This is a genomic window from Flavobacterium sp. ASV13, from assembly GCF_000745775.1.
Classification (GTDB): Bacteria; Bacteroidota; Bacteroidia; order Flavobacteriales; family Flavobacteriaceae; genus Flavobacterium.
Genome location: NZ_JQJY01000003.1, coordinates 1 through 230,686, shown reverse-complemented (window position 1 = coordinate 230,686; position 230,686 = coordinate 1). Strand labels below are relative to the sequence as shown.

The 230,686-nt window shown below is 34.2% G+C and carries 188 protein-coding genes, 3 tRNA genes and 1 other RNA gene (1 of these 192 cut by a window edge); 78 read left to right on the top strand and 114 right to left on the bottom strand.

The window, feature by feature from the left end; genetic code table 11:
• The 4 genes from GQ47_RS08275 to GQ47_RS08260 all read right to left on the bottom strand — a co-directional run.
• Positions 1 to 19: the 5' end (the start) of an iron chaperone gene (locus GQ47_RS08275; protein WP_035647149.1), read on the bottom strand. Its footprint begins 350 nt before the window's first position; the window shows 19 of its 369 coding nt (coding positions 1–19); the start codon lies at positions 17 to 19; its stop codon lies beyond the left edge, outside the window.
• A gap of 87 nt (positions 20 to 106) precedes the next feature.
• Entirely contained in the window at positions 107 to 574 is a 468-nt protein-coding gene (locus tag GQ47_RS08270) for an SRPBCC family protein (protein ID WP_035647147.1), read from the bottom strand.
• Between the two features lie 169 nt (positions 575 to 743).
• Positions 744 to 1,694 carry a polysaccharide deacetylase family protein gene (locus tag GQ47_RS08265; RefSeq protein WP_081909332.1) on the bottom strand — a complete coding sequence of 317 codons (951 nt, stop codon included), beginning with the start codon at positions 1,692 to 1,694 and terminating at the stop codon, positions 744 to 746.
• 5 nt (positions 1,695 to 1,699) lie between these two features.
• Positions 1,700 to 2,092 carry a DoxX family protein gene (locus GQ47_RS08260; protein ID WP_035647146.1) on the bottom strand — a complete coding sequence of 131 codons (393 nt, stop codon included), beginning with the start codon at positions 2,090 to 2,092 and terminating at the stop codon, positions 1,700 to 1,702.
• 85 nt (positions 2,093 to 2,177) lie between these two features.
• Between GQ47_RS08260 and GQ47_RS08255 the strand changes: the two genes are divergently transcribed.
• Complete coding sequence (locus GQ47_RS08255; RefSeq protein WP_035647145.1) at positions 2,178 to 3,014, top strand: helix-turn-helix domain-containing protein; 837 nt, start codon at positions 2,178 to 2,180, stop codon at positions 3,012 to 3,014.
• Between the two features lie 11 nt (positions 3,015 to 3,025).
• Here the strand turns inward: GQ47_RS08255 and GQ47_RS08250 are convergent, their stop codons facing one another.
• The 14 genes from GQ47_RS08250 to GQ47_RS08185 form a co-directional block, all read right to left on the bottom strand.
• On the bottom strand, positions 3,026 to 3,607 hold the full coding sequence (locus GQ47_RS08250; RefSeq protein WP_035647143.1) for an LOG family protein: 582 nt from the start codon (positions 3,605 to 3,607) through the stop codon (positions 3,026 to 3,028).
• 2 nt (positions 3,608 to 3,609) lie between these two features.
• On the bottom strand, positions 3,610 to 4,137 hold the full coding sequence (locus tag GQ47_RS08245) for a GNAT family N-acetyltransferase (RefSeq protein WP_035647141.1): 528 nt from the start codon (positions 4,135 to 4,137) through the stop codon (positions 3,610 to 3,612).
• A 29-nt stretch (positions 4,138 to 4,166) separates the two neighbouring features.
• Positions 4,167 to 5,291: a lactonase family protein gene (locus GQ47_RS08240; RefSeq protein WP_035647140.1), complete on the bottom strand. Its 1,125-nt coding sequence runs from the start codon at positions 5,289 to 5,291 to the stop codon at positions 4,167 to 4,169.
• Between the two features lie 138 nt (positions 5,292 to 5,429).
• On the bottom strand, positions 5,430 to 5,960 hold the full coding sequence (locus GQ47_RS08235; protein ID WP_035647139.1) for a GNAT family N-acetyltransferase: 531 nt from the start codon (positions 5,958 to 5,960) through the stop codon (positions 5,430 to 5,432).
• A 104-nt stretch (positions 5,961 to 6,064) separates the two neighbouring features.
• Complete coding sequence (locus tag GQ47_RS08230; RefSeq protein ID WP_035647138.1) at positions 6,065 to 7,162, bottom strand: MBL fold metallo-hydrolase; 1,098 nt, start codon at positions 7,160 to 7,162, stop codon at positions 6,065 to 6,067.
• A 6-nt stretch (positions 7,163 to 7,168) separates the two neighbouring features.
• A complete protein-coding gene (locus GQ47_RS08225) occupies positions 7,169 to 7,591 on the bottom strand; it encodes a DUF1801 domain-containing protein (protein ID WP_035647136.1) in 423 nt (140 codons plus the stop codon).
• Positions 7,592 to 7,598: 7 nt separating this feature from the next.
• Positions 7,599 to 8,645: a serine hydrolase domain-containing protein gene (locus tag GQ47_RS08220; RefSeq protein ID WP_035648097.1), complete on the bottom strand. Its 1,047-nt coding sequence runs from the start codon at positions 8,643 to 8,645 to the stop codon at positions 7,599 to 7,601.
• A 188-nt stretch (positions 8,646 to 8,833) separates the two neighbouring features.
• Entirely contained in the window at positions 8,834 to 9,202 is a 369-nt protein-coding gene (locus tag GQ47_RS08215; RefSeq protein WP_035647134.1) for a nuclear transport factor 2 family protein, read from the bottom strand.
• Between the two features lie 83 nt (positions 9,203 to 9,285).
• Positions 9,286 to 9,501 (bottom strand): hypothetical protein, encoded by a 216-nt coding sequence (locus GQ47_RS08210; protein WP_035647132.1) that lies wholly within the window; start codon positions 9,499 to 9,501, stop codon positions 9,286 to 9,288.
• A 1-nt stretch (position 9,502) separates the two neighbouring features.
• Entirely contained in the window at positions 9,503 to 9,928 is a 426-nt protein-coding gene (locus GQ47_RS08205) for a hypothetical protein (RefSeq protein WP_035647131.1), read from the bottom strand.
• Positions 9,929 to 9,990: 62 nt separating this feature from the next.
• Positions 9,991 to 10,905 (bottom strand): helix-turn-helix domain-containing protein, encoded by a 915-nt coding sequence (locus GQ47_RS08200; RefSeq protein ID WP_035647130.1) that lies wholly within the window; start codon positions 10,903 to 10,905, stop codon positions 9,991 to 9,993.
• Between the two features lie 12 nt (positions 10,906 to 10,917).
• The gene (locus tag GQ47_RS08195) at positions 10,918 to 11,814 is read right to left on the bottom strand and encodes an NmrA family NAD(P)-binding protein (RefSeq protein WP_035647129.1); all 897 of its coding nucleotides are present in this window, start codon (positions 11,812 to 11,814) and stop codon (positions 10,918 to 10,920) included.
• 128 nt (positions 11,815 to 11,942) lie between these two features.
• A complete protein-coding gene (locus tag GQ47_RS08190; protein ID WP_035647128.1) occupies positions 11,943 to 12,428 on the bottom strand; it encodes an SRPBCC family protein in 486 nt (161 codons plus the stop codon).
• Positions 12,429 to 12,669: 241 nt separating this feature from the next.
• Positions 12,670 to 13,269, bottom strand: a complete 600-nt coding sequence (locus GQ47_RS08185; RefSeq protein ID WP_035647127.1) for an NAD(P)H-dependent oxidoreductase — start codon at positions 13,267 to 13,269, stop codon at positions 12,670 to 12,672.
• Positions 13,270 to 13,374: 105 nt separating this feature from the next.
• On the opposite strand from GQ47_RS08185, the gene GQ47_RS08180 reads away from it, so the two are divergent.
• Positions 13,375 to 15,882: a M14 family zinc carboxypeptidase gene (locus GQ47_RS08180; protein ID WP_035647125.1), complete on the top strand. Its 2,508-nt coding sequence runs from the start codon at positions 13,375 to 13,377 to the stop codon at positions 15,880 to 15,882.
• A gap of 48 nt (positions 15,883 to 15,930) precedes the next feature.
• Here the strand turns inward: GQ47_RS08180 and GQ47_RS08175 are convergent, their stop codons facing one another.
• The 16 genes from GQ47_RS08175 to truA form a co-directional block, all read right to left on the bottom strand.
• Complete coding sequence (locus GQ47_RS08175; protein ID WP_152561009.1) at positions 15,931 to 16,350, bottom strand: hypothetical protein; 420 nt, start codon at positions 16,348 to 16,350, stop codon at positions 15,931 to 15,933.
• A 3-nt stretch (positions 16,351 to 16,353) separates the two neighbouring features.
• Positions 16,354 to 16,761 carry a hypothetical protein gene (locus GQ47_RS08170; protein ID WP_035647120.1) on the bottom strand — a complete coding sequence of 136 codons (408 nt, stop codon included), beginning with the start codon at positions 16,759 to 16,761 and terminating at the stop codon, positions 16,354 to 16,356.
• Positions 16,762 to 16,772: 11 nt separating this feature from the next.
• Positions 16,773 to 17,219 carry a hypothetical protein gene (locus GQ47_RS08165; protein WP_152561008.1) on the bottom strand — a complete coding sequence of 149 codons (447 nt, stop codon included), beginning with the start codon at positions 17,217 to 17,219 and terminating at the stop codon, positions 16,773 to 16,775.
• Between the two features lie 17 nt (positions 17,220 to 17,236).
• Positions 17,237 to 17,683, bottom strand: a complete 447-nt coding sequence (locus GQ47_RS08160) for a hypothetical protein (protein ID WP_035647116.1) — start codon at positions 17,681 to 17,683, stop codon at positions 17,237 to 17,239.
• Between the two features lie 97 nt (positions 17,684 to 17,780).
• Entirely contained in the window at positions 17,781 to 18,368 is a 588-nt protein-coding gene (locus GQ47_RS08155) for a hypothetical protein (RefSeq protein WP_035647115.1), read from the bottom strand.
• A gap of 31 nt (positions 18,369 to 18,399) precedes the next feature.
• Positions 18,400 to 18,789, bottom strand: coding sequence for a DUF1801 domain-containing protein (locus GQ47_RS08150; RefSeq protein ID WP_035647113.1), 390 nt, complete (start codon positions 18,787 to 18,789; stop codon positions 18,400 to 18,402).
• Positions 18,790 to 18,796: 7 nt separating this feature from the next.
• Entirely contained in the window at positions 18,797 to 19,426 is a 630-nt protein-coding gene (locus GQ47_RS08145; RefSeq protein WP_035647112.1) for a hypothetical protein, read from the bottom strand.
• A gap of 20 nt (positions 19,427 to 19,446) precedes the next feature.
• The gene (locus GQ47_RS08140; protein ID WP_035647110.1) at positions 19,447 to 19,878 is read right to left on the bottom strand and encodes a GNAT family N-acetyltransferase; all 432 of its coding nucleotides are present in this window, start codon (positions 19,876 to 19,878) and stop codon (positions 19,447 to 19,449) included.
• 13 nt (positions 19,879 to 19,891) lie between these two features.
• A complete protein-coding gene (locus GQ47_RS08135) occupies positions 19,892 to 20,572 on the bottom strand; it encodes a DUF4919 domain-containing protein (protein WP_035647109.1) in 681 nt (226 codons plus the stop codon).
• Between the two features lie 42 nt (positions 20,573 to 20,614).
• Positions 20,615 to 21,001 (bottom strand): YdeI/OmpD-associated family protein, encoded by a 387-nt coding sequence (locus tag GQ47_RS08130; protein ID WP_035647108.1) that lies wholly within the window; start codon positions 20,999 to 21,001, stop codon positions 20,615 to 20,617.
• Between the two features lie 137 nt (positions 21,002 to 21,138).
• Positions 21,139 to 22,044, bottom strand: coding sequence for an arginase family protein (locus tag GQ47_RS08125; RefSeq protein WP_035647107.1), 906 nt, complete (start codon positions 22,042 to 22,044; stop codon positions 21,139 to 21,141).
• Positions 22,045 to 22,150: 106 nt separating this feature from the next.
• Positions 22,151 to 23,539, bottom strand: a complete 1,389-nt coding sequence (lpdA, locus tag GQ47_RS08120; RefSeq protein WP_035647105.1) for a dihydrolipoyl dehydrogenase — start codon at positions 23,537 to 23,539, stop codon at positions 22,151 to 22,153.
• Positions 23,540 to 23,826: 287 nt separating this feature from the next.
• Entirely contained in the window at positions 23,827 to 29,715 is a 5,889-nt protein-coding gene (locus GQ47_RS08115) for a T9SS type A sorting domain-containing protein (protein WP_035647103.1), read from the bottom strand.
• Positions 29,716 to 29,872: 157 nt separating this feature from the next.
• Complete coding sequence (locus GQ47_RS08110) at positions 29,873 to 30,457, bottom strand: NUMOD4 domain-containing protein (protein ID WP_035648095.1); 585 nt, start codon at positions 30,455 to 30,457, stop codon at positions 29,873 to 29,875.
• A 291-nt stretch (positions 30,458 to 30,748) separates the two neighbouring features.
• On the bottom strand, positions 30,749 to 32,503 hold the full coding sequence (locus GQ47_RS08105; protein WP_035647101.1) for an ABC transporter ATP-binding protein: 1,755 nt from the start codon (positions 32,501 to 32,503) through the stop codon (positions 30,749 to 30,751).
• 147 nt (positions 32,504 to 32,650) lie between these two features.
• Positions 32,651 to 33,391, bottom strand: coding sequence for a tRNA pseudouridine(38-40) synthase TruA (gene truA, locus GQ47_RS08100; RefSeq protein ID WP_035647099.1), 741 nt, complete (start codon positions 33,389 to 33,391; stop codon positions 32,651 to 32,653).
• 455 nt (positions 33,392 to 33,846) lie between these two features.
• Between truA and GQ47_RS08095 the strand changes: the two genes are divergently transcribed.
• Positions 33,847 to 35,763, top strand: a complete 1,917-nt coding sequence (locus GQ47_RS08095; protein WP_035647098.1) for an SPFH domain-containing protein — start codon at positions 33,847 to 33,849, stop codon at positions 35,761 to 35,763.
• A gap of 159 nt (positions 35,764 to 35,922) precedes the next feature.
• Complete coding sequence (locus GQ47_RS08090) at positions 35,923 to 36,417, top strand: metallophosphoesterase family protein (protein WP_035647096.1); 495 nt, start codon at positions 35,923 to 35,925, stop codon at positions 36,415 to 36,417.
• A gap of 6 nt (positions 36,418 to 36,423) precedes the next feature.
• Here the strand turns inward: GQ47_RS08090 and GQ47_RS08085 are convergent, their stop codons facing one another.
• The 3 genes from GQ47_RS08085 to GQ47_RS08075 all read right to left on the bottom strand — a co-directional run bounded on the left by GQ47_RS08085 (position 36,424) and on the right by GQ47_RS08075 (position 38,596).
• The gene (locus tag GQ47_RS08085; protein ID WP_035647094.1) at positions 36,424 to 37,341 is read right to left on the bottom strand and encodes a sensor histidine kinase; all 918 of its coding nucleotides are present in this window, start codon (positions 37,339 to 37,341) and stop codon (positions 36,424 to 36,426) included.
• A gap of 30 nt (positions 37,342 to 37,371) precedes the next feature.
• Positions 37,372 to 38,034 (bottom strand): response regulator, encoded by a 663-nt coding sequence (locus GQ47_RS08080; RefSeq protein WP_035647093.1) that lies wholly within the window; start codon positions 38,032 to 38,034, stop codon positions 37,372 to 37,374.
• A 145-nt stretch (positions 38,035 to 38,179) separates the two neighbouring features.
• Entirely contained in the window at positions 38,180 to 38,596 is a 417-nt protein-coding gene (locus tag GQ47_RS08075; protein ID WP_035647092.1) for a DUF4293 domain-containing protein, read from the bottom strand.
• Positions 38,597 to 38,777: 181 nt separating this feature from the next.
• Here GQ47_RS08075 and rho point away from each other — a divergent pair, with 181 nt between their 5' ends.
• Positions 38,778 to 40,616: a transcription termination factor Rho gene (rho, locus tag GQ47_RS08070; protein ID WP_035647091.1), complete on the top strand. Its 1,839-nt coding sequence runs from the start codon at positions 38,778 to 38,780 to the stop codon at positions 40,614 to 40,616.
• A 144-nt stretch (positions 40,617 to 40,760) separates the two neighbouring features.
• Here the strand turns inward: rho and GQ47_RS08065 are convergent, their stop codons facing one another.
• From GQ47_RS08065 to GQ47_RS08035, 7 genes are all read right to left on the bottom strand, one after another.
• Complete coding sequence (locus tag GQ47_RS08065; RefSeq protein WP_035647090.1) at positions 40,761 to 41,777, bottom strand: M28 family peptidase; 1,017 nt, start codon at positions 41,775 to 41,777, stop codon at positions 40,761 to 40,763.
• A 6-nt stretch (positions 41,778 to 41,783) separates the two neighbouring features.
• Positions 41,784 to 42,761 (bottom strand): DUF3667 domain-containing protein, encoded by a 978-nt coding sequence (locus tag GQ47_RS08060; RefSeq protein WP_035647089.1) that lies wholly within the window; start codon positions 42,759 to 42,761, stop codon positions 41,784 to 41,786.
• A gap of 44 nt (positions 42,762 to 42,805) precedes the next feature.
• Positions 42,806 to 43,579 carry a dienelactone hydrolase family protein gene (locus GQ47_RS08055; RefSeq protein WP_035647088.1) on the bottom strand — a complete coding sequence of 258 codons (774 nt, stop codon included), beginning with the start codon at positions 43,577 to 43,579 and terminating at the stop codon, positions 42,806 to 42,808.
• Between the two features lie 101 nt (positions 43,580 to 43,680).
• Complete coding sequence (locus GQ47_RS08050) at positions 43,681 to 45,879, bottom strand: penicillin acylase family protein (protein WP_035647087.1); 2,199 nt, start codon at positions 45,877 to 45,879, stop codon at positions 43,681 to 43,683.
• Between the two features lie 2 nt (positions 45,880 to 45,881).
• The gene (locus GQ47_RS08045) at positions 45,882 to 46,745 is read right to left on the bottom strand and encodes a cyanophycinase (RefSeq protein ID WP_035647086.1); all 864 of its coding nucleotides are present in this window, start codon (positions 46,743 to 46,745) and stop codon (positions 45,882 to 45,884) included.
• Positions 46,746 to 46,756: 11 nt separating this feature from the next.
• Complete coding sequence (locus GQ47_RS08040; RefSeq protein ID WP_081909331.1) at positions 46,757 to 48,253, bottom strand: M20/M25/M40 family metallo-hydrolase; 1,497 nt, start codon at positions 48,251 to 48,253, stop codon at positions 46,757 to 46,759.
• A gap of 20 nt (positions 48,254 to 48,273) precedes the next feature.
• Positions 48,274 to 48,726 (bottom strand): Lrp/AsnC family transcriptional regulator, encoded by a 453-nt coding sequence (locus GQ47_RS08035; protein WP_035648092.1) that lies wholly within the window; start codon positions 48,724 to 48,726, stop codon positions 48,274 to 48,276.
• Positions 48,727 to 48,947: 221 nt separating this feature from the next.
• Between GQ47_RS08035 and rocD the strand changes: the two genes are divergently transcribed.
• Positions 48,948 to 50,198 (top strand): ornithine--oxo-acid transaminase, encoded by a 1,251-nt coding sequence (gene rocD / locus GQ47_RS08030; RefSeq protein ID WP_035647083.1) that lies wholly within the window; start codon positions 48,948 to 48,950, stop codon positions 50,196 to 50,198.
• Between the two features lie 140 nt (positions 50,199 to 50,338).
• On the opposite strand, the gene GQ47_RS08025 is transcribed toward rocD, so the two are convergent.
• The 16 genes from GQ47_RS08025 to GQ47_RS07950 all read right to left on the bottom strand — a co-directional run bounded on the left by GQ47_RS08025 (position 50,339) and on the right by GQ47_RS07950 (position 77,780).
• Positions 50,339 to 51,733: a RagB/SusD family nutrient uptake outer membrane protein gene (locus GQ47_RS08025; RefSeq protein WP_035647081.1), complete on the bottom strand. Its 1,395-nt coding sequence runs from the start codon at positions 51,731 to 51,733 to the stop codon at positions 50,339 to 50,341.
• Positions 51,734 to 51,743: 10 nt separating this feature from the next.
• Positions 51,744 to 54,728 carry a SusC/RagA family TonB-linked outer membrane protein gene (locus GQ47_RS08020; protein WP_035647080.1) on the bottom strand — a complete coding sequence of 995 codons (2,985 nt, stop codon included), beginning with the start codon at positions 54,726 to 54,728 and terminating at the stop codon, positions 51,744 to 51,746.
• A gap of 376 nt (positions 54,729 to 55,104) precedes the next feature.
• On the bottom strand, positions 55,105 to 57,036 hold the full coding sequence (locus tag GQ47_RS23840) for a family 2A encapsulin nanocompartment cargo protein cysteine desulfurase (protein WP_035647079.1): 1,932 nt from the start codon (positions 57,034 to 57,036) through the stop codon (positions 55,105 to 55,107).
• Positions 57,020 to 57,940 (bottom strand): family 2A encapsulin nanocompartment shell protein, encoded by a 921-nt coding sequence (locus tag GQ47_RS08010; RefSeq protein WP_035647078.1) that lies wholly within the window; start codon positions 57,938 to 57,940, stop codon positions 57,020 to 57,022. Before GQ47_RS08010 ends, GQ47_RS23840 begins: the two co-directional genes overlap by 17 nt.
• Before the next feature lie 61 nt (positions 57,941 to 58,001).
• Positions 58,002 to 58,913 carry a cysteine synthase A gene (gene cysK, locus GQ47_RS08005; protein WP_035647077.1) on the bottom strand — a complete coding sequence of 304 codons (912 nt, stop codon included), beginning with the start codon at positions 58,911 to 58,913 and terminating at the stop codon, positions 58,002 to 58,004.
• A 14-nt stretch (positions 58,914 to 58,927) separates the two neighbouring features.
• On the bottom strand, positions 58,928 to 59,749 hold the full coding sequence (gene epsC / locus GQ47_RS08000; protein ID WP_035647075.1) for a serine O-acetyltransferase EpsC: 822 nt from the start codon (positions 59,747 to 59,749) through the stop codon (positions 58,928 to 58,930).
• Positions 59,750 to 59,779: 30 nt separating this feature from the next.
• Positions 59,780 to 61,435, bottom strand: coding sequence for an arylsulfatase (locus GQ47_RS07995; RefSeq protein ID WP_035647073.1), 1,656 nt, complete (start codon positions 61,433 to 61,435; stop codon positions 59,780 to 59,782).
• Between the two features lie 517 nt (positions 61,436 to 61,952).
• Complete coding sequence (locus GQ47_RS07990; RefSeq protein WP_035647071.1) at positions 61,953 to 63,212, bottom strand: YeiH family protein; 1,260 nt, start codon at positions 63,210 to 63,212, stop codon at positions 61,953 to 61,955.
• A gap of 111 nt (positions 63,213 to 63,323) precedes the next feature.
• Positions 63,324 to 64,940, bottom strand: coding sequence for a sulfatase-like hydrolase/transferase (locus GQ47_RS07985; RefSeq protein ID WP_035647069.1), 1,617 nt, complete (start codon positions 64,938 to 64,940; stop codon positions 63,324 to 63,326).
• 246 nt (positions 64,941 to 65,186) lie between these two features.
• Positions 65,187 to 65,903: a thioredoxin domain-containing protein gene (locus GQ47_RS07980; RefSeq protein WP_035647067.1), complete on the bottom strand. Its 717-nt coding sequence runs from the start codon at positions 65,901 to 65,903 to the stop codon at positions 65,187 to 65,189.
• A gap of 10 nt (positions 65,904 to 65,913) precedes the next feature.
• The gene (locus GQ47_RS07975) at positions 65,914 to 67,866 is read right to left on the bottom strand and encodes an alkyl/aryl-sulfatase (protein ID WP_035647066.1); all 1,953 of its coding nucleotides are present in this window, start codon (positions 67,864 to 67,866) and stop codon (positions 65,914 to 65,916) included.
• Between the two features lie 15 nt (positions 67,867 to 67,881).
• Complete coding sequence (locus GQ47_RS07970; RefSeq protein WP_035647064.1) at positions 67,882 to 68,940, bottom strand: sterol desaturase family protein; 1,059 nt, start codon at positions 68,938 to 68,940, stop codon at positions 67,882 to 67,884.
• A 346-nt stretch (positions 68,941 to 69,286) separates the two neighbouring features.
• Positions 69,287 to 71,218: an arylsulfatase gene (locus GQ47_RS07965; protein WP_035647063.1), complete on the bottom strand. Its 1,932-nt coding sequence runs from the start codon at positions 71,216 to 71,218 to the stop codon at positions 69,287 to 69,289.
• 11 nt (positions 71,219 to 71,229) lie between these two features.
• The gene (locus tag GQ47_RS07960) at positions 71,230 to 73,131 is read right to left on the bottom strand and encodes an arylsulfatase (RefSeq protein WP_035647061.1); all 1,902 of its coding nucleotides are present in this window, start codon (positions 73,129 to 73,131) and stop codon (positions 71,230 to 71,232) included.
• Between the two features lie 28 nt (positions 73,132 to 73,159).
• Entirely contained in the window at positions 73,160 to 74,632 is a 1,473-nt protein-coding gene (locus tag GQ47_RS07955; RefSeq protein WP_035647059.1) for a RagB/SusD family nutrient uptake outer membrane protein, read from the bottom strand.
• A gap of 16 nt (positions 74,633 to 74,648) precedes the next feature.
• Positions 74,649 to 77,780, bottom strand: a complete 3,132-nt coding sequence (locus GQ47_RS07950) for a SusC/RagA family TonB-linked outer membrane protein (RefSeq protein ID WP_035647058.1) — start codon at positions 77,778 to 77,780, stop codon at positions 74,649 to 74,651.
• Between the two features lie 958 nt (positions 77,781 to 78,738).
• Here GQ47_RS07950 and GQ47_RS07945 point away from each other — a divergent pair.
• From GQ47_RS07945 to moaA, 17 genes are all read left to right on the top strand, one after another.
• Positions 78,739 to 80,211 carry an MFS transporter gene (locus tag GQ47_RS07945; protein ID WP_035647057.1) on the top strand — a complete coding sequence of 491 codons (1,473 nt, stop codon included), beginning with the start codon at positions 78,739 to 78,741 and terminating at the stop codon, positions 80,209 to 80,211.
• A gap of 213 nt (positions 80,212 to 80,424) precedes the next feature.
• Entirely contained in the window at positions 80,425 to 81,903 is a 1,479-nt protein-coding gene (locus GQ47_RS07940) for an MFS transporter (protein ID WP_035647056.1), read from the top strand.
• Positions 81,904 to 81,922: 19 nt separating this feature from the next.
• Positions 81,923 to 83,515, top strand: a complete 1,593-nt coding sequence (locus GQ47_RS07935) for a magnesium transporter MgtE N-terminal domain-containing protein (protein WP_035647055.1) — start codon at positions 81,923 to 81,925, stop codon at positions 83,513 to 83,515.
• A gap of 30 nt (positions 83,516 to 83,545) precedes the next feature.
• Positions 83,546 to 84,595, top strand: a complete 1,050-nt coding sequence (locus tag GQ47_RS07930; protein ID WP_035647053.1) for a hypothetical protein — start codon at positions 83,546 to 83,548, stop codon at positions 84,593 to 84,595.
• Between the two features lie 145 nt (positions 84,596 to 84,740).
• Positions 84,741 to 86,957: a molybdopterin oxidoreductase family protein gene (locus GQ47_RS07925; protein ID WP_035647052.1), complete on the top strand. Its 2,217-nt coding sequence runs from the start codon at positions 84,741 to 84,743 to the stop codon at positions 86,955 to 86,957.
• Positions 86,958 to 86,976: 19 nt separating this feature from the next.
• A complete protein-coding gene (locus GQ47_RS07920; protein WP_035647051.1) occupies positions 86,977 to 87,546 on the top strand; it encodes a 4Fe-4S dicluster domain-containing protein in 570 nt (189 codons plus the stop codon).
• Positions 87,547 to 87,556: 10 nt separating this feature from the next.
• Positions 87,557 to 88,069: a QcrA and Rieske domain-containing protein gene (locus tag GQ47_RS07915; protein ID WP_035647050.1), complete on the top strand. Its 513-nt coding sequence runs from the start codon at positions 87,557 to 87,559 to the stop codon at positions 88,067 to 88,069.
• A gap of 15 nt (positions 88,070 to 88,084) precedes the next feature.
• On the top strand, positions 88,085 to 88,333 hold the full coding sequence (locus GQ47_RS07910) for a DUF6755 family protein (RefSeq protein ID WP_035647049.1): 249 nt from the start codon (positions 88,085 to 88,087) through the stop codon (positions 88,331 to 88,333).
• Positions 88,334 to 88,500: 167 nt separating this feature from the next.
• Complete coding sequence (gene glp, locus GQ47_RS07905) at positions 88,501 to 89,673, top strand: molybdopterin molybdotransferase MoeA (RefSeq protein WP_035647048.1); 1,173 nt, start codon at positions 88,501 to 88,503, stop codon at positions 89,671 to 89,673.
• Positions 89,674 to 89,808: 135 nt separating this feature from the next.
• A complete protein-coding gene (locus GQ47_RS07900; protein WP_035647046.1) occupies positions 89,809 to 90,555 on the top strand; it encodes a sulfite exporter TauE/SafE family protein in 747 nt (248 codons plus the stop codon).
• A 254-nt stretch (positions 90,556 to 90,809) separates the two neighbouring features.
• A complete protein-coding gene (locus tag GQ47_RS07895) occupies positions 90,810 to 91,382 on the top strand; it encodes a molybdenum cofactor guanylyltransferase (RefSeq protein WP_035647044.1) in 573 nt (190 codons plus the stop codon).
• A 6-nt stretch (positions 91,383 to 91,388) separates the two neighbouring features.
• Positions 91,389 to 92,177 carry a uroporphyrinogen-III C-methyltransferase gene (gene cobA / locus GQ47_RS07890; protein ID WP_035647043.1) on the top strand — a complete coding sequence of 263 codons (789 nt, stop codon included), beginning with the start codon at positions 91,389 to 91,391 and terminating at the stop codon, positions 92,175 to 92,177.
• 2 nt (positions 92,178 to 92,179) lie between these two features.
• Complete coding sequence (locus GQ47_RS07885; RefSeq protein WP_035647041.1) at positions 92,180 to 92,419, top strand: MoaD/ThiS family protein; 240 nt, start codon at positions 92,180 to 92,182, stop codon at positions 92,417 to 92,419.
• 9 nt (positions 92,420 to 92,428) lie between these two features.
• On the top strand, positions 92,429 to 93,496 hold the full coding sequence (moeB, locus tag GQ47_RS07880) for a HesA/MoeB/ThiF family protein (protein ID WP_035647040.1): 1,068 nt from the start codon (positions 92,429 to 92,431) through the stop codon (positions 93,494 to 93,496).
• A 154-nt stretch (positions 93,497 to 93,650) separates the two neighbouring features.
• The gene (locus GQ47_RS07875) at positions 93,651 to 94,082 is read left to right on the top strand and encodes a molybdenum cofactor biosynthesis protein MoaE (protein WP_035648088.1); all 432 of its coding nucleotides are present in this window, start codon (positions 93,651 to 93,653) and stop codon (positions 94,080 to 94,082) included.
• A 9-nt stretch (positions 94,083 to 94,091) separates the two neighbouring features.
• Entirely contained in the window at positions 94,092 to 95,006 is a 915-nt protein-coding gene (gene moaCB / locus GQ47_RS07870) for a bifunctional molybdenum cofactor biosynthesis protein MoaC/MoaB (protein ID WP_035647039.1), read from the top strand.
• Positions 94,993 to 96,000 (top strand): GTP 3',8-cyclase MoaA, encoded by a 1,008-nt coding sequence (gene moaA / locus GQ47_RS07865; RefSeq protein ID WP_035647038.1) that lies wholly within the window; start codon positions 94,993 to 94,995, stop codon positions 95,998 to 96,000. Before moaCB ends, moaA begins: the two co-directional genes overlap by 14 nt.
• Before the next feature lie 232 nt (positions 96,001 to 96,232).
• Here moaA and GQ47_RS23745 read toward each other — a convergent pair whose 3' ends face one another.
• Positions 96,233 to 96,454, bottom strand: coding sequence for a hypothetical protein (locus GQ47_RS23745; protein WP_238567959.1), 222 nt, complete (start codon positions 96,452 to 96,454; stop codon positions 96,233 to 96,235).
• Between the two features lie 4 nt (positions 96,455 to 96,458).
• Here GQ47_RS23745 and GQ47_RS23740 point away from each other — a divergent pair, with 4 nt between their 5' ends.
• Positions 96,459 to 96,896 carry a hypothetical protein gene (locus tag GQ47_RS23740; RefSeq protein WP_238567958.1) on the top strand — a complete coding sequence of 146 codons (438 nt, stop codon included), beginning with the start codon at positions 96,459 to 96,461 and terminating at the stop codon, positions 96,894 to 96,896.
• Positions 96,897 to 97,253: 357 nt separating this feature from the next.
• Here the strand turns inward: GQ47_RS23740 and GQ47_RS07855 are convergent, their stop codons facing one another.
• Positions 97,254 to 98,684, bottom strand: a complete 1,431-nt coding sequence (locus GQ47_RS07855; protein ID WP_035648085.1) for a rubredoxin — start codon at positions 98,682 to 98,684, stop codon at positions 97,254 to 97,256.
• A gap of 73 nt (positions 98,685 to 98,757) precedes the next feature.
• Positions 98,758 to 102,273 (bottom strand): nitrate reductase, encoded by a 3,516-nt coding sequence (locus tag GQ47_RS07850; RefSeq protein WP_035647035.1) that lies wholly within the window; start codon positions 102,271 to 102,273, stop codon positions 98,758 to 98,760.
• Between the two features lie 154 nt (positions 102,274 to 102,427).
• Between GQ47_RS07850 and GQ47_RS07845 the strand changes: the two genes are divergently transcribed.
• Positions 102,428 to 103,132 (top strand): Crp/Fnr family transcriptional regulator, encoded by a 705-nt coding sequence (locus tag GQ47_RS07845; protein WP_035647034.1) that lies wholly within the window; start codon positions 102,428 to 102,430, stop codon positions 103,130 to 103,132.
• Positions 103,133 to 103,220: 88 nt separating this feature from the next.
• On the opposite strand, the gene GQ47_RS07840 is transcribed toward GQ47_RS07845, so the two are convergent.
• From GQ47_RS07840 to nirB, 13 genes are all read right to left on the bottom strand, one after another.
• Positions 103,221 to 103,538 carry a type II toxin-antitoxin system RelE/ParE family toxin gene (locus tag GQ47_RS07840; protein WP_035647033.1) on the bottom strand — a complete coding sequence of 106 codons (318 nt, stop codon included), beginning with the start codon at positions 103,536 to 103,538 and terminating at the stop codon, positions 103,221 to 103,223.
• A complete protein-coding gene (locus tag GQ47_RS07835; RefSeq protein WP_035647031.1) occupies positions 103,538 to 103,771 on the bottom strand; it encodes a hypothetical protein in 234 nt (77 codons plus the stop codon). Before GQ47_RS07835 ends, GQ47_RS07840 begins: the two co-directional genes overlap by 1 nt.
• Positions 103,772 to 103,874: 103 nt before the next feature.
• A complete protein-coding gene (locus tag GQ47_RS07830; RefSeq protein ID WP_035647030.1) occupies positions 103,875 to 104,495 on the bottom strand; it encodes a class I SAM-dependent methyltransferase in 621 nt (206 codons plus the stop codon).
• 5 nt (positions 104,496 to 104,500) lie between these two features.
• Positions 104,501 to 105,214: an exonuclease/endonuclease/phosphatase family protein gene (locus tag GQ47_RS07825; protein WP_035647029.1), complete on the bottom strand. Its 714-nt coding sequence runs from the start codon at positions 105,212 to 105,214 to the stop codon at positions 104,501 to 104,503.
• 37 nt (positions 105,215 to 105,251) lie between these two features.
• Positions 105,252 to 105,956, bottom strand: a complete 705-nt coding sequence (locus tag GQ47_RS22840; RefSeq protein ID WP_152561007.1) for a hypothetical protein — start codon at positions 105,954 to 105,956, stop codon at positions 105,252 to 105,254.
• 123 nt (positions 105,957 to 106,079) lie between these two features.
• Entirely contained in the window at positions 106,080 to 106,445 is a 366-nt protein-coding gene (locus tag GQ47_RS07815) for a hypothetical protein (protein ID WP_035647028.1), read from the bottom strand.
• Between the two features lie 138 nt (positions 106,446 to 106,583).
• Positions 106,584 to 107,852 (bottom strand): alginate export family protein, encoded by a 1,269-nt coding sequence (locus tag GQ47_RS07810; protein ID WP_035647026.1) that lies wholly within the window; start codon positions 107,850 to 107,852, stop codon positions 106,584 to 106,586.
• Between the two features lie 78 nt (positions 107,853 to 107,930).
• The gene (locus GQ47_RS07805; protein ID WP_035647024.1) at positions 107,931 to 109,409 is read right to left on the bottom strand and encodes an MFS transporter; all 1,479 of its coding nucleotides are present in this window, start codon (positions 109,407 to 109,409) and stop codon (positions 107,931 to 107,933) included.
• A 97-nt stretch (positions 109,410 to 109,506) separates the two neighbouring features.
• Entirely contained in the window at positions 109,507 to 110,166 is a 660-nt protein-coding gene (locus tag GQ47_RS07800; RefSeq protein WP_035647022.1) for a response regulator transcription factor, read from the bottom strand.
• Between the two features lie 159 nt (positions 110,167 to 110,325).
• A complete protein-coding gene (locus tag GQ47_RS07795; protein ID WP_035647021.1) occupies positions 110,326 to 112,137 on the bottom strand; it encodes a PAS domain-containing sensor histidine kinase in 1,812 nt (603 codons plus the stop codon).
• Between the two features lie 7 nt (positions 112,138 to 112,144).
• Positions 112,145 to 112,729, bottom strand: a complete 585-nt coding sequence (locus GQ47_RS07790) for a DUF4202 domain-containing protein (RefSeq protein WP_035647019.1) — start codon at positions 112,727 to 112,729, stop codon at positions 112,145 to 112,147.
• Between the two features lie 149 nt (positions 112,730 to 112,878).
• The gene (gene nirD / locus GQ47_RS07785; protein WP_035647018.1) at positions 112,879 to 113,256 is read right to left on the bottom strand and encodes a nitrite reductase small subunit NirD; all 378 of its coding nucleotides are present in this window, start codon (positions 113,254 to 113,256) and stop codon (positions 112,879 to 112,881) included.
• 233 nt (positions 113,257 to 113,489) lie between these two features.
• Positions 113,490 to 116,003, bottom strand: coding sequence for a nitrite reductase large subunit NirB (gene nirB, locus GQ47_RS07780; protein WP_035647017.1), 2,514 nt, complete (start codon positions 116,001 to 116,003; stop codon positions 113,490 to 113,492).
• A 267-nt stretch (positions 116,004 to 116,270) separates the two neighbouring features.
• Between nirB and GQ47_RS07775 the strand changes: the two genes are divergently transcribed.
• Together GQ47_RS07775 and GQ47_RS07770 are read left to right on the top strand one after the other, a co-directional pair.
• Positions 116,271 to 117,044, top strand: coding sequence for an META domain-containing protein (locus GQ47_RS07775; RefSeq protein ID WP_035647016.1), 774 nt, complete (start codon positions 116,271 to 116,273; stop codon positions 117,042 to 117,044).
• A 103-nt stretch (positions 117,045 to 117,147) separates the two neighbouring features.
• Positions 117,148 to 117,579 (top strand): META domain-containing protein, encoded by a 432-nt coding sequence (locus tag GQ47_RS07770; protein ID WP_051951434.1) that lies wholly within the window; start codon positions 117,148 to 117,150, stop codon positions 117,577 to 117,579.
• 60 nt (positions 117,580 to 117,639) lie between these two features.
• Here GQ47_RS07770 and GQ47_RS07765 read toward each other — a convergent pair whose 3' ends face one another.
• Entirely contained in the window at positions 117,640 to 118,926 is a 1,287-nt protein-coding gene (locus GQ47_RS07765; RefSeq protein WP_035647015.1) for a DUF2130 domain-containing protein, read from the bottom strand.
• A gap of 356 nt (positions 118,927 to 119,282) precedes the next feature.
• Positions 119,283 to 120,170, bottom strand: coding sequence for a LysR family transcriptional regulator (locus GQ47_RS07760; RefSeq protein WP_035647014.1), 888 nt, complete (start codon positions 120,168 to 120,170; stop codon positions 119,283 to 119,285).
• A 224-nt stretch (positions 120,171 to 120,394) separates the two neighbouring features.
• Between GQ47_RS07760 and GQ47_RS07755 the strand changes: the two genes are divergently transcribed.
• Positions 120,395 to 121,102, top strand: coding sequence for a class I SAM-dependent methyltransferase (locus tag GQ47_RS07755; RefSeq protein ID WP_035647012.1), 708 nt, complete (start codon positions 120,395 to 120,397; stop codon positions 121,100 to 121,102).
• 89 nt (positions 121,103 to 121,191) lie between these two features.
• Here the strand turns inward: GQ47_RS07755 and GQ47_RS07750 are convergent, their stop codons facing one another.
• The 5 genes from GQ47_RS07750 to GQ47_RS07730 form a co-directional block, all read right to left on the bottom strand.
• Positions 121,192 to 121,653 (bottom strand): DUF3291 domain-containing protein, encoded by a 462-nt coding sequence (locus GQ47_RS07750; RefSeq protein ID WP_035648077.1) that lies wholly within the window; start codon positions 121,651 to 121,653, stop codon positions 121,192 to 121,194.
• 60 nt (positions 121,654 to 121,713) lie between these two features.
• Positions 121,714 to 122,691, bottom strand: a complete 978-nt coding sequence (locus GQ47_RS07745; protein ID WP_035647010.1) for a zinc-dependent alcohol dehydrogenase family protein — start codon at positions 122,689 to 122,691, stop codon at positions 121,714 to 121,716.
• Positions 122,692 to 122,700: 9 nt separating this feature from the next.
• Positions 122,701 to 122,979 (bottom strand): putative quinol monooxygenase, encoded by a 279-nt coding sequence (locus GQ47_RS07740; protein WP_051951433.1) that lies wholly within the window; start codon positions 122,977 to 122,979, stop codon positions 122,701 to 122,703.
• Between the two features lie 2 nt (positions 122,980 to 122,981).
• On the bottom strand, positions 122,982 to 123,587 hold the full coding sequence (locus GQ47_RS07735; protein WP_035647007.1) for an NAD(P)H-dependent oxidoreductase: 606 nt from the start codon (positions 123,585 to 123,587) through the stop codon (positions 122,982 to 122,984).
• 372 nt (positions 123,588 to 123,959) lie between these two features.
• Positions 123,960 to 124,946: an aldo/keto reductase gene (locus GQ47_RS07730; protein ID WP_035647006.1), complete on the bottom strand. Its 987-nt coding sequence runs from the start codon at positions 124,944 to 124,946 to the stop codon at positions 123,960 to 123,962.
• A gap of 119 nt (positions 124,947 to 125,065) precedes the next feature.
• Here GQ47_RS07730 and GQ47_RS07725 point away from each other — a divergent pair, with 119 nt between their 5' ends.
• Positions 125,066 to 125,911: an AraC family transcriptional regulator gene (locus tag GQ47_RS07725; RefSeq protein ID WP_035647005.1), complete on the top strand. Its 846-nt coding sequence runs from the start codon at positions 125,066 to 125,068 to the stop codon at positions 125,909 to 125,911.
• A 96-nt stretch (positions 125,912 to 126,007) separates the two neighbouring features.
• On the opposite strand, the gene GQ47_RS07720 is transcribed toward GQ47_RS07725, so the two are convergent.
• Together GQ47_RS07720 and GQ47_RS07715 are read right to left on the bottom strand one after the other, a co-directional pair.
• On the bottom strand, positions 126,008 to 126,769 hold the full coding sequence (locus GQ47_RS07720) for a C40 family peptidase (protein ID WP_035647004.1): 762 nt from the start codon (positions 126,767 to 126,769) through the stop codon (positions 126,008 to 126,010).
• 70 nt (positions 126,770 to 126,839) lie between these two features.
• Positions 126,840 to 128,018: an acetyl-CoA C-acyltransferase gene (locus GQ47_RS07715; RefSeq protein WP_035647002.1), complete on the bottom strand. Its 1,179-nt coding sequence runs from the start codon at positions 128,016 to 128,018 to the stop codon at positions 126,840 to 126,842.
• 237 nt (positions 128,019 to 128,255) lie between these two features.
• On the opposite strand from GQ47_RS07715, the gene GQ47_RS07710 reads away from it, so the two are divergent.
• The 10 genes from GQ47_RS07710 to GQ47_RS07665 all read left to right on the top strand — a co-directional run bounded on the left by GQ47_RS07710 (position 128,256) and on the right by GQ47_RS07665 (position 135,244).
• A tRNA-Ser gene (locus tag GQ47_RS07710) sits at positions 128,256 to 128,339 on the top strand.
• A gap of 14 nt (positions 128,340 to 128,353) precedes the next feature.
• A tRNA-Pro gene (locus GQ47_RS07705) sits at positions 128,354 to 128,428 on the top strand.
• A 34-nt stretch (positions 128,429 to 128,462) separates the two neighbouring features.
• Positions 128,463 to 128,536, top strand: a tRNA-Arg gene (locus GQ47_RS07700).
• A 280-nt stretch (positions 128,537 to 128,816) separates the two neighbouring features.
• Positions 128,817 to 129,587, top strand: a complete 771-nt coding sequence (locus tag GQ47_RS07695; RefSeq protein WP_051951432.1) for an alpha/beta fold hydrolase — start codon at positions 128,817 to 128,819, stop codon at positions 129,585 to 129,587.
• Between the two features lie 37 nt (positions 129,588 to 129,624).
• Entirely contained in the window at positions 129,625 to 130,440 is an 816-nt protein-coding gene (locus GQ47_RS07690) for an alpha/beta fold hydrolase (protein WP_035647001.1), read from the top strand.
• A gap of 26 nt (positions 130,441 to 130,466) precedes the next feature.
• The gene (locus GQ47_RS07685) at positions 130,467 to 131,264 is read left to right on the top strand and encodes an alpha/beta fold hydrolase (RefSeq protein ID WP_035646999.1); all 798 of its coding nucleotides are present in this window, start codon (positions 130,467 to 130,469) and stop codon (positions 131,262 to 131,264) included.
• A 121-nt stretch (positions 131,265 to 131,385) separates the two neighbouring features.
• Positions 131,386 to 132,249 (top strand): alpha/beta fold hydrolase, encoded by an 864-nt coding sequence (locus GQ47_RS07680; protein WP_051951431.1) that lies wholly within the window; start codon positions 131,386 to 131,388, stop codon positions 132,247 to 132,249.
• Positions 132,250 to 132,507: 258 nt separating this feature from the next.
• The gene (locus GQ47_RS07675; RefSeq protein WP_035646998.1) at positions 132,508 to 132,963 is read left to right on the top strand and encodes a helix-turn-helix transcriptional regulator; all 456 of its coding nucleotides are present in this window, start codon (positions 132,508 to 132,510) and stop codon (positions 132,961 to 132,963) included.
• A 149-nt stretch (positions 132,964 to 133,112) separates the two neighbouring features.
• Positions 133,113 to 133,694 (top strand): Crp/Fnr family transcriptional regulator, encoded by a 582-nt coding sequence (locus GQ47_RS07670; protein WP_035646997.1) that lies wholly within the window; start codon positions 133,113 to 133,115, stop codon positions 133,692 to 133,694.
• Between the two features lie 35 nt (positions 133,695 to 133,729).
• Positions 133,730 to 135,244 carry a S10 family peptidase gene (locus tag GQ47_RS07665; protein WP_051951426.1) on the top strand — a complete coding sequence of 505 codons (1,515 nt, stop codon included), beginning with the start codon at positions 133,730 to 133,732 and terminating at the stop codon, positions 135,242 to 135,244.
• A gap of 19 nt (positions 135,245 to 135,263) precedes the next feature.
• Here the strand turns inward: GQ47_RS07665 and GQ47_RS07660 are convergent, their stop codons facing one another.
• On the bottom strand, positions 135,264 to 136,037 hold the full coding sequence (locus GQ47_RS07660; RefSeq protein WP_035646995.1) for a ThuA domain-containing protein: 774 nt from the start codon (positions 136,035 to 136,037) through the stop codon (positions 135,264 to 135,266).
• A 35-nt stretch (positions 136,038 to 136,072) separates the two neighbouring features.
• Positions 136,073 to 137,833 (bottom strand): glycoside hydrolase family 9 protein, encoded by a 1,761-nt coding sequence (locus tag GQ47_RS07655; RefSeq protein ID WP_035646993.1) that lies wholly within the window; start codon positions 137,831 to 137,833, stop codon positions 136,073 to 136,075.
• A 306-nt stretch (positions 137,834 to 138,139) separates the two neighbouring features.
• On the opposite strand from GQ47_RS07655, the gene GQ47_RS07650 reads away from it, so the two are divergent.
• Complete coding sequence (locus tag GQ47_RS07650) at positions 138,140 to 139,243, top strand: fatty acid desaturase family protein (RefSeq protein ID WP_035648072.1); 1,104 nt, start codon at positions 138,140 to 138,142, stop codon at positions 139,241 to 139,243.
• Positions 139,244 to 139,320: 77 nt separating this feature from the next.
• On the opposite strand, the gene GQ47_RS22835 is transcribed toward GQ47_RS07650, so the two are convergent.
• Entirely contained in the window at positions 139,321 to 139,839 is a 519-nt protein-coding gene (locus GQ47_RS22835) for a hypothetical protein (protein ID WP_051951425.1), read from the bottom strand.
• A 174-nt stretch (positions 139,840 to 140,013) separates the two neighbouring features.
• On the opposite strand from GQ47_RS22835, the gene GQ47_RS07640 reads away from it, so the two are divergent.
• Positions 140,014 to 140,667, top strand: a complete 654-nt coding sequence (locus GQ47_RS07640; RefSeq protein ID WP_035646992.1) for a M15 family metallopeptidase — start codon at positions 140,014 to 140,016, stop codon at positions 140,665 to 140,667.
• On the opposite strand, the gene GQ47_RS07635 is transcribed toward GQ47_RS07640, so the two are convergent.
• From GQ47_RS07635 to tsaD, 8 genes are all read right to left on the bottom strand, one after another.
• Complete coding sequence (locus GQ47_RS07635; protein ID WP_035646991.1) at positions 140,668 to 141,231, bottom strand: hypothetical protein; 564 nt, start codon at positions 141,229 to 141,231, stop codon at positions 140,668 to 140,670.
• Positions 141,232 to 141,234: 3 nt separating this feature from the next.
• Positions 141,235 to 142,416, bottom strand: a complete 1,182-nt coding sequence (locus GQ47_RS07630) for a THUMP-like domain-containing protein (protein WP_035646990.1) — start codon at positions 142,414 to 142,416, stop codon at positions 141,235 to 141,237.
• Positions 142,417 to 142,418: 2 nt separating this feature from the next.
• Entirely contained in the window at positions 142,419 to 143,510 is a 1,092-nt protein-coding gene (locus GQ47_RS07625) for an AI-2E family transporter (protein WP_035646989.1), read from the bottom strand.
• A gap of 113 nt (positions 143,511 to 143,623) precedes the next feature.
• On the bottom strand, positions 143,624 to 144,583 hold the full coding sequence (locus GQ47_RS07620) for a zinc metalloprotease (RefSeq protein ID WP_035646988.1): 960 nt from the start codon (positions 144,581 to 144,583) through the stop codon (positions 143,624 to 143,626).
• 284 nt (positions 144,584 to 144,867) lie between these two features.
• Complete coding sequence (locus GQ47_RS07615) at positions 144,868 to 145,365, bottom strand: TrmH family RNA methyltransferase (RefSeq protein WP_035646987.1); 498 nt, start codon at positions 145,363 to 145,365, stop codon at positions 144,868 to 144,870.
• Positions 145,366 to 145,376: 11 nt separating this feature from the next.
• Complete coding sequence (locus tag GQ47_RS07610; protein ID WP_035646985.1) at positions 145,377 to 146,015, bottom strand: DUF4159 domain-containing protein; 639 nt, start codon at positions 146,013 to 146,015, stop codon at positions 145,377 to 145,379.
• Between the two features lie 17 nt (positions 146,016 to 146,032).
• Positions 146,033 to 146,746 carry a 16S rRNA (uracil(1498)-N(3))-methyltransferase gene (locus GQ47_RS07605; protein WP_035646983.1) on the bottom strand — a complete coding sequence of 238 codons (714 nt, stop codon included), beginning with the start codon at positions 146,744 to 146,746 and terminating at the stop codon, positions 146,033 to 146,035.
• Positions 146,747 to 146,749: 3 nt separating this feature from the next.
• Complete coding sequence (gene tsaD / locus GQ47_RS07600) at positions 146,750 to 147,772, bottom strand: tRNA (adenosine(37)-N6)-threonylcarbamoyltransferase complex transferase subunit TsaD (RefSeq protein ID WP_035646982.1); 1,023 nt, start codon at positions 147,770 to 147,772, stop codon at positions 146,750 to 146,752.
• A gap of 194 nt (positions 147,773 to 147,966) precedes the next feature.
• On the opposite strand from tsaD, the gene GQ47_RS07595 reads away from it, so the two are divergent.
• From GQ47_RS07595 to GQ47_RS07570, 5 genes are all read left to right on the top strand, one after another.
• Entirely contained in the window at positions 147,967 to 152,466 is a 4,500-nt protein-coding gene (locus tag GQ47_RS07595) for a translocation/assembly module TamB domain-containing protein (protein ID WP_238567957.1), read from the top strand.
• Between the two features lie 296 nt (positions 152,467 to 152,762).
• The gene (pfkA, locus tag GQ47_RS07585) at positions 152,763 to 153,749 is read left to right on the top strand and encodes a 6-phosphofructokinase (RefSeq protein WP_035646977.1); all 987 of its coding nucleotides are present in this window, start codon (positions 152,763 to 152,765) and stop codon (positions 153,747 to 153,749) included.
• 92 nt (positions 153,750 to 153,841) lie between these two features.
• The gene (gene gap, locus GQ47_RS07580; protein ID WP_035646975.1) at positions 153,842 to 154,846 is read left to right on the top strand and encodes a type I glyceraldehyde-3-phosphate dehydrogenase; all 1,005 of its coding nucleotides are present in this window, start codon (positions 153,842 to 153,844) and stop codon (positions 154,844 to 154,846) included.
• A gap of 134 nt (positions 154,847 to 154,980) precedes the next feature.
• Complete coding sequence (locus GQ47_RS07575; RefSeq protein ID WP_035646974.1) at positions 154,981 to 155,832, top strand: N-acetylglucosamine kinase; 852 nt, start codon at positions 154,981 to 154,983, stop codon at positions 155,830 to 155,832.
• Positions 155,833 to 155,842: 10 nt separating this feature from the next.
• Complete coding sequence (locus GQ47_RS07570; protein WP_035648068.1) at positions 155,843 to 156,217, top strand: methylglyoxal synthase; 375 nt, start codon at positions 155,843 to 155,845, stop codon at positions 156,215 to 156,217.
• Here the strand turns inward: GQ47_RS07570 and GQ47_RS07565 are convergent.
• Positions 156,198 to 156,578, bottom strand: a complete 381-nt coding sequence (locus GQ47_RS07565) for a RidA family protein (RefSeq protein WP_035646972.1) — start codon at positions 156,576 to 156,578, stop codon at positions 156,198 to 156,200. The two genes, GQ47_RS07570 and GQ47_RS07565, sit on opposite strands and share 20 nt — an antisense overlap.
• Before the next feature lie 28 nt (positions 156,579 to 156,606).
• Complete coding sequence (locus GQ47_RS07560; RefSeq protein ID WP_035648065.1) at positions 156,607 to 159,351, bottom strand: putative LPS assembly protein LptD; 2,745 nt, start codon at positions 159,349 to 159,351, stop codon at positions 156,607 to 156,609.
• 82 nt (positions 159,352 to 159,433) lie between these two features.
• Here GQ47_RS07560 and GQ47_RS07555 point away from each other — a divergent pair, with 82 nt between their 5' ends.
• The 8 genes from GQ47_RS07555 (at position 159,434) to GQ47_RS07520 (ending at position 167,112) form a co-directional block, all read left to right on the top strand.
• Positions 159,434 to 160,561 carry an N-acetylmuramoyl-L-alanine amidase family protein gene (locus GQ47_RS07555; protein ID WP_035648062.1) on the top strand — a complete coding sequence of 376 codons (1,128 nt, stop codon included), beginning with the start codon at positions 159,434 to 159,436 and terminating at the stop codon, positions 160,559 to 160,561.
• A 50-nt stretch (positions 160,562 to 160,611) separates the two neighbouring features.
• A complete protein-coding gene (locus GQ47_RS07550; protein ID WP_035646970.1) occupies positions 160,612 to 161,577 on the top strand; it encodes an MlaD family protein in 966 nt (321 codons plus the stop codon).
• 6 nt (positions 161,578 to 161,583) lie between these two features.
• Positions 161,584 to 162,921, top strand: coding sequence for a 4Fe-4S dicluster domain-containing protein (locus GQ47_RS07545; RefSeq protein ID WP_035646969.1), 1,338 nt, complete (start codon positions 161,584 to 161,586; stop codon positions 162,919 to 162,921).
• A 128-nt stretch (positions 162,922 to 163,049) separates the two neighbouring features.
• Positions 163,050 to 163,841: a (Fe-S)-binding protein gene (locus GQ47_RS07540; RefSeq protein ID WP_035646967.1), complete on the top strand. Its 792-nt coding sequence runs from the start codon at positions 163,050 to 163,052 to the stop codon at positions 163,839 to 163,841.
• Between the two features lies 1 nt (position 163,842).
• The gene (locus GQ47_RS07535; RefSeq protein ID WP_035646966.1) at positions 163,843 to 164,445 is read left to right on the top strand and encodes a hypothetical protein; all 603 of its coding nucleotides are present in this window, start codon (positions 163,843 to 163,845) and stop codon (positions 164,443 to 164,445) included.
• Between the two features lie 79 nt (positions 164,446 to 164,524).
• The gene (locus tag GQ47_RS07530) at positions 164,525 to 165,007 is read left to right on the top strand and encodes a hypothetical protein (RefSeq protein ID WP_035646965.1); all 483 of its coding nucleotides are present in this window, start codon (positions 164,525 to 164,527) and stop codon (positions 165,005 to 165,007) included.
• A gap of 522 nt (positions 165,008 to 165,529) precedes the next feature.
• The gene (gene bshA, locus GQ47_RS07525) at positions 165,530 to 166,666 is read left to right on the top strand and encodes an N-acetyl-alpha-D-glucosaminyl L-malate synthase BshA (protein WP_035646963.1); all 1,137 of its coding nucleotides are present in this window, start codon (positions 165,530 to 165,532) and stop codon (positions 166,664 to 166,666) included.
• 23 nt (positions 166,667 to 166,689) lie between these two features.
• Positions 166,690 to 167,112, top strand: coding sequence for a protease complex subunit PrcB family protein (locus tag GQ47_RS07520; protein WP_035646961.1), 423 nt, complete (start codon positions 166,690 to 166,692; stop codon positions 167,110 to 167,112).
• A gap of 187 nt (positions 167,113 to 167,299) precedes the next feature.
• On the opposite strand, the gene GQ47_RS07515 is transcribed toward GQ47_RS07520, so the two are convergent.
• Together GQ47_RS07515 and GQ47_RS07510 are read right to left on the bottom strand one after the other, a co-directional pair.
• Positions 167,300 to 167,797 carry a hypothetical protein gene (locus tag GQ47_RS07515; RefSeq protein ID WP_035646959.1) on the bottom strand — a complete coding sequence of 166 codons (498 nt, stop codon included), beginning with the start codon at positions 167,795 to 167,797 and terminating at the stop codon, positions 167,300 to 167,302.
• A 127-nt stretch (positions 167,798 to 167,924) separates the two neighbouring features.
• Entirely contained in the window at positions 167,925 to 168,779 is an 855-nt protein-coding gene (locus tag GQ47_RS07510) for a UDP-2,3-diacylglucosamine diphosphatase (RefSeq protein ID WP_035646958.1), read from the bottom strand.
• Positions 168,780 to 168,965: 186 nt separating this feature from the next.
• Here GQ47_RS07510 and aroC point away from each other — a divergent pair, with 186 nt between their 5' ends.
• A complete protein-coding gene (gene aroC, locus GQ47_RS07505; protein ID WP_035646957.1) occupies positions 168,966 to 170,024 on the top strand; it encodes a chorismate synthase in 1,059 nt (352 codons plus the stop codon).
• A gap of 52 nt (positions 170,025 to 170,076) precedes the next feature.
• The gene (locus GQ47_RS07500) at positions 170,077 to 171,357 is read left to right on the top strand and encodes a dicarboxylate/amino acid:cation symporter (protein ID WP_035646956.1); all 1,281 of its coding nucleotides are present in this window, start codon (positions 170,077 to 170,079) and stop codon (positions 171,355 to 171,357) included.
• 107 nt (positions 171,358 to 171,464) lie between these two features.
• On the opposite strand, the gene GQ47_RS23825 is transcribed toward GQ47_RS07500, so the two are convergent.
• On the bottom strand, positions 171,465 to 171,596 hold the full coding sequence (locus tag GQ47_RS23825; RefSeq protein ID WP_256380877.1) for a hypothetical protein: 132 nt from the start codon (positions 171,594 to 171,596) through the stop codon (positions 171,465 to 171,467).
• A 396-nt stretch (positions 171,597 to 171,992) separates the two neighbouring features.
• On the opposite strand from GQ47_RS23825, the gene GQ47_RS07495 reads away from it, so the two are divergent.
• The gene (locus GQ47_RS07495; RefSeq protein WP_238567956.1) at positions 171,993 to 174,095 is read left to right on the top strand and encodes a response regulator; all 2,103 of its coding nucleotides are present in this window, start codon (positions 171,993 to 171,995) and stop codon (positions 174,093 to 174,095) included.
• On the opposite strand, the gene GQ47_RS07490 is transcribed toward GQ47_RS07495, so the two are convergent.
• Positions 174,092 to 175,339, bottom strand: a complete 1,248-nt coding sequence (locus tag GQ47_RS07490) for a DEAD/DEAH box helicase (protein ID WP_035646954.1) — start codon at positions 175,337 to 175,339, stop codon at positions 174,092 to 174,094. The two genes, GQ47_RS07495 and GQ47_RS07490, sit on opposite strands and share 4 nt — an antisense overlap.
• Before the next feature lie 124 nt (positions 175,340 to 175,463).
• A complete protein-coding gene (locus tag GQ47_RS07485) occupies positions 175,464 to 176,510 on the bottom strand; it encodes a formimidoylglutamase (protein ID WP_035646953.1) in 1,047 nt (348 codons plus the stop codon).
• Positions 176,511 to 176,607: 97 nt separating this feature from the next.
• On the opposite strand from GQ47_RS07485, the gene GQ47_RS07480 reads away from it, so the two are divergent.
• Entirely contained in the window at positions 176,608 to 177,486 is an 879-nt protein-coding gene (locus GQ47_RS07480; protein WP_035646952.1) for a hypothetical protein, read from the top strand.
• Positions 177,487 to 177,554: 68 nt separating this feature from the next.
• Here GQ47_RS07480 and hutI read toward each other — a convergent pair whose 3' ends face one another.
• A complete protein-coding gene (hutI, locus tag GQ47_RS07475) occupies positions 177,555 to 178,793 on the bottom strand; it encodes an imidazolonepropionase (RefSeq protein WP_035646951.1) in 1,239 nt (412 codons plus the stop codon).
• 91 nt (positions 178,794 to 178,884) lie between these two features.
• On the bottom strand, positions 178,885 to 179,937 hold the full coding sequence (locus GQ47_RS07470) for a glutaminyl-peptide cyclotransferase (RefSeq protein WP_035646950.1): 1,053 nt from the start codon (positions 179,935 to 179,937) through the stop codon (positions 178,885 to 178,887).
• A gap of 88 nt (positions 179,938 to 180,025) precedes the next feature.
• On the opposite strand from GQ47_RS07470, the gene ffs reads away from it, so the two are divergent.
• The 4 genes from ffs to GQ47_RS07455 all read left to right on the top strand — a co-directional run bounded on the left by ffs (position 180,026) and on the right by GQ47_RS07455 (position 182,514).
• Positions 180,026 to 180,123: signal recognition particle sRNA small type (ffs, locus tag GQ47_RS23155), an RNA gene on the top strand.
• A gap of 218 nt (positions 180,124 to 180,341) precedes the next feature.
• Complete coding sequence (locus tag GQ47_RS07465) at positions 180,342 to 181,145, top strand: SDR family oxidoreductase (protein ID WP_035646948.1); 804 nt, start codon at positions 180,342 to 180,344, stop codon at positions 181,143 to 181,145.
• 126 nt (positions 181,146 to 181,271) lie between these two features.
• The gene (gene fsa / locus GQ47_RS07460) at positions 181,272 to 181,928 is read left to right on the top strand and encodes a fructose-6-phosphate aldolase (protein WP_035646944.1); all 657 of its coding nucleotides are present in this window, start codon (positions 181,272 to 181,274) and stop codon (positions 181,926 to 181,928) included.
• A 91-nt stretch (positions 181,929 to 182,019) separates the two neighbouring features.
• A complete protein-coding gene (locus tag GQ47_RS07455; protein ID WP_035646943.1) occupies positions 182,020 to 182,514 on the top strand; it encodes a hypothetical protein in 495 nt (164 codons plus the stop codon).
• 95 nt (positions 182,515 to 182,609) lie between these two features.
• On the opposite strand, the gene GQ47_RS23735 is transcribed toward GQ47_RS07455, so the two are convergent.
• The 3 genes from GQ47_RS23735 to GQ47_RS07440 all read right to left on the bottom strand — a co-directional run bounded on the left by GQ47_RS23735 (position 182,610) and on the right by GQ47_RS07440 (position 186,033).
• Positions 182,610 to 184,370, bottom strand: coding sequence for an MFS transporter (locus GQ47_RS23735; RefSeq protein WP_035646942.1), 1,761 nt, complete (start codon positions 184,368 to 184,370; stop codon positions 182,610 to 182,612).
• 177 nt (positions 184,371 to 184,547) lie between these two features.
• Positions 184,548 to 185,249, bottom strand: coding sequence for a LytR/AlgR family response regulator transcription factor (locus GQ47_RS07445; protein WP_035646940.1), 702 nt, complete (start codon positions 185,247 to 185,249; stop codon positions 184,548 to 184,550).
• A complete protein-coding gene (locus GQ47_RS07440; RefSeq protein ID WP_238567955.1) occupies positions 185,239 to 186,033 on the bottom strand; it encodes a sensor histidine kinase in 795 nt (264 codons plus the stop codon). Before GQ47_RS07440 ends, GQ47_RS07445 begins: the two co-directional genes overlap by 11 nt.
• A 529-nt stretch (positions 186,034 to 186,562) precedes the next feature.
• On the opposite strand from GQ47_RS07440, the gene GQ47_RS07435 reads away from it, so the two are divergent.
• The 10 genes from GQ47_RS07435 to GQ47_RS07390 all read left to right on the top strand — a co-directional run bounded on the left by GQ47_RS07435 (position 186,563) and on the right by GQ47_RS07390 (position 211,041).
• The gene (locus tag GQ47_RS07435) at positions 186,563 to 189,751 is read left to right on the top strand and encodes a SusC/RagA family TonB-linked outer membrane protein (protein ID WP_081909329.1); all 3,189 of its coding nucleotides are present in this window, start codon (positions 186,563 to 186,565) and stop codon (positions 189,749 to 189,751) included.
• An 11-nt stretch (positions 189,752 to 189,762) separates the two neighbouring features.
• Entirely contained in the window at positions 189,763 to 191,277 is a 1,515-nt protein-coding gene (locus GQ47_RS22825) for a SusD/RagB family nutrient-binding outer membrane lipoprotein (RefSeq protein WP_051951419.1), read from the top strand.
• 91 nt (positions 191,278 to 191,368) lie between these two features.
• Positions 191,369 to 192,394 carry a glycosyl hydrolase family 18 protein gene (locus GQ47_RS07425; protein WP_035646938.1) on the top strand — a complete coding sequence of 342 codons (1,026 nt, stop codon included), beginning with the start codon at positions 191,369 to 191,371 and terminating at the stop codon, positions 192,392 to 192,394.
• Positions 192,395 to 192,753: 359 nt separating this feature from the next.
• Positions 192,754 to 195,801, top strand: coding sequence for a SusC/RagA family TonB-linked outer membrane protein (locus tag GQ47_RS07420; RefSeq protein ID WP_035646936.1), 3,048 nt, complete (start codon positions 192,754 to 192,756; stop codon positions 195,799 to 195,801).
• Between the two features lie 156 nt (positions 195,802 to 195,957).
• Complete coding sequence (locus GQ47_RS07415) at positions 195,958 to 197,541, top strand: RagB/SusD family nutrient uptake outer membrane protein (protein ID WP_035648053.1); 1,584 nt, start codon at positions 195,958 to 195,960, stop codon at positions 197,539 to 197,541.
• A 117-nt stretch (positions 197,542 to 197,658) separates the two neighbouring features.
• Positions 197,659 to 199,599, top strand: coding sequence for a glucosamine-6-phosphate deaminase (gene nagB / locus GQ47_RS07410; protein ID WP_035646934.1), 1,941 nt, complete (start codon positions 197,659 to 197,661; stop codon positions 199,597 to 199,599).
• A gap of 159 nt (positions 199,600 to 199,758) precedes the next feature.
• Positions 199,759 to 201,825: a beta-N-acetylhexosaminidase gene (locus tag GQ47_RS07405; protein ID WP_035646932.1), complete on the top strand. Its 2,067-nt coding sequence runs from the start codon at positions 199,759 to 199,761 to the stop codon at positions 201,823 to 201,825.
• 467 nt (positions 201,826 to 202,292) lie between these two features.
• A complete protein-coding gene (locus tag GQ47_RS23140) occupies positions 202,293 to 208,034 on the top strand; it encodes a glycosyl hydrolase family 18 protein (protein ID WP_081909328.1) in 5,742 nt (1,913 codons plus the stop codon).
• A 333-nt stretch (positions 208,035 to 208,367) separates the two neighbouring features.
• Positions 208,368 to 209,141, top strand: coding sequence for a TlpA family protein disulfide reductase (locus tag GQ47_RS07395; RefSeq protein ID WP_035646930.1), 774 nt, complete (start codon positions 208,368 to 208,370; stop codon positions 209,139 to 209,141).
• 280 nt (positions 209,142 to 209,421) lie between these two features.
• On the top strand, positions 209,422 to 211,041 hold the full coding sequence (locus GQ47_RS07390) for an ABC-F family ATP-binding cassette domain-containing protein (protein WP_035646928.1): 1,620 nt from the start codon (positions 209,422 to 209,424) through the stop codon (positions 211,039 to 211,041).
• A 46-nt stretch (positions 211,042 to 211,087) separates the two neighbouring features.
• Here the strand turns inward: GQ47_RS07390 and GQ47_RS23605 are convergent, their stop codons facing one another.
• From GQ47_RS23605 to GQ47_RS07380, 3 genes are all read right to left on the bottom strand, one after another.
• Positions 211,088 to 211,261 (bottom strand): hypothetical protein, encoded by a 174-nt coding sequence (locus GQ47_RS23605; RefSeq protein ID WP_167498076.1) that lies wholly within the window; start codon positions 211,259 to 211,261, stop codon positions 211,088 to 211,090.
• A gap of 108 nt (positions 211,262 to 211,369) precedes the next feature.
• Positions 211,370 to 212,002, bottom strand: a complete 633-nt coding sequence (locus GQ47_RS07385) for a class I SAM-dependent DNA methyltransferase (RefSeq protein WP_035646927.1) — start codon at positions 212,000 to 212,002, stop codon at positions 211,370 to 211,372.
• Between the two features lie 71 nt (positions 212,003 to 212,073).
• Positions 212,074 to 212,742: a hypothetical protein gene (locus GQ47_RS07380; protein ID WP_152561006.1), complete on the bottom strand. Its 669-nt coding sequence runs from the start codon at positions 212,740 to 212,742 to the stop codon at positions 212,074 to 212,076.
• Between the two features lie 196 nt (positions 212,743 to 212,938).
• Between GQ47_RS07380 and pyrR the strand changes: the two genes are divergently transcribed.
• The 6 genes from pyrR to GQ47_RS07350 all read left to right on the top strand — a co-directional run bounded on the left by pyrR (position 212,939) and on the right by GQ47_RS07350 (position 217,394).
• Positions 212,939 to 213,478, top strand: coding sequence for a bifunctional pyr operon transcriptional regulator/uracil phosphoribosyltransferase PyrR (gene pyrR, locus GQ47_RS07375; protein ID WP_008468864.1), 540 nt, complete (start codon positions 212,939 to 212,941; stop codon positions 213,476 to 213,478).
• A 99-nt stretch (positions 213,479 to 213,577) separates the two neighbouring features.
• Positions 213,578 to 214,507, top strand: coding sequence for an aspartate carbamoyltransferase catalytic subunit (locus GQ47_RS07370; protein ID WP_035646922.1), 930 nt, complete (start codon positions 213,578 to 213,580; stop codon positions 214,505 to 214,507).
• A 147-nt stretch (positions 214,508 to 214,654) separates the two neighbouring features.
• Complete coding sequence (locus GQ47_RS07365; protein ID WP_035646921.1) at positions 214,655 to 214,987, top strand: hypothetical protein; 333 nt, start codon at positions 214,655 to 214,657, stop codon at positions 214,985 to 214,987.
• Positions 214,988 to 215,081: 94 nt separating this feature from the next.
• Positions 215,082 to 215,987: a ribonuclease Z gene (locus GQ47_RS07360; RefSeq protein ID WP_035646919.1), complete on the top strand. Its 906-nt coding sequence runs from the start codon at positions 215,082 to 215,084 to the stop codon at positions 215,985 to 215,987.
• 83 nt (positions 215,988 to 216,070) lie between these two features.
• A complete protein-coding gene (gene pdxH, locus GQ47_RS07355; protein WP_035646918.1) occupies positions 216,071 to 216,715 on the top strand; it encodes a pyridoxamine 5'-phosphate oxidase in 645 nt (214 codons plus the stop codon).
• Positions 216,716 to 216,890: 175 nt separating this feature from the next.
• Positions 216,891 to 217,394 (top strand): CAP domain-containing protein, encoded by a 504-nt coding sequence (locus GQ47_RS07350; protein ID WP_035648048.1) that lies wholly within the window; start codon positions 216,891 to 216,893, stop codon positions 217,392 to 217,394.
• Between the two features lie 136 nt (positions 217,395 to 217,530).
• Here GQ47_RS07350 and GQ47_RS07345 read toward each other — a convergent pair whose 3' ends face one another.
• From GQ47_RS07345 to GQ47_RS23435, 3 genes are all read right to left on the bottom strand, one after another.
• On the bottom strand, positions 217,531 to 219,471 hold the full coding sequence (locus GQ47_RS07345) for an OmpA family protein (RefSeq protein ID WP_035646917.1): 1,941 nt from the start codon (positions 219,469 to 219,471) through the stop codon (positions 217,531 to 217,533).
• A gap of 11 nt (positions 219,472 to 219,482) precedes the next feature.
• Positions 219,483 to 220,400, bottom strand: coding sequence for a PorP/SprF family type IX secretion system membrane protein (locus GQ47_RS07340; RefSeq protein ID WP_035646915.1), 918 nt, complete (start codon positions 220,398 to 220,400; stop codon positions 219,483 to 219,485).
• A gap of 149 nt (positions 220,401 to 220,549) precedes the next feature.
• A partial coding sequence (locus GQ47_RS23435; protein WP_051951417.1) for an HYR-like domain-containing protein occupies positions 220,550 to 230,686 on the bottom strand: 10,137 nt, incomplete at its 5' end.

Sequence of the window (230,686 nt, the reverse complement as noted above, 5' to 3'; positions counted from 1 at the left end):
CGGGCTTTTTAACTTCCATAACTTTATTGTTTTTTTGTTTCAAGTTTCAGGTTTCAAGTTTCGAGCGGAACATGAAACCTGAAACTAAAATAACTTGAAACTAAAATTAAGCCAATCCTTTCGGGAATCGGTCTAAAACTAAATTCAGTTGTAATTTATGTTCCAAATACGCTTTTGCACCGGCTAAAACTAAAGTAAAACCTTCAGTTGAATTACGAACCTGATCAATTATTTTATCTGAATCTCCTTTTAAACCTGAATTTGTTATACTCACAAAAGTTTCATTTTCATTTAAAGGGGTGAAAATCCATTCCACTAAAGTCGTTTCGTCGGGATTTCCCCATTCGATAACAATCTTTTTATTTTGCTGCAAAACGTGCGTTGTAACCGAAAGCGAAAAACCATACATTTCCCAAGTCCATTCCGTTTTCTCGCCTTCTTCTAATTTTCCGGAACCCTTTGTAAACCAAAATTTATTTGTAATCTCCGGGTCAATAAAAGCCTGAAAAACTTCTGAAACAGGTTTTCTAATCAGCATTTCGGCTTTTGCAAATTTGTTGTTTTCTGTTTTCATGGTTTATGTCTAAAATGTGCGTTGTAAAATAGAGGCAAATACTTCAAAAAAAAAACGGAAAATCAAAACATTTTTTTTTGAAGCCCTAATTTAAGAAAGAAATTCCAATTACCAGAAATAAAAAATCCACACAAGTTTTAACTTGTATGGATTTCAAATTCTAAATTGATTATTCTCTTATTGTAGTCTTGTCGTGAAGTGCAATTTCGGCGATTTCATCTTTACGTTTGAAACTCACACCCTGATGTTGTTGCATGTATTTTATTAAATCATTTGTGGCTTTTACCATTTGTGGAGTTCCTCCAATGCGGTCGTGAAAACTAATTGACATTTGGCGTCGTTGTGTTTCACTTTCGGCGTATAATTGGTCAAATTCCATTTTAGCTTGTTGGAAAAATTGATCTGATGAAAAGTTTTTCCCTTCAATCAGAACTATGTCGTTGCATCTGATTGTGTATGGAACTACTGCAAAATCTTTATTTTTTACCTGAATGATAAAAGGTTCATCATGGCTAAGATCATCGATATGATATTTGAAACCAAGTTCTTGTAAAATATTGAGTGTGTTTTGTCCTCGGCGCAGCCAGTTGGCATTATAACCAACAGGAGAAAAACCAGTGACTTTTTTTATAGCATCAATACCATCTTTTATGAACTTTTTTTCTTCTTCATACGGCATTGTATATTGCGTGCTCCAGCTCATTCCGTGGGCGGCGGCTTCGTGGCCTCTTTGTACAATTTCTTTCGCCAGTTCCGGATTTTTTAAAACAGCGGTTCCAACCATGTGTGAAGTTACTTTTACGCCAAGTTTATCCCAATTGTCCAGCATACGTGGAATTCCTTCTTTATATCCATATTCATACCAGGTAGAAGCAGGTAGATCAATAAACCCTTTTTGCATGTTTTGAGGAAAAGGACTTTCGGCATTTTGCGGTTGTCCTCCGGCTTCAAACTGCATAGAGATTGAAACCACTAATCTTGAACCGTCTGCCCATTTAGCTTTTTTAGAAGAAAAAGCAGGAGCGTTTTTTGAAACTGCAGAAAATGTTTCAATAGGATTCATCATGCCAACCATTCCTATTATTCCGGTTTGTTTAATAAAATTTCTTCTTGAACTCATAATGCTTATTTTTTAATTAATGTATCAATGGCCCAACTGTTATCATTTATAAAATGTAATAGTAAAGCAAAAAAAGCAATGTGAATTAGTTGTGACGGAATGGCTTCCCAGTTTTCAATCATTGAGGTGCCAAATAATAAAATTAGCATAATAACAGCTCCGGCAATTAAAGATGGTTTTGTAAATAAACCCAGTAATAATAAAACGCCAATTGAAAATTCTGCTACGGGTAAGATGTAACTAAAAGGAGTCACAAGAATTTTTGGCAGCATAGAATTTTCAAAACTGTTGGTCATCCAGTTACTAAAAGTTTCCAGTTTTGGCAGTCGTACTAATCCATGTCCAAACATGCTGATTGCTATTGCAATGCGTAATAATAAAAAAGAAGTTGTTTCCATATTGTTGTAATTTTATACTACAAAGTTGAGAAGATCTGCTTTTTTAAATTTGTACAATCATTGGAATATTTTGTATTTTTGAAAGATGGAAATTAGAAATTTATATCATCCATTTGAACTTCAGTTTTTAGAAGTTTTAGAATATGAAGCGAAAGAGCGCAAAAACACTTTTTTTGAAATGGTTTTTGTATTGGAAGGAAAAGGAATTCAGATCATAAATGATCATCGATTACCTTACAGTAGTGATAAGTTATTTTTGATTTTTCCTGAAGATACTCACAGTTTTGAAGTTACTGAGAAAACGAAATTTTTCTTTATTAGATTTCATAACAGTTATCTTAAAACTCAAAGCAGCGAATGGATTCAAAAACTTGAATTTATTTTTCACAATCATAATCATTTGCCGGGATGTATATTAAAGACAGTGACAGACAAGCCATTAATAAGAGCAATGATCGAAGCTCTTATTAGGGAAGAAAAAAGTCGTGATCCGCAGCAACAAGAAGTAATAAAACAAATTCTAAATACTATAATAACCATTGCTGCCAGAAATATTTCGCTTGTGGCGAATATAAATTTTGAGCAGACCAGCACGATGCCAAATTTAGATTTATTACATTATGTTCATCAGAATATCTATCGACCAGATCAACTGAAATCTTCGAAAATGGCAACAGCTTTTAATGTTTCACCAACGTATATAAGCGAGTATTTTAAAACCAAAACAGGACAGAATATACAAGAATATAGTATCGCATATAAAATTAAACTGATTGAAACCCGATTAAAATTTACCAATATGCGTATTAATGAAATCGTGTACGAATTTGGTTTTAGTGATGCAAGCCATCTGAATCGATTATTTAAGAAATATACAGGACTAAACCCGAGTGCATATAAAAAGCAGTTTAAAAACTTATAATCTGAAACACATTAAACTTCTTCTTTATTTATCCATTTTCCAACTGTTGGCGGAACATAATTTTTCATTTTATTCAATAAATCCTCTATATTGTCGCTCACTAAAAGCATTTGCTGATTAACATCTTTAAGAAGGCCTTTTTCGACCATATTTTCTGTTAACTCAATTAATGAATCGTAGAAACCATTGATGTTTAGAATTGCGATTGGTTTTTTATGAAGTCCTAGTTGCGACCAGGTCAGCATTTCAAAAAGCTCTTCCAGCGTTCCAAAACCGCCGGGAAGTGCAATTACGCCATCGCATAAATCATTCATTTTGGTTTTGCGTTCGTGCATGCTTTCGACCACAAAAAGTTCGGTTAAACCTAAATGTGCAATTTCTTTTGATCGTAGAAAATTTGGAAGAACGCCAATTACAGTTCCGTTTTCGCTCAGTGCACCATCTGCGACAGCGCCCATTAAGCCGACATTTGCACCGCCATAGACCAATCCAATGTTTTCTTTTGCTAAAGTCTTTCCTAGTAATTCTGCCTGTTCTCTAAATATTTCATCGGTTCCAAAACTGGATCCGCAGAAAACGGTTATATTTTTCATTTTTATTTTTTTATTCTGTAAACAAAATTATGACGCGAAGGTTCGTTATAATATGCAACATTGATTTCATCTATTTTTTCGGCACCTAATTTTTCTATTGCTCTTTGTGAACGGTAATTTTCTGCCCCAATATGAAACTGAACGTTATCAACAAACTGAAAAGCATAATCGAGCATTATTTTTTTTACTTGTGCATTAAAACCAGTTCCCCAGAAATTTCTGCCGTAAAAAGTATAACCTATAAAAACGCTTTTATTTTCAGGTTCGTAATCGTAAAATCGTGTACTTCCGGCAATTTCATTTGAGGTTTTGTCCAAAATGACAAAAGCGCCTTTGCTTTCCATCGCGCCTTCAAAAAAGTTTTGGAACACTTCTCTTTCATAGCGATTTTTATTCGGATGTTGTTCCCAAACTAAAGGATCTGAAGCGACTTTATAAAGTGCTTCGAAATGATTTTCTTGCAACGGAATCAATTTTAAGATTTCGTTTTCGAGAAAATCAGGCTGTAAATTAAAGTTGTTCGGAGTCATTTTTTTTGTAACAGATTAAAATTCTATTTTTAAATTTTTCGGATTTGAACGCAGGAAACACTTTCCATTTTGATTTCTTTTCCGACCTTTTTTAGAAGACCAGTCTTTGGATTTCTTTTAAAAACAACTACATTTCCAGTATTAACATTCGAAGCAATTAAAAATTTTCCGCTTTCATCAATGGCAAAAACTCTTGGATGTTTTCCTAAAGTAGATTGATAACCAATATTTTTCAGAAGCCCATTTTCATCAATAGAAAAAATGGCAATATTGTTTTCTTTTCCTCTGTTGGTCGCATACAGAAATTTTCCGTCTGGAGAAATATGAATGTCTGAACTTTCAAATCCTTCTTTTATTTTATCAGGATGCGTAGCGATGCGCTGAATTTTATTTAAAACGCGATTTTCATAATGATAAACGCTTATTTGGCCCGCCATTTCTTCAATGCAATAACCAAATTTTTGATTTGGATGAAAGGTGAAATGTCTTGGTCCGGCTTCTAAATCTGTCTTAGTGAAAGGATTTTTGGTTTCAATCAATGGTTTTTTCTGATTTTCATCAAAGGCATAACAACGGATTTTATCGGCACCTAAATCGGGTAAAAACAAATAATCAAACTGAGGTGAAAATACAGCCGAATGTACATGCGAACGAGTCTGCCTTTCTTTATGCGTGCTTCCGTCCATATATTGAAAATTTTGTGCAATCGAGTCGATTTTTCCGTTTTCTAAAATCGGAAAAACAGAAACACTTCCTTCAGTATAATTGGCATTGGCAATCCATTTTCCGCTTTTATGAACCGTAACATAAACCGGATTTTCGCCACCACTTCTTTGGCTGTTCAGGAAAGTCAGACTTTTATTTTCGGGATTAAATTCAAAACTGCTGATGCTTCCTGCATTTGGCGTTTTTGTATCGGTGCAGGCGTAAACATATTTTCCATTTGGCGAAACAGTCAAATAGGAAGGATTTATAATGTTTTTTGCTGATGTTATTTTTGACAATTTCCCGTTTATGGTGTCTAATTGATAAATCTGTATCGCTTCAGCTGATTTATCACGATTATAAGAACCCAGAAAAACATAGGTATTTTGTGCAAATAGGTTAAAAGTTGCCAGAAAAATAATGGCAAAAAGGTTAGTTTTTAGTTTCAAGGTTTTTGTTTTGTTTCAAGTTTAATGTTTCAAGTTTTTTTGTTTTGTCAGGCTGAGCGAAGTCGAAGTCCAAGTTCCAATTGGAGCGCCCTTCGACTTCGCTCAGGGTGACATAGGAAATGTTTAAATTTTTATTTTTTATGAAATAAATTGGTATCTGAATCCAAATACAGGAAGTTCTCCCTGCATAAAATCCAAAATTTCATCTCTTTTAAATCCAATATTTTCATACATCCCCCAAGCCGTTTTCATTGCCAAAGTAGAATGAATAATGATTTGTTTTCGTTTATTTTCAGTTGCTTTTTTAATACATTCTAAAGTTAAAAGCTTTCCAATTCCTTTTCCTCTCGCTTGAGAATCAACTCCAAGAAGACGAAATCCAGCCGAATCTTTTTCCTGAGTGGCAATTCCGCCCGAACCATAATATTGCATGTCATTAAAATAGACAACCGCTCCCGCAATGACATTATTTTCATCAAGAGCAACTAAGAGTTCTGTTTCAGGATATTCAGTAAAAGTGCCAATATTGGCTAGCATTTTATAATAATTAGGCTGTTCATCTTCTTTCGGAAAACCTTCCAAAGCCGAATAAACACGGATTAAAAGTTTTCCAATTTCCTCAAATTCTGAAGGATTTGCATTTCGGATGGTATAATTTGATGTGGTCATTTTTTTGTTTCAAGTTTCAAGTTTCAAGTTTCAAGTTTCAAGTTTCAAGTTTCAAGTTTCAAATTTGAGTTAACAATTAACAATTAACAATTAACAATTTATAATTAATTAACCCCTTTCCACCATTGCTGAAATTCCTGATTTTCATTTTTTAATTGTACTAACTCGCCAATTTTAGGAGTAATTAACGGAATAGGATTTTCAGACATTTTATTCAATTCGGTTATTTTGATCAAAGGTTCGTCCCATGGATGAAGTGCCAATGCAAATTTAGACGAATGAACAGGGAAGACTCTTTTTGCTTTTAAATCTTTAATTGCTTTTATAACATCTTCCGGCAAATTATGAATGTATTTCCATGCCGGATTGTATTGTCCATTGTCAATAAGGACAATATCAAAAGGGCCAAATTTTTCGCCAATTGCCGCATAATGGGAATCGTAACCACTGTCGCCTCCCAGATACATTTTAAAATCTTTGGTTTCTAAAACAAAAGAAGTCCAAAGTGTGTTACAGCGTTTAATACTTCTGCCCGAAAAATGTCTTGACGGAGTGGTATAAAGCGTTAAATTTTGATCCAATTCTATCTTTTCATGCCAATCTTTTTCGATAATAATTTCAGCGGGGAATTTCCAAAACTCAAAATGCGAACCAACACCAAGCGCTGTAATTATCTTTTTGATTTTAGGTTTCAACGCCATAATTGTAGCATAATCCAAATGATCATAATGATCGTGCGTCATCAATAAATAATCAATTTCCGGAATATCATCGGTGGTATAAACTTCCGTTCCTTTAAAAGCTTTTGTAGTGCCGTAAATAGGAGAGGCGTTGCCGCTGAAAACAGGATCAATTAAAAAACGTTTTCCTTCCAGCTGAATATAATAAGACGAATGCCCAAACCAAACCAGAATGTCCTGATCTAAAGGAATTTCGTGTAAATTAGTTTTTACTGACGGAATCACATCAGTTGGAATTTTGCGGTCTACTTTCTTGAAGAAAAATTCTTTTAAAACATCAAAATAGCCGTAACCTTCTGCGAGTTCAGGTGTGAAACTTTGGTTTTCGAATTTTCCGTTTTTGTATTGAGGCGATTTTTGTATTAAAGCAAGTCTTTCGCCAGCGGGTCTTTTTCCGAATCTTGGATGATAGGCAAAATAGATTGCAACGGCTATTAAAAGAAGAAATAAAGTAAGGATCATATTTTTTTAATTTGAAGGGTATAAATTTTGGGTATATTCCATAGAAAGTAAAATGATATTTTTTAATATTTCTATATCAATATCAGCCAGTTTTTTGACATAAATACATGCTTTTGAAGAGGTGTGTTTGCCAAGTTTTGATAAAAGTTCTTCTCTCTTGCCTTCGGGCAGATAAAAATATACGGTCATTGCTGCTTTTCTTGGCGAGAAACCTGCTAATGGTGCATCGCCTTCGTGACCGCTGTCATATTTATAATGATAGCTTCCAAAACCAATAATACTCGGACCCCACATTTTTGGTTCAAAACCTGTTAATTCCTGTACTATTGAAAGAAGTTGAAAAGCATCTTTTCTTTTCTGTTCATTTTCGACAGTATTTATAAAATCAATGACACTGCTTTCGGTTTCGTTTGTTTTATTTTTAGCCATTGGAGAATTATTTTTTAATGAATAAATCGCTTTTCAAAAGAATATTTTTGATTTTGAATTCTGATGCATAAAACAATTCAGAATCCTCGTTCATCTGATTTTCTAAAACAATCAAACTGATATCGCTTTCTGGGAAATACAAATTTACAGAAGAAAATCCGTCGCCTAAACCAGTGTGACCTACATATTTTACAGCTTCTTTTTCAGTAATTCTGATTCCGTAACCATAACCTTCATTTTCTTTCCCAAAGAAATTATGTTGTGCCGTTATCGTGTAGCGAAGCATTGATTGATAAGTCTCTGGTTTCAGAATTTTTCCTTTATGCAGATTATTGTTCCAAATTGCGAGATCCGTTACTGTTGAAACAACTCCATCGGCACCTAAGTTTTGTGGTGTAATTTGAGTTTTTTGTACTTTTTCAAAAGTGCCTTTGGAATTAAAATAGCCGGTAACTAAATTTTGAATTTTATCTTTCGAATAACAATATGTATTTGTCATTTTAAGTTTTTTGAATAACGTTTCGGCTACTTCTGTATAACTTTTTTTCGTAGTGTTTTCTATAATTTTGGTAAGAAGCGTATAACTTAAATCACCGTATTTAAACTGAGTTCCCGATTTAAATACCAATGGTTTCTTTAAATCAACAATTCCATGTGTGTGATTTAAAAGCTGATGAACCGTAACAGAATCGGCCCAAGTTTGAGTCAATTCTGGCAAATATTTTTTTATTGGCGAATTCAATTTTACTTTTCCTTTTTCAACTTCGAGTAAAATCAAAACTGCAGTTATCAGTTTACTGTTAGACATGATTTCGAATTGACTGTCGAATTTCAAAGGTTTTTTAGATTCAAAATTAGAAACGCCTTTTGTTTTAGAATATAATGTTTTTCCGTTTTTTGAAATCAGAATTACACCATTAAAAATTGGCGATGTATTTTTGATAAGACTGTCGATTTTAGTTGAATAATTGTTTTCTTTTTGAGCAAATGAATTACAGCTCGAAAAGATTAAGATGATAGATAATAAAGAAGAAATTTTAAAAATGGAATTCATTGTTTTTGTTTCAGGTTTCAGGTTGAAATGAGAAAAAAAATTAACCGCAAAGAGCGCTAAGATTTTTCTTCTGTTTAAAAGTTTGAACGTTTTAAGTTCGCAAAGCTGATTCAATACAAAGCTTTGCGAACTTTGCGGTTTTATAAAAGAACGTAAATAAAAAATAGCGTGCTTTGCGGTTAAAAAAATCAAAACATTCCGTTTTCGTTAATTGTTTCTTTTGGGACGGGCTGACCTAAATCCCAAAGTTCTACAATTTTATCTCCTTTAAATTTTAGAATATGAACAACTGCAAAACCTATATCTGTTGAGTTTTGCTTTAAATGAGAATGCACAGCGACCAAATTGTCATCTTCTAAAATATGATGGATTTTAAAAATCTTATTCGGATTTGTTCGCGCTGATTCTTCCATTGCGAGCATCAAAGTTTCCGCATCGCCTTTAAAATAAGCGTTATGATGTTTGAATTTTTTGCTGACATGAAGTCGAAATGCCTCATGCGAATGTCCGTTTGCAGCAAGTTTCAGGAAGTCTCTGGCAATTTCTTTCTTAGTCATGATGTTCAAATATAAAAGACAACTAAGTTAAGAAATTTGAAGCTACATTTGGGGTAAATAAAGTCCGGATTTTATTTATTTTTTTATAAATCTTCCGGTTTGATTTGAGAAATATCAACACCTAATTTTTCTAATTCGGTTTGGCCAATTTCTGTTATGTAGAAATGTTTATCTGTTGGAGTTTTCTTAGCAATCCATCCTTTTTCGGCAAAAGTTTCAACTAGCAACTGGCCGAGTTTTCCTCCAATATGCGAGTAACACATTTTTGCAGGTTTTACTTTCACAGATTCGTTGTTCATTTTAGTGGAGTTGAGGTTTTCTTCTACAAGTTAATTTCAAAGCCAAATAGGCCATCGGAATGTAGGCAAAAACTAAATCTACAACTGTAAACCACATTGGCGAAGGCAGTGAACACAGACTTACGATACCGCCAAACAAAAAGAAAGCACCTATAAGCAAAGCCAGTTTCTTTTTATGGTTAAAAGCAATCAGAGCCGTTGTAATTGCTCCGGCAAAAGTTCCTATTGCATGTGCTAAAAACGGAAAAAGAAAATGTTTGGCTTCAAATAGATGCATTGTTGCTTTTAAGCCTTCCATAGTGGTGTTATCTGCACCTTTTGGAGGAGGAATAATTGAACCGCTTATTAAAATTATACTCATATTGACAATACTTCCAATAATAATTCCGGCAATAACCGCCAGAGTATTTCTTAAAATAGGGTTCATAAATTAAAGTTTTAGTTTTACGAATTTATGAAAATTATAAATTATATGTATCGAAAAAAGTTTTAATTAAATGATTGTCTGAATTCTAAAGGCGAAACATTTGTTTTGGTTTTGAATAATTTGCTGAAGGATTGCTGATGCTCAAAACCTAATTCGAATGCAATTTCACTTATTGATAAACTAGTTGTTGAAAGTTTTTCTTTTGCCTTTTCGATTAATTTATTGTGGATGTGTTGCTGCGTGCTCTGGCCTGTAAGTAATTTCAATAAACCACTTAGATAATTAGGCGAAACATTGAGGTTTTCTGCAATAAACTGAACTGTTGGCAAACCTTTTTTTGACAAAGAATGATCGTTGAAATAATCTTCAAGCAATTTTTCTAAACGAGCTAATATTTGATGGTTGCTTATTTTTCTGGTAATAAATTGTCGGTTGTAGAAACGTTCAGAATACGTTAGAAATAATTCAATTTGAGCAATAATGACATCCTGACTAAATTTATCAATGTTCGATTGGTATTCCTGCTGAATATTTTTGATAATTCCCACAAGCATATTTTCTTCTTTATCAGAAAGATGTAATGCTTCGTGAACCGCATAACCAAAATACTCATATTGTTTGATTTTTTGTGCCAATGGTGTATTCCACAAAAAATCAGGATGGATCAATAATGACCATCCTGTATGTTGTAGTTCTGAATTTCCTTCGATTGAAAAAACTTGCCCTGGCGAAATAAACATTAAAACCCCTTCTTTAAAGTCGTACTCCTGCTGACCGTATCTCATTTTAGCATTCGAATTCCTTTTAAGTGCAATCGAATAAAAATCCAACATTAAGCTTTTCGGTTCGGCTTCATTGAGATATTTAAGATCTTCAAAATTGTAAACACTGATTAACGGATGTTGGGGTTTTGGCAAATCTCTAAATTCATGAAATTCGCTTATAGTTTTTATTCGGTGTGGTTGAAAATTTGCCATAGTCTAAGGTACTTATTTCTGATTGTAAATCGAAGCAAATTCTTTTGCGTATGTTGTAAGTTTTGTTTTTCCCAATTCTGCAGGTCGGTTTTGGTAATAATCTTCGCCTAATAAACCATTATGTAATGCGGAGTACATTTCGACTAAACCTTCTGCAATTTTAGGTTGCATTCCGACAGCAATTAAACCATTCAAAGTTTCTTCATCTGTGGTTAAAATCCATTTTAAATCAGGTTTTCCAATCGCTTCTCCTAAAATGCTTGCCGTTTCATGTCCAGTAAGTTCTTCACTTGCAACATAACGAACTTTTTTTCCGTCAAGTGGAGTTGTAAGTTCGGCTGAAATTGCATCTGCAATATCATTTGGAGAAACCCACGGAATAATGGAATCAGCACCATAATTGGCAGCGATAAAACCTTGATTTTTAATTACAGGAATATAAGCCAGCAAATTATAATAGAAAGAAGTTGGACGCATAAAGGTTATCGAAACGTCTGAAAGTTTATTCAATACACTTTCAATCTCATTATAACGCTGAATAATTCCTGAATTTTTTTCTAAATGTGCTCCAATACTGCTCAGGAAAACCACACGTTTTACGCCTGATTTTGCAATTGCTTCGGCATAATTATTTCCGATTTTTCGCGTAAAAGCATCTAAATCAAGATTTGGATCAAAATAATTTGCACGCGGAATCATGCAATAAACAGCATCTGCATCCTTAAAACTTTTGGTCAAAAAATCTAAATCTTCAACCGATCCGATTAATGCTTTTGCACCTAATTTTTCAATTTCAGACTGATTTTCAGCGTTACTACTGATAATCGAAATGTCATGTCCTTTTTGTACTAATTTAATAGCTAAAGGTTTGCTGATGTTCCCTAAAGAACCTGTAAGTATGATTTTCATTTGTTCTAATTTTAGATATTGCAAAGTTGCGCAACATCTAAAAAAGTGCTGTAGCCAAATCTACTATTGTTGTAGCCGAAAAAGATGCTAAGGTTCTAAGATACTAAGATTCTGAGGTTTTTGGGATTCTATTTTTCAGATAGTCTTTTTTCGTTTTCAGTTTGTGGTTTTCCAGTTGCATTTGGCTCACCTTTTCCTGTTTCAATTAGTTTTTTAAGACTGTTTTGAATGTAATTTGTCCAGGCGCCTCTGCAAATTTCAAAGCATTCGTATTCTGAGGTTAAGCCAAAATGTGTAAAACGAAGTTCGGTTTTTCCGTCTTTTTCTGAAATTTCAAAAGTTGGTTTGGTTCCCGTCCATTCTGTTTTGTCTTCGGTGAATTTAAAATAGTTTTCTTCAACCAACCAGACAATTTTTTTATTCGGAACAACTTCAATTAATTTTATTTTGCAGCGGTGAACATCTTCATAATGATAATCGAATTTATCGTCTTGTTTTGCAGTATTTCCTTTTATTTCTTCTGACCACCATCCTCGGACATTTGTAAGAGCATTAAAAACTTCTTGAGGAGATTGGTCTACTTTTATTGTGGTTGTAAAATCTGAAGTACTCATTTTTAAATAATTTAAAGGTTTGTATTACAAATTTACTATCTTATAACCAATATGTTAGGGTGTTTAAAAGACAAAAGAAAGGGGAATTTCAGACAAGTTGTGTTATTTGATATGTTTTTATTTAAACTGGACTGAAGTCCAGCTCTACAAAATAATTCGTTCCTTCGGAACTTTAGAAGAGCCTTAGGCTCGGTACATATTGTAGAGCCGGACTTTAGTCCGGTTTGTTTGTAAGATTATTTTATTTAATTGAGATTGTTTTAATTTTTTTAGCAAGTTCCTCAATCTCCAAAAAATGTCCTTCCATCACTTTTTCCAGTTCCAAAGTTCCGCCTAAAATCAGCATTTCTTTATTTTCAAAACGTTTTCCGAGTCGGTCTTCCAGCATGATTTTTTCCATGCTTTGTGCCATTCCGATTTCATTTAAAAAATCATTCGGATGACCAGCAGTACAAATTACAAGCCCAAACGGAATTGTTTTCATTTTCGGAAAAGATTCAGTTTGTCCATAAGCATATCCAACAGAATAAACACGGTCAAACCAGCCTTTCAGTTTTGCAGGACAATCGCTCCACCAAACTGGATAAAGAAAAATGATACAATCAGCATTTTCGATCTTTTTTTGTTCTTCCAAAACATCTTTAGGAATCGGCAAATCAAGTTTTGCGAAACCTTCTCTTTCATATTCTTCTGCAGACATATCGCTTTTAAAATCGGAAGCATACAAATCTGATATTTCAAGATTCCAGTTTTGTTTCTTGACAATAGATTTAAGCCTTTCTAACACCTGAAAAGTATACGATTTTTTGCTGGGATGCACGTAAACAATTAAAATATTCATGGAATTTGATTTATTTGGAATTTAATAGTTCAATTAAAATTCTGACAATTTTTAATTATATAAAGTTAATTCTTATTTTTAACCATCTGCAAACCATTTCTAATTATGACAAAAAACCTTTACGTAGCATTATTTTTTATAACTGCTTCAATTTCTGCTTTGGCTCAGTTGAAGTCGCCTTCAGAATTTATTCCGAATTACGGAAAGCAAATTAGCTATTATCATCAGGTCGAAGATTATTTTAAATATCTAACCGAGAATTCAGCTTTAATCAAAAAACAGCAGTATGGTTTGACAAACGAACAGCGCGATTTGAATTTATATTTTATTTCGGATGTTGAAAACCTGAAAAATCTGGAGCAAATTCGTTTAAATAATTTGGCTTCGATTGGGCTTTCTGATTCAAAATCGACTACTTCACAAGACAAAATTATTGTGTGGCTGAGTTTCAATGTACATGGAAATGAATTTGCAGGAACAGAAAGCGCTTTAACTGTTGCCTACGAACTTTTGAATCCATCAAACGAAGAAACCAAAAAATGGCTTAAAAATACCATTGTAATTTTGGATCCATGTATTAATCCTGATGGTTATTCCCGTTATGGAAACTGGCTGAGAGAGATTTCAGGTAAAAAGAATCATCCAGGTTTGTACGACAGAGAGCATATGGAAGAATGGCCAGGCGGAAGATACAATCATTATTTGTTTGATTTGAATCGCGATTGGGCATGGCAAACTCAAGTTGAATCACAGCAACGTATAAAAGTGTACAATCAATGGATGCCTCAGGTTCATACAGATGTGCATGAAATGAGTTATAATTCACCTTACTTTTTTCCTCCTGCAGCCGAACCTTTGCATGAGTTTATCGAGCAATATCAAAAGGATTTTCATAATGTTTTAGGAAAAAATATTTCGCAAAAATTCGACAAACAGAACTGGATGTACAACACCAGAGAACGTTTTGATTTGTTTTATCCGAGTTATGGCGATACATATCCAACCTACAATGGCGCAGTTGGTTTGACATTAGAGCAGGGTGGAATTGGAGCAGGACGCGAAGTAACAATGGAAAACGGCACAAACGTTACCATAAAAGACCGTTTAACACATCATGCAACGGCTGTATTGACAGTGGTTGAAAGTGCGGCTTCACAAAAAGATGTACTTTTGAAAGGTTTTAGAGATTTTCATACCAACGCCCGAAAAAAAGCAAAAGGTGTTTACAATACCTATGTTTTAAAAAGCAATGCAAAACTGGAACAACTGACTGAAGTGCTGAAAAAGAATGATATAGAATTCAGTTACGCCGATGCATCTGCTAACGCTTCAGGTTTTCATTATCAAAACAAGAAAATTGAAAGTTTCAAGATTGAACCAAATGATTTAATCATAAAAGCAGATCAGCCGAGATCTGTTTTGACGCAGGTTTTATTCGAACCAAATCAAAAATTGAATGACAGTTTATCCTATGATATCACGGCTTGGGTATTGCCATTGGCTTATGGAGTTGAAGGTTATGCAGTAAAAAATGCACTTTCTGTAAAAACGAAAACTGCAATTGAAATTGCTCCAAAAAATATTCCGGCAAGTGTTTACGCATTTTATGTGCCTTGGAACAGTAGAATTTCGGCACAAATTCTTTCAATATTGCATCAAGGCGGAATTAAAGTGCGTTCGGCAATGAAAAAGGCAGTTTTCGGAACAATTACAATTGAGCCGGGCGGTTTAATTATAAGTCGCGCCGATAATCCAAAAATTGCCGATTTTGAGAAAACTGTCAGCGAAATCATTAAAATCAAATCGGATTACAGTTTTATTACGACGGGATTTTCCACCAATTCAAAAGATATTGGTGGAGAAAATTTTGTTCTTTTAAAAGCACCAAAAATATTGATGCTTTCTGGAAAAGGAATTGTCTCGACCGAGTTTGGAGCCAATTGGCATTATTTGGACGAAGTGATAAAATATCCGGTAAGTATTGTTGAAACTTCCAATTTCAACCGAGTTAAATTGTACAATTACAATACTTTAATTCTTTCAGATGGCTCTTATGATTTTTCAGACGATCAGAAAAAACACATTGACGAATGGATTAAAAATGGCGGAAAAGTAATTGCTATGAGCAGTGCAATTTCGCTATTTCAGGATCGCGAAGGTTATGCTTTAAGTATGTTCGCAAGTAAAGAAGACAAAGAGAAGTCGGAGAAAGAAGAAAAAGAAATTGAGCTTAAAAAACGCTTTCTAGACTTTGAAGGTTCAGAAAGAAGAGAAATTTCAGGTACAATTCCAGGCGCGATTATCGAAAATAAATTAGATAAAACGTATCCAATGGCGTTTGGATTAGGAAATACTTATTATAGTTTAAAAACAAACGAAAGATCGTTCTCGCTTTTAAAGAATGCGATTAACGTGGCTTATATACCAAAAAACTTTTTGAGTTATGGTTTCGTTGGAAACGATATCAAGAAAAAACTCCCTGAAACTGTGACTTTTGCAGTCGATAAAAGAGGCGACGGAAGTGTAATTTATATGATGGACAACCCTCTTTTTAGAGGTTTTTGGGAAAACGGAATCCTCTTATTCAGTAATTCATTGTTTTTAGTCAATTAATAAAAAATGCTCTTCTGGAAATTATTCAGAAGAGCATTTTTTTATTTTTTATTGTCGCACAAAATATAAATCAGAACCATCAACATACGATTTTCCCAAAATCATTTCCCCTTTATCGGAAATTCCATAAGTCCATTTTGAATTATCAATAAGAACTAATTGGGTTTTTGGTTCTCCGGAAGAAGGACCTCCAGATAAATAGTCGAGTTTATATTCATATTCGTGCTCTTCTTTTTCCCCATCGATACTAATTGTTAAATTAGATCTTCCATCAAAGGTGTAGACAATATTTTTGTCTGAGTAATCAGTGAAAGTTTCCTTATTTGGATAATCAGCAGCGCCATAAACAAAATTTCGGGTTTTTACCAATTTCCAACTTCCAATCAACGGATTAGTATTGTCGTCATCATCCGAACAGCTTGTAAAAGCTAAAAGAATAAAAATAATCGGAATAATTTTCTTCATCATAATTTATTTTACTTTTTCATATTTCGATATAAAACAGTCATTGCATTCTTCGCTTAAAGTCAGTTTATCGCCAGCAATAATAAAAGATCGATCAGCATAATATACTTGAGTTATGTCCTCTTTATCAATTACAATCAATTTTTTATTTCCTCCAAAAATTGATTTTTTTGTGGCAATATGAAACTTTAGTTTTTTCATTAATTGGCCATCTATGTACGTTTTTACATAATTATCAGAGAATTCAAGTTCTTCTTTTCGATTCAAAGCAGCAGGAGTAACACCTTGAAAACCTCCAGTCGATGAAACCCAAAGCCATCGGCCTTGCAACGAAGCTACGCTATTAGAATTTTTATCGTCATTGCTGCACGAACTCAAAATGATTAATACAAAAAGTAAAAGATATTTTTTCATTTGCAATAATTTTAGTTTAAACGAACATATTCAGAAGAATTGCATTTGTTGCATATCATATTCAGATTTAACTTAGAACCACTTATTTTAATGCCTTCAAAGCTATGAGTAGGGACTATCGTGGCTTTTTTGTTTGTAATGCGATAAAAACCAGCTATAACTAGGGTTTGAGTAGGGGTTTCTCCAATCACTTGTTGGGTCACGATTTCAAATGTGGTATTTATTGTTAAAATTCCATCGATATATTTTTTAAAACTGTTACCTGAAAATTCAAGTAGAATTGTTTTCTTTTCAGTTTCGGGTGTAGTAATAGTGCCGTCGACTCCGTTAGTAGTACTGGTCCAGCTCCATTTTCCTTGTAGTTTCTTTTCGACTTCGGCATCGTCATTTTTGGGAGTATCGTCACTATTGCATGAACTCAAAATGATCAAAGCAAAAAATAAAAAATATTTTTTCATAAGAATTGATTTAGCTTTTAATATTCTTTTATACGATCATATTCTGATATTATACCATTCGTGAATTCTTCCCTGATATACAGTTTATTTTCAATGATTTCAAAGGAAAGATCACCGGTAGGTCGAGTTTGCGAAGATTTGCCTGTAAGAGAATAAGCATTGACAAATACAAACATATTTTTTTCACCACCATAAATTGATGGCTTTTTTACAACAAAAAAGGTTCTGTTAGAATCCAAAGCTCCATTTTGATATTGTTTGAAAGAAGTGCCAGAAAATTCTAAAACAATTGTAGTATTGTGTGAGGCAGGCGTAATTGGTGTATTATTAGATTGCGTGGTAGATTGTACCCAGTTCCAGCGTCCGCTTAAAGATTCTTGAGCTGTAGTGTCGTTTGGTTCACTATCGTTGCTGCTACAGGAGCCAAGAACTGCTATAAGTAATAGTAAGTAATATTTTTTCATCGGTTTAAATTAATTGGTTTTATTTAAAGATGAATTTTTAGTTAAAAGGTTGCGTTAATTGTAGGTAATTTATTAAAATATTGTTTAATTTTCTAAATTAGCTTTTGATTAAGAGCAATTTTTGGCCTTCAAGAATCATTCTGAACCCATAAGAAATAGTTGCAAATGCACAGCCTAAACTAACAATTACATTAGTAATATTTACTGGTGTAATTTTTTGTGTTATCAAATAAATACCAAGAATTGCAAATAAAGAAGTCCAGGTTCCTATGTAAAGATCAAAAGTACGTTTGAATATTTTAGCAAGCGGAAAAAAATGCAGGCCCACAATTAGAACAAAAAAGCAAATAAACAGTTCGTCGTGATTAATATTCATCAAAATATTTTTGGCAAGTAATATTCCGAGGCCTTCCAGACCAAAAATGATCAAAAACCATTTTTCGTTTTTCTTTTCTTCTTCTGTTTTTTCAATTGTGCTTTCCGGAAGATTTTTTTGAGCTTTTGTAAATTTCAGATAAAAGAATAAAAAACTCATAATGATAAGTCCTAAAAAAATGCCTGCAAGACGGGAGTCTTTATTTTCAAGATAATATTCGGCTATAAAAGCCCAAATCGAAGTGTTAATAATCATGAAAAATAAGCCTCCAATTGGTTTTTCAATGTCTTTTTTAGTTAATGTTTTCATTTGTAGTTTTAATGCTTTTTTTAAAGTAAAATTATTTCAGGCGAATCAAAACACCTTTTCGTTTGACAATATTTTTATAATCCCACTGAATGTTTCTTGCCTTTTCAAGCCATCTTTTCAAATCGTCAATATTGATTTGTTCAGCATTTGTATAACGCTTTTCAGCGGCTTTAAAACTTCCTTCATTCTGAAGTTCGGATTCCTCAAAAGTCTGCCCGCTCCAAAAAAGAAGTCTCACGGAATCTTTTAATTTGCTATAGCCCGCAACAGGATTTCCGTCTAAAAACCAAACCGGATGTCTGTGCCAGATTTTGCTTTCCGCTTCATGCAGAAATGAATTTATCTCAGAACTTAACAAATCACATATTTTTTTGTCTTCGGAAGTTTGAGAATCGTTATAATCGTTAATTTCCTGATTCATAATCTTTTTAGTTTAAAACAACGGCTGGAGTTGGATCATTTTCCTTGATTCTCACTCTGCATTTTTTTTCAATTTCATATACATTTTCAATTCCTGAAACATAAATAATATCCGGAACGAATTTATCTGGGTTGTTTTTTCTGCTTTCCATTTTTCCGGTTCTTAGTTCAAACTCGAGATTTCCAAAATTATTCCTAGCCTTTATTTTGACATTTCCTGTAAATTGTTCCCAATCGGTGCTGGTTGTTTTTCCATTTTGAAATTGAATCAGTCTGGTTTCTGTTCCAACAAAATATCCTCCTTTTTGAAATAAGGAATAAATTGAATTTATAATCACGTAAATTCCCGCCAGCGTTAGTAAACAGATAATTCCGCCCGGAACGATTAATTCACCTAAATCATCTAAACTAGCAGTTACTGGAACTCCATTTGACTCAAAGTGAGTTTCTTCATTTTTAAATAAAGGCCCAAGAAAGCCATATATAAAAAGACTCATAAAAGCGCACATCAAAATCCCGATAAGCAACCCGCCTAATGACTTGCTGAGTGGCTGTTTTCGTTGTGCTTTTATAGAGAAATCTGTTTTTTCATTTTCAATTTGTTTTTTAAGATCAGCAGGTAATACTGTTAAATTCATTTTGAGGTATATAGTTTTGGTTAATTTATGTTTTCTAATAATTCGAATAAAATATAAGTGCCATGTTCAGAATTTCCTTTTTCCTTTTCAATAAATCCCTTGCTTTTATAAAAATCGACGGCTTTCATGTTTTTTTCTAAACATTTCAATGTAATAGGAAATGCAGCTTTTTTTGTGGCAGCTTTCAGTAATTCAGTTCCAATGTTTTGGCCCTGATATTTTTTGCTGATGTATAAGTGGTGAATGAAATTATTGGGCATCCAAATCGATATAAATCCAACCGGAATGTTATCAATAAGTGCCGTTAGAATAAACTCGCCTTGAGTCAGTTTCTCGAAATCATCTAACTGAAATTCAGATTGGTCGAGCCACGAAAAAGTACTTTTTCTTTCCTCTAAAAATAATTTTTTCAAAGGCTCATAATCCTTTTCTCTTATTGTTGTTATAGTCATTCAATTTATAAGCTTATTTAATTCCCTTGGCTTCATTTTCAAGCATTTTTTCGATGTTGAAATACACGCCATCAACATTATATTTTCCTTTTTCAAAGCTAAGATAATCACAATTTCCAACCAATGATTGTCCTTTTGATTCAAGCTCAAAAAGATTCAGCATAACATATTCATGTTCGACTAATAAGACATGAAATCCTGTTTCGCATTTTTTGCCGTCGCCAGAAGACAAAATGGCGTTCATAATGTTGTGAAATTTGTATGAAGTTATTTTTGCTGATTCATCATCACCTTTTAAATGATAAATATAAGCCAGATAATTGAGCTGTTTTAAATCAAAAGGAAAATCAGTCAGCGTATGATTGGCAAGTTTGATGATTTCATTATAATCAGCAGTTTCCAGTTTTTCTTTGTTGTAATATTCGCGAAGCTTTATTTCATCAGGAGATCTCCAGAAAGCGTTGTATTTAGGCTGAAAAACATATCCAAAATACAAATAGCGAAAATCATCTTGCGTCATGAGCGTATCATTTTTGGCTAACCGATCCATCAGCTTCGGATAATAAAATACCGATTTTTTATCCTGAATTTCTTTTTCAATTTGTTTATAATCCGGTGCTTTGAAATCAAGTTCCTGAGCAAAAGCATTCATTCCGAAACTGAAAAGCAAGATGAAAAGAAAATGTTTTAGCATGATATAGATAGTTTAGGTTATAACTGTGATTTTGAGTGATATTTATTTTTCTGAAGTATCAATAATCCATTTTCCTTGTTCTTTGGCAATATCAATTAATCTTTGGCCCTGTTCTGTCATTAAATTCTGTGCAATAAGTCTTTCGGCTCTTTCAATGTTAGTTTTGCTCCATTTGCTGGTTTTCGGATTTCGATGTGAAAAAGTCAAATAATAGCTTTCTGTATCACGTTTTTTGCAAAGACTGTCAATCCATCCAAAGCAAAGCGCTTCTTCAGTAGCTTCAATTAAATTGACACTTTTTGTCTGGCTTTTTTTGTGATATAAAATTAGCCAAACTGATTTTTCATTTGCACCATTTTCTGAAAGCCATTTTCTCCAGTCTGCGCGAGTTTCGGCATAAACAGCTAGTTTTCCGTCTTTTGTTTCCATAAAACTTATTTTTAATTGTTTCAGTAAAAGTAAAATGGCATTGTGACAACGGATTGTCAGTAGTAAAAATAGTATAAAATATTGAATTTGAGTGTTGTAATTTTTTAAAAGAGCAACTTGTCTTGTACTTTGTTTTATTAAAATTTATTTCTGAACTCGTTAAAAGTACTTGTAATATTGGCAACAAAATCCTTTGAGTATTGCCCACTAAGATCTAGATCTGGGTCGAGAATCGTTATTTCGAGTCCAGTTAATTTTTCACTTTGAAATAAATAGGAGGTAAGTTCATTAAATTCAGCATATGAAAGCCCGTCTGGCGTTCTGCTGTCAACACACGGCATAATTTCGTCGTTTAGAACATCAACATCAATATGAAGAAAAAAACCGTCAAGATTTTTGTTTTTTACTTCAGAAAGAAATGCGGAAACACAATTCGAAATTCCTTGCTTTCGGATATCATTTAAACTAAGATATGTTGCTTTGGAATTTCGGATTTCATTTTCATATTCTTCATCATATTCACGATTACCCACGCACCAAAGATTTTCTTCTTTGATATACGGAGAAAGATTAAGAATATCGGTCAGTTTTTGATGTCCATTTCCCGTTACAATTGAAGCAGCCATTCCGCCGACGCCACCAGTTTCAGATAAAGAAACATCCATGAAATCGGTATGTCCGTCGAGGTAAAATAAACCATAATTTCCTTTTTGTTTTAAAGCAATTGCCGTTCCTAGAAGGATACTGCAGTCACCACCAATTATAAATGGAAATTTATTTTGTGAAAGTAAATTATTGATTAAATATGCTTGTTCTCTGGCGTATTCTACAAGCGAATTTGTATTGAGAATTTGCGTTTCAGGATCTTTAATATTGGTATATTTTGGAGCGTCAAGCGTCAAGACATCTTTCGGATTAATTTCTTTATGCAGATTGTGTCGCCATAGCCATTCGGGCAATTTTTTTACTCCGGGTTCTTTTCCTGGCTGAGGTTCTTTTAAACCTAAATTTGATGGAAATTCAACAATACAAATCTCTTTCATAACTTATTATGTTTAGGTAAAGTTATGAAAATAAAAAAATCCGACTTGCTTTCACAAATCGGATTTTTAAATTGAAAATTATATGTAACCGTAAAACGGTTTATTTTTACAAGTGAATTACTTCGCCGTAAGCATCAGCAACAGCTTCCATAACAGCCTCGCTCATTGTTGGGTGAGGGTGGATAGATTTAAGGATTTCATGACCTGTAGTCTCTAGTTTACGAGCAACAACTGCCTCAGCAATCATATCTGTAACACCAGCACCAATCATGTGGCATCCTAACCATTCTCCGTATTTAGCATCGAAAATTACTTTTACGAATCCATCTGGAGTTCCGGCAGCTTTAGCTTTTCCTGAAGCAGAGAATGGGAATTTACCAATTTTTAATTCGTATCCTTTTTCTTTAGCTTGTTTTTCAGTTAAACCTACAGAAGCGATTTCTGGAGTTGCATAAGTACAACCAGGAACGTTTCCGTAATCGATTGGATCTACGTGTAAACCAGCGATTTTTTCAACACAGTTAATTCCTTCAGCAGAAGCTACGTGAGCTAAAGCCTGACCTGGAGTAACGTCTCCAATTGCGTAGTATCCTGGAATGTTAGTTGCGTTGTAAGCGTTAACTAAGATTTTATCTCTGTCAACAGCAATACCAACTTCTTCTAAACCAATATTTTCAATGTTAGTTTTGATTCCAACCGCAGAAAGTACGATATCAGCTTCAAGAACTTCTTCTCCTTTTGCAGTTTTTACAGTTGCTTTAACTCCGTTTCCTGTAGTATCAACTTTTTCTACAGAAGAGTTAGTCATTACTTTAATTCCAGCTTTTTTCAAAGAACGCTCAAATTGTTTTGAGATATCTTCGTCCTCTACAGGAACTACGTTTGGCATAAATTCTACAATAGTAACATCAGTTCCCATTGAGTTGTAGAAGTGAGCGAACTCAACTCCAATTGCTCCAGAACCAACAATAATCATAGATTTTGGTTGTGTTGGTAAAGTCATTGCCTGACGGTAACCAATTACTTTTACGCCATCTTGAGGTAAGTTTGGCAACTCACGAGAACGAGCACCAGTTGCAATGATGATGTGATCAGCGCTGTATTCAGTAACTTTATTGTCTTTATCAGTAACGTCAAGTTTTTTTCCTGGTTTTAGTTTTCCAAAACCTTCAATAACGTCAATTTTGTTTTTTTTCATCAGGAACTGAACACCTTTACTCATTCCTTCAGCAACACCACGGCTGCGTTGTACAACAGCAGGGAAATCTTTATCAAATTCAGAAACTTTTAATCCGTAGTCAGAAGCGTGTTTTAAATAATCAAAAACCTGTGCTGATTTTAATAATGCTTTTGTTGGGATACATCCCCAGTTTAAACATACACCACCAAGGTTTTCTTTTTCAACTACAGCTGTTTTAAAGCCTAATTGTGAAGCTCTAATAGCTGTTACATATCCGCCAGGACCACTTCCTAAAACAATAACGTCGTATTTCATTTTTTTGGTTTTTAGTATTTACTACCGAAAATGAGGTTTATAGTTCCGAAACTCATTTTCAGATTATTCTTTTGTTATTTGTGATGGCGAATTTAAGGATTTATTTAATGAATGGAAAATTTAGTGCAGACAAAGTTTAAAAAGCAATTGATCGTTAAATGTTTAATTACTATAATTTTAAGAAAAATGTTTCTGAGAATTTTTTAATTTCGAAATTGGACATAAAAAAATGCGTTTTTAAAGTAATAAAAACGCATTTTTTTTAATGTATTGTTCTTGTCAGTAAATTATTGCAAGACAATTTTTTTGACAATATGAGTGCCATTGGCTTCTAAGAAGATGTAATAAACACCGCGTGGCAATTCATTTAAATCAATTGAATGATTGGTAATTCCTGTTTTAAATGTAGCGGTTTTTACCAATTTACCTAAGGTGTCGTATACTGTAATTTTTTCAAGATCTATATTATCAATGTTTACGGTTCCGCTTGACGGATTTGGATAAATAGTGATGCTGCTAAAAATAGATTCTTCGACAGTTAATGTGCCACAAGTAGCTGAATATTTAGCCGAGATATCTTTTGCTGCAGACCAGTTTAAAGTCGAATAACTTTCATTGTCTACTTTGATACAAGTTAGTGACGCATTAGATTTGAAGTTAAGATTTATTAATTTGCTGTTATTTCCATTATTTAAATTAAGGTTTGTCAAATTATTACTAGAACAATTTACCTCAGTAAGATTAATGTTTTTTGATAAATCAAGACTTTTCAGCTGATTGTTGGCACAACTAAGTTTTGTCAATAAAGTATTGCTCGATACGTCCAGAGATGTTAGTTTGCTTGGGCCTTCATTTGATTTCTTGGTAACAGTTACACTTCCGTCGCAATATAATTCTTTCAATAAACTATTATTAGAAACGTTAAGTGTCGTAAGCGGATTATTTGAACAATTTAAATAACTCAACATCAGATTTGAAGATAAGTTGATGTTAGAAATTGAATTCCCGTTGCAAGATAATTTTTGAAGTGCTTTAAATCCTTCTATTCCTTTCAAATCTGTAATTCCAAGATTTGAAATATCTAAAGTAGTGATGTTCGCTAAATTTACATTCAGAACCTGACCGTTTTTTCCATCCTTGTCAATTCCGGCGTTAATTAGATACTCTTCAAATTTAGGATCAGCGATTGTTGTAATTGAAATACAATCGGTAGAATATTGGGCAGTTGTATCTTTTTTTAGAGGCCAATTTGGAGCATAAGTCATGTTGTTAACTTTAATACAAGTTAATGACGGATTATTTGTTATATCACCAGTTGTTGCACCATCATCAAATTGATAAGCTAAGCTAAGACTTTGCAACTTGTTGTTATAAGCATAAAGTGCATTCATACCTAATAGCGGGCTAAAATCAAGATTGGTTAAATTGTTGTTCTGGCAATAAACCCAATAAAGTGCAGCGTCCTGATAAAAATCAATAGTTGTTAGTTTATTGTTGGCACAATGTAACGTTTTTAAGCTTTTGTTTTTAGTTATGTCAAGGCTTACTAGCTCATTATCATTACAATTTAACTCCGTTAATGATGCATTATTGGATGCTTTTAAAGTAATCAATTTATTACCATAACATTGAAGGTCTTCTAATAAACTATAATTCGAAATATCCAGATTGGTTAATAGATTGTAGTTTAAATCAACTACTTTAAGTGGTGCTGTTTTAGGAATAATTAAGGCATCAGATGTAATTTTATTATTTGAGACTCTTATTTGATTCACTTTTGGACATTGTGATAAATCTAAGCTTTTCAGCTCATTGCCTGAGGCTGATATACCTACAAATAATGGGTTTTTTGTCAGGTCTATTGAAGTTAGATGATTTCCATCACACGCTATTCCGCCAAGAATAGCATTTTTAGTAACATCCAATTGCGTTAATTCATTATAACTGCAACTTAAACGATCCAAAACAGTATTAGATTCCAAATTTAATGCTGTCAGTTTATTGTTGCTGCAATCTAAATTACTTAGCTTTTTTTGTGAGCTTAGATTTAAACTCGTTAAGTTGTTTTTGCTACATGATAAAATCGTCAGCTCCGTATTTTTAGAAAGATCAATATTTGTTACCACGTTTTCGTCGAAATATAACGTTTTTAAAGCTTTGAAATCCTGAATACCTGTCAGGTCTGAGATTTGTGAACTTTTAACATCTAACAAAGTAAGATTTGAAATGTTCGAAGTTAAAACTCTGTTGTTTTTACCATCTGTGTCAATTTTTAAAGCAATAAGCTTGTATTCAAAATTATCATCAGGAATGGCAGTGTAAATTCCACAAGAAACTGAAAAATTTGCAGACGGATCTTTATAAGCTGACCAATTGCTATTGGCATAATTCAAATCATCAACTTCAATACAAGTAAGTCCTGTGTTGTTTTTTAAATTTAAAGATTGAATTTTGTTGTTATTTCCGTTTTTTAAAGAGATATACGTTAACTTGGTATTACCAGTATTTAGAGAAGTTAATGCTTTGTTTTTAGAAATATCCAAACTCGTAATTTTTGTGTTTGAACAATCTAAAGAAGTCAGCAATACATTTTTATTCAGATTAAGATTTGTGATATCGTTACTGCTCAGATTTAATGTTTTTAAAGCGGTAAAATATTCTAATGTGCTTACATTTACGATAGCGCTTCCTGAAATATCCAAATTAGTAACCGCTTCTGCATCAGATTTTAGGATTTTGCCATTTAAGCCGTCTTTGTCAATACCTAATAAAATTAATTTTGCTTCAAGATTTGCGTCAGGAATATCAGCATACAAACCACAAGATCTGCTGTAACTAGCTGTAGGATCTTTAAGTCCAAACCAGTTAGAATTAGAGTAATCTACATTATCTACATAAATACAAGTCAGATTTGGGTTTTTACGGAAATCACTTTCATTATACAATTTGGCCATATTTTTATTATTGCCATTTGCCACATTCAAATTGGTTAATTGGTTATCTGAACAGTTTATTCGTGTTAGTGCTTTAGAATTTGAAATGTCTATCGCAGTAATTTTATTTTTTTGACAATCTACTTCTGTTAAAAGTGTATTTTTTGACAAATCTAAATTGGTTATAGCATTAGAATTACATTTAAGACTTGTTAGTAATAAATTTTGCGAAAGATTTAAAGCGGTCAATTCGTTATAAGAACAGTCCAACGACTGTAGTCCTTTGAAGTCCTGAATTCCTGTCAGGTCTTTAACTTTATAAGCGCTCACATAAAGCGATGGCCTTTGTTTGATTCTAAAAGTCTGCACTTTTCCATTTTTTCCATCTATGTCAATATAATTGGCAATTAAAACATCTTCAAATGCAGGATCCGGAATCAAGGTAACTTGATCACAATTTTCAGAATAAACAGCTTGTTGATCTTTATAATTTTTAAATCGGGTATTAAAATCGTCTTCATTATCTACTTGTATGCAATACATTTCGTAGTTAACTGATACTCTTACCTGATTAAACAGAGCATTATTCCCGTTTTTCAGGTTTAAACTACGTAGTGAATTGACACCACAATTTATATTTTTAAGACTAGTGTTTTTTGATAAATCCAGGTTTGTTATTTTATTTCCACTACAATCAAAATCTGTAATTGAAAGGTTTTTTGATACGTCTAAAGAGGTAAGTGCATTACTGCTGCAGTTTAAGTTTGTTAAACCCTTTTGCAATGTCAGATCCAGATTGGTAATTTTATTTCCATAGCAATTTAGAACACTTATTGAAGTGTTTTTCGATATATCTAAAGCAGTTAGTTTGTTGGTATTACACGTTAAGCTTGTTAATGCCGTATTTTGTGAAATATCTAAAGCCGTAAATAAATTTGAAGAACAATCTAAACTTTGCAGCAAAATATTTTGAGACAAATCGATATTGACTATAGAATTTGTATTAAAATTTAATGACAGCAATTTTTTATTATTCGTAACATTTAAAGTCGTCAGTAAATTGCCAGAACAATTTAAAGTCTCTAATTGAGTATTTTGAGATAAATCTAAAGCTGTAATTTTGCTGTTATAACAACTTAAATTAATCAAACTTTTGAAGTCTTGAATTCCTTTTAGATTTGAAATTGAAGTATTAGATACATCAAGCTTTGTTAATCCGGATATACTTGAGGTAAGCACTTTACCGTTTCTTCCGTCAATATCGATTCCTTTGTTTATCAGAGAAGTTTCAAAAGCATAATCCGGAATCAGAGTATAATCTCCGCAAAAAATTTCAAAAGTTGTTGCCGGATCTTTTTTTGCAGACCAATTTGTTGTAGCGTACGAAACAACATCGACTTCAATACAAGTTAAATTTGGATTATTTCTGAAATCAAAATTTACAAGTTTTGTGTTTTTGCCATTCTTTATATTTAAAGTTTTTAAAAGATTATTGTTACAATAAAAGTCCGTAAGCAAAGTGTTTTTAGATACATCTAAAGAAGCCAGTTGATTGTTGGAACAATTTAAAACTTTAAGGTTTTTATTATTTGAAAGATCAAGATTCACTAATTGATTGCCCGAAACAGTAAGAGTGGTCAAAGCAGTAAAATCCTTAATTCCGGTAAGATCAGTAATCGAACTGTTAGAAAGATCCAGAGAGGTAAGATTCGAAATAAAAGCTGTTACTATTTTTCCGTTTTTTCCGTCTTTATCAATTCCCAAGGCAATTAATTTATCTTCAAAAGCAGAATCGGGAATAGTGGTAAACGGTCCGCAATATACATTGTATGTCGTTGCGGCATCTTTTTTGGATGACCAATTTGAGGTAGAATAGGCAGCATTATCAACTTCTATACAAGCTAACGCTGGATTATTTCTAAAATCGTATGTTTTGAAATTAGTATTATTTCCGTTTTTAAGATTTAAAGAAGCAAGTAAATTATTCTCGCAAGATATTTCGGTTAAAAGCGGATTAAGAGAAATATCAAAAGTGGTTAATTTATTAGAACCGAAATAGATCGAATTCAGATTTATATTTTTAGAGGTATTTAGAGCCGTGATCTTGTTATTGCTGCACTTCAATTGTGTCAATAACACATTTTGGCTAAGGTTTAAAGAAGTCAATTGATTGTCGCTGACATCAATTGTCTGCAAAACTTTCAATCCGTCAATATCCAGTGTTGTAAATAAATTGCCGTTCGCTTTAACAGAAATTAGCAATGTATTATTCCATAAATTGGTTGTAGTGATTTTATTATTAGAGCAATTCAGCGTTTCTAAATTGATGTTTTTAGCAAGATTCAAGGCTGTTAATTGACTGTTACTGCAATCTAAAGTTTTTAATTTTTTCTGCCAGGTCAAATCCAATTTTGAGGGAGAATTGCCTGAAATATTCAAATTGGTCAAACCGAAAAAATCTTCAAGTCCTGTCAGATCTTTAATCGCATTATTTGAGATGTCAAGCGTAGTTACAGAAACAATGTCTGAAGTCAGAACTTTACCGTTAAGACCATCTTTATCTATTCCTAGATTGATTAATTTGTTTTCAAAATTGGAATCTGTAATAGTGGTGTATTTTGGCCCGCACGAATTGGAGAAAACGGCTGCAGCATCTTTATAAGTGCTCCATTTTGAATTTGAATAGGTAATATTATCAACCTGAATACAATCTAAATGGGGATTGTTTTTAAAGTCTATGAAATAATCATTAAATTTAGAATTGTAGCCATTTTTCAAGTTTAGGCTTATCAAATTGTTGTTTCCGCATCGAATACCATTTAGGATTGGATTTGAAGAGATATCTAGGCTAGTTAATTCATTATCAGAACAAGTAAGTCCGTTTAATAAAAGAAGGTTTGAAATGTTTAAATATGTCAGCTTATTGAAACTACAATCTACAACAGTTAACTTGGTATTTTTAGTTACATCCAATGTTGTCAGATAGTTTGACGAACAACGTAAAACCTGCAGTTCCGTAAAATCTTCAATACCATTGAGGTTTGAAATTTTGCTAAAACCAACGTCCAGAGTCTGAACTGTTTTGATATTGGCGGTTAATACTTTTCCGTCTGGCAAACCAGAATCAATCTTAAGCTGTATTAACCTATTTTCAAAATTTACATCAGGAATTGTAGTATACTGTGCGTAGGTAAAAGAACTGATAAACAATACAGATAACAGGACAAGTAGTTTTCTCTTCATGTAGGAAGTTTTTTGGTTTTGGATACTGCAAGTTTACAATTAATAATTGTAATTAATCCTATTATTCTTCCTTTTTTATTTGTCAAAACAGCCTGTTTTTAAACAAAAAAAAGAGGCTCAATTGCCTCTTTCTTTTTGAATTCTAAGATTTTAAAATTTAAATTTTCACGTGTCCCCAGTTTTCACCGCTGGCAATACGTCTAATTTGCATTTCGCTTACACCAAATTGTTTAGCGATCATTTTCAAACGTGTTTTTTGTTCTGGTCTAGCCAAGATTTTCTTGATCAACATCACTTTTGTAGTGGTCAATTTTCTTCCGTCAGCTTTTAAGTTGTGCTCGATGAGATTCTTTTTTGCCTGAATAACACGCGGACTTTTACGGCTGTGTGCCATCATTTCCTGTTTTGTAGCCCAACGCAAATTACTTGCGTCATCATTGCTTCTGTTGTAATCCAAGTGAAGTACATAGGTTTGATCTTCAGATTGTTTCGGGATAAAATATTGGGCAACTAATTTGTAAAGAAAAAGATATTTGTTGACAATTTTGTCGTCTTTTTTAACTTTGAATCTAAAGGTTGGATAACCATCGCTCAATCCGCCTTTAAGGATTCGGCCGTTTTCAATTTCGTCAGTAAAACTTATTAATCGGCCTCTGTTTGAAATGGCATATCTAAGTTGTAATGAAGCATTTATTTCTATTTCTTTGAATTGTTCTTCTGGGTAAAATCTATTTTGTGGCATTTTCATTTACATTTGATTTCTATAATCTCAAAGATAAATAATAAACCAAAAATGAAATGTTAAAGCACTAGCAGTCAAGAGCAGTTTTATGATTTCTATAACGCTGATTTAACGTTTAGAAATGATTTTTTAGCATTTTAAACCTAATTTTAGTACATAAAATTATGAATTCTCTTTTATTTTTTGTTTTTAATAAAAAAGAGGTCGATTTCTTGCTTGATTTTAATGGAATAAGTTAAGGTTTTAATGAAATCATTTGTAAATGATTAAATTGTTTGTGTTATTCTAAGTTTAATTAGCTACAGAAAACTGCGAATCGTATAAGTTTTTGTAATAGCCATCCGCTTTATTAAGCAGTTCCTGATGTGTTCCTTGCTCCACGATAAGTCCTTTATCCATTACAACAATCTTATCTGCGTTTACGATTGTTGCTAATCGGTGGGCAATAATTATCGAAGTTCTGCCTTTAGTAATAGTTTCAGTAGCACGTTGAATTAATTCTTCAGAATAAGTATCAATCGATGAGGTTGCTTCATCCAAAATCAAAATACTCGGATTACTTACATACGAACGTAAAAACGCGATCAATTGTCTTTGTCCAGACGACAGCATCACACCACGTTCTTTTACATCAAAATCATAATTATCAGGAAGACTCATAATGAAATCATGAACGCCAATTTTTTTAGCGGCTTCCAATACTTTTTCGCGTGTAATATCAGGATTATGTAAAGTTATATTATTGTAAATCGTATCAGCAAACAAAAATACATCCTGCAAAACCACAGCAATTTGTTTTCTTAAAGAAGCCAATGTATAGTTTTCGATATTATGTCCGTCAATATAAATGCTTCCGCTGTTGATTTCATAAAAGCGATTCAGCAAATTAATAATAGTAGATTTTCCGGCACCTGTAGAACCTACAATTGCAATAGTTTGTCCAGAATTGACAGACAAATCAATTCCTTTTATTACTTCTTCCTCAGGAATATAACTAAAACGAACATCCTTAAATTCAATACTTCCTTCAAATACAGGAGCTTCAATAGTTCCAGTGTCCTGAATATGATCTTGTGTGTCAATAATATCAAAAACACGATTCGCCGCAATCATTCCTAATTGCATCTCGTTGAATTTATCTGCAATCTGTCGTAACGGGTTAAAAAGCATTCCGATAAACATCGTATAAGAGAATAAATCTCCGAAAGTCGTAAAATGGTCTCCGTTCAAAATTTTGAATCCGCCAAAAACAACCACTAATCCTAAAGTAATTGACGAAATAATATCAGCAATCGGGAAGAAAATCGAGTTATATAAAATGGTCTTTATCCATGCAACTCGGTGTTTGTCATTTATAACTTTAAAATTTTCAGCTTCGATTTTTTCTCTGTTAAAAAGCTGTACGATTTTCATTCCTGTAACACGTTCCTGAACGAATGAATTCATATTTGCAATTTGAGTTCTTACTTCTTCAAAAGCAACTTGCATTTTGCGCTGAAAAATTCGGGTGATGTAAACCAAAATCGGCATGGCAACTACAACAATCCAAGTTAGTTTCCAGTTCATATAAAACATAAAAAGTAAAACCACCAGCATTTTCATCAAATCACTGATAATCATAAAAAGTCCTTGACTGAAAATACGGGCAATTGATTCAATATCCGAAACTGATCGGGTAACCAGTTGTCCAACCGGTACCAAATCAAAATACTTCATTCTAAAACTTAAAATATGTTTGAAAAGTTTGGTACGAATATCTTTTACAATGTCTTGCCCGAGCCAATTCGCCCAATAAACAAAATAGAATTGTGAAAAAACCTCCATTAAAAGTACGCCGCCCATTAAGACAATATATAGGAGTAAACCATATTTATCATGCGTCTTGATATAACCGTCAACCGTTTGTTTTAGTAAATAAGGACGAAGAGCAGCAAAAATCGATAGCGAAATTGCAAAAACAATAACGCCATAATAACGCCATTTATAAGGTTTTGTATATTTTAAAATTCGTTTGAATAATCCGGTATCGAATGCTTTTGCTTTCATGTATTTTAAGGAGCTATTCCTGCTTTTCGTTACAAGTTTTTCTCAAAAATATGTTTTTGTATTATTTTTATAAAGCTTCCGTTGGTCGCTCCATAAAAATTACAAAAACAATATTTTTTTCAAAAAAGCTTTTCACTGCAATCAGGGCTATTTTATGATGTAATCGTATTTTATTTCGGTTAAATATAAACCATGTGCAGGAACCGAAAATCCTGCTTTTTCTCTGCTTTTACTTGCAATAATGTTTTCAAAATCAGACAAAGAGATTTTATGCAGTCCTATGTTTACTAAAGTTCCCACAATAGAACGAACCATATTTCGTAAAAATCGGTTTGCCGAAATCGTAAAAATCAATTTGTTGTTTTCTTGTTTCCAATATGCCTCAAAAATCGTGCAATCAAATGTATTTACATCTGTATTTACTTTAGAAAAACATTGAAAGTCGGTATGATTCAATAAAATTTTTGCGGCTTCATTCATCAAAGCTACATCTAATTTTTGATTAAAATACCAGCTGAGTTCCTGTGAAAACGGATTTTTAACAGTGTTGATATGATATTCGTATGTTCGTTTTGTAGCATCAAATCGGCAATGCGCTTCATCATGAACCAAAATAATGTCATAAATGGCAATATCTTTAGGTAAATACGAATTCAGTTTATGCACTAAATTCGGAATGTCTAATTGAGTTTCAAAATCAAAATGTCCATACATTTCTTCGGCATGAACGCCAGTGTCTGTTCGCCCAGCGCCCATAACATTTATAGGCGAATTTAGTAAAACCGAAAGTGCTTTGTTTAAAGTTTCCTGAACAGAAGATGCATTGGGCTGAAATTGCCAGCCATGATAATGTGTTCCGTTATAAGCAAATTGAATAAAATATCTCACAGTAGAGGTTCAAAGGTTCAGAATGGCAAAGGTACGAAAAAAAGTGGCTAAGGTTCTAAGTTGCTAAGATGCTAAGTTTTTTTATACGTATAGATTGTAGAGACGCACAGCAGTGCGTCTAACTTCAGATTGGAAAATTTTTACTTATATATAAGGTATGACATTTCGATATAAATGTAAAATCGATTAACACCTTTATAATAAAATTCAGAAATAAAAATTTGCCATAATAATATCTCAGAATGTCAGAACCTTTGTTAAAATCGCTTAAAAGCCAAAATGCGAATCATAGTTTGTTCAGCTAAAAATCGTGTCAAAAATTGACAATTCCAACGATATAATTAAAGTCAAATTTTAACATTTTTAGGAAGAAATTTCCAAATGTTAATTTTTAAAAAATTTCATTTTAACATATCATATTTCTCCTATGTTTGTACAACTAAATATCAAAAACTATGAATGAAATTACTTCTTATTGGTGGATACTTTTAATTTTATTTGCCTTTCTTTTTTACAAATTTATTTTACGTGTTTTCTTCGGAATGGTGATCGTTCCTGAGGATAAAATTGGTTTAGTGACCAAAAAATTCGTTTTGTTTGGAGCCGACAAATCTTTGCCAGATGGCCGTATTATTGCGACTAAAGGCGAAGCGGGTTATCAGGCGCAAACACTTGCTCCAGGTTTATACTGGGGAATGTGGATCTGGCAATATTCAATCGATATGACTGGATTTACGATTATTCCGGAAGGAAAAATTGGATTGGTTTTAAGTAAAGACGGAAAGGAAATCCCAACCGGACGTATCTTAGCTAGAAGAGTAGACAGTGATAATTTTCAGGACGCTACCGCATTCTTGAATAACGGAGGTCAAAAAGGTCGTCAGACTGCTTTTATTACTACAGGATCTTATCGTATTAATACGTTTTTATTTGAAATTGTAGTTGCCGAGCAGATTAAGATTTATGAAAATATGATTGGTATCGTGACGGCTCTTGATGGTGAACCAATTCCGCAAGGTCAGATTGCTGGTAAGTTTGTTGAAGCGCATAATAACTTTCAAGATTTTGACAAGTTTTTGGAAAGTGGCGGAAATCGTGGTTTACAGCCTCAGGTAATGTTGGCAGGTTCGTATTATATCAATACATGGGGAATTCAAATTGAACAAAACCCAATGACAGATGTTCCAATTGGTTATGTTGGCGTTGTAATCTCCTATATTGGAGAAGATGGTCAGGATGTTACCGGAGATACTTTCAAACACGGAAATATTGTTTCTAAAGGACAGCGTGGTGTTTGGATGGAGCCACTTGGACCTGGAAAATATGCACTAAATAAATATACGACAAAGCTAGAAGCAGTGCCAACAACAAACTTGGTTTTAAACTGGGCAAATGCCAGAAGTGAATCGCATGATTTAGATAAAAATTTGTCTACAATTACAGTTCGTTCAAAAGATGGTTTCCCTTTTAATCTAGACGTTGCACAAATCATTCACGTTCCGGCTGCTGAAGCGCCAAAAGTAATTGCACGTTTTGGAAGTATGAATAACTTGGTTTCTCAGGTTTTAGAACCAACAATTGGTAACTATTTTAGAAACTCGGCTCAGGACAGTGATGTAATTTCGTTCTTGACAACAAGAAAAGAGCGTCAGGAATCGGCTAAAAATCATATTAAATTGGTGCTTGACGAATATAACGTAAATGCTGTTGATACCTTAATTGGAGATATCGTTCCACCAGATTCGTTGATGAAAACTTTGACTGACAGAAAATTAGCAGAAGAAGAGCAAAAAACATATCAAACGCAAAGAATGGCTCAGGAACAGCGTCAGGGAATGGAAAAAGAAACTGCTATTGCTGATATGCAGAAAGAAATTGTTCGTGCTTCACAAAGTGTTGAAATCGCACAAAGAACGGCAGATGCAACGGTAAAAAAAGCAGAAGGAGACGCAACAAGTTTGAAACTGAACGTAAATGCCGAAGCTGAAGCAACAAAAATGCGTGCAAGCGCTGAAGCCGAAGCGACTAAAGCAAGAGCAGGAGCACAGGCAGAAGCAACAAGATTAAATGCTAGCGCCGAAGCTGAAAAAATCTCAAAAACAGGTTTGGCCGAAGCGGAGAAAATTATGGCGATTGGTAAATCAACTGCTGAAGCTTATCAACTTCAGGTTAGTGCAATGGGAGGTGATAACTTTACCCGTTATAAAGTAACAGAAGAAATTGGTAAAGGAAATATCAAAGTAATTCCAGATGTATTGATTTCCGGAAATGGTGGTTCTGATGGTTCAATTAGTGGATTATTAGGATTGAAATTAATGGAAATGATGGATACTAAAGATTTAAAAGAAGGAAAAAACCCTAAAAAACAATAATTGTTTATCAATTTGATATCATAAATCCGATTTGCGAAAGCAAATCGGATTTTTTAATTAAAAAAGCCTTAGAACCTTAGCATCTTAGAACCTTAGCACCTTAGCACCTTTAAAAAAACCTTAGTATCTTAGCAACTTAGAATCTTAGCCTCTTAAAAAATGACAAAAATCCTTCTTCTTTCTGATACTCACAGTCACATTGACGATATTATTTTAAAATATGTAGTACAAGCAGACGAAGTTTGGCATGCCGGAGATATTGGAGATTTGAATGTTACCGATACAATTAAAAAAATAAAACCTTTGAGAGCGGTTTACGGAAATATCGACGATGCTAAAGCACGGTTGGAATTTCCGTTAAATAATCGTTTTATGTGCGAAAATGTATCAGTTTGGATTACACATATTGGAGGTTATCCGGGAAAATACAATCCGAACATCAGAGAAGAAATGGCTGCAAATCCTCCTAAATTATTTATTTGTGGACATTCTCACATTTTGAAAGTGATGTTCGATAAAAAGAATAACTTACTGCATATGAATCCAGGTGCGGCAGGAAAAAGCGGTTTTCATCAAATGCGAACGATGCTTCGATTTGTAATTGATGATGATAAAATCAAAGATTTGGAAATTATCGAAATAGGGAAAAAATAATGATTTTTAATGTGGAATCGGGATTTTTATTTTTACAGTAGTACCCTGATTCACTTTTGAAACAATATCAAAACTTCCTTTGAATTTTTTGATTCGGGCTCTTATTCTGTTTAAGCCAAAACCTTCATATTCATTCGTTTTTCTGGCATTAAACCCTAGTCCGTTATCTTGTACTTTAATGATGAAATTGTTTTCTGTTTCGTTTAGAATTAATTGCGCATTTGTTGCTTTACTGTGTTTTATAATGTTGTTAAATAATTCTGATATAATAAAATAGATTTTCATTTCAAATTTTTCGGTATATCGTTTATTGGATGAAATTGAACTGGTAAAATCAAAATTTAGAGTGTGATTTGAGTTTTTTTCGCATAAATCTTCCAATGCATAAATTAACCCAAAACGAACCAAAAGACTAGGAACAAGGTCATGTGACATATCTCGTAGAAGATCGTGTGCTTCGGCTAAAATGGCTTTTGCTTTTCGGATTTCTTCTGATTGTATATTGTTTTGTGTGGTAAAAGTATTGAGATGAAGCCCAACAGACGATAGCAACGAATTGATATTATCGTGCAAAAAAGAAGCTATTTTTTTACGTTCAATTTCTTGAGTATCAATTCCGGAATTAATGACATTTAAAAGAATCTTTTGCTTGAGATCTTTTCGTTTTATTTTTTGTTTTAATTTATTGTTTTGATAAAAGAAGTAAAATAAAAAAAAGAGGATAATAACAAGAACAATCCCTAAACTCACTACTTTTTTATTTCGAAGTTTTTCAAGCTTATTTAATTCGGCAATGCTTATCTTTTTTGATATAGATGTGTTTTGAACGTTTTCTTTTGGAATTTCTTTTTGCTGACTAAAAGCAGGATTTTCATTAAAAAAAATAATGACAAAGAATAAGATTGCAATTTTAAAAATGCGCATAATTAAAGCTGTTTTAAATCATTTTTCAGATTAAGGATTTATCAGATTATGTTTTAAAGCATATTTGACTAAGCCAATTGTATTTTTTGTCTGTAGTTTTTTCATGATATTTTTTCGATGCGTTTCAACAGTATTAAGACTGATAAAGAGCTGCTCGCTTATTTCTTTTCCACTATATTCGAGTGATATTAAAGTGACGATTTCAATTTCGCGCGGACTTAAAATGGGATTTTCAATATAGACGCTGTTGTTTAATTGTGGGTTATTTTGCGTAAAACTGTTGAATATTTTTTCTCTTATTAAATCTGAAAAATATTCTTGTCCTTTATAAACCGTTTTAATTGCTTCAATAATATTTTCACCTGCACATTTTTTTGTGAGATACCCTTTTGCCCCTAATTTCATGACTTCTTTAATGATTTTTAAATCATCATAACTGGAAAGAATAATGACTTTCAATGGATTTTTCTGAGCATAAAATTCCTGTAAAACTTTAATTCCATCTTTTTCAGTCATGCTGATATCCAGAACTAAGATATCGGCATTATTTTGCATAACATCATTATATACTGTAGTTCCATCCAGGGAGCTGCCAACAACTTCAAAGTTTTCAACTGTTTGTAATAAATTGGTTAGACCATCAATAAGTACTTGATGATCATCTGCAAGATGAATCCTTATTTTTGATGTCATGATAAATTTGATTAAGAAAATGCAAATTTACCATGGAAATGATCTTTAGAAGTGCTCTTTAAGTTTGATTTGTAATAATATAGGGCACAAAAAAAACCCGAATAAATTCGGGTTTTTCTTCGCACAAAAAATTAAGTTTATAGGTTTATCTCAAACGATCTACAGATTTTACAAGATCTTCGTCCTTTTTGATGGCCTTATTAGCTAAAACTAATAATACGATAGCAACAATCGGAAGAAACATCCCAATACCTTTCTCAGAAACAGCTGTAGCCGTTTCTCCAGATAAATTTAGTGATCGATATACAAATAATCCTAATAAAATTAAATTTAATATTATGTTCAGTCTGTTCATCACAAACTGATTTTGTCTTTTTTTGTATGATATAATACTGATAATAGTCAGCATTGTACTTAGCCCTAATAATACAGTGTAAACCTGATCCTGCATAAAGTAAAAAGGTTTACCGCCATTTAATGACCAAAGTGGTATAAAAAATAATAAAACCCCTGTAATTACAAAGGTAAGAATTAAATATACGGTTTGAATTCTTTGTAACATAACTTGAAATTGTTTTACAAAAATATATTTTCTTTTTTATAAATACTATTGTATGATTAAAATTTATTCGTATTATTGCATCATAATACCGTAAGCACTTCATACTGCGGTCAATTGAAATCATTTATCTACCTACTTTTTACAGTATTTCCTTTAAAATAATTAAATTCATAGAACATTCATGTTTGATATTTCTGCATTAAAAGAAATGAAGCTTTCTGAGCTTCAAGAAATAGCTAAGTTGGCTAAAACTATAAAGTTTAATGGTGTTAAAAAAGAGACTCTGATTACTCAGATTTTAGCGCATCAAGAAGCGACTATTGCGCCGCCGGCACCTGCTGTGGCTGATAAGGAAATAGCAGACGAAAAACCAAAAAGAGCAAGAATAGCTCCTGTAAAAAAAGCAGCAGCACCAAAAAATGCTCCAGTTTTAGAATTTGATAAAGTCGAAGAAGCTGCTCCTGAAAAAAAGGAAGCTGCACCAACGACTAAACCAAAAATTCAGTCGGCACCAAAAATTCAGGCTGAACCAAAAGTTCAGGAAAGTACTGAAAGCCCTGTGGAAGTGAAGAAAGAGCCAAAAATTGTTAAGTTCAACAAATCGGCTTATGAAAAAAAGGTAGCGCTGCAAAAAGAAAAAGAGGCAACAAAAGATACTGTAAAAGAAGTGATTGCCGAAGAAAGTACTGAAAATACTGCTCCAATTGCAGAAAAAACGGAAAATGCCCCTCAGGTAAAAAAGATAAATCCGAATCAAAATAAAAATCAAAACCCTAATCAAAACCAAAATCCGAATCAGAATCCAAACCAAAATGGAAACGGTAATGGAAATGGGAATAACGGAAATCAAAACCCAAATCATAAAAATAAAAAAAATAATAATTTCAGAGATTCAGATTTCGAATTTGACGGAATTATCGAAAGTGAAGGTGTTCTTGAAATGATGCCAGACGGTTACGGATTTTTACGTTCATCAGATTATAATTATTTAGCTTCTCCAGATGATATTTATTTATCAACTTCACAAATCAGATTGTTTGGTTTAAAAACTGGAGATACAGTAAAAGGAGTGGTTCGTCCTCCTAAAGAAGGTGAGAAGTTTTTCCCTTTAGTTCGTGTACTTAAAATCAATGGTCACGACCCGCAAGTAGTTCGCGATAGAGTTTCTTTTGAGCACTTGACACCTGTTTTTCCTTCTGAAAAATTCAAATTAGCCGAAAAAGGCAGTTCTATATCAACTCGTATTATCGATTTATTTTCTCCGATAGGAAAAGGACAACGTGGAATGATCGTTGCACAGCCTAAAACGGGTAAAACAATGCTTTTAAAGGATATTGCAAATGCAATTGCTGCCAATCATCCTGAAGTTTATTTAATTGTTCTTTTGATTGATGAGCGTCCTGAAGAGGTTACCGATATGCAAAGAAGTGTTCGTGGTGAAGTTATTGCGTCAACTTTCGACAGAGAACCACAAGAACACGTGAAAATTGCTAATATTGTTCTTGAAAAAGCAAAACGTTTAGTTGAATGCGGACATGATGTTGTAATCTTATTAGATTCGATTACACGTTTAGCGAGAGCTTACAACACGGTTCAGCCGGCTTCTGGAAAAGTATTAAGTGGAGGTGTTGATGCGAATGCATTACAAAAACCAAAACGTTTCTTTGGAGCTGCAAGAAATGTAGAAAATGGAGGTTCGCTAAGTATCATCGCAACAGCATTGACTGAAACAGGTTCTAAAATGGATGAGGTTATCTTTGAAGAATTTAAAGGAACTGGAAACATGGAACTTCAGTTGGATCGTAAAATTGCAAACAAACGTATTTTCCCTGCAATCGATCTTACTTCGTCAAGTACACGTCGTGATGATTTATTATTAGACGAAAAAACGTTACAAAGAATGTGGATTATGCGTAAATATCTATCAGATATGAACCCAGTAGAATCAATGGATTTTGTAAACGACCGTTTCAAGAAAACTAGAAACAACGAAGAGTTTTTGATTTCGATGAATGACTAAGGAAAGGTTCTAAGGTACTGAGGGACTAAGGTTCTAAGGTTTTTATACTTTGAGATTAATTTAAAATATAAAAAAGGGATGAGTTTTTAAACTCATCCCTTTTTTGTTTGTCTTAGAACCTCAGTCCCTCAGTCCCTCAGTACCTTATTTCTTATCAACTACAGGTCTATTTTCTCTGTTTGCTAAATCCCACGCAAGTACAAAAGCAAGTTGTGCTCTTTTTGCTAAGGCATCGTATTCTATTTTTTCAGGTGTATCATCTTTTCCGTGGTAGTCTTCGTGAACTCCATTGAAGAAAAAGATTGACGGAATACCATGTTTTGCAAAGTTATAATGATCAGAACGCTCGTAAAAATGATTTGGATCTTTTGGATCATTAAATTTGAAATCCAAGTTCATTTTGATGTATTTGTCATTTTGAGCTACAACTGCGTTGTGTAATTCACTAGATAATCTGTCTGCTCCAATTACATATACATAATTATTTGTATTTGCGTGCTCAACATCGCGGCGTCCAATCATGTCAATGTTGATATCTGTAATTGTATTGGCAATTGGAAATAATGGATTTTCAGAATAAAAACGAGAACCATGTAAGCCATGTTCTTCGCCAGTTACGTGAAGAAACAAAATAGAACGTTTTGGTCCATGTCCTTCTTTTTTAGCTTTCGCAAATGCTTTTGCAATTTCCATAACGGCTACAGTTCCAGAACCATCATCATCGGCTCCGTTGTAAACTTCACCATCTTTAATTCCAACGTGATCGTAATGCGCAGAAATTACTAAAACTTCATTTGGTTTTTCAGAACCTTCGATATACGCCCAGATATTTTCTGAATCCGGTAAATTTTCATTGCGTCTTGCATTTAAAAATGATGCTGGAATATGCTGATAGTAATCTGCAGCTCCTTTAGGGAATGAGATTTTATTTTTTTTGTATTGTTCGATCATGTAAAGTCCCGCTTTCTTTTGTCCTTTTGAACCAGTTTCACGGCCTTCCATTTCATCAGAAGCAACAACATAAAGCATTTTTTTCAAGTCTTTTGCCGTGATCGAGTTCATGTATTTCGTTGGGTCTGAATTGTCTTTTGAAGCAACAGACTGCGCATTTTTACATGAAAACGCCGAAGCAATTAATAAAAGAAGTACAATTTTTTTCATTTTGGGTTAGTGTAAATTAATGAATATGTATAACATATAGAATGTCAGTAAAAATAGGATAAAAAAGAAGTTTATGAAAAATAATGTTACACTTTTAACAAATGACACGAATCTCGTTTCTCCATAAAAACGATGATGCGCCGGATAAAAGTAGTAGCACATCCAGATGATACCTACAAAATTTGTAATACCTGCTATTGCTTCTGCAATACCATTTCCTCCAAATAACGCGGCTACTTTATTGACAATAAATAAGATCAGAAAGATTAAGAGCAAAAACGAAAAATAATGCAGTGTAAAAATTCCGTGATCAAAATAATACCATCTTTTTTTATTATGAAAAATCCATAAGAAAAAGGCGAAGAAAGGCATTATAATAAAGAGAATTTTCGGAATGTTGTGAATAAACGATTCGATGAATTTTTCTATAATTTCCTTTTTAGTGTTAGTTTCAGTCACGTGAACAACTTTTTCATAAATCCAATATTGAAAATCAGAAAGTTTATCATCTTCTTTTCCGTATTTCTGAATTGAATCGATTTCTTTCATCGTCTTTAATTCAAAATGACTTTTGTCGTTAAAAGTTTTAACTACTTTTTTACCTTTTTCATCCTTTGTAGTTTGCGAAAAAAGCTGATTTTCTCCTTTATTGAGTTCTTCCGTTACCTTATTAGGAAACAGAGCAATCAATAAAAAAGTGATAAAACTTATGAAAATATAAAGGCGAACCGGAGCCAGATAAGACAGCCTTTTTCCAGAAAGATATTCTTTTGTTAATGTTGAAGGCTTTAGAAGCAAGTTTCTGATTGTTTTCCAAAATGCATTTTCATAATGCGTTAAATCTTCAAAAAAATGAACAAATAAATGATGGAAAGTTTTTCGTGTATCGCTGTTTTCCTGTCCGCAGTTGGGACAAAATTTTTGCTCGACTACATGCCTGCAGTTCAGGCAGGTTTTGTCTTCTCTGATTTTATTGTGTGACATTGGTTTATTTAGTTGATTTGGTGTTTTGGGTTAGTTTTTGGGTTTTACTTCTTAAGTACTTCGTTTAAGAAAAGTAATAAATGATCAAAAGATCGTTTTGCAGCTACAGGATTATAGGCAGCGCCTTTAGAATTGTCGCTTCCAGCTTCCGGATTTGTGAAAGAATGAACTGAATCTGCATAATAAATCATTTGCCAGTCGGCTTTTGAGTCACGCATTTCTTGCTGAAAAGCGGCAACTTCTTCTTTTGAAACAAAAGGATCATCTGCACCATGACAAATCAAAACTTTAGCTGTAATTGGTTCTGTTTTTCGGGATGCGTCTTTGCCTAAACCGCCATGAAATGAAGCCACTCCTTTTACATTCAAATGTCCGCGTGCCGCTTCAAGAACGCCTGTTCCTCCAAAACAATATCCAATTACCACAATATTATCAGCATTTGCACCTGATTTAATTAATTCCTGTAATGCTGCATTGATTCTTTTTTGATAAGCTTCGTAATTGGTTTTATAAAAACCAGCTTGTTTTCCTGCTTCAGAAGTGTTTTTTGGATAATTTCCTTCGCCATAAATATCGGCTATGAAAACATGGTAGCCCAATTTTGACAAATCTTCGGCATATTTTTTAGAAGCATTGTCAATTCCGAGCCAAGCCGGCAAAAGCAAAATCCCAGGATTCTGACTGCTTTTTTTAGCAGATTTTATAGATAAACCGTTTAATGCCTGATTTCCATCGGCATATTTTACGGGCTTTAATTGTGCGTTTATAGTGTTAGAAAACAGTATGGTAGCAAAAATAAGAAGAGCTGAATTTTTCATGATTTTACAATTTTAAACAAATATCAGAAATATTCTCTTATAAAAAAACCTCGAAAGAAAGTTCTTCCAAGGTTTGTTTGTAATGTTTTTTCTGATCAAAATTATTCGCCGGGATGATACGTTTTTTCGGCATTTTTAGTAACATCTTCTTTATAAAAAAGAACATCTTTAAATTGTCCTTTTCGATACATTTCGGCCTGATCAGTGAAATGTTTTGAGTTTTCGTCTCCACTGTTTCCGCCAGCCAATAATGATTTTGCTTTTATTTTTGGTCCAAATTCAACCGCACAGATAAAACTGTTTCCATTATAACCATAACGTTTTTTAGAATTATTCTGATAACTGCTTTTGAAAGAAGGCAAACTTCCCCATGAACCCGGTCCATAACCAATTGGAATACTTGGTTTTGAATCGTCATATTTTAAATCAATTGCGCCGCTTGAACGCTGAAAACGGTTTATTTCGCCCCAAGCGACTTGCCATCTTCCAAATTTTGACTCTAAATCTTTCAATACTGCTTGTAATTGCGGAATCATTTGTGCTGTCGTAGCATTTTTTGCAAAATTCTTCGTGTTTTCAACTTGATCTAATTCGCCTTCATCAATGTAAGCTTTTAGAATAATTGGGTCTAATTTATAAGCCCATTCAACGGCCAGAGTAGTTGCAACCGAATTTTCTTTGGCATAATAATCCCAATATTTCAGTATTGAAATTGGCTCTTTTAAAGCAGCATATTCTGGTGATTGTACGTTTATGTTTTTCTCGAAAACATTTACTAAACTCGGAATCAATATTTCGAAAATTGATAATTTAGAATCATAACCATCAGCAATTACTTTGTCTAAAGTGTATTTGTTGCCTTTGCTGAAAATTCGGACTGCATTAATTCCTCTAAAATTTTCTCCATCTGGCGCCATATAAGGAATATAATCAGCTTTTTTTGGACTGTTTATCCCAGCAACAGAAAAAGGAGTAGAGTTGCAGTTTTGCAGCCAGCCATTTACAGGATTATATAAATGAACAGTTTCGTTTACTTCATGCAAACCTTTCCATTGTGTTGCAGAAATTGAACCATCAATTACTTTTGACCAATTTAAATTTTTGTCCCGAATTGGAATAAAATTGCCATGCCAATACGCTATATTTCCTTTATTATCGGCATAAACAGTATTGTTTGATGTATTGGCTTTCAAATCCATTGCTTTTTTGTAATCGTCAAAACTGGTCGATTTTGTTCGTACCCAACTTTGAATCAAACTTGTCATTGATCTGTTATTTGATTTTAAGCTGATCCATTTCCCGTCGCGTTTAGCCATAATTGGGCCATTGTTGGTAAAATAGGTTTTGAATTTTTTTGGAATCAATTTTCCATTTTCGGTATAATTGATAGTGATTTCTTTTTCAATTACAGGCAACAGTTTGTTATCAAATTCGTAAAATAATTTCCCTTTTTGATTGACGATTTTTTCTGCGTACATATCTGCAACATCCACATTTGATGATGTATGCATCCAACCGCAGTTTTCGTTGAAACCTTGATAAATAAAGAATTGTCCCCAAGTTACTGCGCCGTAAACATTCAAACCTTCTTCGCTCGTAATTTGAACCTCGGGTCTGAAATAAAAAGTTGTATGCGGATTTATATATAAAATGGCATTTCCGTCAGCGGTTTTAGATGGCGCAAATGCAAATCCGTTTGATCCGGTTTGAACGTATTTTTCTCTTTCTACGTAAGCCACTTTATCATTATTTCCAGAGTAAAAAGCTTTCAAATCGGCTGTTGAAAGGTCGGCGGTACTAATCGCGCCAATACTTCCGTCAGTCCAAAGTAACGGAAACCACGGTTCAAAATGTGTTAAAAGTGCCGGTTTTACTTCTGGATGTTTGTATAAATAAAAATTGATGGCATCGGCATAACTATTCAAAAGCTTTTTTAGCCATACAGGCGCTTTTGTATAATCAGCTTTTGCTTCGTTGACGTCAATCAGTAGTTTGATTTCTAAATCATTGTACAAAACCGATTGCCCTTTTATTTCTGAAAGACGTCCCAGTTTTTCAATATAATTCATTTCAATTCTTTTGAAATCGTCTTCACATTGCGCGTACAATAATCCAAAAACAGCATCGGCATCTGTTTTTCCATAAACATGCGGAATTCCCCAATTGTCTCTAATTATAGTAACTTGTTTGGCAAGATTTTCTAATCGGGCGACTTCTTTTGTGTTGATTTTTTGTGCCGAAATTTGAAAACTCACACAAATGAAAAAGAAGGATTTTATTATTTTAGAATAGAAATGCATGATTATTTGATATTAAATTTTTGACCGGGAGTGTAAATGCTCATTTGTAAATTCTCGATCGATATAAGATTGTTTTTGTTTGATTTTTTGATGCCTTTTGGCTTGCGAACTACAATAACCTCGCTTTCTCCAGCAACTTCAACCTGATTATTTCGAACAATTATTGCAGTTGCCTCATCGATACCAATTCCTGTTAGCTCTGGAAATTCAACTAAAGCAGAAAGTAATCTGTTGTAACGGTTTCTTTTTAAGAAATGCTGATCAATAACCGCAGTTTTCAATAATCCCAAACCTTCCGAAGTTTCTAAATTATCGTATCGAATATTGTCAAAAGTTCCCGAATATTCTTTTTCTAATTTCTGATTTCCCGTAATCATTTTTTCAGACATTACGGCTGCTCCGGCGCTCGTTCCAGAAATGGTACTTCCGTTTTCATATGCTTTTTGAATTGCTGTTTTGATTGGCGTATTATGAACAACGGACATAAAACGGCTTTGATCGCCTCCGCTAATAAAAATCAATTTTGCTTTTTGAACGGAGTCTGTAAGTTTTTTGTTTTGTGCAGTTGCTGCAGTGAAATTCAGCATCACAATTGGGTTTTCGGTTAGTTTTACCATTTGCGTTTTAAAGAAAATAAACGAACTATCTGGTTCTTCACTCGACATTGGCAAAACCACTATATAATCTTTTTTCCCTAATTCGGCTACAGCCAAAACCTGTTTCATTAAAGCATCTGAACGATCGCCTCCGCCAATGATGAATAATTTCCCTTTTGGATTTTGTGCCTGCATTAAAAAGCTTGTCAATAACAATAACACCGAAATTGATTTTTGGAAAGAAAATTTAAAAAGAAACTGATTTTTCATAGTTATTCGGTTTAATTATTTGGATTTTCTAAAAATTTTGAAAGAGAAGAATTGACAATAAAAAGCACATCTTTTATTTTGTCAAAATCTACTTTCGAAGCTTTGTCGTTCGGTGTATGATAATCATCGTGAAAACCGCTGAAAAAAGTCATAATAGGAATTCCTTTTGCGGTAAATGATGCGTAATCGCTTCCTGAATGCCCGTTCGTTTCCCATAAATCTAAACTAAACGGATTTTGAAGTTTCGCATTGATTTCGGTGGACATTTTTCTCAAATTTCCATCTTCTTTTTGAGTTCCAATACTTAAAATTCGTTGTAATTTATCTTCTGGTGCACTTCTGGAAATCATATCCATATTGATTGCCAACAGTATTTTTTGTTTGCTGAAATCAAAATTCTGAACAAAATACTCGCTTCCTAAAAGTCCCATTTCTTCGGCAGTCCATGAAGCAAAAAGAATATTGTAGGGAGGTTTTATTTTAGATTCCGACCAATTTTTTGCTAAAGCCAGCATTCCTGAAGTTCCCGATGCATTATCATCGGCACCGTTGTAAATTGAATCTTTTATAATTCCTAAATGATCGTAATGTGCACCAACAATAATAGTTTTTGTAGAATCTTTTCCCTGAATCATTCCTAAAACATTTCGAACAGGAAAAGTTTCAGTCTGTAATTCAATGGAGAAATTAATTTCTGTGTTTTTTAATAGGGAAGAAGAAGTTTGAAGTTTCAGAGCTTTCTTTTCAAATGTTTCCAATGAAATTTTAGTTTCAGATAAAAGTTTTTCGCCCGCCGATTTATTCAGCCTAAAAATTGGAATCGAAACATTTGATGTGGTTTCCAAAGAATGAAAAACATCATTTTCTTTTGATTCTTTTGTTTTGAAATTTGCTTTAGAATCGACAATAATTAAAGTAATTGCGCCTTTGTTTATAGCATTCTGCAATTTTATTTCTTCTAAATTATTTTCTTCAGGAAATAACTTTTTGAATTTCTGATAAACTTTAGATGTTGTGTCCTGATGGCTTGGAAATCCTTTTACTATCACAACGATTTTATTTTTTACATCTAGATTTTTATAATCGTTATAACTTCCGTTAGGAGCACTTAATCCATAACCTGCAAAAACTACTTGTGCATTTTTTTGTAAAGATGTTGAAATTGGTTTAACTCTAAAATCTGTTTCTGGTGAAAGTGTAATGGTTTCTTTTCCTTTTTTGATTTCGAAAGCTGTTTTGGTAATCGTATGTTCTAAAACTTTAAAATCCTGAAAATAGTCTTCAGATCTGTAAGGCTTCAGCTGATACAAACTCATCATTGAGGCAACATATTCTGAAGCCATAAAACCGCCTTTTTGCGTGGCACCGCGTCCTTCCATCCAATCTGAAGCCAAAAAAGAAAGTGTTCCTGTAAAATCACTTTTAGAAGGATTTGGAATTGAAATCTGCGAAAACAGCATTGATTTACAGCAAAAAAGAGTAAATAAAAGCAGGATTCGTAAACGCATTTTTTTAGTTTAAAAGTTGATTATAATGAAATGTTTCTTTTAAAAGCACAACCTAATTCTATAATAGAATCAGTTTTGGCAATTCCGGGAATGTTATCGATTTTCTCGTAAAGAATTTTTCGCATGTGTTCGTGATTCTTCGCTACAATTTTTATGTAAAGCGTAAAAGAACCTGTAACATAATAACACTCTGTGATTTCGGGAATTTTTTTCATTTCTTCGATAATTCGATCAGAATCAGAATCTTTATTTAATGTGATTCCGGTGAAAGAAGCCCAATCATAACCAATATTTTTTTCTTGTATAATAGGTTTAATTCCGCCAATTACACCTTGCTCAATCATTCTGTTGATTCGCTGATGTACCATGGTGTTGGAGATTTTTAAATTGGTTGCAATTGCAGAAAAAGCCATTCTTCCGTCTTTTTCTAATTCCTTCAGTATATTAATATCGAATTCGTCTAAAATATCCATTCGTTCAAATTGAGTTTGTTTTCTTTTTTTTTGATTTATAAAAGTAACTATTTTTTTCAATAATCAGGAATAAAATCAAAACATTGAATAGGTGAATTTGATTTTAATTTCGTTTTAAAAATTAAATTTGACTTATTTTAATAGAATATAAGTTTAATTTTTGCTTTTTTATAGCTTGTTTGAGAATTTTTGATATTTTTGTGTTTGAAAAATAACATATTATGACACATACAGAAAACATACTTTCGTCAAAATCTGAAGTTTTGATTGAAAAAGAGAATAAATACGGAGCTCATAATTATCATCCGCTTCCTGTGGTTTTAGAAAAAGGAGAAGGAGTTTATGTATGGGATGTTGACGGAAAAAAATATTTTGATTTCCTATCAGCTTATTCGGCAGTAAATCAAGGACATTGCCATCCTAAAATTGTACAGGCAATGATCGATCAGGCGCAAAAACTGACTCTTACTTCTCGTGCTTTTTACAATGATAAATTAGGAAACTACGAAGAATATATTACCAATTATTTTGGGTTTGATAAAGTTTTGCCAATGAATACTGGTGCTGAAGCCGTAGAAACAGCACTAAAAATATGCAGAAAATGGGCTTATGAGGTAAAAGGAATTCCTGAGAATCAAGCGCAGGTAATAGTGTGCGAAAACAATTTTCATGGAAGAACAACTACAATCATTTCATTTTCTAATGATGAATCGGCTCGTAAAAACTTCGGACCATTCACAGATGGATTCATAAAAATTGAATATGATAATCTTGAAGCTCTTGAAAAAGCTTTAGAATCATCAAAAAATATTGCAGGATTTTTAGTTGAACCAATTCAGGGTGAAGCGGGGGTTTACGTTCCGTCAGAAGGATATTTGGCGAAAGCAAAAGCGTTATGCGAAAAACATAATGTTTTATTTATTGCCGATGAAGTTCAGACAGGAATTGCACGTACTGGAAAATTATTGGCAGTTCACCACGAAAATGTACAGCCTGACATTCTGATTTTAGGAAAAGCAATTTCGGGAGGTGTTTATCCGGTTTCGGCTGTTTTAGCAAATAACGAAATCATGAATGTGATTAAACCAGGTCAGCACGGATCTACTTTTGGTGGAAATCCTGTTGCGGCAGCGGTTGCGATTGCAGCATTGGAAGTTGTAAAAGAGGAAAAACTAGCTGAAAATGCAGAACGTCTTGGTATTATTTTGAGAAAAGGATTAAATGAAATCGCAGAAAGAAATCATTTGATTACACTAGTTCGCGGAAAAGGACTTTTGAATGCAATTGTAATTAATAGTGGCGAAGATTCTGATTTGGCTTGGGAAATCTGTCTGAAATTCAGAGACAATGGTTTATTGGCAAAACCTACGCACGGAAACAAAATTAGATTTGCTCCGCCATTAGTAATGACAGAAGATCAAATTAAAGAATGTCTTGAAATTATTGAGAAATCTTTGAATGAGTTTAGATAAGGTTCTAAGTTGCTAAGACTCTAAGATTTTTATTAAGAAAGGTTCAAAGTTTTATAGAATAACTATAAAACTTTGAACCTTTCTTATGTTCAAAAAACTCAGAACCTTAGCGCCTTAGTATCTTAGAATCTTAAAAAAAATTAGCTTCCATAGCCTGGATTTTGAGTGATTTTTTTGTTGGTATCCATTTCTTTTAATGGAATAGGGAAGACCAATCTGTTTGAATCGTAAGGAAGAACTTCGGAACCGTCTCCATCTGTACTGATATCAATAGATTGTTTTGTTCTGCGGATATCGTGAATTAAAAACCCTTCCATTCCTAATTCTAATTGACGTTCTAACAAAATATCATCAATAGTTACAGCAGATAATTCATCGGCGTTTGCTCTTGAACGGATAATATTAATATCGTCTAAAGGTGTATTTCCTACTGAAGTTCCGGTACGTAAATTACTTTCAGCTCTAATTAAATACATTTCGGCTAAACGAATAATTGGTAAATCTCCAAATTGATCTGTGAATTTAGAAGTTAAAAGTCTTCCGTTATCATCGTTTATATAATTAAAATCGGCTCTGTCATCAGGACCACTAAATTTATCTAAATAAGCATCTCTAATAGAAAAATCACCACCGCGTCCTCCATTTCCTTCAGAAGCATAAAAAGTTACTGCGTCATTTACACCAGTTTGTTTTGTAATTTGAATAGCAAAAACATCTTCGGTTTTATCTGAGTCATGATTAAAAGCATCTGCATATTTTAGAGATAAACCATGTCCACTGTTTTCGATAACATCATTTGCAGCATCTCTCGCAGCTGCATAATTTTGCTGTTGCAAATAAACTCTGGCTAATAAAGCTTTGGCAGAATATTTATCGGCATAAAAACTATTTTCTTCAGGAAGATTAGTATAAGCCAAATTTAATCCATCAATGATCACTTTGTAAACTTCATCGACAGTGCTTCTCTCTTTTGAAAGATCTGCGCTGAAATCATAAATTGCATTAGGTCTGATTACAACTCCTAATTGAGTATTAGCTTGTCCGGCAACATAAGGTTTTGCAAAAAAGCGCACCAAATCAAAGTAAGCTAATGATCTTAAAAAGTTAGCTTCACCAATCATAACCGCTCGTCTGTCCGGATCTTTTACTTTGTCAATATTTTCGATAACGGTATTTGCAGCATTGATCATTGAATAAAGTCTGGAATAAGTACCTTCAATAATCACGTTGTTAGATATCATTGTCTTGATGTACATTTGTCGTAGCTCTCCAAAAGTTCCCCTCCATCTTAAGTCGGTAGTACTCAGTGATCCTGTTACACCAAGCAAATCTGCATATAATAAAACACGGCCGCCATAAGCATTTCCATTTGCTGCAAGTGAATATGTACCTGTAAGGACATTTGTGACACCGCTTTCAGTACTTAAAGTCACTGATGCATCTTCAGACTGTTTTGGATCTAAGTTTAGCTGATCTTCACAACTCGTAAAAAAGACTGCGAAAATTATAAGTAAGATTAATTTATTTGCTTTCATTTTGTTCTTTTTAAAAATTAATATTTACTCCTATTGCCATAGTTCTTGCAGGCGGTGCAGAGTAAAAATCTTCTCCAATTCCTGTGTCATCTCTTCTTGCTTCTGGATCTGTTCCTTCATAATTTGTAAAAGTGAGCAAGTTTACAGCTGTAAAATAAATTCTTAAGCTACTCATTCCTGCTTTATTTACAGTTTCTTTAGGTAAAGAATAACCTAATGTAACGTTACGTAAACGAATAAAATCGGCTTTGTCTAAATAACGTGTAGATTCTTGTGTTCCATTTGAACCTCCAAATCTTGCCTGAGGCACATTTGTAATATCGCCTGGATTTTGCCAACGATTTAACTGATCTGCGGTTTGGTTGTCAAAATAATCTGCCGCTGTCGACATATATATTCCTGCCGAGTTATAAATACTCGCACCCCATTCACCTTGAAATGTAAAGTTAAAATCAAAATTTTTATAATTCATTGTATTAGTCAATCCAGACATTAAAGTTGGGAAAGGATTTCCGGCCACAATTCTTTTAGCTTCACTGTAATCGTTAGTCGTGCTTTTGTCAAGACTTCCATCAGCATTTACTGTGTTTTTTACAAAAAGTGCATCTCCGTTTGCAGGATCAACACCAGCGTATTCAACTAAATAAAATGATGAAATGTTTTCTCCAACACGATTGATGTTATAACTTGAAATAACATCAGTATTGTTATTTGGCAGTGATTTTACTTTTGACTCGTTTGTTGTAAGGTTGAAACTTGTCGTCCATTTGAATTTTTCGGTTTCAACATTTTTTGTATTCAAAGTAAATTCAAATCCACTGCTTTTTATTTCTCCAAGATTTGTATTGATCGATGTAGCGCCAGAGCTCGGAGGTAAAGGTTTTTCAAAAAGAAGGCCGTCAGTACGTTTGTCATAATAATCGACTTCTAAATTGATTTTATTAAGGAACCCAACTTCAACACCAACATCTGTTTGAGATGATTTTTCCCAAGTAAGATTATCATTTCCGGCTTGGTTAAAAGTTAATCCTGATTTTAAGTTATAAGAATTAGGACTATATAATTGGCGAGATGCAAAGTTTCCAACTTCAGCATTTCCTACCTTACCCCAGCTTCCTTTTAATTTTAAATAACTTAAAACGGTATTGTCTTTTAAGAATTCCTCTTGCGACATAACCCATCCGGCTGAAAACGCTGGAAAAACTGCGAAGCGTTCATTTTTTCCAAAACGAGACGATCCATCACGACGAATACTTGCTTTGAAAAGATATTTGTTTTTGAAGCTATAATTGAATCGGCCGAACTGAGAAACAAAGACATAATCGGTTTCGCTACCATGTCCTTCATTTACTTCCGCACCACCATCAACAGTATGAAAACCATCATTTGGGAAATAAATACTGTTTACATCTTGGTAACGTCTATTGTATTTATTGAATTCCATACCAGCAACAGCATTTATCGTATGATTTTCAGCAAAAGTTAGATCGTATGTAAAATAATTACTGAAAATATAGCTTTCAGTATTTACAGAAGTTGCAAAAACTGCCCCGTCAGTGGCCATAAAAGGAGCATTTTTGCCTTGCCAATAATCTTCGGTTTGAGTCAATAAATCATAAGCAAAATCTGAATTGAATTTCAATCCTTTTACCAGTTTTAATTCACCGAATATTTTTCCTGTAACTCTTCTCATTATGGTTTTCCAGGAAGTATTGTCTTTTGCTAATAAATAATTGACATACTCTGTGTTTGGATTTGGAGTTCCATCTTCTAATCTCGCTTGTGAAATTGGAGCTTGAGCAAGAGATTGCATAGGAGTAGAGAATGAATTGTCATCTTGAACTCTATTGATAACTGATCTTGAGAAACCGATATTCATTCCGGCCGTAAAATGGTCTGTAATTTTATGAGATACGTTTGATCTCGCTGTTATTCTTTCTAAATCATTGCTGTCAACAATTCCTGTAGTATTGTTGTAAGCTCCTGCAAAGAAATATTTTGTTTTGTCGTCACCTCCAGATACAGAAAAATCGGCATCAGTAGTATAACCTGTGCGCAAAGCTATATCTTGCCAATTTGTATCGATTTCTCCGTTTCTCCAATCTGTTCCTTGAGACAAATATTCCAATTCATCTTCTACAGATTCTAAATCATCAACATTTCGTCCAGCTTCCTGTAGCAATTCTACATATTGTTTTGCATTCAGAAATTTTTTCGTGTGAGTGGCTTCACTGATACCTTGAGAGAAGTTTAAAGAGAAATTTCCTTTGCCTTCTTTACCTTTTTTAGTTGTAATGATGACAACTCCATTAGCTCCACGAGCTCCATAAATTGCTGCAGAAGAAGCATCTTTTAAAACATCAATTGATTCTATTTCATTTGGGCTTAATGTCAACAATGGATTGGTTGGGGCTCCATTGCTAGACTCGTCATCTGTGATAAGAGGAATTCCATCTAAAACATACAAAGGCTGTGTACTTGCGCTTATACTCGCAGCTCCACGAACTCTAATATTCATTCCTCCTTCGACTTTACCATTTGTCTGTGTAATCTGTACTCCGGCTAATTTACCAACTAAGGCATTTTGCACGTTAGCAACAGGTACTTGCTGAATATCTTTTGCTGTTACACGAGCAATATTATCGGTTAAATTCTTTTTTGATTGTGTACCATAACCCACAACAAGAACGGCTTCAAGCTCATTTTGAGTTTCAACCATTTTAATTGTCATTGAATTAGAAGCTTTTACTTCGACGGTCGCAAAACTAACATAACTAGCTACTAAAACATCGCCAGTTTTGGCCTGAATTTTAAAATTTCCATCAAAATCAGTTTGTGTACTGACACTTGTTCCTTTAAGAACAATATTTACCCCCGGAATGGGAACACCTTTATTGTCAGTAACTGTACCAGAAATTGCCCCTCCTTGAGCCACAGCTATTTGCACGCTTAAAACGAGCAATAGCCACAAAAAATGTTTTAAATTAATTTTCATTTTTTATTGTGTTTAAATTAGTTCTTTCAAATATCTTAAATTAATGTTAACTATAAACCTCTTTTTAACATTAAAAATAACACATAACTTCATTTTTGTAATATTTGTAACAATTGGTACTCAAATACTTTTATTTTGTAAAAATTTAAGGGGTAATGTGATTAATATTTAATTGATTGGTTCTGTTTGAGTTGTATGCGTGAAGAATTAACATAAAAACAGAGAAAGTACTAGTTGTTGTAGATGTTTATAAAAGAATCTGATTTATTTGTTAATAAAAAAAGCGACTGTTCAGGAAAACAATCGCTTTTGGGTATAATTACTTAAAATATCAAAAAAAGTAATTATTCAATTAGAGAATTTAATCTCAATATTTTTAAAATTTGGCTTTTTTCAGTTCCCACAAAGTCTTGATAAAAGTATCAACATCTTTAGTGGTATTGTAAAATGCTAATGAAGGACGAACTGTAGTTTCAACTCCCATTCTTCTCAAAATAGGCTGTGCACAATGATGTCCAGTTCGTACAGCAACTCCTTCTTTGTTTAAAGCTTGACCAACTTGATCATTTGTATATCCTTGTAAATTAAAAGATAACACGCTTGCTTTGTCTTTTGCAGTTCCAATTAAACGTACGCCTGGAATTTCCTTAAGAAGTCTTGTAGCATATTCTAATAAATAATGCTCATACTGGCCAATTTGTTCAATTCCGAGTTTCGTCACATAGTCAATTGCAGCGCCAAGACCAATTGCATCGGCGATATTTCCGGTTCCGGCTTCAAAACGATTGGGTGCTTTGTGGTATTTTATTTCCTCAAAAGTCACATCCTGAATCATGTTTCCACCAGATTGATACGGCTGCATTTCGTTCAATAATTCTTCTTTTCCGTATAAAGCGCCAATTCCTGTTGGGCCAAAAAGTTTATGTCCGGAAAAAACCAACCAATCCGGATTTAAATCCTGTACATCAACTTTCATGTGCGAAACAGATTGTGCGCCGTCAATCAAGACTTTTGCTCCGGCTGCGTGCGCCATTTCAGTTATTTTTTTGGCAGGAGTTACCGTTCCTAATGCGTTTGAAACTTGTGTAAATGCTACTAAACGTGTTTTTGAATTCAGCAATTTTGCATATTCGTCAAGCAGAATTTGACCATCATCATCAACTGGAATTACACGAAGTTTTAAACCTTTTTTATCAGCCAATCTTTTCCACGGAACTATATTCGCATGATGCTCAAGATTACTCACAATGATTTCATCTCCTGAATTTAAATTTTGATCGCCCCAAGTTGAAGCTACTAAATTTATTCCTTCGGTTGCACCGCGAACAAATACAATTTCGTTTACAGAAGATGCATTTAAAAACGTTTTTACTTTTTCGCGTGCCGCTTCATAAGCGTCAGATGCACGTGCCGCCAATTCGTGCGCCGCACGGTGAATGTTCGAATTTTCATGCTCGTAGAAATACGCAATGCGATCAATAACCGATTTTGGTTTTTGAGTCGTTGCCGCATTATCAAACCACACTAAAGGTCTTCCGTTTACAGTTTCACTTAAAATTGGAAAATCTTTTTTGATTAATTCGGCATTAAAATGTGAATTTGTACTGCCGCTTAATGGATTTGTTCCGAAAGAACTTCCAACAATTGCATTGGTATTTTTTGGATCAAAAGCAAAAGGATTCTGATCTAAAAAATAATACGAGTTTTGAAGATCACTTCCGCTTGACGGAAAATCATTTCGCTTTCTAAAAAAAGTATCAACCGTTTCTAAAGCTATTTTTAGTTCGTTTTCAAAAGAAGAATTTTCGCTTTGAAATGGCAAATATTGATCATTTAAAAAGAGCGATGAAAAAATTGATTCCTCATTAAGTTGCGGAGTGTTATTGGTTTTTAAATTAATATCGTTAAAACCTGTCTGCGGATTATTAATATTTAATCCGTTATCTTCTGGAATTCCCGACGAAGGAATGCCATATTTAGGATCAAAACCTGCACCTGCATTTGGATATAAAGCTGCAGCACTCGAACTCTGAGTAGCACTTGCAGGCGATCCTCCAAAACCGCTGAATGAAGGCGGAACCAAATTAACATTTAACGGATTTTGCGCTGGAAATGGAGCAATAATATTGGCACCGCCAGCATGCAAAAGTGTTTCTGCAATTTTTGTCGCACGAGGATGTTCCGCTTTGTCTGGGCTCAATGAAATTTCTTTTGGAAATTCATTTGGAAGCGCACTGAACAGTTCGTTTGCCAGAAACTGCAAATCGTCAATGTTTGGTAATCCGTCTGGGTTAGTATTTGTACTCATGATACTTTCCTATTTCGACATCTTCTAAAACAGCGATGGCATCATCAACCAAAATAGCTAAAGAACAATAAAGCGAAACCAAGTAAGAAGCAATCGCTTTTTCATTAATTCCCATAAAACGAACTGATAATCCAGGAGATTGTTCGCCTTGTAATCCCGGCTGAATCAATCCAATTACTCCTTGACGGCTTTCTCCAGTTCTCAATAAAATGATTTTTGATTTTCCTTTTACGATTGGCAGTTTATCTGATGGAATAAGCGGAATTCCTCTCCAAGTTAAAAACTGAGATCCAAACAAAGATATTGTCGGAGGCGGAACACCTCTGCGTGTACATTCGCGTCCAAAAGCAGCAATTGCCAACGGATGCAGTAAAAAGAAACCTGGTTCTTTCCAAACTTTAGTCAGCAATTCGTCTAAATCATCTGGAGTTGGCGCTCCTGTGCGTGTTTTTATAATCTGCGAAGGCGCAACGTTGCTCAATAATCCGTAATCTTTGTTGTTGATTAACTCACTTTCCTGACGCTCTTTAATGGTTTCTATTGCCAGTCGAAGTTGCTCTGTAATCTGATTATATGGCTTGCTGTATAAGTCAGAAACACGCGTGTGAACTTCTACAATAGTCTGAACGGCAGCAAGATTATATTCTCTTGGATTTTCAACATAATCAACAAAAGTGTTTGGTAAAACTCTTTCGTCGCGTGCAGAACAATCGACTTCAATGTGGTTTGCATTTTTAACTTTGTTCAAACGAAACACACCCGATTCTACTGGCGTCCAATGTAAAAGATGTGTCAGCCAGCGTGGAGAAGTTGTTCCAATTTGAGGTACGGTACGCGTTGCAATTGCGAGTTGTCTTGCTGCAACATCGCCTAATGCGGTCTGTTGTTGTTTTGATTCTGCCATTTTTCTGGTATTTTAATAGGTTTGTAAATTATTTTTTGCTTGCTTAAAGTTATTCATAATTTCAATCAAATAACTCATCTACAGATAAATATCTTTCTCCGGTGTCATAATTAAAAGTCAGGATTACAGCATCTTCAGGAATATCTTTGAGTTTTCTTGATAATGCTGCAAGTGCTGCTCCGGTAGATATTCCGGCAAATATTCCTTCTTCTTTGGCTATTCTTTTAGTGAAATTGTACGATTCGTTTTTATCAACTGTTAGAATCTGATCGACATATTCGCGATTAAAAACTTCGGGAATAAAACCAGCTCCGATTCCCTGAAACGGATGCGGAGACGGAAGTCCACCACTCAAAACTGGCGACAAAGCGGGCTCGACAGCATAAGTTTGAAGATTCGGGAAATGCTGCTTTAATATTTTTGAAACTCCGGTAATATGACCTCCAGTTCCAACTCCGGTTATTAAATAATCGATTCCATCGGGAAAATCGGCTAAAATTTCTAGAGCGGTTGTTTTTTCGTGAATTTCAACATTTGCTTTATTGGTAAATTGAGACGGAAGAAACGAGTTTTTAATCGTCGAAGCCAGTTCTTTTGCTCTTTCAACTGCTCCTGAAGTTCCTTTTTCTCTTGGTGTCAAAACATATTCGGCGCCATAGGCATTCAAAATTCTCCTGCGTTCAACACTCATCGATTCTGGCATTACAACAATAACTTTATAACCTTTAACGGCTGCAACTAGTGAAAGTCCAATTCCGGTATTTCCTGAAGTTGGTTCAATAATTACAGTATCCTGATTTATAAGCCCTTTTCGTTCTGCATCTTCAATCATTGCAAGAGCGATTCGGTCTTTAATACTTGAACCCGGATTTGATTTTTCCAATTTAATCCACACTTCATGTGATTTAAAAAGTTTGTTTAATCGAATGTGAGGAGTGTTTCCTATGGTTTCTAGAATGTTTTGATATTTCATTGGTTTTGATATTTTTAAATAGAATAAAAAATGGGTGCAGGGAAAGGATTATTATCCCTGATTTTAATTTCGTTTTTATGATACACAACAGAATTGGATGGAATTGTGTACGTCAGCCAGACATTTCCGCCAATTATAGAATCTTTTCCTATAGTAGTTTGACCGCCAAGAATAGTGCTGTTGGCATAAATAATGACATTATCTTCAATGGTTGGATGTCTTTTTATAAAGGCCTCGTCTTTTTTTACACTCAAAGCTCCGAGAGTAACGCCTTGATAAATTTGAACGTTATCGCCAATAATTGTTGTTTCTCCAATCACGATTCCTGTTCCGTGATCGATAGCAAAATCTTTTCCGATTTGGGCGCCGGGATGAATTTCGATACTCGTTTTAATATGAGCATATTCTGAAATGGTTCGGGCTAATAATTTTAAATCCTGCTCCCAAAGCTGATGAGAAAATCGGTAAACGGCAATAGCGAAAAAACCAGGATACGAGTATAGCACTTCTTCCAGTGATTTGGCCGCAGGATCTTTTGTAAATATGGTTACAGCGTCGTTTAATGCTTTTTTGTGCAACTTCGGAATCGCTTCAAAAAAGTTTTTGGTTTGCTGTTTTTGGTCACTTTTTGGCGAAAAATCCAAAACCAATTCATCAAACTGCTTTTCCAGCTGATTGAATTTGTATTTGATTGTTGCCTCAGATTCTAATGATTTTGAGGTATTAGAAAATAAGATGACAAACAAATCATCTATAAACTGATGAATTAATTTTTTCTCAGGCAGAATCACTAAATCATGATGCTGTTTTGCTATTTCTTGATAAAATGAACTCATAATGATTATTTTATGGTTAGAAAAAGATTTTTATTTCTTTAGAGAGGCACCGCCCGGCATTACTTCAGGTTTTAGTTTGAATTTGCTGTATTCTACAACACCAGTTCGATCTACCCATTCAAAATAAGATGCCGAAAGTTTGTTTACAATTCCCGGATTTTGCTGTGCCACATTTGTAGTTTCACCACGGTCTGTTTCGAGATTGTACAATTCCCATTCATAAGAAGGATAAATCGAAACCAATTTCCATTTTCCGTCACGAACTGCTCTGTTTCCTGCTCTTTCCCAGAATAATGGCTCGCCTCGGTTAACTTCTGAAACATTGTCAAATAAAACAGGAAGTAAACTTTTTCCCGGAAGCGGATTGGTATTTACATTATTATAATTTTTAGGATATTCGATTCCAGCCAATTCGTAGAAAGTAGGAGCGAGGTCAATAATGTGTCCGGTTCCTTTATCAATTCTTCCCGCTTTTATTTTTGACGGAAACCAAGCAATAAAAGGCGAACTGAAACCACCTTCATGCATATTATTTTTATATTGCTGTAGCGGAGTATTCGATAAATACGCCCAGTTTTGTTCCTGATAATCAAAAGATCCTGAAGTTCCAACTGGTCCGTCATTTCGAACCAAACCTCTTCCAAGTGGATTATAAGTATTAAATCCGCCTTGAGCGCCATTATCTGAAATGAAAATAATTAATGTGTTTTTATCTTTTTTAAGCGCTTTTAGTTTATCCAAAACCTTCCCCACATTCTGATCCATGTTGTCGACCATTGCAGCATAAACTTCCATTTTGGCTTTCCAAAATTGTTTTTCGTCGTAAGTCAGCTTGCTCCATTCTGGAACTTCAGGATCTCTTGGCGAAATGGTTTGATTGGCTGGTAAAATTCCGTTTGCTTTCAATTTCTCAATTCTTTTTTCTCTCAAAATATCCCAGCCTTCATCAAATTTTCCTCTGTATTTTGCAATGTCAACTGGTTTTGCTTGCAACGGCCAGTGCGGAGCCGTAAAAGCTAAATACAAAAAGAAAGGTTTGTTTTCTTTGTTTTGCTCGTCTAAGAAAGTGACAGCATTGTTTCCAATTTCATCTGTAAAATAATACGAATCGTCTTTTGGATGCAGTTCTTCATTATTACGAATCAACTTTACCGGATAAGGCGTTTTTCCGAAAGGCAAAGGTTTAGTGTCAAAATAATTAGAAGCACCTTTTAAGATTCCGTAAAATTTATCAAAACCTCTTTGGTTCGGCCATTGTGCCTGATCTTCAGAACCAACGTGCCATTTTCCGGATAAAATTGTGCTATAACCGCCAGAGCGGAAAACTTCTCCCAGAGTCAAAGATTCTTTGTTTAAATAGCCTTGATAAGCTGGCAATCCTAAATTAACATCAAAAAAACCGACGCCCGCTTTATGCTGATATTGACCAGTTAGGAGCGAAGCTCTTGTTGGCGCACAAATAGAGTTATTGTAGAATTCACGCAAACGCAAACCCTCGTTCGCCAGTTTATCTAAATTGGGTGTTTTAATTTCTGAACCATAATTTCCTAAATCAGAATATCCCATATCATCTACCATAATCAGAATGATATTTGGTTTTGAAGCGTTCTGAGCGTTTATTTTGGTAAAACTAACAGCTCCAGTTACAAGAGCAGAAAGTAATATTGTGGTGATTTTAGTGTTCATTTTAATGTGCTTTATGTTAGTTGTTTTTTGTTTTGAAATGATAAATGTTCTTTAATTGGTTTTTTTCTGTTGCCGCAGAAATGATTTTTTTATAATGGTATAACATATTGGTATACAGATTCGTTTGTGACGAATTGCATTATATTTTGTAATGAAATTTAAGTAAAAAAAGTGGTTTATTCCGATTTTTAAAGTAGGCAAAATCGTAGTAAACAAATGTGAGAATTAACAACAGCTACACATATAACAAAAAGTGTTATAGGCGTAATTTTTAGGAAGAATAAAAGACGTTCTGTGTGCTATTGTTTTCAAAATGTAAGTTTTAAATATTAAACTCTACTAATTACATAGACAAAGTTATATTTAATATTGTAAAAACCAAATTAATCTTGATTTTTTTTGAAAAAAGAAATGGATAGAAGTTTTTATTGGTATTTATAGGAAATGAAAACAGTAATTTTTCCGCCACGAATTCACGAATTATTCATATTAATTCGTGAATTCGTGGCGGAAAAAATTAATTAAACAATAAAAACGCGATAATCAAAGTCACAATCACATTGAATAATTGCGCAATTAAAAAAGCGTATAAAGGTTTACGACTATTATTAGCAAGTAAATCTTTAAAATTAGTTTCTAAACCAATACTTGTAAAAGCTAAGGCAAACCAAATTCCCTGCAAATTTTTCAAACTGTCTTTTACTGAATCTCGAGTTTCGGAACTAATGAAAAAAGAAAATAGGAGAGAAGCCAGAATAAAGCCAATTACAAACTTTGGAAAACGTTCCCAAATCACACTCAAAGTGGGTTTTGATTCTACAGCTTCCGCCGATTTATTGTTCGTGTAAGTCCAATAAACGGATATTGCAAAAGCCGCTAATCCTAATAATACATTTTGAGAAAATTTTACAATCGTACTAATTTTTAAAGCAGTTTCGCCCACCAAACTTCCTGAAGCTACAACCGCTCCGGAAGTATCAATACTTCCGCCAAGCCATGCGCCGGTAACTTCTTCAGGGAAATTAAAATATTTAGCAATTATAGGCATGAAAATCATCATTGGAATGGCTGTTACCAAAACAATTGAAATAACATAAGACAGCTTTTTAGAATCGCCTTTAATAGCACCCGAAGTTGCAATTGCTGCAGAAACACCGCAAATGGATACGGCACTCGAAATCATCATGGTCAATTCTTCGTCAACTTTTAATTTTCGGCAAAGCCAAAAGGCAAAATACCAGACAGACAAAACAACAACCAAAGCCTGAATTAATCCTAATGAACCCGCCTTTAAAATATCAGAAAAAATCACACTTGTTCCTAATAAAACCAATCCGATTTTGACAAAAACTTCTGTAGAAAGTGCCGAACGGAACCATTCTGGAAGTTTGATGAAATTTCCAATCAATAAACCAATTATCAAACTGAAAATCACGGCTTCTAAATTGAGTGCTTTTATTTCCGTATTTCCTGCAATAATTAATGCTAAAACCGTTAAAAAATAAACGATTGGAAAAACAATTAAAGAATATTTAATCGATTTCCCGATTAAAAAAGTGCCGAGAGTTCCAATTACAATTAGATATAAAAATTGCAATCCGAGGATTTTTAAATTTTCAAAATTAAAAACATCTGTGAGTAAATCTGTACCGTTTGACCACTTGAAAACCGGAACTTCAGGAAGAAAAATAAAAAGAGAAATTACGATAATTAGAAATCCTAGAATTACTACGGTCCAGTCTTCGTGAATGTTGAATTGTTTTGTTTGAGATGACATTTGTTTTTGATTTCCTGCAAGGTTTTTAAAACCTTATAGGTATTAATTATTTAAAAAAGTAGAAAATGAGACCTACAAGGTTTTGAAAACCTTGCAGGACTTCGATCAAGATTACAAATCCACAAAGTATTTTTGTTTTCCAAAATCGAATTCATAATAAGTCAAATTAGGCCAAAGTGGCTTAATCAATCCTTTTTCCCAATTTTGCAAAGCGGTTTTCAGTTCTTTTACTTTTTCAGGATTTTTTGCCGCTAAATCTGTTGTTTCAGACTTGTCTTTTGCTAAATCATAAAGCCAGGTTTCGTGTGTTTTACCGCTTACGATTAATTTCCAGTTACCGCTTCTAATTGCTTTTGCATCGCCGGAACGCCAGAATAAATCTTTATGAGCTTCTTTATTATTGTTGACCACATCAATTAAATCAACGCCATCATAAACTCGGTCTTTTGGCAAGCCAGAACCCGTAACAGAAGCAATCGTGCTAAAAATATCAAGAGAGCTTACAGGCGTTTTATAAACGGTATTCGGTTTTATTTTTCCTTTCCACGAAAGTGCAAACGGAACATTTATACCGCCTTCAAAATGCGAAAATTTACCGCCTTTTAAAGGTGCATTTGTGGTTGCAAAAGTATAATCGGCGCCACCATTGTCGCTGGCAAAAATGATCAAAGTATTTTCTTCTAAACCTTCTTTTTTGACTTTAGCTCGGATTCTTCCAATGGCATCATCAAGCGCGCTGATCATAGCATAGTACACACGTTTGTTTTCATCTTTTACATTCGGAAAACGGTCGTAATATTTTTTACGAACCTGAAATGGTGTGTGCGGCGCATTAAACGGAACGTAAAGCAAAAACGGTTTGTTTTTATTCTTGTCAATAAAAGCTTCTGCTTCATCAGCAAAAGTTTCAGTTAAATACGCTTTATCATGAATAATGGTAGTATCGCGACGAATTTGCCCAATTCCGACACGGCCATTTCCCCAAATCATTTTATCGGTAAAATCTTTATGATGATGATTGATAATATCCGGATTATCATCTTCTGGCGTGTAAAGCGAAAATGCCTGATAAAAGCCATAATGATAATCGAAACCTCTGTCTAAAGGAAAAAATCCTTTGTTGTGACCCAAATGCCATTTCCCGATAATTGCGGTGCTGTAACCTTGCTTTTTGGCTAAATCGGCAAAAGTAATTTCAGATTGTGGCAAACCTTGTGTGGCTATCGACGCTTCATTTGGATAATTAATTTTTGCATTTAATCTCCAATTATTGGTATTGATTAAATATTTGAAAGCATAATATTCCAAGTTATTTTTTGGATAACGATCACCCGGCTGATATTCATGTCCAAAACGTTCTTGATAACGTCCTGTAAGTAACCCCGCGCGCGATGGCGAACAAATAGATGCTGATACGTAACCATCTGTAAAAGTAACTCCCGAAGCGGCCAAAGAATCAATTTGAGGCGTTGGCGCTGCTTTTCCTCCGTATAACGAAATATCATATTTGCCTAAATCATCGGCAAGGAGAATAATAATATTGGTTTTTTTTACTGAAGTCGAAGTATCTTTTTGTGCTAAGAATGTAGCTTTTCCTTCGACTAATTTTTCATCTGGTTTTATTAAAGTTCCGTCTGTGTTTATTGGCCAGAAAAGGAATACTGCTAATAAAAAGAGTATGATTAAAATGGGTATAACAATCTTTTTTATTTTTTTATAGTTTGCCATGTTTTGGTAAGTTGGTTTTAGACAAAGGTTTTATTGTAGAGACGCACAGCAGTGCGTCTTTCTCATTTTGTGCACGTATTATTTGTCATTTCGAGGAACGAGAAATCACACACGAAACTCTACACAGATAGTCGCCATTCTTTGTCGAATTACTAGTGTGATTTGCTTCGCCTGTTCGCTATCGCTCGGGTCTCGTTCCTCGAAATGACAAAAATGCGGTTAAATCTTCTTGTGAAAATTAAATTATCATTTAGAGGCCAAAGCCACATCAACATCATTTTTCAAATTTTCAAAACCTTCTTTTTTAAGAATGATTTTTCCATTTTGATAAACAATTAAAGTTGGGAAAACTTTAATTGTTTTCAAATCGGCAATGACTTGTGTGTTGTCTTCCAGATCAATTTCGACTACTTTTAGTTTGGTTCCGTATTGTGCTTTTATAGTTTCTAAAACAGGTTTTACTTTTTTACACGCACCGCAATAAACGGAACCAATATCAACTAAAACCGTTTTATTATCAGCAATAATTTTGTTGTATTCGGTTAAGGTCAATTTGCTTTTAGAATTGGCAAAAAATGGTTTTCCGCTTCCAATCCAGTTCGCGATTCCGCCTTCCAGACTGTAAGCTTCTTTAAAACCTTTTTTAAGTAAATCGTCTGCCAGCCAAACGCTTCTTCCTGCGCCGATAGAATAAGTAAAAACAGGTTTTGATTTATCTAATTTAGCAATTTTTTCAGCATAATCTTTTGATTCCAAATTGAAATTTACAGCACCCAGAATATGATTTAATGCAAATTCTTCAGCTCCTCTGGCATCAATTATCTGCGGATTTTTTTCCGCTTGAATTTTGTTGTAAAAAACATCTAATGAAACGGTGTTTGAGCTTTTAGTTTGTGAAAAACCAATGATTGTAAAAAGCAATATAAATGTTGAAATGCTATTTCTAAATATTTTATTTTTCATGATTTTTAGTTTAAGGAGTTACAATATTCCAATACGGATTTGCCGGTTCAAAAACACTAGCTAATTCTCTGAATTTAAACGGATTACCTTCAAAAATCACACCTTCAGAAGTTAAAATTGTTCTGGCACTTTCCGGATTGGTCAATAATTCTACAAATTTGGCTTTTGAAATCGCCAGAGTAAATTCGGCTTTATCATCAACACGTGTTTGACTTTGATGCAAAACGCCATTTTTAAGATAAACCAGAATATTTTTGTTTAGTTCAGGAAAAACAAAACGCAACGAAATTTCTTTTCCAGCCGCTTTATTTCCGTCAACCGTAACCGATAAATAATCGAAAATAGCTTCGGGAGTTAAATTGGCTAAAAATCCGGCAGCGCGATTCACAGGATTTTTGGGAACAATTACGCCTTCGCGGAGTTCTTTTGCGCCAGATAAATACAAATCTCTCCAAATTCCTGATTCGCTTTGATACGCAATTTGCTCAAAAGTATCAGCTTGTAAATTTTTTGCTGTAGTATTTTCTGGATTTGCAAATATGACATGTTTTAAAACTTCGGCAACCCAGCGGTATTCGCCTTTTTGAAAGCTTTCATTGGCTTTTTTCAATGCCGTTTCTTCACCGCCAAACCATTCTACATATTTTTTAGCTGCTTCAACTTGAGGAAGTTTATCGTATTCAGCAGGATTTCCGTCCCACCAGCCTAGATAAAATTGATAAGTTGCTTTTGCATTGTGTTTTACCGTTCCGTAAAAGTCACGATTGTACCATTCTTTTGCTAATTCGGCTGGAAGTTTTATTTCTTCGGCAATCTCATCTTTGTTCAAACCTTTATTGGCCAAATGAACCGTTTGATCGTGCACATATTTGTATAAATCTCTCTGTTTTTCTAGAAAAGTAATTCCTTTATCATGTCCATAAACCGGCCAAGTGTGCGACGGAACAATAATCTCAGTTTTTGCTCCAAATAAATCGATGGATTCGTCAAGATATCCCGCCCAAGCCTTGGCATCTCTGGTTTTGGCACCTCGAGGCGTTAAAACATTATGATAGGTATGACTTGCAATTTCGGCAGAGAAAAATACTTTTTTAGAAGGAGCAAAGAGAGTTAATTCGGCTGGAGCTTCAGAATTCGGCGTAAGCTGAAAAATCAAATCCAAGCCATCAATAGTAACGGTTTGTCCGGTTTTTTCAATTTCGAAATTTGGAGGTAAAAGCGATGAACTTCCTCCGCCAAGAAATGGTTTTCCTAAACCAACATCCACTTGACCAGTCGCATTTCTTTCTAAACTTAATCCGAATTGATATCCCGCTCTTCTTCGCATAACATTTCCGAGAAGTACATTTTCGCTTACAGCTTCTTCATAAAAGCCTTTTGGTGTAATGAATTTTACTTTTCCGGATTTTATGTCTTCGGCCGAAACCAAACCTTGCAGTCCGCCATAATGATCGCCGTGACTGTGCGTAACAATTACGGCCAAAATAGGCTTGTCGGCAACATGTTTTTTGACAAATTCATACGCTTTCGCGGAAGCTTCTTCAATCGTTAATGCATCAATTACGACGTAGCCATTTTTAGTTTCTATGAAAGAAATATTGGCAGCATCAAAAGAACGAACCTGATAAACACCATCTGTAATTTTGAACAATCCGTTGATGTTATTCAATTGCGCCTGACGCCATAGAGCAGGATTTACCGTTGCCGGAGCTTTTCCTTTTATGAAATCAAAATCGGTTAGATTTACGGCTACATTTCCTGATTTTGAAAGAATTTTTCCGTCTGGTAAAGTGGCGATGAAACCTCTTTTTGCATCAGTAAAATCGGCAGTATCATCAAAATTTAATTTTGAATATACTGCCTCATTTGACTTTTGGGTAAAAGTTGATGCCTGTTTTGGAGCTTGCGCGTTTGCAACAAATGTAAATCCAATTAGTAAAGCACTTATTTTATTTTTCTTCATAATTAATTTAAAAGATTACGCCTGCTCTAATACTGGACTTTGTTCAGTAGTTTCTACTACCGGTTTTGCTTTTAACGGAAGTGATAATACGCCATCAGCAAGCGGACTTCCTTCTTTTTTGGATTTGAATATTGGCCATAAAAATTGTGCGTACCATTCTTCTTGTTTATATGATTTTGTCCCGTATGACTCTGGGAATTTACGTGTGATTAAACCTGTTCCGAAAATTACATCCCAAATGAAAAACATGTTTCCGAAGTTTCCTTTAAAATGTCCAACACCATCTCCGCTTGTATCTGCGTGATGCGCATGGTGCGTAGCCGGAGTCGAAATCAATCTTTCTAAAACCCATGCAATTGGATGTAAAACTCTGTATTTGTAAAATGGTTTGTCCCAAGCAATACTTGAGTGTGCGCCAAGAGTGATGAAACTTTTAATAACCAAAACGAATAAAGCCGGTAAACCCAAACCTAAATATGTTAAAGTTGCAGTCAAATAAATTTGCGAAAAGAAAACCGTGTAAATAAAGTTTTGTCTAGAAGCCATCGCCATTCCCATATAAGGAGCAGAGTGATGTGTTCTGTGGAAACGCCATAAAAACGGAACTTGATGGTGCAGTCTGTGGTACCAATATTGTGTCAAATCATCAGCAATTGCGATTAGAAAAAATCCTCCCCAGAAAGGAACCCACGAAAGTGTGTTAGCTAAATCCGGAATTAGATATGGTAAAGCAGTCAAGCTGAAAAAAGCAATTACTGGAGGCAAAAGCAATTTTGGTGCTAAGAAACAAATAATATCAACTTTGCGTTCTTGGCCTGTCCATTCGTCATCGTATAACCCTGCTGTAAATTCGATTACGCCTAAAACCAGCATAAAAACGGTTAATCCCCAAGTTCTGATATGCTCAAAAGCGGGCTTTGAAAATTCTAAAAAAGCGGGTAATGAAATGTGCGATTCGCTTACTAAATTATTGCTTAATTTGAAATAAAGGAAAATTGCCACTACCGGCAAAGAATAAATAAAAAGACTTATTAGTAAATCTCTTGTTAGTTTTTCTCTTTGTACTATTGCCATGATTTCTTATTTTAAAAATTGATTAATTAATGCTAAACCTCCCGCCAATATGACTAGCGGAACTAAAAAAACAATCGCGCCCACGATGATTTTTTTTCCTATAATTTCATAGTCTACTCGTTTCATGATTTCTTATTTTTTTATTGTGTATTGGTGAAAATCAAAAAGTTATAAAGTGTAAATTTAAATTAAAAACTTTTAATTCTATAGAATTAGTAGTGTTTTAATTGTTTCTTTTTTATTATTTATTGTGATTTTAGTGAATTCTAAATCAAAATGTGTTTTTGTGTTTTATAGTGAAACCTACAAGGTTTTAGAAACCTTGCAGGTTTTGAAAATCACTATCTTAATGGCTACCCCCAGCAGTTGTTGTGCCTTCTCCTGGTTTTGTAACTTGTTTAATTAAATCCTGAAGACTTTTGCCTTTATCAGGACCCGTATTATGTATTTTTCTTGTGATTACATCCTGCCAGTCAATTAACGGATAAACGTTGTTTTCTTTAGCTTGCTCGTCAAACAATTTTTTAAGCTCAGCTAATTTTTCAGGATATTTTGCTGCTAAATTGTTACGCTCGTTGAAATCTTCGTTTAAGTTGTATAATTCCCAAACATCAGTATCAAAATTGCTTGGTGCAGGTGCTTGATTACCGGCAGTTTTTGCTGAAGTAAACGGATTCGCATGCGCTGCGCCGGCTTTCCAACCATCTTTATAAATAGCTCTATTTCCAAAAATGTAATAGTATTGCACTTTGTGTAATGATTCGGCTTTAGCGTTATCTAAAGAAGCATATAAAGAAGAACCTTGAATTTTGTCCTGTTTAATGCCTTTAATGTATTCAGGAGCTTTAACTCCTACAATGTCTAAAGTTGTTGGAAGCAAATCGGTTACGTGGCTGTATTGATTTCTGATACCGCCTTTGTCTTTAATTCCGTTAGGATAAAAAACAATCAGTGGATTATGAGTTCCACCTTCAGACTGTGCATCTTGTTTCCAGTTTTTGAACGGAACATTTGTAGCCTGAGCCCATCCTAAAGGGTAGTTTGTGTTAAGACCTTTTGCTGTACCAATTTCGTCGATATTCGCTAAGTTGGTCTTTAAATTTTGTTCGTCAGTTACGCCTTGAGCAAATAAACTTTGGTTGATTGTTCCTTCAGTTGTTCCTTCTTTACTTGCTCCGTTATCGCCAATGGCAACAAAAATTACAGTGTTGTCAAGTTGATTCGTTTCTTTCAAATAATTTACAACTCTTCCCACTTCATAATCTGTATATGTCAGGAATCCAGCGTAAACTTCCATGAATCTTGTATAAACTTTCTTTTGATCTGGCGTTAATTTTTTCCAATCTGTAATTAATGGATTGCGTTCCGGTAATACTGCATTAGCCGGAATTACGCCCAATTTCTTTTGGTTCGCAATAACTTCTTCGCGGTAAGCATCCCAGCCTTTGTCAAATTTTCCTTTGTAAGGATCGCTCCATTTTGTAGCAACTTGATGAGGTGCGTGTGCTGCTCCCGGTGCATAATACAAGAAGAATGGTTTTCCCGGAGCTGCTTTTTGTTGTTTCTGAATATAGCTTATTGCTTTATCTGTAATTAATTCACTTAAGTGACGTCCGTCAGGCGTAACGTGTACTTGATCTTCAACTAGATCTGGATTGTATTGATCGGTTTGAGAACCTAAGAATCCGAAGAAATGATCGAAACCTTTTCCGGTTGGCCATCTGTCGAAAGGTCCTGCATCTGTAGCATCTTCATCTGGAGTTACGCCGTATTTTCCAACAGCAAAAGTGTTGTATCCGTTTTCACGTAAAATTTCAGCAATTGTTCCTTTATCAGAAGGAATTCTTCCGTCCCAACCAGGGAAACCAGCAGATAAAATCGTGTGTGAAAATCCGCTAACATGCACTCTTCCAGAATTTCTTCCAGTCAATAAAGCCGCACGAGTTGGCGCACAAATCGCCGTTGTATGAAAGTTGGTATAACGTAGACCATTATTAGCCAACTGATCAAAAGTTGGCGTACTGATTAAACCTCCAAAAGCACTTGAAGCTCCAAATCCTACGTCATCTAATAAAATCCAAATTACGTTTGGTGCACCTTTAGGGGCTTTTACTGGCTCTGGCCAATATTCTTTAGAATCGGCTAAAGTTTTCCCGATAACACCTTTAAATTCTTCTGGTTTATCTTGTGCTACTCCTAATTGTGCAACCAGGAGCGCTGTAATCAAAAGCCCTTTTTTAGGACTTTTGATTAAACTGTTGTATTTAAAATTTTTCATAGTTTTATTTTTTACTTGTTTGCTTTGGTCAATAGTTCTTGGGCTGATTTTCCTTCTGTACCTGGTGTCTGGTGTATTTTTCTCTGATAAACATCCGACCAATCTATTAAAGGATATAAGTTGTTTTTCTTGGCTTGTTGATCAAATAGTTTTTTTAATTCAGCGAGTTTTTCAGGATATTTTTTAGCCAAATCTTTTTGTTCATTAAAATCTTCGTTGATGTTGTACAATTCCCAAACATCTTTGTCAAAATCAGCTTTTAATAAACCTGCTTTTTTTGGATCGCTTAAAGCTTCTTTAGCTTCAATTGAATTTGGATGATGCGCGGCCGCCGCTTTCCAACCATCGCTGTAAATCGCTCTGGCTCCAAAAATGTAATAATGCTGTACTTTATGATTTGAAATTGCTTTTGCGTCATTCAAAGAATTGTAGAAAGAATATCCCTGAATAGTATCTTGCTTAATTTCTCTGATCGATTCAGGCGCTTTAACTCCTAAAATATCTAACGTTGTTGGCAAAATGTCAATTACGTGGCTGTATTGTGTTCTGATTCCTGGCGTTTTAATTCCTTTTGGATAATAAACAATCAGCGGATTGTGAGTACCGCCTTCAGAGTTGGCATCTTGTTTCCAGTCTTTAAAAGGAACATTTGTTGCCTGTGCCCAGCCTAAAGGATAATTGGTGTACGTTTCAGGTGTTCCAATTTCGCCAATTCGCTTTAAATTATTTTGAAAAACCGTTTCGTCTGTTTCGCCAACAACATACGTTTGTCTGTTGACAGCACCTTGCAATGTTCCTTCTTTGCTTGCTCCGTTATCCCCAATTAAAACAAAGACAACCGTATTTTCTAATTGATTAATTTCTTTCAAATAATTAACCAATCTTCCAATTTCATAATCCGTATAAGTAAGATATCCGGCGTATACTTCCATAAATTTGGAATACACTTTCTTTTGATCCGGTGTTAATTTTTTCCAGTCTGCAATAAGCGGATTACGTTCCGGCAAAACAGCATTCGAAGGAATAACGCCTAATTTTTTCTGATTGGCAATGGTTTTTTCGCGGTAAGCGTCCCAGCCATCGTCAAATTTTCCTTTATACGGATCGCTCCATTTTTGAGCAACCTGATGAGGTGCATGAACCGCTGCCGGAGAATAATATAAAAAGAAAGGTTTTCCCGGTGCTGCTTTTTGTTGTCTGGCAATATAACTGATTGCTTTATCTGTAATTTGTTCGCTCAGGTGACGTCCGTCAGGAGTAACGTGCGCTTGATCTTCGATTAAATCGGGTTTATATTGATCGGTTGCTGAACCTAAGAATCCGAAGAAATGCTCAAATCCTTTTCCAGTCGGCCAGCGGTCAAAAGGTCCGGCATCTGTAGCGTCTTCGTCTTGAGTAATTCCATATTTACCTACGCCAAAAGTGTTGTATCCTTTATCACGTAAAATCTCGGCAACAGTTCCGTTTTTTGAAGGCAATCTTCCGTCCCAGCCTGGAAATCCTGCAGACATAATCGTGTGCGAAAATCCGCCAACATGAACTTTATGAGAATTGCTACCTGTTAATAAAGCCGAACGAGTAGGAGCACAGATCGCTGTTGTATGAAAATTGGTATATCGTAATCCGTTGTTAGCAAGACTTTCTAAAACCGGAGTTTGGATTAAGCCTCCAAAAGCACTTGAAGCTCCATATCCTACATCATCCAAAATAATCCAAACAACATTTGGAGCGCCTTTTGGAGCCGTAACAGGTTCTGGCCAATATTCTTTAGAATCGGCTAAGGTTTTTCCGATTACACCTTTAAATTCATCTGGTTTAGTTTGTGCAAAACCAAATTGTGCAAGTAAAACTGCAGTAATTAAAAGCCCTTTTTTAGGACTTTTGATTGAAATGCTATTTTTATAATCTTTCATAATTTATGGTTTAATAGTGGTTGATTGGTTAATATCCAGGATTCTGAGGTAAACCGACAGGATCGATATTTCTTTCACTTTGTGGAATCGGATACAGATTATTTCTTTCAGAAACAGAGTTTTTAGCCGTTACTTTTTTCACTTCAGTAACTAGAGTTCCCCAACGAACTAAATCAAACCATCTTTGTCCTTCCTGAACGAATTCTTTTTTGCGCTCTTCCTGAATGGCAGCTCTAAAAGTCGTTTGCGTTAAGCCTACTAAATCTACAGTTGCATCTGGCGTTGTAATTGGCTTTGCAAAGGCTCTTCTTCTTACCTGATTGATTAGTTCGTAAGCTTCTGCAGTTGGTCCGCCTTGTTCATTTATGGCTTCCGCCAAAGACAATAAAATGTCGGCATAACGAATAACCGGAAAGTTGATTGCCACGTTAGAAGGAGTAGCCAGATTTGTTAGATCTAAGTATTTTTTGAAAATTGGCTTTGGAAAAGTATAAATGTTCGCAGTACCAGGAATTGGCAATGTTTTAGCATAACTTACATCTCTTCGAGTATCTCCGGGAGCATAAATGTCATAAAACAAGGCTACATCTGAAATAATATCAGCAGGTTCTGTAGCAGTGAATCCTGTAAATGACGTCGCTTGAAAAGTGCTTCCGCTTGATCCGTTTCCGGCTTGATTTGGCTCAAATTGTACAGAGAAAATATGCTCTTTTCCGTTCTTTTTTGTTTTAGTAAAAATATCTTGGAAACTTTCGAATAACGCATAACCATATCCGCCGTTAATAACCTCTTTTGCTTTTGTAATTGCATTTGGCCAATCTTTTCTTGTCAGATATACTTTTGCCAAAATAGCTTTTGCAGCACCAGATGTTGCACGTCCAGCGTCTGTTGCAGGATAAGTTGCAGGGAGACTTTCAGCATCTTTTAAATCTGAAATTATCTGTGCGTAAACTTCTTCAACAGTTGCTCTTTTTGATTTTAAGCTTTCTAACTGAATAGAAGTTGGCTCGTGCAAAACAATTGGAACGCCTCCCCAAAGACGAACTGCCTGAAAGTAAAGTAATCCACGGATAAATTTTGCTTCTAAAATCAATCTGTTTTTTACAGCTTCTGTTCCGGTAACTTTCGGAATATTATCAATTGAAACATTCGCTCTGTTGATTCCAGCATAAATTTGTCTCCACGCCACCTGAACACGATCTGAAGTTGCATCGTGCGTTAAACTGCTTAATGCTCTAACTTGTGGATTTGTCGCTGAAACCCCAGCTGCAGCATAATCTGAAGCCATATCAGTTAAGAAATAAAGGTTTCTTCCAAATAAACTCTGCTCTCCGGGATCTAAGCTTAACGAAGCATAAACAGCCGTTACGCTTGCTACAGCATCATCCTGGGTTTTAAAGTAATTATCTTCGGTTACAAAAGAGGTTGGTGTTACCTCTAACTCTGTGCACGATACAAATAAACCGGCACTTAATAGGAATGTTATAATAATCTTTTTCATTTTATATTTTTTTTACTTAGAAAGTTACGTTCAAGCCCGAGATGAATGTTTTTGAGTTTGGATAAGATCCAAAATCAATTCCCGGATATAAGTTGTTTTGTTCGTATGAACTTACTTCTGGATCATAACCAGTGTATTTTGTCCATGTAATTAAGTTTTCTGCAGAAACATAGAATTTCACGCTTTTTGTTCCCAGTTTTTTAGAAACACTTTTTGGCAAAGTATAACCTAGCGTAATTAATTTCAATCTCAAGAAAGAAGCATCTTCAACATAACGTTCTGAAACTATTCCTAAAGGTGAACTTGTTGCTCTCGGAATTTCATTGCTTGGATTTGTTGGTGTCCAACGATCATCTAACGTCACGTTAGCATTTGTTCCAAGTGTAGAAATTTCTAATTGCTGATTCAAAGCATTGAATATTTTTCCGCCATAAGCACCTTGGAAAGAGAAATTCAAATCAAAATCATGATACGAAATTGTATTGCTGAAACTTCCAACAAATTTTGGCTGAGAAGTACTTAAGTTTCCTTTGTCTAGAGCAGTAATTACACCGTCTCCATTTGTGTCAACATATTTTCTGTCACCTATTTTTGTGTTAGCCAAACTGTTGATTTTTGGTTGTGTATTTACCTCTTCCTGAGTTTGGAAAATTCCGTTTGTTCTGTATCCCCAGAAAGTTCCTAGAGGCAATCCAACTTTTACAATTACAGGTTGTTGCTGTAATAATGAGCCATTTGGCACAACTGGAAAAAACTGATCGACACCATTTCCTATCGCCGTTACCTTATTTTTATTTGTAGAAAAAACGAAGTTAGAATTCCAAGAGAAATTATCTGTTTTTATGTTTTCAGTAATCAAACCAATTTCAAGACCTTTGTTTTCAACACCTCCAATATTTTGAAGTACAGTTGCATATCCTGAAGTCAACGGCACTGGAACGTTGATTAACAAATCTTTTGTTTTTTTGTAATAAACATCAAAAACAAAATTGATTTTTCGGTCTAATAATGATAAGTCCAAACCAACGTTGTATTGATTTGTTTTTTCCCATTTCAAATCAGGATTTGCTAATCGGGTAGGAGCAAGTCCTGTTGCTAAAGTTCCTCCAAAAGCATAATTTACAGAACCCATTGAAGCAAGTGAAAGGTAGTTTCCAATTTCTTGGTTTCCTGTTGTTCCTGCTGTAAGTCTAAGTTTAGCTTCTGTTACGCCTTTAATATTTTTAGCGAAATCTTCGTCGGTAATATTCCAAGAAAATCCTGCTGATGGAAAATAGCCCCAAAGTGATTCTGAACCAAATCTTGAAGAACCATCGGCGCGGCCTGAAAGTGTAAAGTTATATTTCCCTTGATAAGAGTAATTTACTCTCGCTAACCATGATTTTAATACGCTTTCGAATGCATCACTGTAAGGTTTTACAGGAACACCATCTTGCAGTGCATTATAAGTATTCGCGTCATTTACAAATGTCTGCGCTCCTGCATTTACAACCTCACCTTTTGTGTATTGAAGTGTATAACCTCCTAAAGCTGAGAATTTATGGCTTTCGCCGAAAGTAGTATTGTAATTAATTGTGTTTTCATTTAAAACAGAACTTACTCGGCGAGTACCAACAGAAGCCAAACCTTTAACTCCCGCTCCGCTTGTAGTGGTTGCTGGTGCATAATAGTTTTGTTTAGTATCAATTACGTCACCGCTTACCGCAACTTTTGCAACAACTTCTTTAGTAATTTTATATTCACCAAATAAGCTGGTTAAAATCCTGTTGATTTTAGTCTCATTAGTTGTGTTTTCCAAATCATTAATTGGATTCGGAATAATACCATTAGTTGCTGTTGCGTACGGATTATTAGTTAAATTAAAACTTCCATCTGGATTTCTGATTGGTACAACAGGCGGTTGATAAAGTGCAACCACTAATGGATTTGGCTGTCTTCCGGCTGCAGCACCGCCATTTGTTCCAACTCCGTTTGAAGCCGAATTTGTATAATTGGCATTTACGCCAAATTTGAAATTCTGAGAATAATTTCTTTCGTAATTAGCTCGAAGTGAAATACGTTTAAAATCAGTTGCAATTACAATTCCGTCCTGATCAAAATATCCTGCCGAAATCGTATATCTTGAACGATCATCTCCACCAGAAAAAGTCAATTGATGATTTTGAATTGGAGCAGCAGTTCTAAAAACAGCATCTTGCCAGTCATAGCTTCCCGAAGTTTTAAAAGCTTCAATTTGAGCAGCAGTAAAAGAAGGCGCCTGACCGATACTTGCCTGAACATCGTTACGTAAACTTGCCCATTGGCTGGCATCCATTAAATGTAATTTTTTTGAAACATTTTGAAAACCAAAATAACCTTGGTATGAAATATTATCTTGTCCTTTTGTTCCTTTTTTGGTTGTAATAATAACAACTCCATTTGCACCTCGAGATCCATAAATGGCAGTTGCTGAAGCATCTTTCAGAACTTCAATAGATTCGATATCAGCTGGATTAATTGTCGAAAGTACATTGACAGTTGCTCCTGCATTTGCTACACCTGCTGTACCATTATTATTGTCATTGTAAATTAAAATGCCATCTAATACATAAAGCGGTTCGTTACCAGCTGTAATGGAGTTTCCACCTCTAATACGTACACTTGACGAAGCTCCCGGGCGTCCAGAACTTTGTGTAACTACCACACCAGGAATCGCACCGCGAAGCAAGTTATCTGCAGATGAAGTTACTTGAGATAAATTTGCTTTTGGAACAGAAGCAACTGAACCTGTAATGTCTTTTCTCTTTTGAGATCCATACCCAACAACTACCAGTTCGTCTAATTCCTGACGCTCTTCTTTTAAGTTGATTGTTACCGGATTTTTATCCACTACGATTTCAAGTTTTTTATATCCAATGTAGCTTACGATTAAAGTATAAGGTAATTTTTGGCCAGTTTGAAAATAAAATTTTCCTTCAGCATCTGTTATAACACCGTGTGTCGTTCCTTTAATGGTTACTGAAGCGCCAATAATGGGCTGATTTGTAATGTCATCCACAACAGTTCCATCAAGTTTTGACTGAATAAGCGGGGGCGTATTCTGGGCATTTAGTCCTGCCGTCAGAAGCAAGAGAAATAATATTGAGTATATCTTTAAAATTTTTTTCATTTCTTTGTAATGGTTTAAGTAATTAACAAGGCGCCCTGAGCGTTGAATTTTCAACCCTCTAATTGTTTCCTTGATTTAGTGATAAATGTTCTTTAAGCCTCGCCATTTCTGTTGCCGCAGAAATGGCTTTTTTTATTTACAGCAACACGTTTGCATATTTTTCATTTTAGTTTTTTTTAGTTGTTAATTAGTTTCTTTTTAAAATAGGGGTATATTCAAAAAATCATCACAATGCAAAATATGCATCAGCCAGATATTTGTATTTTCAATAAAGGTAATTTGCGGGTGAATTTGAATTTCGTTTTTGACTTACAGTAATGGATCAAATGACGAATGTATTGCATGATGAATTAGCAACAGAAGCACATATAACAACAATTGTTATAAGTATATTTTTTTTGAAGATTTAAATACGATATGCTCTCGGTTGTTTTCAAAATATAGTTTTTTTGGTTTTCAATAAAAATCTAAACTCTACTAATCCTATAGACAAAGTTAATTTTAATATAATAAAAACCAAAAATTTAAATGATTTTTTTTGAAAAAGTCTTTATGTATATTGTTTTACGATCTAAAAATAGATGTTAATTTATTGATAATCAATTTTTTGTGATTTCGCTTTGCTTAAAAAAATGTTAAAAGTTTTTTTATTTCCAATCTAAAATTGTAGTATTTTACATTTAAATTGCTTGTTTTTAATGCTTTGTAAAATAAGTTAAAGTATCAAAAACAGCTTAGAAACGTCACAGAACATGTTTTTGTAAAATTTAATCGATAAAATGACAGATTAAGTATATAATTACTTTAATCGGTTATCTTGTTTATTATTAGTGTTTTAGATGATTTTTTTCTAATTTTAATCTATTCTTATTTTTTGCAGGAAAAACCATTCTTATACTTTCTGTAATATTGATTTATAGGTTAAATATTAAAGTAATAATTCTAACACTATTTTTCTATGGCTGATCTTTCACAATCTCATCGCATTCTGTTTTTTAATACGTTAGCTTTTATAATTTGTTTTGCCTGTTGGACGCTAAACGGAGTTTTGGTAACTTTTCTAAATGATCGTGGTATTTTTGAATGGAGTGTCGTCGAGATTGGATGGCTCTTGGGAATTCCAATTTTAACGGGTTCTGTTATGCGTTTGCCAATGGGAATTCTCACAGATAAATTTGGAGGAAAACCCGTTTATTCTTGTTTATTGGTTTTAAGTTCTATTCCGTTGTTTCTCTTGCCTTTTGCTTACAATTTCTGGACGTTTGCTATTTTGAGCTTTTTGTTTGGAATGGTAGGAACCAGTTTCGCAATTGGAGTAGGATATACTTCAGTATATTACCCAAAAGAATGGCAGGGAAGAGCTTTGGGTATTTTTGGAATGGGAAATTCAGGTGCTGCTTTGACAACATTTCTAGCACCAACATTATTGACAAAATTCTCCGAAAGCGATCCTGAAAATGGTTGGAAATGGCTTCCTGTTATCTACGCAAGTGTTCTGCTTACAATGGGAATTGTCTTTCTGATTTTTACAAAAAACAAAAAAATTGAAGCCGCTCCAAAAACCGTAAGTCAGGTTTTTAAACCACTTAAGAGTGTCAGAGTTTGGCGCTTTGGGTTATATTATTTTCTTGTTTTTGGTTCGTTTGTAACTTTTTCACAATGGCTGCTTCCTAATTTTTTAAACGTATATCACACAACTTTAGTTATGGGCGGAATTTTCGCTGCCATATTTAGTTTGCCATCTGGAGTTATCAGAGCTTATGGAGGTTTTTTATCTGATCGTTTTGGCGCCAGAAAAGTAATGTATTGGGTTTTGAGTTCGTCAGTTGTTTTAAGTTTTCTTTTGATGTTTCCAAAAATGGATATTACAACTTCAGGTTCAGGTATTACCGCCGCAAAAGCAGGAACTGTTACTGAAGTTGCGAAAGATAAAATTGTTATTGGAGATAAAACATATCCTATAACACAAGAAGATAAAAATGCAAAACACAGCAAATTTTTGCCTTCAAAAACATCGTGGCAGGAAGTAGTTGTAGAACAAAATCAGCAAGTTCAAAAGAAAGATTTATTAGCCGAAGGAATTACTCAAATTCATTTTGAAGCCAATATGTGGATTTATTTGGTTTTAGTAATTCTGATTGGTTCTGCTTGGGGAATTGGTTCTGCAGCAGTTTACAAACATATTCCGGATTATTTTCCAAATGAAGTTGGAGTTGTTGGCGGAATGGTTGGAATGCTCGGCGGTTTAGGCGGATTTGTTGGCCCAATTATCTTCGGTTATCTTTTAAGTACAACGGGTTTCTGGACAAGTTCGTGGATGTTCATTTTGGCAGTTTCACTTATTTGTTTAATCTGGATGCATCGCGTTGTAGTGAAATTGATGAAAGAGAAATCGCCAGAGTATGCTAAAGATATGGATAGAAAACATTAAAGTTCTTTTAAAATTAAACATAAAAAAAGCCTTTTTCTTAAAATAGAAAAGGCTTTTTTTGTACTATTATTTTTGTTATTTAGGATGTTTTAAAATAAGACATAATTATCTTTTATATGATATATGTCATATTAAATACGCATCTCAGACTATAATTTTGCTTGTATAATTGAGGAGAATTACTCAATTATATTCAAGTAATCTAGATAGTTTATGAGTAATTTATCTCAATCGCACCGAATTTTATTTCTTAATACACTTGCTTTTACAGTGTGTTTTGCCTGCTGGACTTTAAATGGCGTTTTGATCACTTTTTTGGCCGATAAAGGAATATTCAATTTTACAGTTGTTGAAATCGGATGGCTTTTAGGAATTCCGATTCTTTCAGGCTCAATTTTCAGACTTCCAATAGGGATTTTAACAGACAAATATGGCGGTAAAATTATTTTTTCTGTTTTGCTCCTGTTATGTTCAGTGCCACTTTTCTTAATGCCTTTTGCAGATTCGTTTTGGAGTTTTGTAATTCTGAGTTTTTTCTTCGGATTAGTTGGAACCAGTTTTGCTGTCGGAATCGGATACACTTCAATTTGGTATCCAAAAGAATGGCAGGGAAGAGCCTTAGGAATCTTCGGAATGGGAAATACCGGAGCTGCAATTACCACTTTTATTGCACCTACATTATTAAATAATTTATCTGAAAGTAATCCGCTTAACGGCTGGAAAATGCTTCCGGTTATATATGCATCCATATTAGTAATTATCGGAATTCTTTTTATTGTTTTTGCTAAAAACAAAACGAATCCGGGTGTTTCAAAAACAATGGGAGAGCTTATGTCTCCGCTCAAAAAAGCCAGAGTATGGCGTTTTGGAACCTATTACTTTTTAGTTTTCGGATTTTTTGTAGCCTATTCGCAGTGGCTTCTTCCAAACTTTATGAATGTCTACAATACCACTTTAGTAATGGGTGGTATGTTTGCTACAATGTTCAGTCTTCCGTCAGGAGTTATTAGAGCTTTTGGAGGTTATCTATCGGATAAATTTGGAGCCAGAAAAGTGATGTATTGGGTTTTAGGCTCTTCAATCGTAATCAGTTTTTTATTGATGTTTCCAAAAATGGAAATCTTTACTGCAGGACCCGGAGTTATGTCTTTAAGTAACGGAACGGTAACAGAAATTTCGGCAGATAAAATAATTGTCAACGGAAAAACACATCAAATCAACAATAAAAAAGATCTCGAAATAAATAGCGAATCTTCTGTTTTTCCTGTAAAAAAATCTTGGCAGGAAATCATTGTACAACAAAATCAGGAAGTAAAAAAGAAAGAATTATTGGCAAAAGGAATTACCCAAATCAACTTCAGCGCCAATCTTTGGGTGTATGTGATTTTGGTAACGCTGATAGGAATTTCATGGGGAATTGGTAAAGCGGCTGTTTACAAACATATTCCGGAATATTTTCCAAATGAAGTTGGAGTTGTGGGCGGAATGGTTGGTTTGATTGGTGGCCTGGGAGGTTTTTTAGGTCCAATAATCTTTGGCTATCTCCTCAATTATACCGGACTCTGGACAAGCTCATGGATATTCATATTTCTGGTTTCTGTTCTTTGTTTGGTATGGATGCACAGAACAATCATAAATGCGATGCGAAGTAAATCACCCGATTTTACAAGAGAAATAGAAGACAATCATTAAAAATTAAATTAAAATAGAAATGAAAACTTGGTTAGACAAATGGAACCCCGAAGATGAAGCGTATTGGAATGCTGGCGGAAGTAAAATTGCATGGAGGACTTTAACAATTACAACAATTACATTAGTGTTATCATTTGCCTCTTGGTTTATGATGAGTGTTATAGCAGTAAAATTACCCGGATTAGGATTTAATTTTTCAAAAGATCAGCTTTTTTGGTTAACCGCAATTCCCGGATTAGCTGCCGGATTATTGCGAATTATTCACACATTTCTGCTTCCAATTTTTGGAACGCGACATATTATTTCTTTGGCGACAGCAATTAAATTAATTCCCGTAATCGGAATTGGTTTTGCGATTATGAATGTAAATACGCCTTTCTGGGTTTTTGCAGTTTTGGCTTTTACAACTGGTTTTGGCGGTGGAGATTTTTCTTCTTATATGCCAAGTACAAGTTTATTTTTTCCTCAGAGATTAAAAGGAACTGCATTAGGAATTCAGGCAGGAATTGGAAATTTTGGTGTTTCAATAGCGCAATTTGTTACGCCATTGGTAATTAGTGTTGGAATTTTTGGAGCTTCAACCGTTTTTACAAGTATCGATCCGAAAGAAACGTTAACGGTTTTTCAAAACTCATCAATAGAAAAACAAAAAGAAGTTTTTGCTGCTCTTGATTCAGAAGTTCAAACAAAAATTTTATCTAACGTAAAGAAAAATATTGTTGACTCTGTGAGTACGGCCGTGAACTCTCATGATAATGCAACTGTTTTTGTTTCACTTCCTGTTAAGGCAAAAGCAAAAGCGATTGCAAATGCAAATCCCAAATTGGCTGAGAAAATAATAAACAACATTAGCGCCGAAAATACAGCGGTAAAAAACAAACCAATTTATTTGCAATCTGCAGCATTTTGGTATGCACCTTTTCTAATAATTATGGCATTTGTGAGCTGGTTTTATTTAAGAAGTATTCCAATGAAAGCTTCAGTAAAAGAGCAATTGGATATTTTCTCAAACAAACATACTTGGTATTGCACAATTACTTACGTAATGACTTTCGGAACTTTTGCAGGATTGTCAGCTGCTTTTCCATTAATGATTAAATTTTTATACGGAGATTTTCCAAATGCGCCAGATCCTTTAGTGTATGCTTTTTATGGTCCATTAATAGGTTCTGCCAGCCGAATTGCTTTTGGTTTTGTTGCAGATAAAGTAGGAGGTGCCATATTAACAACTATAACAGGTTTAGGAATTTTGGCTGGAGCAGTAATTTTAGTAACTCAGGGATTAGTTGCACCAACAAGTATGGACCAGTTTCCGCTTTTTGTGACTGTAATATTAGGAATGTTCTTTTTCACCGGAATTGGAAATGCCGGTACTTTTAGACAATATCCAATCATTTTTAAAGAAAATCCACGTCAGGCAGCCGGAGTTATTGGTTGGACTGCTGCAATAGCTGCATTTGGTCCTTTTATCTTTTCTAAATTAATAGGTAATAATATTTCTGCTAATGGTACTGTAAATCAATTCTTTATTGGTGTTTCTTTTTTCACTATATTAGCTACAGGTATCAATTGGTGGTTTTACAATCGTAAGAATTGCGAGAAACCAAGTTAAAGAAGTAATCATTAAAATAAAAAATTAAGGATGAAAAATAAAACGTTTAATACCAAAGCTTTACTTGTTGCTACACTAGTTTCAATACTTACTATTGTACTCGTGTTCTACGGCTCAAGACAATTGCAAAATTTTGATGCTGCTCTCGTAACGTACCTCTTCGGAACTGTATTTGCATTCTTTGGAATCGTTTATCGATACACCGTTTGGCTACAAAGACCTCCAACCTGGATGTATTTTAAAAGAAGTCTAAAATTCCTGTTTACTGGAAAAGTGTTTTCACATTTATGGTTTTTGGGAAAAGAATCAGTACAGAATATTTTAGTTCAAAGATTTATTTATCCGAGAAGCAAATGGCGCTGGTTTGCCCATTTTTGCATTGCTATAGGATGTTTATCAGCTTTTGCAATTACAATTCCACTTACGTTTGGATGGATTCACTTTACATTGGCACCTAATTCCATTTCAATTTACGAAGCACATTTCTTCGGATTCAAAATGATGGATTTTCAAATAAATTCATTTTTGGCTTTCTTAATATTTCATGCGTTAAATTGGTCTTCATGGCTTGTAATTATTGGATCTGTTTATTATTTAAGAAGAAGATTAACCAATCCGGGATTAATTGCAACCCAAACTTTTGAAGGCGATTTATTGCCACTTATTTTATTAATAGCGATTTCAGTTACAGGATTGTGTTTGACTTATTCGTATCAATTCATGAAGGGTTTCGCATATGATTTCCTTGCTGTAATTCATTGTGTAACAGTAATTATGTTTTTGCTTTGGATTCCCTTTGGAAAATTCTTTCACATCATTCAGCGTCCGGCACAAATTGGAGCACATATTTACAAACAAGAAGGAATTAAAAAAGGAATGGCGGTTTGTCCGCATACCGGAGAAGAATTCGCTACAAAACTTCATATTGACGATTTAAAAATTGTAACCAAACAATTAGGTTTTGATTTTACCCACGAAGATGGAACTTCTCATCTTGATTTAAGCCCAGAAGGAAAAAGATCACGCTTAGCACAAGCACATTTAAAAGCCAGATTAGAAGGCGGAAATTTATTTGGATAATTTAAAAAGTTTCAGGTTTAAAGTTTCAAGTTTCGTACTGAACATGTAACCTGAAGACAAAATTTATAAAAGGTTCAAATTTAAGTTTTCAAGTTCCGCACAGAACCTGAAACCTGAAACTTGAAACAAAACAAACAAAAAAAGCATGGCAAAACTACCAGTATCAATAGAGAAAATAATAGATGACTTTGGACCACATTTAAACTACGCTCCAGTAGATGGCTATAATGGAAGAGACGAACCGGATGACGTTGTAAAAACGCACTGCTGTTTTTGCGGAATGCAATGCGGAATTCAGTTATTAGTAAAAGAAAATAAAGTAGTTGGTTTTGAACCTTGGATGGAATTCCCTTTTAATGAAGGTCGTTTGTGTCCAAAAGGTGTTCAGCGTTATTTACAAAATAATCACCCCGATCGACTTTTGCATCCAATACAAAGAGTAGAAGGAAAAGGTTTTGAAAAAATTTCCTGGGATGATGCGATGGACAAAACGGTTTCTGAAATAAAAAGAATTCAGGAAAAATACGGAAAACATGCATTCTCAATGTTATCCGGAGTTTCATTGACAAATGAGAAAAGTTATTTAGTTGGAAAATTTGCCCGAGTTGCTTTAAAAACAAGAAATCTGGATTATAACGGCAGACTTTGCATGGTAAGCGCCGGAGCTGGAAATAAAAAGGCATTTGGTTTAGATCGTGCTTCAAACAATTATTCTGATTTAGAATATGCTGAAGTTATTATTGTGACTGGAGCAAACATCAGTGAGACTTTTCCAACCTTGACGCATTGGATTTGGAAAGCCAGAGATCGCGGAGCAAAATTAATTGTAATTGACCCAAGGATGATTCCGCTGGCAAGAACTGCCGATATTCACTTAGATGTAAAGCCCGGAACAGATTCGGCTTTATATGGCGCAATGTTGAAATATTTGGTTGATCACGATATGTTAGATCATGATTTTATTGATAATTATACTTCAGGATTTCAGGAAACGATCGACGCTGTAAAAGAGTATACTTTAGAATGGGCAGAAGAAGTTACCGGAATTGACAAAGAAAAAATAAAAGCGGCAGCCGAATTATGGGGAAAAGCAAAAACAAGTTTTTTACTGCACGCAAGAGGAATTGAACACCATTCAAAAGGCGTTGATAATGTTTTAGGATGTATTAACCTCGTTTTAGCAACAGGAAGAATCGGCAGACCTTATTGCGGTTATGGAACTATTACCGGACAAGGAAATGGCCAAGGCGGAAGAGAACACGGACACAAATGCGATCAATTGCCGGGAAACAGAGATATTGAAAATCCGGAACACAGAAAATACATTTCAGAGGTTTGGGGAATCGATGAAAAAGATTTACCAGGAAAAGGACTTACAGCTTATGAAATAATTGAAGCGATTCATAGAGATGAAATCAAAGGATTAATTTCCATTTGTTTTAATCCGTTGGTATCCCTTCCAAACAATAATTATGTGCGTTCTGCTCTTGAAAAATTAGAGTTTTACGTTTGTATTGATTTCTTTTTGAATGAAACAGCACGTCATGCTGATATTGTTTTGGCAGGTTCTTTACAGGAAGAAGAAGAAGGGACAACAACTTCTGCAGAAGGAAGAGTAATTAGAATCAGACAAGCCGTTACGCCTCCGGGAGAAGCCAGAACCGATACTTCAATTTTACTTGAAATTGCGAAAAGATTAGGCGAAGAAGATAAATTCACTTATGAAAATAGTGAAGAAATTTTCAACGAATTGCGTGTCGCTTCAAAAGGCGGAACGGCAGATTATTTCGGAATTACTTATAAAAAAGTTGAAGATAATATGGGCGTTTTCTGGCCATGTCCAACAGAAGATCATCCGGGAACACCAAGACTTTGGGAAGATAGAAAATTTAAAACTCCAGACGGAAAAGCGCATTTTAATCCTGCACCATATAAACTTCCGGGAGAAGTTACAGATGAAGAATATCCAATAACATTGACAACAGGACGCGTTGTTTCGCAATATTTAAGCGGCACACAAACCCGAAGAATAGGAAAATTAGTAGATCAGTTTCCGGAACCAATGGTAGAAATCCATCCAGAAATGGCAGTACATTATAATATCAAACAGCGTGAATTGGTTAGAGTCGTTACCAGAAGAGGCGAAGGAGTTTTTCCTGCCAATATTGTAGAAACCATTAGAAAAGATACAGTTTTTATTCCATACCACTGGCCGGGACATAAATCGGCGAATCAATTAACACCGGGAACTTTAGATCCAATTTCTAAAATTCCAGAGTTTAAAGTTTGCGCCTGTCAATTATTTCCGCAAGGAACAATTGCTCCGCCAGCGAAAGAATCTGAAGCTTATGCAAGTGTTTAATCTATAAAAATGAAATTGTATGAATTTAACGAATTTTAATACCAACGAAGAATTTTTTGTAGACATGCAGCGCTGCATTGGCTGCAAAGCCTGCGAAATGGCTTGCGCAGAATGTGAAACCAATGGTCAACAAACCTTAATAAGCGTAAATTATGTAGATCGTGCTTCAACAATCCAGACAACAGTTCAGGTTTGTATGCATTGCGAAGATCCGGTTTGTGCTAATGTTTGTCCGGCAGATGCAATTTCGCAAGATGAATTTGGCGTTGTACATACAGCAAGTACAGAAAGATGTATTGGGTGTTCGAACTGCGTTATGGCTTGTCCTTTTGGAGTGCCTAAAAAAGTCGAAGAATACGATTTGATGATGAAATGCACGATGTGTTATGACAGAACAAGCGTGGGTAAAAAACCAATGTGTGCAACAGTTTGCCCGAGCGGTGCATTGTTTTACGGTACCAGAGAACAAATAGAAGAAATGAGACCAAACAGTTCGCCAGTCAATAATTTTATTTTCGGAAACGAAAAAGTGACGACAAAGGTCAATATTATGATGCCAAAAGGCAGTACAGAATTACGAATTTATTAAATGACAAGTCATGTCTAAAGAAGATAATTTAAATGAAAACTGGAAAAAAGATTTTCCAATAAAAAAACAAGAATCAACTCAAGTCAGCCGACGCGATTTTGCTAAATTCCTAACTTTTGTTTCCGGCGGATTAATGGTAGGAACCGGTTTTGTTACTGCAAAAGCACTTTTTTTACCAAAAGAAGAAGTACAAGGCGAACATTTTATCTGCAATAAAGAAGATGTTCCCGTGGGAGGAACAAGAGGATTTGTGATTGAAGGAAGTTCAATTCCCTATATTTTAGTTCACCTGGAAAATGGAGAATTTAGAGCTTATGAGCAAAAATGTACGCATCTTTCTTGCTCTGTTTTTTATAAACCCGGAACCGGAATTATACATTGTCCTTGCCATGAAGGTTCTTTTGATGCTATGACAGGTGATGTAATTGCTGGGCCTCCGCCAAGAGCATTGCCGCAATTGGAAGTTGTTTTTAAAGAAAATGCTGTTTTTGTAAAAGCACTAATCGAAAAAAAAGAAAGCTAATTTAAATTTTGAATCATGAGTACTTTTAGAAGAAGCCAGAACCGTGCAAACCCTAATAAACTTAATAATATCCTTTCTACACTTATATTTATTTTAATTCTAAATGTAAGCATTCAGATTTGGCTTTTGTATGCCTCTTTGAATAATGCATTAGACAATAATAAAGAAATTTTAATTCCAGCTTTTATAGCTTCTTCCATCTTATTTTTAATTGGTTTTGCTTGGCTTTATTATCTTCCTAAAGGAAATTTTAGGAATAAATAAAATGAAATTCTTAATTTCAAAAAGCTATTTTGGTTTTTTATGAATCTATTTACATTAAATGCGCTAAATTTATATTTTTTAAGGAATTAAGATATTTAATGATCTTAACTAAGTAAAAATACTTATATTTGTAATAAGTATTTTTTGCTTTTAAATATATACCGGTAATGATTAAAGTTGAAGAAGCCATAGCGATTATTGAAGCAAATAGTACTAAAATGCCAACCAAACATATTTCAGTAAGTAAAGCTTTAGGATATGTTTTAGCAGAAAAAGTGATTTCGCCAATCAATATGCCTCCATTTCGCCAATCAGCGATGGATGGATATGCGTTTGCACACAGTATTCGACATCAATATGACGTTGTTGGGATTTCGCAAGCCGGAGATCATTCAAATATAAAATTAAAATCGACCGAAGCTGTTCGAATATTCACAGGCGCTCACGTTCCTGATGATGCCGATACAGTAGTGATGCAGGAGCATGTAATGGCAAACAGCAATTCAATTTTGATTGCTGAAATGCCTCAAAAATTTTCTAATGTGCGTCCAAAAGGAGAACAAATAGCTAAAGATGATGTCGTTTTTGAAGCCAATGCTTTGATTACACCTGCTGCAATTGGTTTTTTAGCATGCTTAGGAATCACAGAAGTTGAGGTTTATAAGAAACCGAAAGTTGCGATTTTAGTGACTGGAAACGAATTAGTACAGCCAGGAAAGAAATTAAAAAAAGGTAAAATTTACGAAAGCAATTCGGTTATGCTTGAAGCGGGACTTCAAACAATCGGAATTGAAAAAACGAAAGTTTACAGAGTAAAAGACAATCTGAAAGCAACAAAAAAAGCGCTGAAAAGCATTTTAAATAAATACGATATTGTTCTTATTTCGGGCGGTATTTCAGTTGGGGATTATGATTTTGTAAAAGAAGCATTATTGCAAAACGACGTAAAAGAGCTTTTCTATAAAATCAATCAGAAACCAGGAAAACCAATGTTTTTTGGTTCTAAAAATGAAACTTTAGTTTTTGCACTTCCGGGAAACCCGGCTTCGTCACTGACTAATTTTTACATTTATGTAGCACCAGCAGTAAAAAACAGAATAGGATTTTCGGAAATTCATAAGCCGAAAGTAGTTCGAAAATTAAATTCGGAAATTAAGAACAACACAGGAAAAACATTGTTTTTAAAAGCTAAATACGACGAAACAAGCGTAACGGTTTTAGACGGACAAAGCTCTGCAATGCTAAATACATTTGCTGTTGCAAACAGTTTATTAATCGTTCCGGAAGAAATTGAGAATTATAAAAAAGGTCAGTTAGTAACATTATTGCCAATTGACTAAATTTTAGATTTTAAGAAAATAGAATAAAGAGCCAAGAAGAAAGATTTTAGTTATTGAAGATGAAAAGCAGTATATAAATAAAAACATATAGCCAAGTCAACTTGAAACTTTAAACCTGAAACAAACAAATACCAAATGAGCATTTTAAGTTCCGAAAACATATTATTATTCAGTTTTGCCTTAATTATAATTGCATTTTTATATTCTAGTGTTGGGCACGGTGGAGCATCGGGATATTTGGCATTGATGAGCATTTTTGCTTTTCCGATTTCGGTGATGAAACCATCGGCATTGCTGCTGAATTTATTTGTTTCGAGTATTTCGTTCTTATTTTATTATCGAAATAATTATTTCAAACCAAAGCTTTTTTATCCGTTTGCGATTGCCTCAATTCCGGCGGCATTTATCGGAGGTTTTATAACTTTAGATAATGCGATTTATAAAATTGTTTTGGGAATCGTACTAGTTTTTGCGGCATTAAGATTGTTCGGAATCTTTAATTTTAAAGAGAAAGAAGAAGTAAAAATCAATCTTCCGTTTGCATTACTAATTGGTTTTGCAATTGGTTTATTATCAGGAATGCTTGGAATTGGCGGAGGAATAATTTTGAGCCCGATTTTATTGTTTTTAGGATGGGCTTCAGTAAAAGAATCGGCAGCGGTTTCGAGTTTATTCATTTTTGTGAATTCATTTGCAGGAATGCTGGGATTCTTTTTAGCAGGAAAAGCAATTCCGATGGAAAGTTTTTATTTGGTTCCAATTGCAGTAGTGGGAGGAATGTTAGGGGGATTTTACGGAAGCGGAAAGTTTTCGAATAGAACTTTAAAAATGGTTTTAGGAACTGTGATTTTGATGGCAAGTGTTAAGTTGATTTTTCCTTAAAAAAGAGAAAATTGAGGTAATTAGACATTTAGATAATTAGATAATGAATCTAAAACCACGAAAAACATAATGATATTATTATAACAAAAGTGCGAAAACACAAAGCACACAAAGCTTTGTATTGATTTAACTTTGAGAACTTTGTGTTTATAAGTTAACAAATGATAAAAATTTTAGCACTCTTTGTGGTAAATAAATCGCAATTTAACCTGACCCAAGGCTGAAAGCCGAACGGACGAAGTAAACAGAAAACAATGGAAACACTAACAGTATTTATTCTTTGCGGAGGAAAAAGTTCCAGAATGCAGTCTGAAAAAGGATTAGTACTGTTTCAGGAAAAACCATTTATTGAACATATAATTAAGGCGATTTTGCCTATTACAAATAATATAAAACTGATTACAGCATCAAAAGAATATGATTATTTGGAGTATGAAAAAATACCCGATTTAATTGCAGATAAAGGACCATTAGGCGGAATTTACACGGCATTATCTCATTCTGAAACCGAATTTAATTTGATTTTAAGCTGCGATATTCCATTGATTTCAACCGAATTATTACAGGAATTAATTTCTAAACATAATACAGAAGCAGAAATTACAGTTTTTGCTTCAGAAAGCAGATTACATCCGTTGATCGGAATTTATTCTAAAAAAATATTGCCTGTTATCAAAGGCGCAATTGATAACGACGATTTGAAAATGATGAATTTGTTTGCTAATATTCCGCATCAAATCATCAATATTGAAGAAAGTGAAAACTTTCCTCTGACTAATATTAATTCGGCTGACGAATTAAATGATCTGAATATCAATTTAAGCTAAAAGATTATGCAAAGTTTTAAAACCCCAAAATTGACGATCGTAGGCGCAGGTCCGGGTGACGTTGAATTGATTACATTAAAAGCAATTAAAGCTTTAGAAAGCGCCGATGTAGTTTTGTATGATGCGTTGGTAAACGAAGAATTATTAGAATATGCATCAAATGCTGAAATTGTTTTTGTTGGAAAACGTTTAGGCTGCCATGCTTACACGCAAGATCAGATCAACGATTTGATAGTCTCAATGGCGAATGTTCATGGACATGTAGTTCGTTTAAAAGGCGGTGATTCTTTTGTTTTTGGAAGAGGAAGCGAAGAGATTGATTATGCCGTAAAATTTGGTTTGGAAACGGCTGTTGTTCCAGGAATTTCGTCTGCTTTGGGTGTTCCGGCTTCGGCAGGAATTAGTCTGACACAGCGTAAAATTGCGGAAAGTTTTTGGGTAATTACAGGAACGACGTCTAATCACGAATTGTCTAAAGACGTTCATTTGGCTGCAAAATCGGCGGCGACTGTTGTTATTTTGATGGGAATGCATAAGTTAGACGAAATCATTTCGATTTATCAGGAAAACAGAAATGATGATCTTCCTATTGCAATAATTCAAAACGGAACGAAAAATTCTGAGCAAAAAGTAATCGGAACTATAAGTACAATTACTAAATTGGTATCCGAAAAAAATATTTCATCGCCGGCGATTATTGTGATTGGCGAAGTAGTGAAAAATACATCAAAACTGACAGAATATTTTCAGGAACATTTTGATGATGAATTCATTTTTCAAAATTTAAATTTATAAAAATGATCGAGGTTAAATATTTTGGAGCTGTTGCTGAAAAAACAAAATGTGAATTCGAAAAATTATCTTTTTCAGAAGAATTGTCATTGCAAAAATTGTTGCAGGATTTAAACGGAAAATATGATTTCGAATCACTGACTTTCACCGTTGCAGTAAATCAAAAAATAGTTTCAAAAGCTTCAAATTACACTTTGCAAACAAGTGATGTTGTAGCTTTGTTACCTCCATTTGCAGGAGGATAATTAAAAATCATGAAAGAATCAGCGAGATACAACCGACAAACAATTCTTCCAGAAATAGGAGAGGAAGGCCAGCAAAAATTATCAAAATCGAAAGTTTTGGTGATTGGTGCAGGTGGTCTGGGTGCCGCAATCTTGCCTTATTTGGCTGGCGCGGGAGTTGGTAAAATCGGAATTGTTGATGATGATATAATTGACGTTTCGAATCTCCATCGCCAGGTTATTTACAAAACTTCGGCTGTTGGAAAATCTAAAGCTGAAGAAGCTAAATTGATGATTTCAGAATTAAATCCGGAAATAAAAGTTAATGCTTTTTCTGAGAAATTATCTGGAAAAAATGCCATTTCATTATTTGAAAAATATGATATTATAGTCGATGCAACAGATAATATTTCGATTAAATATTTAATAAATGATGCTTGCCTGGTAACTAATAAACCAATGGTTTACGGATCTATTTTTAGATTTCAAGGACAAGTTTCGGTATTCAATTATCAAAACGGGCCAACATACAGGTGTTTGTATCCAGATGAAAATTCGAATGCTTTAAATTGTGAAGATGCAGGCGTAATCGGAATTTCGGTTGGAATTATCGGTCTGTTCCAAGCGAATGAAGTCATAAAAATGATTCTTGGAATTGGAAATGTTTTAAGCGGAAAAATATTGGTTTACAATATTTTGAACAACGAACAGCAGAAATATGATTTCGATAAGAGTGATGTTCAAAACATAAGCAGAGAATCATTCGAAGAAAAATACAATAAAGCTGAAATTGAAGAAATAAGTTTTGAATCCGTTTTAGAAGAAATAGATGATGATAACGTTTTATTTTTAGACGTTAGAAATGAAGACGAATTGCCAAAAATCAGTTTAAAAAATCAAATCCAGATTCCGTTAATGCATTTAGAAAGTGAAATTGAAAAATTGGATAAAAACAAAATAATTTATATTTTCTGCCAATCTGGAATTAGAAGTAAAATGGCTGTTGAATTGCTTCAAAATCATCAATTTAAAAATGCAAAAAGCATTGCAGGCGGAGCTTTGGCAATGAAGAATATATTGAAAGAAGAAAAGATATAGCCACGACCCGAGCGATAGCGAACGGGCGAAGCAATTCACGAATTATCACGTAATAATTTGTGTAATCTAAATTTCACGAATTTATTTTTTAAAATCTATTCGTAAAGTATTGGATTAATTCGTGAATTCGTGGCGAAAAAAAAAAATAAATATAATGAGTAAAAATGTATTTGTAGAAGGGCCAATTGCTCCTGAATTTATAGCCGAGTCGATTGCGAAACACCAATCGAAACACACAATTGGTGCGCACAATATTTTTTTAGGACAAGTTCGTGCCGATGTTATTCATGATAATACAGTCGTTGCGATTGATTATTCTGCTTACACCGATATGGCAAATGAAGCGCTGTATGCAATTCGTGAAAAAGCATTTGCCAAATTCGATTTAACCTGCATGCACATTTACCACAGTTTAGGTGTTGTAAAAGCGGGCGAAATCTGTTTGTTTGTTTTTGTTTCGGCAACGCGACGCAAACAAGTTTATGAAGCAACAGAAGCCATCGTAAACTGGATTAAAACTGATGTACCAATTTTTGGCAAAGAAATGTTTGAAAACGATACATTCACTTGGAAACAAAATACCTAAGAAATAAAAATGGTAGATATTACGCATAAAATAAGCACTTTAAGAGTCGCAACCGCAACTGCAATTGTAAAAGTAAGTAAACAAGAAACAATTGATGCTGTTGTCAATAATTTAGTGCCAAAAGGAAACGTGTTTGAAATGGCAAAAACAGCAGGATTATTTGCGGTAAAAAACACGCATTTATCTATTCCGGATTGTCATCCGCTTCCAATTGAATTTACTGCTGTTGAGTATATTATAGAAGGTTTAGAAATTCATATTATTTTCAAAGTAAAAACTGTTTATAAAACCGGAGTTGAGGTTGAAGCGATGCACGGTGCGTCAATTGTTGCATTGACCATGTACGATATGCTGAAACCAATTGATAAGGGAATCGAAATTTCAACAATCAAATTAATCAATAAAGAAGGCGGAAAATCGTCTTTCAAAAATAAATTCCCGAATGTAATCAAAGCAGCCGTTTTTGTTTGTTCCGATTCCATTTTTGCAGGAGATAAAGAAGATCGTTCCGGTAAAACAATTGTAGAAAAACTTGATTCGTACGGAGTTGAAACTTCTCATTACGAAATCATTCCAGATGAATTGGATATTATTCAGGAAAAAACAAAAGCTTTCGCTAAAGAAAATCAGTTGGTGATTTTTACAGGTGGAACTGGATTATCGCCAAGAGATGTTACACCAGAAGCTTTAGAACCATTATTAGAAAGCCGAATTCCAGGAATTGAAGAAGCTATTCGTAGTTACGGTCAACAAAGAATGCCGTATGCGATGCTTTCTAGAAGTGTTGCAGGAACTTTAGGAAAAAGTCTGGTTTTGGCTTTGCCGGGTTCAACAAACGGGGTAAGAGAATCTATGGACGCTGTTTTTCCGCATGTAATGCACGTTTTTCATATTTTAAAAGGTAAAAACCATGACAGCCTCTAACACAATTTTGACGGACGGTTTTGGGCGCAGACATAATTATCTACGCATTTCGTTGCTGGAAAAATGCAATCTGCGTTGTACGTATTGTATGCCGGCGGATGGAATTGCACTTTCTCCAAAAGCCAGTTTAATGACGGCTGAGGAGATTTTTGCCATTGCCCAGACTTTCGTAAAAAATGGTGTTGACAAAATAAGATTGACAGGCGGAGAACCTTTACTAAGAAAAGATTTTCCTGAAATTGTTTCGAAATTATATGATTTAAATGTCTCACTTTCCATAACAACAAACGGGATTTTAATTGATCGTCATATAGATGTTTTAAAACAGTTTAATGTCAAAAAAATCAATTTGAGTTTAGATACTTTGGTTTCGTCAAAATTTCATTCTGTAACGCTTAGAAATCAATTTGAGAAAGTTGTTGATAATTTGCATTTGCTTTTGAATAATGATTTTCAGGTAAAAGTGAATGTAGTTTTGATGAAAGGTTTCAATGATAACGAAATTGTTGATTTTGTAAAACTGACACAGTTCTTGCCAATTTCGGTACGTTTCATTGAATTTATGCCGTTTGCCGGAAATGAGTGGGATAGAAGTAAAATGGTTTCGCAGAAAGAGATTTTATCTTTAGTTGAAACACAATTTTCAGAAGATGAAATTGAAAAGTTAGAAGACGAAAAAAACTTCACTTCAAGAAATTATAAAATTAAAGGTTTTCAAGGCGATTTTGGAATTATAAGTTCGATTACAAATCCGTTTTGTGATAGTTGCAACCGCATCCGCTTAACGGCCGATGGAAAAATAAAAAACTGTCTTTTCTCAAATTCTGAAACCGATTTACTAACTGCTTTTAGAAATGGAGAATCAATCACTGAATTGATTTCAGCATCTATTCAAAATAAAAAGAAAGTTCGCGCCGGAATGGTTACAATTGATGAAATGGATGATCCTGCCAAGCATTTTGATAATCGTAGTATGATTGCGATTGGGGGGTGAAAATTAATTGTTAATTATTAATTGTTAATTGTGAGGCTGAGTGAAGTCGAAGTCTTAACCGCATAGTTTGTCATTCCGAGGAACGAGGAATCTCCGCAAGTAACTCCGTTGCTTAAGGCGCCAATCTTTGTCGAACTACTTGCGGAGATTCCTCGTTCCTCGGAATGACAAAACAACTCGGATAAATGAAAAAAAAGGTTCAACTTTTTTAAAGTCAAACCTTTATTAAATATTATTTTTTCTTTTTAGCTTTTGCCTTTTTTTGAGCTTTGGCTTTCTTTTTAGCAATTTTTTTAGCTTTTGCTTTTTCTTTCGCTTTTTTAGCTTTTTCTTTTTTCTTAGCGGCTGCTTTTTGTTTTGCTTTCTTCGCTTTTTCTTTCTTTTTATCTTTTTTTGCTTTTTCTTTTAGCTTTGCTGCTTTCTTTTTCGCTTTTTCCTTTTCTTTATCTTTCACTTTTTTGGCTTTTTTAGCAGCTTTGTCTTTTTCAGTTTTAACTGCTGGGTTAGTATTTTCTTCTGTTGATTCAGTAACTGCTGCTTTTTCCTCTGGCTTTGCAGCTGGAGTTAATACTTTTTTTGCTGGAGCTCTTCTTGCCGCAGGTTTTGGAGAAATTGCTGCAGCGGTTTTTATAACGGCTTTTGCAGGTGTTTTTGCAGTCGAAGTTGTTGCGGTTTTTGTTACAGTTGCGGCAGGAGCTTTAGCTGCAGCTGGTTTCGCAGCTGTTGTTTTTGGAGCTGCAGGTTTTGTAGCAGCGGTTCTAGCTGGTGCAGTCTTACGTACTGGTGCTTTTGCTGGTGGCGTGCTTGCAGTATTTTCTGTAGCTGGTTTTGGGGTTTCTACTGCTGGAGAATCGATTTTCTCAGGAGTCGTTTCTTCGGTTTTGTTTTCCATATAAATGTACTTTTAGATGAGTATGTTAATAACAATGTAACTAAATTGTTAAGTTTCAGTTAAGTAAAGATAATTATAAAACAAGCATCTCAATGTTAAGCTTTTCTATAAATTCCATATTTAAATGACTGAATATTAAATAATTAGTTTTTTGTCCGAAATTTTAAAGCGAAATCTCTTAACAATTCTACATGAAAAAATAGAAGAAAATGCCTTATAAATAAAGCTTTTTTAGCAATTATTTCTTTTGAAAACGAGTGCCCTAGCCCCGATGGGAGCGGCATCCTTTTGTCGCGCCGCGGCGGACAAAAGATATAGCGGACAGCGGGATTAGCTCCTAATAAATATTCTGTTTCCCTGATTAGTTTTTTACTAATTCCAAAATTCTGAAATTACTTTTTGGGGCTTCGCATAAGGAACAGCAATAGGTATCTGATAAATCGGTAAATAAAATGCCTTTCGGAATTCCCTGGCTTTCATCTCCGTATTCCGGATTATAGAGGGTTAAACATTCCTGGCATTGGTAGATATCCAATTGTGGTTTTTCTTTTTTCTGAGGATTTTCAGTTGTTTCTGATGTTGAATTTCCAAGTTCGTCGAAATATTTTCGGCTTAATTCAATTAAAATTGTTGGTAATTCGAGTTTGTCAATATCTTGCGAGTGCACAATATATTCGCGTGTATTTGGGTCGAAATTGCGGGCGAACAAAACATTATAAGTATCTCTGATTTTAATGGATTCTAAAGCTTGCGGAAGTTCATTTTTTTCGATAACAATCGAAGTGAAATAATGTCCGTCGCGGTTGTATTCAGAAATTCCGAAATTTAATCCGTATGTACTGATGTCAAATTGATCCAATGTTCGAACCAAAAAAGTTTTCAGGTTCAAAGCCCATTCCATTGCAACGGGCAAATGCCAATTCAATTCTAATAAAGAATGGCGAACGTTGATGCCGCGTTTTCCTAAGAATTTTTCCCATTCCAATTTTCGGTCTTTCGGAATTCCTTTGACAATAAATGATTTCCAAGGCGTGATACAGATTTTCCCGATTTTGCATTCAAAACACAAATCGCACATTTCTTTTAGAAAATCTAAATCGTATAAATTATTTCGCCAATACAAGCCTAACCAATATTGATCGATTCCCATCCGGTTCATTCCTTCGTAATACGGAAATGGGTAAAAAGGAATATTCAGCGGTTTGTCGATTGTTCTGTTATTGGTGTCCAAAGCTTCGCTCACTAAGGTGAAAAGCATTTCAATATCAATAGAATCTTCTTCGGATATTTTTTCGATTTCGTAATAAATCTTAGCTAAATCCCAACTGTAAATCAGAACTGGATAGACTTCCATTTTTTCCCATTTTGGAAGACGAATATATAAGTACCAATAATCTTCGTGTTCTGAAGCAATAAAGTTTAAATGTCCTGTAAACAAAGGAACTAATTGCTGTTTCGGATCGGTTAAGTTGACTTTGAGTTTTGGCTGTTCTTTAAATTCTTCCAAAACATACAAAAAACGGTTTCCGGTAAGCCAGTTGGTATTTCTGAAAATATCAGTCGAAACGTATGAAGAAACAATATTATTGCCACTTTTTTGATCAGGATAAACAAAATGATGTTTTCCTAAAGTGGTTTTGTCTAAAGATTTAAAACCTTGCGGAAAAATAATATCCTGTCTTGAACCAAATGAAATGGAATCCAGACCTTCTTCCAAAGCGATGTTTACAACTTCTCTAAGTTCTCCTGGAGAAATAACGCCTCCTTTTACTATTAATCTTGTTAGTTCCATTTTTTCTTTTTGTTTCAAGTTTCACGTTTCACGTTCCAACAAACTTGAAACCTGAAACGTGAAACAAAATAAACTATTTACATTTCGCGAGAATCTCTTTAACTTCTGTTTTACAACTTCCGCAGCCTAAACCTGCGCCTGTGTTTTTGCATAAATCGGTGAAATCGTTGATACCGCTTTTAATCGTTTCTTCGATATTTCCGGCTCCGACTTGACTGCACGAACAGACCAATTTCCCTAAAACAGGTTTTGCGGTTGAGCTTCCTCGGAGTAATAAATTTCGTTTATCTGATAATTCGATTTTGGTTTCGATCATGGTTTTGAATTCGGCAAATTCATTTTTATCGCCCATCAAAATTGCTCCAACCAAAAGATCGTCTTTTACGATGCATTTCTTATAATAACGTTTTTTCAAATCTGAGAAAACAATTTCTTCGTACGAATCATCGTTTTCCGGAATTTCAATATCGCCAATGCTGCAAAGGTTAATGTCTTCTAATTTTAGAATATTCATCAAAATCGAACCTTTATAATAACTGCTGATATCTCCCGCTAAAAAGTTGGCCAAAATATCGGCCTGTTCTTCGGCGGCAGAAGTGATTCCGAATAATTTATTGTTGAATTCGGCTATTTCTCCAATCGCAAAAATATTCGGATTTGAAGTTTGTAAATACTGATTTACTTTTACACCTCGACCGCATGAAAGTCCGCTTTCGCGAGCAATTTCAATATTCGGAATAGTTCCAATCGTGTAAACAATTGCGTTTGCCGTTATGATTTTACCACTCTTTAAAGCGATTTCAATTTCATTTGGATTATCGGTTTCGAAAACCGTGCTAACTTCATTATCAAAATAAATCTGAATATCACGAAGCTGTACTTCCTCGGCTAATAATTTGCTTGAAATTCGGTCTAACTGACGCTCCATCAAACGGGAAGCTCTTTGAACGATAGTCGTTTTTACTTTTTTATGTTTTAAGGCTGCCGCCAATTCTAATCCTAATAATCCACCGCCAATTATGACAACATGTTGTTCTTCTGGCGGAAGATTGGTGCTGTCAAGATGTTTTTTTAAACGATCAGCATCTTCTTTTTTTCTGACTGTAAATCGGCCCGGAAGATGAAGTTGTGCATTTTCCGGAACAAAAGGACGGCTTCCTGTTGCTATAATCAAAGAATCAAAAGTGTGAATTTCGCCTTGACTGTCCAGAATAGTTTTTTTGTTTGGATTTAGTTTTTCAATTGCAACTCCGGCTTTCATGGTGATTTTTAGTTTGCTGAAAGCCTCGCCATCTTTGACCTTTAAAAGTTGTTCCCAGCTAAATTCTCCCGTCATATATTCTGGAAGTAAAACGCGATTGTAAAACGGATTTACTTCATTCGAAAAAACAATAATTTCATCAGTAGTATTGAATTCACGATAGTTTTGAATGAATCGGAAAGAAGCTGCTCCAGCGCCTACAATGGCAATTTTCTGGAATGGTTTTACGTATTTCGTAATCGAAACCGTAGTGTATTTAAAATCAGGTTCTTTCGAAATTGGATCAATAACGTTGTTGGTTAAATTGTTGGTTCTGTTTAAATCATTTTCAAGTTGTTTTCCCCAATGCATCGGTAGGAAAACCACTTTTTCTTTAATCGAATCGGTAACTTTTGCTTTTACACGAACTTCGCCGTTTTTACTAGAAACTACGACTATATCGCCATTTTTAATATCATTTTTAAAAGCATCAATCGGATTGATTTCGAGAACCGGACTCGGAATATGCGTCAATAATCTTGACACTTTTCCGGTTTTTGTCATCGTATGCCATTGGTCGCGAATTCTTCCTGTCGTTAAAATGAAAGGAAATTCGGCATTTGGCTGAACGGAAGTATTTTCGATGGAAACGGGTAAATTAAAAATCGCTTTTCCTGAAGGCGTATAGAATTTTTTATCCGTAAATAATCTGGGAGTTCCCGGATGATTATAATCAGGGACCGGCCATTGAAAAGTGCCTTCGTTTTTTAAACGATTATAGTTTAAGAATGAAATATCAATATTGGTATTTTTGGTAAGCGCGCAATGTTCTTTGTAAATTTCCTCGGCACTGTTGAAATTGAATCCGTTGAAATTCATTTTTTTAGCAAAACGAATTAAGATTTCAATATCCGGAAGCGCTTCGCCCGGCGCGTTGATTCCTTTTGGCAAATAAGAAATACGACGCTCCGAATTGGTCATCGTTCCTTCTTTTTCCAACCAGCCTGCTGCAGGTAATAATAAATCGGCAAATTTGGCTGTATCGGCATTGTGTGAAATATCCTGAACGACAACGAATTTGGCATTTTGAAGTGCTTTTTCTGCTCTTCTAGAATCGGGTAAACTCACTAACGGATTGGTGCAGATTATCCAAACGGCTTTCATTTTTCCAGATTCTAAAGCTTCAAACATTTCTGTCGCCGTTAACCCCGGTTTATCTGAAATCTCGTCAACACCCCAAAAGTCAGCAACTTCTTTTCGATGCGTTGGGTTTGCAATGTCTTTATGTGCGGCTAAAAGTGTCGCCATTCCGCCGACTTCGCGTCCGCCCATTGCGTTAGGTTGACCCGTTAATGAAAATGGTCCAGAACCCGGTTTTCCAACTTGTCCGGTTAATAAAGATAAATTCAGCAAAGCCGTATTTTTATCAACGCCAACAGCACTTTGGTTCAATCCCATTGCCCAAAGCGAAATAAATCCTTTTGCTTTTCCGATAATATCGGCAGCCAGTTTAATATCGTTTACAGAAATTCCGCAAAGTTTAGAAGCTTTTTCAAGAGAGGTACCTAAAACTAAGTCTTTATATTGTTTAAAATTCTCGGCGTGGTTTTTTACAAAATCATGATCTACGTAGCCTTTCTCGATAATTCGTCTCGCAATCGCGTGATATAAAATAATATCCGAACCAGGAATAATTTGCAAGTGTAAATCGGCGAAAGCGGCTGTGTCCGTTCGCCTTGGATCAATACAAATTACTTTTGTTTTCGGATTTTTCTCTTTGTGTTTTTCTAATCGTCTGAATAGAATAGGATGGCACCAAGCCGGATTTGCGCCGGTAATTAAAAAAGTATCGGCCAATTCGATATCATCATAAGCAATTGGCACAGAATCTTCACCAAATGTTTTTTTATAACCCACGACCGCCGAACTCATACAAAGTCTGGAATTGGTATCAATATTATTGGTTTTCAAAAAACCTTTTACCAATTTATTTACTAAGTAATATTCCTCAGTTAAACATTGTCCCGAAATATAAAATCCAACGCTATCTGGGCCATGTTTTTTTATGATAGAAGAAAAAACTGCTGCCGCGCGATCAAGAGCGGTATCCCAACTAACGCGTTCTAACGGATAATTCTTGCTTCCGCGCATTTCCGGATATAAAATTCGGTCTGAAGTATCATTAACTACGTAGTGCAAGTTCATTCCTTTAGAACATAACATTCCTTTATTTACAGGATGATCTTTGTCACCTTCGACCATTACACCATTTTTAGCATCGTTGGTCACGATTATTCCGCAGCCAACGCCACAGTAGGAACAGGTAGTTTTGATCTTGGTATTTTGCATTACAGTTCGGTTTTAAATAAATCACTTACTTAACTTGAAACAAAAATAAGTATTTTTTAAGTATTAATACGTATTTTTTAATTTTATTTTTATTATTTTTGATGAAAAGAAATGAGGAACAACAAATACGTTTAATGCCGAAAAAATGGAACTCATGAAAGAAGAACAATCTATTTGTTATAATTGTGCCAATGAAAATTGTTTCATTAAAAAACATTTGCATTTAGAGCAAATGAAGCAATATGTCTCTAAGAAACATAGTTTTGTCTGCAAAAAATCGCAACAATTTATTACGGAAGGCGCGCCGTTGCAAGGACTTTATTTTGTTTGTTCAGGAAAAGTAAAAACAGTTAAAACCGGAATTAACGGACGTGAACAAATTGTGCGTTTGACTACAAATGGCGACACTATTGGTTTCCGTGGATTCGGAACGAGCAAACGTTATTTGATTGGTGCTTATGCTTTGGAAGATACGGTTTTGTGCAATTTCAGCAACGAAACTATGATGGAAATTTTACAGCATGTTCCGGAATTTACTTATGCTTTAATGCTTTTTTATGCAGAAGAATTAAACAAAAGCGAAAACAATATCCGAAAAATTGCGCACATGAATGTCCGCGAACGTGTAATTGATTTACTGCTTTATATCTATCGTAAATTCGGACAGGTAAATGGTTTGATTGATATTGAGCTTTCGCGAAAGGAAATTGCAGATTTTGCCGGAACGACGGAAGAACAGGCGATTCGTATTTTGTCTAGTCTTAAAAAAGAAGCTCTGATTAAAACAGAAGGAAAACGTGTTGGGATTTTGGAAGTTTCAGAATTACGTTCTGAGATTATGGAGCATAAATATTTTTAAAAGAGGGACAAAGTTACAAAGAGACAAAGTTGTAAAGGTTTTGATTTGTAGAGATGCATTGCTGTGCGGTAATGACTTATAGGAAAGCTTATTTTGTACGCTTAAGTTTTACAGGGTTTTGTCTTGTATCAAAAACATCAGCAATTTTGATTTGCTTATTTTTGTTATCTACACTATAAATAATTTTGTAATTTTTACAAACTAAGTAATGATATTCGTTTTCTCTATCAAGCAAAAGTCCCTCAATTTGAGTTGAAAGGTTATTTGAAATGAGTTTATTTGGTTCAGAAATTATTTCTTTAATAATTTTTTTGGCAACCCTAATTCCTACTTTTTGAAGATAATAGGCATAAATTTTGTCAACTTCAGTTTCAGCAAACTGCGACCAGATAATTTTTAATTTCATTACTTATATTTTTCTAAAAGCTGAGAAGTTGTTTTGTATCTTCCGTTTTTAAAATCATCTTCAGATTGGTCTATTCTATTATTAAACTCTTCAATAGACATTGGATTAAAAAAATCATTATCATCGGAATTGCTTTTGTTTTTTAATAAATTTTCCAGCTGAGAAATCAGTTCTTCGCTTTGAATTTTTAAAAACTCCTGTACAAATTCTATTTTTCTTGTTTGTAAATCCATGACATTGATTATTTTTTCAAATTTACGAATTATCTTTCAAGGGAATATTTTTTTTAAGATGTTTTTTGTAGAGACGCATGCTGTGCGTCTCTACGTCGTGTTTTTATTTTTTTCTTCCCACAAATCGGATTACTGAACCCGTTCCGTTATGGAATAAACCTTCGTTTAGTTCGATTTCTTTTTCTTCTAATTCGATGATTTCATAATTTGGAAAATCAGTTTTGATTTCTTCGATTGAAAATAAAGATTCAATGTCTTTTGGGCCGCCAACTTTTTCATTTTTTGTTACGTATTCTAAATGCTTTTTACTGAAAGCTTCAAAAATAATAATGCCGCCTTTTTTCAAAAGTTGGTCGAGTTGTCTATGAATTTCAGATTTTATCGTTGCCGGAAAATGGGCATAAATTAAAGCAATTGCATCAAATTGTTCGGTATGAAAGTCTAAAGTTTCTAATTCTCCAACTTGATAATCAATTGAAACATCATTGTTTTTTGCTAAACGAAGCGCTTTGTTTCTTCCTTCTTCACTAATATCAAAAGCTGAAACTTCCCAGCCTAATTGGGCTGCGAAAACAGCATTTCGTCCTTCGCCTTCGGCAGGAAAAAGAATAGCGCCGGGATTTAATTTTCCGATTTGTTCTTGTAAATAATTGTTTGGTGCTGTGCCGTATGCAAAATCTTCAGTTTTGTAACGATCGTCCCATCTTTGAGTCCAGTTGTTCATTTGGTTTATATATTAAAATTAATTATTAAAGGTTTGTGATCGCTATACATTGTCCAATCTTTATAATTTCCGATTTCGACACTTTCTAAAACTTCCATAAAATCATTTGAGGCAAAACAATAATCCATATGATAAGGTTTGTTTTCGTGTCTATAAAGATATAAAGTTGGATGTTCTTCTTTGCCTTGAATTTGATTGAAATATTTATGATAAGTACTGAAGATGTTCTTTTCGGCTAATTTATTTACCACGGTTGTATGATTGCCTTCACGACGGGGTTTGTCCCAAATTGTATTGCTGTTGAAATCGCCAATTAAAATGGTTTTGGTTTCTTTGATTAAATCTTCGTAGTAATTAATCGCTTTCCAAATCTGCGTTACGTAAGCGCCATCTTTATCACTAGGATTATTTGCCCAAATTGCAAACAAAATAAAATCAACTTTTCCGCCAGTAACGGCAATTGGCAAAATATTTTTGAAATCCGGATTATGACAATCGAGCAGTTGAAAGCGATAATCGCTATAAGAAAAAACACCAACTCCTTTATGCGGATTTGTGCCATACCAAAGAATGTCGTTTGGTGCTTTTATTTCGTCTGGGAATTTTAGTTTTTCAGGATTTTCACATTCTGAAATTACAGCAATATCAGGACGATAAGCGAGAATGAATTCTGCTTTTTTTCTGAATGCCATGTTGCAATTCCAGGCTATGAGTTTCATTTGTAGAAGATTTTGAATAAACTATTTTATTTTTAATTTATGAAACCCAAGTATTTTCAATTTTATCAATTATCCATTTATTATTGACTTTCTTGATGTAAATTCGATAACCTTGTCCGCAAAGTCTACCACAAGCAAAGCCACCATCTAGAATCCCAAATTTTTTATCCTTATCAAATTGTATTCTAGAAAAGAAAACTGCTCCAGAAAAAACAAAATCGTATTTGGTTAACCAAATTAGACCTCTTTCTTTTGGAAATTGAGAAATATTTCTGAGTTCAAATTTATTGTTGAGTTTTATGTTTTTAAAATCAAAAGTATATTCTGTTTCTTTTTTTTCTTTTGATATATAGATTTTAGCATTTTTAAAATGTTTTTCGAAATCTTTATTTAAATCTTGTTGGTTATCTTTCAATATTGAATCAAAAGCAACAATAATCTTAGAAGTGTCTTTTTTGATTTTTTCCGTATTGATTTTCCATTCTAATAGCTTTTGTTTTTGCTCTGGTGTAGCTTTAGTACTATCAACACCAATGTAATGTCCTGTTTTATCGAATATAGATTCTCCATATTCTGGAGGGAAATTTGTAAATAATCTTATATCAATACAAGTTGAATCTATTAGACTAGGGAAAATTTCGGTCATTACATTTTTCTCAAACTCTAAATCGGTGATTTTCTTCTCACAACTAGAAAAGAGAATAATTACTGATATAATTGCTAAACTTTTAAGTTTCTTCATGATATCAAATATATTAATTAAAAAATTAGAATAATTTACCTTTAAAACAAAAAAAATACCCTTTTCCAAATAAGAAAAGGGTAGATTATATATTTTAGATTATTAAAAATCTTTTTTGCAATCTTAACCAACAAGTGTTGTAACACCACTATTAACATCAATTTCAGCAAAATTATGTTTTCCCATAACGATAAGTAGTTTATCTGAATTATAACCTACATATCTAATTTCAGGTTGTCCTTTTTTTGGTTTTCCGCACACCGAAATTACATTTGTTTGCCATTTCAATTTGCTTCTTTTGTAGGCAGAGATTGTTTGTAAGTCATTCTCGACATAATAAACAATACTGTTTTTTTTGATTCCTCTTTTTTGCGTTTTGGCAAAATTTATTTCGGAATTATTAGAAATTAAGGCATCATTGTACTTTTGAGCGATGCCTGTTTGCGTGACAATAAATGTCAGCATTGACAGTTTTAGGAAAGGTTTCATTTTGATAGAATTTGGGGTTCGTAATCACTTCAAATATAAATAATTAAATCATATAACAAAATTTTAGTAAGACAAAAAAAAATCCCTTTTTCCGAAATAGGAAAAGGGGATTTTTTAGGAGTTAATTTTGAAGAAAATCTATTTTTTCCAGCTAAAAATTCTCGGATCTACAGAAATCATCAACCAAGCCCAATTGTTGGTATGATTTGCATCTCCGTTTTTGATAAATTCTAAAGTTTTAGATCCAAACATTTGAGAATAACCTCCGGTAACGGTAATATTTTTTTTGAAATTATAGCCAAAAGTTGCATCAACCTCCGTTCCTAAATACGAATCTAATTTTTCATTTACTGGCGTAACCACATCAGCGGCTGATAAAAATACATGCGGAATCAAAGCAAATTGCCATTTATTGACATTATAATTCAATTTGATAAAAGCATCTTGTAAACCAACATTATTTAAGTGATTTCCAACATAAAAATAATCCATATAACCATTGAAACCGTGATTCGTTCCAAAAATCGGATTGAATGATTTGATTACGGTGCTTCCATCGTTTGAAGCTTTTCCGGATAAAAATTCGTAACCTAAACCAGCTTTGAAAGCATCTGTAATATTGTATCCAAAATTAGCTGCAGCATTCCATGCGCTTACTTGCAAATCGGTACTTTTTCCAGTTTGTCCGTAAAACCAAAAGTTAGTATCGATTTTGCCTTTTTTATAAGTCAAATAAGGTCCAAAAGTTTGTTTGTAATCTACTAATAATTTATTTGCAGGATTAGGATTAGGCGCATATTCATAACCTGTGTTTAGCAATAAAAAGCTTAAACCAAAAGCTTCGTTAAATTGGTTATGATACCATGCATATTGTAACGCTTTGTAACTAGCAACGGTATAAGGTGTTTGAAATGTATTTTCGGCAGTTGAATTGTAAGCGCCTCCAAAGTCTAACTTTTGAGTTTCGTTATGAAAGGAAACGGTCAACGCATCATGACTTTGTGCTTGTTGTCCCCAATCTTGTTCTCCTAAAATACGCTGATTGTCATAAGATAGCACTTGACGACCTAATCTTGCGCTCCATTTTTCTGTAAAATTATATTGTGCCCAAGCTTCAAAAACTGCAACTCCATTTTTATCAGCAACAGCAGTTGGCGCTACATCTCCCCAGGTTCTTGTGTTTTGTAAAGTCAGTTTTACAATTAAATCTTCTTGTTTATAATTGAAATTTAATCGGGAACGCTGTGAAATTTGAGATGTGCCTTCCTGTCCGTAAGGTAATAAAGTTTTGTAACCGTTTCTGTATTCAAAGCGAGGCCTGATTTGCAAATTCACATCTAATTCCTGTGACTGCATTTCAAAGCTGATTCCCACAAGCAATAAAATGGCCAATTTTAGTTTATTCATGATTCATGGTTTTAATTGTGAGGCAAATTTATAAGATTATTTCCTTAGAAAATGTGATTAAAATCATATTGTTGTGATTTATTGTGCATCTAATGCTAAAACTAATTCTGGTTGTTTCTTAGGTGCCATTTTAAGAATAGTGTAATGCATCCAAACAAGACAAACGGTTGAGAATATTAGAATAAAAATCCATGAGCTAGACCAGATTCCGGTTGCAGTTAATAAATATCCGAAGATAATTGGGCCAAAGAATCCGCCTAAACCACCTATCATTCCGACCATTCCTCCCACAACTCCAACTTCTTTTGGGAAATATTCAGGAATATGTTTGTAAACAGCCGCTTTTCCAATTCCCCAAGAAATTCCGATTAGAATAACCAAAACCAAGAACACCCACATATTAGCATCAAATTTAATAACAGTCACACCTTTTGCGATTAGTTCTTTTTTAGCAACACTTTGATTGTGTGCTACAACTACATCCTGCCAGCTTGAAGTAGTTGGGAAAATGGCATTTTCAGCTGTATTGGCTGTTTTTTGTGCAATTGGATATTCTTTATCTCCAACTTTTACGGTTTTATCGCTGATTTCATTTACAACACCTTTTTTAGCGGCTAATATTCCTGGACCCGAAGTCATAATTTCCATTTTAGGAATCGATAATAATGCACTTAAAATTACTGAAGAACTCAAAACCCAGTACATCACTTTTCGGGCACCAAATTTATCAGACAAATAACCTCCAAAAGCTCTAATAACGCCAGAAGGAAGACTAAACATGGTAGCAAACAAACCACCCATAACTAAACTTGTTTGATATACGTTCATGAAATTTGGCAAAAGCCATTGTGAATAAGCTACAAAACATCCAAAAACTAAGAAATAATACGCTCCAAAACGCCAAACTCTTTCTGATTTTAAAGGAGTAAGCATTTGTGATATAGTTTTGCCGTTGCTTTCTAATTTTTTGTTTTGAGCGAAAATTAAAAAGGCAACACCAATTACGACTAACGAAATAGCGTAAATAACAGGAAGTATTTTCCAGCCGTTTTGCGGATCATCGATTGAGAAATGATTTAATAAAGAAGGCGCTAAAAAAGTGGTAATAGCAGCTCCGGCATTTCCCATTCCGAAGATTCCTAAAGCGCGTCCTTGCCATTCTTTTGGATACCAGATCGAAGTATAACCGATTCCGACTGCAAAACTGGTTCCGACCATTCCGAAGAAGAAACTAAGTACAGCAAACATGAAAAAACTGTCGGCATAAGGAAGGAGAAACAATGGAATTGAACTTAGTAATAATAAAAGTGAAAAAACATATTTCCCGCCAAATTTGTCTGTCAAAATTCCGATTGGAAGACGCATTATTGATCCCGTTAAAATTGGAATTCCAAGAAGCCATCCAACTTGAATAACATCCCAATGGAAAATTCCGTTATCGACTAAAAAGGTTACCAGAACGCCGTTTAGTGTCCAGCAGGCAAAACACACTGTAAAAGCCAATGTGTTCAAAAATAAAATTTTGTGTGATTGCGATAGTGAGTTTGTATTTTTCATAGTACTTATATTTTTATGTAAAAGTAAGTACTAAAACTTAGTCAAAACCTGCTAAAACGCAGTTTTTGAAAAATAATTACGTATTTATACGTATTTTTTAAATTAACGAATACTCAGCTGCTTTATTAGAAAGTTCCATTAAGTTTTTCACTTTCAATTTTTTCATTAAGTTAAAACGGTGTACTTCTGCTGTACGTTTGCTGATATCTAAAGCTTCGGCGATTTCTTTGTTTCCTTTTCCTGATAATAAAAGTGTAAGGATTTCTTTTTCTCTTTTGGTAATCATCATTTCTTCACCCAAAGTTTGTTTAGGTTCTAATGATGCAGAAGAATTAGTCAATTGACCTATTAAAATAGAAGAAATATCACCACTGAAATATTTCCCTCCAGCAGAAACGCTATGTAATGCTTTTAAGAATTCTTCTTTTGACGAACCTTTTAATAAATAACCATCGGCTCCGGCTTTTATGGATTTTAAAACATATTCTTCTGATTCATGCATAGAAAGCATGATGATTTTTACGTTGTTATTCTCGCTTCTAAGTTTTTCTACTACCTCGATGCCAGTTAAGTTTGGCATACGAATATCTACTATAAGTAAATCTGGTTTTGTTTCTGTAACTACTTCCAGAGCATCTGCACCATCAATAGCTTCGCCCACAACCTCAATGTTTGCTTCGTTTTCCAGTAAAGATTTGATTCCGTCTCTAACAAAAACATGGTCATCTGCCAGCACTACACGAATGATATTACTCATAGTTTACTTAATTTTGATTCTCGATTTTTACGTATATTCATCTATAAAGAAGACGCTAATATACGTAATTTTTAAATTAGATAATTAGAAAATGTGGCAATTAGATAATTTTTTGAGGCGCTTTAAGTAATTATCTAATTATCAAATTGGCACATTATCTCATTTAAGAATCGGAATATTAAAAGTAATTCTCGTGCCTTCGCCTGGAATGGAGTTCATGAAAACGCGTCCGTTAATGTATTGGATTCTTTCTTTCATAAATAAAAGTCCCATTCCGGATTCGCTGTTGCGTTTTTTGTCGACTGAATTGACGTCAAAACCTTTTCCGTTATCGTCAACAATAATACTTAGTAAAGTTTCGCTGTGAGAAAGCTGAACAATTATATGCGACGATTCGGCATATTTAATGGCGTTGTTGATGGCTTCTTGAGTTAATCGATAAATATTGATTTCGATTAAGGAATCCAAACGCTGATCAAAATCGGTTTTGTTGTAAAAAAGGATTTCTTTTCCGGTAAGCTTTGAAAGTTCCTGCGTGAGTTTTGCCAATGAAGAAACGATTCCGTGATCGCTTAATTCCGGAGGCATTAGATTGAAAGTTGCCGTGCGGACACCTTTTATAATATCCAAAGAAAGTTTCTTTAAATACTCGATTTTTTGCTCTGATTTTTCGCGGTCATCAAGATTGATGCTTTCTAAACTGAATTTTAAACCCGTAAGCATTTGCCCGATTCCGTCGTGAATTTCTTTGGCGATTCGGTTTTGCTCGTTTTCCTGATTTTCGACGATTTTGCTTGAAATAATCTTTTGCTGATTGATTTTTTCGGTTGTGTTTTCAAGGTTTAAACGTTCAACCTCGCGTTGCGCTTTTTTGCGTTCGGTGATGTTGAAACAAACAATCAAAAGCTCCAGTTCATCTTTTTTGATCATTACAGGAACCATCGATAAATCGAGCCAGATTTCTTTTTCGTCTTTATTTATAATTTTGATTTCGCCCTGCCAGCCACTGCGTTGTTTTTCGAAAATCAGACGATCAAAATTAACTTGTTCTTTTTCGTCTTCAGTAAGTACTTCGGAGAATTTTTTGTTAGATGAAAATTTGGTGTAATTTAAAAGCTTGGCAAATTTTTCTCCAATGTGAATGATGGAACCGTCTGGTGAAATTCGGCAATAAAGCAAAGTGTTTTCCATCGCATAATTAAGCGATTTTAATTCTTTTACCGAGTTTTCTTTGATTTCGCTGATAATTTCTGTGTCGTATGCCAGTTTTAGTGCTTTCTTTTCAGAAGATAAAAGCTGGGCAATTAACTTTTCGATTTTCTTGTTTGTTGGTTTGAAAATGAAGAAGAATTCCAGAAGAAGAACCAAAAGTGTAAAACCAAAAATCCAATATTCGATTTTGCGTTGTTCAGTAACTTTTTCGTGTGCTTCAAGATCGTATTGCGTTACAATCTGATTCATTTTCGAAAGGAAAAACCCTTCGTTTTCCAAAATAATCTGAACTAGTTTTTGATTTTCAGAAGTCGATTTTTTCTGTTGAAGATTCAACAAAAAAGAATCTGTAGTTTGTGCAATTTTATTGAAAATCGGATTGATTTCCAGATATAATTTATTCAGTGTTTCGCTTTTTTCTTTTGGAAAAGCTAAGCTATCACTGCCATTTTCCAGTGCATTTTGATTCTTTTTCCAAAGCTCTAAAACTTCTTTTAAATGCGAAGTTTTTTTGGCTGTAGCCGAATCAGAAACGTAATGTAAAATCAGAACTTCTTTGACAATTTTCTGACTCAGCATTCTTTGCTTGCCCGAAAAATTAATGATTTTAGAATCGCTTAACTGTTGATTCAGATTGTATTGTACTAAAAACTGACTGACAATTATAGTTAAGGCAATAGTAAGAAGTGCAAAAAAATACAGACGGCGTAAATTTTTGAAAGTGATTTTTTCTGCAGCTTCCTGATTGCTTTTCTTCATATCTTTTTTACAATCCCAAAGAAGCTTTTATTAGGTTTAAATTTTCTTCAGAATAATTGATTTTTAAAGCTTCCTGATGTCCTTTGTCCGACATTTTATCCCAGGTTTTTTTGATGATGTTTTTTAGTTTTTCTTCGTCGTGTTTATGAACGAATGGTTCTAAGTAATATTCTAAAAATACTAAACAAATAACATCTTCCAATAATTGGGTTTCAGCATCTTTTTTAAGTAATTTCTTTTCAATTAAAAAAGAAACGCGATCGATAAAAGTCTGATCATAACCTGCTTTTACCAGAATTTCGGATGTAGTTTTAGCGTGGAATTTTTTCAATTCTTCTCTCCATTTCAAATAACCAACACGATCCATTGGGTATGATTCGCGAGCGACTTTCCATCGGCAAATATGTTGTGCTTTTGAAGCGATCTGAATTTCTTCTGATGCATTCGGTTCAAATTGCATCAGTTTTTCGTACATCCTGTTTGAATACAATAATTCTTTCGGATATTCGGTGTTTTGGTCTAATTCGATGTTTGGATCCTGAGCGTTTTCAGCATCAATCCATTCGCTTGCTTTTTGAAAAGGTGTAGTCATTTTTTGGTTTGATAATAGAATTTCAAAGATACGGAATTAAGTTTTTTTTTCGCCACGAATTCACGAATGAAAACGAATTATATTAGTGAAATTAATGACACAAATTGAACACAATGATTCGTGAATTCGTGGCGGAAGAAAATATTCATTTAATCTATAAAACCAACAAATACTTCATTTTCAACAATCTTAACAGGATACGTTGCAATGTTATAATCGTCTCCGTTTAAGTTCGAGCCATCTACTAAAGAAAAAGTCTTTTTATGCATCGGGCAGGCGATTTTCGGAATATCGTCGGCAGAACCTGTCATTCCTCTTGAAAGCACCATTTCCATTTTGTGCGGACAAGCATTTTGGCAAGCGTACCATTGGTTACGGCGTGTGAAATTAAAAATAGCAATTTGTTTGTTTTTGTATTTGATGCATCCGCCTCGGTTGGTCGGGAAATCTTCAACTTTACCCGCTTTGAACCAAATTGTAGCATCGCTTGCGTGAACCGTTTCGTATTGATTTAAGATTTCTTCCATTTTGATTAAGTTTTGATTTCCTGTTTCTTAGCCCTCTTTTTACAATCAAGAGAGTTTTGATGGCGCAGTAAAAAAGAGGGTAAGAAGGACAGCAAACGTTTAATGATTTTTTTTTCTTTTTTTTTGGAGCTTTATGATTGAAATTGCTCGCAAAGTCGCGAAGGCGCAAAGTTTTTTTTAAGTTTTAGAATTTGATTTTGCGACTTTGCGTCTTTGCGAGATTAAAACATTTTTTACGACCAAGCTTTAGGCATTTTTTGATCTCTTAATGGCACAAAAGCAATGTTGTCATCTTTCTCGTCTGAGTTCACAAAATGATTGAAACGTTTCAATAATCTTGGTTTTTCTAAAACTTGTTTCCATTCGCATTCGAAAGTATTTACCAACGTTTGCATTTCAGCTTCTAATGTTTCGCAGATTCCTAAACTGTCTTCGATAATTACTTGTTTTAAGTATTCTAAACCACCGTCTAATTTTTCTAGCCAAGTTGAAGTTCTAATTAACGGGCCAGCGGTGCGGATGTAATACATTAAGAATCTGTCCATATATTTGATTACTGTTTCTTTATCGATTTTTTCGGCTAATAAAACCGCGTGTTTTGGATTTGCACCACCATTTCCTGCAATGTATAAATTCCATCCACCTTCAACGGCAATTAATCCGAAATCTTTTCCGCGGGCTTCGGCGCATTCGCGAATGCAAGCTGAAACGCCACCTTTTAGTTTATGCGGAGAACGAATTCCTTTATATCTGTTTTCTAATTCTATTGCAAATCCAGCGCTGTCGTCCATTCCGTAACGACACCAAGCATTTCCAACACAGCTTTTTACAGCACGAAGTGATTTTCCGTAAGCGTGACCACTTTCAAAACCATTTTCGATTAATATTTTCCAGATTTTTGGCAAGTCACTTAAATGCGCTCCGAATAAATCAACTCTTTGTGCTCCAGTAATTTTAGTGTACAAATCGAATTGTTTTGCCACTTCGCCAATTACGATTAATTTTTCGGCAGTAATTTCACCTCCGGCAACTCTTGGAACAACAGAATAAGTTCCGTTTCGCTGAATATTGGCTAAAAATCTATCGTTTGTATCTTGTGTAGTTACGTGTTTGTTTGCCGTATCGTTGTAAATACTTGAGAAAATAGAAGCTACAACAGGTTTACAAATTTCGCAGCCATCGCCTTTTCCGTGATGATCGAGAACATCATAGAAATTCTCGTATTTATTGATTTTCACCAAATCAAATAATTCCTGACGCGTGTAGTTGAAATGCTCGCAGATTACTTCTTTTACTTCTTTTCCTAGAGATTTTTGAGTCGCTTTTACCAAATCAGAAACCATTGGTTTACAGCCTCCACAACCAGAAGTTGCTTTTGTTGCCTTTACAACATCTGAAAGTGTAGCACAAGATTCGTCTAGAATTTTACAGCAGATAGTACCTTTCGTTACGTTTTCGCAAGAACAGATTACGGCTGTATCTGGCAAATCCATTACACTTCCTAAAGAAGAACCTTCAGAACCATCGCGGGAACCTAAAATCAAATCTTCAGGATTTTTTGGCAATGCCATTTCGTTGATGTAAATCTGGAAAAGCGAATTATAATCGCTTGAATCTCCGACTAAAATTCCGCCTAAAAGCGTTTTAGAATCTTTGGTAACGTTGATTCTTTTATAAACACCGCTTAATTTATTCTCATAAATAATAGCAGTAACGTCATTATTTTCAATAAAAGGATCACCAAAACTCGCAACTTCAACACCAATTAATTTCAATTGTGTTGACATATCGATGGTTTCTCTCATGGTTTTATCACCATTTAAGATTTGTTCAGCGGCTACATCGGCCATTTCGTAACCTGGCGCAACAAGTCCGTAAATGTTATGATTATATAATGCCGCTTCGCCAATCGCAAAAATAGAAGGATCTGATGTTCGCATTTGATTGTTTACCACAATTCCACCTCGTACACCAACTTCAAGCCCTGAAACTCTTGCCAGTTCGTCGCGAGGTTTAATACCGGCAGATATAACCAACATGTCTACTTTTAACAATTCGTCGTTTGCAAACATCATTCCTGTTATACTTTCCTTTCCGTCAATATATTGCGTTGCTTTGTTAAGGTGAATTCCGATGTTTAATTCTTCAATTTTTGACTGAAGCATATCGCTTGCGCCTTGATCCAATTGTCTCGGCATCAATCGTGGAGCAAATTCCACCACATGCGGATTCAATCCTAAATCTCTAACCGCTTTTGCAGCTTCAAGTCCTAATAAACCGCCACCTAAAACTGCCGCTTCGGTTGCGCCTTTTATTTTTATCTTTTTAGCGTAAGCCATAATTGCATCAAGATCTTCGATAGTTCTGTACACAAAAACACCTTCTTTTTCGACACCTTCAATTGGCGGAACAAAAGCTGATGAACCTGTTGCCAAAACTAAGTAGTCGTACGTATGTGTTTTGCCTAAATGTGTATGTATCGTTTTTACATCACGATTAATATCTGTAATTAGTTCAGATGTGTTAAGAATAATATTGTTTTCAGCGTACCATTGGCTTGTTGAAAGTGATAGATCGTCTGCCGTTTTTCCTCCAAAGTACTCACTTAAGTGAACGCGATCATAAGCACGTCTCGGTTCTTCTCCAAATACTGTGATTTGATACTTTTCTTGTCCTGATTTTGCAACAAACTTTTCGCAAAATTTATAACCAACCATGCCGTTTCCAACTACTATTACTCTAATCATGATTTCTTTAATTAAGTATTACTACGCAAATATAAGTATTTATACTTATAAAAATACGTAATAAATTTATTTTTTTAAGTGGATAGGAGTTTTTGTTACTACGTATTTTGTCGTAATCATTTACGTAGTGCGGGTTTTAGATGATTTTGAGTGATTTAGTTTTTTAAAATTTGAAAGGATTCTAAATAAGCGTTTCAAAAAAATATCGTAAATTCATAAGAATTTTACTGATGTTTTATAAAAGAATATTTTTTAAACTAAAATCTCATGAAAAAAATACTTTCAATATTATTGTTATCAGCTTTAATAATCGGCTGTAAAACGACTGCAAACAAAGAATCTGGCACAACATCTTCTGTAAGTTCCACAGAAGAAGATTTTAAATATTACTTTAAAGGAACAGGAAACGAACCGTTTTGGGGAATTAAAATAGGGAATGAGGAAATCGTTTTTACATCATTAATACCTGGAAAAGAAAAATTAGTTTTTCCTGCTGTTGAAGCGATAAAAGCGATGGATGCTAATGTAAAGATGTATAAAGTTAGTAATGAATCTGCTTCGGCGACAATTACGATTCAACAGTTGGATTGTCAGGATTCGATGTCTGGTGCGATTTCGCCTTATAGCGTAAAAGTTGAAATCAAAAATAATTCGGAATTAGAAACGAAAAAGCTGAGCGGATGCGGAAAATATTTAACCGATTATCGACTTCATGATATTTGGGTTTTGGAAGAATTGAATGGATACAAAGTTTTTGCGACTGATTTTCAGAGGGAGTTTCCAAGACTTGAAATTAATTCAACAGAAAACAGATTTTCTGGTTTTGGTGGCTGTAATTCGATAACGGGACAAATCTTTTTTGAAAAAGATGTTTTGCGTTTCACAAAGGTAATTTCAACTTTAATGGCTTGCGCTCCTGGAAATAAAGAAGGAGATTTTTTGAAAGCGTTGCAAAGTACAACAACTTATTCTATAGGAAATAATCAGCTGACTTTGTCTAATCCTTCAGGGAAATTAGCTATTTTTAAGAAGGTAGATTAGAATTTAATATGTCGTATTGTAGTTAAAAAAAAGCCTATTCGGATCTAGGTTGTTTTAGCGTTAAAATATTTTTGTAAAATAAAACTTATAATATTTATTTTACATGAAAAGGATTTTAATGCTATTAATTGCAGTGTCGTTAGTTTGCAGTTGTAAATCGACTAAAGAAACAAAAGCAACAGCTTCTGCTAATGAAAACTCGGTTGAAAAGAAACTACAGCAAACTTGGATTTTAGAGAATTTAAACGGAAAAGTCATTACTGAGAAGGATTTTTCAAGTTTTCCGAAAATTGTAATTACGTCATCTGCATTTTCTGGTTCGACTGGATGTAATGCGATTAAAGGTAATTTGATTTCAAAAGAGGATGGGAAAATTCAAGTTTCAAATTTCACATCAGAAACTAAAAAGTGCGATGCAAAAAAAGAAGGTGAGTTTACGCAGTTGTTAAAAACAACTTCAGGTTATTCAATTAAGGATAATAAACTTTTCCTTTCAAACCAATTTGGACTTACAATGTCTTTCAAAAAAGGTTAATTAACACAAAAGGCTTTGATTTTATTTTCAAAGCCTTTTTTTATTTTGATCAAAATATTGTTATTCCAATAATTCTTTAGAATCTTCATCTTCCGATTCGTCTTCAATAAAATCCAATTCTAATGCTCTCACAGTTTGTACAGCATTTCCAGCAATGCCACGAATTGAGCCATACATTCCTAAAGTATTGTGAACCACTTTTTCAATTTGTTTTTCGCGTTGTTTCCAGATTCTTTGCATCGCTCTTTTTTCAGAATCCAAATCGCTTTGCATTTGGGTGAAGCCTTCTACGATTCCTTCTACTTGCAAACGGAATTCATTACTTGTAAGGAAATCATATAACATCGACATTTTATCGCCTTTGTTTTCCTGCGCCTGAACTGCCTGACTAACCTGAATCAATGATTGGCGAAGAACAGCACTTAAGCCTTTAAATTCTTCATACGTACAAATCCAGATTCCGTCTCGCATTCCCATTCGTTCCATTCCGTTTGGCATAACTTCAGTTACCAAAACTCCAATATTTGCTCTTTTGGTTCTGATATCGTTTTTGAATTTTTCAATCCATGAAGGTTGAAATGCTTTTGTTCTCTTGCTTTCGTAATAAATAGAACCACAGTTTTGATGTTCTCTTGTGTTGACAACTTGCAAACAGTCGGCGCCGTTTGCACCTTTTTTTATTTCATCAATACTGTCAAGAGGAAAATTGTTGGCCAGCCATTCCTCAATCGCTAATTCCATTACTTCACCTTGCAATTGCATTGAGCCTTGTTCTTGCTTGCGTTTCATTTCTTCAGTCAGCTTTTTTTGTTCTTCCAGCTGTTTCTGAAGTTCTTTGAATTTCAGTTCGTTTTTATCGTCTTCTTGTTTTCTGATTTTTTCACGTTCCAAACCTAATTGTACATTCAATTGCTTTTCTGCTTCAGCCTGAATCGCGTCTTTCATTTCCAGTTTTTCACGCTGTAATTTTGCGATTTCACCTTCCATTTTATTTAATTCCCTGATTTTTTCAGATTTTTCAGAGAGTTCTTTTTCCATCAATAACAAACGATCTTTGTTTTCTTCCTCAAGTTTCGCTTTTAGTTTTTCCGAAATTTCTTTTTCAGCTATTTTTCTTTCACGTTCCAAACGTTCGGCAAAAAGCTCATTTTCCTGTTTCTTTTTAGCTTCAAATTCGGCTTTAGCTTTTTCGAATTGCTCGTTTTTAAGTTCTATTTCTTTATTTTGGATCGTTGCTTTTTGTTGAAATTCTTTACGGATACTATCTTCCAATTGATGTTTTAAAACATCATTTACGTCGATAGGAGTTCCGCAGTTTGGACACTGAATTGAAGATTGCTCAGCCATTTTATATTGAATTTTTATTGTAGAATTTGAATTTGCTAAGGTATTTAAAAGTTCTCTTTTTATAATGTGGATTTCTGTACTAAATTGTAACGAATTTTTGTTATGGCCACGAAGGCGCTAAGGCGGAAAGTTTTTTTTTAGCCACAGATTAAAAGATTAAAAGGATTTTTTTAATTGCCTCCAGCTTTAGCTGGAGGTATAAAAGTTGAATTGAAAAAGGCTTTAGCCAAATCCGTAGTTGTTTGGCTAAAGCCTTTTAAACTTAATTATTTGCCCATCCAGCTAAAGCTGGACGCAACTTATAAATAAAAACTTTGCGCCTCTGCGCCTTTGCGAGATTAATTTCATTACAAAACTTAGCGTGAACTACTTTTATTCAATAAAAAATCAACAGCAGTTTTTGTAATTTCAGAATCATCTTCTTTTGAAATTATAATCGAAACATTTGTAAAAAGATTCACTTTCTTCAATTCAATAAAACCAATTTCAGAATCCTGATTGTTTTTTGCAATGTTTGAAGGAACAATCGAAATTCCTAGTCCATTTTTGACTAATTGTACGATTGAATTGATATTATTCGCTTCGTGAATGATTTTCGGGGTAAAGCCATAAAAAGCACAAAGTTCTAATAAAACCTCATGATAATGCGGTGCATAATCTTTATTGAAGAAAACAAACGTTTCGTCTTTCAATTTTAAAATATCGTTTTCCGATTTTATTTGGAAAGATTTTTTATTGTAAACCAATGAAAATCCGTCTTTAAACCATAGATGCGATTTTATTTTAGGAGATTGAATTGGTGATCGAATAATCCCCATTTCAATTTTTCCTTGTTCTAAAGCATCGATTTGTTTCGTAGTTGAAATCTCGAAAAGTTTGAAATTGACATACGGAAATTGCGCTTTCAGATGTTTTATTAATTCTGAAATTACAGAAGAATAAATCGAACTGATATAAGCGATTCTGAATTCTCCCGAAATGTTTTCTGCTATCTTTCTTGTTTTTAGGGAAATGTGTTCCAAATTCTGAAAGAGAGCTTTAACTTCTTTTTCAAAATATTTTCCAGCTTCGGTCAATTCTACTTTTTTATTGTTTCTGATGAAAAGCTTTGCCTGAAGTTCTTCTTCCAATTCTGCTATTTGTCGGCTCAACGGAGGCTGCGAAATAAAGAGTTTTTCTGAAGCTTTGGTAAAGTTAAGTTCTTCGGCTACAGCCAGAAAATATTTTAGGTGACGTAATTTCATGATACTTTTAAAGTATTATTAATTGATAAAAATAGTATTTTTAAAGTATTTATGAAAAAGATAGTTTTGAAAAACAAAAAATAAGTCTCTCGCAGATTTAGCAGATAAAGCAGATTATTAATTTTAGATAAATCATCTTAATCATAGTAATATCCCAATCATAATAATAGCAAAAAGATTAGCTTATTCTGCTTGATCTGCGAGAGATTAAAAAAACAAAGACTATGAAAAAATCAACTATTGCAGAAATTAAAGAACGATTTGATAATGATGTCGAACGATTTTCAAATTTAGAAACGGGACAAGTGGCCACAATTGACGCTACAATTTCTTTGGAATTAATAACTGAGGCTTCTAAAAGAATTGTTCCGAATGCTACAACTATTTTGGATGTGGGCTGCGGAGCAGGAAATTATACATTAAAGATGTTATCTAAAGTGCCGAACTTAAATTGCACTTTAGTCGATTTGAGTTTGCCAATGTTAAATCGTGCTTTTGAAAGAGTTTCAGCAGAAACAAATGGAAAAGTCGAAATAAAACAAGGCGATATTCGTGAAGTTGATTTAGAAGAAAATAGTTTTGATATTATCTTGGCAGGTGCAGTTTTACATCATTTGAGAGATGATAATGATTGGGAAACAACTTTTGTCAAATTGTTTAAATTATTAAAACCCGGAGGTTGTTTAATGATTTCTGATTTAATTACTCAAGACACGGAGTTGTTGAATGAATATACTTGGCAACGTTACGGAGAATATTTGGAAGGAATAGGAGGGGCGGAGTATCGCCAAAAAGTTTTGGATTATATCGAAAAAGAGGATTCGCCAAGATCGATGAATTATCAATTGGATTTGATGAAAAAAGTAGGTTTTTCAAAAGTCGAAATTTTACACAAGAATATGTGTTTCGGAGCTTTTGGAGGAATTAAATAAGTTTTATAGCCACGAATTCACGAATTTATTTTTAAAAATCTATGTATAAAGATTTTAAATTAATTCGTGAATTCGTGGCGAATAAAAAACTATGCAGTTTGTTTTGGCGCAGGAAATTTGCTTCTTAAATCAAAAACAAGTTCTGAAGCTCCGTTTTGCTGAAGATAATCTAATTTTTCAACAGCTTCTTCCATAGTTGGAATATGTCCTTTTGGAATCCACCACATGGCTGTGTGCGCTTTTCCGAATTTCTGAAACCATTCTTTACGACGTTTTAGAAATTCGCTGTGAAAAGTTTTGTACATATAATGCTCCAAAGTTTCAATGCTTTCCCAAACCGATACATTGATGATAATTTGCTCATCATTATATGGATTCAGGCTTGTGGCATTATAACTGTCGTCTTTTAATCTCCAGACAAAACCTTCGCTGTTTTCGGCTAAAGTATTTACTAAATCTAAATTGTCTACAAATTCTTTCATGATGGGATCGTTGATATCGACTCCTTTCATTTTTGCAATATTAATTTCGGCAAGATGGTAATTGCTCATTTTTCTATATTTCTGAATATGAAGCAATTTAGCTTTTTTCTGAGTAATTATTTTAGACAATTAAGTTATATCTATAACAATTTTTCCAATTGCAGAATTGTCACTAACAGCTTTGTGCGCTTCCATTGCATTATCTAAAGTGAATTTTCTAGGATCAATAAGTGGTTTTAGTTTTCCTTCTTCAATAAATTTTGTTGTTTCTTTTAAAATATCACCATGATGTTTTCTTCCTTCGTTGCCAATCATTGGACGCAAAACAAAAACATCATGAATACTCGCATTACGAAGTGAACTTGTTGCTAAAGTATGAGTTCCAAAAGCATAACAGCTGCTAATTTGCCCGTAATGACGAATTGCTTTTAATGAATCATCGAATGCTTGACCGCCAATAGTATCGTAAATAATATCAAATCCTTTTTCGTTTGTGTATTGATTTACATAATCATCAACTGTTGTGTTTTTATCAATTGGAGTTGCTCCATAAGATTTTACGATTTCTGCTTTTTGAGAAGAAACTGTTGCATAAACATCAGCACCAAAAATTTTGGCAAGTTGCACTACCATGTGTCCAACGCCTCCTGCGCCCGCGTGAACCAAAACTTTGTCGCCTTTTTGAACTTTTGCTCTGTCAATTAAACCTTCCCAAGCTGTAAGTAATACTAACGGAATTCCTGCAGCTTCTTTCATACTTAGGTTTTTTGGTTTTATGGCCAATAAGTCGGCATCGACAGCAGTATATTCAGCTAAAGTTCCCTGAAGACCTAAAACACCTCCGGCAAGTCCGTAAACTTCATCGCCAACTTTAAAATCGGTTACGCCTTCGCCAATTTCTTCAATTACTCCGGCAAGGTCAGTTCCTAATATTGCTGGTAAAATAGGTGAAGCATAAGGAGAAAGTCCTAATCTGATTTTATTGTCAATTGGGTTTACGCCGCTTGCATGTATTTTAACTAAAACTTCTCCTTTTTTAGGAGTAGGTTTTGCTATTTCGTTTTTTACGAACTCAGATTCGTATGTATTTGTGAATAATGCTTTCATGTGGTTTAATTATAAAATTTGTGCTGTTTTGTAAACCTGAATAGGAGCAGAAACAAAATTTTCGCTTTTGTTGATGAAATCCTGTAAATGCGATTGATTGTTGTGAAGATCTAAGCCAGTTTGGTCTTTCCATTCTTCCCAGATTATAAAAACGTTTTCAGAATGATGAAGATCATAACGCACACAGGCTGCTTCTTTTCTGGTTTCGACAACCAAGTCGTTCAATAAACTTTGAAGTTGTTGAATATTCTCTTTTTTACTTTTAATGATTGCGGTAATTGATATCATAATTATAAAGTTTTAAAGGTTTCTTCTAAGTGTTTGGTATACTGTTCTTTAAAGGTAATAATATTTTCTGGTGTAGCACCTTTTTCAACATCGTGAAAATGAAATCCATTTACTTTTTCCATTCCGGTAAATTTGTTCATTTTATGGAAACCAAACATTACGCCGTCATCAACCGAAGTTTCTTCGAAGAATTCTCCCGGAAGCGTAAAAGCGGTTGCAGGTGCGTTCCAGCTTGTTGTAAGCATATATTTTCGTCCATGTAAAAGTCCGCCAGTTCCGTAGTTAATATCTGGATTTACTCGACTTCTTCCGTCGCTTTTGTAGATTCCGTTGTTATGTCCTTGCGTAAAAACATCATCAATGTATTTTTTGAAAAGATTTGGGATTTGAAACCACCAAACTGGTGTATGATAAATGATTAAATCTGCCCAAACGAATTTTTCAACTTCTTCCTGAAGGTCGATTTTGTTTTCGATATGCGTTGTTTTGATTTCGTAATTTGTGTTTTTTGAAAGAAATTCAACTGTCCAATCCTGAACCGTTTGATTGAATTTTCCGCCTGAATGAGCAAATTTTTGTCCGCCGTTAATTATAAATATCTTTTTCATTTTAATTATTGTTCTGATGAATTCAGGATGCGTGAGGGATAGGAGCGATATCCTTTTTCTTTTTTCTTTAAAAAGAAAAAGATTTAGCGGATAGCCCGGTTCGCCGCGGCGAAACACGCCCAAATTCTAATTATTTAATTTTTTGAGATTTTTTTGAAACACATAGAAACATAGTTCTCATAGTTTGTCATTCCGAGGAACGAGGAATCTCCGCGAGAAACTCCGCACAGTGAGTTGCCAATCTTTGTAGAGTTTCTCGCGGAGATTCCTCGTTCCTCGGAATGACAAGATTGTGCTGACTATGTTTGGTAATGCAGGTGAAACGCTTTTATGCGTAATGAAAACTATGTTTCTATGTGTTTAAAAAGAGAATTATTTTATTTTTGAAATCGCCTGATTAATAAATTCCAATTCTGAAGTAGATAAATCGAAATCCATTGTTTTAGCGTTTGAAATAGCTTGTTCTGCGTTTCTTGCGCCGGCTAAAACTATTGCAATTCCTTTTTGTAATGTTGTCCAGCGAAGAACTAATTGCGAAATTGAAATGTGTTTTGCGTTTGCCAAAGAACTTAATTCTTCGATTAAAGTTTTTACTTTTTGAAGATCGAATTGTCCGAAATAACCATTTCTGTGATCGTTTTCTTTTAGTTTGCTGTCGGTAAAATATTTTCCGGTTAATAAACCTCTTTCCATTGGACTATAAGCAATTATTCCGATGTTTTCTGCAACTGTAAATGGAATTAAATCGGTCTCAATTTTACGGTTCAACATGCTATATGCAACTTGATTTGAAGCAATTTGAACTGTTTTTTGTGCCTCTTGAATTTGTGGAATGCTATAATTACTTACACCAAAAGCTCTGATTTTTCCTTGTTGGATTAAAGTTTCAACGGCTTCCATAGTTTCAGAAATTGGAGTAGTGGAATCTGGCCAGTGAATTTGCAGTAAATCAATATAATCGGTTTGAAGGCGTTTTAAGCTTTTTTCAACTTCTTTAATTACGTTTGCTTTTGAAGAATATTTGTAAATCGGAAGTTTTTTTCCGTTATCATCGGCATCGAAAAAGAAATCGCCTTTTCCGTTGTTGCTGCCATCCCAAACTAAACCAAATTTAGTAAGTAATTGAATTTTTGAACGATCCTGACTTTTAATTGCTTCACCAATCATTTCTTCGCTTAAACCAAAACCATAAAAAGGAGCGGTATCAATTGTAGTAACGCCGTGGTCGATTGATGCGTGAACTGAAGCGATTGAGTCTGCTTTTTCATTTCCGCCCCACATATTTCCTCCAATGGCAAAAGCACCGTAAGTTATGGTTGATAATTGAAGTTCTGAATTGCCTAATTTTCTATATTCCATAATGTTGTATTTTTAAATCTTAAATTTCACTTGGCAAAATTATACCATTTTTAAGAGTGTAAACTTGTATATATTTGTCTTTTTTATGTAAATTTGCAACTTCAAATAATTTACGACTCATGAAAAAAGAAAATTTATACGAACCGTTTACCGTTTCTTTTGAAACTTTAGATGAATATCCGGATGTTGGAGATCGTCATAATTTCTTTGAATTGGTTTATATTTTAAATGGAACAGGAACGCAATGCATCAATAAAAATATTTTTGAATATGATGCCGGACACATGTTTTTATTAACTCCGGAGGATTGTCACAATTTTACGATTGAGACCAAAACGAAGTTTTTCTTTTTAAGGTTTAATGATATTTATTTGAAGAATTCCAGTTTACAGAATGAGAATATTCAACGTTTAGAATATATTTTGCAGAATGCGAATCATCAGCCAGGCTGTATTTTAAAAAACGATGCCGATAAATGTTTGGTGAAAGTGATGGTGGAAGCGATTTGTCGTGAGCATCAGGATAAAGATGTCTACAATCAGGAATTGATTCAGCAATTGGTAAATACACTGATTATTATTGTTGCACGAAATATTGCTAAATATTTACCAGAGCAGGTAAATGTGGGAACTGAAGCTAAAGCAATGGATATTTTGCAATATATTCAAACGAATATTTATTATCCAGAGAAGATTAAAGCAGAATCTATAAGTGATTATTTCGGAATTTCGAATACGTATTTAGGACGTTATTTCAAGAAGCACGCAGACGAGACAATGCAGCAATATATCAGCAATTATAAAACGAAACTGATTGAACATCGTTTGCAGTTTAGTGATAAACGCATTAATGAAATTGCCTATGAATTTGGTTTTACAGATGAAAGCCATTTTAATAAGTTCTTTAAGAAGCAAAAGGGAAATAGCCCTTCTGAGTTTAGAAAGACGATTCGTGTTAGTGCATAAATAATTAGGCGATTTTTTTGCCACAGATTATTGGATTAGAAATGATTTTTAATCTGTATTAATCTGTATTAATCTGTGAAATCAGTGGCCAAAAAATTATATAATCTTCTTAATCACACGAAGTTTGTGCGTGTGTTTATTTATTTCAGGATTATAAATTCCAGTGTGGTCTAAACGGTCAATACGAACTTTTCCACTTGCGTGAATAATGTAATTATTTTCCATTATGATGCCGACATGGGTAATGTTTCCTTCGTCATTATCAAAAAAGGCTAAATCTCCCGCTTCACTTTCTTCAATAAAACTTAATGGATCTCCTTCAAGTGCTTGTTGGGACGCATCACGGTGAATTTTATATCCGTTTAATTTATAAACCATTTGTGTAAAACCGGAACAATCGATGCCAAAAGGTGTTTTTCCTCCCCATAAATAAGGCGCATTCAGGTACATAAAGGCAGTGTTTATAATTGCGCTTTTTGGTTTGATACCGCTGGTTTTGGTTCCTTCAAAATCGAAATTTGAAGTATTGATTTCGCTATTATTTAAAAATGATAAAGAAGCTCCAAGCGGAATTGGAAGCAACAAATTATCTGGTGCCGTGATGTAATCAATTAAGTCAGCATTTAAAATTATAGCTTCTTTGCTTAATTGGTTAAAATTGGCTTCAGAAATTACCTGATATTGCTTAGAATCGACCCAGCCAATATAGTCGTCAAATTGAATTTTAATTTTAGCCCATTGATTTTGGCGTTCTAAAATTTCGATATGTTCGCCAAACAAAAGTTGTGTAACGATTTCACTTCTGTCACTTGGTTCAGATCGAACGGGTACTATAGCTAAATTGCAAATTCCGAACATTTAGGGTAATTTATAAGTTTAAAATTAGGAGCCATAAAGTTTATAGCTCCTAATTTTGTATGATATTATTTTAAGCTCTTTCGATAACAATTGCAGATGCACCACCACCACCATTACAAATTGCAGCAGCTCCGGTTTTTGCATTGTTTTGTTCTAAAACATTGATTAAAGTTACGATAATTCTGGCGCCTGAAGCTCCAAGAGGATGTCCTAATGAAACAGCTCCACCATTTACGTTTACTTTATCATTGTCAAGATTTAAGATTTTAGAGTTGGCTAAACCAACTACAGAGAAAGCTTCGTTAAATTCGAAATAATCAACATCTGAAATTGAAATTCCTGCTTTGTCTAACGCTTTTGGTAATGCTTTCGCCGGACTTGTTGTAAACCATTTTGGTTCTTGCGCAGCATCAGCATAACCTTTTATGTAAGCCAAAGGTTTTAATCCTAATGCATTTGCTTTTTCTTCAGACATTAAAACCAAAGCAGCGGCTCCGTCATTAATTGTTGAAGCATTGGCAGCGGTAACAGTTCCGTCTTTTGTGAAAACTGGAGCTAAAGATGGAATTTTGTCTAATTTAACGTTAGTATATTCTTCGTCTTTTGAAAATATAATGGGTTCGCCACGTCTTTGTGGAACTTCAACAGGAACAACTTCATTGTCGAATTTTCCAGCATCCCAGGCTTTAGCACTTCTTTCATAAGATTGAATTGCGAAAGCATCTTGTTCTTCACGGCTAATGTTGTATTCAGTTGCACATAAATCAGCGCAAACTCCCATTGCGTTGTTATCGTAAGCATCTGTCAAACCATCTTTTTGCATTCCGTCAAGCATAGTTGCTGGGCCAAATTTATTTCCGGCACGCATTTGTACATAGTGAGGAATCAAGCTCATACTTTCCATTCCACCAGCCACTACAATTTCAGCGTCTCCGCAAGCAATTGATTGCGCAGCGAACATTACAGCTTTCATTCCTGAAGCACAAACTTTGTTTACTGTTGTTGCAGCAACTTCTTCAGACAAACCGGCAAAAAGTGCCGCCTGGCGCGCTGGAGCTTGTCCAACACCTGCCTGAATTACATTACCCATAAAAACTTCATCAACTAATTTTGGGTCTAGGTTAATTTTTTGAAGGGCTCCCTTTATAGCGGCAGCGCCCAATTTTGGTGCGGGTACGGTAGATAACCCTCCCATGAAACTTCCGATAGGTGTTCTAACGGCAGAAACGATAACAACTCTTTTGTTCATTTTCTGTTAATATTAGTTATCTAGCAAATTTACTCTTTATTTGAATAAATTCAAATTTTGTATGAAATAGGGTGATTTTAAATTTAAGATGAAATTTTTGTTAATTCTATTCGTTTGATTGTGAAGTGTTTTAGAAAAAAGATGAAAAAAACTTTAAAAAAAGCGCAAAAATAGTTGTGAGATATGGAATGTTGTCTTACATTTGCAACCGCAAAACAGAACACGTTTCTTGAGCTTGGAGAGGTGCCAGAGCGGTAATGGAGCAGATTGCTAATCTGTCGACGGGTAACCGTCGCCAGGGTTCGAGTCCCTGTCTCTCCGCTTAATTTTGCCTTCGGGGTGTAGCGTAGCCCGGTTATCGCGCCTGCTTTGGGAGCAGGAGGCCGCAGGTTCGAATCCTGCCACCCCGACAAAAACTTTAAGCGATAAAGTTTTAAAACAAATGGTTCCATAGCTCAGCTGGATAGAGCAACGCACTTCTAATGCGTAGGTCGAAGGTTCGAATCCTTCTGGGATCACAACAAAAGCCACTCAATCGAGTGGCTTTTTTGTTTTGTGCTATATTGGGTTTCCTGGTTTTCAATCCTGAGGTCAAAGGTTCGACCCCCTCCGGGGTCACAATAATAAATATTAAAAAAGCCTGTAAAGCATAGTTTTACAGGCTTTTTTTATGGTGACAATAATTATTGTTTTTTATACTAAAACAAAAAAACAGACATAATTTCATTACTTGTCACAAGACAAGTGCCACAGGTTTTATTCGCTCTTTCTTTGCATAGTATTAAACAAACAAATATTATGGAAATCGAAAAAACAAACACACAGAACGAATTAAATTCATTATCAAACAGTAAAAAGACAATTGTAATTGTTCATGGAGCATGGTCATCTGCTAATGACTGGCATCATGTTGCGGGTTATCTTAACTCTCCAGAAAACAATCTAATTATTGTAAATCTTCCAGGTCACGGAACTGATGAAACACCTATTTCGAAGATTAGTTTGCAACTTTATGTTTATGAAGTTTTAAAAGCTATTGGTAGCGCAACAGACGTTACTCTTGTAGGCCACAGTTTTGGCGGAATAGTGGTAAGTGAAGTAGCAGAACTTATTGCTCCGCAGATCAAAAAACTAATTTACATTGCTGCTTTTGTTCCTAAAAATGGAGAAAGTTTATTGTCACTTGCACAAACTGATTCTGAAAGCCATGTAGGCCATAATCTTATTGTAGATGAGCAAGCAGGAGTTGCTACAATAACTAAAGACGCAATTGCAGACGTTTTTTTAGCTGATGCGCCAAAACCGGTAGCGGAATATGTAACCAATAATCTTAGACCTGAACCTCTGGCTCCACTATCTACTCCTGTCACATTAACGCATGCGAATTTTGGTAAAGTCGTTAAAGTATATGTTCACAGTCAAAATGACCATACGATTGGATATTCACTTCAGCAAAAAATGGTTGAAAATGCTGGAATCTCAAAAACTTACTCGCTTCCTTCAAGCCATACTCCATTTATAGTATTTCCTCAAATACTTTCTTCAATTATAGCTTTAGAGGCTAAGTAAAAACATATTTCACAAATAACATTTTAAAATTACAATCATGAAAAAATTCAAATTGATTCAATTTGTCATAGCAGCTTGCGCCCTGATTTTATCATCTTGTTCAAATGATGATGCACAGCCTGAAACTAAAAATTATGTACTCGTTCATGGTGCATGGCAAGCTCCATATGTATGGCAGTCAGTTAAAACTAATCTTGAAAAAGAAGGCAATAAAGTAATTATTGTCGAATTACCGGGACATGGCGGCGATCAGACTTCTCCGGAAAAAATAACATTGGATGCTTATAAACAAAAGGTAATAGATGCACTTTCAACAATAGACGGGAAAGTCATTTTAGTAGGCCATAGTTTGGGCGGTATGATAATTTCTTCGGTTGCAGAAGTTGTGCCTGCTAAAATTGAAAAACTGGTTTACGTTGCTGCCTATCTACCGGTTTCAGGTCAAACATTAGATGAGTTGGCACACATGGATCCTGATTCTCAGCTTGGTGTCACAGGTAACCTAATTTTCAATTATGATGGTGGTACTGTCGATGTAAAGCAGGATCAAATCGTGAACTTGTTTATTCCTGATGGGACTCCAGAAATTCAGACTCTTGTATTAAAAAACTATAGAACAGAACCTTTAACTCCATTTATCAATTCTGTAAAACTGACCGACAAAAATTTCGGATCAGTTAAAAAAGCCTACATCAAAACTTTACAGGATCGTGTTGTGTCACCGTATTTACAAAACAAAATGATTTCAGCAGGAAAAGTTGAATCGGTGTACGAAATAAATACAGGACATAGCCCATTTCTTTCTAAACCGGATGATTTATCATCAATATTAACAAAAATAGCAACAAACTAATTAGCAACAAATAACAAATATATATCATGAAAAATTCAATTTTATTAATAGCAGTGCTATTCCTTACAACTATTACAGTTTTCTCACAAACGAATAAAGCTAAAAACGAAAACACAATTGTAATAATCCATGGTGCATGGTCATCATCAAATGATTGGCAGCATGTTGCAGAAGATTTAACTGCTGGTGGGAACTCGGTTATTTCTATTAATCTTCCGGGACATGGAAGCGATAATACAGCAATTTCAACTATCAGCTTAAAACTTTATGTTGAAGATGTTAAAAAAGCAATTGGAAACAAACAAAATGTAGTGCTTGTTGCGCATAGTTTTGGCGGAATTGTAGCGAGTCAGGTTGCAGAAGACATTGCGCCTCAGATAAAAAAGGTAGTTTACATTGCGGCTTACGTACCAAAAAATGGAGAAAGCTTATTGTCTCTTGCACAAACTGATGGAGAAAGTCACGTTGGAAAAAATCTTATTGTAGATGAGAAAGCAGGAATTGCAAGCATAAAAAAAGAAGGTATTGCTGATGTTTTCCTTGCTGATGCTCCAAAACAAGTAGCAGATTATGTAAGCAATAATTTAAAACCAGAACCATTAGCTCCTTTAGCGACTCCGGTAACTTTGACTGAGGCTAAATTTGGAAAAATTAATAAAGTATTCGTTTACACTCTAAATGATCATACAATAGGTTATTCGCTTCAGCAAAAAATGACTAAAGATGCGGGAATTGAAAGATTATATGCTCTTCCGTCTAGTCACACACCTTTTATCATGTTCCCACATGTTTTGACTCAAATCATTGCTGTAGAAGCTAAGTAATTACAATTTAAATTAAATATCACAGGTAAGAATCATTGTTAGTCAGTAACAATCTTGGATAGAGCTTTCAGCGACAAATAGTGATTCTTATTTTAAATCATTAAATAATATTGAAGAACAAATGGAAATACAAGAAAATATTTTAGAGGGTGAATTTACCCATAAAACAGCGCTGACAAAATCTATAAACGTAAATGGAGCTGATTTTACTTACCGTTCTTTCGGACAGAAAGAAGGTATACCGGTTATCTTTTTACAACACTTTACCGGAAACATGGATAATTGGGATCCTGAAGTAACAAATGCAATTGCCAGTAATTACCCGGTAATATTATTTAACAACAGAGGCGTTGGTAGTTCAAACGGAACTACTCCTGAGAACGTAACCGAGATGGCACAAGATGCTGTAGATTTTATTCGTGCTTTAGGCTACAATAAGGTTAATATTTTAGGTTTTTCTCTTGGTGGTTTTATAGGGCAAGAAATCGCTGCAAATTATCCGGAACTTGTAAATAAACTTATATTGGCAGGTACAGGATCAATAGGAGGAAAAGCGATTGCGCAACTGGAGTCGCATTTAGAAAAAGCTTTTGTGGATGGACCTGAGAGAGTATTGATTAACCTTTTTTTTAGTAAAACGCCAAGCAGTATTAAAGCGGGTGAAGCTTTCTTAGAAAGATTATCTGAAAGAAAAGTAGACAGAGATTCCCCAACAAGTCAGGACACAATTGCAAGTCAGGCTAAAGCGATTATAAACTATGGTTTATCGACAGATGAAAACAACACACAGCTTAAAGCTATTAAACAGCCTGTGCTTATTGTTAATGGAAGTCAAGATAATATGGTCGATTCAATCAATTCTTATATCATGCTTCAGAATATTCAAAATGCGAAACTAGTACTTTGGAGTGACTCAGGTCATGGCGGGATTTTTCAATATTCTAAAGATTTTTCTCAGGAAGTAAATTCATTCTTATTGAATTAAAATTAAATATATAATTTATAAAAGAAAACCGGTTGCTGGGCTATTGTTTGAGATGATGATAGAAGAAATGGCAGCAGTAATCGGTTTTGAAAAAAAACAATAAACGATTAGTTTATGCAATTGCAAAAAGAACATAAATTTTGTTATTCAATAAATATAATATTCCTGCTCATTTTTACGCTTCTGATCTTGATACAAAGGCAAAAAAAACTAATAGCCCAAAGGAGAAATCTGGAACTGGAAAAGCAAATTCATGAAATGAACAGGGAACGGGAATTACTTCAGAAAGAAATTGAATTGAGAAACAGGAAACTTTCTGGGAGAGCATTATATCTTTCGGGCAGAAATCAGCTTATCAATAATTTGATTATGTCCATCGAAAATATACCAAAGCTTTCGAAAATCTCTTCTTTAGATATACATATTAAACATTTAAAAGATTATTTAAAAAGTGATAATGAATGGGAAACATTTGTTTTTCATTTTGAAGAAGTAAATCCAGGTTTTTTGGCAAGACTTCGAAAATTACATCCTGCATTAACATCAAATGATATGCGTTATATTGCTTATATCTACATGAATTTAACGACAAAAGAGATTTCAAACCTTTTGAATATAACAATATATGCAAGTAAAAAAAGAAAAGAGCGAATCATTTCGAAGATAAAACTTCCTAATGATATAACTTTATACTCTTATCTCTCAAATATTTAGAAAAAATGTCTCTCATTTGTCTCTTAATAGTCTCCTTTTTTTCAAGTGATTTGAGATTGCGTTTTATCTAACTATTAGGTAATTGATTATTTTTGACCTGCAACGGTCTTGTAAAGAAGCTGTTGCGTATAATATTAACAAAGAAACCAATGGACAAACAAGGACTAAAAAATTACATCATAAAAAATTTACCATTTCCAGACCGTATTTTAGATGAGGTGGTAGAGTTTTTTGAAGAAATTACTATTGAAAAAAATGAATTTTTTCTTAGAGAAGGAAAAATAAATGAACATTATTTCTTTTTGCAGACCGGTTTTATGAGAGCGTTTACGCATGATATTGATGGAAATGAAATTACTACAAATTTTTATCAAAAAGATAGTGTGGTATTTGAAGTTTCATCCTTTTATTTAAAAACCAAATCATCTGAGAATATACAAGCGGTTACAGATTGCAAGGGTTTTGCCATAAGTTATGATCAATTAAACTCGTTGTTGCATACTGTTCCGGAGTTTAGGGCTTATGGGGTGAAAATGCTGGCTAAAGAATATATGATGTTTAAAAAACGTGCTCTGGAATTAATTAATCTTAGTGGCGAAGCCCGATATGAAAATCTGATTACCACCAATAAAGAAATATTTCAATTTGCCCAGCTCAAACAAATCGCATCTTACCTAAATGTTACGGATACGTCATTAAGCAGAATCAGACGGGAATTTTCAAAAAAATAGATTGAATTTTGCTATTCATTTAAACAAATTATTTCATGCTAAATATTGCAAGATTTTTTCTAATTACTGTTTTTTCGTTTGTGTCATTATCCCTTTTTAGTCAGGAAAATGTAAAGGAAGAATTGAAAAAAACGCTTTTCTTCAATACAAAACATACTATTGATATTAAGGGAAAGCCTTTAAATTTTACGGCAATAGCAGATGAAATATTTCTTAAAAATGATGATAATAAAATTATAGCCAGTGTATTTAGTTTTTCTTATATAAAACAAAATAAAAAGAATGAAGTAAGACCTGTTGTTTTTGTATTTAATGGCGGTCCGGGCTCGTCCTCTATTTGGCTGCATTTGAGTAGTATTGCACCGTGGAAAGTAAAATTAACTCCGGAAATTAATTCTTCTAACGTACCACCATTTGGATTAGAAGACAATTCTGATTGTTTGCTTGATATAGCCGATTTGGTTTTTGTTGATCCTGTTGGTACTGGTTTTAGTCGTATCATTTCCCCAGGTACACCACAAGATTTTTACGGAGTAGATCAGGATGCTGAATCGATGGCGCAATTTATAGAAAAGTGGTTGATAAAGAATAACAGATGGAATTCGCCAAAGTTTCTTATTGGAGAAAGTTATGGAAGCCAGCGCGTTTCAGTTCTTCCCAGAGCACTTATGGGCGGAGTTATGTACTCGGGTGTAATGAGAGGTATTACATTAAATGGTATTATTATGTTGGGAACTACTTTGGAATCTCCTTTAAAAAAGTTAACAACAGATGCAAAATTAGAAAGAGCAGCATCATTACTTCCTACTTTAGCAAAAACAGCCTGGTATTATAATAAAATAGATAAAACGTTATCTTACGAAGAGTTTCAAAAAGAAGTTTCAGCATTTGCAGAAAAAGAGTATTTGAATGCGCTTTTACAGGATAATCAGCAAAAACTTTCGGTAACAGAAAAAGATGTTATAATTGATAAACTTTGCAAATACACAGGATTGTCAAGAGATTTTTTCTCATCGACTCTTGAAATAGCTCCAAAAATTTTCGCAGACAGTCTTTTGTCGAAAGAAAATCTACAAATTGGATTATACGATACAAGATACAATCTTCCGCTGGAACATTCGGGTAATGATCCTGTTGCTGATGATCCGGCAATGGGAAGATACGTTCCAGGATTTACGGCTGCATTTAGAGAATTATTAGCTTCAAAATTAAACATTGATATTCAGGATTCGTATAAAACTATTGACTGGAAAAATATTTCGTTTCAATGGCAATGGTCCCGAAAAGAAACCAAAGAAGGTCCTGATTTTACAGATGATTTAAATGTCGTTTTACGCAGAACGCCAAAACTAAAAGTATTTATAGCGGGAGGAAGTTATGATTTAGCTACGCCCGTGGGTTATGCTAAAAAAACAACCGAAAAAGCAAATTTTTATCCAGACAGAGTCATTTTTAAAGAATACGAATCGGGTCATATGTTGTATTTAGGAAATACAGGAAAATTATTTAGTGATGATTTACGATCGTTTATTTTGAGTTGTTCAGAATAAATTAAGATCTATAAAAACTTCAGTTATTATTCGCTGCCCAAAAAATAGAATTCCTAAGAAGAGTAGTGTAAGCCTCATTTTTAAATAATTCGGGTGCATGTCCCATGAAAATATAGATATTTCGGGAAGTAAAATGAGCGTTTGTCCAAATTACGGGATGATCGCCCATTTTTATTTTCGAATCAGGTTCGTAAGTTGATTCGTCAACTGAAGCTAAAACATGAACATTTTCGCGCGGACTTTTATCATAAGTGTACCATTCTTCTTTTTTTACAAAAAAATCAGATGGAACTCCTTTCATGACAGGATGAGATTTATCTTCAACATTCACTTTCGCATTAGCAAAATCCGGAATATAATTGACAAATTTTATGCCTCCCATAAAATCAGAAAACCATTTCCACATTGGATATCCGTCAAATTCTCCAAGTAAAGTAGCGTGATGCAAACCAATCCATCCACCTTTTTCGCTCGCCATATAATTTTGAAATGCTTTCATAGATTCTTCGCTCCAAGTATAAGGCGGATAATCAAGTTGAATAAAAACCTGATATTTGCTTAAAAGTGCCTCATTTATTGTTTTGGTATTTTCGATATAATCAATTGTAAAACTGCTATCAATTGCGAGTTTATTTAACCATGGTTTTGCTGCTTTGGTAAATTCCAGATGATGCCCGCCGTTTTCATATAAAACCAAAGCTTTGAATTTTAATTTTTTTGATTTTTGTGCGAAACAATCCCCTTGAAAGAAACATATTGTTAGCAAAGTAATTATGATAAGTGACTTTTTCATTTGATCTTTAAAGTTGTTTTCAGCATTATTTTATTTTATTTATTAACGGTAGCGGTTATCGCTTGTAGAAACCATGCTGAATGTGGAATCCATTGTTCGGTCCAGCGCCATTCATTATTTCCGTCAACATCCATTTTAAAATCAATTCCTGATCCATCGCCATTTTCTTCTTTTCCGGTAATACCATTTGAGATTCCGCCTTTTTCTGAACCATGTCCATAATTGGAATGCATATAAGGGACATTCTTTTCTCCAAATTGGTATAAAAAACATACCGAATAAGGATTGCAACCTAAAATCCATGATAATTGCTGAGATGCATATAAATCAAGCGATTTTTTTGTGGCATCATTTTTTTGAAGAGATATAGCTTTTCCACCTTCGGTAGCAGCTGTTGCAAGTGATGCCAATCGGGCATTTTCACCTTGCCACCACCAGCCAGTTTCATTATCATGCGGAATGAAAAAACCGTCTTTTATTTTGTCATTAAATAGAAAACTCTGTCTGGCATAACCAAATGGATTGCTTACATTATTGGTTACCGCTAAATTATAATTTAAAGCTTTTTTTATCACCTCTTTTGCTTTAATTCTTTCATTCTCATCGTTTTCCTTTTTTAAATAACGGGTTAAAGCTACAATTGGCAAACCAGCATCCGCAGCATGCCAAAACGGGCGATTACCATCATTGCTTCTAAACCATCCTTGATCTGTAATTCGGTTTTCTAATTTATGAGCCCATTTTCTGGCTTCTTCTTTATAGAAATTCTCATTCGTGGCAATCCATAACTCTGTTGCGCCCATTAATGCACAATAATCATCGATGATGTTTTCTTTTCCGTCATCGTCATATTTTGTGTTGTTGATTAAAAGATGAGCATAAGCGCGTTTTGCTCCGTCGAGATATTGTTTTGAGGTAAAATCACCACTTTTTTTCCATTGCGAAATTCGGGCGAGTGATGCGATAGCCATTCCAGCGCCTTCGCGAAAAGCGGACTGATATTCATCTGTAGTTACGCTATTGGCTTTAAGTCCGACAATTCTTCTGGCTGCGGGATTTTTATCAAAATAGCTGAAAACAATCATGTAGAAATAATCTTCGTCAGATAAGCAGCGCATCATGTAATCAGCGCCCCAAATAGCTTCATTGTCTAATGAATCTTTTATTTTCCATTGAACGAGTTGTTTTGAAATTTCTTCAGATGTATTGATGAGCGACCAAGTTACCAATGGCGTTTGTTGTGGCGAAACAAAATTGGCATAAGCCAAATGCGAAAAATATTTACTTACATCACCAGATGCATCGCACCATCCGCCATGAACATCGACTTTTTTGTCGCTTCCAAATAAAAGCATTTTTTTGTCGGCTTCTAATTCTTCGGGTGTATTAGCTCTTTGTTTGTTGTAATAATGTACGATTGATGAAATAGTCCTTTTTGCCAAGATATTTTCTTCAATTGAAAAGTTGGCTGAATTGTAGATTTGATCCGCAATTTTTATCGTGATTTTATAATTTCCGGGCTTTTTGAAAGACGAAAAATCAGCTTTGTAGTAGGATTTATCAAGCATCCATTCTTCAACATTTTCTGCTTTTCCAATTGTAGATGTGAAAACTGTTTTTTGAGTTTTTGTATCAATAATATCGAAAGTCGTATTTGAAAAGCTTCCGTCAAAACCAATAATGGCCATTTTTGGGCTTTCTGGGTCAAATCCAACCTGATTTACATAGATAATTGGGCCACTATACGCCATAACAGAAAAAAGCAAAGTGATTACGATGTATCTTAATTTCAGCATAATTGAAAGGTTTAAAATGTATTGAAGAAGCAAAATACGAAAAAGTGAAATTTAATAGCATCTTCATAAATTCAGTAATTAATAGATGAATAACAAGCTGTGGCAAGTATTTGCTGTATTTGCATGGAAATGGAAATAAAAAATGATGTGTTTTTGTTGTGCTATTTATGAGTACTTCTGTATTATTCTATACTTTTTTCAATGTTAAGTTTTTCTTACTTTTTTTAATCTCTAAAGCTTTGTTTTACCGTGTTTTAACTTTTTTTTATTAAATTTGGTATGACAATTTCAGCAAAATCAAATCTTATGGAAAAATTAAAACGCCCAGTTTATGTCAAAGCGGGTAATGATGATTTTTTTAAAAAGCTGCGCTCGGAAGTGAACGAAACTGTTTTACAAAATTCATCATTGTATCGTTTAAACATTGTTAAGTCTGTCGGACTTGTATTTCTTTTCTTTTTATTTTACGCTTGTATTTTGTTGTTCGGGAATAGAACACCGTTATTATTTCTCTTTTATATTTTGTGCGGTTTCACTATGATCGTACTTTTTATAAATGCTTTTCATGATGCTGCGCACGGAGCACTTTTCAAGAAACAAATACAGAATGAGCGTTTCATGTACATTTTGGAACTTTTTGGAAGTAATCACTGGCTGTGGACACGTCGCCATATTAATCTTCATCATGCTTATCCAAATGTTCCAGATTGGGATATTGATATCAAACAAAGCGATATCATTAGGATTTTTCCAAACAGTCCATTGTTTAATTATCACAAATACCAGCATATTTATATGTGGTTTATTTATCCGCTTTATAGTTTGAATTGGATTTACATTCGTGATTTTAAGGATTTCTTTGGAACAAAAAATAATTATGTGAAGAAAGTAGTTGAGAAGATTCCAACACGTGAAATCTATCGATTATTTGCTGCAAAAATCATAAATCTGATTTACATGCTTTTCATTCCGATGTTTCTCTTAAATCAGCCTTGGTATATAGTTTTAGGCGGTTGGTTTGCCATGCATTTATGCGGAAGCGCTCTGGGGGTTGTTGCGCTTGTATCAACGCATGTTGACGAAGATGCACATTTTCCAGGAACTGACGAAGAAGGAAATCTTTCGGCGACTTGGGCCATGCACCAAATGATTGTGACCAAAGACTTTAGTACAAATAGCAAATTGGCTAATTTTCTATACGGAGGTTTTACGCATCATATAGCACATCATCTTTTTCCGGGTGTTGCTCATACCTATTATCCTTATATCACGCCAATTATAATGCGTTATGCAGCCGAATATGATCTGCCTTATACTTCATATCCATTTTATCATGCCGTTCGGTCACATTTCAGAATGCTGAGAGATAAAGGTATTCAGGAAAATATTCTGATGACTGGGGAGATTTAGTAGTCGAAAGTTGAAAGTTCAAATAAAAATAGCGGCCTAAAAACCGCTATTTTTATTTGAAAAAATCTTATTCCTTTTTACTGAATTTTAGAATTGCTTTTTTTGATATTCAAATCATGCAATAAAGAATCTTTTAAAACAATTCTGAAATTATCTTCGGCAAAAATGTTCAGTTTTGACTCGCTGAATTTGTACACATTTAATTTGTTGTTTTTTATATCTATATATAAATCATACGAGTAAGTATTGCAATCGTGTTGTTTACATCCGCTGGCATGTAAAATTTCGCCTTCTTTTGTAAATGGAGTTTCTGTATTCCAATATTTCACCATTTGATCATAATCGCTGCCTAAAAGCGTTTTTAATCTTGGTGCTAAACTACTTTGTGCTAGTAAATGAGTGCCAATAACGCTTTTTCCAACCAAATTATTCAGTGTATCAATCGGATTAATTACTGCCGAATCTGCTTTCAAAGCTTCAGTTCTTATTGAAGTCGAGTCGGTTGTTGGAACATTTTTGATGCTTTCTTTTTTACATGACACTATTGTAAAACAAGTCAATGCGGCTATAAATAAATATTTCGTTCTTTTTTTCATAGTATAACTTTTTAAAATAACTAATTGATTTATAATGGCTTGTTTCGCTAATTTAATAAAAAAATCTCAAATTATTATTTTAAAGCAAGCACCAAATGGATTTTTAAAATTGTAAAATATTAAACCAGAGATTCCGTTTTTTTGTTTAATTTCAATTTTTAAATCCTATAGATTATGTCACAGTTTCTAAAATCCTTCTTTTTTGCCGGTTTTCTTTTTTGGAATATTTCTTCAAATGCTCAAAATGAAATGTATTCAAGTCCTGTAAAACACGAAATTTCAGATACTACTTTTGTTAATTTAAAAGATTTTAGCAAAGATTTTGTCTACGACATGAAATATGCAACAGAGGATAATTTTTTGAAAGCAAAAGTATATGATTGCGCTGAATGTGTTTTGCGAATGAAAACGGTTCAGGCTTTAATTGCGGCTAATAATGATTTTAAGAAGAAAGGTTTCAAAATCAAACTTTACGATTGCTACAGACCTTTATCAATTCAAAAAAGAATGTGGGAAATTGTTTCGAATCCAAAGTATGTGGCTGATCCAAAAAAAGGCTCCATCCACAATAGAGGAGGAGCCGTTGATATTTCAATAGTTGATTCTAATGGAAAAGAAGTGGATATGGGAACTCCTTTTGATTTTTTTGGAATCGAAGCCAGTCATAATTATGAGAATCTTTCAAAAGAAGTAAAATCAAACCGAAAGTTTCTGAAAAAAATCATGACCAAAAATGGATTCAATTCTTTTGATTCAGAATGGTGGCATTATAATTTAAAAGCGGGTTTAAAAGACAAAGTTTCTGATCAAAATTGGAAATGCGAATAATTATTCAACACATCGAATGTTCTGAATGAAATAAGTATCAGGATTATACACTTTTTTATTCATTTCAGATGTTATTTCGCTTTTTACGATATAATCTTCCGTATCGGTCAAATATTTAATTCGCATCATGGTTACAGGCGATTTTTTTAGTTCTTCGTAGTTATCTTTCATGAACATAAAAATTCCTGTATTTACTCGGTTATCAAATCCGTTGTCGTGAATAAGAGTACCACAATTTTCCTGATTGATATGCATTAAGCTAACAACTTTCCCGTTTTGAAGTTGCAAAAATACACGTGAGTTTTTGTCAAAACAGTTTGCCTTAATGAAATCCTTGCTTTTTTGAATAAGCTGTAAATTAAGTGTTGGCAATCCATCGGTTTGTGCCAGTGAAAAGAAAACATAACTAGAGCTTCCTCCAAAGTTTTTTTCACTGATAAGATATTCGTTTGTTACTTTATAAGAGCCAATAGAGTCATTGACATTTACGCTGTATTCGCATGGTTTTTGTGCAAATGCAGTAAAGGTTAATAAAAAAAGAGTTAGTGTAATTAGTTGTTTCATTGCTTAGATTATTTTGGTGCAAATTAAAACTATTTTGTTATCTTTTACATCAGTTGTAAAAAAACAATACAAATTGCCACCATTTTTTATTTTCCATTTTTTTCGGATGTTTTCGACTGTTTCAGGAAAATTACGAGTTGTTATGTTTGCTTGCTGATTTGCCAGCTCGGTTTTCATTTCGGTTTTGTTATACGGAATCACTTTTTGGATTTCAAAAGCCCGTCCTGGAAAATCAATTAATTCTTCCGAAGTGTATAAATGCGAATGCTTGTGAAGTTTGTTTATTTTAAAAAACGAACTAACTTCATCAAAACCACCTGATTTCATTATAGATGAATTTGGTTCGAACAAATATTTTTGAGGCAAATGATAAGACGGAAATTCAGTTTCATTGCCTAAAATGAATTCAAATGTTTCTGTTTTATCTTTCAGAATGTTGGCGGTTTTGATTGTAATATCGCCTGTATAATTTTTATGAATTTCAAAAAGCAATTCTTTTACTTCGTTTTCAAGCGCGATTATATGAATATTTTTGACAAACTTCAATTCAGATAAACCTGCTGAAATATCTAAAAGAGGTGCTGTTTTTATTAAAATAGAATCTGTTTTTTCAAAATAAAAATCTAACGATTCAGGAACATTCGGCAAACAATCTTTCAGCATAAAAACTTTGCCTTTTGAATCATTTCTTCGGGAAGGATCAATATAAATCCAATCCCATTTTTGGTCGGATTCTTTTAAAATATCGGCAGAATCACCTGCATGACAAGTCAGGTTTTTTACTTGTAACTGTTCTACATTATGTTTTACAATTGCAGATAAATCTGTATTGATTTCACAATGTGTTACAGATTTAAATTTTTGTGAGAAATAATAATCATCAACGCCAAAACCTCCCGTTAGATCAATTAAAGTTTCTCCTGAAATTAAAGATGCTTTATATTCGGCTGTTTTTTCAGAAGAAGTTTGTTCAACCGAAATTTTGCTCGGATAAATTATGTTTTCGGTTTTAAACCACGTTGGTAGTTTTTCTTTAGCTTTGGTTTTGGCTTCAATTTGATTTAAAATCAAAATCCAATCAATTTCTGGAAAAGGATTTTTTTGAAGTGCCAGTTTTGAAATTGAAGCACCAATATTTTGAGATATAAAATCTTGAATGTCTTGGTGCAAAATAATTGTGTTCAAAGCTAAATTCTTTCAGTTAATACGGAGACGATTTTATTGTCGGGGAAAAATTCTTTTAAAATAACTTTCAGCATTGTATAAACCGGAATTGCGATAATCATTCCGACAATTCCAAACGTAATACCACTGATTAAAGTAATCAAGAATATTTCAAGCGGGTGCGAATTTACACTTTTTGATGAAATTATCGGCTGGCTGATGTTATTATCAATTGCCTGAACTAATAAGAATCCAATTACGACATAAATGGTTGTAGGCAGAATTTCTGACTGAAAATCTTTTCCAATTAAGCTTATCATGGTTAATAACGCTGCTAAAATGGTTCCAATGATTGGTCCTATGTATGGAATAATATTTAAAATGGCACATAAAAAAGCAATGACAAAAGCATTTTTGTTTCCAAAAATAACCAAGACAATGATATATAAAATGAAAACTACAGTAAGTTGCAATAACAAACCAACAAAATAGCGCGTCAGCAAATGGTTTATTTTAGTTATTGAATTTAAGATTTTGTCTTCATTTGTGTCTGGAAGAATTCTGCGGGCTTGGCTTTTAAAAGTTTCCTGATCTTTAATGAAGAAAAAAGTAATGAAAAATACCGAAACTAATCCCATTCCCATATCGGCCATAAAATTCATAATTGAGTTGATAAAGCTTGTAAAATAGTTAAAGTCCAATGCCGAAGTTATTTTTGAATCATTCAGCATTTTACTTAAGTCAACATGCTGAATATTGAAATACGTTTCTACACTTTTTTCTGTTTCTATAAATTGTGCTTGAAGATGATTAGTATCTAAAAGTGCTAAATTATTTGCCTGCGAAATTATTAACGGCACAAATAAAAGGATAAAACCAACCATCAATAATATAAAAAGAATTATAGTTGTCGTTGCCGCCAATGAATTGCCAAATTTTAATTTATTTTTTAAAAACTGCACTAACGGATTTGCTATCAAACATAAAATTAGAGAAATACAGAGATAAACAATTACAGTTTGTATTTCATATAAAAAATACAAAACGGCACAAATGACAAGTATAGTTGCTAATGCTCTTAAAATTCCGTTAGAAATGATTTTTGATGTTATCATATTTAGGTTTTAGACTATAAATATAGGAAAAAGCTTTTAAAATTTTAGGACAAAAAAAAAGCGAGATGGTTAAATCTCGCTTTTAAAACATTGACTTGGTTTTATAATGTTTTTTATTGTGCAAATGCAGCTCTTGGTCCGCCAGCAGCGAATATTGCAGTCATTCTGCTTTTTTGACCTGTAGAGAACATATACATTGCATTATCATCAACATAATCCATGTAGTTCATAGTCATTTCAACTGGAGTTCCAGAGCAAGTACTATAATGAGGATAAGCTGGTACACCATAATTTGCTGTGTTGTGTGTTGGAGTATCAGACACTAAATCGCTTCCGCAAGTTGCATCTCCCCAAATGTGACGTAAATTCATCCAGTGACCTACTTCGTGAGTGGCTGTTCTTCCTAAATTAAAAGGAGCATTTGCTGAACCTGATAATCCAAAGTAACGAGAATCAATTACAACTCCGTCTGTTGAAGATGCTCCACCAGGAAATTGTGCATAACCTAGAATTCCGCCGCCAATAGCGCAAGACCATAAGTTAAGTTTTGTAGTTGGAGATGTTGGTGCAATACCGCCCTGAGCCGTTTTTTTCATGGCATCATTTGTTCCCCAAGATGTTTTGGTAGTCGATTTGCGGATAACCTGATCCAATACAAATGTGATTCCAATGTTCGCTTTTACTCCGGCAAACAAAGCAGGAACACTATTGTAATCTGAGTTTAAAGCATTGAAATCTTTGTTTAAAACATCAATTTGCGTTTGGATTTGTGCATTCGAAATGTTTTGTGCAGTTGTTTTGTATAAAACGTTAACTACTACAGGAATTTCAATTTTGCCATTAACTAAACGGCCAGAAAAACCTTTAAGTAATTGTTCGTTTGTAAAAGCTTCAATTTGATTCATTCTGATGGCCTGCATCGGATCTGCTTTCAATTGTGCTTCTAATACATCTTGAGATGCACAAGAACGACGTGCTGCAGCACTAGTTTCTGAATTAGCTGAATCAGTTTGGTCATTTTGACAAGCAAACAGCATTAACGCTGCAACTGCGGTAATAAAAACTTTTTTCATAATAGTTTGGATTTTTGTTATAAAAAATTACTTTTGGTTAATTATAACGCAATTTTATAACAAAAATATATTGTAGAAAAATATTACAAAGATTATTTTGTGAGAAATTTTACAATCCCTTACAAATACTGATTCCTACAAAAGTTTAGTAAAAATTTTTAGTAATCTTTTTCTTTCTTTTTATTTTTTTAAGTGCATTTTATCGTGATTATCTGTTGTTTATCGAAATAAATGAACAATTAAATCGGCAAAAAAAAGATAGAATGTTTCAAAAAAAGAATTTTTTATAAAGAAGTAATCTCGTAAAGTGCAATACTTGCAGCTTGCACAACATTCATGCTGGAGTTTTTCCCAAACATATTTATGTGCACAATTTGATGTGAAATTTTTAAAAGCTCGTCTGAAATTCCGTTTATCTCACTTCCAATTATAAGCGCAATTTTTTGATTTTCAGGAATAATAACTTCTTTAAGAGGTTTGCTGTTAGATGCAATTTCTAATGAAATAATTTTAAAATTATTATCGGAAAGGAAAGAATGAAGTTCAGAAAACTCTTCAATGACATTATGAGGCACATGAAGATGTGTACTTCGTGAAGTTTTATTGATTTTACGAGGTGTCAGCGGAATATCTTTTCCAAAAAAGATAATATTTTCAACCCCAAAAGCCTCGCTTATTCTGAAAAGAGAACCAATATTCTGCTGAAAATAAATATGATCGCAAATTAATGTTATTGGAAACGTCTTTCTTTCAAATTGATTTTCTTCGTGAGTAAGCTGCACTTTAGTTGTAATTAATTGGTAAAAATATAATTGATAATGTTGGCGCCCATTTTCAAAGCTTTATCGCGAACATTTGCTGGATCATTGTGAACTTCGGGATCTTCCCAGCCGTCACCTAAATCGCATTCGTAAGTATATAAAAGCACTAATTTGTTTTCGACAAAAATCCCAAATGCTTGTGCGCGTGTACCATCGTGCTCATGGATTTTTGGTAATCCATTCGGGAAAGGAAAAGGTTTTTGAAAAATAGGATGATTGGCCGGAATTTCCAATAAATCATTATTTGGAAATATTTTTTTGATTTCTTTTCGAATATATTGATCCATTCCATAATTGTCATCAATATGAAGAAAACCACCTGAAGTCAAATAATTTCTCAGATTAGTTACATCAGAATCACTAAAAACCACATTTCCGTGTCCTGTCATATGCACAAAAGGGTAGGACAGAAGATCAGGATTACTTGGTTCAACAGTTGAAGGTTTTGCTTTAATACGTGTATTGATGTTCGAATTACAAAAACGAATCAAATTAGGTAATGATGTTGGATTTGCATACCAGTCGCCGCCGCCACTGTATTTCAACAAAGCGATTTCTTGTGAAAATGAGGAAACAGAAACCAATAAAATCAAGTAAAATATTTTCTTCATATTAAATAAAGCTTCTGTTAGTTTGAAATTTCATTAAAAAAAACAACACTGTGACAAGCCACAACTGCAGCTGTTTCAGTTCTTAATCGTGTATTTCCTAAAGTAACTGGCTGAAAGTTGTTTTCTAAAGCTAAAGCTATTTCTTTTTCAGAGAAATCACCTTCCGGGCCAATTAATAAAGTTACATTCTCATTTGGTTTAAGCGCTTCTTTCAGTGATCTTTTGTCGGTTTCTTCACAATGCGCTATGAATTGCAAACCTGTATTTTTTTGTTTGACAAATTCTTTAAACGAAATCGCTGGATTTAATTTTGGCAAAAACGTTTCATTTGATTGTTTCATTGCTGATAGAATGATTTTTTCAAAACGTTCAGCATTTATTGCTTTTCTTTCGGAACGGTCACAAAATATAGGCGTAATTTCCTGAATACCAATTTCTGTGGCTTTTTCTAAAAACCATTCAAAACGATCGTTCATTTTGGTTGGCGCAACGGCCAAATGCAAACGAAATTTTGGTTCTGGAAATTTCTGGATCGATCGTACATCTACAATACATTTATTGTCTGAAGCCAATGTGATTTCAGTTTCAAACAATATTCCCTGACCATTGGTAACATGCAGAATATCTGAATCTTTTTTGCGTAAAACCTTTATTATATGGCGACTTTCTTCTTTGTCAAATGAAAAAGATTCGGTAGTTTCGTCTATATCAGGATTATAAAATAACTGCATAATTTAAAATTGAATTCGGGCTTTCGAAACTACAGATGCATCTTCAAAACGTTGTGATAAATATTTTTGATAACCTACAATTCCAATCATTGCAGCATTATCTGTGGTATATTCAAATTTCGGAATAAAAGTTTTCCAGCCATATTTGCCTTCTGCTTCTTTCAATGTCGTTCTAATTCCTGAATTTGCCGAAACTCCTCCGCCAATTGCAATTTGCTTAATTCCGGTTTCTTTTACAGCGAGTTTCAATTTGTCCATTAAAATTTCGATAATAGTATGTTGGATCGAAGCGCAAATATCATTCAGATTTTCTTCAATGAAATTTGGATTTTCCTGTTTGTTTTTCTGAATAAAATACAAAATCGCTGTTTTTAATCCAGAGAAACTAAAATCCAATCCAGGAACTTTTGGTTTTGTAAAAGGAAAAGCTTTCGGATTTCCTTCTTTTGCATATTTGTCGATCAAAGGACCGCCAGGATAAGGAAGTCCAAGAATTTTGGCACTTTTGTCAAAAGCTTCTCCAACGGCATCATCAGTAGTTTCACCGATGATTTCCATATCAAAAAAGCTGTTTACTTTTACGATTTGCGTATGTCCGCCACTAATTGTTAGTGCTAAAAATGGAAATTCAGGCTTATCAAAGCCATCTTCGTCAATAAAATGCGCTAAAATATGAGCATGCATATGATTCACGGCAATAAGAGGAACTTTTAATGCCAATGATAATGATTTACTGAAAGAACCTCCAACTAATAGAGATCCCATTAAGCCAGGTCCTTGCGTAAAAGCAATGGCGCTTAGCTGTTCTTTTTGTATATTTGCTTTACGAAGCGCTGCATCAATTACCGGAACTATGTTTTGTTGATGAGCTCTTGAAGCCAATTCAGGAACAACACCACCATATTGGTTGTGAATTAGCTGATTGGCTACAACATTTGAGAGTACTTTATCGTTATGTAAAACTGCAGCGGCAGTATCATCGCAGGAACTTTCAATGGCAAGAATAAAAACCTCTGAATTTTGCATATAAAGGCACAAATTTTGAATTATATTTGACAAATCAAATTTTTAATTTTCTTTGACTGTAAGGAGAAGCCAAAATTAAAGAATTTTTATCAAAAACAGCCGTTCTTTGTCTGTTCAAAATAAATTTAAAGTAAACTAAAATTAATACAGCTATCAAAAAAGTAAAGAAAATAGTATCCAGAACCCTAATTGGGTTGATTCTACTTTTGTTGGCAGTTGCTATCACATTGTCTTTGCCTGTCGTGCAAACTAAAATTGCAAGATACGCAACAGATTCTCTACGAGAAGATTTTAAGGCTAATATCACCGTAGGAAAGGTGGCTATCAATATTTTTGGTGGTGTGAAATTAAAAGATGTTTTGATTTTAGACCATCATAAAAAAGTAATGATTGCTTCGGATATTATTACGACCGATATTTTGAGCTTCAAAAGATTGATGGACGGTGATTTGATTTTTGGTGATCTTCGTTTAACTGGTTTGATTTTTAATTTGAAAACATACAAAAACGAAGACGAAAACAATATCAACAAGTTTGTGAAATTGTTTGAAACCGGAAAACCTTCAAAATCAAAAAAACATTTTTTACTTACTGCGCGAAATGCATACATTACAAATGGATTCTTTTCTGTTGTTGATGAAAATAAAAGAACGCCAAAATTTCTTGAGTTTACAAAGCTGAACGCTTATATCAGCGAATTCAAATTATATGGCCCAGATGTAAATACAAACATTCATAGATTTTCATTTCAGGATCATCGTGGATTGTATGTTTCTAATTTTGCCGGGAAATTTAGTTATACCAAAAAACAAATTAGAGTTGAAAATCTTGCCATTAAAACTAAAAGATCTTCTATTTATGGCTATGCTATTTTAAATTATAAAGTTGAAGATTTTCTTCATTTTACGGATAAAGTTAGATTTGATGTTGCAATTGATTCGGCTTCGATTGCGTCAAATGATATTCGTTATTTTTATGATGGATTGGGAAGAAACCAGCATTTTAAAGTCCGCACAAAATTAAACGGACCTCTGAATAATTTAAATCTGCGTCGATTAAGATTGAGCGATACCAATGGTTCGAGAATTGTCGGAAATATTAATTTCAAGAATCTTTTAGGTGATAAAATGCAAAAGTTCTCAATGGAAGGAAAGTTTGATAAACTGATTTCCAGCTATGATAATCTTGTTGTTTTGTTGCCAAATGTGCTTGGAAAAAAACTTCCAATAGAACTTAAGCGAATAGGAAAAGTCAATATTGTTGGTAAAGCAAAAGTTTCAACGACTGATTTGGAAGCCAAATTTAAAATGGCAACAGATTTAGGAAATGGCGAAGCCGATATTCATATGAATAATATGGATTTTATCGATAAAGCATCTTATTCGGGAAATATTATTTTGGATAATTTTAATATTGGTGCATTTTTAGACAGAAAAGATATTGGTAAAACAACTTTGAATGTTGATGTTGATGGTGTTGGCTTTACTGAGAAATATTTGAATACTATTATAAAAGGTGATATTACAAAATTAGATTACAATAAATACACCTATAATAATATAACGGTTAATGGGAATTTTAAGTTGCCTTATTATAAAGGTGAAGTTACTGTAAATGATCCAAATTTGAATTTGACTTTTGACGGTTTAGTGGATTTGAGTAAACGAGAAAATAGATATGATTTCCATATTAATGTAGAAAATGCCGATTTGCGAAAATTAAGATTTGTGTCGGATTCTATTTCGCATTTCAATGGAGATGCAGTTGTTCAGGTTTCTGGAAATTCAATCGAAAATCTACAGGGAAATATTTTTATCAAAGATGCCGTCTATAAAAATCCTAAAAACACGTATGCTTTTGATGATGTAACAATCAATTCTAGTTTTGATGCTGATAAACTACGTACTATAACAGTTAATTCAACAGATGTTGTAAACGGAAAAATTGTTGGAAAATTCCGTTTTGATCAGTTGGATAAATTGGTAATGAATTCAGTAGGAAGTTTGTATACCAATTATAAGCCTTATAAAGTTCGAAAAGGACAATTTCTTCGTTTCAACTTCCATGTTTATGACAAAGTTGTCGAGATGCTTTATCCGGATGTGAATATTGATTCGTCTACAGTTGTTCGTGGTAAAATTGATGCAGATTTACAGGAATTTAAATTTAGATTTAAATCTCAGAAAATAACCGCAGCTAAAAATACATTTGATAATATCAGAATCAACATAGATAATAAAAATACACTTTATAATGCGTATGTTGAGTTAGATAGTATCAAAACGCCCTATTATAAAATACGTGATTTCAATTTGATCAATGTAACAGCAAAAGATACATTATTTGTTCGTTCAGAGTTTAAGGGAGGTGATAAAGGACAGGATTATTTCAATCTGGATTTGTTTCATACTATCGATAAAAACAAAAATAATATAGTAGGAATTAAAAAATCTGAAATGAAGTTCAAAGACTATATATGGTATTTGAATGAAGATGCAGAGAAGGATAATCAGATTATTATAGATCAATATTTTAAAAATTTCAATTTTAATAATATTGTCTTATCACACGAAAATCAAAAGATTGATTTAAACGGAGTTATTAAAGGAACAGATTATAAAGATCTCGTCCTCAACTTTGAAGATGTTGATATAAATAAAATTACGCCATTTAATTCCAAGTTTGTCTTTAATGGAAATTTGAATGGAAGTGTAAATTATAAGCAGAACAAGAATGTTTATCAGCCGACTGCTTCCATCAAAATTGATCATCTTAATTTGAATAAAACCGAATTAGGAACGTTGAATTTTGATATTTCGGGAGATGAAAGTTTTAAAAAATTCACGATAAATTCTTCAATTCAGAATGGATTTACCGAATCGTTTAAAGCAAACGGAACTTTTGCGATTGAAAATAAAGAAACATTTTTAGATTTGAATCTAAAGCTCGAAGGATTTAATCTGGCGACTTTAGGAACAGTTGGTGTTGATGTTATTTCAAATGTGCGTGGTTCAGTTTCAGGAAATGCGGCTGTTGTTGGGAATCTTAAAAAACCTGAAATCAACGGAAGATTGTATGTTGAAAAAGCCGGAATGACAATTCCGTATTTAAATACAGATTATGAGCTGAGCGATCGAACAGTAATTGATTTGACGGATGAGAAGTTCTTATTTAGAAATAATCAGCTGACCGATACGAAATACAAAACAAAAGGATTGCTGAATGGAACGATTGAACATCATAATTTTGGTGACTGGAAACTGGATTTAACCGTTACTTCAAAAAGATTATTGGCACTTGATACTAAAGATAGTGAAGATGCGGCGTACTTTGGAACTGCATTTATTAATGGAACTGCAAGTATAAAAGGTCCAACAGAAGGTTTATTTATTAAAGTAGATGCCAAATCTGAAAAAGGAACAGAAATTAAAATTCCGATTAGTAATGCACAAAGCGTTGCCGAAAGTAGCTGGATACATTTTGTAACGCCAAAGGAAAAATACAATTTAGCCAATGGAATTGTAGAAAAAACAAGAAATTACAACGGACTTGAATTAGAATTTGATTTTGATATTACACCAGATGCAGAGGTTGAAGTAATCTTGGATAGAAATTCTGGTCACGGTATGAAAGGTAAAGGTTATGGATCTTTGTTGTTTAAAATCAATACACTGGGTAAATTTAATATGTGGGGGGATTTCCAGGCATACGAAGGAACTTATAATTTTAAATATGGCGGTTTGATTGATAAAAAATTCGCTGTAAAAAAAGGTGGATCTATCATTTGGGAAGGAAACCCAATGAAAGCGCAATTGAATCTGGAAGCTGTGTACAAAACATCTGCAAATCCAGCGGTATTATTAGAGAATTCATCTTTCAATAAAAAAGTGCCGGTTGAAGTTGTTATTGGATTAAGAGGAGATTTAACGAGTCCTGATCCTAATTTTGATATTCAGTTTCCATCTGTAAGCAGTGTTTTAAAGTCGGAAATACAATATAAGCTGGACGATAAAGATGTTCGTCAGACACAGGCTTTGTATTTGCTTTCGACAGGTTCGTTTATGAGTCCGGATGGATTTAATCAAAGTGACTTGTCTGGAACATTTGCAGAAACTGCAGCAAGTTTATTAGGTGGTATTATCAAATCTGACAATGATAAAGTAAATATTGATTTGAACTTTATTTCTGCAGACAAACGAATTGGTCAGGAAGCAGATGGTCAGTTTGTGGCTAATATATCATCTCAGATTAATGAAAAAATTTCGATCAACGGAAAAGTCGGAGTTCCAGTAGGAGGAGTCAATGAATCGGCTATTGTCGGAGATATTGAAATCCTTTATCGAGTTAATGAAGATGGTTCAATGAATCTTAGGTTGTTTAACAAAGAAAACGACATTAATTATATAGGACAAGGAATTGGTTATACACAAGGTGTCGGTATTTCATATGAAGTCGATTTTGATACGTTCAGTGAATTGGTAAACAAGCTTTTTAAAAGCCATAAATTAGAGCGTACAATAAAAGGTTCTTCAGATGATGTTCAGGATTCGTATTTAAATCCAGATTACATCAATTTTACCAATAAAAAGGATGCGGATAAGAATAAAAAGAAACCTGAGAAAAAAGAAGAAGAGAAGAAACCTCCACCCGTAAATAATAATCAAGGATTAATTCCTGACAACGATGATTTTTAAGATATTGTTAAAAAAAGCCATTATTCTCGTAATGGTTTTTTTTATGCTTAAATTTAAAGATTTAAACATTTTTTTTCAAATGAAGGCACTTCGTAATTTTATAACACTTCATTTATGTATTGTTAATTTTAAGGATTTAATTAAAATAAGCGCCTTTTATTATTTTAAATGAATTTTTTGCCACCAAAAAACTTATTAACGAAAACGTTTGAATTTAACATATTTTATTAATTTATGATAAACATAGCCTGAAAAGTGCCGAATGTTTGCTAATTTTACAACTTAATACTTAAATAATGCCAAAAACAATAAAAAAAGTTGGTGTTCTTACTTCGGGAGGAGACTCACCAGGAATGAATGCTGCAATACGATCAGTTGTTCGAACATGCGCTTATCATAATATAGAATGCATAGGAATTTATAGAGGGTATCAAGGAATGATCGAAGGTGATTTTAAAGAAATGGGCCCTCGAAGCGTTAATAATATTGTAAACAAAGGTGGAACGATCTTGAAATCAGCTCGTTCAGTTGAGTTTAGAACCCCAGAAGGTAGAAAAAAAGCTCACGAGAATCTTTTAAAAGCTGGAGTTGATGCTCTAGTAGTTATTGGAGGAGACGGAAGTTTTACCGGAGGTTTAATTTTTAATTCAGAGTACGATTTTCCAGTAATAGGAATTCCCGGTACCATTGACAATGATATTTATGGTACAAGTTATACATTAGGATATGACACAGCTTTAAATACTGTTGTTGATTCTATTGATAAAATTAGAGATACAGCAAGTTCACATAACCGTTTGTTTTTTGTTGAGGTTATGGGTAGAGATGCTGGGCATATTGCGCTTAATGCCGGAATTGGAGCAGGTGCTGAAGAAATCCTTATTCCTGAAGAAGACTTAGGTTTAGACAGATTGCTAGACTCACTTCAAAAAAGTAAAGCTTCAGGAAAATCATCAAGTATAGTAGTTATTGCAGAAGGCGATAAAATTGGTAAAAATGTATTCGAATTAAAAGATTACGTTGAAGCTAATTTGCCTGAATATGACGTACGAGTTTCTGTTTTAGGACACATGCAGCGTGGTGGTTCTCCATCTTGTTTTGACCGTGTTTTAGCAAGCCGTTTAGGAGTAAAAGCTGTAGAATCTTTATTAGAAGGAAAATCAAATTATATGGTTGGACTAAAAGAGGATAAAGTTGTTTTGACTCCGCTTGAACAGGCTATTAAAGGAAAATCAGAAATTGATAGAGAATTGTTAAGAGTGTCAGACATCATGTCGACCTAATAAATAAAAGTTTAAAAGGAAAGAAAGTTTATTGTGAGGAAATTAGACTTTTAAATTAGTGTAATAAAAACAAAAGCAAAAAATTTAGTAAAATGTCAAAAGTAAAATTAGGAATAAACGGATTTGGACGTATCGGAAGAATCGTTTTTAGAGAGTCTTTCAATAGAGATAATGTAGAGGTTGTAGCAATCAATGATTTATTAGATGTAGATCACTTAGCTTACTTATTAAAATATGATTCAGTTCACGGTCGTTTTAACGGAACTGTTGAAGTTAAAGAAGGAAAATTATATGTAAACGGAAGAAATATCCGTATTACAGCTGAAAGAAATCCAGCTGACTTAAAATGGAATGAAGTAGATGTTGATGTAGTTGCAGAATGTACTGGTATCTTCACAACTATCGAAACTGCAAGCGAGCACTTAAAAGGAGGAGCTAAAAAAGTTATCATTTCTGCTCCATCTGCTGATGCTCCAATGTTTGTAATGGGAGTAAACCACGAATCAGCAAAAGCTTCTGATTTAGTTGTTTCTAACGCTTCTTGTACTACAAACTGTTTAGCTCCATTAGCTAAAGTTATCAATGATAATTTCGGAATCGTTGAAGGTTTAATGACAACTGTTCACGCAACAACTTCAACTCAAATGACAGCTGACGGACCTTCTAGAAAAGACTGGAGAGGTGGGCGTGCTGCTGCAATCAATATCATTCCTTCTTCAACAGGTGCTGCTAAAGCGGTTGGAAAAGTTATTCCAGAATTAAACGGAAAATTAACAGGTATGGCTTTCCGTGTTCCTACTGCTGACGTTTCTACAGTAGATTTAACTGTAAAAGTTGCTAAAGAAACTTCATATGAGGAAATTATGGCAGTTTTGAAAAAAGCTTCTGAAAACGAATTAAAAGGTATCTTAGGATATACTGAAGATGCTGTTGTTTCTCAAGACTTTATTTCTGATAAAAGAACATCTATCATTGATGCTGGTGCAGGAATTGGTTTAAATTCAACTTTCTTCAAATTAGTATCTTGGTACGATAATGAGTACGGATACTCAAGCAAATTGATTGATTTATCTGTGCATATCGCAGGTTTAAAATAATATTATATATTTTTGCAAAATCCCGTTATCTCCAAGTAACGGGATTTTCTTATTTTGTTACGTCTTTAATTAATGTAAAAAATACACTTTTTATTTAAATGAAGAAAAACTAACTCAAAAAACAAAAAAATAAAATGAAATTAATAGTTGATAGTGGATCTACTAAGGCAGATTGGATTGCAATTGATGATAATGGAAAAGTATTATTCACGACACAAACTTTAGGTTTGAACCCTGAAATTCTTGATGGTCCGGAAATCATCGAAAGATTAAACGACCGTTTTGATATTTTGCAAAATAAAAAAAATGCTTCACATTTGTTCTTCTACGGAGCAGGATGCGGAACAGACAGAATGAAAGAATGGTTAAAACAAATCTTTCAGGAGTATTTCTCTAATGCCATCGTAGATGTTCAGGAAGATACTTATGCGGCTGTTTACGCAACAACTCCTAAAGGCGAAGAAGCTATTGTTTCAATCCTTGGAACAGGATCTAATTGCAGTTATTTTGATGGAAAAGTATTGCATCAAAAAGTACAATCATTAGGATATATCGTAATGGATGACTGCAGCGGAAATGTTTTTGGAAAAGAATTAATCAGAAAGTATTATTTTAATAAAATGCCTAAAGAATTAGCAGTTGAACTTGAAAAAGAGTACGACGTTGATCCTGATTTTATTAAAAATAAATTATACAAAGAGCCAAATCCAAATGCTTATTTAGCGACTTATGCAAAGTTTTTAATTAAACATAAAGACACTGAATTCTGTAGAAAAATTATTTTCAAAGGAATGAAATCTTTCGTTAAAAACTATATTAAGCAGTTTGATAACTGTAAAGAAGTTCCTGTGCATTTCGTAGGTTCTATTGCATTTTATTTAAAAGATGAATTACAAGAAACTTTCGATAAATATGAGCTTAAATTAGGAAATGTTTTAAGAAGACCTATTGACGGTTTAATTGCTTACCATGTTGCTAATCAATAGTTCTGGATTTATGGAAATTGCAATTATTGCTCATGACGGAAAAAAAGCGGATTTAATTGATTTTTTAATCAAAAATGAAGCTGTTTTACACAATGAAAAAATAAGGCTGATTGGTACCGGAACGACCGGAGGAAAAGCTGAAGCTGCTGGATTTAAGACACAGAAAATGCTTTCTGGTCCGTTAGGTGGTGATGCCCAAATTGCGGGAAGAGTTGCGGAAGGAATAACTAAGATGGTTTTCTTTTTTAAAGACCCTTTGTCAAGTCATCCACATGAAGCAGATATCAATATGCTAATTCGTGTTTGCGATGTGCATAATGTGCCGCTGGCAACAAATGAAGCAACGGCACAATTGTTATTAGATGCTATTGCACAGCAATTATAGAAATTTCTACATTAACATTTTTTGGCAGACAAGCCACTTGAACCGTTTCACGAGCTGGAGCGGTTTTTTCGTTAAAATAAGAACCGTAAACAGTGTTTATTGCTCCAAAGTTGTTCATGTCCATGATGAAAATAGTTGCTTTGACAACATTTTCAAAAGTCATATCTGCAGCTTCTAAAATAGCTGCAATATTCTCCATAACTTGTTTTGTTTCGTCGTTGATATTATCGGTTACAAGTTCTCCTGAAGCTGGATTGATAGCAATTTGGCCAGAAGCATAAAGTGTGTTTCCTGATAATACAGCCTGATTATACGGACCGATTGGAGCCGGAGCTTTTTCGGTAAAGATGATTTTTTTCATAATGAAAGTATTTTGATTCGAAAATTGTTTATCTATTTGAAACGCTTCGTTTGTTCCATTTGATATCGCTAAGCATACCAGATTTAATTCCGATAAAGAAATTCCAGTTCGAATTTGTTCCTAATGGTTGCCAGTTAAAAGCCATTCTCCAGCTTAATAAATCTCTTTCAAAACGGAATTGAGTAAAAGTAATCCCTTTTTGTACAAAGTCATATCCTGTCGAAACTCCGCCTTTCCATTTTGGTGTAATATCGGTATTGATAGAAATCATTATGGAGTTTCCGCTTATTTTGTTTTCTCTATTTACATTTGAGTATGTTAATGAGTAAGCCATTGTCATATCCCACGGAATTTTTGCATTGAAAAATTCTGATATAACATCTTTATCATCGTCTTTTTCATTGGCAAACTGACTGTTTCTACTATCGGTTAAGTCGGTATTGGTTCCAAACAAATCATCATTACGACCTCCGTTCCGCTGGCTCTGTGTATTCGTTTTTTCTTTGTCTCCGCCTTTATTAGAAAACGAATAATTTAAAGTAACATTGGCACTTGTCATTCTAAATAAACTTCCTCCGTTATCAATATTATATTTATCAATTCTTGTTCCTGAATTGTCAATTGCATAAGGATCTAAAGTAGCACCAAAATTCATATTCAATTTATTGTCAAAAAACTGTGTTCCTCCTGATACAAGGACAGGCTGCCAGGCAAGAACTTGTTTTCCGTCGGCATTAAAATTGTAGCTCGTGCTGAAGTTTAAGTTGTTTAACAACATTATTTTTTTAGGTTCCGTTTTTGTGCTGTCGCGGTCTCTTACTTTTGCTTCAAAAGTATTGCTTAATGCAAAGCCTACAACATTTGAATTTTCTTTTCCTGGAGCTCCGTAAACACCATTTTCAAAACGGGTGTATTCAGTTGTAATTCGACCAGAAGCATCTACGGCATAAGTATCGTAGTATTTTTCAAAACTTGGCGTGTATGCGTATGTAATAGACGGACGCATGACGTGACGAATCGATTGAATCTTTTTGTCTGCACCAAAATTGAATGTCCCGTAAATTGTTGTTCCTAAATTTGAGCTGAAATTATAAGTTCTAAAAGCATCAAAACCATTTACAGGTGTGTCCACAACTTTGCTTTGGTCTACGTTGTAGCTTCGGCTGATTGTTTTAGTTACCCATGTTTCCTGATAATTGGTTGACATTCCGGCACTAAAATATTTGAAAAGCTTAAAGTTAGTGCTTAGCGGAATTGTATGCTGCATTCCAATTTGGGCATCTCTAAACATTTGTGGCTTAAAGAATAAAGAATCAGTAGTTACAAAACTATTTTTCCCGCTTAAGTTATATTGTAAATTGATGTTTTTTATGAAACCTTTTTTTACTCCGTCTTTTCCAACAAAAGGATAAATACGGTCAATACTCGCCTGAAGTGATGGCAAAGTCATGTTAATGACTTCGGTTTGGGTATTTTGCGAATGTGTGGCTGTTAATGCTATTCTGGCTTGCGGAATAGTATTAAAAGTCTTATTCCATGAAATAGATGAACTTAATGTATTGTTCAAATTAGAACCAATATTTGCCTGATTGATCGATTGCTTAAAATACTTACTACTACCCATGTTTACCGATGCAGAAAAGGTTGAATTTGGATTGGATTTAGTATCTTTTGAGTGCGACCACTGAATGTTGTAGATTTTTTGTTTCGAATAATCAGGATAGCCTCGTTCGCTGCTGATTAAATTCTCAAAACGTACATTGATATTTCCTCTGTATTTATATCTCGTGGCATACGCCGATTCAAAACGCAAAGCGTAACTTCCGTTGGTATAATAATCTCCTAAAACAGTCAAGTCGTAATTATCGCTCAAAGCAAAATAATATCCTCCGTTTTGAAGGGAGAAACCTCTTGTGTTTGAGTCGTTATAACTTGGTAAGATAATCCCTGAAACACTTTTTTCTTGGCTCATTGGAAAATAAGCAAACGGCAAAGCTAGTGGAGTAGGGACATCTGCAATAACCATATTGGTTAAGCCGGTTACTACCTTTTTTCCGGGAACAAATTTTACTTTATTAGTCTGGAAGTAATATTCTGGGTTGTCTACATCTGTTGATGTGGTGAAACGTGCGCCTCTTAAAAAGTAAACCGAATCGTTTTCTTTTTTAGTAACCGCAGCTTTAATTTTGAATTCACCTTGCTCTGTTCTAGAATTGAAAATTAAGGCTTTTTTAGTCTTGAAATTAAAACGAATCGAATCTGGTTGTACTTCATTTGATCCTTGTTTGAAATTTGGATACTGAGTTAAAACTCCTGCCGAATCTTTTATTCTTCCGGCATAAACTTCATCTTTTCCATAATCCAAAACAATGATTCCAGATTTTAATTCTACATCTTTATAGTAGAGTTCAGCTTCATTATATAAGGTAAGCTGTTTCTTTTTTTTGTCAATTGTGGCATAATCTTTTGCCTTATACTTTACTTTACCATCAAGAAAAGTCTTTACAGGCTTGATACTGTCAATTTTTACAGTATCAACTTTTGTAGCTACAGATTGATCTTTTTGTTTTGCTGCATCAGTTTTTGCAGTTGAGCCTTTATCTGTTTGTTTTACAGTTGGTAACGGTTTTTTTGGGCTTTTTATATCTTGTGAATATACTTTACCACATCCTAGTGTTAGGAAAAATGATATTAAAACGATATTAAATAAGTTTGTGTGCAAAGGTTTAAATGCTATTTTTGTAAAAGTATGGCTTGTTTTTTGACATGTCAAAACTACATATAATTTTTTGGCAAAAATAATCAATTGCGAAAATTATAACAGTTGCAAATTATTAAAATTAACTTTTAGATTTATGAATATATTTAACAAAACTAGGCTATTATTTAGTTTTTTTCTAACTATAATTTCGTTTTGTGCTTACAGTCAGGCAAATGTTTTTAAAGTAACACTTGATGCCGGACATGGTGATCATGACTTTGGAGCTGTTTACAGTGGCCGAATAGAAAAAAATATTGCCTTGGCAATTGTGCTAAAAGTTGGGAAAATATTAGAATCAAGTCCAAATGTTGATGTGATTTATACGCGTAAAACGGATGTTTTCATTGATTTGGTTGAAAGAGCTAACATTGCAAACAGAGCTAATTCCAATATTTTTGTGTCAATTCACTGTAATGCCAATAAAAATACGGCAGCTGACGGAACAGAAACGTATGTAATGGGTTTGAGTAAAGTTGCATCGAATCTTGAGGCGGCGAAAAAAGAGAACTCGGTAATTACATTAGAAAAAGATTATAAGCGTAAATATGAAGGTTACGATCCGAATTCGCCAGAATCAATGATCGGAATGACTTTGATGCAAGAAGAATATTTAGATAACAGTATTTCTTTGGCTACAAAAATCGAAGATAATTTTGATCGACTTGGAAAAAAACTAAGACAAGGTGGTGTAAAACAAGCCCCGTTTATGGTACTTCATAAAGCATATATGCCGAGAGTTTTAGTGGAAACAGGTTTCGTTTCAAACCCTACAGAAGGAAATATTCTGAATTCAGAAGAAGGGCAAAATGATATTGCAAAAGCAATTGCAGACGCTATTTTGAGTTATAAAAGCGAATATTTTGGTTCTGGAATTCCTGAAATGTCAGACGTTAGACCTGCAAAAGATACTTCAACTCCAAAAAAAGCTAAACCTGCTGAGCCATCTACAGCAGCAAAAAATGCAGTAAAAGGAACATTTTATAAAGTACAGCTTATTGCTAGTATCAAAAAGACCACATTAGAGCCTAAAAATTTTAAAGGTCTAAAAAATGTAACGATGCTTTACGAAAATAATGTTTATAAATATTTCTATCAGGAAACTTCGGATTATGAAGCAGCGAAGAAATTTTTGCAAGAAGCTAAGAGTAAAGGATATGGCGCTGCATTTTTGACTGCAACCAAAGATGGAGAAAAAATCAGTATTCAAGACGCTACTAAATAATAGTCACAAGTTCGAATATTTATATTAATTTTGTACAAACACTTAGAATTTTGAAACTAACAAGAGAAATTAAAACGGCTATTTTAGTCATCGCGTCAATTTTATTATTTATTTGGGGCTACAGTTTTTTAAAAGGCAGAGATCTTTTTACAAATTACAAAACATTATTTGTTGAGTATGATAATGTTGAGGATTTGGCGCCATCAGCACCAGTTACCATAAACGGACTTGCAATTGGTAAAGTAAATAAAATTACACTCAATGAAACAACAGGAAAATTATTAGTAGAGCTTCAGCTTAAAACTGATTTTCCAATTTCTAAAACAAGTACAGCAGCTTTGTATTCTCCAAGTTTGATTGGCGGAAAACAAATTAAAATTGTACCAAATTTAACTGATAAAGATCCAGCAGCGGAAGGTCAGACATTGAATGGAACTGTTGAGCTTGGTTTGACAGAATCTTTAGGAGGAAAACTTGAACCAATTCAGGCGAAATTAGACAAAATGCTTGTGAATATTGATAATCTGGTTACTGGATTAAATAATACTTTAGATAAAAATACACAAGAAAATTTAAAGAAAACAATTGCTGAATTAAGCCAGACAATGGAGCAGTTTCACAAAGCTTCAGGAACTCTTAACTCTATCCTGGATACTAATAAAGGTCAAATTAATGGTGTTGTGACTAATTTCAATAAAATGTCAAGCAACTTTAATAAAATATCTGATTCATTAAACAAAGCCGATTTAGGAAAAACAGTTAGAAGCTTAAATCAGACTTTAGCTAAAGTAGATGGTTTAATGACGAATTTAAATTCAGGAAAAGGCACAGCTGGTAAATTATTAAATGACGATGCATTATATAATAATTTAGCTAAAACTTCAAAAGAATTAGAATTACTGTTGCAAGACGTTCGTCTTTACCCAACTCGTTATGTAAATGTTTCCCTTTTTGGAAAGAAAAACAAACCTTACGTAGCACCAACAGAACAAACAAACTCAACCGATAAAAAATAATTATAAATGAGTTATTTAGATAATATTTTATTTGCCATACTTCTTATAGTTGGTTTTGGTTTTTTTACAGCGAGCGTAAAAAAAATCATCCGCAACATTAATTTGGGAGTTGATGTAGATCGAAAAGATAATCCTAAAGCTCGTTGGAAAAACATGGCATTGATTGCTCTTGGGCAATCAAAAATGGTGAGACGCCCTGTTGCCGGAATACTTCATATTTTTGTATATGTTGGTTTTGTAATTATTAACATCGAATTGCTTGAAATTATTATTGATGGGCTTTTCGGTACGCATAGAATTTTTGCTCCTTATTTAGGAGTTGTTTATGATGTTTTAATTGCTTCATTTGAAATATTGGCAATACTTGTAATTATTGCAGTTGTCACTTTTTGGATCAGAAGAAATGTAATTCGCTTAAAGCGTTTTATAAGTAATGATTTGAACGGATTTCCTAAAAGCGATGCGAATTATATTTTGTATTTCGAAACCGTTTTAATGATTCTGTTTTTATTGATGAATGCTTCTGATTTGCATTTGCAGAATGTTCCAGGCGGATATTCTCATTTTCATAAAGCAGGAAGTTATCCAATAAGTCAATTTATAGCGCCAATTTTTAATGGTACATCTAATGAATTAGTTGGACTTTTATTTGAGGTATTTTGGTGGCTTCACATCGTTGGTATTTTAGTTTTCATGAACTATTTGTACTTCTCGAAACATTTGCATATTCTTTTGGCATTCCCAAATACTTATTTTGCAAACTTGAAACCAGAAGGTCAGTTTGATAATTTAGAATCGGTTACAAAAGAAGTGAAGTTAATGATGGATCCAAATGCTGATCCGTTTGCAGCAGCTCCAGTTGATGAAAATGCTACTCCGGCTAAATTTGGAGCAAGCGACGTTCAGGATTTAAACTGGGTACAGCTTTTAAATGCTTATACGTGTACAGAATGTGGACGTTGTACTTCTTCATGTCCTGCAAATCAAACAGGTAAAAAATTGTCTCCTCGTAAAATTATGATGGATACAAGAGACCGTTTGACGGAAGTTGGAAAAAATATAGATGCAAATAAAGGTGTTTTTGTTCCGGACAATAAGACATTATTAAACGATTATATTACACCAGAAGAATTGTGGGCTTGTACATCATGCAACGCTTGTGTTGAAGAATGTCCTGTTAATATTAGTCCGCTTTCTATTATTATGGATATGCGTCGTTATTTAGTGATGGAGCAAAGTGCTGCACCAATGTCGCTAAACGCAATGATGACTAATATTGAAAACAATGGTGCGCCATGGCAATACAGCCAGCAGGACCGATTGAATTGGAAAAACGAGAATTAAAAAAGTTTAATCGGTTATTTGTGTAACCGTTTAATCGATTTGAAAATATTTAAGGTTTTTGGTAAGGTTATTGCAAAGAGTGCGATTAACCAAATAAACGATTAACCGATTTAACAAAAGTGAGAGAAATGTCAGAAAGTTTAGTAGTGCCAACAATGGCTGAGATGCTAGCCCAAGGAACACAGCCAGAAGTTTTATTTTGGGTTGGTTGCGCAGGAAGTTTTGATGATAGAGCAAAAAAAATTACAAAAGCATTTGTACGTATTTTGAATCGTACTAATGTTTCATTTGCAGTTTTAGGTACTGAAGAGAGTTGTACCGGAGATCCTGCAAAACGCGCCGGAAACGAATTTTTGTTTCAAATGCAAGCCATGATGAATATCGAGGTTTTAAATGCATACGAAGCAAAAAAGATTGTTACGGCTTGTCCGCATTGTTTTAATACTTTGAAAAATGAATATCCTGAATTAGGTGGAAACTATGAAGTTATTCATCATACAGAATTTTTAAAGTCATTAATCGATGATGGAAGATTGACTGTTGAAGGCGGTCAGTTTAAAGGGAAGAAGATCACTTTTCACGATCCTTGTTATTTAGGAAGAGCAAATAAAATATATGAAGCGCCTAGAGAATTAATTCAGAAATTAGATGTTGAATTAGTTGAAATGAAGCGTTCTAAAGCAAACGGATTATGTTGCGGAGCTGGTGGAGCACAAATGTTTAAAGATGCTGAGCCTGGTAACAAAGAAGTGAACGTTTTGCGTACTGAAGATGCATTGGAAACTAAACCAGATATTATTGCGGCAGGTTGTCCTTTCTGTAATACAATGTTGACGGATGGTATCAAACATCAAGAAAAAGAAGGTCAGGTTAAAGTGCTTGATATTGCAGAATTAATTGCAAATGCGCAAGATTTATAATATGAAGAAAATATTCTTATTAGTTGTTTTATTGTGCAATGTTGCAGGATATTCACAAGAAGTTTTAACTGTAATAGCAAAAGAAACTTGTGATTGTTTGCAGGCTAAAAAAGATAAACTACCTAATTTATCTGGTGAGGATTTAAAAAAAGAAGTTGGCGTTTGTATGATCAAAAGTTACTCAAATCATTTATCTGAATTTAAAAATGGCGATAAAGTAGATTTTGGTGATAGCGAAGGAATGAGAAAGTTAGGAGAAAATGTTGCAATTAAAATGATGCAGTATTGTCCTAATGTAATTATGGAATTAGGCCAAGCTGCTCAAAAAGATGAGGAAGAGGTTCAAAAAGAAGATGCATTTGTTGAAGGTGTAGTTGTTGATATTTTATCAGAACAATTTGTGACTTTGCAATTGAAAGATCAAAATGGAAGGAGTTACAATCTTCTTTTATTGGATTATTTTGATACCGCATCTTTGTTGACAAATAATGAAATAAAGAAAAAAGATAAGGTTAAAGTAAGTTACTCTGAGATTGAATTATTTGATTCTAAAGCAAAAGAATTTAGATATTATAAGATTATGACCAAAATTGAAAAAAAGTAGTTTTTAAAACCTGATTTTTGAAGTTTTGAGCTTGTAATTTTTATGACTTGAGACAAAATAAATTTAAAGAAAAAATAAAATGTATATACCTTTTGAAAATTTACCTGGTGAATCTAGAGTTTGGATTTACCAATCGAACAGAAAATTTTCTGAGGAAGAGTTTTCTGAAATTGAGACGGATTTAAAAGCTTTTGTTGAACAATGGGCGGCACACGGAACAAGTCTTGAGGCTTCGTTTTTGTTGAAGTATAATCGTTTCATTATTTTAGCTGTGAATCAGGATGTGCAGGCGGCGACAGGTTGCTCAATTGACAGTTCTGTTGAATTTATTCAGGGTTTGGAGAAAAAGTATAATGTTGATTTATTAGATAAAATGAACGTTACTTTTAAGCTTGGAGAGCATATTGCTCACAAACCTTTAATTGATTTTAAAAAGATGGTTAAAGATAAATCGGTTTCTGAGAATACGATTGTTTTTAATAATCTGGTAAACAATATCGAAGAATTTAATGAATCGTGGGAAGTTCCTGCTGCCGATAGCTGGCACAGCAGATTTTTCTAAGAGAAATTTATAAAATATTTGAAAGGCATGAAATTTTGATTTTATGCCTTTTTTTTGGTTTAAAGTTTCAGGTTTCAAGTTTCTCAAAAGTTTGTCATTCCGAGGAACGAGGAATCTCCTTAAGAAACTCCGTAGCGTATGTCGCCAATCTTTGTAGAGCTACTTGTGGAGATTCCTCGTTCCTCGGAATGACAAACTTAGCACAATATAACTTTGTCAAAGTTTTAAACTTTGACAAAGTTGATCAAGACAAGTTCTTATAGAAACAAAACAATCTCATATAGCCCCGATGGAAGCGGCATCCTTTTGTGCCGGGGTTCGGCGCAAAAGATATAGCGGACAGCGGGACTGGACTTTCTTATGAAAATGGATTTTTCTGCTCCTGATAAAAATTAGAATATTTTATGTTGTGAATTCTAATCGCTTAATACTCTGGCGAATCTAAGATTTACAAAAATCTAACAAACGAAACGGTCAATTAAACGCTATTTTTGAGTATTTTCGTAGAATTAAATTTAATACATGAAAATAGCAATAGTTTGTTATCCAACGTTTGGCGGTAGTGGGGTAGTAGCCACTGAGTTAGGTCTCGAATTAGCCAGACGTGGACACGAAATACATTTTATAACTTACAGTCAGCCGGTGAGACTGGCACTTTTGAACGCCAATGTTCATTATCACGAAGTTAACGTTCCTGAATATCCTCTTTTTCATTATCAGCCTTATGAATTGGCTTTATCGAGCAAATTGGTTGATATGGTGAAACTCTATAAAATTGAGGTTTTACATGTGCATTATGCAATTCCACACGCATATGCGGGTTATATGGCAAAGCAAATGCTAAAAAATGAAGGAATTAATCTGCCAATGATTACTACGCTTCACGGAACGGATATTACCTTGGTTGGAAATCATCCTTTTTATAAACCTGCGGTGACATTTAGTATCAATAAATCAGATTATGTGACTTCGGTTTCTCAGAGTTTGAAAGATGACACTTTGAAATTGTTTAAGATCAAGAACAAAATTAAGGTGATTCCGAATTTTATCGAATTGGATAAAGTGGTAAAAGATCCAGATGCGCCTTGTCATCGTTATGTTATGGCGAAGGAAAATGAGCGCATTGTGACACATATTAGTAATTTTAGAAAGGTAAAACGTATTCCGGATATTATTAAGATTTTTTATAATATCCAGAAAGAAATGCCTGCCAAATTGATGATGGTGGGTGATGGTCCTGAAAAAGAAAAAGCGGAAGTTCTGTGCATGGAATTGGGTATTTACGACAAAGTGATTTTCTTTGGAAACAGTAATGAAATTGATAAGATTTTATGTATGACCGATTTATTTTTGCTTCCTTCGGAAACAGAAAGCTTTGGTTTGGCTGCTTTGGAGGCAATGGCGCTTGGAGTTCCGGTTATTTCGAGTAACTCTGGTGGTTTGCCTGAAGTGAATTTTGATGGTGTTTCGGGTTATTTGAGCAATGTTGGAAATGTTGATGAAATGGCTGCAAATGCAATTAAGATTTTAAAAGATGATGCAACGCTGAAAGAATTTAAAAAGAATGCACTGGAAGTTGCTAAGAAATTTGATATTAAAAATATACTTCCAAAGTATGAAGCGTTATATCAAAAAGCAATTGACGATTATAAAGAATAAACATCAATTTAATAATTTAATGCATGAAAAAGATAATTTCAGTTTTAGTGGTTTTTGTTTTGATCTCGTGTGGAGCGAAAAAATCTTCGAATTCAACAGCGCTATATGAGGTTTTGACAGAACAGTCAGATGGCGGCGGCAATATCAAGTTTTTTGAAATTTTGACGGAACCTAACGAAATTAAAATGCTTGAAAATGACCCGCTTTTAGCTAGTAAGATGAAACAGACTGATATTAGCAATTCGAACTATATTATTTTAAATATGGGAGAAAAAAACACCAGCGGTTATTCTATTGGCGTTGAGAAAGTAGAAGAAACTGATAAAAATATTATCATTACGGTGAAGGAAAACAGTCCAGCGCCAGATGCTATGGTGATGCAGGTTATTTCATATCCTTATACTGTGGTAAAAGTGCACTCTAAGAAAGAAATTATTATTAAGTAATTAGCTCTTAGTAATTAGCTCTTAGTAATTAGTAAAAAGTTATGAGCAAATGTCTGGCTGAGCGAAGTCGAAGTCCTTTGGTTATTTTAAGCCCTTTGACTTCGCTCAGGAAGACATAATAAAATAAAAAAAACCTGTCGCAATTAAAATGACAGGTTTTCTTTTACAATTATTTTTTAATTTAATTTTAGAATTTGAATTTGATCCCTAAACCAACATCAAATCCAAAGTTGTCATCGTCATAATATCCAGAACCAATTTCTGGTCTAGCATCTAATGATAAAAGAATTGGCACTTCTTTAAAGCCATATTCTATTCCGATATCTCCTGCTGCAAAAACATACGTTCCGCTGTCATTATATTTTGTGTTTCCGTTGTAATAATCGTGATCCCAAGCGGCAAGTCCACCACCAACACCAGCGTACCAGTTGAAACCTCCGTCTATATTCCAAACCCATTGATAAAGTGCTACACCTTTGATAGCGTCAACATCACTGCTGTTTCTCCAGCCTAAATCAAATTCTAGTCTGTTTTTTTGATTTAATCCTCTTTGATAAGATACTTCTCCTCCAAAACCGTTATTGTCGCCTAGACGCAAACCTAACGCATTTTTAGCAATGTCTTGTGAATGAGCCGTAAATGCTAAACCTAATAGCATAAGGGCTGATAAAATGATTTTTTTCATAAAAATGATTCAATTAATTTTTTCAAATGTATAATTACAACTACCTATAGAACGTATAAGATTTTTGAAAATTGTTATATAATTTACATTTTTATGAAAACCGAATTTTGTAAATCAGTTGTAAAGTCTATTGAATATTGCCTTTTTTTAATTTAGAGGCTTGTTTTTCAACTATTGAAGTCAGTAATTGAGAGGTAAGATTGTCTTCCATTTCAAATAAATTTTCTTCTTCGGTAAAATTATTTTTTTCGTAAGTGTATAATTTCCAGCGCTTTTTATGATATTCTAAAGCTGTCAGATTTTCAACCCAATCTCCAGAATTTAAATATAAAGTAGATCCGTGCTTGTTTTCTATGGCTGCTATTTTTGGTTCATGAATGTGACCGCAGATAACATAGTCGTATTTTTTTTCAATAGCTAAATCGGTTGCCGTGGTTTCAAAGTCTGAAATGAATTTTACCGCTTTTTTTACGCTGGCTTTTATTTTTTTTGAGAATGAGTAAGGTTCTCTTCCTAGTTTTGTCAGACACCAGTTTGCAAAACGATTTGTAAGAATCAAATAATCGTAACCTAATCCGCCTAATTTTGCAATCCATTTGGAGTGTTGTACCGAAGCATCAAAAACGTCACCGTGAAAAATCCACGCTTTTTTATCATCTAACTCCAGAACTAATTTATCGACTAGAGAAAAATTCCCCATATTCATATCGCTGAATTTTCGAAGAATTTCGTCATGGTTTCCGGTGATATAATAGACTTTTGTGCCTTTTGAAGCCATCCCGATGATACGCTGAATTACTCTTAAATGTGCTTTTGGGAAGTACGATTTTCGAAATTGCCAGGCATCAATAATATCTCCATTTAAAACTAATGTTTTAGGTTTAATGCTTGATAAATAGTTGTTTAATTCCTTGGCGTGGCTTCCGTAAGTTCCCAAATGGACATCAGAAATAATGACCAGTTCGACATTTCTTTTTTTCAATTTTTCGTGATTTGAAGTTTAGCAAATAAAAGAAACAAACGCTGGATTTATTTTATCAAAAGGTTATCAATTTGAGGTCAATTTTAATAAATTATGATTTTTAAACGACTTAACCTTTATTTAATAATCACAATTTTATATTTTTTAATTTAATTCATAAAACTTACATTTGCTAAAACAAATAACATGGCAGGAAATAGCTACGGCACATTATATAGAGTTACAACATTTGGCGAATCACACGGCGAGGCTTTAGGCGGTATTATTGATGGATGCCCATCAGGAATTGAGCTTGATTTTGAAGCAATCGAAGTTGAAATGTCTCGAAGAAAACCCGGACAATCGGCAATTGTAACACAAAGAAAAGAACCAGATGCAGTTCAGTTTTTATCTGGAATTTTTGAAGGAAAAACGACCGGAACTCCAATAGGTTTTATTATTCCGAATACCAATCAAAAATCTGACGATTACTCACATATAAAAGATAATTACAGACCAAGCCACGCTGATTATGTATATGATCAAAAGTATGGTTTTCGCGATTATCGTGGCGGCGGAAGAAGCTCTGCTCGTGAAACAGCAAGTAGAGTAGTAGCTGGTGCAATTGCTAAGCAAATGTTACCAGAAATTAAAATTAACGCCTATGTTTCTTCAGTAGGCCCAATTCATTTAGATACTCCTTATCAAGATTTAGATTTTTCGAAAATAGAAAGCAATCCAGTTCGTTGTCCTGATGAAAAATCGGCTGCGATTATGGAGGAATATATTCGTGATATCCGTAAACAAGGTGATACTGTTGGAGGTGTTGTTTCGTGCGTGATTCAGAATGTACCAGTTGGTCTTGGCGAACCGGTTTTTGACAAACTGCATGCCGAATTAGGAAAAGCAATGCTTTCGATAAATGCTGTAAAAGGCTTTGAATACGGCAGCGGATTTTCAGGTTCTGAAATGAAAGGAAGCGAGCACAACGATTTGTACAACCCTGACGGAACTACAAAAACGAATCTTTCGGGAGGAATTCAGGGAGGAATAAGCAACGGAATGGATATTTACTTTAGAGTAGCTTTCAAACCTGTTGCAACGATTATGCAAACACAAGATTCATTAGATAATAAAGGAAATATTACACCAATGACAGGTAAAGGCCGTCATGATCCTTGTGTAGTACCTCGTGCGGTGCCAATTGTTGAAGCAATGGCCGCAATTGTTTTGGCTGATTTTTATTTAATCAACAAAACATATTAATAAAAGTTAAGACAGTGAGGGTCTTAATATTTTAATTTAAAACAAACAATTAATGCAACAAGTTACAGAAACTAAAAAAAAATCATTTCTTTCAGGATTAACAGGTCAGATTATAATTGCAATGGTCTTAGGGGCAACTTTAGGAATTATATTGCACGCTACAATTTCTCCTGAAGCAGCGCAATCTTTCAGCAGCAAAATTAAAATGCTGGCGACCATTTTTATTCGATTGGTTCAAATGATTATTTCGCCTTTAGTATTTACCACTCTAGTAGTTGGAATTGCAAAACTTGGCGATATTAAAACAGTTGGAAGAATTGGTGGAAAAGCACTTGGATGGTTTTTTACTGCGTCATTCATATCGTTACTTATTGGTTTATTTTATGTAAATATTCTTGAACCAGGAGTAGGTTTGAAATTAGGCCACGTTGATATGGCCGCAGCGACAGAAGTAACTGGAAAAACAAAAACACTTTCTGTAGAGAATTTTGTTGAACATATTGTTCCGAAAAGTATTTTTGAAGCAATGGCTACCAATGAAATTTTACAAATCGTAATATTTTCAATCTTTTTCGGATTAGCTGCAGCTTCTATTGGAAGCCCTGTAAAACCTGTAATTAATGCACTAGATAAAGCTTCGCACATCGTTTTGAAAATGGTGAATTATGTGATGAATTTTGCTCCAATTGGAGTTTTTGGCGCCATTGCAGGAGTATTTGCAATTAGAGATGCAGAAGAATTAGTAATTACTTATTTCAAATTCTTCGGATCATTTTTAGTGGGAATAACTACACTTTGGGTAGTTTTAATTGCGGTTGGTTATATTTTCTTAAAAGGAAGAATGACAGAGTTGTTAAAACGTATCATTGGGCCATTAGCAATTGCTTTTGGAACAACAAGTAGTGAGGCGGTTTTTCCAAAATTGACAGAAGAATTAGAAGATTTTGGTGTAAAAGATAAAATTGTTTCTTTTATGTTACCGCTTGGATATTCGTTCAATCTGGATGGAAGTATGATGTACATGACATTTGCCAGCATCTTTATTGCTCAGTTTTATGGCGTTCATTTAGATGTAGGAACACAAATGGTTATGCTTTTAGTTTTAATGCTAACCAGTAAAGGAATTGCAGGCGTACCTAGAGCAAGTTTAGTTGTAGTAGCTGCTACTTGCGGGATGTTTGATATTCCTGTAGAAGGAATTGCGTTAATTTTGCCTATCGATCATTTCTGTGATATGTTCAGAAGTGCAACAAATGTTTTAGGAAATGCCTTGGCTACTTCTGTTGTAGGACAATGGGAAAATAATAAAGAAGAGAGTTTGAATATTGAGTAAATATTTAATTTGCTTCCTGTAAAATAAGAAAGCCGTGAAAAATATTTTTTCACGGCTTTCTTATTTTATTCGCTTTTTTGAATGAAAAAAAAATAGCAATCAATAATTTATTTTGCTGCTACTTTTCCTTTTCTGCTTTCTTCACTTTCAGGTTCTGGAACGTCACCACCTGTTATTGATTTTTGTTGTGCTTTAGTCAATTTTTCTGTTTCTGCGAATTTTTTAAAATTTTCTAACATAATTTTGATTTTAATGCTCCAATCTCTTAAACACTTGGGGCTTGTGCCTTTTATTTTGTTAAAAATAGCATTATTTTTTATTTATTGTAATATTTTGCTGAAAAAATAAAAGAAAAATTTTGACAATACGATGTAATAAGAGCTTAAATTTTATAATAAGGAAATTATTATGATCTTCTTTTAAAGACTTTCGGAATATTATTAACGTTAAAATATAAAAAACTGATTATAGAATCTTTAGCAATTAATTAATTGCTTTTATTTCGTATTATTGTAATGATAAATATTTGAATAAAGATTTCCCCAATTATGCTTTATTATAGATTTTGTTCTCTTTTTTTAATTTTCCTAAGTATATTTTGCTATGAGTCAACAGCTCAGAGCAATACGGCATCATTGGCGAAAATTAATGATTTAACTAAGCAGGCCTGTGACTACTTGGATAATGCCAACTACGAAAAATCATTAGAGAAATCTGGAATTGCTTTGAAATATGCATTCGATCTCAAAAATGATACTTTAATTTCAAGAAATTACAACATAATTGCTATTAATTTTCACGAATTAGGTGAAGTTGATAAAGCGGCTTTCTTTTACAAAAAAGCCTTGTTCTATGCAAAACACTCCAATATTATTAGTATGAGAATGATGATTACCAGTAACTTGGGTAATCTTTATTTTTTTGAAAAGAAAATGTATACTGATGGAATTAGGTACTACAAAGAATCGTTGAAATTTGGCAAGGATAAAAAGTTTGCTAGAGAAGTTGCCATTACAAATCTGAATATAGTTTGGTCTTATTTCAAAATTGGAAATTATAGTGAAGGTTTGCCTTATCTGCGCTATATTAATGATCATCAAAATGATTTAAAGGGGAAATCTGATGACATTGCGCTAAATTTTCTTAATGGAATGTACTGGGGCCATGCAAAAGATAATGAAAAGGCAAAAAAATATTTTTTAAAAGCAGTTTCCTCTTATGATAAATCTAGTGATGAAATTACAGATTTGCTGTATGCGCACTTAGAATATTCAAAATTTTTAAATAGTATTGGAGAATTTGAAAATGCTTACAAAAACCTGGTTATTTACAACAGCATTAAAGATGAAATAACAAATAAAGAAAAAGTAAAGAAGGCTTCTACTGCAGGTTTTAATCGCGAGTTGGATGAGTATAAAAGACAAATAGACAAAATTGAAAGCGAAAAAATAGAACAATATCATAGTTTAAGGAAATCGAGAATAATTGTGATATTGTTTGTCATAATTTCATTGATTTTATTACTCTTAATTATCACTTTAATTAAAAATATTCGTTTAAAGAAAAAGGCTAATATAGAGCTTTTACAGGCTAAAGAAATTGCAGAAGAAGCGTCATTGCTCAAAACCCAATTTATCTCGACTATAAGCCACGAATTGCGCACACCATTGTACGGCGTGGTAGGAATTACAAACATGCTTTTAGAAGAGCACAAGGAATTATCAAGAAGTCAGCATTTGAGTTCTCTTAAGTTTTCTGCAAGATATTTATTATCGCTTGTAAATGATATTTTGCAGATCAATAAAATTGAAGAAAATAAAGTAGTTCTAGAAAATCTAACTTTTAATATTTCAGATGAAATAACGGTAATAAAGAACTCACTTTCCTTTTTATCTCAAAAGAACAACAATAAAATTAACGTATATGTAGACCCGGATATACCAGAATATTTAATTGGAGATAAATTAAGATTGGCACAAATTTTAATGAATTTAGTCAGTAACGCTTTGAAGTTTACAAAAGATGGAGAAGTTGAAGTTAAAGTTGATCTCTCTAAAATTGAAGGCAAAAATTATTTCCTGGATTTTTTGATTAAAGATAATGGCGTTGGGATTGCAATTGTAGATCAAGGAAAGATTTTTGAAAAATTTGTTCAGGTTGGCCGAAAAGAAGAGGATTATCAAGGAACTGGACTTGGATTGAGTATTGTAAAACGATTATTAGGGCTTTTTGGCAGCAATATTACAGTTGAAAGTGATATTGGTCAAGGGACTTCTTTTTCATTTGTAATTCCCTTTGAGCATGATCCACAAAAGACACAGAAAATCATAGAGGATATTGAAGTTGATTTAACGTCAAATGATGTTTTTAAAATTTTAGTTGTTGAAGATAATCTAATCAATCAGATGGTTACTAAAAAGATTATTGAAAAGAATAATTACACTTGTAAAGTTGTAGATGATGGTTTTGCCGCTTTGGAAATATTAGAAAAAGAAGATTTTGATCTTATTTTGATGGATATAAATATGCCTTTGATGAATGGCTTTGAAACAACGAAAAGAATTCGTTTAAAAGGAATTAAAACACCAATCGTGGCTTTAACTGCTTTTGATAAAGATGAAATTACAGACGAAGCACTTTCGTCAGGAATGAATGATATTATTATTAAGCCTTTTGAGCCTGTTAAACTCTTTAAGATTGTAAATTACTTAATACATGAAACAATAAACGCTGGTTAGTACCAGCGTTTTTTATTTTTCTTAGAAGTATTTGATTTGCGCGATTTATGAGCACCTCCGCTTCTGTTTGAATTTTTTGGTTTTTCGCCAGCTTCAGGACTTCCTGAATGCCATTGATAAGGATGTTCAGTAATTATTTTGACATCAACTTTTATCAGTTTCTTAATATCTTTCCAGTAAGGTTCTTCATCTTTTCCACAGAAAGAAATTGCAATTCCGCCATTTCCAGCACGTCCGGTACGACCAATTCGGTGTACGTAAGTTTCGGGAATATTCGGTAAGTCAAAATTGATTACGTAAGGAAGTTGTTCAATGTCAATTCCTCTCGCAGCAATATCAGTCGCAACAAGAACACCAACTTCTTTATTTTTAAAAGCGTCTAAAACGCGCTGTCTGGCATTTTGTGATTTATCTCCGTGAATTGCTTCAGCCGGAATATCTTTTTTACGAAGCGCTTTTACAACATTATCGGCACCATGTTTTGTTCTTGAAAAAACCAGTACGTTTGATAGATTTTCTTCTTTAATTAAATGGTAAAGCAAGTTTCTTTTTTCTGTTTTGTCAACAAAATAAATACGTTGTTCTACATTTTCTGCAGTAGACGAAACTGGTGAAACTTCAACTTTTTCAGGATCTTTTAAAAACATTTCTGCTAATTCGCGAATAGCAATTGGCATTGTTGCAGAAAAAAGTAAAGTTTGACGATTTTTAGGAGTCAATTTTACGATCTTTTTTACATCGTTTATAAAGCCCATATCCAGCATTTGATCGGCTTCGTCCAAAACCAATGTATGCAAATGGTCGAAATCAAGAAATCCTTGTTTGTGCAAATCCAATAATCTTCCTGGAGTTGCCACAAGAATATCTACTCCTTTTTTTAAGGTTTCAACTTGCGGATTTTGAGAAACACCGCCAAAGATTGTTAATTGTGTTAAATTGGTATATTTGCCATAAGTGTCAAAACTTTCTCCAATTTGTACGGCAAGTTCACGTGTTGGCGTTACAATAAGAGCGCGAATTTGTTTCGCTTTTTTTGATGAACCTACAATTCGATGTAATTGATGTATAATTGGGATGGCAAATGCTGCTGTTTTTCCTGTTCCTGTCTGCGCGCACCCAATTAAATCTCTTCCTGATAGAATGATTGGAATAGATTGTTCCTGAATTGGAGTGGGGTTTAGGTAGCCTTCTTCAAATACGGCTTTTTGTATACTTTTTGAAAGTGATAAATCTTCGAATAACATATCTTAGGTATTAAGAATTTAGTTTGTATAACTAAAATTCTGTGCAAAGATAGGCTTATTCGGTCAATCCTTTATTTGAATCTTGTATTATTTGGAAAATGTGTGGTTTTAAACCAGTTGAAGTTCAGTTGGATTTCTCTTTTTCATTATTTGCTTTTATAAAATCGGTAACCAGATAACCAATTAATTTTCCAATTAAATTATTATTTGGAGAATCGGCTAAATCTGGTGCTCCTTCGCAAATATGCAAATAAGTAGCGTTTTTATGCTGACCAAAAAAGGAAACAAACTGACGTAGTTCTTCTACCGAAAATCCACTAATTGTCATTGCGCTGCTGGCAATGTTTGGAATGGCATCCAAATCAATTTCAATTCCAAAAGAGTCGGTTCTAATAAATTCTAAAGCAAGAGCCATTTCTCGGTTAAAATCTTTTTCTTTACGAATATTGACACTGTCGTAAGTATTATAACGAACACGATCTTCAAGTTTTTTTATAATATCCAAAACGCTTTTTGAAGTATAATTTTCGTGTAATCCAAAGATGAAATATTTCTTTAAAAAACCTTCTTCATAAGCATAAGAAAATCCATTTCCACTATGTCGGCCTTCTAAAATTCTAAAATCAGAATGTGCATCAAAGTTGATGGCATTTATCGGTTTTCCTTTGGCAAGAGCCGAACCTTTAATATTTCCGTAAGCGTTATTATGGCCTCCGCCAATGATAATTGGAGTTTTTCCGGCTTTTATAATAGTGAATATAATATGAGAAACTTCTTTGTCTATTTTTTCAACCAATTGACTTAGTTTCGAACGATCGTCGATATCATTAAAATCTAGATTTTCGACATCACGCATTTCTTGAGAAACGTTAATCTGACCCAAAACAATGATCTGACTTCCTTTTGAGAAACGATTGTGCTGAATATTGGCAATACTTTTTATGGCGCATTCCCACGCCGATGCAGCGCCCGGGCGACCATAGTTTGCACGCACGCCAATATCTTCCGGAATTCCTAGAAGTACATATTTAGCCTCACTTTCAGTCAAGAATTTTATTTTGTCAGCTTCTTTAGGAATGACAATCATCTTTTCGCCGAATTTAATTTCGCCGCTTCGGTGATTTGTGATTTTTGCTAAATCATTAACAGTAAAAGGAATTAATTTCTCCATATAAAAAAAATATTGTCCAAAAATAATATAATTGCGTCAACTTACGTTATTACGATATATTAATTCTTAAATTTGTTAATAAAGAAAATTATTAAATATGGAAAACCCAAAGAACAACAACTCAAGTCTAAAAGCGGTAATCGCTGTTTTAGCAGTCCTACTGATTGGTAGTTTAGTGTATATTTTTAAATTGTCTTCTGATACAGAAGTAGTTAAAACTGAGCTTACCACAACAATGACAGAAAAAGAATCTGTTATGAAGGATTTACAAGAATTAAAAGCAACTTATGATGCTGCAATTGCTGAAAATACTTCAATGTCTGATGAACTAATTCAGGAAAGAGATAAAGTAGTAGCGCTTATGGATGATTTGAATAAATCAAAAGGAGACGTTTCTAAATATAGATCTCAAGTTCAGGCAATGCAGACCAAAATGAAAACTTTAGTTGCTGAAAATGATGAGCTGAAAAAACAAAATGGTGTTTTAACAACTCAAAGAGATAGTACTATTGTAGTTTTAGGAGAGTCTAAAAAATACAATGAAGTATTAGTTGGGCAAAACGAAGAACTGGCTAAAACTGTTGAAAAAGGTTCTAAATTATCTATTTTAAACACAAAAACAGCAGCTTACAAATTGAAAAGCTCTGGAAAACAAATTGAAACAGATAAAGCAAGTCGTGCTGATGTTTTGAAAGTAAGTTTTACAATTGCTGAAAACCAAATCGCTAAATCTGGAGATAAAACATATTATGTTCAGGTAATTGATGCTAAAAATAATGTTTTAGGAGAAAAGAAAACAGAAAGTTTTGGTGATAACTCTTTAACTTACAGCTTTAAAACTACTGTTCAGTATGAGAATAAGAGTGTAAATGTAAGTGAAGATCTTCCTGGAAAAGACTTCGTTAAAGGAACTTATTTTATCAATGTTTTTGATAATGGTGAATTAGTTTCTAAAACAAGTTTTAGTTTAAGATAATTGTCGTTAAGGATAATACCACTTTGATATTAAAGGTCTGTGAGTTTTCACAGACCTTTTTTTATTTTTTATTCTAAAATTTTTCCTTTGAGAAAAACACTTTCTATTAAGTTGCTTCCAAAAGCGTAAGGAATTTGATAATAAGAAGAAATTGGTTTTGTCAGGATTAAATTTGCTTTTTTTCCTTTTGTGATACTTCCGTGAGTTTCTGAAAGTCCCATTGCGTAAGCACCATTAATAGTTGCGGCGTTTATAGCTTCTTCAGGCGTCATTTTCATTTTGATGCAGGCTGTTGCTACTACAAAATTCATATTTCCGGATGGAGTAGAGCCTGGATTGAAATCTGTGGCTAATGCTATTGGCAGACCTGCTTTTATCATTTCTCGAGCTGGTGTATAAGGAATGCTTAAAAAATAAGAACATGAAGGCAATGCAACTGGCATCGTTTCTGTGTTTTTTAAAGCTTCAATGTCTTCTGTATTCATTACTTCAAGATGATCTACAGAAAGCGCATTAAATTTAACGCCAGACTGAATGCCGCCAATGGAATTAAATTGGTTAACATGAATTTTTGGCTTTAAGCCGAAACCAATTCCTGCCTGCATTATTTTTTCAGTTTCTGCAACAGAAAAATAGCCAGTTTCGCAGAAAACATCGATATAATCGGCTAGTTTATTTTGAGCAATTTCAGGAAGCATTTTAGTTATGATTTCGTCAATATAACCTGCTTTGTTTTCTTTATAATGCGTTGGGAAAGCATGAGCGCCTAAAAATGTAGCTTTGATTGAAATAGGATAATTTTCGGCCAATTTTTTAATAACACGAAGCATTTTTAATTCCCCTTCAATTGTTAGGCCGTAACCTGATTTTATTTCAACGGCGCCGGTTCCTAAATGCATTACTTCTTCTAATCGATGTTTTGATTGTTCGTAGATTTCATCTTCGGAAGTTTCATTAAGTTTTTTAGCCGAATTTAAAATTCCGCCACCGCGATTAGCAATTTCTTCATAAGTGAATCCGTTGATGCGATCTACAAATTCCTGTTCACGGTTTCCTGCATATACAATATGTGTATGACTGTCGCACCAAGTTGGAAGAACTACTTTTCCTGTAGCATCGATAATTTTATCGGCACTGATTTCAGGCAAATTTTCCATCGAACCAAAATTTTCAATAAGATCATCTTTGAGAATTAAAAAAGCGTTTTTTATTGAAGGAAGTATCGCCATCTCTGAACCTGAAACTTTAGCTATTGAAGTTTCACGAACCTGAAGTAGCTCTTGTATGTTTTTGATTAATGTGATCATGTTTGTAAGGTTGTTAAAAAACAAATTTCACAAATTTCCACGTATTAAACGTTGAAAACTTGTGAAATTCGTAAAAATATTTTGTTTTGATTTACTCGGAAACTGTTATTTCAAACATTTTGCTCCAGTTTTTACCCGTTACAAAAATGGTTTTAGTTTTAGGATTGTAAGCAATTCCGTTTAAAACATCATCTTTAGTAATGTCACTCATAAACTTACGCAAACCAGACATGTCTAAGATTCCTTCAACTGCTCCAGAAGTTGGGTTTACAACTGCAATTGCATCTTTTAGCCAAACGTTTGTATAGATTTTTCCGTTAATCCATTCCAATTCATTGATAGCTTTTATTTTAGATTCACCAGAATATACATTGATGTAATCAATCATTTTTTGCGTTGCCGGATCCATTTTCCAGATTTTTTCTGTTTTATCAGTTTGGTAAATGTATTTTCCGTCATTTGTCATTCCCCAGCCTTCAATATCTTTATCGTAAGCAAAAGTTTTTTCAAGTTTTAAAGTATTGGCGTTATAAATAAAACCTGTTTTTTCCTGCCAGGTTAATTGATATAATTTGCCATTAATAAAAGTAATTCCTTCTCCAAAATATTTTGAATCAAGATCGATTTGCTTAAAAATCTTTCCTGTTTTATAATCGTACTTTCTTACGTAGGAAGTTCCGTTTTGTCCTGTACTTTCATATAGAGTATCTTTATAAAACTCTAAACCTTCTGTAAAAGATTTTTTATCATGTGGGTAAGAATTGACAACTTTATACTTTAATAATTTAGGCTGAATATCCGAAACTAATTCAATTCGTTTAGTCGCATCCGAAGAATCTGAACCAAAATAAACGGTAGCTTTTAAATATTGGTAACCTAATTTTTGATCTAGTAATTCAATTCTAAAATCTGTAGCACCTTTTGTGCTTCCAACTCTTTGATCGTTTATGAAGTAAGCAACGCTGTCGATTTCTTTCGATTTTGGGTTTAAAATTCCGATTGTAAGCGGTTCTTTTTGCGTAAAATGAGCCGGAAATGCAGAATCGTCGATAGTAAATAAAGAATTTTCACCTTTATTTTTTTCTCCACATCCAATTAATGTGATTCCTAATAAAATGACAGCTAGGAAGTTATATTTTTTCATAGTTTAAAATTTGAATAAGCCAATATACAACGATATTTTTATAGCAACAAAGCTCTTGCAAAAATATAAAAAGATTGTATATTTGCACCGGCAAGTCCTACACGACCAGCTCCTGCAGACTCCCCCAGGATGGGAACATAGCAAGGGTACGTGGTTGAGCGGTGCGATGTAGGTCGCTTGCCATTTTTTTTTTTTTTTTTTTTTTTTTTTTTTTTTTCGTTATTAAGATTCTTTTTTAGAATTCATATAAATCTAATCTTCCTTCGGGGAGATTTTTTTATTTTTGATCTTTTTGAAAGTTAAAAATTATTGGTAGAAAGTTAGAGTATCTAACTGTATCTTTGAATTTTGACTCCCAATAATTTTTTATCAGCATATATAATACTAACATCTAACTTATAAAAATGAATAAAGTCGTTTTAATTACAGGAGGTTCCTCAGGGATTGGAAAATCAATTGGTGAGTTTTTGCATAAAAAAGGTCATATAGTTTATGGAACAAGCCGAAATCCAGAAAAAGTACTTAATTCTATTTTTCCGCTTTTAGCATTAGATGTTAGAAATACAGCTTCAATTCATTCTGCGGTTGCTAAAGTTATTGAGATTTCTGGGCGTTTAGATGTTGTGATTAATAATGCAGGAGTTGGAATTACCGGGCCTTTGGAAGAAATTCCGATGGAGGAAATCAAAAATAATTTTGAAACTAATTTTTTTGGCCCGATTGAGGTGATGAAAGCAGTTTTACCGCAAATGCGTGAGCAAAAATCAGGTTTGATTATCAATATTACTTCAATTGCTGCTTATATGGGATTGCCGTATAGAAGTGTTTATTCGGCTTCAAAAGGCGCTTTGGAGTTGATTACAGAAGGTTTGAGAATGGAAGTAAAGCAATTTGGAATTGAGATTACAAATGTAGCTCCAGGCGATTTTGCGACAAATATTGCTGCAGGACGTTTTCATGCACCGGTTATAAAAGGTTCTGCTTATGAAAAAGTGTATGGTGAAACACTGGCAACAATGAATGAGCATGTTGATGCAGGAAGTAATCCGAATGAAATGGCTGAGGCAATCTATAAAATCATGCAGACTAAGAAGCCAAACGTACATTATAAAGTAGGTGTTTTTATGCAGAAATTTTCAATTGTTTTAAAACGTGCTCTGCCAGATAAAATGTACGAGAAAATGTTAATGAATCATTATAAACTATAAAAATAAGGTTAATAGCAAGATTTCAAACATAATTGTTAAATTGATTTAAATTTTAAAACTGTTATTGGTATTGATTTTGTAATTTTGCACCGAATTTTTCAACACACAATTATAAATAGATAGATTATGAAATTTTTTATTGATACAGCTAATTTAGCTCAAATTAAAGAAGCGCAGGCTTTAGGTGTTTTAGATGGTGTAACCACTAATCCATCATTGATGGCAAAAGAAGGAATTACCGGAAAAAACAACATTTTGAAGCATTATGTTGATATCTGTAATCTTGTTGAAGGTGATGTAAGTGCTGAAGTAAATGCACTTGACTTTGAAGGAATGGTTAAAGAAGGTGAAGAGTTAGCTGAATTGCACGATCAAATCGTTGTAAAATTGCCTATGACTAAAGAAGGTGTTATGGCGGCAAAATATTTTTCTGATAAAGGAATCAAAACAAACGTAACGCTTGTTTTTTCTGCAGGTCAGGCTTTATTGGCTGCAAAAGCTGGTGCAACTTATGTTTCTCCGTTTGTTGGTCGTTTAGATGATATTTCAACTGATGGTTTAAACTTGATTCAGGAAATTAGAGAGATTTATGACAACTACGGTTATGAGACTCAAATTTTGGCTGCTTCTGTGCGTCACACAATGCATATTGTAAACTGTGCAAAAATTGGTGCTGATGTTATGACTGGACCTTTATCTGCAATCACTGGTTTATTGAAACATCCTTTAACTGATATTGGTTTAGCACAGTTTGTTGCTGACTTTGAAAAAGGAAATAAGTAATAATCAGGTTTTTATAAAATATTTAAATCGTCTTTTTCATTGAAAAAGGCGATTTTTTTTTACTTTTATGTAAACGTAAAAAAAAATATTTATGAAAACCATCTTAGTTTTAGTTTCGTTTTTTGTTGCGACAGTATCGATAAATGCGCAAGCCAAAGTTTTAACTAGTGTTAATGATGCAGGCGATGTAGCTACTTATGAGCTGGATTGTACAACCAAGTTTCAGTCTTTGGCAAAAGGTCTTCGTTATAATATTACCCGACATGAATTTAAAGGACCAGAACTTAAAAATTCATATAGGTTGATGTTAGTAATGGATGGGTTTTATTCTAAAACGCCAAATAAGGAAATGACTATTTCGGCCATATTAACAGATGGTACGGTAATCGAAGCCCGAAAAATAATCGAAGATGATGGTTTTTTTGATGGTGCTTGTACATTAAAAATAAAAGACCCAAATGCTCTTTTAGCGGCTAATATTGATAAAGTTGTTGTTCATGCCGATAAAGAAGTTGTTTATAAAGTATCTGAGCAAAGCAGGGCTATTTTTAAAAAGAATTTGAGTAATATTATCAATGCTAAGTAAAAGTCACTAAGAGACTGAGTTGCTAAGATTCTGAGATTTCTTTTTGTGATATAAAAAAAAACTCCCATTTAATCAATGGGAGTTTTTTTTGTTTTTTAGTGTCCACCACCACCGCCTTCAACGTGGTTGATTCCTTGTCTTTTTAAAATTTTAGGGCAATAGAACCCGTAAAATGCTAAATAAGCAAAACCAATAAGTGGTACAACATATGAGAAATGTGTATATGAAATTCCGAAAATTCCACCTGGGTTTGTAGCGTCTAAATCACAGATACTTCCTTGAATCAATGGAATAACTCCTCCTCCAAGGATCATCATAATCAAGAAAGATGAAGCTTTTCCAGTGTTTTTTCCTAAACCTGCAATCGCTAAATCGAAGATAGAAGGCCACATGATAGATAAGAATAAACCTCCTGAGATAAAGAAAAATTTAGCAATTGATGGATCTGGCCAAACTAATCCGGCAACCATCATTGTGATTCCTGAAAGACCGAAAAGCATTAAAGTTTTTCCAGCATTTTTACCTCCTACAAAACTTACCGCAATAAACAATAAAATCCAGATTGGGTAAATATAAAATGAAGAAACATCATGAGCAGCAAAAATATTAGCTCCAATGATTACTCCAAATGCTAAAGCAGGAACGATGAATTTTAAAGCTGTATTTACAAGGTTAGAAGTATTGAAAACGTTTACACCACCATTCCAGCGTCCGATCATTAAACTTCCCCAATATAAGGCGATAAATGGTGCAATGGCATCTTCTAGTACGCTTCCGAACTCACTTGTTTTTAATAATGCAGGAAGATTACTAATGATGGTCACCTCAGTTCCAACATAAATAAAGATTCCTAACATTCCAAGGTATAATTGAGGATAATCAAAAATGCTGAATTTAGCATGTTTGTGTTCGATTACCGCTTCTTCTTCACTAATTTTTGCAGGATCTTCAATTTTAGAGAAATACATGAAAATAGCTACAACAATAAAAGCAAATCCTAAGATTGTAAAAGGAAATTTAACTAAATGTAATTTCGATTTTACAACTTCAAGTGGTAATTTGATTTTTGCAACCTCTTTTTCAATTACTTCATATTGAGCAACAAAAGGTTTTACAGAAACTGAAGGATTATTCAAGTTTTTTGAAATTTCAGCTAATTGAACATCAATTTGACTTACTTTTTCAGTCAACGCAGCCGTAGCGGCTTGTGTTTCTTCTTTTGAATCTATGTTGTCAACTGAAATTTCTTTTATGTTTTCAGATAATTCATTTCTTAATTTAGTGAAATCATTTTGTACGATTTCAATTGATTGAAGGTCTTTTTTCTTACCATCGTCATTTCCCATTCCAAATAAAGCGATTCCAAGTAAAATAGCACCAATTGTTGTTCCAAATGAGTTGATACCTCCAGCTAAAGTCAAACGGTGTGCTCCAGTTGCTGGATCTCCCATTTTAATAGCTAATGGATTGGCAACAATTTGTTGAATTGAAAAACCAAGACCCACGATAAATAATGCTGTTAAAAAGAAAGGGAAACTACCAAACGAAGCAGCTGGAATAAACAAAAATGAACCAACTGCAGAAAGAAGTAATCCTGCTGCTAAAGTTTTTTTGTATCCAAATTGCTGTAAAACATCTCTTTTTAGAGATACAAGGAAAAAGATTACTGCACCAACAAAATAAGCAGCATAAAAAGCCCATGCTACTAACTGTGATTGTACTTGTGATAAAGTAAATACTTTTTTGAATACTGGTATCAGGATGTCATTGGCAGAACCAACAAAACCCCAAAAGAAGAACACGATTATCAATGAGATAAATTGTCCCCACTTGGTTTGTACATTTTCTGAACTCATAATTGTAATAAGGTTAATTTTTTATTATAGTGTTTTTTGAAGACCGTAAATATATTTGTTACGAATAGCAAAAAAAAATAAAAAGGCACAAATAATGTTAAATTTAAACAAACAACATCATTTTTTCAACAATGTGTTAGTTTTAACTTAGTTAGAAAATGGAATATGAAGTGGATTTTATTCTAATATTTTGTTTTTTACATCCTTACTGTAGTTTCTACCAATAGGAATTGTATAAGATTGTATCTGAATACGGTTTCCTTCGATGGATTTTACCTTATTCAGTGCAATAACGTACGATTTATGTATGCGTAAAAATCTATCGATTGGCAATTCCTCAGATAGAGATGTTAAAGATTTGTGTGTAATATAAGTTTTGTCTGGAGTAACTACTTTTATGTATTCCTTCATTCCTTCAACAAATAGGATTTCTTCAATATTAATTTTCATCATCTTTTTATCGACTTTGATAAAAATATGAGAATCGCCTTTTGTTGTTTCAACCTTAATATTGTTTTTAAGATTGTATTCGGTAGTTATTTTGTTGATGCATTTTATAAATCTTGGTAAGGGAATTGGTTTTACCAAATAATCTAAAACATCAAGATCATAGCTTTCGGCAGCAAATTCCCTAAAGGCTGTGGTTATAATTACTTTGGTTTTATTCTCAATCAGGCTGATTAATTCAAATCCGGTCATCATTGGCATATTGATGTCTAGAAATACGGCATCAACAGGAGTGCTGTTTATAAAATCAAGTGCTTCCAAAGAATTATTGAATGTCGCAACTACTTCAAAATCTGTAAAATTAGCAAAGTAATTCTGCAGGACTTTGATAGCCAAAGGTTCATCATCAATCAAAACACATTTAATCTTCATTTTGAATAGGTATTTGCAAACGGATTATATAGTAGTTAAGTTTTATTGCCTGTTTTAAAGTAAAATTATTCTTGTAAATCAACTTTAATCTTTTTTTAGTATTGACTAATCCAATTCCTCCTTTTTGATTAAGATTTTGTGAAATTACAAAATTATTTAGGATTTCAAAATCTAACAATTTATTGTCGATAACTTTACAATTGATTTTGATTTTTAGGTTTCGATTGTTTAAACCTCCATGTTTAAAGGCATTTTCTACCAATGAAATGAAAATTAGGGGCGGTACGACAATGTCCTCAATATTAGACTCTAAATTGATGGTAACTTCCACGTTTTCAAAACGAAGTTTTTCGATTTCAATATAATTTTGAATGTAATCAATTTCTTTAATCAAAGGAACAAATTTTGTTCCTTTTACATCATACAACACATATTCCATCAAGTTGGATAATTTAATGATAACGTCAGGAACCTTATTTGAAGATTCAAGCGACAAGGCATATAAATTATTTAAGGTATTGAAGAAAAAATGTGGCTGTATTTGATTTTCAAGATACTTTAATTTGATTTTGAATTGATTTTCTCTCAATGATCTGTTTCGTTCACGTTCGCGAAGCCAGGTTAAAGTCAAATAAACTGAGGAAGCCATTGCAAGAACATAAAGTTCACCAATACAAACGGCTACAATATGATTGATTTCAAAAGGATGATATTCCCGATTGGCTTCGGGCCAGATATTTTCAGATATAATATAATAGGTAAGAGCGGTTTTACATAAATACATTACAAATAAGCTTATTAAAAGCGAAAATGTATAGAGAATATATCTTTGTTTGAGGACAAATCGCGGCACCAAAACAAACAAATTGAAATATACTAAAGGTATAACTAATGCAAATTCAATCGAATTTGATTTGAAAGCATAAGGATAGTCATTAAAATAAGCTCCCCATCTTAAAAAATTTAAAGTAAAATAAATGCTCCAGAACCAAATATGGTTTTGAAGTTTGATGTCGAATTTTAACTTTTGAATTTCGTTCAACTTAATTTCTTGGGATTTAGCTTTTCTTAAGTAAATGTTTAAATATTGTGCAACTTTAAACAATTAGAACCTAAAACGCAATTCTTTTGAAGAAAAAAATGTAAAAAAAGTGAAATGATGCTTTATTTCAACGATATAACGTTTTCGTAAAACATAATGTTGAATGATTTATGTCGTTTGTTTAAAGTTTTCTGCTGTTTGTATAAATTGTTTTATTTATGTTAAAATTAACAATAAATTTATCGCATAACTAAAAAAAAACCATGAAAAAATGAAACAATTTGTATTAATCTTTGTGATTTTTCTCACCACGCAATTTATGAGCGGACAGGTGAAAACTATCAAAGGTTTGGTAAGCGATGAGAGCGGATTACCGTTGCCTGGAGTAACTGTATTAGTTCAAGGCACAAAAACCGTAACTCAATCGGATTTTGACGGAATCTATACGATTCAGGCATCTACAGGAGATGTCCTTGTATTTTCGTATATCGGAATTAAAACTAAAGCTGTTACAGTTGCAGGTGCTACAACAGTGAATGTAGTATTGAGTCCTGATGCACAAAACTTAAATGAAGTAGTTGTTACGGCATTAGGTATCAAAAGACAAAAGAAAGAATTGGGTTATGCCGTTCAGGATGTTAAAGGAGATCAATTAAATAAAGTAATTACAACTAACGTTGCAACAGCTCTTTCTGGAAAAGTAGCCGGTGTTGATGTATCGATTCCTGCAACAGGTGTGGGTGGAAGCACGAGAGTTATTATTAGAGGTATATCAAGCATAGGTGAGAGTAACCAGCCACTTTATGTTGTAGATGGTGTTCCTATTGATAACTCAGGTTTAAATAATGATCAGGCTGCAACAAGTAAATGGTTTGATGGAAGAGATAGTGGAGACGGTATTTCGAGCATCAACCCAAATGATATTGAGAGCTTAACTGTTCTTAAAGGAGCGGCAGCAGCAGCACTTTATGGTTCTAGAGCGTTAAATGGTGTAATTTTAATTACAACTAAAAAAGGAAGCAAAGGAAAACTACAGGTTGAATTAACAAGTGGTGTAAGTTTCGATAGAGTAAATGCTAAATATAATGACTATCAAACGGAATATGGTACTGGTTCAAACGGAATTTTGCCTGATCCAAATAAAGCTCCTACCGAAATTTATGGATACACTACAAATGCGTGGGGGCCTAAATTCTCTGAAACAGTAGGACAACAGGTAAAAATATTTGATGGCTCAATGAGACCTTATGCTAAAGTAGATAATAATATTCAGGATTTCTTTAAAACGGGAGTTACAATATCAAATGGAGTTGCGCTTTCGGCAGGAAGTGATAATGCTTTTGTTCGTTTTGGATTCAATAGTCTTAAAAACGACGACGTGATTCCAGAATCTGGTCTTGAGAGAAACAATGCTACTTTGAATGGTACTATTAAATCAGATAAATTTACTTTGGATGCCAATGTAAATTATATCGCTGAAAATACAAACAACAGACCAGGTTTAGGAGATTCACCAAATAACGTTGGATATTCATTAAGTGGATTAGCACCAAATATTGATCAGGCTTGGCTTAAAAATTCTGTAAATCCAGCAGACGGTTCAATGTATCAGTGGAATAACAATGTATATTTATTGAATCCGTATTGGGTTGTAAATGAAAATCATAATGCAACTGTAAAAAACCGTTTTATTGGGAATGTTACTGGAACTTATCAAGTTAAAAATTGGTTAGGATTAACATTCAGAACAGGTTTAGATACTTATACTTTTAATTCTAAAGATTTTATGGCTAAAGGAAGTACCTGGCCTGGAAGAGACCTTGGTTACTTAGGATTAGAAACTATTACAGTTTCTGAACAGAATACCGATTTTATTGCTACTTTCAGCAACATAAAATTAGCTACAGATTTAACACTTTCTGGAATTTTAGGAACAGGAAGAAGAGATTTTAGAAGACAGCAAAATTCTAGATTCGGAACAAACATTATTGAGCCGGGTACAGAGTATATCAGCAATTTCTCTAATCAGACAGAAAATGCACCACAGGATACAAAAACAAGAACAAATTCAATTTACGGTTCTGCTAAATTCGATTATAAAGGCTATTTGTATGCTGAGTTTACAGGAAGAAATGACTGGTTTAGTGTAATCAATAAAGATGCTTTTTATCCAGCAGCTTCGTTAGGTTTTGTATTCTCTGACGCATTCGATATTCAAAGCGATGCTTTTTCTTATGGAAAATTCAGAGCATCTTGGGCGCAGGTTTCAAATGCACCTGGAGCTTACAAAAATGCTTTAAATTATACTACATATTCTTCTTATAACGGAGGAAGTGTTGTAAACATTAAAAATACTTCAGCACCAAATCCTAATTTAACTTATCAGTCTAAAACAGGAATTGAGTTCGGACTTGAAACTGCTTTCTTCAAAAACAGATTAAAAGCAGATATTACAGTTTACCGTGAAGATACTTCAGATCAAACAATTGATTTACCATCTTCAGCAACTTCGGGATATGAGTATATTTCAGTAAATGCTGGTAAACTTCGTAATGAAGGTATTGAGATTTTCTTGTCAGGAACACCAATTAAAACTCAAGATTTTGAATGGGGAATTGATTTGAACTTTTCAAAAAACAAAAACTCGATTATCTCTTTGCATCCAGATATTGATACTTATACTATTTCTGAAGCTCGTTGGGCTGGTGCTGCAATTGTTGCACAAGTTGGTGGACAATACGGAACTATTATTGGTAAAGATTTCCAAAAAACACCTGATGGAGAAATGATCGTTGGAGCAAATGGTTTACCTTTATATACAGATACGAAAGTTGCTTTAGGAAAAGGTCTTCCTGATTGGGCAGCAGGTTTAACAAACCGTTTTTCTTATAAAGGATTTACATTCCAGTTTTTAATTGACATGAAATTCGGAATGGATGTTTACTCAATGACAAACTCATTGGCAGCACAAAAAGGACTTCTTGATGTTACAACTGAAGGAAGAGATGCTTACAATGCAGCAAGAGCTCAGGCAGTTGCAAATGATCCAAACTTTAGCCAGGCAACTTGGATTCCTACTGCGGGTTATGTAGCAAATGGTGTTCAAAATACAGGAACTGAGGCTAATCCAGTTTATGTGAAAAATACAACTCCTGTTAACCCTCAAGATTACTGGACTTCAGTTTTCAACAATACACCAGCACCATTTATTTATGATGCTTCTTACGTGAAATTGAGAGAGGTAAGTTTAGGATATCAGATACCGAAAAGTGTTTTCGGCGGAGCAAAAATCAACTCGATCTATGTTTCGGCTTTCGCAAGAAACTTATTCACTTTCAATAAAGATTTGCCAAACATTGATCCAGAGTCTATGTACACTTCAGGAAATGGACAAGGTTTTGAATATGGTTCGTTGCCATTTAGAAGATCATATGGTTTTAATCTTAAAATTACATTCTAAAAAAAGAAATTATGAAATTTAAACAAATAATAGCTTTATTGGCAATATTTACGCTGGTTGGCTGTACAGAAAATTTTGACGAACTGGAAAAAGATCCGGTGGCGTTATCTGCAAATCCTGCAGGACAACTTACGTTTGCACAATTGTGTATGTCTGGTGACGGTTATTACCAATGGAGAGCCAACTTGATTTACTCAGGAGGATTTGTACAGCACTATGCAGGTGCATGGAACGTAACTGAGTTTGGAAGTAAATTCAAGAAAAATGATGATTATGCGACAGCATTATGGAGAAATGGTTATGCGAATGAATTAAAAGGTGTTGTAGATATTATTGAGAAAACTTCTGGTGATCCAACTTTAGTAAATATGAATGCAGTAGCAAAAATTATGAGAGTAATGATTGTGCAGCGTATTACAGATCTTTATGGTGATTGTCCTTATTCAGAAGCTGGTTTGGGTTTCTCTAAAGGAATTGTAACACCTAAATATGATAAACAAGAGGATATTTATAATGCCTTTTTTAAACAATTAGAAGAAGCGTTTGTACAGTTGAATGATGGAGGAGGTGCTATAAAAGGAGATCAGTTTTATAATGGTGATGTTTCAAAATGGAAAAAATTGGCAAACACTATGCGTTTGCGTCTAGCAATGAGAATTTCTGAAGTTAGTCCGGCAGAAGCAGAAAAACAAGCTAAAGCAGCATTTCAAAATGGAATTTTTCAAAGTAATGCAGACAACTGTTTTATGAAATGTTTGGATTATCCATTTAATGATACGCCGGGTGCACTTGATTTTAGAGGAAACGGTTTGTCATATGCTTTCATTGGAAACGAAAATGGGGATCACTTCAGTTCTTTAATGATTGATTTTTTAAGAAACAATGGCGATCCTAGATTAACAATGTTGGCTACTCCAAAAACTGGAAGTTCAAATTGGGGGCCTCCAGCACCGGGAGAAGAATTGTATGTTGGAAATACTCCTGGAGTTTTTCAATGGGAAATGCCAGGTGGATCAAATGCTATCTCAGGTATTCAGCCTTATTTAAAATTAAAAACAACTCCATTTTTGCACGTAAGTTATTCAGAATCACAGCTGTTATTAGCTGAAGCTGCATTTAGAGGATGGGTTACAGGTTCTGCAGCTGATTATTATAAAAAAGGTGTTGAAGCAGGTATCAGACATCTTGCAATGTATGGTGCAGCGTTGCCAACTCAAGGTGCGATAGATACTTATTTGAATAACAAACCGTTGGTTGCAGGAAAAGAGAAAGAACAAATTGCAACACAACTTTGGGTTACTTATTTATTAAATAGTATTGAAGCCTATTCAAACTGGAGAAGAACAGGGTTTCCTAAATTATTGCCAATTACAAATCCAGATTCTGAAACTGGCGGTGTTGTACCAACACGTTTGTATTATCCAAATGATGAAGCACAGAAAAATGGACCAAATTTCCAGGAAGCTTTATCAAGAATGGGTGGTAAAAATGAATGGACAAATAAAGTTTGGTGGGATAAAAACTAAAAATAAAATCCTAAAAATATAGAGTTATGCCTAATAAGGTATTATTTCAATCTAATTAAAATTAAAAACAATTTGTTTAAAATTAAAAATTATGATCAATAATAAAGCCTTATTAGGCATTCTTTTCTTTATAACTTCGCTTGCATCGGTTTACAGCTGCACTTCAAATAAAGATTCAAATATTGATGATCGCCAGCCTAAAACGGCCAGAGTTGTAGGTTATCTGGCATCGGATAATTTTAATAAAATGACTTCGATTCAGTTTTGCAAATTAACCCATCTGAATATTGCTTTTGCAAATCCCGATAAAAATGGAAATATCATTTTTACAGGAGATATTGATGCACTTGTTAAATATGCCAAATCGGTCAATCCTAATATTATAATAAGTATTTCTCTTGCAGGAGGCGTAATTTCAGATGAACAGGCCTTAAATTGGTCTTCGTTAATTGACAAACCAGAAAACAGACCTGTTTTAATTCAGAATATAATCAATTTTGTAGAACTTCATCATTTAGACGGTGTTGATATTGATCTCGAATGGAACGCAGTAACAATTGGCTATAGCGGATTTGTAATCGAATTAAAAAAGAGTCTTTTTGAACATAAAAAAATTATGACGGCAGCATTGCCTAATAATACTCGTTTTGAAAATATCAGTGCCGAAGCTTTGAATGCATTTGATTTTTTAAATATTATGGCTTATGACAGCACAGGGCCGTGGACTCCAAATAATCCAGGTCAGCACAGCTCTTTTGAATTTGCAAAAAATGGAATCGATTTTTGGCACAAACTTCAAAATGTTCCAAGTGAAAAACTGACACTCGGAGTACCTTTTTATGGATATAATTTTACTTATCCAAATGTTACAAGTTCAACTTACGGACAAATTGTTGAGGCAGGAAAACAATTTGCAGAACTTGATGAATTAGGGAAGATATATTATAACGGAAGATCGACCATTTCAAAAAAGGTAGAATATGCAGCTCAAAACACGGGAGGAATTATGATTTGGGAACTTGCACAAGATTCTTTTGATGAGTATTCATTATTGGAAGTTATTCATCAAAAATATAAATCATTAAAAATCAAGACCACTAATCTCTGTGGAAATTAAAAAAAATACGAACGACATTATTTTTAATATAATCTGTTAAATAGAAAGTTGACATAATTCTTAATATTTTGTTAAAACTAGACCTGCTGAAAGACTTTTGAAGCAATTGTTGAATTTAATGTCTTGTATTTTAAATAGTTGTAATATTTTGTTTTATTTACTAAATCTGCAAATTTTTTGCATATAATGCGAAAAATTATTGAAAACGTGTTAGTATTTTCATTTGAAAACGTTTTCGCAAAACGCATTATTGAATGTTTTATGTCGTTTGTTTAAAGTTTAAGGCTGTTTGTATAATTTATTTTTTTTAACAATGCCTTAAGAATAATTTTACGTCATAACTAACAAAATAAATAAACATGAAAAAAATTTTCTTAATCTTTATGATTGTTTTTACGGCGCAAGTTTCGCTTGCACAGGTGAAAAATGTCAAAGGTGTGATTACAGGTTCTGATGGAATGCCGTTGCCAGGGGCATCCGTTTTGGTACAAGGAAGTCAAAAAGGAGCTACTACCGATTTTGACGGATTGTATACAATCGAAGCACAAAAAGGACAGACATTAGTTTTTAGCTATGTAGGCCTTGAAACACAAAGTATTGTGGTTGGTGATGCTACAACTGTTAACGTAAAAATGGTTAATGCATCTTCAAATGCTTTAAGTGAAGTTGTTGTTACTTCATTAGGTTTAAAAAGATCAAAAAAGACGCTTACTTATGCAGCGCAAGAGGTAAAAGGTGATGAGGTGACAAGAGTTAAAGATGCCAACTTAATGAACAGCTTATCTGGAAAAGTTGCAGGTTTAATTGTTGGAAAAAGTTCTGCTGGAGCTGGTGGAGCAGTAAAAGTAACTATTCGTGGTAACTCATCTGCAACAAACAATCAGCCTTTATATGTTATTGATGGAATTCCGATGTTGAACTCTAATTCTGCTCAGGCAAATCAGGTTTTTGGAGATACAGCAGGAGGAAACAGAGATGGTGGTGATGCAATTTCGATGATGAACCCTGATGACATTGAATCTATGACAGTTCTTAAAGGAGCTTCTGCAGCTGCTTTATATGGTTCTCAAGGTGCAAATGGTGTAATCTTAGTAACTACTAAAAAAGGAAAAGAAGGAAAAGTAACAGCAAATTATAATGCGAGTTTATTTGTAGACAATGTTGTCTCATTACCTGAATTTCAAACTAATTATGGAGCAGCTCCATCATCTGACAAAACTTGGGGTGCAGCTAAAAATTCTCCTGACCACGTTAAGGATTTCTACAATACAGGTGTTACTATGATTAACTCAGTATCTGTAAATGGTGGATCTGATAAAATGTCGACTAGTCTTACTTATGCAAATACTAAAGTTGACGGAGTAATCCCAACTAATGAGTTTAAGAAAAACAATATTGCACTTCGTCAAAGTGTTAAATTATTTGATGATAAAGTAACTATTGACGGTTCGATATCTTATGCTGAGCAAAAAATTATAAATAAACCAACAAACGGATTATATTTCAACCCATTAACTGGAGCTTATTTATTCCCAAGAGGAAATGATTTTAATGATTATTACAACAATTTTGAAGTATTTGATCCGGCTAGAAACTTAATGACCCAAAGATGGCCATCTGCAACATCGGATATTATTCAAAATCCAGGGTGGATCTTAAACAGAAATCAATCAATCGATAAAAACCAATCTTTAATTACATCTGCAGCTATTACATATAAAGCTAATGAATGGTTAAGTATTAAAGCAAGAGGAGGTTATAATAAATTTGATAATATCTTTGATAAAAGAATGTATGCTGGTACAAATGAAACATTGGCGCCATCTACAGGTAGATACATTTACTCAGATAGTGAAAGTAATCAGTTATACGGGGATTTAATTGCTACTATCAATACAAAATTCAGTGATGATTTCTCATTCAGTGCGAATGTTGGTACAAGTATTACAAAATCAACAATTAATGATGCTTACATCAGTGATTCAGGTCAAAAAAATGGATTAATTAATGCGAACTGGTTTAATACAGGAAACTTCGTATCTGCTGAAAGAAATGCACATACTATTGGAGGTAAAAAAGAAGTGCAGTCACTTTTTGCAAGTGCTACTATTGGTTACAAAGATATGCTTTACCTTGATTTGACAGGAAGAAATGACTGGTCATCAACTTTAGTTAATACAAATAATTTAAGCTTCTTTTATCCATCTGTAGGTTTATCAGCTATATTGAGCCAAATGGTAACATTACCGGAGTCAATTAGTTATGCAAAAGTTAGAGCTTCATATGCTCAAGTAGGTAATGATATATCTCCTTTCTTAACTTCACCAGTAAATACTATAGTTGGTGGTCAAGTTACAGCACCAATAGTTGGTCCACAACCTGGAACTTCTTTGAAACCAGAAATGCAAAATTCATATGAATTTGGTACAGAATGGAGATTCTTAAATAACAGAATTGGATTTGATTTTACATACTACAGAAATGAAACAAAAAATCAATTAATTACTTCTCCGGCTCCAATTCCAAATACTACCGGATATACTAATTACGCATTCAATGCTGGTAGTATCGAAAATAAAGGTTTTGAGATTACAGTAACAGGTAAAGCAATTCAAACAGATAAATTCTCTTGGGATCTTGGACTGAATTATGCTTCAAATAAAAATACGGTTCTTAGCTTAGGTACAGGTGCAAATGGCGAAGTTAATACAGTTATCTTGACTAATGGAGATCCAAATAGTTATAGATATGTAATGAAAGTAGGACAACCATTCGGGACAATTCAGGGGAAAGATATTTTGAGAAACGCACAAGGTCAAATGCTGCTTGCTGGTGTTGGAGATCAGGCTTTAGTTCAAAAAACGGACTGGGTAGACATGGGAAGCTCAAACCCTGATTTTATGTTAGGTTTTTCAAACTCATTCAAATACAAAAAAATATTCTTAAATATTCTTATTGACGGTAGATTTGGAGGTAATGTAATGAGTATGACTGAGGCAATGCTTGATTCTTATGGTGTTTCTAAGGCTTCAGGTGCTGCAAGAGATGCTGGTGGAGTTAAAGTAAACGGTATAGATGACAACGGAAATCCAGTGACAACAATGTCTGCACAAAATTACTATAGTTCAGTTGGAGATAGAGCTGGTGCTACTGGAGAGTATATGTACAAAGCAACAAATGTTAAGTTAGGTGAGCTTTCTCTAGGATATACATTTGACTTTAGCAAAAGCACAATTTTTAATGCAGTGAATGTTTCTCTTGTTGGTAAAAACTTATTTTTCTTCTATAAAGATGCTCCGTTTGATCCAAACGTAACATTAAGTTCAGGAGAAGGATTGCAAGGTGTTGATATTTTTGGAATGCCTTCAACAAGAAGTATAGGTGTTAATTTAAATTTAACTTTCTAACATAATATAATAAAAGGACAAAACCTTTTTTGGTTAACGCGAAACATTTTGTTTGTATGAATGTAGAATAATGAAAAAATAACAGACAATAAACCTTTATAAAGGTAGCTTACAAATCAAAAACAAATGATTTTAATTAACGATAAAAATTCACAGATGAAAAATAAATTATTAATATTTGGTTCAGTTTTAGCCCTTTCATTAGCTAGCTGTACGGGTGATTTTGAGGATATAAATACCAACGAAACTGGTTTTAGTAATACTCAATTAGAGCAAGATTTTAACCAGGTAAAAGCTCCTCTTAAGACTATGCAAAGAGGAATGTATATCTTGGTTGCTGATGATTGGCAGGGAGATATTCAATTTAACTTAAATGCAGATATCTTTTCAGGATATATGGGAACTCCTCATGATTTTGCAGGTAACAGCAATAACTCTACTTATGCTCTTGTTGATGGTTGGAATGGTGCTGAATGGGTTCAGAAGTATCAAAAAGAAATGGTTAATGCTTATAATCTTGAGAAACTAACAAAAGAGAAATATCCTCAATTTTATGCATGGTCTTTAATTTTAAAAGTTTATGCAATGCATAAAACAACAGATTATTACGGGCCAATCGTATATTCAGGTTTTGGAAATGCTGACGGAACAACTCCTTATGATTCTCAAAAAGCAGTTTATGATAAATTTTTCACAGAGTTAAAAACTGCAATTGATATTTTAACTCCTATAGCTACAGCAAATAAGGCTGCTACTTTCTTTCCCGATAGTGCTGATAAAACTGATGGAACTACAGCTCACGGAAGCGTAGCAACTTGGGTAAAGTTTGCTAACTCTTTAAGATTACGTTTAGCATTACGTATCTCTAATATTGATCCTGCAAAAGCGAAAACAGAAGGTGAAGCGGCGTTAGCTGGTTTAGGTGTAATTACATCTAATGCTGAAAACATGGCTTACATAGCTGAGCATCCTGTTAAAACCTATACAGGTCCTTGGGCAGATATTAACGCAGGTGGAGCAATTACTTCTATCATGAATGGGTATAATGATCCAAGAAGAGCGACATTCTTTTATACTGGTACAGGAGGTATTTATCAAGGTATTAGAATGGGAACTTTAGTTGATGCTGATTATAGAACAGCAAAGGCAGATTTATTCTCTAAAGTTGGACCTATTGTAGAAAATAACTTAATTCCTTGGTTCAATGCATCTGAATCTTATTTCTTAAAAGCTGAAGCAGCATTAAAAGGCTGGAATGTTGGTGGATCTGCTCAGTCATTTTATGAAGCAGGAATTGCAACTTCTTTTGCTCAATTAGGTGCAGGAAGTGCAGCTACTTACATTGCTGATGATGTTTCAATGCCAGCTAATTTTACAGATCCGTTAAATGCAGCTAATAACATTGCAGCGCAAAATTTGGTAACTGTAAAATGGTCTGATGCAGCGACTAATGAAGTGAAACTTCAAAAAATTATTACTCAAAAATGGATTGCTGGTTTCCCTGATGGTCAAGAAGCTTGGGCAGAAACAAGAAGAACTGGATATCCAAAATTATTCTTGCCAGCAAATAACTTGTCAGGAGGGAAAATCCCTAACGGAACATTTGTTAGAAGATTGAATTTCTATGTAAATGAGAAAACTTCTAATCCAGCTGGTTATGCTCAAGGTGTTCAGCTTTTAGGCGGACCTGATACTGGAGCAACAAGACTTTGGTGGGATACTGGAGTTAACAAATTCTAAGAAAACATAAAGAATAAAAGGATTTAAGTTTGGTTAGTAATTGAAAATGGTATAAGTAATGAGAGTTACTTATACCATTTAAAAAACCAAAATTGTACATACCAAAAAAAGAAAAAAATGAAAAGTGCTTTAGAAATTAAACCTGATATCAGCTATAAAAGCGCCGGTAAATTTGAAGAGACAAGATTCGAGAAAATTCATAACGAAATTTTCAAAAATTCTGCCGAAGCATCTATAATTGTTGCGCAGGAAATTGCTCAGTTAATCAGATTGAAGCAAGAAAAAAACAAATCTTGCGTATTAGGTTTGGCAACAGGTTCTTCTCCTATAAAGGTTTATGAGGAACTAGTGAGAATGCACAGAGAAGAAGGATTAAGCTTTAGCAATGTAATTACTTTCAACTTGGATGAATACTATCCAATGTCAAAAGAGAATAATCAGAGCTATCATTATTTCATGCATCAGCATCTTTTTAATCACATTGATATTAAGCCTGAAAATGTTAATATTCCTGACGGTACAGTTGCAATTGATGAATTGAATCAATATTGCATAGATTATGAAATGAATATAAAACAAGCTGGTGGACTTGATTTTCAGTTGTTAGGAATTGGACGTACAGGCCACGTTGGTTTCAACGAACCAGGTTCACATATCAATTCAGGAACACGAATCATTACATTGGATCATATTACAAGAGTTGATGCCTCTTCTGATTTCAACGGAATTGACAACGTTCCAAAACGTGCAATTACGATGGGAGTTTCAACCATTATGAGATCAAAACGAATTGTATTAATGGCTTGGGGGCAAAATAAAGCCGATATCATCAAAAGAACAATTCAAGGAGATATCAGTTCTGAAGTTCCTGCCACATTTTTACAAAATCATCCAAATGCAACTTTCGTATTGGATCAGTCTGCAGCTTCTGAGTTGACACGTTTCAAAACGCCTTGGCTTGTTGGAGAATGCATCTGGACTCAGGAATTAAAAAGCAAAGCGATTGTTTGGTTGTGCCAAAAAACAAAACAATCGATATTAAAACTGACAGACCGTGATTACAATAATAACGGAATGTCTGATCTTTTGGCGCAGGAAGGTTCTGCTTACGATTTGAACATCAATATGTTCAATGTATTGCAGCACACGATTACAGGATGGCCAGGAGGAAAACCAAATACAGACGATTCACATCGTCCAGAAAGAGCCAATCCAGCCAAAAAAAGAGTGATTCTTTTCAGTCCGCACCCGGATGATGACGTGATTTCGATGGGAGGAACTTTTTCAAAATTGATCAAACAAGGCCATGATGTACACGTCGTATATCAGACTTCTGGAAATATAGCGGTTACTGATGACGAAGCATTGAAGTTTGCCGAAGTTTGCAATGATTTTGCAGGAGAAAATCTTCCAAAAGATATCAATTTCAAATCGGTTATTGAGTTTTTGAACAACAAATCAGAAAATCAGATTGATTCTCTAGAAGTTAGAAAACTAAAAGGATTAATCAGAAGAAGAGAATCTTACGCAGCAACAAGATACATTGGCCTAAAAGATGAAAATACACACTTTTTAGATCTTCCGTTTTATGAAACTGGACAGGTAAAAAAGAATCCGTTAGGACCAGAAGATATTGCTATTGTAAAAGAAATCATCGCAAGAATAAAACCGCATCAGGTTTTTGCAGCCGGAGATTTGGCAGATCCGCACGGAACGCATGAAGTATGTTTGAATGCGATTTTTGCAGCAATGAAAGAATTGAAACCAGAAAAATACATGGATGACTGCTGGCTTTGGCTTTACAGAGGCGCTTGGCACGAATGGGATATCCACGAAATTGACATGGCAGTTCCACTTTCTCCTTCAGAAGTATTGTTGAAACGTCATGCGATTTTATACCATCAATCTCAAAAAGATAGAGTTATGTTCCAAGGAAATGATTCAAGAGAATTCTGGGTTAGAGCCGAAGACAGAAATAAAAACACAGCAATTCTGTATGATGAATTAGGTTTAGCAGAATATGAAGCAATCGAAGCCTTTAAACGCTTTGATTACTAGAATAAAAATTTAAGATTCGTATTTAGAGCGAGTCGAATTACAAAATTCAGATTGGTTTCATAGCGATTAGTGAGGTTCAATAGAGATCCTTCTGAGTTTTGTTTCTTTTATCTATTTATTACTGTTTCTTCAGGGAAACATCATTTCAAAAAAATTAAAATGAAGTATTTATTAGTCCTACTATTTGCAGGTTTAACATCTAGTGCTCAGGTTCAAAAAGAGCAGCTAAATCTTATGCCTTGGCCTCAGAGTGTTGTTATAAACGACGGAAATTTTGCTTTAACTAAAAGTTTTAAAGTAAATATTACCGGAAACCCAAATCCAAGAATTTTTGGAGGGGTAACGCGTTTTTTGCGCCGTTTAGATGGACGGACTGGTATGTTTTTCTCTCAAGGTTTTGTTACAAAATTAAATGAAGTCCCAACTGCAGAACTTCAGATAAACTGTACCAAAAGCGGAAAAATTGGTTTGTACGAAGATGAAAGTTATCATTTAGATGTCAAACAAAATAAAATTACAATAAACGCAACAAGTGATTTAGGTGCTTTGCATGGTCTTGAAACCTTATTGCAGTTATTGCAAAATAATAATACCTCATTTTATTTTCCGAACACTCAAATTGCAGATTTTCCGAGATTTACTTGGAGAGGATTGATGATTGATGCTTCAAGACATTTTCAGCCTGTTGATGTTATCAAAAGAAATATTGACGGATTGGCAGCAATGAAAATGAATGTTTTTCATTGGCATTTGGTTGACGATCAAGGATGGAGAATCGAAATGAAAAAACATCCAAAACTAATTGAGGTTGCTTCGGATGGATTATATTACACACAAGAGGAAATTAAAAATATCGTAAAATATGCTGATGAGCGCGGTATTTTAATAGTTCCGGAAATAGATGTTCCAGGTCACGGATCTTCGATTTTAACAGCTTATCCAGAAATTGGAAGCAAAGTGATTACGTTGACAGGAGGAACTTCTGAAAAAAATATTCAGGGAACAGCAATTGCTACCTATGGAATTGAAAGAAATGCCGGTATTTTTTCGCCAACATTAGATCCTTCAAATCCTAAAACATATCAAATTTTAAGTGAACTTTTTGATGAGGTTTGCCCATTATTTCCTGGAGCTTATTTTCATATTGGGGGAGACGAAAATGAGGGGAAAGATTGGGATGCAAATCCGAAAATTCAAGAGTTTAAAAAGAAGCATAATTTAAAAACAAACCACGAGTTACAAACGTATTTCACCATGCAATTGGCTCCAATGCTTAAAAAGCACGGAAAACAATTAATGGGATGGGAAGAAATTTTAACCAAAGACCTTTCAAAAGAAGCGATTGTTCATTCGTGGAGAGGTGCAAATGAAGGAATGGCTGCTGGACAATCTTTAGTTGATGCAGTAAAAAAAGGGTGTAAAACCGTATTATCAAACGGTTATTATATCGACTTGATGTATCCGGTTGAAAGTCATTATTTAAATGATCCAATGCCAAAAGGATCAAATTTAACTTCAGAAGAAAAAGCAAGAATTTTAGGAGGAGAAGCTACAATGTGGACAGAGCTTGCATCTGAAACGACAATAGATTCAAGAGTTTGGCCAAGAACAGCTGCAATTGCAGAAAGACTTTGGTCGGCAGAAGACATTACAGATGTGTCCAATATGCGCAAACGTTTAGATGTAGTTTCATTTAGACTTGAAGAATTAGGATTGACGCATATTCGTAACAAAGCTGTAATCTTAAGAAATATTGCAAACAATCAGGATATCAGTTTGTTAAATGAGTTTTCGAATGTTTGCGAACCATTAAAAGGATATACGCGAAACAAGGGTGGAACGGAATATCAAATGTATTCGCCATTGACACTTTTTGCAGATGCATGCACGCCTGATGCAAAAGATGCGCTAACTTTTAATGAAGCAGTAACGCAATATGTAGCGAATAAAACGCCTGAAAATAAAGCTAAAGTGGCATCATTTTTAACGAAATGGATTTCTGTGAATAAAGGATTAAATGAATTAAGCGCAAATGCACCACTAGTACAGTCATTTCTTCCTTTGTCAAAAAAATTAAGTGACGCCTCAGAACAGGTTTTATTGGTTTTGGACAACAAATCAACTTTAAAATCAGAAGATTTGAAGAAATTAATCGAAGACTGCAATACAAAAGAGTATGCCGATGTTGAGCTTGCAGTTTACGCAGGTTTAAAGAAATTAATATAAAGATTTGGTTTGAATTAGTATTTAGTAAGTTTAAGTATTGTTTTAAGAGTGCTAATTATCTCTGCCAAAAAAACATTTGGCAGAGGTAATTATAATTAAACTTTTAGATTCTTTTTAATTCCACATCTCAAACAGAATAATTGCAAAATAACCACTAACGGAGTATTAACATTTAAAAACCAAATAGAGAGAGTACAATTTAAAACATGACAAAACAAAGTTAATTGATGAGTAGTCCCAAATTTATCAGTTGTATTTAATAGTAATTTTTTAAAAATTATAAATAAATATCAATCACTACTATTTGCTAATGATTATCAAGAATCAGTAATAGTAATATTTATCTATAGAATTTAATTTGAGTTTATTTCCAATCGGCGCAGCCTTCCAACCTGTGTTGAGCGAAACCAGGCATTAACAATGCTTCGGCCCAATTATTTATTTTCTATTAACCAATATTAATAACTATGAAACATTATTACAGATTACTTTTTTTGTTTTTGTTGTTTCCCTTACTTGCGTTAGCCCAACCAGCTCACGGTAAAAAAGTAGTAGGGTATTATGCACAATGGTCTATTTATGCCCGGGATTTCAACGTTCCGAAAATTGATGGAAGCAAATTGACGCATTTAAATTATTCTTTTTATGGCACAACGTATGATCCGGCACATCCGGAGAATACAAAATTGAAATGTTTGGATACCTATGCTGATTATGAGCATATGGAAGGTGGAATCCCTTGGGATGCTCCGGTAAAAGGAAACTTTTATGACTTAATGAAACTTAAGCAAAAGTATCCTCATTTAAAAGTTTTAATTTCTGTTGGAGGATGGACAAAAGGTCAGGATCTTTCGCCAATTGCCGCCAGTCCGGTAGCAAGAGCAGCATTAGCAGCTGATATGGCAAATTTCATTGTTACTTATCCGTTTATTGATGGTTTCGATATCGATTGGGAATATCCTCTTTCAGGCGGAACTGATGGTACAGAAATAGTGAATGGAGCGCCTGTTCCTGCACAAAAATACAGTCCTGATGATAATAAAAATTTAGTGCTTTTATTAAAAGCAATGCGTCAGGCAATGCCAAATAAGCTGATTACAATCGCCGCTGGAAACAACGTTCGAAATGTAGCAAAGCAATATTTAGGCCCAAACAACAGATTACAATACGGAATGACTGAAGATATTTCTACATATTGCGATTATATCACTTATTTTGGATATGATTTTGGAGGAAACTGGTATGACAAAACATGCTACAATGCTCCTTTATACGCAAGTGGAAACCCAAATGATCCATTATATGGCGCGACTCAATCTGAATCATTGGATGAATTGACTAATCAATATTTAAACGTAATTGGTTTCCCTGCAAATAAATTAATCATGGGATTGCCTTTCTATGGGAAAAAATTCGATCACGTTGCCACTAACTCAACAAATGGATTATTCGTTTCGGCTCCAAGAGATATAGTTGGAGGATGTACCAATCCACAAAACCCAATCGGAACTTGGGATGGTTCTGGAGCATGCGAGCGTTCAGGAAGCATCGAAATTTGTGATTTGGTCGGAAATCCCGTTACGAATTCGCATGCTTATTTAGATCCAAATACAATGCAGGTAACAGCATCTGCAGCAGCAGCAGGATGGGTAAGATATTTTGATAATACTACTAAAGTTCCTTATTTATATAATGCTACTACAAAAGAGTTTATTTCTTATGAAGATAAACAATCAATGGATTTAAAGGTTCAGTATATAAAATCGAGAAATTTGGCCGGAGGTATGATTTGGGAATTATCTCAGGATACTAGAGGTTCAATTTCAAATTCATTATTAACTCAGGTTGATACTTCTTTCGGAAGCGTTGTTCCGGGAACGGTAAGTATTTCGGGTTCTGTAAAAAACGGATCAACTTTAGTTACAGATGTTACAGTTGAATTACGTGATGCAGGCAATGCTGTATTGCAAACTGTAGTTTCTACAGCGGGTAATTTTACATTCAATAATTTGCCTTCCGGACAAAATTATACGCTTACCGCTTTAAAAGCCACTTATACTTTTACGCCAGTAACACTAACAAATGTTACTGTCAATCAAACGGGTGTTGTTATTAATGGAACACAGCCAACTTATACAGTAAGCGGAACAGTTTTAGACGGATCAACTCCTATATCTGGAGTTACGGTTACCGCAACTTCAGGAGCCACAGTTTTGACTGCCGTTTCGAATGCAAGCGGAGTTTACAATGTTGCAGGATTAACTGCTGGGCTTAATTTTACAGTTACAGCTGCAAAAACCGGATTTTCGTATACGCCAGTTTCAACGGTTTATAATGCTATTGATGCAAACAAAACGTTGAATTTTACACAAAGCGCCCCAATTGTTTATTATACCGTAAGCGGAACGATTTTAAACAATACAACTCCGGTTTCAGGTGTAACCGTTACAGCAACTTCAACAGGTGGAAATTTTACTGCAGTTACAAATGCTAGCGGTGTATATTCACTTAGTTTGCCTTCTGCAGGAAATTATACCGTTACGGCTGCTTTGACAGGACAAACATATACGCCAGCTTCAACTGTTTATACTAATTTAACAGCCAATAAAACATTGAATTTTTCTCAAGATGTTATTGTTGTTGGAACAAGTAAAATTAGCGGAACAGTCAAAAATGGTACAATTCCGGTTTCAGGTGCAAAAGTAGAATTGATTTTGCCTTGGACTGATAACACACATCCTTATTTAAGCAAACTTGCAGTTACAGATGCACAAGGTAAATATAGCTTTGATAATGCCATATTGACTGGATACACTACTATTTCAAGTTTAAAATTAAATACTTGGGAAAACGGAGAAATTGTTTATTTACCAAACAATTTGACAAACTTTGCAGTTCCTGCAAATCCAACAGTTTATGATTTTAATACAGGTGCAGTAACGACAACTTACACTGTAAGTGGAACTGTTCTTAACGGAGCAACTCCGGTTTCAGGCGCAACAATTTCAGCAGTTACAGGAACTACAACGCTAACAGCAACTTCTGATGCTTCTGGAAATTACAGTATTGCTAATTTGGTTTCAGGATCAAATTATACAGTAACAATTGCTAAAACGGGATTGACATTTACACCGGCTTCAACAGTTTATAATGCTATTAACGCTAATAAAACATTGAATTTTACGCAAGTAGTAACTCCGGTTTATTATACTGTTAGCGGAAGCGTTTTTAATGGAGCAACTCCAGTTTCAGGTGCAACAATTTCAGCAGTTACGGGAACTACAACTTTAACAGCAACTTCAGATGCTTCTGGAAATTATAGTATTGCTAATTTGGTTGCAGGTTCAGATTACACAGTGACAATTGCTAAAACAGGATTAACTTTTACGCCTGCGTCAACAGTTTATTCAGCTATTAATGCAAATAAAACATTGAATTTTACGCAAGTAGTAACTCCGGTTTATTACACCGTTAGCGGAAGCGTTCTAAATGGAGCAACTGGTGTTTCTGGTGCAACAATTTCAGCAGTTACAGGAACTACAACTTTAACAGCAACTTCTGATGCGTCAGGAAATTATAGTGTTGCTAATTTGGTTGCGGGTTCAGATTATACAGTAACAATTGCTAAAACGGGATTAGCTTTTACGCCTGCGTCAACAGTTTATTCAGCTATTAATGCAAATAAAACATTGAATTTTACACAAGTAGTAACTCCGGTTTATTATACAGTAAGCGGAACAGTGAAAAATGGATCAACTGGAATTTCTGGCGTAACAATTTCAGCTGTATCAGGAAGTACAACTTTAACAGCAACTTCTGATGCTTCAGGAAATTATAGTGTTGCCAATTTAGTTTCAGGTTCAAATTATACAGTTACAGCTGCAAAAACAGGTTTAAGTTTTAGTCCGGCTTCAACAGTTTATTCTGCAATTAATGCAAATAAAACGTTGAACTTTACTCAAAATGTCACAAGCGGAAACTTAATCAGCGGAACAGTTAAAAATGGTTCAACTCCAGTTTCTGGTGCCAAAGTAGAATTAATTTTACCTTGGACAGATAGTACTCATGGTTATGTAAGTATTATTGCAATTACAGATGCTTCAGGAAATTTCAGCTATAACAATTCGGCTTTAGCAGGATATTCAATCATCACAAGTTTAAAATTGAATTCATGGGAAAATGGTGAAATTGCCTATTTTCCAAATAATTTGACAAACTTCGCGATGCCAACAACGCCTCAGGTTTATAACTTCAATACCAACACAGTTACACCTCCGCAGGTTACTATTACGGCTCCTTCAGCGGCAACTGTAGCGATTGCTCCAGGAACGGCGATTCAGCTAAAAGCAACTGCAAGTGTAGATGCCAGCTTAACAATTTCGTCAGTTGTATTCAATATCAACGGACAGAATATTACAGCAACACTTTCAGGAGCAGAATATGTTGCAAACTGGACACCAGTTGCAGCAGATTTCAACAAAAATTATACGTTGAAAGCAACAGTAACCTCTTCAAGTGGTACAACTGCCGAAAACACAAAAGCGTTCGCTTTACAATGTTCAGGAACAACTTGCCCTAATGCATTGCCGGCAATTACTTGGAACACACCATCAAATACTACTGTATACCAAAATTCTTTCCAGGTTGTGCCAATTTCGGTTACAGCTGTTGATAGTGACGGATCAGTTTCAGGTGTTAGTATTACAATAAATGGAGGTACATTTAACATGACAGCAGGTACAAATAATACTTACACGTATAATTTTACACCATCTGCTTATCAGGATTATCCAGTTGTAATCAAAGCAACCGACAATCAATCTGGTGTAACTACATTAAACAATACAATTAAAATTGCTCAAGTAGGTACTAATAGATTCCTTCCGCTTCCTTCTAAAATTATTTTAGGATACGCACATTCTTGGGAAAATACTTCTGCGCCATTTTTATATTTTTCTCAAATGGTGGGAAAAAAGTTTAACGTAGTCGACTATTCTTTTGTAGAAACCGTTAATCGTGATGGTTATACACCCGTATTAACTACAAATGACACTAGATATTTGACCAATGGTGTTTTCGATAAACAATTGTTGAAGAATGATATAAAATCCTTAAGAGATAGCGGCGTTCCTGTTATTGTTTCTATTGGAGGTCAAAATGGTCATGTTGTTTTAGACAATGTAACTCAAAAAAATATTTTTGTTAATGGTCTAAAAGCAATTATTGATGAGTATCAATTTGATGGAGTTGATTTGGATTTTGAAGGCGGATCAATGAATTTTAATGCAGGAGGTTTAAGAGATATTTCTTATGCGGGTATTTCTGCTTATCCAAGATTAAAAAACATAGTAGATGCCTGCAAAGAATTAAAAGCGTACTATGGCCCTGGATTTTTATTAACTGCCGCTCCGGAAACACAATACGTACAAGGAGGATATTCTACTTATACGGATACTTTTGGTTCTTTCTTGCCAATCATTCAAAACTTGCGTAATGAATTGGATTTGTTAGCAGTACAATTGTATAATACAGGAGGAGAAAACGGATTAGATGGTCAATATTATGGTACAGCTAAGAAAGCAAACATGGTAACAGCCCTAACGGATATGGTGATAAAAGGCTATAACATTGGTACAACAGGAATGCATTTTGATGGTTTACCGGCTTCAAAAGTTCTTATTGCATTACCAGCTTGTCCAAGTGCAGCAGGTAGCGGTTATTTAACACCGGCAGAAGGAATTAGTGCTATGAACTATTTAAGAACCGGAACTACGTTTTCAGGAAGAACATACACTATGCAGCCAGGTGGACCATATCCTTCTTTAAGAGGTTTAATGACTTGGTCTGTAAACTGGGATGCCTCTTCTTGTGGTAATTCATCTGAATTGTCTAATGCTTATGCCGCTTATTTTGCATCGCAATCGGCAGCAAAAACATTAGTGCTTGAAGATATTTCTCCAAAAAACGATGAAACAATAGCCTATTTTAGAAATGATGCCTTACTAGTTTCAAATGATAATGAAGATATTGCACAAGTTGATGTTTTCAATGTTTATGGACAAAATTTAATAAGTAAGAGAAACGCTCTGAATAATAAGGAAGTACTGCTTCAGAATCATAATTTTTCATATAAACAAGTATTTTTAGTGATAGTGACAGACAAAGCAGGAAACAAAAAAACACTCAAAGTAATGAATTTTTTAAACTAGAGTAAAGAATTGAAAATTTCGAAATAAAAAATTGGGACGGTTAAAATTGAGTTTGGTTATTTATTTTTTAATCTAATTTTTATTTCAAACAAATGCGATGAATTAAGGAGATTTGTTATTTGGTTTTCTCTTTGACAAGTGCATTATGAACCTGGCAAATCTCTATTGCCAGGTTTTTTTATGTCTAAATTTAAACACAATATTGTCATCTCGACGAAGGAGAGATCACAAATACCAGACGATACCTTTGTGTCCCCAGTGAAAACCTTTTGCTTTCATTGCAGTTAAAAAGAAATCAGTATTTTTGACCTTAGAATTATCGCATAAAACTTCATGAAAAAATCATTGACTATTATAATTATATTTTTATTTTTCACTTCAAGCTTCAGCCAAAATAAACTTGGAAATCCAGAAGTTGATCCCATTCAAATTCAAAAAACTTTTAGTGATTGGTCAATTTATCAAAGCAAAAACATTATGCTTTCAAGAGATTTTGTAGCGTTTGATTCTTCTTCAAAAGAAATATCAAAAGAAACTTTTTTAGATCAATTAGCAAACGGAAATTTTATTCCAATCCAATTAAAATCAGAAGCTAATGAATATGTCTATAAACTATTCAAAATCCTGCCAAAAACCGATACAAGTATAAAAGCAACAATAAACCAAATTGGTTTTGATGCTTATAAAAACTTCAAAATGGAAGGTACTGCTTTTCCAAAATTTTCATTTAAAGATTTAAACGGAAATTTGGTTACGAATGAATCCATGAAAGGAAAAATCATCGTAATAAAATGTTGGTACATTCATTGTACGCCTTGTATCAGAGAGTTTCCACAAGTCAACAAATTAGTAGAAGAATACAAAGACCGAAAAGATATTGTTTTTATAAGTTTAGCCGAAGATTCTCCAGAACAATTAAAAACATTTTTGGCAAGAAAACCACTTTCGTATTCCGTAATTCCAGACATGAAAGAATATATGAATGAAGCTTTGCAGTTAAATTCATTTCCAACTCATTTTATTCTAAATAAAGAAGGAATGATTTCGAAAGTTCTGCCGAATTTTGAAAGTCTGGAAGTTGCGTTGGCTAAGGAAAGTAAGCTTTAGATGAATTTAAGAAACAGTTTGTCATTTCGACTGAAGGGAGAAATCTCACAAGAAACTCTACAAAGTATATCTTCAATCTTTGTCGATCAACTAGTGTGATTTCTCCCTTCAGTCGAAATGACAAGATTGGGTATAATTATCAACCTAAAAACAAAACTTAGCGTCTTTGCACCTCTGCGAGAAAAATACTCGTGTGCATAAAAAACCTTAGCACCTTAGTATCTTTGCAACTTAGAACCTTTTTCACTACTTTTGCACCAAATTAATTAAAAAGACATTCATGTTAACAGTCAATAATTTATCAGTTCAATTTGGCAAACGAATTTTGTTTGACGAAGTAAATACCACATTCACTCACGGAAATATTTACGGCGTTATTGGAGCCAACGGTGCTGGAAAATCTACATTTCTTAAAATTATCTCAGGCGATATGGACCCAACTTCGGGACATATTCATTTAGAGCCAGGAAAACGTATGTCGGTTTTAAACCAAAATCACAACATGTTCGATGAGCATACAGTTTTGGAAACCGTTTTAATGGGAAATAAAGTTCTGTACGCTGTTAAAAAAGAAATGGATGAACTTTATTTAGATTATAATGATAAAAATGCAGACAGAATAGGGGAGCTTCAGGTTCAATTCGAAGAAATGAACGGATGGAACGCCGATTCAGATGCTGCTGCGATGTTGTCTAACTTAGGAATTTCAGAAGCAGATCATTATACTTTAATGGCTGATATGGAAGGAAAAATGAAAGTTCGTGTGCTTTTGGCGCAGGCACTTTTCGGAAATCCGGATGTATTGATTATGGATGAGCCTACCAACGATTTGGATTTCGAGACAATCGCTTGGTTAGAAAACTTCTTAGCAAACTATGAAAATACTGTAATCGTTGTATCTCACGACCGTCACTTTTTAGATGCCGTTTGTACACATATTTCTGATATTGATTTCGGAAAAATCAATCACTATTCAGGAAACTATACGTTCTGGTACGAGTCTAGCCAATTAGCGGCAAAACAACGTGCACAACAGAATAAAAAAGCAGAAGAGAAGAAACAAGAGCTTGAAGAATTTATTCGTCGTTTTAGTGCAAACGTTGCGAAATCGAAACAAGCAACTTCTCGTAAAAAAATGATTTCGAAATTGAATATTTCTGAAATCAAACCTTCAAGCCGTCGTTATCCTGCGATTATTTTCGATCAGGATCGTGAAGCCGGAGATCAGATTTTGAATGTTGAAAACTTATCTGCTTCTGTAGATGGTGAAGTTTTATTTAAAGATGTTGATTTGAATATGGCAAAAGGCGATAAAATCGTTCTTTTCTCTAAAGATTCACGTGCTACAACAGCTTTCTACGAAATCTTAAACGGTGAACAAAAAGCAGATTCAGGATCTTTTGATTGGGGAATTACTACAAACCAAGCATATTTACCAGCTGAAAACCACGATTTCTTCGAAAATGATTTAACTTTAGTTGACTGGTTACGTCAGTACGCTAAAACAGAAGAAGAGCGTGATGAGGTATTTATTAGAGGTTTCTTAGGGAAAATGATTTTCTCTGGAGAAGAAGCTTTAAAAACTTCAAGAGTTTTATCTGGAGGAGAAAAAGTACGTTGTATGTTGTCTAGAATGATGATGGAACGTGCTAACGTTTTAATGCTTGATGAACCAACAAACCACTTAGATTTGGAGTCTATTACAGCTTTCAACAACTCATTGAAAAACTTTAAAGGTTCTGTAATTTTCACAACGCATGACCACGAGTTCGCGCAAACTGTAGGTAACAGAATCGTAGAATTGACACCAAACGGAGTAATCGACCGTTATATGACATTTGATGAATATCTTGATGATGAAAAGATTCAGGAACAAAGAAAAAAGATGTACAATCTTTAATAAAAGCAAAAATCCCGTTATGAGAATAACGGGATTTTTTTATGTCTTATTTGCTTCCGAACATTTTTGCAAAAATCCAGATAATAATCGCAACAACAAAAATTACGATAAAGATCCCGAATCCCATTCCGGCTTTAAAAATGTCTCCAATAACTTCGCAGCTTGTAAATGAAAACAGTATTACAAATACCATTAACAATCTTAGTATTTTATTTTGCATGACTTCTGATGTTTTAAATTGATATTTAAAATTACTTCAGTAATCAGGAAAATGTGTTATAGAATTTTTGGGAAATGTTTTAGGATTTGGAGATAATTTTTGAATAGACTATTCTTTTTTTTTCGCAATTATTATAGTATGAATTTCTATATTTTCAGCTTTTGGATAATTTATATTGAATAGTTTAATTACGTCAAAATGATGTTTTAAAAGTTGATTGCTGATATCTTCTAAAGAATGATAATAAAAATAAGTGCGATCACCAGTGCTTCCAGAAATAAAACCAGATTCGGAAGGTTTTCCCTGAACAAAACTTAAATATAAAATTCCATCGTTTAAAAGTATTCTTTCCGAGTCATTTATTAGTTTAGAACAATCTTTTTCGGATAAATAAGGCAAGCAAAAGCCACACATAATGGCATCAAATTTTTGATTTACCGTGCTAAGTTCTCTTGTATCCATTACTTCAAAGTTGGCAGAAGGATTATTTGCTTTTGCCAATTCAATCATTTTTGGAGCAATGTCAATACCTGTAATTTTTAGATTAGGATTTTTGGATAATAAATATTTTGTAATGTTTCCTGGCCCGCAACCAATTTCAAATATGTTTACTTGTTCTTGTTTTAGAGTGTTACAAAAAAAGTCATAAGTTTCATCGTACAAGCTTAAATTCATAAACTTATCTTCATAGAGATTGGCAATTTTATTCCACGTTTCAAAAGTTTCTTGGTATTTATCCATTGATTTTTATTTCTACAATCAATTATTGTTAGGATGAATTTAATTCTTAATTATTTTATAGTTTCTTAATTTTAGACATCTAAATTGTCTTCTTGTTGAGGAATAAAAAAGAAAAAAATAATTGAAATTGAGATCCAAAGTGATATCGAAAAAGATATTATTCCTGGTGTAGATTCAATTTGAGTTTCCCATAAATTAGATAACATTAAAAATATTATCAAAAAAGGGACTAGTCCTATTATGAAAAAAGGTATCAATAATATAAATCCAATGATGATTAGGGTAATAGGTTTTCTAGCTGTAATTGAAGATGCGAAATTAGCAATTGAATTTGGAAGATATATTCTATAAAGAGTGTTGTTTAATAATTCATCTTTTGATTCAGAATTAATTAAATTATTTGTTAATTGTGATGTGATTTTTTTTAAACTTTCATGTAAATCTTGTCTATCTCTTCCTATGCGATAAAGATTGAATAATAATGTACAAAAGGCAATTGGTATTAATTGAATAACTAAATTTTTTGAATTTGTTATTGTAATTATACCAAGGGAAATGTCAGATAACGATTTATAATCTACGAAAAAATAAAGAATAACTAATATCAATAAAATAAGTGTTTGCTTTTCTTCTTTTTTTATAAGTTCTTGTAAATTGTTGTAAAGTTTGTCTCTGTAATCAATAAGAGTTTCTTCTTTATTATTTTCTATAAATTCTTTTAGATGATTTTGATTGATCATATTGAAATATGTTGAATTTTTGGTATTGCTAAATGTAATTTTATTGACTTTAAAATTAAATAATGAAAGATACCAAAAATCCATTTCCAGATCTCAAATTTCCTTACGAAACTCAAAAAAAATATTTCCAACCCCAACACCCCAACAAATAAAATCAGATTCCGTATATTTGCCCAACCAAACATTACAATCACTTATGAGTCAAAAAGTATTACTTAATTCTAAAGAAGTTACTATCATACTCCATCGTTTGGCTTGTCAGTTAATCGAAAAACATCTTGATTTCTCTGAAACTATTTTAGTTGGAATTCAACCAAGAGGCGTTTTTTTAGCTGAACGTTTAAAACAAATATTAGAAAACGAATACAAGGTTCCTGAAATTTCTTTAGGATACTTGGATATCACTTTTTTTAGAGATGATTTCCGTCGTACTGATAAACCGCTTGAAGCCAATAAAACCCAAATCAATTTTATAGTCGAAGACAAAAAAGTCATTTTTATCGATGACGTTTTGTTTACCGGAAGAAGCATTCGTTCGGCACTAACCGCAATTCAATCTTTCGGAAGACCTTCAGAAATTGAATTATTGGTTTTAATTGACAGACGTTTCAGCCGTCATTTACCAATTCAACCCGATTATAGAGGCCGTCAGGTAGATGCTATTAATGGTGAAAAAGTAATTGTAAGCTGGAAAGAAAATGATGGTGAAGATGTTGTTCACCTAGTGACAAATTAGTTTAATCGGTTAACCGGTTAATTGTTTAATCGGAAAAGCCAACGATTAAACGATTTAACAAATAAGAGATTAAACAAACAAAACATATAAACACACACAATGAAAGAATTAAGCGTAAATCATTTATTAGGAATTAAATATATCAACGAGAATGATATTAACCTGATTTTTGAAACGGCAGATCATTTTAAAGAAGTCATTAACCGACCAATTAAAAAAGTTCCTTCATTACGAGATATTACGATTGCCAATATTTTCTTCGAAAACAGTACCAGAACCAAACTCTCTTTTGAATTAGCGCAGAAACGTTTATCTGCTGATGTGATCAGTTTTTCTGCAGCGCAGTCATCGGTTAAAAAAGGAGAGACCTTGATTGATACTGTAAACAATATCCTTTCGATGAAAGTGGATATGGTTGTAATGCGCCACTCCAATCCCGGAGCGGCTTATTTTTTATCTAAAAATGTCAAAGCCAGTATCGTAAACGCCGGAGACGGAGCGCACGAACACCCAACTCAGGCTTTATTAGATAGTTATTCTATAAGAGAAAAACTGGGCGATGTTGCCGGAAAAAAAGTAGTTATTGTAGGTGATATTCTGCATTCAAGAGTTGCCTTATCCAACATATATGCTTTGAAAATGCAAGGCGCTGAAGTAAAAGTTTGCGGACCAAAAACATTGATTCCTAGATATATTGAATCACTTGGTGTTACGGTTGAACCGAATTTAAGAAAAGCATTAGAATGGTGCGACGTTGCCAATATGCTTCGTGTACAAAACGAACGTATGGATGTGAATTTCTTTCCATCAACTCGTGAATATGCACAACAATACGGAGTAGACAAACCGCTTTTGGATTCTCTTGGAAAAGAAATTGTAATCATGCACCCAGGTCCAATCAATAGAGGAGTAGAAATTACTTCTGAAGTTGCTGATTCTGATCATTCTGTGATTTTGAATCAGGTGGAGAATGGTGTTGCGATTAGAATGGCCGTTATTTATTTATTGGCTTCTAAGATTCAGCAATAATTTTATTTTTGTTTCAAGTTTAATGTTTCAAGTTGTTGAAATGTAGATATTGGATCGCTTAGCGTAACAAACTTGAAACCTGAAACTTGAAACTGAAAAAAACTTAGTAAATTAGCGTAATAAAATATAAGCCCCACTAATTATAAAATGAAAGTAGATCAAAAAGGACATACCGTTACAATTAAGGATACACAAGGAGATGTAAATTCTTTCTTGGAAAAAGTGACGCAACAAATTAAAACTTTTGAAAAACATAATATTATAATCGATCTTTCATCTGATACTGCTCTGACTGAAAATGATTTGAAACTTTTTTTACCGCTTTCAAAACAACAGAAAAAAGCCAAAAAATCATTTGTAATTGTGGCTTCAGATCTTGATTTTAACGCTATTTCAGATAAGCTACTTGTGGTTCCGTCACTTTTGGAAGCACACGATATTATCGAAATGGAAGAAATCGAAAGAGACTTGGGATTTTAAAAATAAGGTTTAATTGTTTATTCGTTTAACTGTTTAATCGTTTTGATTTGATTTTAGCCGATTAAACGATTTACCGATTAAACAAATAAACAAATTGAAACTAACGATACTTGGCTGTTATGCAGCTACTCCGAGAACAATTACTAACCCAACTGCGCAGGTTTTAGAAATTAAAAACCGCTTGTTTTTGATTGACTGCGGAGAAGGAACTCAGGTGCAACTCAGGAAAAACAAGATTAAATTCTCAAAAATTAATCACATTTTTATTTCTCATCTTCATGGCGATCATTTGTTTGGACTGATCGGAACTATTTCGACTTTTTCTCTTTTAGGAAGAACAACCGATTTGCATATTTACGGACCAAAAGGAATTAAAGAGCTTATTCTGCTTCAATTAAAACTGACGGAATCCTGGACAACTTACAATTTGTTTTTCCACGAATTAGAATCAAAAGAAAGTGAAGTTATTTTTGAAGATAAGAAAGTTATAGTAAAGACAATTCCGCTGAAACATCGTGTTTATACGAATGGTTATCTTTTTCAGGAAAAACCGGATGAAAGAAAACTGAATGTTGAAGCTGTTCAGAACTATGATATTCACGTTGCTTATTATCAGAAAATAAAAAACGGTGGAGATATTACATTGGATAACGGAGCTGTAATTGAAAATGAAAAACTGACTTTTGATCCCGCACCAACGAAAAGTTATGCTTTTTGTTCGGACACTGTTTATCACGAAGTCATAATCCCGATTATTGAAAATGTAGATGTTTTGTATCATGAGTCTACCTTTTTGGAATCAGAAGCGGCTTTGGCACAAAAAACATTGCATTCAACAGCAAAAGAAGCTGCACGAATTGCTTTAAAAGCCAATGTAAAACAATTGGTTTTAGGTCATTATTCGACACGATATGATGGTTTGGAACGTTTTAAAGCAGAAGCTGAAGAAGTTTTTCCTAATGTGCTTTTGGCAGATGACGGGCTGAGTTTTGAATTTTAATCTAAGATGCTAAGATACTAAGGAGCTAAGGCTCTAAGTTTTTCTTTTCAAAAACTTGAAACCTGAAACAAAAAACAAAAACTATGAATGATTTAAGTAATTATAGAAGATCTTACGAAAAGAGTGAATTACTGGAAACCAATATTCCGGAAGATCCGATTAATCTTTTTAATCGCTGGTTTCATGAAGTGGAAGATTTTGGCGGAAGCGGAGAAGTGAATGCGATGACGGTTTCAACAATTGGACTGGATGGTTTCCCGAAATCGCGTGTTGTTTTATTGAAAAAATTCTCTGAAGAAGGATTTATATTTTATACCAATTATAATTCTGAAAAAGGAAAAGCGATTGCCAATAACCCAAATGTTTGTCTTTCTTTCTTTTGGCAGGAAATGGAGCGCCAGGTTATTATTAAAGGAATTGCTCAAAAGACTTCTGAAAATATTTCAGATGGTTATTTTGATTCTCGCCCGGATGGAAGTAAGCTTGGTGCTATTGTTTCAAATCAAAGCGAAGTTATTCCGTCGAGAACTTTTTTGGAAGAAAACCTGAAAAAACTGGAAGCAGAATTTGAAGGAAAAGAAATTCCGAGACCTGAAAATTGGGGTGGTTATTTAGTAACTCCCTTACAAGTAGAATTTTGGCAAGGAAGACCAAATAGACTTCACGACAGAATTCGTTATACAAGCCAATCTGATTTTTCATGGAAGATTGAGCGGTTATCGTCTTAATTGTAAGAAAATTATATGTTAAATTAAAATTTTAATGTATTTCATCGATTATTTTTGTAGTTTACCGACAATTTGAATACGTTTGACGTAAGAAAAGTGAAACAATTTATTCAAATATAAAAATTTAAAGGATTTGCCCCAACATTTACTTTAAGCATTAAACTACTGTATGATTATGAAGAAGATAATGCGCATCATGACGTTCATTGCAATACTTTTTGCAATGAACGCATGTTCTGCCGACACTGCCGAGGGAACCGAAAACAGTACTTCAACTGAAATTCTGATTACGAACTACACGTACAATGATTCAGAATTAGAAACCTTGAAATTGATTAACGATTACCGTGTGAGTATTGGTCTAAATGCTTTAGAACCAATCAATCATATTTCTGCTAAATGCGAAGAACACAATAAATATATGATCGAAAAAAATGTTGTTGATCATAATGATTTTGTAGCACGTTCTGAAAATCTTGAAAAAGTGCTTGGTGCAAAAAAAGTAGGTGAGAATGTCGCGTACAATTACAAAACTTCGGAAGCTGTTGTGAAAGCTTGGTTAGAAAGCCCTGGACATAAGGAAAATATTGAAGGTAATTTTACTCATTTTGGTATAGCGATAACTACCGATGCTAAAACAGGTAAAAAATATTATACTAACATTTTTGTTAGATTATAAGCTTAATTGAAAACTGGTTGGTTTTTAGTGATCGTTGCAGGTTTTTTTTAAGCTGTGACGATTTTTTTTTTTTTTTGAAAAAAAAAGCTGCCCATTTCAGGCAGCTTTTTTCTTTCCAAGTATGATAATCTAATAACTAAAGTGCTGTAATTATAAATTCGCTTCGTCTGTTCATTTGATGCTCTTCTTCCGTACAAGGAACACCATCAGAACATTTGTTTACAAGTTGGGTTTCACCATATCCTTTTCCGGTTAATCGATCGGCTTTTATGCCGTTTTTGATCAACCATTGAATAGTAGATTTTGCTCTTCGGTCAGATAAACCTTCATTGTATTGATGTGATGCACGGCTATCAGTATGTGAACGAATATCCAATTTCATTGCTGGATAGTCGTTTAACACGGCCAGAATTTTTTCTAAATCCAATGCGGCTTCAGATCGAATGTTTGATTTGTCTAAATCGAAATAAATCATTTTGATACCAAAACATTTTCCTAAATCGTCACCAACAGTTACACGGCACATGCGTTTGGTTAAAGCAATTGGCAAGTCGGTTTTCCCACTTACTTTATCAATCGTTACACTAACCTCTTTGGTTTCATAATCTTGTTTTTCGGCACGTACATTATATGTTTTTTTACAATCAACAGGAAGTTTATACAATCCTGTATCGTCTGCAGTTGTAGTAGCTTTGATTACTTGATTTTCGTATAAAGTAACTTTTGCGCCTGGCAAAATTTCATTTGTAGCAATATCAGTTATAATACCACTCAACTCTTGAATGCATTTCAGCCTTCGGGTTTCTAGGAATTTATAGATATCATCAGAGCCAAGTCCGCCGTCTTTATTAGAACTGAAATAACCCAATCTACTGACCGGATCAATAAAATAGGCAAAATCATCCTTTGGAGAATTGATATCTGCACCTAAATTCTGAATATTGCTGATTGTTCCGTCGCTGTCAATATCGCCCACAAAAACATCTAATCCGCCGAGTCCGGGATGACCATCTGAAGCAAAGTAAATTTCGTTGTCATCTGTTACAAACGGAAATGTTTCTTTTCCTTCCGTATTAATAGTTTTTCCTAAATTTTCCGGAGTTCCATAACTTCCATCTGCGTTGACACTCACTTTATATATATCCGACTGTCCGACAGTACCTGGCATATCAGAAGCAAAATAAAGTGTTTTCCCATCTGCACTAAGTGCTGGATGCGCGGTACTGTAATTGTCACTTGTAAAAGAAAGTGGCGCTATATTTGTCCACTGTCCTTTGCTGTCAAGTGTGGCTTTGTATAATTTTACTAAAGTAATTTTATTAGCATCTTTCCCTTTTTTTCCGTCAACAAAATTATTTCTTGTGAAGTAAGCTGTTTTTCCATCTTTTGAAAATACTGGAGTTGCTTCGTTGAATTTACTGTTTAAAGCATTCTTGAATTTGTTTACTTTACTTGCAGTATAAGTAGCGGGATCAACATCAGCATCATAAATATTGGTAAAATATTCGCCGGTCCATTTGTGTTTTCGTTGTGAAAAATTTCCAGTATCTCGCGCAGAAGCAAAGTATAATTTATTGTTGTAAACAAAGGAACCGTAATCTGAATATTTGCTGTTTATTCCGGCGTTTTCAATATTATATCGTCCCGAATTTGCTTTAATCTGTTCTAGATAATTTACATCTTCTTTATACAGTTTTGCTCTGTTGTCGTTTGAGTTTTTAGCATCAAATTCATCCAAAATTTTATTTGCTTTTGCTGTATCTCCTATTGATTTTAACGACTGAGCATATCTGTAATAATATTCAGGTTCTATGTTCGAACTCATTGCAAACAACTCACCATACCATTTAGCAGCTCCTTCAAAATCTGAATTGAAGTAATAAGAATTTCCAAGTTTCTTAAACATTTCTTCAGATTTATATCCTTTATTTGCTACTTTTTCATACGTCTTTATTGCATCAACGTAAGCGTAATTATTGTATTTTTTATCGCCAGAATTTACTTTTGACTGCTGTGAATAACTGTCCAATGAAAAAACGCTTACAAATGTTAGGCAAAGGAAAATATAATTTTTCATAGTACTTATTTTTAGAAGAAACGAGGAGTTGTTATTTTACCATTTTTAGTAAAGAATTCATAACGCAGGAATATCTCGTGTGATCCTGAATTATAATTATTCAGGTTTGTGGTTTCATGGTCGTAACCGTAACCTAAATAAAGACCGTCAGTGATTTGGAACCCAACCATAGCACTTAATGAAGCACTCCATCTATAAGCGACACCGGCAACAAACTTGTCAAAGAACATAAAGTTCGCTGAAAGATCTACTTGAAGCGGCGCACCTTCAACCATTTTAGTAAGTACAGCTGGTTTGAATCTGATGTACTGATATTTATCAAGATCAAATACATAACCTGCCATTAAATAATAATTGATTTTGTCTTTGAAAATGGCAATATCATTATCATCGTAGCGATTTGTTTCGATGAAATTTGGGATAGAAAAACCCACATAAGCTTTGTCTGAATGCCAATAAACTCCTGCTCCAACGTTAGGGGTAAATTTATTATCCAAATCCTGAAACTGTGGATCTCCTGAAATATCAGGATTCAGTTTGCTCACATCCAAATTGAATATATTGGCTGTTCCTTTGATACCAAATGAAAGTTTGAAATTTGCTGAGGTTTGTACTGTATATGAAACGTCAACAGAAATATTGTTTTCATTTGTTGGACCAATTTTATCATTAACAAGTGAAGCTCCAATTCCGAGATTACTGTTATTTATAGGTGTGTTTACGGAGAAACTGCTTGTTTCAGGCGCACCATCCAAACCAACCCATTGCGTACGGTATAATCCGAAAAGGCTTAAGGCTCCACGAGAACCTGCATAGGCAGGATTTATGTTTATTGTGTTGTACATGTATTGCGTATATTGAGCATCTTGCTGCGCGTGACCTGCAATAGTTACAAACAGAATGACGAAGTAAAATAATTTTGTTCTCATAGTAGATATTTATTATTTCAATTTTACTATTGAATTATTAATGAAATCCTCTAAAAAATCCACGATATTATACTTTCAATTCCCGGATTTTTTGTTCTCTGCTGTATCAGGCTGATATAGTTAATTATATCAGCCTTTGCAGCCTGGGTTTATTTTGAAAGATAGAGGTATCCGTCTTTTTTGTTATACTGAATTACATTATTACCGTCTAAAGATTTGTAAGTCACAATGTAGAAGTAAGTTCCTGTTGGCAATCCTTCAGATTGTTTAACAGTTGTTCTTCCTCGTGATGTTCCATCAAACGCATTCGTTGTATTATTATAGTCTGTTGTTTCAAAGACTAATATTCCCCAACGATTATAGATCTCGACTGTATTTCCTGGGTAGCAGGTCAAGTCGCCAATTCCATCAATTACAAATACATCATTTATACCATCTCCGTTTGGAGAGAAAGCATTATGTACTAATATGTTTTCACAAGGCAATACTTTACAATCATCATTGATTTCCATATTAAGTACAATGCTTCGAGGGCAGTTTTGATCAGCAATTCTGTACTCAAATGCATAGTTGCCAATTGCTAATCCAAGTGCATTTAAGATGCCGTCTCTCAATGCATTAGTGTTATTTGTGTCAACCCAAGTTCCATTTCTAGGAGTATCTGCCGGAAGAAGAGCAAGCAAGTCGACTAAAGTTGAGTCATCATTACAAGCTGAACTGCTTACCGTTGTTACACCATTTGGAATAACTGTTATAGTAATGGTACCAGTATCACAATTATTTGGATTCAGTTTTTCACAAATCTGATAAGTATAAGTGTAAGTACCAGAAGCTGTTGCACTTCCTACAGTCAAATTACCTGCAGTATCTACAGTTATATTTGGATCAGATTTTACATCTGTGCTCTGCGGTACTAAACTGAAGTTTACCAATTGCAATGTCACCGGAAGACCATTTAATAAATCATTACTTAGTAAATTTCCAACTACTCCAAATCGGTTACAGCCAATATTAGTATAACTGTCATCATTAGCAACTATTGGAGAAGAAGAAACTGTCACGGTTACAATTGCTGTATCGCAGTTTCCAAAATCAGCATTTTCACAAATCTGATAAGTCAGAGTGTAAGTTCCTGCTGGCGTGTTTGGCGCTACAGTAATTGATCCGTCTGGATTTAATGTCAATGCTCCTTTAGGGTCTGGCGTTACTGTTGTCAAAGTAACATCACTTGGATTTACTGGTGAACCATTTAATGTATCATTTGTATAAACGTTGATTACATTTATTCCTCCTGTTGTTCCGTTTATTGGTCCTGCAGTATCATCATTGGCAACAATTGCAAATGTTGGTCTTGCGATACAGTAAGGATCAGCTGGCGGATAATTTACAACGATCGTTTCACTTGGGTTAACTGAGATAGTAACGGTAGCTGTTGGACGAAGATTTTCAAATCCGTCTGGAGCTTGAATCCATTTATTATCCTGGAATACCCATCCTGGCCAATCGATACCATTTCCATTCTGATCTACTACAGCACCTGGCCACAATACTCTTCCGCTAAGCGGTAAGTTGGTCATCGTAGTGACTACATTATTATTGCTGTCAGCCCATGTAATAGTTACGCCGTTTACAGGTGTAAAGTTTACAGGTGTTGCTGAATAGTCAAGATACGGAACATCGTTCACACAAATTGCAGTTGCTGTAACTGTCATAACCGGAGCTTCAATTGTAATGGTTACAGTTGCTGTGTCACAATTCGAAGTTTGGTCTGCTTCACAAATTTGATATACCATTGTTAATGTACCAGCTGGCGCATTTGGCAGAATATCTACAGAACCATCAGGATTCAATTGCAAGAATTCGTTTGGCGTTACAGTTGTTATTATAACTTCTGAAGCAGTTACTGGCTGACCTTCAAGTGTATCATTTGTTAATACATTCAATACATTAGGTGTTGTGGTATTAACTCCAGGGAACGGACCTCCATTATCATCATTCGCAACAATGTCTTGGAACTCTTTACAATTAACTCCAAAGTCAATATCTAAATGAACTAAATCTTCTGGAGTTACATTTACAATGTATCCATCTGCACTTGTAGTTGTACATACGGTATGCATTTGTATTTTGCCAGTTTTAGATGTTGCCTTTTTAGCGGTACTTGTTGATGGAAGAACTTTCACTAATCCAGTTGCTCCTAAAGCAGCCGCAACAGCATCTAAGTTTGCATCTCTAACAAGTTTAACTTTGTATTCTCCATAAGGATTTTCACTTTCTGGTCTGTTTCTCCAGAAACCTTGAATTCCAACAATTACTTCATCGTGATATCCATTTGGACCATCTACAATAACATTGGCACTCTTATCGTTTCCGAATCCACCGGCATTTAACTCACCAGCATTTTGTGGACCAGTATAGCTTCCATCACCATTCAAGTCAAGCCATTCCCATTGGCTATAGTCAATAGCGCCGTTGCTGTCAGGAATGTTTTTGGTTACAACGCCATCATTATTGGCATCATACCATTCATTTTGAATTCCGTCACTATTGACGTCATACCAAACATAATCTCCTAAAACTGGAAGTTTTGATTTTCCATATAAGAAGTCATGTACTTGGAATTTACATTCTTCAAGAGTTGTAAAGAACAAGCTTGAATTTACAGGATATAATTGATATGCACTATTCAAATTAGCATCTTGAACCTGAACTAAATAACTTCCTGCAACCATGCCAGAGAATGAATATTCTCCATTAGCATTAGTAATACGAATTAAAATTGGACCAGGTGTAGTACCTTGAGGAATCAATGTTACAGGTACATTCGCAATCGGAGTGTTAGTGTCAACATTAATTACCTGTCCAGAAACTTTCACTTTATAATTTGGTTGCGTAATGGTAACAGTTGCTGTTGCTGTACAAACTTGGCCTTCACCGTTAACAGGTGCAGTTGCAGTAAGTGTATAAGTTCCAGCTGGCAAATTAGTATTTCCAACAACTTCATTATTAGCATTTGTAATTACAACCGTTGCGCCTGGACTGCTAGTTACAGCAATCGAACCATCAGTTCCGTCAAGACAGCTTACGTTTGTTGGAATTCCAGAAACAGATACTTTGTTGTCAACAGTAAATGTCTGAACTAATTCTGTTTTGTTTCCTGCACAATCTGTCAATGTATAAGTTCTAGTTAATACATAAGCATTTCCGTCGCAACCATTAGCTCCATTGTTAGAATCGCTTACAGTAACGGTTACATTTCCGCCACAATTATCAGCTTCATCTGTAATATCATCTGGGCTACCAGTTGGGATTTCAGCAGTGCTTTGTAATCCCGCAACATTTGCTGGAGCAGTTCCTGTTGGTGGCGTTGTATCTCTAACTGTTATGATTTGAGTAAATGAAGCTGTGTTTCCAGAACAATCACTTGTTGTCCATTTGCGTGTCAGCGTATATTCAGTTCCGCATTCATTTTTGATATCGCTTTTAACTTCAGATAATACAATTGGTAAATCTCCACCGCAATTATCAGAAGCCTGAACATTAGCTGGTTCCGGAACTGCATCACAAGAAACTGTTATATCAGATGGAAGTTCATCATTAAATACTGGTTTCGTAGTATCTTGAATTGTGATTACTTGAGTGAAAGTTTCAGAAGTATTTCCACAATCATCTTTTACAGTCCAAGTATTAGTATAAGTTCCAGCATTTGAACATCCTTCAGAAGCTACAAATTGGCCGCTTACTTTTACAACATTAGAAACATCAGTATCACATGCGTCAGTTGCTGTTGGGAATAAGGCTTGCGCCGATGCCAAAGCTTCCTGATCACTGCATTCTATAGTTTTGTTTAAAGAAGCAGTTTGTGTTGTCCAAGTTGGTGCTGTTGTGTCTTCAATTGTAATTACCTGAGTAAAAGTAGCCGAAGTATTTCCACAATCGTCTTTCACAGTCCAAGTATTAGTATAAGTTCCAGAATTAGCACATCCTTCAGAAGCTACAAATTGGCCGCTTACTTTTACAATGTTTGAAACATCAGTATCACATGCGTCAGTTGCTGTTGGGAATAAGGCTTGCGCCGATGCCAAAGCTTCCTGATCACTGCATTCTATAGTTTTGTTTAAAGAAGCAGTTTGTGTTGTCCAAGTTGGCGCTGTAGTATCTTGAATTGTAATTACCTGAGTGAAAGTAGCCGAAGTATTTCCACAATCATCTTTTACAGTCCAAGTATTGGTGTAAGTTCCAGAATTAGCACATCCTTCAGAAGCTACAAACTGACCGCTTACTTTTACAATGTTTGAAACATCAGTATCACATGCGTCAGTTGCTGTTGGGAATAAGGCTTGCGCCGATGCCAAAGCTTCCTGATCACTGCATTCAATAGTTTTGTTTAAAGAAGCAGTTTGTGTTGTCCAAGTTGGTGCTGTAGTATCTTGAATTGTAATTACTTGAGTGAAAGTTTCGGAAGTGTTTCCACAATCATCTTTTACAGTCCAGGTATTAGTGTAAGTTCCAGCATTTGAGCATCCTTCAGAAGCCATAAACTGACCGCTTACTTTTACAATATTAGAAACATCCGTGTCGCACGCATCAGTTGCAGTTGGGAATAAGGCTTGCGCCGATGCCAAAGCTTGCTGATTACTGCATTCTACAGTTCGGTTTAAAGAAGCAATTTCAGTTTTCCAGGTTGGAGCTGTAATATCCTGAACAATTATAGTTTGACTAACCGGAAGTGAAATATTTCCACAAGCATCTTTAGCTGTCCAAGTTCTTGTTTTAGTGTATGATCCAGCACAATCACCTGGAGTAACAGTATCTTCATAAGTTAAAGAAGAAATTGTACCATTCAAATCTGTTGCAGTTGCCTGAGCAAATACAGGTTCTGCTGGACAGTTGATTGTTGAAGTTGCTGGAAGCGGATCAATTACTGGCAAGATAGAATCTCCGTCGATAATTTCGAATGATTCGCTATGTGTACATCCTTTAGCATCAGTTATTATTACTGTATAACTTCCTGAAGCAAGATTACTTGCTGTAGCTGTAGTTTGTACCGGATTTGTATTCCAAGAGTAAGTATATGGAGCAGTTCCGCCAGAAGCAACAACAGTAGCCGATCCAGTAGCAGCACCGCCACAACCAGGATTTATTTGTGATTTAGTCGCAGTCAATGGCGCTTGTGGCTCAGATATAATTACTTGTTCAGTATCAGTACATCCTTTTTCATCTGTTACAGTTACAATGTAAGTTCCTGCAGTAAGATTAGTTGCTGTAGCTGAAGTCTGTACCGGAACAGTATTCCAAGAATAAGAGTAAGTTCCAGTTCCGCCAGTTGCAGAAGCTGTTGCAGAACCAGTTGCATCTCCTTTACAGTTCACATCAGTTTTAGAAGTAATAGAAGCTGTCAACGGATTTGCTGGTTCAGATATGATTACTTGTTCAGTATCTGTACAACCTTTTTCATCAGTTACAGTCACAATGTAAGTTCCTGCAATAAGATTAGTTGCTGTAGCTGAGGTTTGAACTGGGTTTGTATTCCAAGAATAAGAATAAGTTCCAGTTCCACCAGTTGCAGAAGCGGTTGCCGAACCAGTTGCATCTCCTTTACAGTTTACATCAGTTTTAGAAGTAATAGAAGCTGTCAATGGATTAGCTGGTTCAGATATGATTACTTGTTCAGTATCCGTACATCCTTTTGCATCTGTCACCGTTACTATGTAAGTTCCAGCGATAAGACCGGTTGCTGTTGCAGTATTTTGAGCCGGAACAGTATTCCAGGAATAAGAGTAAGTTCCATTTCCGCCAGTTGCAGAAGCTGTTGCAGAACCAGTTGCGTCTCCTTTACAGTTCACATCAGTTTTAGAAGTGATAGAAGCTGTCAAAGGTGATTGTGGTTGGCCGATCACAACTGAGCATTTTGTTTTGTAGCCTAATTTGTCAGTAACGGTTACTTCGTGAGTGCCGGCAGTCAATCCGATAGCCTGAGCAGTTGTTTCGCCATTATCCCATAAGTAGGTATACTCGCCATTTCCGCCTATTGCCACTACAGTCGCTTTACCGTTGCTGTCACCATAGCATTTTGCTGGATCATCTTGAGTAATACTGCAAGAAAGAACATTTGGTTCAGTGATGGTTACAGTACAAGTTGTTTTGCAACCTTTAGAATCTGTTACAGTTACTGAATGAAGACCTGCACTAAGAGCAAGCGCTTTTTGAGTAGTTTCATTGTTGTCCCACAAGTAAGTATAGCCTCCGTTTCCGCCAAGTGGAGTAACAGTCGCTTCTCCGTCACTTAATCCGTTAGCAGTAACAGCTTTGTTTTGTACAACTGAGCAGCTTAAAACTGCACTTGGCTCGCCGATTGTCACTGTTTCAGTATCGGTACAACCTTTAGAATCGGTTACTGTCACGATATAAGTTCCAGCAACAAGATTTGTTGCAGTTGCTCCAGTCTGTACCGGAACAGTATTCCAAGAGTAAGAGTATCCTGCTGTTCCGCCAGTAGCCGAAGCTATTGCAGAACCAGTCGCGTCGCCTTTGCAGCTTACATCTGTTTTAGAATCTATTGCAGCAAGTAAAGCATTAGAAGGTTCTCCTATTGTCACTGTTTCAGTATCAGTACATCCTTTTGAATCGGTCACAGTCACGATGTAAGTTCCCGCAACAAGATTTGATGCAGTAGCTCCAGTCTGTACAGGAATAGTATTCCAAGAGTAAGAGTATCCTGCTGTTCCGCCAGTAGCCGAAGCTGTTGCAGAACCAGTCGCGTCGCCTTTACAGCTTACATCTGTTTTAGAGTCTATTGCAGCAAGTAAAGCATTAGAAGGCTCTCCGATTGTCACTGTTTCAATATCAGTACAACCTTTAGAATCAGTCACAGTTACGATATAAGTTCCGGCAACTAGATTTGTTGCAGTAGCTGTATTTTGGACTGGAACAGTGTTCCAAGTATAAGAGTAAGTTCCATTTCCTCCAGTTGCAGAAGCTGTTGCAGAACCAGTTGCGTCTCCTTTGCAGTTCACATCTGTTTTAGAGTCTATTGCAGCCGCCAAAGGTGCTTGTGGTTGGCCGATCACAACTGAACATTTTGTTTTGTAGCCTAATTTGTCAGTAACGGTTACTTCGTGAGTGCCCGCAGTCAATCCGATAGCCTGAGCAGTTGTTTCGCCGTTGTCCCATAAGTAGGTGTATTCGCCATTTCCGCCTATTGGCACTACAGTCGCTTTACCGTTGCTGTCTCCGTAGCATTTGGCAGGATCGTCCTGAGTAATGCTGCATGATAAGACATTTGGTTCAGTGATGGTTACGGTACAAGTTGTTTTGCAACCTTTAGAATCCGTTACAGTTACTGAATGAAGACCTGCACTAAGTGCAAGCGCTTTTTGAGTAGTTTCGTTGTTGTCCCACAAGTAAGTATAGCCTCCGTTTCCTCCAAGTGGAGTAACAGTTGCCTCTCCGTCACTTAATCCATTAGAAGTAACAGCTTTGTTTTGTACAACTGAGCAGCTTAAAACTGCACTTGGCTCGCCGATTGTCACTGTTTCAGTATCGGTACAACCTTTAGAATCGGTAACTGTTACGATGTAAGTTCCGGCAGCAAGATTTGTTGCAGTAGCTCCAGTCTGAACAGGAACGGTATTCCAAGAATAGGAGTATCCTGCTGTTCCGCCAGTAGCCGAAGCTGTTGCAGAACCAGTCGCATCGCCTTTACAGCTAACGTCAGTTTTAGAGTCTATTGCGGCAAGTAAAGCATTAGAAGGTTCTCCGATTGTTACTGTTTCAGTATCAGCACAACCTTTTGAATCAGTCACAGTCACGATATAAGTTCCGGCAACAAGATTTGTTGCAGTTGCTCCAGTCTGTACAGGAATAGTATTCCAAGAGTAAGAGTATCCTGCTGTTCCGCCAGTAGCCGAAGCTGTTGCAGACCCAGTAGCGTCTCCTTTGCAGCTTACATCAGTTTTAGAATCTATTGCAGCAAGTAAAGCATTGGTAGGCTCTCCGATTGTCACTGTTTCAGTATCAGTACATCCTTTAGAATCAGTCACGGTTACAATATAAGTTCCAGCAACAAGATTTGTTGCAGTAGCTGTATTTTGGGCTGGAACAGTGTTCCAAGTATAAGAGTAAGTTCCGTTTCCTCCTGTAGCCGAAGCTGTTGCAGAACCAGTTGCGTCTCCTTTGCAGTTCACATCTGTTTTAGAGTCTATTGCAGCCGCCAAAGGTGCTTGTGGTTGGCCGATTACAACTGAACATTTTGTTTTGTAGCCTAATTTGTCAGTAACGGTTACTTCGTGAGTGCCGGCAGTCAATCCTATAGCCTGAGCTGTTGTTTCGCCGTTGTCCCATAAGTAGGTGTACTCGCCATTTCCGCCAATTGGCATTACATTAGCTTTACCGTTGCTGTCTCCGTAGCATTTGGCAGGATCGTCCTGAGTAATGCTGCATGATAAGACATTTGGTTCAGTGATGGTTACAGTACAAGTTGTTTTACAACCTTTAGAATCCGTTACGGTTACTGAATGAAGACCTGCACTAAGTGCAAGCGCTTTTTGAGTAGTTTCGTTGTTGTCCCACAAGTAAGTATAGCCTCCGTTTCCTCCAAGTGGAGTAACAGTTGCCTCTCCGTCACTTAATCCATTAGAAGTAACAGCTTTGTTTTGTACAACTGAGCAGCTTAAAACTGCACTTGGCTCGCCGATTGTCACTGTTTCAGTATCAGTACATCCTTTTGAATCAGTCACAGTCACGATATAAGTTCCGGCAACAAGATTTGTTGCAGTAGCTCCAGTCTGTACCGGAACAGTATTCCAAGAATAAGAATATCCTGCTGTTCCACCAGTAGCCGAAGCTGTTGCAGAACCAGTTGCATCGCCTTTACAGCTAACGTCAGTTTTAGAGTCTATTGCGGCAAGTAAAGCATTAGAAGGTTCTCCGATTGTCACTGTTTCAGTATCAGTACATCCTTTAGAATCAGTCACTGTCACGATATAAGTTCCAGCAACAAGATTTGTTGCAGTAGCTCCAGTCTGAACAGGAACAGTATTCCAAGAATAAGAGTATCCTGCTGTTCCGCCAGTAGCCGAAGCTGTTGCAGAACCAGTCGCGTCGCCTTTGCAGCTAACGTCAGTTTTAGAATCTATTGCGGCAACCAAAGTGTTAGAAGGTTCGCCGATTGTTACTGTTTCAGTATCGGTACAACCTTTAGAGTCAGTCACTGTTACGATATAAGTTCCAGCAACAAGATTTGTTGCAGTAGCTCCAGTCTGTACAGGAACAGTATTCCAAGAATAAGAGTATCCTGCTGTTCCGCCAGTAGCCGAAGCTGTTGCAGAACCAGTCGCATCGCCTTTGCAGCTAACATCTGTTTTAGAGTCTATTGCAGTAAGTAAAGCATTAGAAGGTTCACCGATTGTAACTGTTTCAGTATCGGTACATCCTTTTGAATCAGTCACTGTCACGATATAAGTTCCGGCAACAAGATTTGTTGCAGTTGCTCCAGTTTGCACAGGAACAGTATTCCAAGAATAAGAATATCCTGCTGTTCCGCCAGTAGCCGAAGCCGTTGCAGAACCAGTCGCGTCGCCTTTGCAGCTTACGTCAGTTTTAGAATCTATTGCGGCAACCAAAGTGTTAGAAGGCTCTCCGATTGTTACTGTTTCAGTATCGGTACAACCTTTAGAGTCAGTCACTGTTACGATATAAGTTCCAGCAACAAGATTTGATGCAGTAGCTCCAGTCTGAACAGGAACGGTATTCCAAGAATAAGAATATCCAGCTGTTCCGCCAGTAGCCGAAGCTGTTGCAGAACCAGTCGCGTCTCCTTTGCAGCTTACATCTGTTTTAGAGTCTATTGCAGCAAGTAAAGCATTAGAAGGCTCGCCGATTGTCACTGTTTCAGTATCAGTACATCCTTTTGAATCAGTCACTGTCACGATGTAAGTTCCCGCAACAAGATTTGTTGCAGTAGCTCCAGTCTGTACCGGAACAGTATTCCAAGAATAAGAGTATCCTGCTGTCCCACCAGTAGCCGAAGCTGTTGCAGAACCAGTCGCGTCGCCTTTGCAGCTTACGTCAGTTTTAGAGTCTATTGCTGCAAGTAAAGCATTAGAAGGCTCACCGATTGTCACTGTTTCAGTATCGGTACATCCTTTAGAGTCAGTCACAGTCACGATGTAAGTTCCCTCAACAAGATTTGATGCAGTAGCTCCAGTCTGAACAGGAATGGTATTCCAAGAATAAGAGTATCCTGCTGTCCCACCAGTAGCCGAAGCTGTTGCAGAACCAGTCGC

What these genes read in the sequence shown, in the direction of transcription:
- GQ47_RS08270 (WP_035647147.1), bottom strand. Translation starts at nt 574, where the DNA reads ATGAAAACAGAAAACAACAAATTTGCAAAAGCCGAAATGCTGATTAGA.
- GQ47_RS08265 (WP_081909332.1), bottom strand. Translation starts at nt 1,694, where the DNA reads ATGAGTTCAAGAAGAAATTTTATTAAACAAACCGGAATAATAGGAATG.
- GQ47_RS08260 (WP_035647146.1), bottom strand. Translation starts at nt 2,092, where the DNA reads ATGGAAACAACTTCTTTTTTATTATTACGCATTGCAATAGCAATCAGC.
- GQ47_RS08255 (WP_035647145.1), top strand. Translation starts at nt 2,178, where the DNA reads ATGGAAATTAGAAATTTATATCATCCATTTGAACTTCAGTTTTTAGAA.
- GQ47_RS08250 (WP_035647143.1), bottom strand. Translation starts at nt 3,607, where the DNA reads ATGAAAAATATAACCGTTTTCTGCGGATCCAGTTTTGGAACCGATGAA.
- GQ47_RS08245 (WP_035647141.1), bottom strand. Translation starts at nt 4,137, where the DNA reads ATGACTCCGAACAACTTTAATTTACAGCCTGATTTTCTCGAAAACGAA.
- GQ47_RS08235 (WP_035647139.1), bottom strand. Translation starts at nt 5,960, where the DNA reads ATGACCACATCAAATTATACCATCCGAAATGCAAATCCTTCAGAATTT.
- GQ47_RS08230 (WP_035647138.1), bottom strand. Translation starts at nt 7,162, where the DNA reads ATGATCCTTACTTTATTTCTTCTTTTAATAGCCGTTGCAATCTATTTT.
- GQ47_RS08225 (WP_035647136.1), bottom strand. Translation starts at nt 7,591, where the DNA reads ATGGCTAAAAATAAAACAAACGAAACCGAAAGCAGTGTCATTGATTTT.
- GQ47_RS08220 (WP_035648097.1), bottom strand. Translation starts at nt 8,645, where the DNA reads ATGAATTCCATTTTTAAAATTTCTTCTTTATTATCTATCATCTTAATC.
- GQ47_RS08215 (WP_035647134.1), bottom strand. Translation starts at nt 9,202, where the DNA reads ATGACTAAGAAAGAAATTGCCAGAGACTTCCTGAAACTTGCTGCAAAC.
- GQ47_RS08210 (WP_035647132.1), bottom strand. Translation starts at nt 9,501, where the DNA reads ATGAACAACGAATCTGTGAAAGTAAAACCTGCAAAAATGTGTTACTCG.
- GQ47_RS08205 (WP_035647131.1), bottom strand. Translation starts at nt 9,928, where the DNA reads ATGAACCCTATTTTAAGAAATACTCTGGCGGTTATTGCCGGAATTATT.
- GQ47_RS08200 (WP_035647130.1), bottom strand. Translation starts at nt 10,905, where the DNA reads ATGGCAAATTTTCAACCACACCGAATAAAAACTATAAGCGAATTTCAT.
- GQ47_RS08195 (WP_035647129.1), bottom strand. Translation starts at nt 11,814, where the DNA reads ATGAAAATCATACTTACAGGTTCTTTAGGGAACATCAGCAAACCTTTA.
- GQ47_RS08190 (WP_035647128.1), bottom strand. Translation starts at nt 12,428, where the DNA reads ATGAGTACTTCAGATTTTACAACCACAATAAAAGTAGACCAATCTCCT.
- GQ47_RS08185 (WP_035647127.1), bottom strand. Translation starts at nt 13,269, where the DNA reads ATGAATATTTTAATTGTTTACGTGCATCCCAGCAAAAAATCGTATACT.
- GQ47_RS08180 (WP_035647125.1), top strand. Translation starts at nt 13,375, where the DNA reads ATGACAAAAAACCTTTACGTAGCATTATTTTTTATAACTGCTTCAATT.
- GQ47_RS08175 (WP_152561009.1), bottom strand. Translation starts at nt 16,350, where the DNA reads ATGATGAAGAAAATTATTCCGATTATTTTTATTCTTTTAGCTTTTACA.
- GQ47_RS08170 (WP_035647120.1), bottom strand. Translation starts at nt 16,761, where the DNA reads ATGAAAAAATATCTTTTACTTTTTGTATTAATCATTTTGAGTTCGTGC.
- GQ47_RS08165 (WP_152561008.1), bottom strand. Translation starts at nt 17,219, where the DNA reads ATGAAAAAATATTTTTTATTTTTTGCTTTGATCATTTTGAGTTCATGC.
- GQ47_RS08160 (WP_035647116.1), bottom strand. Translation starts at nt 17,683, where the DNA reads ATGAAAAAATATTACTTACTATTACTTATAGCAGTTCTTGGCTCCTGT.
- GQ47_RS08155 (WP_035647115.1), bottom strand. Translation starts at nt 18,368, where the DNA reads ATGAAAACATTAACTAAAAAAGACATTGAAAAACCAATTGGAGGCTTA.
- GQ47_RS08150 (WP_035647113.1), bottom strand. Translation starts at nt 18,789, where the DNA reads ATGAATCAGGAAATTAACGATTATAACGATTCTCAAACTTCCGAAGAC.
- GQ47_RS08145 (WP_035647112.1), bottom strand. Translation starts at nt 19,426, where the DNA reads ATGAATTTAACAGTATTACCTGCTGATCTTAAAAAACAAATTGAAAAT.
- GQ47_RS08140 (WP_035647110.1), bottom strand. Translation starts at nt 19,878, where the DNA reads ATGACTATAACAACAATAAGAGAAAAGGATTATGAGCCTTTGAAAAAA.
- GQ47_RS08135 (WP_035647109.1), bottom strand. Translation starts at nt 20,572, where the DNA reads ATGCTAAAACATTTTCTTTTCATCTTGCTTTTCAGTTTCGGAATGAAT.
- GQ47_RS08130 (WP_035647108.1), bottom strand. Translation starts at nt 21,001, where the DNA reads ATGGAAACAAAAGACGGAAAACTAGCTGTTTATGCCGAAACTCGCGCA.
- GQ47_RS08125 (WP_035647107.1), bottom strand. Translation starts at nt 22,044, where the DNA reads ATGAAAGAGATTTGTATTGTTGAATTTCCATCAAATTTAGGTTTAAAA.
- lpdA (WP_035647105.1), bottom strand. Translation starts at nt 23,539, where the DNA reads ATGAAATACGACGTTATTGTTTTAGGAAGTGGTCCTGGCGGATATGTA.
- GQ47_RS08115 (WP_035647103.1), bottom strand. Translation starts at nt 29,715, where the DNA reads ATGAAGAGAAAACTACTTGTCCTGTTATCTGTATTGTTTATCAGTTCT.
- GQ47_RS08110 (WP_035648095.1), bottom strand. Translation starts at nt 30,457, where the DNA reads ATGCCACAAAATAGATTTTACCCAGAAGAACAATTCAAAGAAATAGAA.
- GQ47_RS08105 (WP_035647101.1), bottom strand. Translation starts at nt 32,503, where the DNA reads ATGAAAGCAAAAGCATTCGATACCGGATTATTCAAACGAATTTTAAAA.
- GQ47_RS08095 (WP_035647098.1), top strand. Translation starts at nt 33,847, where the DNA reads ATGAATGAAATTACTTCTTATTGGTGGATACTTTTAATTTTATTTGCC.
- GQ47_RS08090 (WP_035647096.1), top strand. Translation starts at nt 35,923, where the DNA reads ATGACAAAAATCCTTCTTCTTTCTGATACTCACAGTCACATTGACGAT.
- GQ47_RS08085 (WP_035647094.1), bottom strand. Translation starts at nt 37,341, where the DNA reads ATGCGCATTTTTAAAATTGCAATCTTATTCTTTGTCATTATTTTTTTT.
- GQ47_RS08080 (WP_035647093.1), bottom strand. Translation starts at nt 38,034, where the DNA reads ATGACATCAAAAATAAGGATTCATCTTGCAGATGATCATCAAGTACTT.
- GQ47_RS08075 (WP_035647092.1), bottom strand. Translation starts at nt 38,596, where the DNA reads ATGTTACAAAGAATTCAAACCGTATATTTAATTCTTACCTTTGTAATT.
- rho (WP_035647091.1), top strand. Translation starts at nt 38,778, where the DNA reads ATGTTTGATATTTCTGCATTAAAAGAAATGAAGCTTTCTGAGCTTCAA.
- GQ47_RS08065 (WP_035647090.1), bottom strand. Translation starts at nt 41,777, where the DNA reads ATGAAAAAAATTGTACTTCTTTTATTAATTGCTTCGGCGTTTTCATGT.
- GQ47_RS08060 (WP_035647089.1), bottom strand. Translation starts at nt 42,761, where the DNA reads ATGTCACACAATAAAATCAGAGAAGACAAAACCTGCCTGAACTGCAGG.
- GQ47_RS08055 (WP_035647088.1), bottom strand. Translation starts at nt 43,579, where the DNA reads ATGAAAAATTCAGCTCTTCTTATTTTTGCTACCATACTGTTTTCTAAC.
- GQ47_RS08050 (WP_035647087.1), bottom strand. Translation starts at nt 45,879, where the DNA reads ATGCATTTCTATTCTAAAATAATAAAATCCTTCTTTTTCATTTGTGTG.
- GQ47_RS08045 (WP_035647086.1), bottom strand. Translation starts at nt 46,745, where the DNA reads ATGAAAAATCAGTTTCTTTTTAAATTTTCTTTCCAAAAATCAATTTCG.
- GQ47_RS08040 (WP_081909331.1), bottom strand. Translation starts at nt 48,253, where the DNA reads ATGCGTTTACGAATCCTGCTTTTATTTACTCTTTTTTGCTGTAAATCA.
- GQ47_RS08035 (WP_035648092.1), bottom strand. Translation starts at nt 48,726, where the DNA reads ATGGATATTTTAGACGAATTCGATATTAATATACTGAAGGAATTAGAA.
- rocD (WP_035647083.1), top strand. Translation starts at nt 48,948, where the DNA reads ATGACACATACAGAAAACATACTTTCGTCAAAATCTGAAGTTTTGATT.
- GQ47_RS08025 (WP_035647081.1), bottom strand. Translation starts at nt 51,733, where the DNA reads ATGAAAGCAAATAAATTAATCTTACTTATAATTTTCGCAGTCTTTTTT.
- GQ47_RS08020 (WP_035647080.1), bottom strand. Translation starts at nt 54,728, where the DNA reads ATGAAAATTAATTTAAAACATTTTTTGTGGCTATTGCTCGTTTTAAGC.
- GQ47_RS23840 (WP_035647079.1), bottom strand. Translation starts at nt 57,036, where the DNA reads ATGAGTACAAATACTAACCCAGACGGATTACCAAACATTGACGATTTG.
- GQ47_RS08010 (WP_035647078.1), bottom strand. Translation starts at nt 57,940, where the DNA reads ATGGCAGAATCAAAACAACAACAGACCGCATTAGGCGATGTTGCAGCA.
- cysK (WP_035647077.1), bottom strand. Translation starts at nt 58,913, where the DNA reads ATGAAATATCAAAACATTCTAGAAACCATAGGAAACACTCCTCACATT.
- epsC (WP_035647075.1), bottom strand. Translation starts at nt 59,749, where the DNA reads ATGAGTTCATTTTATCAAGAAATAGCAAAACAGCATCATGATTTAGTG.
- GQ47_RS07995 (WP_035647073.1), bottom strand. Translation starts at nt 61,435, where the DNA reads ATGAACACTAAAATCACCACAATATTACTTTCTGCTCTTGTAACTGGA.
- GQ47_RS07990 (WP_035647071.1), bottom strand. Translation starts at nt 63,212, where the DNA reads ATGTCATCTCAAACAAAACAATTCAACATTCACGAAGACTGGACCGTA.
- GQ47_RS07985 (WP_035647069.1), bottom strand. Translation starts at nt 64,940, where the DNA reads ATGGCAAACTATAAAAAAATAAAAAAGATTGTTATACCCATTTTAATC.
- GQ47_RS07980 (WP_035647067.1), bottom strand. Translation starts at nt 65,903, where the DNA reads ATGAAAAATAAAATATTTAGAAATAGCATTTCAACATTTATATTGCTT.
- GQ47_RS07975 (WP_035647066.1), bottom strand. Translation starts at nt 67,866, where the DNA reads ATGAAGAAAAATAAAATAAGTGCTTTACTAATTGGATTTACATTTGTT.
- GQ47_RS07970 (WP_035647064.1), bottom strand. Translation starts at nt 68,940, where the DNA reads ATGGCAATAGTACAAAGAGAAAAACTAACAAGAGATTTACTAATAAGT.
- GQ47_RS07965 (WP_035647063.1), bottom strand. Translation starts at nt 71,218, where the DNA reads ATGAAAAATTTTAAATACAACAGTTTAATCAAAAGTCCTAAAAAAGGG.
- GQ47_RS07960 (WP_035647061.1), bottom strand. Translation starts at nt 73,131, where the DNA reads ATGAAAGATTATAAAAATAGCATTTCAATCAAAAGTCCTAAAAAAGGG.
- GQ47_RS07955 (WP_035647059.1), bottom strand. Translation starts at nt 74,632, where the DNA reads ATGAAAAAGATTATTATAACATTCCTATTAAGTGCCGGTTTATTTGTA.
- GQ47_RS07950 (WP_035647058.1), bottom strand. Translation starts at nt 77,780, where the DNA reads ATGAAAAAAATTTTAAAGATATACTCAATATTATTTCTCTTGCTTCTG.
- GQ47_RS07945 (WP_035647057.1), top strand. Translation starts at nt 78,739, where the DNA reads ATGGCTGATCTTTCACAATCTCATCGCATTCTGTTTTTTAATACGTTA.
- GQ47_RS07940 (WP_035647056.1), top strand. Translation starts at nt 80,425, where the DNA reads ATGAGTAATTTATCTCAATCGCACCGAATTTTATTTCTTAATACACTT.
- GQ47_RS07935 (WP_035647055.1), top strand. Translation starts at nt 81,923, where the DNA reads ATGAAAACTTGGTTAGACAAATGGAACCCCGAAGATGAAGCGTATTGG.
- GQ47_RS07930 (WP_035647053.1), top strand. Translation starts at nt 83,546, where the DNA reads ATGAAAAATAAAACGTTTAATACCAAAGCTTTACTTGTTGCTACACTA.
- GQ47_RS07925 (WP_035647052.1), top strand. Translation starts at nt 84,741, where the DNA reads ATGGCAAAACTACCAGTATCAATAGAGAAAATAATAGATGACTTTGGA.
- GQ47_RS07920 (WP_035647051.1), top strand. Translation starts at nt 86,977, where the DNA reads ATGAATTTAACGAATTTTAATACCAACGAAGAATTTTTTGTAGACATG.
- GQ47_RS07915 (WP_035647050.1), top strand. Translation starts at nt 87,557, where the DNA reads ATGTCTAAAGAAGATAATTTAAATGAAAACTGGAAAAAAGATTTTCCA.
- GQ47_RS07910 (WP_035647049.1), top strand. Translation starts at nt 88,085, where the DNA reads ATGAGTACTTTTAGAAGAAGCCAGAACCGTGCAAACCCTAATAAACTT.
- glp (WP_035647048.1), top strand. Translation starts at nt 88,501, where the DNA reads ATGATTAAAGTTGAAGAAGCCATAGCGATTATTGAAGCAAATAGTACT.
- GQ47_RS07900 (WP_035647046.1), top strand. Translation starts at nt 89,809, where the DNA reads ATGAGCATTTTAAGTTCCGAAAACATATTATTATTCAGTTTTGCCTTA.
- GQ47_RS07895 (WP_035647044.1), top strand. Translation starts at nt 90,810, where the DNA reads ATGGAAACACTAACAGTATTTATTCTTTGCGGAGGAAAAAGTTCCAGA.
- cobA (WP_035647043.1), top strand. Translation starts at nt 91,389, where the DNA reads ATGCAAAGTTTTAAAACCCCAAAATTGACGATCGTAGGCGCAGGTCCG.
- GQ47_RS07885 (WP_035647041.1), top strand. Translation starts at nt 92,180, where the DNA reads ATGATCGAGGTTAAATATTTTGGAGCTGTTGCTGAAAAAACAAAATGT.
- moeB (WP_035647040.1), top strand. Translation starts at nt 92,429, where the DNA reads ATGAAAGAATCAGCGAGATACAACCGACAAACAATTCTTCCAGAAATA.
- GQ47_RS07875 (WP_035648088.1), top strand. Translation starts at nt 93,651, where the DNA reads ATGAGTAAAAATGTATTTGTAGAAGGGCCAATTGCTCCTGAATTTATA.
- moaCB (WP_035647039.1), top strand. Translation starts at nt 94,092, where the DNA reads ATGGTAGATATTACGCATAAAATAAGCACTTTAAGAGTCGCAACCGCA.
- moaA (WP_035647038.1), top strand. Translation starts at nt 94,993, where the DNA reads ATGACAGCCTCTAACACAATTTTGACGGACGGTTTTGGGCGCAGACAT.
- GQ47_RS07855 (WP_035648085.1), bottom strand. Translation starts at nt 98,684, where the DNA reads ATGGAACTAACAAGATTAATAGTAAAAGGAGGCGTTATTTCTCCAGGA.
- GQ47_RS07850 (WP_035647035.1), bottom strand. Translation starts at nt 102,273, where the DNA reads ATGCAAAATACCAAGATCAAAACTACCTGTTCCTACTGTGGCGTTGGC.
- GQ47_RS07845 (WP_035647034.1), top strand. Translation starts at nt 102,428, where the DNA reads ATGAAAGAAGAACAATCTATTTGTTATAATTGTGCCAATGAAAATTGT.
- GQ47_RS07840 (WP_035647033.1), bottom strand. Translation starts at nt 103,538, where the DNA reads ATGAAATTAAAAATTATCTGGTCGCAGTTTGCTGAAACTGAAGTTGAC.
- GQ47_RS07835 (WP_035647031.1), bottom strand. Translation starts at nt 103,771, where the DNA reads ATGGATTTACAAACAAGAAAAATAGAATTTGTACAGGAGTTTTTAAAA.
- GQ47_RS07830 (WP_035647030.1), bottom strand. Translation starts at nt 104,495, where the DNA reads ATGAACAACTGGACTCAAAGATGGGACGATCGTTACAAAACTGAAGAT.
- GQ47_RS07825 (WP_035647029.1), bottom strand. Translation starts at nt 105,214, where the DNA reads ATGAAACTCATAGCCTGGAATTGCAACATGGCATTCAGAAAAAAAGCA.
- GQ47_RS22840 (WP_152561007.1), bottom strand. Translation starts at nt 105,956, where the DNA reads ATGAAGAAACTTAAAAGTTTAGCAATTATATCAGTAATTATTCTCTTT.
- GQ47_RS07815 (WP_035647028.1), bottom strand. Translation starts at nt 106,445, where the DNA reads ATGAAACCTTTCCTAAAACTGTCAATGCTGACATTTATTGTCACGCAA.
- GQ47_RS07810 (WP_035647026.1), bottom strand. Translation starts at nt 107,852, where the DNA reads ATGAATAAACTAAAATTGGCCATTTTATTGCTTGTGGGAATCAGCTTT.
- GQ47_RS07805 (WP_035647024.1), bottom strand. Translation starts at nt 109,409, where the DNA reads ATGAAAAATACAAACTCACTATCGCAATCACACAAAATTTTATTTTTG.
- GQ47_RS07800 (WP_035647022.1), bottom strand. Translation starts at nt 110,166, where the DNA reads ATGAGTAATATCATTCGTGTAGTGCTGGCAGATGACCATGTTTTTGTT.
- GQ47_RS07795 (WP_035647021.1), bottom strand. Translation starts at nt 112,137, where the DNA reads ATGAAGAAAAGCAATCAGGAAGCTGCAGAAAAAATCACTTTCAAAAAT.
- GQ47_RS07790 (WP_035647019.1), bottom strand. Translation starts at nt 112,729, where the DNA reads ATGACTACACCTTTTCAAAAAGCAAGCGAATGGATTGATGCTGAAAAC.
- nirD (WP_035647018.1), bottom strand. Translation starts at nt 113,256, where the DNA reads ATGGAAGAAATCTTAAATCAATACGAAACGGTTCACGCAAGCGATGCT.
- nirB (WP_035647017.1), bottom strand. Translation starts at nt 116,003, where the DNA reads ATGATTAGAGTAATAGTAGTTGGAAACGGCATGGTTGGTTATAAATTT.
- GQ47_RS07775 (WP_035647016.1), top strand. Translation starts at nt 116,271, where the DNA reads ATGAAAAAAATACTTTCAATATTATTGTTATCAGCTTTAATAATCGGC.
- GQ47_RS07770 (WP_051951434.1), top strand. Translation starts at nt 117,148, where the DNA reads ATGAAAAGGATTTTAATGCTATTAATTGCAGTGTCGTTAGTTTGCAGT.
- GQ47_RS07765 (WP_035647015.1), bottom strand. Translation starts at nt 118,926, where the DNA reads ATGGCTGAGCAATCTTCAATTCAGTGTCCAAACTGCGGAACTCCTATC.
- GQ47_RS07760 (WP_035647014.1), bottom strand. Translation starts at nt 120,170, where the DNA reads ATGAAATTACGTCACCTAAAATATTTTCTGGCTGTAGCCGAAGAACTT.
- GQ47_RS07755 (WP_035647012.1), top strand. Translation starts at nt 120,395, where the DNA reads ATGAAAAAATCAACTATTGCAGAAATTAAAGAACGATTTGATAATGAT.
- GQ47_RS07750 (WP_035648077.1), bottom strand. Translation starts at nt 121,653, where the DNA reads ATGAGCAATTACCATCTTGCCGAAATTAATATTGCAAAAATGAAAGGA.
- GQ47_RS07745 (WP_035647010.1), bottom strand. Translation starts at nt 122,691, where the DNA reads ATGAAAGCATTATTCACAAATACATACGAATCTGAGTTCGTAAAAAAC.
- GQ47_RS07740 (WP_051951433.1), bottom strand. Translation starts at nt 122,979, where the DNA reads ATGATATCAATTACCGCAATCATTAAAAGTAAAAAAGAGAATATTCAA.
- GQ47_RS07735 (WP_035647007.1), bottom strand. Translation starts at nt 123,587, where the DNA reads ATGAAAAAGATATTTATAATTAACGGCGGACAAAAATTTGCTCATTCA.
- GQ47_RS07730 (WP_035647006.1), bottom strand. Translation starts at nt 124,946, where the DNA reads ATGGAATATAGAAAATTAGGCAATTCAGAACTTCAATTATCAACCATA.
- GQ47_RS07725 (WP_035647005.1), top strand. Translation starts at nt 125,066, where the DNA reads ATGAAAAAAGAAAATTTATACGAACCGTTTACCGTTTCTTTTGAAACT.
- GQ47_RS07720 (WP_035647004.1), bottom strand. Translation starts at nt 126,769, where the DNA reads ATGTTCGGAATTTGCAATTTAGCTATAGTACCCGTTCGATCTGAACCA.
- GQ47_RS07715 (WP_035647002.1), bottom strand. Translation starts at nt 128,018, where the DNA reads ATGAACAAAAGAGTTGTTATCGTTTCTGCCGTTAGAACACCTATCGGA.
- GQ47_RS07695 (WP_051951432.1), top strand. Translation starts at nt 128,817, where the DNA reads ATGGAAATCGAAAAAACAAACACACAGAACGAATTAAATTCATTATCA.
- GQ47_RS07690 (WP_035647001.1), top strand. Translation starts at nt 129,625, where the DNA reads ATGAAAAAATTCAAATTGATTCAATTTGTCATAGCAGCTTGCGCCCTG.
- GQ47_RS07685 (WP_035646999.1), top strand. Translation starts at nt 130,467, where the DNA reads ATGAAAAATTCAATTTTATTAATAGCAGTGCTATTCCTTACAACTATT.
- GQ47_RS07680 (WP_051951431.1), top strand. Translation starts at nt 131,386, where the DNA reads ATGGAAATACAAGAAAATATTTTAGAGGGTGAATTTACCCATAAAACA.
- GQ47_RS07675 (WP_035646998.1), top strand. Translation starts at nt 132,508, where the DNA reads ATGAACAGGGAACGGGAATTACTTCAGAAAGAAATTGAATTGAGAAAC.
- GQ47_RS07670 (WP_035646997.1), top strand. Translation starts at nt 133,113, where the DNA reads ATGGACAAACAAGGACTAAAAAATTACATCATAAAAAATTTACCATTT.
- GQ47_RS07665 (WP_051951426.1), top strand. Translation starts at nt 133,730, where the DNA reads ATGCTAAATATTGCAAGATTTTTTCTAATTACTGTTTTTTCGTTTGTG.
- GQ47_RS07660 (WP_035646995.1), bottom strand. Translation starts at nt 136,037, where the DNA reads ATGAAAAAGTCACTTATCATAATTACTTTGCTAACAATATGTTTCTTT.
- GQ47_RS07655 (WP_035646993.1), bottom strand. Translation starts at nt 137,833, where the DNA reads ATGCTGAAATTAAGATACATCGTAATCACTTTGCTTTTTTCTGTTATG.
- GQ47_RS07650 (WP_035648072.1), top strand. Translation starts at nt 138,140, where the DNA reads ATGGAAAAATTAAAACGCCCAGTTTATGTCAAAGCGGGTAATGATGAT.
- GQ47_RS22835 (WP_051951425.1), bottom strand. Translation starts at nt 139,839, where the DNA reads ATGAAAAAAAGAACGAAATATTTATTTATAGCCGCATTGACTTGTTTT.
- GQ47_RS07640 (WP_035646992.1), top strand. Translation starts at nt 140,014, where the DNA reads ATGTCACAGTTTCTAAAATCCTTCTTTTTTGCCGGTTTTCTTTTTTGG.
- GQ47_RS07635 (WP_035646991.1), bottom strand. Translation starts at nt 141,231, where the DNA reads ATGAAACAACTAATTACACTAACTCTTTTTTTATTAACCTTTACTGCA.
- GQ47_RS07625 (WP_035646989.1), bottom strand. Translation starts at nt 143,510, where the DNA reads ATGATAACATCAAAAATCATTTCTAACGGAATTTTAAGAGCATTAGCA.
- GQ47_RS07620 (WP_035646988.1), bottom strand. Translation starts at nt 144,583, where the DNA reads ATGAAAAAAGTTTTTATTACCGCAGTTGCAGCGTTAATGCTGTTTGCT.
- GQ47_RS07610 (WP_035646985.1), bottom strand. Translation starts at nt 146,015, where the DNA reads ATGAAGAAAATATTTTACTTGATTTTATTGGTTTCTGTTTCCTCATTT.
- GQ47_RS07605 (WP_035646983.1), bottom strand. Translation starts at nt 146,746, where the DNA reads ATGCAGTTATTTTATAATCCTGATATAGACGAAACTACCGAATCTTTT.
- tsaD (WP_035646982.1), bottom strand. Translation starts at nt 147,772, where the DNA reads ATGCAAAATTCAGAGGTTTTTATTCTTGCCATTGAAAGTTCCTGCGAT.
- pfkA (WP_035646977.1), top strand. Translation starts at nt 152,763, where the DNA reads ATGCCAAAAACAATAAAAAAAGTTGGTGTTCTTACTTCGGGAGGAGAC.
- gap (WP_035646975.1), top strand. Translation starts at nt 153,842, where the DNA reads ATGTCAAAAGTAAAATTAGGAATAAACGGATTTGGACGTATCGGAAGA.
- GQ47_RS07575 (WP_035646974.1), top strand. Translation starts at nt 154,981, where the DNA reads ATGAAATTAATAGTTGATAGTGGATCTACTAAGGCAGATTGGATTGCA.
- GQ47_RS07570 (WP_035648068.1), top strand. Translation starts at nt 155,843, where the DNA reads ATGGAAATTGCAATTATTGCTCATGACGGAAAAAAAGCGGATTTAATT.
- GQ47_RS07565 (WP_035646972.1), bottom strand. Translation starts at nt 156,578, where the DNA reads ATGAAAAAAATCATCTTTACCGAAAAAGCTCCGGCTCCAATCGGTCCG.
- GQ47_RS07555 (WP_035648062.1), top strand. Translation starts at nt 159,434, where the DNA reads ATGAATATATTTAACAAAACTAGGCTATTATTTAGTTTTTTTCTAACT.
- GQ47_RS07545 (WP_035646969.1), top strand. Translation starts at nt 161,584, where the DNA reads ATGAGTTATTTAGATAATATTTTATTTGCCATACTTCTTATAGTTGGT.
- GQ47_RS07540 (WP_035646967.1), top strand. Translation starts at nt 163,050, where the DNA reads ATGTCAGAAAGTTTAGTAGTGCCAACAATGGCTGAGATGCTAGCCCAA.
- GQ47_RS07535 (WP_035646966.1), top strand. Translation starts at nt 163,843, where the DNA reads ATGAAGAAAATATTCTTATTAGTTGTTTTATTGTGCAATGTTGCAGGA.
- GQ47_RS07530 (WP_035646965.1), top strand. Translation starts at nt 164,525, where the DNA reads ATGTATATACCTTTTGAAAATTTACCTGGTGAATCTAGAGTTTGGATT.
- bshA (WP_035646963.1), top strand. Translation starts at nt 165,530, where the DNA reads ATGAAAATAGCAATAGTTTGTTATCCAACGTTTGGCGGTAGTGGGGTA.
- GQ47_RS07520 (WP_035646961.1), top strand. Translation starts at nt 166,690, where the DNA reads ATGAAAAAGATAATTTCAGTTTTAGTGGTTTTTGTTTTGATCTCGTGT.
- GQ47_RS07515 (WP_035646959.1), bottom strand. Translation starts at nt 167,797, where the DNA reads ATGAAAAAAATCATTTTATCAGCCCTTATGCTATTAGGTTTAGCATTT.
- aroC (WP_035646957.1), top strand. Translation starts at nt 168,966, where the DNA reads ATGGCAGGAAATAGCTACGGCACATTATATAGAGTTACAACATTTGGC.
- GQ47_RS07500 (WP_035646956.1), top strand. Translation starts at nt 170,077, where the DNA reads ATGCAACAAGTTACAGAAACTAAAAAAAAATCATTTCTTTCAGGATTA.
- GQ47_RS23825 (WP_256380877.1), bottom strand. Translation starts at nt 171,596, where the DNA reads ATGTTAGAAAATTTTAAAAAATTCGCAGAAACAGAAAAATTGACTAAA.
- GQ47_RS07490 (WP_035646954.1), bottom strand. Translation starts at nt 175,339, where the DNA reads ATGTTATTCGAAGATTTATCACTTTCAAAAAGTATACAAAAAGCCGTA.
- GQ47_RS07485 (WP_035646953.1), bottom strand. Translation starts at nt 176,510, where the DNA reads ATGGAGAAATTAATTCCTTTTACTGTTAATGATTTAGCAAAAATCACA.
- GQ47_RS07480 (WP_035646952.1), top strand. Translation starts at nt 176,608, where the DNA reads ATGGAAAACCCAAAGAACAACAACTCAAGTCTAAAAGCGGTAATCGCT.
- hutI (WP_035646951.1), bottom strand. Translation starts at nt 178,793, where the DNA reads ATGATCACATTAATCAAAAACATACAAGAGCTACTTCAGGTTCGTGAA.
- GQ47_RS07470 (WP_035646950.1), bottom strand. Translation starts at nt 179,937, where the DNA reads ATGAAAAAATATAACTTCCTAGCTGTCATTTTATTAGGAATCACATTA.
- GQ47_RS07465 (WP_035646948.1), top strand. Translation starts at nt 180,342, where the DNA reads ATGAATAAAGTCGTTTTAATTACAGGAGGTTCCTCAGGGATTGGAAAA.
- fsa (WP_035646944.1), top strand. Translation starts at nt 181,272, where the DNA reads ATGAAATTTTTTATTGATACAGCTAATTTAGCTCAAATTAAAGAAGCG.
- GQ47_RS07455 (WP_035646943.1), top strand. Translation starts at nt 182,020, where the DNA reads ATGAAAACCATCTTAGTTTTAGTTTCGTTTTTTGTTGCGACAGTATCG.
- GQ47_RS23735 (WP_035646942.1), bottom strand. Translation starts at nt 184,370, where the DNA reads ATGAGTTCAGAAAATGTACAAACCAAGTGGGGACAATTTATCTCATTG.
- GQ47_RS07445 (WP_035646940.1), bottom strand. Translation starts at nt 185,249, where the DNA reads ATGAAGATTAAATGTGTTTTGATTGATGATGAACCTTTGGCTATCAAA.
- GQ47_RS07440 (WP_238567955.1), bottom strand. Translation starts at nt 186,033, where the DNA reads ATGTATTTATGTAAAACCGCTCTTACCTATTATATTATATCTGAAAAT.
- GQ47_RS07435 (WP_081909329.1), top strand. Translation starts at nt 186,563, where the DNA reads ATGAAACAATTTGTATTAATCTTTGTGATTTTTCTCACCACGCAATTT.
- GQ47_RS22825 (WP_051951419.1), top strand. Translation starts at nt 189,763, where the DNA reads ATGAAATTTAAACAAATAATAGCTTTATTGGCAATATTTACGCTGGTT.
- GQ47_RS07425 (WP_035646938.1), top strand. Translation starts at nt 191,369, where the DNA reads ATGATCAATAATAAAGCCTTATTAGGCATTCTTTTCTTTATAACTTCG.
- GQ47_RS07420 (WP_035646936.1), top strand. Translation starts at nt 192,754, where the DNA reads ATGAAAAAAATTTTCTTAATCTTTATGATTGTTTTTACGGCGCAAGTT.
- GQ47_RS07415 (WP_035648053.1), top strand. Translation starts at nt 195,958, where the DNA reads ATGAAAAATAAATTATTAATATTTGGTTCAGTTTTAGCCCTTTCATTA.
- nagB (WP_035646934.1), top strand. Translation starts at nt 197,659, where the DNA reads ATGAAAAGTGCTTTAGAAATTAAACCTGATATCAGCTATAAAAGCGCC.
- GQ47_RS07405 (WP_035646932.1), top strand. Translation starts at nt 199,759, where the DNA reads ATGAAGTATTTATTAGTCCTACTATTTGCAGGTTTAACATCTAGTGCT.
- GQ47_RS23140 (WP_081909328.1), top strand. Translation starts at nt 202,293, where the DNA reads ATGAAACATTATTACAGATTACTTTTTTTGTTTTTGTTGTTTCCCTTA.
- GQ47_RS07395 (WP_035646930.1), top strand. Translation starts at nt 208,368, where the DNA reads ATGAAAAAATCATTGACTATTATAATTATATTTTTATTTTTCACTTCA.
- GQ47_RS07390 (WP_035646928.1), top strand. Translation starts at nt 209,422, where the DNA reads ATGTTAACAGTCAATAATTTATCAGTTCAATTTGGCAAACGAATTTTG.
- GQ47_RS23605 (WP_167498076.1), bottom strand. Translation starts at nt 211,261, where the DNA reads ATGCAAAATAAAATACTAAGATTGTTAATGGTATTTGTAATACTGTTT.
- GQ47_RS07385 (WP_035646927.1), bottom strand. Translation starts at nt 212,002, where the DNA reads ATGGATAAATACCAAGAAACTTTTGAAACGTGGAATAAAATTGCCAAT.
- GQ47_RS07380 (WP_152561006.1), bottom strand. Translation starts at nt 212,742, where the DNA reads ATGATCAATCAAAATCATCTAAAAGAATTTATAGAAAATAATAAAGAA.
- pyrR (WP_008468864.1), top strand. Translation starts at nt 212,939, where the DNA reads ATGAGTCAAAAAGTATTACTTAATTCTAAAGAAGTTACTATCATACTC.
- GQ47_RS07370 (WP_035646922.1), top strand. Translation starts at nt 213,578, where the DNA reads ATGAAAGAATTAAGCGTAAATCATTTATTAGGAATTAAATATATCAAC.
- GQ47_RS07365 (WP_035646921.1), top strand. Translation starts at nt 214,655, where the DNA reads ATGAAAGTAGATCAAAAAGGACATACCGTTACAATTAAGGATACACAA.
- pdxH (WP_035646918.1), top strand. Translation starts at nt 216,071, where the DNA reads ATGAATGATTTAAGTAATTATAGAAGATCTTACGAAAAGAGTGAATTA.
- GQ47_RS07350 (WP_035648048.1), top strand. Translation starts at nt 216,891, where the DNA reads ATGAAGAAGATAATGCGCATCATGACGTTCATTGCAATACTTTTTGCA.
- GQ47_RS07345 (WP_035646917.1), bottom strand. Translation starts at nt 219,471, where the DNA reads ATGAAAAATTATATTTTCCTTTGCCTAACATTTGTAAGCGTTTTTTCA.
- GQ47_RS07340 (WP_035646915.1), bottom strand. Translation starts at nt 220,400, where the DNA reads ATGAGAACAAAATTATTTTACTTCGTCATTCTGTTTGTAACTATTGCA.